A 224,526-nucleotide genomic window follows, 5' to 3' on the forward strand; every position below is an offset into this window, starting at 1 on the left:
TCGGTCGCCCACGTCGTTCCCCTCAACAGCACGAGAACGATAGCGAGCACCCCGGCCCAGAAGAGCCCATCCGAGATGATTCCCGCCTGCCGAAGGCCGAACGACCCGGCCATGATCAACATGGCCGAGGGAAACGACGCCAGGATGCCCGAGGCCCGCGCGAGGTCGTGAAGACCCGATGTGATCGCCGGGTTGCCGGAGCCCGCAATCGAGTACGCCAGCGCCGCGTCCACGGCGATGATCACGAAGATGAGAGCGCCCAGTGCCCCGCTTGCGGCGATCGCCGCCGCGCCCAGATCCCTTGGCCGGCATCACGCAGTGTGCTCCCGATCGCCGCGGCGAACCAGAGCAGGTTCAGGACGGCGAAGCCGAGAATGACGCTGGAAATCAGGATCCGCACGCGGTCGCCGTCGTAGAACGAGACGAGCCGGTCGGTCGAAGCATTCACCCCGGGTGGATTGCCATGGACGAGGATCGCGGCGAGCGTGAGCAATCAACGTGGGGACGTCGGGAGAGCAGCCGTCCAGCACGGTTTCCGCCGCTTATGGCATAGCGCGCTGCAACGAAAGGACCTGGCGGCAGTTGCTCGCCTTTCAACTGCGAGCAGATCCAGTACGGGGCGGGGGATCGGCCCCGGTTCAGGGGAAATCGTGCTTGCTGAGCTGAGCCTGGCGAACCTCGGGACGTCAGCAGGTCGGCCAAGGACCGTGAGTGCGGCGCTCAGGCTCGGGGGCGCGAGACGCAGGGCACGAACAGGCATGCCGCCAGCCGGTGATTGGCTCTCGACCCGGAGCGGCGCGTCAGGGACAGTGGCGAGCTGATGCCGTACGTGGGGGAGTTGTGATGCAGGTAGCCGTGGTCACGTTCGACGGGTTCAACGAGCTCGACAGCTTCATCGCTTCCGCACTGATCAACCGGTGCCGCAGGGACGGCCTGGAAGCCTTCATCACGACGCCGACGCCGGTGGTCACGTCTATGAACGGCGTCGAGGTGACCGGGCAGCGCCCGATGGAGTTCGTGACCGAAGCCGACGTCGTGCTGATCGGTAGCGGGGTGAAGGCGCGAGAGGTGGTCGTCGACGACCGGATGCTCTCCAGGCTGCCGCTCGACCCGTCGCGACAGCTGATCGGTGCGCAGTGCTCCGGCGCGCTGGTGCTCGCCCGGCTCGGGTTGCTGGACGGCATGCCCGCCTGTACGGACATGACGAGCCGGCCTTTTGTCGAAGCCTGCGATGTCAGGGTGCTGGACGCGCCGTTCCACGCCGAGGGGAACATCGCCACGGCGGGCGGATGCCTGGCGTCCCAGTATCTCGCCACGTGGGTGATCACCCGAATGCTCGGGCAGGACGCCGCGCGCGACGTCATCGACTACGTGGCTCCGGTCGGCGAAAACAACGAGACTGTCGAGCGCGCCATGCGTGCCATGCACGCGGGCGAGGTCGCATTGCGCTGACTCCCCGCGATCAGGCCTTCGGGCCGGCCCGCAGTCATGGCGACGTAAGCTCGCCAAGGCCGCCGCTGAGGGGGTGCCGCCACCCCTGCGGGCTCGAGCACCGTGGCCAAGCTCGCGGTTTGGACTGGCCGCATGATGAAGACCAAGCCATTGCCGTAGAAGGCGCGGTGGCTCGCCGATGACGACCGCGGTGAAGCCACGACGCGGGTTGCGCGAGGTGGCGAGCGGCCGGCTGGCTTTTCGGCGACGCTGCCACGGCAAGGCCCGGCTGTGGCCCACGTCGAAGAACTCCTCGACGATCAGCCCACCTCGAGGCGTGATGGGCGTCCGGGCGAGCCGCTACCGGCCGCTGGTGAGTTCGGTCAGATCGACCGCGGCGACGAGCCGGGCGAGGGCGGGTTCGGCGCCGAGGTCCAGCGGCAGCAGTTCCCCGGTCCGTGCCCGGGAGTGGAGCAGCAGTTCCCGGCTTGTGTCGTGCACGATTGCCGTGGCGTCGGCGCTCTGCCACCGCACCCCGTGCAGGGCTTTGCGGTCGAACGTCGCCGCGAGCAGGCAGGACATCCGCGGCCGGCCGTAGGCGTCGTGGCCGTCCTGGCGCAGGACTGCCACCCGCGCGGCGGCGATGCCGGGCGCGACGGCCAGAGCCTCCCGTACGGTGACCAGGACCTGGCCGCAGACGAACTGTTTGTAGTAGGCGGCGCGGTCGCGCTGGGGCAGCTTGCGCAGCGTCAGGTTGCCGGCCTGCGTCGTGGCGGGCATCCGCTCGGGCACCACCTGCTCAACGCCGGGTACGAGCACGGCCAGGGAGACCTCGTCGGCGCTGACTCCGACGGAGGCGCTGGGCGCCTCGTTGTCCTCGAAGGCCTCCTCCAGGGTTTCCAGTACGACCTCGGGCACGTTCGTGCAGAGTTGGTGCCACCGCTGGTCGAGGTACTGCTGCCACCCCGCCTGCTGCTCGAGCCGGCTGGCCCACTGCCGTTGCATTTCCGCCTCGGTCCACTGCGCCGCCTGCTGCTTCGCCTGGGCCCGTCGGCTGCGCTCGAACAGCCCAATGCCGGCCAGCGCGTGGTTCTCATAGTGCTTGCGGATGCTGTCCCGATCAGGTGGTGCCGGTTGTGGCGCGATCGGCCGGGCGGCGGCGGGGAAGTCCACCCGGTGCAGCTCGAGGATGCGCTGGAACGCCTGGGCGAGGCGCTGGGCTTCCTCGGCTCGCTGCGCCTGCGCCGCCTGGCGCTGCTGCGCGGCGAGCTGCCGCTGATAGCTGGCCGCGGACGAGGACCGGCCACCGGATCGGCGGCCGCCCCCGAGGGAGCTGTAGAAGCCGACCGGTCCGACGCCGCTGGAGAAGCCGGTACGGCCGCCACCGACGTGGATCCGGGCGGCGCGCGGCCCGACACTGGTGCGGATCCCTCGGGAGGAGGCCCGGATACGCACGCCCGGCGCCAACTTAATCGAGAACCCCATCCGCTGACCGTAGACCGCCACGACCTCGGGCCTGTTCATCCAGCGATCCGACGTCGCCTCACCGGTCGGGCCAGCTGGCCCGCCAGGTCGGCGTCACGCTGGGTCAAAACGGTGACACAGATGGGGACGATTGGGTATTAACAATATTTGCGCTCGCACACTTCCTGGCCTGGCCGCAAACGAAGAATGCACGGAGCCGGCCAAGCTGGCGACTGCCGGGCATCGCCGGCCCGGACGCTGCGGCCGAGGCGGCCAGCAGCGGCATCACCGAACATCATGGACAGCGCCGTCAGGTTAAGTGTTGCCGGACGCCCGGCCACACCGGCCGGCCGCCGGAACGGCGACCGGCGGGCAAGGGCTGCCCGACGATGACGTTGGCCTGCGCGCACGTGTCGAGGCAGTCACTGACCCGCACCGCCGCGACATCCCCTACCGACGCGCAGCTTGGGCCAGCTGCCCGGCGTTGTCGAACCCGGGTCCGTTGCCGCGGCAGCAGCCTCGACAGAGCGTGACCGTGCAACCGGCTGGCGCGCCACCGTCCCGGACGCCGCGTCTCATGACGCCCCTTCGGCTTGCGCGCGTCGCCACGCCGAGGACGCGAGTAGGCGTAGGCCGTTGAGGCCGACGATGATGGTGGAGCCTTCGTGGCCGGCGACGCCGAGTGCCAGGGGGAGGTGGCCGAACAGGTCCCAGGCGACCAGCGCGGCGATGAACGTGGCGGCGATAGCCAGGTTTGCCTTCACCAGGCGGCGGGCGCGTCGGGACAAGGCTACGGCCGCAGGCAGGGCAGGCAGGTCGTCCCGGACGAGGACGGCGTCGGCACTGTGCAGGGCCAGGTCGGAGCCGCCGCGACCCATGGCGACGCCGAGGTCGGCGGCGGCGAGCGCGGGGGCGTCGTTGACGCCGTCGCCGACCAGCAGCACCCGCCGGCCGCCGGCCTGCACGGCCCGTACCCGGTCGACCTTGTCCTGCGGCAGCAGCCCGGCGTGCACGTCGGTGATTCCGGCCTCTGCCGCGAGGTGGCCTGCGGCGCCGGGGTTGTCGCCGGTGAGCAGCACCGGCCTGGCCCCGGTCAGTCGAGTCAGCGCGGCCACGGTGTCGGCGGCGTCGGGGCGGATGCGGTCAGTGAGGGCGAGCACCCCTGCGGGCGTCCCGTCGACGAGAACCACCACGGCCGTCCGTCCAGTGGCCTGCGCGTCAGCGGCCACCGTCCGGGCTTGGACCACGGCCGGGTCACCGGCGGTGGGCGCGAGCTCGTCGAGCAGCACAGGACTGCCCACGGCCACCCGGCGGCCGTCGACCACGGCCCGCACGCCCCGCCCGGGCACGGACGTAAATTCACGTACTGCCGCAACCGGCAGCCCGCGGTCCCGGGCGGCCGCGAGGACCGCGGCGCCAACCGGGTGCTCGCTGGCGTGTTCCGCCCCGGCGGCCAGCCGCAGCACCTCCGCGCTGTGCGCGTCGCCGATGGTGTGGATGTCGACGACGCGGGGGTGGCCTTCGGTGAGGGTGCCGGTCTTGTCGAACGCCACCAGCTCGATGTCGGCCAGGTGCTCCATGACCACGGCGGATTTGACCAGCACGCCGTGGCGGCCGGCGAGGGCGATCGCCGACAGCAGCGGCGGCATCGTGGCCAGGACGACCGCGCACGGCGACGCGACGATCATGAAGGTCATCGCCCGCAACAACGTCGACTGCAGGTCGGCGCCGAAGGACAGCGGGACGGCGAACAGCGCCAGGGTGGCGACCACGACCGCGATCGAGTACCGCTGCTCGACCTTCTCGATGAACAGCTGGGTCTTGGCCTTGGTGGCCGACGCCTGCTCAACGAGGGCGACGATGCGGGCGATCACCGACTCGCCGGCTTCGCGGTGCACCCGGACGACCATGGCGCCCGTGCCGTTGAGGGTGCCGGCGAACACCTCGTCGCCCACGCTCTTGGTAACCGGCAGCGGCTCGCCGGTGATGGTCGCCTGATCCACCTCGCTCACGCCCTCGACGACGACCGCGTCCGCGCCGATCCGTTCACCCGGGCGTACCCGCACCAGGTCACCAACGCCCAGGTGGACGGTGTCCACCACGGTCTCACCGCCGTCGGTATTCAGGCGGGTCGCCTTCTCCGGGGCCACGTCCAGAAGTGCCCGCACGGAGTCTGCGGTGCGGGCGGTGGCGAACGCCTCCATCGCGCCGGAGGTCGCGAAGATGACGATCAGCAGCGCGCCATCGAACACCTGCCCGATTCCCGCGGCGCCGAGCGCGGCCACGATCATCAGCAGGTCCACATCCAGGGTTCGCTCGCGCAGCGCCCGCAGGCCCGCCAGCGCCGGCTCCCAACCGCCAGCGGCGTAGCAGGCCAGATACAAGGCCCGCACCTGCTGGGCGTCGGCACGCCCAGCAGGTGCGCCACTCCGCCGGCGGCGAACAGCATCGTGGCCAGGGCCGCCCACCGCACCTCGCTCAGCGCCCACGCCCGGGCAGCCAACCGTCGGGGTCCCGCAACCGGCGCGGTGGCGGTCGGGGGAGGGTAAGTCGTCGTCGCAGTCACAACGAGGAACACTACCTGCATAGCCACGCAGGTAGCCATTCAACTAGGTAGCTGACTGCGCAGTCTCCGCTACCATGGGCGGGTGCATACCTCGCTGCCGGACTTTCGGATGCCCAACGACGAGCAGGTTCATCTCGCCGCCGAAGGCTTCCGGCTGCTCGCCGACCCCACCCGCATCAAGATCCTCTGGGCCCTGCTGCAAGGCGAAAGCTCGGTGGCGTGCCTCGCCGAGATCGTCGGTGCCGCCCCGACCGCCGTCAGCCAACACCTCGCCAAACTCCGCCTCGCAGGCCTCGTCCGCGGCCGGCGCGAGGGCACCTTCGTGCACTACTCCGCTGCCGACACGCACGTTCGGGCGCTGCTCGCCGAGGCGCTCTTCCACGCCGATCACACTGACCGCAATCTGCCCGACCACAGCAGCCCGCACAGCCACGCCATCGCGCCGTAACGGGTTTGGGCCTGGAGGATGTCGGGGCAACTGCTCCTGGCCGCGCCCCGGTTCCAGCCCGGGCGACCTCATCCGGAATCGATCAACACGCGGAGACGATGAGCTGAGCGCCTGAGGTCGGCCATCTCGCCATCCGTCGCCGAGCGAGCGTGCGGATTGGACAAAGCTGGTGGAGGCCAAGGGGGACCCCACCACTGTCACCGGACGTCCTTGGGCGGCCTGCGTTTCCCTGTCGTTACGGCGCTGGCGACGGCCGGGCGAAGGTCGCGGCCAGCAACCCCGCTGCGAGAACCTGACAGGCGCCCCAAACAGTGACAAGCAGCAGCATGCCCTCGCCGGGCGCGCTCATCCGCGTCGCCCTGTCGCAACTGGACGCTGGCGTGGAACCGGAGTTCGAGACGCGCGAAGTCGACAGAAGGTCAGGCACCTGACCTTGGTGCTCCCGCAGTTTCAGCTGGTCCTGTGGTCCACGAGACGGCGGAGCGGTGAAGTCCAACGCACGGGTCGCGGCCGGATTGTGCGGCAACGCCCCACGCTACTCGGCGTGCTGTTCGGCGGACTGCTGGTCGCTGGCCATCAGCAGCGCATTCGAGGGGGCCAACGGGATCGCCTTCGCCGGGGCGTACGTGGGCCTGCACCTCTGTCGCGGGCTCATCCTCATCACCGCCCTGCGCGGTCACGCCCTGCAAAGGCGGCCCATGCGGGTGCTCATCTGGTTCTGCCTGACCGGCGTGCTGTGGCTGGTCGGCGCGTTCCTGCCCAGCCCGGTCCGGCTGGTGCTCTGGGCGGTGGCGATCACGACGGACTTCGCGGTCGGCCTCTTCGGTTATCCGCTGCCCCGGCTCGGCCGTTCGAGCGCCGAGGAACTCCGGGTGGGCGGCGAGCACCTCGCGGAACGCTACCGGCAGATGTTCATCGTGACCCTCGGCGAGATCATCCTGGTCGGGGTGAGGCAATATGGTGACCCCCCGTTCGTGTCCCTGCGGACGGCGGGGGTGATCCTGCTCTTCGTCTTGACCGTGACGATGTGGCGGATCTATATCGTCTACGTCGCCGACTATCTCGCCACCGGGATCGACGAGGCCAACAATCCCGGCCGGATCGCGCTGGTCGCGGCGTACGCGCATCTGGTCAAGGTGGCCGGTGTGGTGCTGGTCGCCGCCGGTGGTGACCTGGTCGCCAGAGACCCCGTCGGCGAGATCAACCCCACCGAGCTGGCCATCGTGACCGCCGGTCCGCTGGTGTTCCTCGCCGGCCGCTCCGTGTATGCGCTGGTGGTGTTCCGGGCGATGCTGTGGCGGCTGCCCATCGGCGTGGCCGTCCTGTCGCTGGCGGCGCCGATGATGCGAGGGCTGCCACCGCTCACGGTCGCCACCGTCATGACCGTGGGAATGATGGCGATCGCCTTCATCCCACACTGGGGGCAACCGGTGTACCGCACCCGCTGGCACATCCGTACCCGCTGGTGATCCGACCGCGCGCAACCCCGCCGCCCCACGCGTGAGGCATCCGATGCTCCCTTCGAGCGGGCTTCCTGCCGCCGGCTCCCGATCATCGAGCGGGTGATCGGCGGCCCGGTGCAGCGGTGGGGGATGCTGGGTCGGTGCACATCACGATCCTCGGCCCGCTCGCCGTCGACGGCCGGCCGGTCCGGGGCGACCGGCTCGCGACGGTGATCCGCGTGCTCGTCGACGCGCGTGGGCGGGCTGTCTCCACCACGCTGCTGGTGGACGCCGTGTGGGGCGGCACGCCGCCGGACGACGCGACCGGCGCCATCCAGGCGCTCGTGTCCCGGGTACGCCGGCTCGGGCTGCCGGTGGTCGCGGGTCCGGGGGGATATCGCCTGCCCGCCGAGAAGATCACCGTTGACGCTGTCGAGGCGCGGGCGCTCGCCGAGCGGGGACGGACCGCGCTCCGGACCGGTGACGTCCGTGCCGCCCGCAGCTCGGCCGACCAGGCCCGGGCCCTGTTCCCCGAGGTCCCCGAGCTCGTGACCGCCGAGGAGACGCGCCTGTTCGCGGACGTCACCGCGCTCCGCGCAGAGGCGGCACTCGCCGGTGCGGGGCCGTTCGACGAGGCGGACCTGCGCCGGCTCGTCGCACGTACGCCCCCGGACGAGCCGTCGGCCGCCCTGCTCGTGCGCGTGCTCGCCGCCCAGGGCCGCGACGCCGAGGCGCTGGAGGTGATCGACGGGCTTCGTGCCGAACTGGCCGACCGGTACGGCGCCGACCCGTCGTCCGTCATCACGCAGGTCCACCTGGCGCTGCTGCGCGGCGAACTCACCACCCCGGCTGTCGTGACGCCGCCCCGGCAGCCGACGCGGATCGCCCTGCCCGCCGCATGGCGCCGGCCGGTGACCGCCCTCGTCGGTCGGGAGCGGGACGTCGAGGCCGTGGGCGAGGCGCTCACCGAGGCGGCTCTGGTGACGATCGTGGCCACCGGCGGCGCCGGCAAGACCCGGCTGGCCGCCGAGGTGGCGCGTCGCGCGGCGACGGCCGGGCAGACGGTCCGCGTGATCGAACTCGCCGGTCTGCGCTCACCCGACGAGGTGCTGCCCACGGTGCTCGCGGCGCTCGGCGGAGGGGACACCTCGACGACCGGAGGCAACCTGGGCCTCGAACGGCGGGTCCTCAGCCCCGAGGAACGGTTACGCGCCGTAGCGCCGGACCTCGACGGGCTCGTTGTGCTGGACAACTGCGAGCATGTTCTCGACACGGTGGCCACCGTCGTCGCGGACCTGGTCGCGGTGACCTCGCCGGAGGTCACGGTGCTCGCGACGAGCCGGGCCCCGTTGGGCCTGGCCGGTGAGCGGGTCCACCGGCTGACCGCGTTGCCGGACGCCGACGCGCTCGGGCTGCTCGAATCCCGGGCGCGGGCCGGCGGCGCGGTGCCGACCTGGGACACCGCACGAGCGCTCGCGCTGTGTCACCGGCTCGACAACCTGCCGCTGGCGCTCGAACTGGCCGCCGCTCGACTGCGGCACATGCCGATCGACGACGTACTGGCCGGGCTGACCGACCGGTTCGCGCTCCTCGACGACGCGCTGCGGGGCCTGCCGGATCGGCACGCGAGCCTGTGGGCGATGGTCGGCTGGAGCCGGGAACTGCTCGCGCCCGACGACCGCGAGTTGCTCCAGCGGGTCGCGGTCATCCCCGCGCCGTTCACCGCGGACCTCGCCGCAGCGGTCGCGCAGACCCTGGACGTACGACGCGGCCTGGCGACGCTCGTCGAACAGTCCCTGCTGACCCTGGTCGAGGGAGACGGCCCGCCCCGCTACCGGATGCTCGAGACCGTCCGCGAGTACGGCGAAGCCCGCCTCGGCGCGGCCGGGGACCGAGATCCGGCCATGGCGGGCCTGGTCGGTTGGGCCCGGCAGCAGGCGGTCGCCCTCGCCGACCGGTTCATCGGGCCCGGCCAGATCGAGGCCCTGGACCGCTGCGCCGCCGAGCAGGACAACCTGATCGCGGGCCTGCGCTGGGCGTTCGGGCACGACGACGAGCCGGCCACGATCGACGTCGCCACCGTGTTGTTCCACCTCTGGTCGGTGCGCGGCCTGCACCTCGAGGTCACCGGTTGGGCACGGGGTCTGCTGCACGTCGATGACCCGGACCGACGGCGCGCATCGGCGATCCTGCGCGGCCGGGCCGCCGGCCGGCAACTGCCCGATGCCGACCGGCTCGCCTGGACCTGCCTGTTGATCGCCGTCAACGCCGGCATCAGCGGCGAGTTCCGGCTCGCCGTGCTCGCCCGACGGGCGCTACGGAGGCTCCTCGCCGAGCGGCCCGCCGAGGTGTCGCCCCGGCAGACCGTGCTCGCGTCGGCGGTGCCCGCGTTCGACGCGTCCGACCTGGACGGGAGCATGAAGGCCGCCGCCGAGATGATCGCGCACCCGGACCCGTACGTGCGGGGACTCGGCCTGTTCGCCCGCGCCGCCATCCGGGAGAACGGCGGCATGCCCGAGGCGTCGATCGTCGACGCCGAGCAGGCGTACCGCCAGTTCGAGGTCGCCGGTGACCACTGGGGCATGGCGATGGCGGCGGGCGCCGTCGGTCAGTTCTTCATCCCGGGCGGGGACACTCGCTCGGCCGACTGGCTGGCCCGCAGCGTCCACCACATGGATCTGGTCGGCGCGACGCAGGACGCCCGCTCGATCCGTGTGCGGCTGGACGTGCAACGTGCCCTGGCCGGCGACCCGGAAGCGGAGCGGCGGCTGGGCGAGACGGCGACCGCGGGCCAGGCCGAGGAAGTGGAGATCGCGCAGGCGCGCCTCGGGCTGGCCCACCTCGCCTGGCAGCGCGAGTGCTACGACGACGTACTCGCCCACGCCGACGGGGTGACCCGGACCCTGGCCGGGTGGGCCGGGCCGCCGCCGCAGCCGCGCGTCATCCTCCGGGTCGCGGTGGCGGTCCTCCACCTGCGGGTGGCCGAGGTGCGGCGGGCGTCGGGAGACGACGCCGACGCCCACGCGGCCGCGTTGCTGAGGCTCGCCCGGGACGAGGCGCTGTCCTCCAGGGACCTGCCGGTGATCGGGGCGTTGGCGGTGGGCGGTGCCGAACTCGCGGCGTACCGAGGTGACGTCGGAGCCGCCCGCGAACTGTCCGCGCTCGGGATCCGGATCGGCGCCCACGACATGACCTTCTTCCCACCCGGAGACGGCGAGCGGCTCAACGCCGCCCTCCGCGACGAGGAGCAGCGTGAGCCGTTGCTGGCCGCGTGGCGTGAGCGGCCCGTCGCCGCGACCACCGCCCGGATCCGCGAGCTGATGGACGACCTGCTCGCCTAGGTTCAGATCTTCCGGCGATACGCGCGCAACGCCAGCGGCATGAACACCGCCACGAAGCCGGCACACCAGGCGAGCGTCCACCACACGTGCGAGCCGACCGGGGTGCCGAGGAACAGCCCGCGCACCGCTGCCACCAGGTGGGTCATCGGGTTGACGTCCACGAAGGCCTGCATCCAGCCCGGCAGGGTGTCGGCGCTGACGAACACGTTGGACGCGAAGCTCATCGGCATGATCAGCGCGAACATCAGGCCCTGCACGGCGCCCGGGGTACGCACCTTCATCGCCACGAGGACCGGCAGCCAACTCAGGCAGAGGGCGAACAGCACCGCGAGCAGGCAGCCGGCGATCGCCCGCAGCGGGTCGGAGTCGATCCGGAAACCGAGCACGTAGCCGATCGCGAGGGTCGAGATCGTGACGATCACGTACCGTACGACGTCCCCCAGGACCGCGCCGACCAGCGGCGCGGAGCGGGGGACCGGCAGCGACCGGAACCGGTCGAAGATGCCCTTGGCGATGTCGGTGTTGAGGTTGACTCCGATCGCTATGGCGCCGGTGGCGATGGTCTGCGCCAGAATTCCGGGCAACAGGAACTGCAGGTAGTCGTGGGTGGATCCGGCGACCGCGCCGCCGAAGATGTAGACGAAGATGATGAGGAACAGCACCGGTTGCAGCGTGACGTCGATGAGTGCCTCGGGCGTACGCCAGGTCTTGATGAGGCTGCGCTTGGCGAGCGCCAACGAGTGCCGGGCGAGCCGGAAGGGTCGTGGTTTCGCCGCGATCGCCGACAGCGGGGAGTTCGTCGTGGGTGGTGCATCGGCCAGGGTGCTCATGCCGCGACCTCCGTGAGGTGGATGGTCTCGTCGTCGGATGCCGTACGCCCGGTGAGGGTGAAGAACACCTCGTCGAGGCTCGGCAGGTGCAGGGAAAGCTCGGTGACCGCGATGCCGGCGGCGGCGAACCGCGCGACGCTCTCGGTCAGGGCCGCGTCGTCGGCGACCGGCACCGCGAGCACGCCCTTGCGGATCTCGTCGGCCTGCGCACCGGAGCCGACCTCGGTCAGGATCGCCGCGATCCGGGGCAGCTGCGCGGGATCGGACGGCCGGACCTCGAGCGTCTGGCCGCCGACCACCCGCTTGAGCCCTTCGGGTGTGTCGTACGCGATGACCCGCCCGTGGTCGATCACCGTGATCGCGTCCGCGAGCGCGTCGGCCTCCTCCAGGTACTGCGTGGTGAGCAGCACGGTCGAGCCGTTGGTGACCAGCGAACGCACCACCTCCCACATGTCCTCACGTTTGGCCGGGTCGAGCCCGGTCGTCGGCTCGTCCAGGAAGATCACGTCGGGCGAGCCGACAAGGCTGGCGGCCAGATCCAGCCGTCGCCGCATGCCGCCGGAATAGGTCTTGGCCTGCCGATCGGCGGCGGCGGTCAGGTCGAACCAGTCGAGCAGTTCGGCGGCCCGCCGCCGCGAGCCGGTACGCCCCAGCTCCAGCAGGGTGCCGAACAGCTCCAGGTTCTGCCGCCCGGTCAGGTCCTCGTCGACCGAGGCGTACTGGCCGGTGAGTCCGATACTCTGCCGGACCCGCTCGGCGTCGCGGACGACGTCGAAGCCGCTGATCCGGGCGGTGCCGCCGTCCGGGGCCAGGAGCGTGGAGAGGATGCGTACGGCAGTGGTCTTGCCGGCGCCGTTGGGGCCGAGCACCCCGAGCACCGTGCCCCGGGGCACCGCGAGGTCCACGCCCTGCAGCGCCCTCGTCTTCCCGAAGGTCTTGACGAGGCCCTCGGCCTCGATCACCAGGTCAGCTGTCATGCCTGACAGCGTGCGCCGGCCACCTGACACGGCCCCGACACGGCACCGACACGCCCACCGAGGGCGGTATCGGCCGGGGCGGGCCGCCTCGGTCGCCTGACGATGGCGACGATGACACCGGCCCGGGCCAGCTGGTGACGCCCCGCGTCGCAGCCAGCAGTCCTGTTGCGGGACCGGTCATCACGACGTCCGGCCGACCGACGTGTCAGCGCTCCAGCGCCTGTGTCGGTCGGGTCCGGATCGTCCTGAAACCAGCGAGCAGGCGGCGCTCAGTACTGGAAGGCCGAACGAACTGAGCCGCCGACAATCGCGCACCACGTGTCCACGTCGACCTTCCCATTGGGTACCAGGCCGTGCAGGCGCTGCATGTCCTGGACCGCCTTCATGGTGCTGTGGTCGAATTCGCCGCTCACCGTGACGTCGTCGTACCCCTTGCGGCCGAGCAGGTACTGCAGCGCGTTGGCGGGAAGACCGTTGGCGTCCTTGGCGAGGGTCGGCACAAGCGCTTCCCAGGTGGCCGCGTCGAAGGTCGCGTCCGGGTCGACCCGAATCCCGTGGTTGGCTTGGAAGTCGGCCACGGCGGCATTCATGTCGTAGCCGAAGTCGCCGTTCGGGGTCAGTGGGTACCCGAGATCCGCGAGCAGGTACTGCGCGACCTTCACCACCGGGCCGTCGACGAAGCGCCAGATGTCGGGCCACCGGCGTGCGGGGATGTCCGGCTGTTGTGTGGCGAGTGCTGCCGCGACACGCGAGCGCACCATCGGGAACAGCCGGTAGAAAGCGGTGCCCGGGCACTCGGTGGTGTAGAAGTCCCCGTGGCCGAAGATGTCCCATGGCTGCAGCCGGAACTGCTGGCACACCGCGGCGCACAACCTCACCAGCGCGTCGAGCAGTGCGTCAGGCGGCGTCTCGGTGATGTACGTGCCCTCGTTCTCGATCCCGATCGCGTTCCCGTTCTCGCCCGGGCAGTGTGCGGAGATGACCTGGTGCGCGCCGGTGTCGAGCGTCTCCAGGCTGCGGTGGCGACCCTCCAGCACGTAGCCGCCACGGCTGACCGTGAAGTGCTGTCCGGTGTCCGCCCAGCCGTTGACGTCCATGTGCAGGTTCTGACAGTCCCGCGCCAGTTGGATCGCCTGGTCGCGCGAGTAGTCCGTGACGTTCGGGAACGCCATGTGGTGCAGGATGATCTTGTTGGTGACGTTGCCGGTGATCTGAATCGCTCCCCTTGGCGGGCGCGCACCCCATGTGTCGCAATCGATGATCCAGGGGAACGTGGCGCTGGGCGCGGCACCCGCTGGTACCGCGGCGAACAGTTCAGTGCCGACGACCGCCGCAATCCCGGTACCGAGACCTGCCTTGAACAAGGTGCGACGACCGACCTCGTGCCGATGAGCTGACATGCGCTGCCTCCATGAGGGATGTGGCACAACAACGACAACTGCTGTGGGTCGACTGAGCTATGTCGGTGAAGGCGCAGGGCGGGCGCCCTACGCGGGCAGGAACGCCGGGCGGCTGTGGTCCTCGGCGGCGAGCATCGACCGTCGCCGTGCCGAGAAGACCGAGTGAGCGGACTGACATGAGGCCACCTTCATCCGCGAGGACCGGTGGTGAAACATTTTGACTATTTCACCGCAACGCTTGGCAATTTTCAACAGACAAGAGTCAACGGCTGGCTCTCTGGGGCGCATTGCCTCGCCCGAGGCTGGGCGGTCGACGATGGTCAGGTGTGATGATCTGCCGCCGACACCGACGTGCGGCTGGGCCCATTCAGGGCGGCCCCCGACGATCCGGCCAGCTGGGCGCGAGTCAGGCGCTGTCCGGGGGCGGGTGGGGGCACTATCGTTCTGGCGTGCACATCCGTTTCGACGTCCCAGCCGATCCCGCCTACCCAGGCCGCGTGGCCGCGGCGCTCAGCAGTGTTCGGCTGCGCAAGTACGGCTATGTCGGCGCGGTACTGGCGGTGGTCGGGGCGGTCGGTTTCGCCGTCTCGCGGGGGTTCGCGTGGGGCGACAAGATCTCGCCGCTGTGCATGACGATGGTCGTGGGTGGCCTGCTGTCGATGCTGTACTCGCCGTGGGTGCGGATGCGCGCCCGGCGCCGCTCCAGTCGCTACGCGGTCGAAGGCGCCTACGACATCACCGACGACAACATCATGATGCGCAGCGGCTCGGAGTCCGGCGGCATCGCCTGGGACGGGGTCGCCCAGGTAAGGGACACCCCTGAGTTCTGGATCGTGTACGTCGGCCGGATGCCGGCGACGGTGATCCCACGCCGTTTGATGTCCGCCGAGGACGCCGAGACGATGCGAGCCTTTCTGGCCGAACGGGGGCTGCTCCAGCCTCGGTGAACTCACCTGGCATCCGAGCGCATCGAATCTGAGCAGGGTGGGACGCGTCGTCACGCGTGCCCTCAGTCGACGGTGCGGCAGGCGGCGTCAATGCGGTGGACTGGCCGGACCCGCCGGCCCAGTCCCTCCAGCAGCGAGTCCACGACGTGGAAGTCGCGCACGCGTAGCTGCCGGCGGGGCAGTTCCTCCTCGCTCGGGCAGAGCACCTGAGCCCGGACCTGGCCGATCGGCACGTACCGGACCCCGCCGCGTTCCCGGAGCAGCACCATGTTCACGTCGTCCACGGTGACCACGTGGCCCCGAACGTCCTCGGTGACGCCGGGCGACGACTCGACCGTGGTTACGGCCAGGGGCAGCGCCGGCGTGCTGATCACCGGAAGCGCCGCCCAGACCAGCATGGCAAGCACCGCCGCCTCGGTGATCGAGGCGAGCGGTCGGATCACCGCCGCCGGCAGCGGCCCCGTGACGAACAGGGCCAGGACCAGGGGTACGACGAGCAGCTTGATCCGGCCCGGCGAGACCTGTGCCGTCACCCCACTAGCCTCGGCCGCGGATCATCGACATCAGCAGCCCGTGGGTCTCGGCGTCGCCGGCCACCACAAGCCCGCGGCCTGCCGGCCCGATCGGGGCGCCGTCGATCCCGGTGATCACGCAGCCGGCAGCGCGGCACACAGCGATGCCGGCGGCGAAGTGCACACTCCCGGACAGGTCACCGCCGTCGGTGACGTACGCGGCGCGCTTGCCGGCCGCGACCCAGGCCAACGCCAGCGTGGTGGACACGACCCGCGGCCGGAACCGCTCGACGAACCCGGGGTGGGCCAGCAAGTCGACGGCCCGGAATCCGGGTGCGCTCGGAAACGGCGGGTCCAGGTTGACGTCCACCAGCTGGTTGGCGGGAGTGGGCGTCAACCGCGCGTCGACACCGTCGTGCCGCACCCAGGCGGTCTCACCGTCCGTGAAGAAGACCTCGCCGGTGAACGGGTCGGCCACCGCCGCTGCTCCGTTGCGCAGCGCCACGTTGACGGCCACCAGCATGTTGCCGACGGCGTAGTTCAGCGTGCCGCACAGGGGATCCACCAGCCACTGGCGCGCAGCGTCGGCCGCGCCCCGCTGCCCGCCTTCCTCGCCGAGTACCGCATCGTCGGGCCGAGCGGCGCGGATGACGCCGAGGATCGTCTGCTCGGCCTCCACATCGGCGTCGGTGGCGAAGTCCCCGGCGCCCTTCTCGATGCGGCTGAGCCGTTGGCCGTACATGGTGCGCACCACGTCCGCACCGGCACGGGCCGCCGCCATCGCGACCCCGGCATCGTCAAGGCCCGCGTACGAGTTGATCATGCCTGGCAGAATATCGGGGCGAAGCTATCTCCCGGCGGTCAGGGGCGGCATCGCGCCGCTCCCGCCGCCGCAGGGTGCAGCTCACCGCCGGGCGCGACGCACTAGACGTGAGTGATCACGTTCTTGCCGTACGCGGTGAGGGTCTTCTCCTTGTCGTCATGCATGAGGTAGAGGGCGAAGTTGTGGACCCCGATCTCCTTGAGCTCCTGCAGCCGGTCGACATGGGCCGACTCGGGGCCGAGCAGGCAGAATCGGTCGACGATGGCGTCGGGGACAAAGTCGGTGGACGGATTGCCGGCGCGGCCGTGGTGTGAGTAGTCGTAGCCTTCGCGGTCTGTGATGTAGTCGGTCAGCGCCTTCGGTACCACTCCGGAGTCGCCGTAGCGGGCGACCAGGTCGGCCACGTGGTTGCCGACCATGCCGCCGAACCAGCGCAGCTGATCCCGTTGGTGCACGAGGTTCGTACCCACGTAGGCGGGGGCGGCCACGCACATCGTGATCGAGTCCGGATCCCGGCCGGCGGCGCTGGCCGCGTCGCGTACCGTGCCGATCGTCCAGCGGGCGATGTCCGGGTCGGCGGTCTGCAGGATGAAGCCGTCGGCCTGCTCGCCGACCAGCCGCAGCGCCTTCGGGCCGTAGGCGGCCATCCAGATCTCCAGCTTGCCGTCACGCACCCACGGGATGCGCACCGGCGTGCCGTGGTGTTCCACGTCGCGTCCCTCGGCCAGTTCCTTGATCACGCGCATGGCGCTTCTGAGGGTGGCCAGGCTCGCCGGCGGTTGGCCGATGACTCGGCGGGCCGAGTCGCCCCGGCCGATCCCGCAGACGGTTCGGTTGCCGAACATGTCGTTGAGGGTGGCGAAGAGTGACGCGGTGACCGACCAGTCGCGGGTGCTCGGGTTGGTCACCATCGGTCCGACGATCAGGTGCTTGGTCGCGGCGAGGACCTGCGAGTAGATGACGAACGGCTCCTGCCACAGCACGCAGGAGTCGAACGTCCACCCGTAGCGGAATCCGTTGTCCTCGGCGGCGGCGAGGCCCGCCACGACGTCGCGAGCGGGCGGGTCGGTCTGCAGTACGACACCGAAGTCCACGGTCAACTCCTCGTCAGACCAGGTACTGGCTGAGGTCGCGCTTCAGGAACGTGCCGTGCCCGGCGGCGCCGTGGAAGGCGTTGTCGTCGACGACGATCCGGCCGCGGGACAACACGGTGGAGACCTTCCCGGTCAGCCGCATGCCCTCGTACGCGGAATAGTCCACGTTCATGTGGTGGCTGCCGGCGGAGATGGTCTGCTCGGCCGTCGGGTCGTACACCGTGATGTCCGCGTCCGCGCCCGGGGCTATGACGCCCTTGCGTGGGTAGAGGCCGAACATCCGGGCGGGCGTGGTCGAGCTGATCTCGACCCAGCGCGGCAGGGTGATTTCGCCCTTCACGACGCCCTGGTAGAGCAGGTCCATCCGGTGCTCGACGCCCGGCATCCCGTTGGGGATCTTCGAGAAGTCTGCCCGGCCCAGCTCCTTCTGGTCCTTGAAGCAGAAGGGGCAGTGGTCGGTGGACACGAGCGACAGGTCGTTGGTGCGCAGGCCCCGCCACAGTTCCGCCTGGTGCTCCTTGGGCCGCAGCGGGGGAGAGGCGACGTACTTCGCGCCCTCGAAGTCAGGCCTGGCCAGGTCGTCCAGCGACAGGAACAGGTACTGCGGGCAGGTCTCGGCGAACACGTTCTGCCCGGTGTCGCGGGCCTGGGTGACCGCGTCGAGGGCGTGCGCGGCGGACAGGTGCACGATGTACAGCGGTGCGCCGGTGACCTTCGCCAGGGTGATCGCCCGGGAGGTTGCCTCGCCTTCCAGCTCGGGCGGCCGGGTCAGCCCGTGCTGTACCGGGTCGGTCCGCCCACTCGCCAGTGCCTGCGCGACGAGCTGGTCGATGGCGATGCCGTTCTCCGCGTGCATCATGATCATCGATCCGGTGTCCCGAGCCTTCTGCATCGCCCGCAGGATCTCCCCGTCCGTGGCGTAGAAGACACCCGGGTAGGCCATGAACATCTTGAAGGTGTTCACGCCCGCGTCGATGCAGGCCTCCATCTCTTTGAGCGACGTGTCGTTGACGTCCGCGACGATCATGTGGAACCCGTAGTCGATCGCGCAGTTGCCGTCGGCCTTGCTGTGCCACTTGTCCAGCGCGGACAGCAGCGACGTTCCCTTGCCCTGCACGGCGAAGTCGATGATCGTGGTCGTGCCACCCCAGGCCGCCGCGGTCGTCCCGCTCTCGAAGGTGTCGGCCGAGAAGGTGCCCCCGAACGGCATCTCCATGTGGGTGTGGCCGTCGATGCCGCCTGGCACCACGTACTTCCCGGCGGCGTCGATCACTCGCTCGGCGCCGGACGCCCACTGCTGGGCCAGACCCGAGTCCGGCGCGGCGAGCGCGGCGATCCGCTCGCCCTCCACCAGCACGTCCGCCGGGTACTCCCCGGTGGCGTTGACGACTGTTCCGTTGCGGATGACGATGCTCACGGCGTCACCAGCGATTCGTAGGTCTCCGGCCGGCGGTCGCGGTAGAACGCCCACAGGTCGCGCACCTCGGCCAGCCTGTCCATGTCGAGATCGCGGATGACGACCTCTTCTTCGGTGTCCGACGCGGCGTCGCCGACCAGTTGCCCCCGCGGGTCCACGAAGTAGGACTGGCCGTAGAAGTCGTTGTCGCCCAACGGTTCCACGCCGACCCGGTTGATCGTGCCGACGTAGTATTCGTTGGCGACCGCGGCGGCCGGCTGCTCGAGGCGCCAGAGGTACTCTGACAGGCCCCGGCTCGTGGCGGAGGGGTTGAAGACGATCTTTGCGCCGGCCAGCCCCAGGGCCCGCCAGCCTTCCGGGAAGTGCCGTTCGTAGCAGATGTAGACGCCGATGCGGCCCACCGCGGTGTCGAACACCGGGTAGCCGAGGTTTCCCGGCCGGAAGTAGAACTTCTCCCAGAACCCCTTCACCTGCGGGATGTGGTTCTTGCGGTGCTTGCCGAGGTAGGTGCCGTCGGCGTCGATCACCGCCGCCGTGTTGTAGTAGACGCCTGGTTGTTCCTGCTCGTACATCGGCACGATCAGCACCACACCGTGCTGCTCGGCGATCTCACGCATCAGCGCGGTCGTCGGCCCGTCGGGGATCGCCTCGGTGTACGAGTAGTAGTCGGCGTCCTGCACCTGGCAGAAGTACGGACCGTAGAACAACTCCTGTAGGCAGACGACCTGTGCGCCCTGCGACGCGGCGCTGCGGATCGCCTCCACCGCGTTCGCGATCATCGACTCCTTGTCGCCGGTCCACTTCTGCTGCACCAGCCCGGCTCGGATGATGGTGCTCATCGGTTCTCCTCCTTGGCGTGAGCGGTGCGCGGCAGCGACAGCGCCAGGTAGACGACGAACGCGCCGACCAGACCGGCGACCCAGCTGTAGTCGTAGAGCGGCTTGAGCCACGGGATGAACCCGTCCTCGGGGAACGGCCCCTTGCCGGGTGCGGAGTAGGCGCCACCCACCGCGAGGACCGCGCCGACGACGGTGGCAACGACGGCCGCCCAGTTCCAGCCGCCGGAGAACCAGTACCGACCCTCGGGACGGTAGAGGGCGGGCAACTGGAGGCGCGTGCGGCTGCGGACCCAGTATCCGGCGATGAGCACCCCGGCGACGGCGCCGAGCAGGCCGCCGTAGAACCCGAGCCACACGAAGATGTAGATGTTGGGGTCCTGCACCAGCCGCCACGGCTGGATCAGGATGCCGAGCACGCCGGTGATCAGCCCTCCGGTCCGGAAGTTGACCAGTCGGGGTGCGGCGTTGGAGAAGTCGTACGCCGGGCTGACCGTGTTAGCAGCGACGTTCACCGACAGTGTCGCGACCACCACCGTGAACAGGCCCAGCGCGACGACCAGCGGGTTCTCGAACTTGGCGGCGAGCTGGATGGGGTCCCAGATCGCCTCGCCGTAGATGACGGCCGTGCCCGAGGTGATCATGATCGACAGGATGGCGAAGAACGACATCGTGGTCGGCAGACCGAGGATCTGCCCGTACGCCTGCTGCCGCTGGCTGCCGCCGAACCGGGTGAAGTCGGGGATGTTCAGCGACAGGGTCGCCCAGAACGCGATCATCCCCATCAGCGATGGGGCGAACAGCTTCCAGAAGTCGGCGCCCCAGCCCAGCTTCGACGGCTCGGACAGGATCGGGCCGAGCCCGCCGGCCTCGACCAGCACCCAGATCAGCAGGGCGATGGCGACCACGAGGACGAACGGCGCGGCCCAGTTCTCGAAGCGTCGAAGGGTGTCCATGCCCCGCCAGATGATCGCCATCTCGATCGCCCAGAACAGGAAGAAGGAGGCCCAGAGCGTCCACGGGTGGTCCATGATCTGCGCCGCGTCGACCCACCAGGAGCCCAGCAGCTTCCCGGCGATCGCGTAGATCGCCTCACCGCCGATCCAGGTCTGGATGCCGAACCAGCCGCACGCGATGAACGCGCGCAGCAGAGCCGCGAGGTTGGCGCCGCGAACTCCGTAGAAGGCGCGGGCGAAGACCGGGAACGGAATCCCGTACTTGGTGCCCGCGTGGCTGTTCAACAGCATCGGGATCAGGACGAGCAGGTTGCCCAGCGTGATCGTGAGGAACGCCTGCACCCAGTTCATACCGAGCTGGATGAGCCCGGCGGCGAGCAGGTAGGTGGGGATGTTGTGCGCCATGCCGATCCACAGCGCCGCGAAGTTGTACGTGCTCCAGGTGCGCTTCTCGATCGGTACCGGGGCGAGCTCCTCGTTGAAGTAGCGGCTGTCGGCGATCGTGGAGAAGTCGCGCAACTCGACTCGGCCGTCCGGATGGGTGATCTGCGTGCCGGGTTCGACCGCGGTGGTTTCGGCCGGGGGCAGGGGCTCGACGGTCATCGGTCACCTCCTGTTACGGTGCCGCAACACTGGCCGACCAACCCGGCTCACGCGCTCCTGGTGGGCGGTTCAGCGCGATCTTTATCTGGGAATGGTGGGTGCCGCGAGCCCGCCACGGGCAGCGGCAAAGTGTCCACGCTTGCCATGATCGGGGCACACTCTGTCCACGGCATGCCCGCACCGACCTGTCAATCAGCACGGTGGGTGGATTAGCGCTGCGAGTGGCCCTACGCGTCGAGTTCGTGCACCAGGAGCGCGACGTACAGCGACAGCACCGACTCCGGGTCCTCCAGCGACACCCCGAGCACCTGCGCGATCCGCGACAGCTGCTGGTAGTAGGCCGTACGTGACAGGTGCGCCGCAGCGGCCGCCGCCGACTTGTTCCCGCCCTGCTCGCAGTAGCAGCGCAGCAGCTCCACCAGCCGGCTGCGCTGGTGGGCGTCCCGCGCCAGCAGCGGGCCCAACTCCCGGTCGGCGAACGCCTGGACCCGCTCGTCCTCCCGCAACAGGTGCAACAGGCCGCGCAGGCGCACGTTGTCCAGTCTGTGGTAGAGCTGCGCACCGGGGGTGCGGAGGGCCGCCCCCGCGACGTGGGCGGCCTCGCCGAGGCTGCGGCGCACCTCGGCGGCGTGCGACACGGTGGTGCCGACCGCCACCAGCACCGGGCCGGCTGTCGAGCGGTGTACCTCCTCGGCCAGCCGACGGAGGACCGCGTCGACCCTGGCGTGGGCGGGCAGCGACAACAGCGCCCGTACGCTCGTGTCGTCCACGACGCCCACCAGGGCGGGCACCGACACCCGCCGTGCGGCCGACGCGGTCACCTCGGCGAGGTCGCGCAGCACCTCCTGAGTGGCCAGCGCAGGCGCGCGTGGCGTCATGTGCCCGGGCCGGATCGCCACCCCGACGAGCTGCCGCCGTTCGAGGCCGACGCCCAGCGCGGCCGCCCGGGCGGCCAGATCCGGCGGCGGTACCGCCTGACCGAGCAGTTGCGCGAGCAACATCCGGTGCGTCTGCCGTTCCAGACTCTCCCGATCACGTGCCACGAGCCGATGCACCGCCAGCGCCGACGCGGCCCGCTCCGCGACCACCATGTGCCGGTGCGGCGGAGGGTCCGGCGAGAGCAGCACCAGGCGTCCCCAGTCGGCGCCCTGCGCGCCGACCACCGTGACCAACCAGCCGGCCTCCTCGTCGTAGGCCGTTCGCTCGGGCACGGCCACGGACCGGGACCGCTGACTCCAGTCCGCGAGCAGCTCGGTGGGATCCTGCCCAGCCGCGTCGTACGCGAGCACCTCGTGCCCCAGCGTCTCCAGCACGACGGGCAGCCCGGAGATCCTGGCCACCTCGCGCAGCACCTCGGCCGGCTCGGCCCCGGCCACGGTGAGCGAGGTGAACGTCTCGTGCACCTGCTCGGCGGCCCGCAGCTCGGCGAGCTGGGCGTCGACGATCAGCGCCACCACCGCCTCGGTGACGGACACGAACCGCGTCTCTTCCGCGAGCGTGATCAGGGGGAGTCGGTGCCGGTCGGCCGCTGTCACGAGCGCCTCGGGTACGTGATCGTTCCACCGGCGGACCAACTCGATGACCAGTCCCGCCGCGTGGACCGCGGCCAGGTCGTCCACGTAGCCCGTGAGCGCCGCCGGCTCCTCCGGCAGCGCGATGCCGGTGGTCAGTACCAGTTCCCCACCGCGGAGCAGGTGCGCGATGTCGGCGACCTCCGCCACGTGGACCCAGCGGACCCGGCCCTGCATCCCGGCCGACCCGGCCACCACCCGTGGCCTCGCGCGCCGGATCACCGGCAGCGCGACGGCTTCTGCGACGGAGGGATACATCGCGACCTCCCTACTACGGGGATTGCACACAACGTAATGGCAGCGGCCGCAGAGCGGTACAGGTTGCACATAGCGGTTGGACAACGAATGCCGCCACACTCGGCCTACCGGCGGAGATACGGAGGACGCGATGGCGCACCGCGAGCTGCTGACCAGACACCGGTCCGTGATGCCGAAGTGGCTGGCGCTGTACTACGAACAGCCGATCGAGTTCGCCAGCGCGTCCGGTCGCCGGGTGACCGACCGGGAGGGACGCACCTACCTCGACTTCTTCGCCGGCATCCTGACCAACGCGATCGGCTACGACGTGGCCGAGATCAGCGACGCGGTCCGGTCGCAGATCGACACCGGCGTGCTGCACTCCTCCACGCTCTACCTGATCCAGTCGCAGGTCGAGCTCGCGGAGAAGATCGCGGAGCTCTCCGGGATCCCGGACGCCAAGGTGTTCTTCACCAACTCGGGCACCGAGGCGAACGAGACCGCGCTGATGCTCGCCACCCAGCACCGGCGCAGCGAGCAGGTGCTCGCCCTGCGCAACTCCTACCACGGCCGCGCGTTCGCCACCGTCGGCATCACCGGCATCCGCGGCTGGTCGGCCAGCGCGCTCAGCCCCGTCAAGGTGAGCTGGGTGCACGGCGGCTACCGCTACCGCAGCCCCTTCCGGGACCTGTCCGACGCGGACTACATCCGCGCCTGCGTCGCCGACCTGCGCGAGATCATCGAGACGACGACCGCGGGTGACGTCGCGTGCATGATCGTCGAACCGATCCAGGGCGTCGGCGGCTTCGCCACCCCACCGGACGGGCTGTTCGGCGAGTTCAAGAAGGTGCTCGACGAGTACGGGATCCTCCTCGTCTCCGACGAGGTGCAGACCGGCTGGGGCCGCACCGGCGAGCACTTCTGGGGCATCCAGGCGCACGGCGTCGTACCGGACGCGATCACCTTCGCCAAAGGCCTGGGCAACGGCCTGGCGATCGGCGGAGTCATCGCCCGGGCGGACCTCATGGACTGCCTCGGCGCCAACTCGATCTCCACCTTCGGCGGCAACCCGCTCGCCACCACAGGCGCTCTGGCCTCGCTCAACTATCTCCTGGAACACGACCTCCAGGCCAACGCCGCAGACCTGGGTGCCCGGCTGCTCGACGGCCTCCGTGCGGTCGCGCAGGCGCATCCCGTGGTCGGCGACGTCCGCGGCAAGGGCCTGATGATCGCGCTGGAACTCGTCGGACCCGACGGCGCGCCCCACCCGGCGGCCGCCGCCGCACTGCTGGAGGAATCTCGGGAACGTGGACTGCTCGTCGGCAAGGGCGGCCTGTACGGCAACGTCATCCGCCTGGCACCACCGATGACGCTGACCCGGGCCGAGGCGGACGAGGCGCTTGAGATCCTCACCCAGTCGATCGAGTCCGTGGCCAAGGAGGTGCAGCAGCGATGAGGACCACCCATTGGATCGGCGGCAAGCCGTGGAACGGCGTCGCCGAACGCGCCGGCGACATCTACGACCCCGCCACCGGACAGATCGCAGGGCACGTCGACTTCGCGACCGCCGCGGTCGTCGACCAGGCCGTCGCCGCCGCCGGCGAGGCCTTCACCCGCTGGCGTACGGCATCCCTCGCCCAGCGGTCGAACGTGATGTTCGCCTTCCGGGAACTGCTGAACGCCCGCCGGCCGGAACTGGCTGAGATCATCACCGCCGAGCACGGCAAGGTGCTGTCCGACGCCGCGGGGGAGATCCAACGCGGGCTGGAGAACGTGGAGTTCGCCTGCGGCATCCCGCAGATGCTCAAGGGCGGGTTCAGCGAAAACGCCTCCACCCAGGTCGACGTGTACTCCATCCGGCAGCCGCTCGGCGTGGTCGGCGTGATCACCCCGTTCAACTTCCCCGCCATGGTGCCGCTGTGGTTCGCGCCGAACGCGATCGCGTGCGGCAACAGCGTGGTCCTCAAGCCGAGCGAGAAGGACCCGTCCGCGGCGAACTTCCTCGCCGAACTGTTCGCCGAGGCCGGGCTGCCGGACGGAGTGTTCAACGTCGTGCACGGTGACAAGGAGGCAGTCGACCGTATTCTCGAACACCCGGCGGTGAAGGCGATCTCCTTCGTCGGCTCCACCCCGATCGCCCGCTACGTCTACGAGACCGGCACCCGCAACGGCAAGCGCGTGCAGGCGCTCGGCGGCGCGAAGAACCACATGGTCGTACTGCCCGACGCCGACCTCGACCTCGCCGCCGACGCCGCCGTCTCGGCCGGCTTCGGCTCGGCCGGCGAACGCTGCATGGCCATCTCCGTCGTCGTGGCCGTCGACCCGGTCGGCGACGCGCTGGTCGGCAAGATCAGCGAGCGGATCGCCGCGCTCCAGGTCGGCGACGGCCGTCGGCCGGGCTGCGAGATGGGACCGCTGGTCACCGGCGCCCACCGCGACCGGGTGGTGTCGTACCTGGACGCTGGACGGGCCGCGGGGGCAGAGCTGGTGGTCGACGGGCGAAGCCACCCGATCGACGGTGAGCGTGCTGGCTTTTGGCTCGGGCCGACCCTCTTCGATCACGTCGACACCGACATGTCCATCTACACCGACGAGATCTTCGGACCGGTGCTCTCGGTGCTGCGCGTGCCCAGCTACGACGACGCCGTCGAGGTGGTCAACACCAACCGCTACGGCAACGGCACCGCCATCTTCACCAACGACGGCGGCGCAGCCCGGCGCTACCAGAACGAGATCGAGATCGGCATGGTCGGCGTGAACGTCCCGATCCCGGTCCCGGTTTCGTACTACTCCTTCGGTGGGTGGAAGGACTCCCTGTTCGGTGACGCGCACGCGTACGGGCCGGAAGGAGTGAACTTCTTCGTCAGATCCAAGGTGGTCACCAGCCGGTGGCTCGACCCCTCCCACGGTGGAGTGAACCTCGGCTTCCCGCAGAACAGCTGAGCACCAGAGCCTGAGCCGCACGACACAGGTGGCAGGCGTCTCGGCGGCGGCCATTACCGGTTCGGCCGTTGCTCTCGCACCCGGCCCAGTCCTCGACGATCACTTGTCGACCTGCGGGACCTCGTCGCTCCCGGGCACCCGCCGGACCTCGATCTTCGACCCGGGGGCCGCCGGGACCCGCTTGGCCCACTCGACCGCCTCCTGCTTCGAGGCGACGTCGAGCAGGAAGAAGCCCCCGAACAGTTCCTTGGTCTCGCCGTACGGCCCGTCCGTGACCACCGGCGCCTCGCCGCTGAAATCGACCACGACGCCCCGGCCCGGATCGTCGAGCCCTTCGGCCGCGAGGAGAACACCGGCCTTGACCATCTCCTCGATGAACCGGCGGGTCGTGGCCATCATCTCGTCGATGTCGGCCATCATGGCCGCGTTCGACTCGTCGGTGCCCCGCATGATAAGCAGGTACTTCGCCATCGCGTTCTCCTCATCCGGCGCGGCCGCCCTCGGCCCTCGCACCCACCCGCCGAACGAGCGGCCCACGGATCGACACCGCAACGGAGAAACCTCACCGCGACGCCGCCGATCCCTCCGACCCGCGTCTCGCCCGCCAGAGCGGCGCTCCCTGAGCGGTGGCTGACGCGAACGCCCTGCTGATCAGAAAGCTTAACGTCGCAGCTTTGGCAGGCGGCGACGCTACCGGGCTGAAGAGAGGGGGCGCCGATCTTCAGCGGCGTTTCGCCCGCGGCGCACTCTCGTGCCGCCGATCGCTTGTGCCGCCGATCGTGCGCGCCGACAACCTGCGAGGCGTCTGGGCCTGGTACGGCAAGTGCGGACGCGCTGGCGAGACGTCGGCCGAGCCGGCGGGGCTGCTGGCCGCCGAAGCTGCAGCTTCGGCGACCGGGGTCTAGCTCGGGCCGCGGCCGACGCACGGTCAACCCAAGAGGTGAGAGCAGAACAAGGTCGCTCCCCGTGGCCGTGCGCGTTACGGCGCGCGTGTCGTGGCGCGAACGAGCGCAGTCCGGGATAGCCTTGGCGTATATGGCTACCTATCGCAGCGCCTCAGTACTTCTCTCCTCGGACGGCACCAGGACCCCCGGCACCGCCGCGCTCTTCGCCGAGCCCGCTCGCAGGGGCGGGACTCGGCCGTGGGCAGGCGACTTCCGACCCGCCAACAGCGCCGGCAATGGCCCCAAGAACGCGGTCGGGAAGACCTTTACGTTGGAGCTGCCCGACGGCAGTAGCGGCAAGGTCGTGGTCCAGAGCCTCAAGAGCGGGAAGGGAGGCGTCGTGCTGGCGTTGATGGGTGAGGACGCACCCCCCTTCTGATCGGGAGACCGATCGCCGCTGACGCCAGCGGCTGGAGACGGCCGGTCTGCCGAACGTAAGCGGCTCCAGCTTCGGTGAACTCATGTGCCGCCGACCGCGCGTGGCAGGACAACCGGAGTGCGGGCGTCGACCGGACTCGTGTTGACTTTGGCGGTGGATCGTCAACGGCTCAGCAGCATCGCGCACTCACACCACCCGATCGCGGCCCCGATCTTCGGTGTCAACCTCAACCGGCTTCTGCGCCGGGCGGGCCGCCAACCGGCGGCTCGTGTCCTCGACCTCGGCTGCGGAGCGGGATCCTGGGCGCTGCAGGCCCTCGCTCACTACCCGGACGGGCACGCGGACGGCGTAGACGTCGACCCGTACGTCCTCGAACGCGCCGCCGGCGCCGCCGAGGCGCGTGGCCTCGCCGACCGGCTCACACTGCACGAGCGCGACGCCCGGACGTACGTGCCTGACGGCGACTACGACCTGGTGCTGTGCGTCGGATCGACACACGCGGTCGGCGGATTCGGCGAGACGCTGGAGCTGGCCGGTCGGCATGTGAATGCCGACGGCATCCTCATGGTCGGTGAGGGATTCTGGCAAGTCCCGCCGACTCCGGAGGCACTCGAAGCGCTCAATGCGAAGCCGGAGGAATTCACCGACCTCGCCGGCCTGGTCGACGCTGCCGAGCAGGCCGGCTGGACGCCGGTGTACGCCCACGTCAGCGACGCCGCCGAGTGGGACGACTACGAATGGTCGTGGATCGGCTCGCTCACCGAGTGGGCCCTGGAGAATCCCGGCCATCCCGATGCCGCCGAGGCCCTCACCGTCGCCCGGGAGCACCGCGATCAGTGGTTGCGCGGGTACCGCAACGTTCTGGGCTTCGTGACGCTGGTGCTACGCCGCACCTGATCGTGGTGCGGCTTCACTCTCATGCCGCCGATCGGCGCGGCCCCGGTGCCGCGCCTTGTCGGCAGGGCCGTTACCCCGAGCCGTCGGCGGGAATCCCGACCACCCCTGACGGAGGATCCTGTGCCGATCCTGCCCATCCCCGGGAGTCAGGCTTGCGCCGCCAGTCGGCCGGCCGCCGACAACCGCCGGATCACGGTTCCGTGCGGAACAGCGTGACTGGTGTGACCACCCACGCCAGTGGTGGTGGCGGCAGCGAAGAGCGAGTTGAGTAGCGCCTCCTCAACCGCGTCCATGACGGCGGCGAAGACCGGGTTGATCTCCCCGTCGGGGATGGGTGACTGGTCCGGTTGCGCTGTGCTGAACGCAATCGCGTAGTCGCCGCTGGCGTTGCTGTAGGACGCTCCGACCCGGCCCATCGCGAAGACCGCCCGTCGGGCGAGCCGTCCGAGCTGTCGGGCGTCCAGGGGCGCGTCGGTGGCCACCACGATCATGCAGGAATTGCCGGGTGGTTCGGTTCGGTCGGCGTCCGGGATCAGCTCGTCGACCGGCAGCGGGACCCCGAGAGCGGTGAGGACTCCACCGAAGTTGGACTGGACGAGGGCGCCGACCGTGGCCGGGCAATCGGCCACCGGTACCGTCCTGGATGAGGTGCCGATGCCTGCCTTGAAGCCCAGGGCCGTGGTGCCGGTGCCGGCCCCGACGCAGCCTTCCGCCGGCGGTTCGCCGGACGCACCCGTGATGGCGGCGAGCACGTGTTCCTCGGTGATCGGGCGACGGCGGATGTCCGAAAGATGCCCGTCGTTGGTTTCTCCCACCAGGGGGTTGAACGACAGCTCGCCCGGCCGGCGGTCCATCAAGTACCCCAGCAGCGCGTCCGCAGCCCGGAACACAGACAGCGTGCCGGTCAGGACGATCGGTGACTCCAGCACGCCGAATTCGTCCACCTGAGTCGAGCCCACGAGTTTCCCGTGGCCGTTCCCGCAGTACACGGCGGCCGGCAGCGTCCACCGTCCGGGGCCGAGTTGGCTCGGTACGACTGCGGTGACACCGGTGTGCAGGTCGGCGCCGTCGTCGATGGTGGTGTGCCCGACCAGGACCCCCGCGACATCGGTGATCGCGTTGTGCCGACCGGTGGACAGCGGCCCTACGACGACCCCGAGGTCGCGGGCACGACAGCGAAGCTCGTTCATGGTGCTCCTCTCGTCGTTGTTGCAGTCCGGTTGGCGCGTCTGGTCTGTCGAGCTGCCTCCTGGTGCGGGTGCACCCACGGTCCGAGAGCTGCCGGCGACGACGACCAGGGCGTAAGGAAGGTCCGGCGGTGCAGGTCGGCCCAGCGACGCATGGTCAGGACCAGGGCGGTTCGCCCAGGAGGTCACGGCACGCCGTCATCAGCTGCTGTTGAGCCTGGGTGATGCGGGCCTCGGCCGGCGTCATGTCAGCCTTGCCGTGACTGCTCACATCGAGGTCGCCAGCCTCCTTCACGGCCAAGACCAACTCCTGGCCGGCCGCGCTGACAGCGGGGTCCGTCGAACGGACGGCCCGGGAGGCGACGCTGCCGTTCAGGATCCAGCCATGGTCATCTTTCTCCAGCCGTTGCGCCAGCAAAACACAACCACCGCGGCTGTACTGGTCGGGGCTGGGCCGGCTCGCCTCCGGCTTGTCGTCGCTGCAAGCACCGACAAGGAGGGTGGCGCCCAGCAGGTACGCGGCGAGGGATCGATTCACCGGCGGATCGTATACCGGTGATCATGGGACCCCGCATCAACTCGGCATGCCGATGTCGCGTTCTAGCACCAGCGGTCCCTCGTCCTGCACCGGCAGACCGGCGACCGACGCCGTGCAGGCCCTGACATCGTGCAGATCACGTCGGGCGCCCTCTGCCGTGACAGTGCTGCCCATCACGCGGTCCGGGGACCTGTCGGCCTTGACGTTTCGCGGCCCGGCCTACTCGCGAGCAACGATGGACAGCCGGAGGCCGGTCTCTGTTTCCTCGATGAGCACGCGTTCTCCGTGAGAGTGGTCTGGCAGCATCGCGTCGTACAGTTCTTCGTTGCTGATCTCTACAGTGCCACCGGCCCGGCAGATGAGGACGTTGAGTACGGCGCGCAGGTTGACGTCGCTGAGGTACCGCATGGGGGTTGTCTCCGTAGGTCCTGCTGCTCGGTTCGACATTACGGCAGTTCCGTCCCGGCGACCGGGACGACGTCGGGTCGTGAGGAACTGGCCGACGCGGCGGGGGGCTGCTCCAAGCGTAGCTGGATGAGTAGCTGCGGAGTATGGACCATGTTGCGGGCGGTGGCGGCGCGCGCCATCGCCGCCTCGGCCAGGTCGACCGGGGTATCCGGCGGGACGACCAGCAGGTCGACCCGATCCTCGTTGAGACAGATGGCGGTCAGCAGGCTGGCGGGCTGACTGGTGAAGTAGCCCAACCGCAGCACCCTGCCGCCGACGGTCAGGCGGCGTGGATTGCCGTCCCAGATCTCGGTGTTGAAAAGCAGCCGGACGATCGGCCCGTGCAGCAGGTCGATGGCGAGCACGAGGCCGGGCAGCTCCGCGAGCGGATCAGTCGAGCGGGGCCACCAGCCGCCGTCGAGCAGCGTGCGCGTGGACCGGGTCGGTTCGATCCGCAGGCGCGGCGTCGATGGCGGCGATGGGGGAGCGAGGGCGTTGGTCGATGGCGTCATGTTGGATCCTTATCGCCGTGACCGGACCATGGCGACGATCGCGAGCGCCGTGGCGCGGACGCCGATCCGGATCGCGCCGGCGCGGGTCAACGGCACCCAGATCGGTGGGAGGGGGAGTGCTTCCCCATGCTCCGACGGCGGGAGGTCGGTCGGGCCGCTGCGGATCGGGTGCGTTCGGGTACGAACATGCCATCCCCTCGGGCGGAGCCGGCGTGGCGGGCACCTCAGGAGTGGGATGTCGTCGATTCCGGGATGACCCCAGCGTACGCCTGTCCGGGACGGTCAGATCGGTGACGCCGCAAGAGGGGCCGGGGCTTACCCCGAACGGTCCGCGGGCGGCGGCCCCCGACGACGCGCAGCCGCGCGAGATGGCCGAGTTCGCCAGGCCCGAACACCGAGGTGAGTCGGCCAGGCGTTGTCCAAAGGTGCCGTGATCGTGCCGGTGCTGGTCAGCGGGGTTCGGTGGTGATGTGGGGTCGTGTCGGCCGCTGGCCACCTCGACCGGCGTAGAGCGGCAGGAGGAACACCCCGAGTTGGACCGCGATGAGCCAGGCCGACGACAGGCCTTCGTAGTGGACGGAGGCGTCCCGATTGATTACATTGATGTACGGTTATCAATTAACAAAGTTTCCTGATGCGGTCGCAGCGATGGCCGTGCTGTTTCACACGGCGCGGGTCGCCGACCGGAGGACGCGCCGCCCGTCCCCAGCCGAGGAGAGCCAATGCTTCGCAAGCGGACCGTCGCCCTCCTCTCAGCGGCTCTGCTGATGTCCGCCGCGGCGCTGGGCTACGGCATGGCGTCGGCCAGCGCCGCGACGGCCGGACCGATCAACGGCCTCGGCGGGAAGTGCGTCGACGTGGCCGGTGCCAACCCGGCCAACGGCACGCCGGTCCAGCTCTGGGACTGCAACGGCACGGCGGCCCAGGCATGGACGGTCGGCGACGCCGACGGCTCGGTCCGCGCCCTCGGCAAGTGCCTGGATGTCACCGCCGCGTCGAGCGCCGACGGCGCGAAGGTGCAGCTGTACGACTGCAACGGCACCGGCGCGCAGAAGTGGGCCGCCAGCAACGGCGCGCTGGTCAACACCGGCTCCGGCAGGTGCCTCGACGCCACCGGCGGGAGCACGGCCAACGGCACCCGCCTGCAGATCTGGACCTGCTCCGGCAGCGCCAACCAGCGGTGGGCCCTGCCCGGCGGCGGCACCACGCCGGGCCCGTCGGCCCCGGCCGGCACACCACTGGACGACCCGGCGAAGAAGGACGTCGCCATGCAGATCGTCTCGGCGGCGGAGAACTCCTCGCTCGACTGGCGCGCGCAGTTCTCCTACATCGAGGACATCGGTGACGGGCGGGGCTACACCGCCGGCATCATCGGCTTCTGCTCCGGCACCGGCGACATGCTCGAACTGGTGGAGGCCTACACCAGGACCAAGCCGGGCAACGTGTTGGCGGGATACCTGCCGGCCCTGCGCGCCGTCAACGGCAGTGACTCACACGCCGGCCTCGACCCGAACTTCCCCCGCGACTGGCGGACCGCCGCCGCCGACCCGGTGTTCCGGGCCGCCCAGGAGGCCGAGCGGGACCGCGTCTACTTCAACCCGTCGGTACGCGACGGCAAGACTGACGGAGTGCGGGCGCTGGGCCAGTTCGCCTACTACGACGCGGCGGTGATGCACGGCTACGAAGGCATGCGGGCGATCCGCAGCCGGGCCCTCGCCCGGGCGAAGCCGCCGGCGCAGGGCGGCGACGAGCGAACGTGGCTGCACGCCTTCCTCGACGAGCGGGTCGCCGAGATGCGGAAAGAGCAGGCCCACTCGGACACCTCCCGCGTCGACACCGCTCAGCGGGTCTTCCTCAACAACGGCAACTTCCACCTGAACACGCCGCTGGTCTTCGCCGTCTACGGCGACCAGTACCGCATCGGCTGACCCCCGCCCGGCGGCAGGCCTTGGGGGGCCCGGCGACGCGCGCGGCTGCCGCCCCGACGGCGACCTGCTGATCCGCTTCGCCGAGGCGTGCCGGACGACGTGGGAGGGGCTGGCGATCCAGGCTCTTCGCCGTCCTCGTGCCCGTCGCCTTCGGCGTGCTGCTCGTCTACATGCTGCTCGGCCGGCTCACCGACCTGGTGTCGGTCGACGACGGTGCCGGCGCGCCGCTGGTCGGTGGGCTGGCAGCACTGCTGCTCCTCGCCGTCGCGCTCACTGCCGCAGCACGCGCGCCGCAGCGTCGCGGTCGGTCACCATCAGGAGTCGGACGTTTGCCCGGGGGCCGCGTGGGGACACGGCGTCGATATCGGCACCGACCGGCGGGAACCAGGAGACCTCAAGACAGGGGTCTACCGGGGGCCTCGCACCGTCGGCGGTCAAGGAACGAGCGGCACAGGTGGGGGGAGCGATGAGCGACGGGACCGGTCAACCGCGCCGGGACAGGCGAACAGCCGGCCCGAGCGAACGGCTGGCGGAGGACGTGGCCGACGTCGTCCGCGAGGAGGTCCGGGCCATCCGCGGCCAGGTGACCGAGGCCGCCCGCCCGGCCGGGCTGGGCGTCGCCCTGCTGGCCGCCGCGGGCGGCTGTCTGGTGCTCGGCGCGGGGGCGGCGTCGACCACCGTGCTGCGCATGCTGGAGGCGTTCCTGCCCCGCCGGCTGGCCGTCGCCGGCCTCACCGCGGGCTATCTGGTCACGGCCGTGATGCTCGGCCGGGCGGGGCTGGCCCAGTTGCGCGTGGCGGGTGGCCCGTCGGCCCGGCTCGCCGACGAGGTGCGGGACGTGGTTTCCGCGACCGCCGGGCGGGTGGTGCCGGCGGGCGCCGACGCCGCTCGCGACGAGTTGGGCCGGTAGCCGTCAGCAGGATCGGGAGGACGTCATGCCGGACAAGCACAAGCAGGCCGAGGAGATGCGTGACGACGTGCCCTCGACGATCGCCCGCTCGGACGACAAGGCGGTCCGCACGTACGAGAAGACACTGGAGTCGGCCGAGGAGAGCTACGGCGACGGGGAGCGGGCCCACCGTACGGCGTACGCGTCGTTGAAGCACACCCACGAGAAGGTCGGCGACCATTGGGAGCCCAAGGAGCACAAAGGCCCCTCGGACCCGCAGGCGGCACAGGGCACCCCGGCCTCCCGGGACCGGGATCGCCCCACCGCCCAGGGGGTGGACGCCAACGCGAGCAAGGGGCACCTGGACGACGTGGCGCGGAAGGTCGGCATCGACGAGCCGCAGAAGCTGGACAAGGACGACCTGGTCGAGGCCATCGAAAAGGCCAATGCACGAGCCACCGCCCGTGCCCGCCGACGATGAGCCGTCGATCCCTGTGGTGGGGACGGCGGGCGATGTCGTCGGCAGGGTGGTCGATCCCGGAGACGGACTCGGCAAGCTCCGTCCGCCGTCACCCCTCGCGCCGTTGTCCTCCTGACCGCCGGGCTGGTCCTCGGCTGCCTGTCGGCCCGGTTCCGGCTCCGCGGCTGAGGCTGGTCACGAGCCGAGCAGCCGTCGGATCTCTGCGGCGGCCGGGTGCCCCGGGGCCACGGACAGGAACCTTCGCAGGGTGGCCGGGGCCTCCGGGGGCCGGGTGGTCCGCTGCGCCAGGCCCAGCACCAGCAAAGCGTCAGGGGAGTCGGGGGACCGGCCGAGCAGCTCTCGCGCGGTCCGCTCCGCGCCGGCGGCGTCCGCAGCTCGTAGCAGCGCGAACGCCAGGCGCAGCCGGACGGCGTCCTCGGGGCGCTCGTTCAGCGCCTCCCGGTACATCTGCGCGGCGGCGTCGTACCGCTGCTGGCCTTCCAGGTCCTGCGCGAGTCGGACGGCGACCGCCGCCGCGTCGGCGGGTGGCTGCTGCGGCGCCGTCGGTGCCAGCCGGTCGGCGGCCACGGCGACTGTCGCCACCAGGGCGACCAACCCTCCGGCGGCGAGCCACCAGATCAGTCCCACCGGCCGGTCGCGGGACGGCGGGAGCCTGGCATGCCGGAGGTCGCCGTCGGGGCGCCGTGAACGCAACGTGCGCCGGGCCGCGGTGACGCCGCCCAGCAGCGCCACCGCGGGTACGGCCCACACCAGCAGCGCCGGGCCCCGCAGGGGCGGCTGCGCCAGCACCTCCTGGCCGTACCGGTCGACGAACCAGCGGCGGATCTGTTGCGGGCTGCGGCCCTGCGCCTCCTGCTCGGCGATCACCTGGCGCATCGACGCGGCGATCGGAGAGCGGGACTCGGCCACCGACTCGCCCTGACAAGCCGGGCAGCGCAGGCCGGCGGCCACCGCCTGGACCGGGTCGGTCCGGTTGCCGGGGGCGGCCGAGCGGACCACCCCGGCGACTGCCAGCGCCAGCAGCACACCGAGGCCGAGCGAGACGAGCAGCCGCCGCCGGGTCACGCCGTCTCCAGCAGGTGGGCGAGTTGCTCCTGCAGCCACTGCGCGGTGACCACGCCCGGCTGGTGCGCGACGATCCGCCCGTCGCGGCCCACCACGAATGTCTCGGGCACGCCGCGCACACCCCATTCGACGGCCCGGGTGCCGTCCGGGTCGGGCAGCACGGTGAGGTCGTCGGCGTGCGCCTCCTGGAGCAGGGCCCGGACCGCCTCCGGACCGTCCCGCAGGTTCAGCCCGACCACCCGTAGTCCCTGGGGCGACCAGCGGCGGGCGGTCTCGACCAGAAGCGGCAGCTCGTCACGGCAGGGTCCGCACCACGAGGCGAAGACGTTGACCAGCACGACGTGCCCGCGAGCCGCCGCCAGGTCGAACCGTTCCCCGGTGAGAGTGGCGCCGGCCAGCGCGGGCGCGGGCGTCACCGGCCGCTGGCCGGCCCTGCCGGGATCGGAGCGGTGGTGGGTCGCGAGTGCCACGCCCAGGATGGCGGTGAGCATCAGCAGGATGGTCGGGGTGAGTCGGGTCCGCCGCCACCAGCCCGGTCCGGTTCCGGCGCTCATTCCGGCACTCCGGCTGCCACCGGCTGCCGCCGCGGGTGCGGCGGCCGCCGGCGGCGTGCGCGGGCCGTGCCGGCCAGGGCGAGCAGGCCACCGGCGGCGGTGAGGGCGCCGCCGGCCCAGATGACTCCCACGAGGGGGTTCACGGCCAGGCGTACGGTTGCGCTTCCGCCGTCGGCCGGGACGGCGATGAGGGTGAGGTAGACGTCGCGCCGCAGGTCGTCGTGGATCGCCGGCACGGTGACGGCGGTGTCCCGAGCCGGGTCGTACCGCAGCGCCGGGCCGGCTGTGCGGGTGGCGCCGCCCGACGACACCGCCAACCGGGCCCGCACGGTCATCCGGCCGCCGGGTGTGCCGCGCTGCACCGACAGCAGCCGGGCGGACACGTCGGCCACCCGCAGCGTCTCGCCGACGCGCAGGGTCCGTTCGTCGGCGCGCCCGTACGTCGAGGAGCCGGCCACGCCCACCGAGACCAGGGCGAGACCGGCGTGTGCCAGCACGCCGGCCCAGGCCCGGCCGGGCCTGGGCCGGCTCGTGGCGACCTGGACGACCAGGCCGGAGAGGACGAAGGCGGCCGCGCCGAATGCGGTGAGCGCCCCCAGCCCGGGGCGGCTGAGCAGGCCGACCGCGGCAACGGTGGCCAACGCCGCGGCGCCCGGTAGGGCCAGGCGGCGCAGCGCACCGACCCGGTCCCGCACGCGCAGCGCGGGAGCGACCCCGGCCAGCAGCAGCAGCACCACGGCCAGCGGCACGGCGGTTCGCTGGTAGTAGCCGGCGTCGACGCTGGCCCGGCTGCCGGTGAGCGGTTCGGTGAGCAGCGGTAGCACGGTGCCGATCAGCACCGCGGCGGCGACAGTGACCAGCAGGACGGCGTTGGTCAGCACGGCGCTGTGCCGTGACCACAGCGGGGCGGCGCCGCGTGCCGGGGCCGGTTGGCGGCGGCCGGTGAGGACGGTGGCGGCCAGGACGGCCAGTAGGACGAAGCCGAGCAGGAGTGGCCCGAGCGGCGAGTCGGTGAAGGCGTGGACGCTGGCCACGGAGCCGGAGCGGGTGAGGAAGGTGCCGAGCAGCACCAGCAGGAAGCCGGCGCAGCCCAGCACGCTGTTCCAGCGCTCCCGCCCGCGCCCCCCGCCCAGGCTGGTGTGCAGGAAGGCGGTGGTGGTCAGCCAGGGCAGCAGGGAGGCGTTCTCCACCGGGTCCCAGGCCCAGTAGCCGCCCCAGCCGAGGACCGCGTAGGACCACCAGGCGCCCAGGACGATTCCGGCGGTGAGCGCGGACCAGGCCACCAAGGCCCAGGGCCGGGCCACCTGGTTCCAGTGTTGCCCTGACCGTCCGGCCAGCGGGGCGGCCAACGCCAGCGCGAACGGCACGACCATGCCGAGGTAGCCGGCGTACAGCAGCGGCGGGTGCACACCCATCGCCGGGTGCTGTTGCAGGAGCGGGTTCGGGCCTGGGCCGTCGAGCGGCACCGGGTCCACGGCGCGGAAGGGATTGGCGGCGAAAACGGACAGGGCGAAGAAGAAGGTGGTGGCGACGCTGACCACGACCATCGCGTAGGCGCGCAGCCGGTCCGGCCGCCGAGGCCGGGCGAGCAGGGCGCCGTACGCGCCGAGCACCAGCAGCCAGAGCAGCAGGGATCCGTCCATGGCGGACCAGAGGCTGGTGACCGTGTAGTAGACGGGGACGTGGCGGCCGCCGTTCTCGGCCACGAATCGCACGCTGAAGTCGTGGCGAAGCAGGGCGCCCTCGAGGACGGCGCAGGACCCGGCCGCGGTGAGCAGCGCGCCGATGGAGGCCAGTCGGGCCGGGCGGGCCGGGGCGTCGAGCAGGGCCACCCGCAGCCAGAGCAGTGCGGCGAGTGGGGCGGTGAGCAGGCCGGCGGCGAGGGCGGCGGTGCCGAGGTCACCGAGCATCGGACCGCTCCGGGGCGGCGGGGGAGGACGGTCGGTACTCGTTGCCGTGACGCACCAGTACCTGGTCGGCGTGGAACACCCCGTCGGTGCCCAGGCGACCCTCGACGACCGCGTCCTCGCCCTCGCGGAAGGTCTCCGCTGGTACGCCACGCTGCCGTACGGTCACCTGGTGTCCCGTGTCGGCCAGCTGGAACACCAGGAGGTCACCGTCGCGGCGCAGCGAGCCGGGAACGACCTCGCCGCCAAGGCGGACGCGTCCCCGGCTGGCATCGGGGTCGGTGAGCACCTCGCTCGGAGTGCGGTAGTAGGTGAGAGTGTCGCGAAGGGCGCCGGCCACGAGCAGGCCACCGGCGGCGAGCAGCACCGCGACCAGCGCGAGGCGTCCGGGCCGCCGGATCATCTCACCTGCGCCGGCGTGCGTCGGACGGTACGGGTGTGCGGTGTCGGTGGCTCGTTCGGGCCGCCGAGCCGGCGCTCGAGCCGGCGCATCCGGTGTCCCAGCACGAGGAGTGCCGCAGCGCTCGCCGCCGCCACGGCCAGCAGCAGTGCCAGCGCCATCCGCGGGTCGATCGGTGGCCGCTCGGGGGCGAGGATGGTGGCTGGCTGGTGCAGTGACCGCCACCAGATCACGGAGAAGTGGACCACCGGGACGAGCAGGAAGCCGCCGATCCCGGCGGCCGCCGCCGGGCCGGCCACCCGCCGGTCGCCGCCGTCAGGTCCGCCCGTCCGTTCGGCGAGCATCCGGCGGAGGACCAGATAGCCGGCGTACGCCAGCAGCAGGAGTGCGGTGCTGACCAGTCGCGGGTCCCAGGCCCACCAGGTGCCCCACACCAGATGTCCCCACAGGGCGCCGGTGCCGATGGCCATGGCGGTGAGCGCGACGCCGATCTCGGCCGCGGCGCGGGCGAGGCGATCCCAGCGCAGGTCCCCGCCGATCAGGTAGGCCGTGCTCGCGGCGAGCACGGCGGCGAATGCCAGGTACGCCACCCACGCCGCGGGCACGTGCAGGTACATCAGCCGCTGTGCCTGCCCCTGCCGCGCGTCGGCCGGTGCCAGCAGTCCGCCGGCGAGCCCGGCTGCCAGAGCGAGGCCACCGGCGGTCCACGCCGTTGTCCGGCGCGCCGCGGCTCCCCGCGGGGTGTCGGCGGTCAGGTCCACGGTGGTGGTTCGCATGATCTTCCTGTCCCGCGCCGTCGGCGCTTGCCTGCTGTTTCCTGCGTGCCGACCTTAACGGGGTGAAAGGGACCGTTCGCCTAATTCGTGCAATAGGCCACATACCCCATGTAAATGACTATGGTCGGTGCCGGTGGACACGAGACGCGGCGCGACGACGCGGTCCGGGTGGGAGCGCCGACAGGGGCTCCTCCTCCCGGTCGTGATGTTGGTTGGGGAGCTGGCCCTGGCCGGCTGCTCCGGCGGAGCCCCATCCGCGCTGGACCCGGCGGGATCCGGCGCGGGCCGCGTCGCGAACCTGTGGTGGCTGCTGTTCTGGATCTCCATGGCGGTCTTCGCCGAGGTCATGGTGGTGCTGGCTTGGGCGCTGCTGTTCCGCCGCCGGCGTTCGGCCCGGGTCCGGCACGGACAGCCGCTGCGCTTCGTGACGGTGGCCGGCGCGGGACTTCCGTTGGTGATCCTGGTGTCGGTGTACGCCGTCGGCTTGCGCGACCTCGCCGCACTCGGCGACGACCCGGGGCCCCGTGCCCCGACCATCGACGTCACCGGCCACAAGTGGTGGTGGGAGGTACGCGTCCAGGGCGCCGACGGCGCCACCGCCAACGAGCTGCACATCCCGGTGGGGGAGAGGGTGCGGATCCGGCTGCGGACCGCGGATGTGCTGCACAGCTTCTGGGTGCCGCAGCTGATGCCCAAAACCGACCTGATCGCCGGAGAGGTCCGTGAGACCTGGCTGCACGCCGAGCGGGCGGGCAGCTACCGGGGCCAGTGCGCGGAGTACTGCGGGACCCAGCACGCCCACATGGCGTTCCTCGTGGTTGCCGAACCCCGGCGGGACTTCGACGCCTGGGTGGCCCGCCTCGCCGCGCCGGCCCCCGCCCCGCAGACCGACGCCCAGCGGCGTGGCCAGGTGGCGTTCGTGCAGGGCAGTTGCGCCGGCTGCCACGCCATTCGGGGGACCGGCGCGAACGGCCGGATCGGTCCGGACCTGTCCGACGTCGGCTCGCGCTGGAGCATCGGGGCCGGGGCGGTGCCGAACGACGGTGGCCACCTCGGCGGGTGGATCGCGAACTCGCAGACGGTGAAGCCGGGCAACTTGATGCCACCGCAGCCCGTTGACGCCGGCCAGTTGCCGGACCTCATCGCGTACCTGCAGTCGCTGAAGTGAGCGGAGGGAGGGAAGGATGTCCACGACCGCCGCGCCGGCGCCCGGCGCCAGCCGGGAGGACCTGGCCGCGCTGGAGGAGCACTGGGGGGAACGCCCTTCGCTGCGCTCCTGGTTCAGCACCGTCGACCACAAGAAGATCGGCCGGCGCTACCTGGTCACCGCCGGGTTCTTCTTCGTCCTCGCCGGCCTCAGCGCGCTGGCGATGCGCACCCAGCTGGCCCGGCCGGAGTCCCGGCTCCTGTCACCGCAGGAGTACAACCAGCTGTTCACCATGCACGGGACGGCGATGATCTTCCTGTTCGCCACCCCGATGCTCTTCGGGTTCGGCAACTTCCTGCTCCCGCTGATGATCGGCTCCCGGGACATGGCGTTCCCGAAGCTCAACGCGCTCGGCTACTGGGTGTTCCTGTTCGCCGGGCTGTTCATGTGGGCCAGCCTGCCGTTCGGCGCCGCGCCCAACGGCGGTTGGTTCGCCTACGTGCCACTGACCGAGCGAACGAACACGCCCGGCCTGCACATGGACGTGTACAGCCTCGGCCTGCTGTTCCTGGGCATCGCCACCACCGCCGCTTCGATCAACTTCATCGTCACCGCGTTGAAACTGCGGGCCCCGGGCATGTCGCTGAACCGGGTGCCGCTGTTCGTGTGGGCGATCGTCGCCACCGCCTTCATGGTGATCTTCGCGTTGCCGGCGCTGAACCTCGACAACGCCATGCTCTTCCTCGACCGGCGCTTCGGCACCCACTTCTTCGACCCCGGGGCCGCCGGCAACGTACTGCTCTGGCAACACCTGTTCTGGATCTTCGGACATCCCGACGTCTACATCATCGTCATGCCGGCCCTGGGCATCGTCTCGGCGGTGCTGCCCGCGTTCACCCGCCGCGGCGTGGTCGGCTACCCGCTCATCGTGCTCTCCATCGTCTCGATCGCGATCATCTCGTTCGGCGTCTGGGTGCACCACATGTTCGCCACCGGCCTGCCCCGGCTGTCATACAGCTTCTTCAGTGCGGCCAGCACCATCATCACCATCCCCTCAGGGATCCAGATCTTCGCCTGGCTGGCCACCATGGCGCTCGGCCGGCTGGTGCTCAAGGTGCCCATGCTGTTCCTGATCGGGTTCATCGTGACGTTCGTGCTCGGCGGTCTCACCGGCACGATGTTCGCGCTGACCGCCTTCGACCAGCAGGTCACCGACTCCTACTTCGTGGTGGCCCACTTCCACTACGTGCTCATCGGCGGTGCGGTGTTCCCGATGCTGGCCGGCCTCTACTACTGGCTGCCGAAGATCACCGGCCGGATGTACCACGAAGGGCTCGGCCGGTGGGCGTTCTGGCTGGTGTTCGCCGGCATGCACATCACGTTCTTCCCCATGCACCTGTACGGTCTGTTCGGCATGCCACGGCGGGTCTACACCTACCGCAGCGAGCCGGGTTGGGACGGCTGGAACCTGGTCAGCACCATCGGGTCGTACCTGCTGGCGGTCGGGCTGCTGCTGGTCCTGATCGGCGTGGTGCACGCCATCCGCCGCGGGCGGCCCGCGCCACCCGACCCGTGGGGCGGCGACAGTCTGGAGTGGTCCACCGACTCGCCGCCGAAGCCGTACAACTTCCCGGTCCTGCCCCGGGTGCACAGCCTGCACCCGACCTGGGACGAGCCGAGCCGGGAATCCATGGGCTCGGGGGCCACCGAGGACCGGATCCTGGCCGACGGGCGCCGGACGCTGTTCACCAGCGAACTGGACGGCCACCGCGAGCGGGCGGTGGACATGCCGGAGGCGTCCCTGCAACCGCTGCTGCTCGCCCTCGCCATGCTGGTCTTCTTCACCGCGATGCTCCTCGCCTGGTACCCGGTCGCCGCCATCGCCGCGATCGCGATGGCGGCCACCATCGCCGTCTGGCTCTGGCCGCCGCGGCGACCGGAGCGGGAACTCGAGGTCAGCGCATGAGCACCCCCAACGGCATCGCCGCGGCCACCGGCACCGAGGCGCTGACCACCGAGCTGCCGGTGGGCCGCTCGACCGGCTGGTGGGGCATGGTGATGTTCGTCGTCACCGAGGCGACCCTGTTCGCCTGCCTCCTCGGCAGCTACTTCTACCTGCGCTTCCAGTACGGCGGCACCTGGCCCCCGGACGGCATCATCAAGCCGAAGCTGCTGGTCCCGCTGGTGATGACCGCGGTGCTGCTGCCCAGCAGCCTGCCGATGGTGTGGGCCGAGCACGGCATCCGCAAGGGCCAACACCGGCGACTGCGCTCCGGGCTGGCCGCCACCCTCGTCCTCGGCATCACCTTCCTGGCCCTGCAGGCCAGCGAATACGCCGAGAAGCTGCGCGAGTTCACCATGACCACCAACGCCTACGGATCGCTGTTCTACCTCATCACCGGCTTCCACGGCCTGCACGTGCTGGTCGGGCTCACCATGATCGGTTGGCTGCTGGCCGCCTCCCTGCGCGGGGGCAGCTTCGGCGCGCACCGCCACGAGCGAGTCCGCAACGCCGCCATCTACTGGCACTTCGTCGACATCGTGTGGGCCGCCATCCTGTTCACTGTCTACCTGTCGCCGAGGCTGTGATGAGCGCGCACCCCGGCCCCCGCGCGCGCCTGACCGGCGGGCTGCTCCTCTGGTACGCGGTGCTCGGCGGCGCGGTCGCCTGGGCCGTGCACCTGCTCGCCGGCTGGGGCGTGGACGAGCTGACCTGCGCCCGCGGCACCGAGCGGATCGGGGCGGTGCCGCTGCGGGCCGTCATCGCGGTCGCGGTGGTGCTGCCCGCGTTGGTGACCGTCGGCGCCCTGCTGGCCGCCGCGCTCGTCTGGCGGCGCACCGCGCACCCGCCGGACGGGGTGGACGAACGGCCGGTGGGCCGCAGCCGGATGCTCGCCGTGGTAGCGATCTGGTCCAACCTGCTGTTCCTGATCATCATCGTGCTGGGCGGCGCGGCCCTGCTGGTGTTGCCCCCATGCCTGCGGTGAGCGCGGCCGGGTCGGACGATGTGGCAGCCGGCCTGCTCGCCATGCTGCTGGCCGCCGGGGTGGCCCTGCTCGCCGCGGGGTACGGCCGGGGGGTCCACGAGCTGTGGGCTCGCCGAGGCCTCGGCCGGATTCTGCCCGTCTGGCGGGTGGCCGCGTTCGGCACCGGCCTGCTGTGCGTGCTCGCCGCACAGGACGGGCCGCTCGCGGCGGCCGCCGAGCGGTCCTTCGCCGGGCACATGACCCAGCACATGCTGCTGCTGCTCGGTGCCGGCCCGCTGCTCGCCGCCGGCGCCGCCGGCCTGCCGCTGACCCTCGCCTGCCCGCCGGCGCCGCGCCGGTGGCTGGCCCGGCTCCGTGCGGCCGGACCGATGCGTTGGCTACGACGACCGACCGTGCTCGCGATCACCGCAGGCGGCATCCAGGCGGTGGTGCTCTGGTTCTGGCATCTACCCGCGCCCTACCTCGCGGCCGAACAGCTGCCGGTCCTGCATGCGGCGGAACACGCCTGTTTCCTCGGTTCGGCCTGGCTGTTGTGGGCGCCGCTGCTCGGCGCGCCCCGGCACCGGTTGCCGGTCCCGGTCGCAATGCTGCTCCTGATCGGCACCATGCTGCCGGCGTCCGCGCTCGGCGCGACACTGACCTTCGCGCCGCACCCCATCTACCCGGTGCCGGTCCTCGGGCCCGACCCCCTGTCCGACCAGCAGCTGGCCGGGCTGCTCATGTGGGCACCGATGGACGTGGCGGTGCTGGCCGCCACCCTGACCGCCTTCCTGCGCTGGCTCGTGAGCCTGCAGCGGCAGCGCCCCGAGCGGGTGACATCCCCCGAGTCCCGCAGCCCGCTGCCGGCCCGGACCGGGAAAGTCGTGCCATGAGCCGCCGGATACCCAACCGCTGGTTCCTGCCGGTGGCGCTGCCACTGCTGCTCGCCGTGCCCGGCTGCGCCCACACCAACCCGCCGCCGCCGCCCGAGGTACGCGCCGGCCGCCCCGATCGGGGCGCCACACTCATCGCCCAGTACGGCTGCGGCTCCTGCCACACCATCCCCGGCATCGATCGGGCCAACGGCCTCGTGGGCCCGCCGTTGACCCGGTTCGGCTCCCGCTCGTACATCGCGGGGAAACTCGTGAACAACGCCGACAACCTGCAGCACTGGATCACCGACCCGCAGGCGGTCGAGCCCGGCAACGCCATGCCGGACCTGGGTGTTGGCCCGATCGACGCCCAGGACATCGCCGCCTACCTGTACACCCTGGATTGAGCAGTGAGCGCAGGGGCGTACCGGTCGACGCACCGGAGGTGGCATCCGGGACGAGCGGTCGTGCTCGGCGCGGCGCTCACCCTGGCCGCGGGCCCCGCGGCCCTCGCCGCGCCCGCGACCCCACCGCCCTCCGGTTCCGCCGTGTCGACCCCGACCGGTACGGCGAGCGGCGGCGGGCGGGGAGAGGAACTGTTCCGGCAGAACTGCGCCAGCTGCCACGGCGAGCAGGGACAAGGCGCCCAGCGTGGACCGTCGCTGGTCGGGGTCGGACCCGCCTCGGTGGATTTCCAGCTCTCCACCGGGCGGATGCCCGTCCCCGACGAGGTGCAGCAGCCCCGCCACGGCGAGCCGGTCTTCTCGGCCGAGGAGATCAGCGCCCTGGTCGACCACGTCGACAGCTTCGGTGGCGGGGGCCCGCAGATCCCCAGGGTGTCGCCGGGCAGCATCAGGGCCGGCCGGGACTTGTTCGCCGTGAACTGCGCGCCGTGCCACGGAGCCACCGGCGCCGGCGCGCCCCTGACCAACGGCTGGATCGCGCCACCGCTGTACGACGCGACCTCGGTGCAGGTCGCCGAGGCCATCCGGGTCGGTCCGGGCCTCATGCCGGTCTTTCCGAGCCAGGTCCTCACCGACGAGCAGGTCAACGACCTGGCCATGTACGTGCGGCGGCTGCGCGCCGAGCAGCTGGACCGGGGCGGCAATCCGCTGGGTCGGCTGGGGCCGCTGGCCGAAGGGCTCGTCGCCTGGATCGCCACCCTCGGGCTGCTCGTGGCGGCGGCCCGCTGGCTGGGCAGGAGGGCGGGAGAGTGAGCCGGCGTCCACCGGTGCCGGCCGCACCCCCCGGAGTGAACCGCCGGATCGTCCTGTCCTTCCTGACCAGCGCGGCCGGCGCGATCGGCTTCGCGATCACCTACGGCCTCGGTGGGCAGACCCAGTGGGAAGGGGTGTGCCTGGCGGTGGCCTTCGCCGGGCTGGCGACCGGCCTGGCGATCTGGGGCCGGCGCCTGGTGCCGGTCGGTCGCCACGTCGAAGAACACGAGGGCTTCACCCCGCCTCCGGCCGAGCAGGCGCTGACCGCGGCCGTGCTCACCGCGCCGGACAGCCCGATCCGCCGGCGTGGTCTGCTCGCCACGCTGGGGCTGGCGCTCACCGCGCTCGGCGTCGCGGCGCTGTTCCCGCTCCGTTCGCTGCTGCCCGGGGACCGCCCCCGCCCGCTGCGGGCACTCAAGGACACCCCGTGGGGTCCGGGCGTCCGACTGCTGACCGACAGCGGGCAGCCGCTACGACCCGAGGATGTGCCCGCCGGCACGGTGATCGGCGTGTTCCCGGAAGGCGGCACCGACGCCGGCGACGCCCCGGCCTTCGCCGTCCGGCTGCAACCCGAGCGGTTCACCCGGGCCCCGTCGGCCGGCCACCTCAACGGACTCGTCGTCTACTCCGTGCTCTGCACCCACGCCGGCTGCCCGGTCCGGCTCTACCTGAAGGGCACCGGCCGGGTGCTCTGCCCCTGCCACCAGTCCTCCTTCGACCTGTTCGACGACGCCGCGCCGGTTGCCGGGCCCGCCGCCCGGCGGCTGCCCGGCCTGCCCATCGAGGTCGACAGGGACGGCTACCTGCGCGCCACCGGCGACTTCACCGCGCCGCCCGGCGCCGGCTTCTGGAGCCGGCCGTGATCCTCGACCGGCTGGCCCGCGCGGTCGACGACCGGCTGCGGCTGTCCCCGGTGGCCCGTAAGGCGCTGGCGAAGGTGTTTCCTGACCACTGGTCGTTCATGCTCGGCGAGATCGCCCTCTACTCGTTCGTCGCGCTGATCCTGACCGGCATCTACCTGACCCTGTTCTTCGACGCCAGCTCCGCCGACCGGGTCTACCACGGCTCGTACGCGCCGCTGGACGGCACCACCACCTCCGCCGCGTACGCCTCCACCGTGCGGCTGAGCTGGGACGTACGGGCCGGGCTGCTGATCCGGCAGACCCACCACTGGGCGGCCCTGGTCTTCGTCGCGGCGATCCTGGTGCACCTGGTGCGGATCTTCTTCACCGGCGCGTTCCGCAAGCCCCGAGAGCTGAACTGGCTGGTCGGCGTGACCATGCTGACGCTGGCCCTGGCCAACGGCTTCACCGGCTACTCCATGCCGGACGACCTGGTCTCCGGCCTCGGCCTGCGGATCATCGTCTCGGTGGTGGAGTCGATCCCGCTGGTCGGCTCGTGGCTGGTCTTCCTCGGCCTCGGCGGGGAGTTCCCGTCCGACGAGATGATTCCGCGGCTGTTCGTCACGCACGTGCTGCTGGTGCCCGCGGTGCTGGTCGCCCTCGTCTCCGTTCACCTGGCGATGATCGTGCGGCAGAAGCACACCCAGTTCCGCGGGCCGGGACGGACCGAGCAGAACGTGGTCGGCTCCCGGCTCTACCCCAGCTACACCCTGCGCTCGCTGGCGCTGTTCGCCTGGGTGCTGGCGGTGCTGTTCGCCCTGGGCGGGCTCGTGCAGATCAACCCGGTCTGGCAATACGGACCGTTTGCCCCGGCCCAGTCCACCTCACCGGCGCAGCCCGACTGGTACGTCGCCTGGGGTGACGGGGCGCTGCGACTGTTCCCACCGTGGGAGATCCACATCGCCGGCCACCTGGTGCCGGCGCCGTTCTTCCCCGGCGTGGTGCTCGGCGGCGTCACCTTCGGCGCCCTGTACGCCTGGCCGTTTCTGGAGCGGTGGTGCACCGGGGACCGTCGCCAGCACCACCTGCTCGACCGGCCCCGCGACCACCCGGTCCGGATGGGTGTCGGGGTGATGGCGTTGACCTTCTTCGGGGTGCTGGTCGTGACGGCCGGCGACGACATCCTCGCCCGGCTGCTGCGGGTGCCGGTGTACGACGTGCTCAACGTGCTGCGCGTCCTGGTACTGGTGCTGCCCGTGCTCGCCGGGATGCTGGCCTTCCTGCTGGCCCGGGCGCTGCGCCGCGGCGACGCGGCCGGCCTCGGTGAGTTGACCCGGGCCGATCTGCGCGCCGCCCGCCAGCCGGCCGGCGGGGGCGACGCGGAGGCAGCGGCCGACAAGCCGGAACTGCCGGCGCCGGACCGACCCGGAGAGCGGATCGAGTTGTGGCCCGACGGCGACGTATGGCGCTGGCGCTACCGTGACGAGCCGGCCGGTGTCGCGATCCTGGGCAATCGCGCGGTGCTGACCGAGCAGGAGGCCGTCGACTCGGCCCGGCTGGCCTACCCGGGCGTCGACCACGTGACCGTGCCCGGCCCGCCGCCGCCGTCGCCGCCCGGCCGGGTCCGGACCGCGCTGCGTCGCTGGGGCAACGCCGCCCTGGGCGTCTCCCTGCTGGCAGCAGCTCTCCGCCGGCGCCGTGAGCGCCGCGGCGAGGACGGGGACGGGCCGGAGCGCCGGTGAACGCGGTCACCGCGCTGATCGGGCCGCAGACTCGCCGAGCTGTCCGTGTAGGACTTCTGGCCGCGGCCGCGGCTGCGGGCGGGTGGCACCGTCGGCCGGTTGCCGAAGGCACAACCTCAAGCCGGACATTTCTCCATTTTCGGGAGGTTGGGTGTGCTTAGCTGCAATGAAGAGCGGCGGCCCGACCGTGGAAGGGACTGACATGCATGGGCGTGAACTGCGCAACCTGCTGCATCCATTCCTCCTGCTCCTGATCTTCGAGCGACCCGGTCACGGGTACGACCTGATCGAGCGACTTGACGCGATGGGAGTGTCCGACGTGGAACCCGGTCAGGTCTACCGGGTGCTGCGCGGGCTGGAACGCGACCGTTCGCTGCTGTCGATGTGGGAGGCCGCGGCGGCGGGCCCGGCGCGTCGGCGCTACGAGCTGACGGCGAAGGGACGCAACGACCTCCGGTCGTGGACTGCTCGCCTGGCGCACCTGAACCACGTCATGGATGCCTACCTGCGGCGCTCGGCGGACGCATTCGCGAGGCCGCGGGACGGGCGTGACTCGTATGCCACTTCCCGAGGTTGAAGGAGGACGATGCAATCGTCCGTGTTCCCGGCGGTTCACCGCGCGTTCGCTCGCCGGGTAGCACCTGCCGAGGCGCTCGCCGGCGACGCGGAGCAGGTCGGGCGGGCCTGCTACGAGATGTCCCAGCGCTTTCATCGTGGTGGCAAGCTGGTCGTCTTCGGCAACGGTGGGCCGGCCACCGATGCCCAGCACATCGTGGTCGAGTTCGTTCACCCCGTCATCGTCGGCAAGCGGGCGCTGCCGGCGATCTCGCTCACCAACGACGCCGCCACCCTCACCGGGATCGCCCGGGCGGAGGGTTTCGACGAGGTGTTCGCCGCCCAGCTGCGTCTGCTCGCCGCCCCGCAGGACATCGCGATCGGGCTGTCCGTCGACGGCCGTTGTGTCAACGTCCGACGGGGCTTGGAGACTGCCCGCCACCTCGGCCTCCTCACCGTGGCGCTGGTCGGGGGAGATGGCGGGGACATTGCCCGTGATGCCACCGCCGACCATCTCGTCATCGCTCGCTCGGATGATCCATGCATCGTCAAGGAGGTCCACGTGACGGTCTATCACCTCCTGTGGGAATTGGTGCACGTGTTCTTCGAGCAGCCCGGTCTGCTCGAACCGGAGGAGGTCCGGTGACGCCGGAGGCGGTCATCCCGCCGGATGGTCGGCCGAGCACAGCGATGGTGGCCGACTGCCACGACGATGTCTGCATCACCTGTTCCGATGTCGCGGTGGCGGTTCGGATCCGGAAGCTGGTAGCCGGCTGCCTGGCCGTGGTCGACACCGACGGCGGGCCGGAGGAGATCAGCGTCGCGCTGGTCGACGCGGCGGCCGGGGACGTGGTGCTCGTACACGCGAAAGAGGCCATCGCGGTCGTGGAGAAGGCTCAGTGAGCGCCCGCGTCGAAGGTGCGCTGGGCGCGCTCTATCCGTTCCTCGACACCCAGGCTGCCGACGTCGGCACAGTGCTCGCCGACGTCGCCCGATCTACGGCGGACAAGGCGAGGGAGATCGTCACCCTCCGCGATTCCCTGGTGCCCGAGCACGGGTGCCGGTTGGTCGAATGCGCCCGGGCACTCGCGACGGCGTTCCAGGCAGGCGGCAAGCTCTTCACGTTCGGCAACGGCGGCAGCAGCACCGACGCCCAGGATCTCGCGCAGTTGTTCCTGCACCCGCCGACGACCGCCCGACCGTTGCCGGCCATATCGCTGACCCATGATGTCGCCGTGCTCACCGCACTCTCCAACGACGTGGGGTTCGAGGTGGTGTTCGCCCGGCAGATAGCCGCATTCGGTCGCGCCGGCGACGTCGCGGTGGGGCTCTCCACCAGCGGCGGGTCGCCCAACGTCCTGCGGGCCTTCGAAGAGGCCAGCCGGCGGGACATGATCACCGTCGGACTCGCCGGATATGACGGCGGCCGGATGGCCGAGTCGGACGTCGTCGATCACCTGTTCGTGGTGCCGTCCTCGTCAGTGCACCGGGTGCAGGAGGCGCAGACGACGGTCTACCACGTGCTCTGGGAACTCACCCAGCAGGCACTGGCCGGCGAACTCTGACGGCCGGCATGGTCAGGCCTGGTCCGAGCCGGGTACGGGTCCGCGTCGAGGGCATCGTGCAGGGCGTTGGCTTCCGTCCGTTCGTGCACGCCCTGGCCCGGGAGTACGACCTGGCCGGGTTCGTCGGCAACGACACCGGCGGCGTCTTCGTCGAGGTCGAAGGAGACGGGGACCACCTGTCCGCGTTCGTGACGGACCTCAGCCAGCGTGCACCGACACTCGCACAGGTGGAGCGGGTCACCACCGAGGCCGTACCCCGGACGGGGCAGCCCGGCTTCGCCATCGTCACCAGCGTCACCGGCGCCGCTCGGGAAGCATTGATCTCCCCGGACACCGCCACTTGCCCGGACTGCCTCGCGGACGTTGCCGATCCGACGGACCGCCGCCACGGCTACCCGTTCACGAACTGCACCAACTGCGGCCCACGGTTCACCATCGTGACGGACGTGCCGTACGACCGGCGTGCCACCACGATGGCGGATTTCCCGTTCTGCGCCGACTGCGCCGCCGAGTACACAGACCCTGGAGACCGGCGCTTCCACGCCGAGCCGGTGTGCTGCCCGGCGTGCGGCCCGGCTCTCCGGCTCGTCGACGCGGATGGCGTCCCTGCCGTCGGCGATCCCGTTGACGTCGCCGTGCGGTGGCTGCGGGACGGCCGGATCCTCGCGGTGAAAGGCCTGGGCGGCTACCACCTGGCCACCCGTGCCGACGACGAACGGGCTGTGTCGGCCCTGCGCGCCCGCAAGCGCCGCGAGGAGAAACCGTTCGCCGTGATGGCAGCCGACCTCCGGGCGGCGCGCGCCCTGGTCCATCTGACGCCGGCAGCCGTCCGGGTGCTCACCGGTGCCCGCCGTCCCGTGGTGCTGCTCCCACGCCGCGCCCACGCTCCGGTCGCCGCGTCGGTGGCACCGGACAACCGCGACCTGGGCGTCATGCTGCCGTACACGCCACTGCATCACCTGCTGATCGGCCGGCTCGGCATGCCCATCGTGCTGACCAGCGGCAACACCTCCGACGAACCCATCGCACACAGGGATGACGACGTGCGGCAGCGGTTGGCGCGGATCGCCGACGCATACCTGTTCCACGACCGGCGCATCCATGTCCGCACCGACGACTCGGTGGTCCGCGTGTTCCGGGGCCGTGAGCTGCCGGTGCGGCGGTCCCGCGGCTACGTGCCCGCCCCGGTGACGGTGCCGTGGCGGTTCGATCGACCGGTGCTGGCGTGCGGCGCGGCGTTGAAGAACACCTTCTGCGTGGCGAAGGGACGGCGTGCGTTCGTCTCGCATCACATCGGGGACCTGGAGAACTACGAGACGTTGTGCGCGTTCACCGAGGGGATCGAGCACTTCAGCCGACTCTTCGATGTCCGGCCGGAGATAGTCGCCCACGACCTGCATCCCGAGTACCTGTCGACGAAGTACGCGCTCCAGCGCGATGACGTCGAACTGGTCGGCGTTCAACACCACCACGCCCACGTCGCGTCCTGCCTGGCCGACAACGGCGAGCGCGGCCCGGTGATCGGGGTCGCCTTCGACGGTCTCGGTTTCGGCCCGGACGGCACCCTCTGGGGAGGTGAGCTGCTCGTCGCGGACCTGATCGGGTTCGAGCGGGTCGGCCACCTGGGCGCGATCCCGATGCCGGGCGGGGTCGCGGCGATACGCGAGCCGTGGCGGATGGCGGTGGCGTACCTCGACGAGATCTACGGCGACGCCGTGCCCGACCTGGAGGTGCTGCGGCGGCACGAGCGGCGGTGGCCCGTGATGGTGGCTCTGGCGCGGAGCGGGACGAATTCGCCGCGTACCTCGAGCGCGGGCCGGCTGTTCGACGCCGTCTCGGCGATCCTCGGCTTGAGGGACCGCGTCACGTACGAGGGTCAGGCCGCAATCGCCCTGGAGCAGCTGGCTCATCGCGACGAGCGTGGCGGCTACCGGGTCGAGCCGGCCGGAACGGCCCCGCTCGCCGACGTCGGACGCGAGCTGGTCCGGTGCGTGGTTGACGACCTGGTCTCCGGTGTGGACCCCGGCCGGATCGCCGCCCGCTTCCACCACGGCCTGGCGGACGCCGTGGTGCGGGCGGCGGAAGCCGTCCGCGAACGCACGGGTCTGGCAAGTGTGGCGCTGTCCGGCGGCGTCTTCCAGAACGTGCTGCTGCTCGACCGGGTGGTGGGCGGCCTGGAGGCGGAGGGGTTCCGGGTGCTCGTGCACTCGCGGGTGCCGCCCAACGACGGCGGTATCTCCCTCGGTCAGGCCGTGGTGGCCGCGGCCCGCCACCGCGGCACCCCGTCCAGCTGAGCCGGTGACCGTCGCGTCAGCAGATGCGTGGCAGCGGATCCCCGACCAGCATGTCGACGATGCGGGTACCGCCGAACACCGTCTTGAGCAGCACGATCCCGGGCGGGTCGGCGGCGACCCGACCGATCACCGCGGCGTCCTCGCCGAGCGGATGACCCCGCAGCGCCGAGAGCGCCACGTCCGCCTGCGCGCCGTCCACCACGGCGATGAAGCGTCCCTCGCAGGCCACGTAGAGCGGATCGATGCCGAGCAGTTCGCACGCCCCGGTCACGGCGGGACGTACCGGTACGGCGGTCTCGTCGACGACCACGGCGACCCGGGCCGCCTGCGCCACTTCGTTGAGGATGGTCGCCACTCCGCCGCGGGTGGCGTCGCGCAGCAGCCGCACCCCGGGGGCGGCGTCCAGCAGGGCCGCTACGAGACCGTGCAGCGCGGCAGTGTCCGAGGCGAGGTCGGCTTCGATGTCCAGCTCGCCGCGGGCGAGCATGATGGTGACACCGTGATCACCGATTGGCCCGGAGACAAGGATCGCGTCACCAGGGTTGATCTGTGCGGTGCCCAGCATCACCGGCCGTTCCATCACGCCGATCCCCGCCGTGTTGATGTAGCAGCCGTCGGCCTTGCCGCGCTGCACCACTTTTGTGTCACCGGTGACCACCTGCACACCGGCCCGCTGCGCCGCGACGGCCATGGAGGTGGCGATCTGTCGCAGGTCGGCGACCGGAAAGCCCTCCTCGAGGATGAAGCCGGCTGACAGGTACAACGGGCGGGCGCCGCTGACCGCGAGGTCGTTGACCGTGCCGTTCACGGCGAGGTCGCCGATGTCACCCCCGGGGAAGAACAGCGGGGCCACCACGTACGAGTCGGTGGTGAAGGCGAGCCGGCCGCCAGCCACGGAGAGCACCGCCCCGTCGTCGAGCGCCTCGAGCGTCGGGTTGCGGAACGCCTCGAGGAACAGCCCTTCGACCAGGGTGTGGGTCGCCTTCCCGCCGGCGCCGTGCGCGAGGGTGAGGAGATCCTCCCTGATCTTCGGCTTGCGCCGACGCGCCCGATCGATGCGCTGCAGGACCTGCTGCTCGGGCGACAGTCGCCCGGGCTCCCGATCGACTGCTGCTTCGGCCTCGGCCACCGCGCGCTCAGCCCATTCGGCGGTGCGGTCTGTCGTCATACCCGCGTCGCCTCCGCCACCCGCTGCCGCGTGAAGCGGCCGAAGTTGTAGTACGCCGCGCAGGCGCCCTCGGATGAGACCATGCACGTGCCGATGGGTGTCTCCGGCGTGCATGCGGTGCCGAACACCTTGCATTCCCAGGGCTTGAGCACACCCTTGAGCACCTCGCCGCACTGGCAGGCCTTCGGGTCCGCCACGCGTACGCCGGGAACGTCGAAGAGCTGCTCGGCGTCGTACGCCGCGTACTCGTCCCGCATGCGCAGGGCGGAGTGCGAGATGAAGCCGAGGCCGCGCCACTCGAAGTATGGCCGCAGCTTCATGACCTGGCCGATCGCCTCCAGCGCCCGCAGGTTGCCGTCCCAGGGCACTACCCGGGTGTACTGGTTCTCCACCTCACAGCGGCCCTCGGCGAGCTGCTTGAGCAGCATGAAAACCGACTGCAGGAGGTCCAGCGGCTCGAACCCGGCACACACCAGCGGCTTGCCGTAGTCGCGGGCGATGAATTCGTACGGTCGGCAGCCGATGACGGTGGAGACGTGCCCGGGGCCGAGGAAGCCGTCGAGACGCAGGTCGGGTGAGTCAAGGATGGCCTTGATCGCCGGAAGGATAGTGACGTGGTTGCAGAAGATCGAGAAGTTGTCGATCCCTTCGGCGGCCGCCCGCAGCACGGTCATCGCGGTAGACGGCGAGGTGGTCTCGAACCCGATCGCCATGAAGACGACCTTGCGGTCCGGGTTCGTCCGCGCGATCTTCAGCGCGTCCAACGGCGAGTACACCATCCGGATGTCCGCGCCGGCCGCCTTGGCGTCGAAGAACGAGCCGCTGCCACCGGGGACCCGCATCATGTCGCCGAACGCTGTCATGATGACGCCCGGCTCGTGAGCGATGGCGATGGCGTCGTCCACCCGGCCCATCGGGATCACGCAGACCGGACAGCCGGGCCCGTGCACGAGCGAGACGTTCTCCGGCAGGTAGTCCTCCAGCCCGTGCTTGTAGATGGTGTGCGTGTGCCCGCCGCAGACCTCCATGAACTTGTACTGCCGCCCGGGCTCGCACAACGCGGCGATCTGCGTGGCCAGCGCCTGGGCCTTGTCCGCGTCGCGGTACTCGTCGACGAAACGCATCTGGTGATCCCCTAGCTGATGTCGGATTCGGCGAGCGCCTGCAGCTCGTCGGTGTACGCCTGCCCCAGGCCGGACAACAGCGCCAACGTGGCGGCCGCCTCGGCTTCGTCGATCTTCGACATGGCGAACCCGACGTGGACCAGCACCCAGTCGCCGACGCCTGTCTGGTCCACATCGAGCAGGCCGACGTTGATCACCCGCCGGACGCCCACGACGTCGACGACGGCGAGATCGTCATGACCGGCCTTGATCTCGACGATCTCGCCCGGGATACCTAGACACATCGACTCGCTGGTCCTCTCCGATCACATTTTCTCGATCTTGATGTAGCGCCGCAGCGCGGGAAGTTCCTTCCAGAACAGCCCGACGACGGCCGCGCCGGCCAGCAGCACCAACACTTTCCGCACAGCTCACCTCCTTCGGGCCCGCTCCGGGCCCGCTCAGCCCGGTGGCAGGTTCGGCATGATCGGCAGGATCGGGTCGTGCTTCTTGGGCCGGATGCCGGTCGAGCGGCGTTCATCCACCGTCCCGTCATCGTGGTGGCCCGCCTGCTTCCTCCTGCGCGAGTTGCCCTCCTCCACCCCTTTGGTGTGCGCCGGCGCGTCGAGTTCGACATCGGGATCGCCCACCCGGATCTCGCCCATTACCGCCCCCTCTATCGGTCAATGCCTCACGGCCGACCATGCCGTCGGCCGAGGTCGTCGAAGAATCCAGCGATCTGCCGCCACACCACGCTTCCCCCCGACATGCCCGTCCAGTTCTGCCGGATGAGCGCAACGAGGCGGAAGCAGTCGTCGACCGGCACCACCCACTGCTGGCCGCCGCCGCCATGCAGCGTGCCCGTCCACACCAGGAACGCCTCGACCCGTGGCTTCAGCTCGGCCAGCGCGGGTGTTCGTGCCTCGACGGCCCGCCAGGCACCGGCATCGATCTCCGACTCGGTCGTGCCGAGGGGACTCGGGTAGTGCCCGAGCACTCGGCCATCCCGCTGCTTCACGAAGAAGACCAGGCCGACCGGCACGCCGAGCTCGTCGGCGGACAGGCCCGTCAACCGCCGGCCCCGGGTGGGCACGAGCTGGTACCGGCCACCGCCGGCCGCCTCACGTTCGAACAGCAGAGAGCACGGCGTGCAGGCACAAACCAGCTCCCCGTCCTGCTCGTCCCACACATGCCGGTGCTCGCGGCCGACCGGCCCGGCGCACATGCCGCAGCGCTCGACCGAGGCCGCGCGCTGCCCCGCGCGGCGGATCGCCCGTTGCAACGCGCCCGCCGTCATGCCGTGCCGTCCAACGCCAGCGGCCCTGCACCTCGCGCCGCCTCGCTCGTCGCTGTCCCACCGGTCCGGTCCGGCCGCTGCCACAAGGCGGCGACCGGGATCAGCGCCGGAGCCGGCGCGGGCGCCGCCACGTCGACGGCGGACAGCTCCGGCGCGAACGTCAACACCTGTTCCCGCACCAGGTCACGCAGGGCGGCGCCGCCACCGCCGCACGAACTCGCGGACAGGCTGATCGTCGCCACCTCGTCCTGGAGACCGACCAGCGCGATCTCGGCGCCCTGAGCGCGCAGCTGGGGCCGGAGATCGTCGACCGCACGGGCCACGCGCCGCTCCAGCGGATCCGGATGGATGCGGTGCAACAGCAGCAGGTGCCGCAGCAGCTCGTCGTCGATGAGCCGGTCGAGTGCGCCGGGAGCGTCGGCGGCGAGGTCGGTGACGCGGGCCAGCGCCTCGCCGTACACCTCGGTCAGGATCTCGACGGCTTCCAGCGCCAGCTCGGCGGTGCGGCCGGGGGTCTGCTCCAGCTGGCCGAGCATGGCGTCGAGGCGGGCCAGCCGGGGTTCGACGGCCACATCATCGAGCCGCTCGATGTCCGGCTGCTCACCCATGGGACGCGCCGAACATCGGCGAGTGGATCTTCTTGAGGGTACGGCCGCCGCCGACATACATGTGTACCCCGCACGGCAGACAGGGATCGAAACTGCGGACCGCCCGCATGATGTCGACGCCCTTGAAGTTGTCCGGGCCGTTCTCCTCGAAGATGGGCGTGTCCTGGATCGCGTCCTCGTACGGGCCGGGTGTGCCGTAGCTGTCGCGGGGACTGCCGTTCCACGGCGTCGGCGGGTACGGATGGTAGTTGGCGATTTTGCGGTCCCTGATCACGAGATGGTGCGACAGGATGCCGCGGACGGCCTCGTGGAAGCCGCAGCCGATGGCATCGTCCGGCACGTCGAACTCGGCGAAGACCCGCATGTCGCCGCCGCGCATCCGCTCCATCGCCTGCTCCAGGAAGTAGAGCGACATCGCCGCGGCGTACGCGATGAAGTAGGCCCGTGAGCGGTCCCGCTCCAGCGCGTTCGACCAGCGCGGGATCTTCCACTCCAACGTCATCTCGGGCAGCCGCTGGCTCTTGGGGAGCGAGATCAGCACGCTGTGCCCGGTCGACTTGACGTACGGGGTGTCGACCATCTTCGCCAGGGCGGTGGTGTACAGCCGGGCGAAGCAGCCGCCTCCGGTATCCAGCGCGAGATGCTCTCCGCTGCTCTTGTCGAACCAGCGCGGGCTCATCACCCAGCTGTACTTGTCGTCGAAGTCGCGCTTCTGAGGGTCGGGCAGGGTGGTCTGGTTCCAGGGATGGCGCATGTCGACCGGGTTGCCGAGCGGGTCGTACTTGACGAACGGATCCTCCTGGCCCACCCAGTCCTTGTAGTACGAGCTGCCGAGCAGGATCCGGATGCCGAGGTTGATGTCGACCAGGTCCGTGGTGAGCAGCTCGCCGTCGACGACAATGCCGGGCGTGACGTGCATCGCCCGTCCCCAGGTCGTCATGGTCTCGTAGCGGTAGTCGACGACGTCGGGGTTCTGGAACGCGCCCCCGCAGCCGAGCAGGACCCGGCGGCGGCCGACCTCCTCGTAGCCGGGCAGCGCCTCGTACCAGAAGTCGAAGATGTCGTCGTTCATGGCGACGGCCTTCTTGACGAAGTCCAGGATGCTGATCAGCCGGCTCAGGTAGTCGGTGAACAGCGTCGGCTGCGGCATCGTGCCGACGCCGCCGGGGTAAACCGTCGACGGGTGGACGTGCCGGCCCTCCATGAGGCAGAACATCTCCCGGGTCGTCCGGCTGACCTTCAGCGCTTCCTTGTAGACCTCGCCCTCGAACGGGTTGTAGGCCCGCATGATGTCGGCGATCGTCCGGTAGCCGTGAATGTCGCGGCCCGGTGCCGCGGTCTTCTCGGCGCGGGCGAGCACACTCGGGTTGGTCTGCTTGACCATCGCCTCGCAGAAGTCGACGAAGACGAGATTGTCCTGGAAGAGGGTGTGGTCGAACATGTACTCGGCCGCCTCGCCGAGGTTGATGATCCACTCCGCCAGCGGCGGAGTCTTGATGCCGTACGCCATGTTCTGCGCGTAGACGGAGCAGGTCGTGTGGTTGTCGCCGCAGATGCCGCAGATCCGGCTGGTGATGAAGCCGGCGTCGCGCGGATCCTTGCCCTTCATGAACACCGAGTAGCCGCGGAACAGCGACGACGTGGTGTGGCACTCGGCGACCACGCGATTCGCAAAGTCGATCTTGGTGTAGACGCCGAGGTTGCCGATGATCCGGGTGACCGGATCCCACGCCATCTCGACCAGTTCGCCGGGTTCCTGCCCGGCCGGCGTCTTCGCTTCCGTCGCTGTCACGGTCGGTTCCTCTCGATCGCTGCCTGACGCCGGGGATCCGCCGGAGCGTACGGGCGCCACCGAGGGTTGTAGCCGCTGGTGAGCTCCGGGCCGTTGTGGTGCCACTTCGGTTCCCGGTTGGCGGTGACGTTGGTGATGCCGCGCAAACGGCGGATCAACGCGCCGTACGGCTTGATGAGCAAGGTGGACAGGCTGCCACCCGGAGGCATGTCCATGAACGGCATGAACTTGTCGGGGAAGCCCGGCATGGTGCAGCCGATACAGATGCCGCCGACGTTGGGGCAGCCGCCCACACCGCCCATCCAGCCGCGCTTCGGGACGTTGCAGTTGATGACGGGCCCCCAGCAGCCGATTTTCACCTGGCATTTGGGCGAGTTGTAGTCCTTGGCGAAGTCGGCCTGCTCGTAGTAGGCGGCCCGGTCGCAACCTTCGTGCACGGTCTTGCCGAACAGCCACTGCGGCCGCAGCATGTGGTCCAGCGGCGGGGGCGGCGCCGAGCCGGCGGCGTGGTAGAGCACCCAGGTCAGGGTCTCCATGAAGTTCTCCGGCTGGATCGGGCAGCCGGGCACGTTGACGATCGGCAGGCCGCCCTGGGACCGGAAGTCCCACCCGAGATAGTCGGCCAGGCCCATGCACCCCGTCGGGTTGCCCGCCATGGCGTGGATGCCACCGTACGTCGCGCACGTGCCGGCCGCGACGACCGCCCAGGCCTTCGGTGCGAGCCGGTCGATCCACCAGTTCAAGGTCAGCGGCTCGCCGGTGTTCTCGTCATTGCCGAACGACGTCCAGTACCCGTCGCCGTTGATGTTCTCGTTCGGAATCGATCCTTCGATGACGAGGATGAACGGCTCGGTCATCTCCCCACGAGCCGCTTTCCGGTACGGCGCCAGGAACTCCTCCCCGCCGGCCGCCGGCGACAGCACCTTGTTGTGCAGGTTGACCTTCGGCAGACCGGGAATGAGCCCGAGGACGATGTCCTCGATCGCCGGCTGGCCGGAGGCCGTCATCGATACGGAATCTCCGTCGCAGCTCATGCCCTCGGAGATCCAGAGAATGGTGACCTCATCGAACCCGTTCTCGTGCGGGATCACCGCGCCGGTATCGCGCATACCCTGCGTCATGTGCGTGGCCTCCCGTGCATGCGGTCCCGAAGCCGGTCGTAGATGGCTGCCACCGGTGCCGCGAGGGCCAGTGCCGGAGGCTTGTCCGGTGCGTGCGGGTGCGGACGCGTGGGAGCACGTCGCTTGCCCTGGTCGATCTCCTGTCCCAGCTCGCGTAGCGCCTGTTCGTCCGCCTGCCGGCACAGCAGCGGCATGAGCTGGTTCTCGTCGTCATGCACGTGGTGGGCGACGGCGGACGCCAGCCGCTCCATCAGCTCACCCTGCGCCGGATCGCCGGCCCCGCACCGGTCCAGTTGAACCAGCAGCTCTTTGATCGGTGTGTGGCCGGCGAGGTGGCCGTCGACCTGCCCGTCGTTCAACACCTTGGCGGCGAAAGGGTAGAAGAGCACCTCCTCGAGCGCGGCGTGCTTCGACAGTTCTCGGATGAGCACGTCGACCACACCGCGTCGCTGTGCGTCGGAGGCCGCGGCACGGTAGTCCCGGAACAACTGCTCCACCACGCGGTGGTCGTGTTGCAGCAATTCGACGGCGTCCATCAGGCCGGCTCCCGTACGCCGGAGTTCACGGTGATGGACTCCAGGACGACGTCGTCGCTGCCGGTGACGTCAATGTTCACGCCTCCGCACCCTGGACAGGCGACCATTGCGAGGTGGTCGTCGACCGGCCCGCTGCGACCGCAGTCATGGCAGGTCACGGTCATCGGCTCCAGGACCAGGTCGACGGCGGCGTCCGCGGCGATGGTGCCGGCCGCGGCCAGCTGGATGCCCTGCGCGACGACCTCGGGGTCGACCGGGTGACCGCCGATACGCACCCTTAGCCCGGTGACCCGGCGGCCTGCGGCTCTGCGAACGGCGGCTGCCACGATCGCCTCGGACAGCCCGGTCTCATGCATGGGTGGTCACTTCCCTCTCGGCTGACGTCTGCTCGCGTGTTTCCCGCTGCTCTGCCGCGGCACCGAGCCGTGCAGCTTCCTCCTCCACAACCCCGACCACCATCCGGGCCGCCTCGTCCAGAGCCTCGGCGACCGGCGCCGACAGCTCCATGCGCTCGTCCATGAGGGCGGGCTGGCATCCCACGACGAGGACGCGGTCGACAGTGCCGCCCAGGCTGCGCAGCAACCGGAGCACGGACTCCGGATCCATCCCGTGCCCGTCGGCTGCCGGTGCGGCCAGCGCGTCCGCCGGCCCCAAGGTCCAGCCAGGGTCGTCGAGGTCCACTTGGATGACGGCCAACGTGCCAGGCGTCTCGTTCAGCGGCAACGCGTCCACCATGACCAACACGTCGTGGTGGCCGTCCAGCAAATCGTAGGCCAGATGCATCCCTCGGATGCCGTAATCGGACACATCCACCATCTCCGGCAGGACGGCGTCCCGAAGGCGCCGGACGACCTCGACGCCGAAGGCGTCGTCCCCGAGGAAGATGTTGCCGATGCCGGCGACCAGGATCCGCCCGCTGCCGTTGCTCCTCACGGCGCCTCTCCGGCCAACGGCTCGACCTCTTCCGGACGGAAGTGGCGCAGCCGCCCGTACCACTGGTGCAGGTCGGCACCCGGGTCGTCGTCCACCGTCACCGCCAGGAACCGTGACCCGTCGACGTCGAGCAGCACCTGCTCCACCCGACCGGTGCGGCCCTCCAGGAACATGTCGTGCGCGTCGGTGCCGCGCTTCCGGGGGCGTAACCGGATCCGGCTGCCCCGGGACAGCAGGGCGCCACCGACCAGGACGGTGTCGCTTCCCGGCGCGATCCCCGCGTCGGCACCGGGCTCCCACCATTGTCGTGAGGTGGCGGTGGTGCCGCCCTCTCGCCGCACGGGCTGCAAGGTCCGAACGGCCCCGTGCAACCGCGCGAAAACCTCGGGCGGCATGGCATCGACGCGGTCGAGGATCGCTTCGGCCCGGGGATCGGTGGCCCGGACCTCCTGCTTCTCCGCGTCGGTGAGCGTGAGCGTGCGCAGCGAGAGGATCTCGTCGATCTCGGTCGCGTCGTGCAGATCGCCTGGACTCTCCGGTGCGATCTGCGGATGGTCGTAGAGGATGATCGGTGACGAGAGCAGGACGTCAGCGGTGCCGACCTCGCCGGCCAGCACGGGGAAGGTGTGCACGTTGCGGCACTCCCGCGCTGCGGGTGCCGCCCACTCGGGCGGGTCCAGCAGTGACAGGAATCGGCCCTGACTGACGGAGGTCAGTGTGTGAGTCGCCAGCAGGCAGCACCGCAACGCCTCGTCGCGCGGGCTGTCCGCCGGAGTCGTCCGGTCCGTGTTCTCGACGTGTATCCGGAGCCGCAGCAACCGGAAGGGCGCCTGACACGGCACGGCGGAGACGGTGACCGACGCGGACAACGGTGATCGCCGGCGCACTACCCGCCCTACCGGTTCGCCCCCGTCGTCGGCCAACTGCTCGATGTCCTCGCCGCCAGGAACCCGGATGTCGAGGCGACGACCGGACCGCAGGTCGGCGACCGGCGCTTCGATCTCGAACTCCTGCGCCACCGCATCGTCGAAGCTGAGTTCCGTGCGGCTCCCGGCGTCCTTCCTGTCAACAGGTCGGTAAAGGCCTTCGACCGTCCGTTCCTCCGCCACCCTTCGTTGCAGATGCAGGAACCGAACCCTGATCCGGACGACCGCGCTGTCCGGGACCTCCATGAGGCATTCGGTCTGCTGCCACGGCGACTCGGCCGAGCCTGCCACCGTGCTGTCGGCCAGGCCGTGCGCATCCGCCCAGGCGGGGGGCACGAGGACACCGAACTGCCAACGGACGCGATTCTTCCCCGATGACCGCCGATAGGGGTAGAGAAGGTAGCCCTCGTACATGATCGCCTCCGCGACGGCCTCGGCGCCGTCGATGCCACCGCCGCGCGGATGCATGGTGCTCCCTCTGTGGGTCCCCGGAATCAGCTCCGGTGAGCTCTCACCCTGGTCTAGTCCATCCAGCCGGGTCGTCGTAAGTGCTCGTCGGTCCTGTGTGACGACAGCACTCACCGGATCGGGTGAACACGGCCCGAACGTAGGGATGGGAGATCCTGCCACCACGCGGGGGCGCGCGACCGCTTCGGGGCGAACGAGCGCCTCTGCAACGACCGGCAGAGGCAACTCACGATGCAGCAATCGGGGTGTCAGGTGAAGGGCAGGCCGTTGAGCTGGCAGAACGCGGCCAGCGGCCTTCGTCGTCTAGGCAAGATCCGTCGCGGATCACCACAGCCGGCAGGTCCGGTCGATCGTGCTGCGGGATGAGGCATGCCGTGGGTTTGAATCCGAAGGCTGGCCGTATCAGACCACCTCCAAGACCGCCGCAGGCGTCGCGAATGGCCGATATGGGGTTGCGTGGATGCTTTCAGTGGAAGAATGGCAGATGTGCGAAATGCGGCGACTGGAATGACCATGCCTCAGATCTCGCCGCTTGCCGGCGAGCCGATCAAACGTGCCGACGCCGAGCGGCTCGCGGGGGTCCTCAAGGCCCTCGCGGACCCCGCCCGACTGCGGCTGCTCAGCCTGATCCAGTCGGCCCCCGAGGGCGAGGCGTCCGTCTCTGACCTCACCGCGCCGCTCGGCCTCTCACAGCCCACGGTCAGCCACCACCTGCGCATCCTCACGGAGGCCGGCTTGCTGGAGCGGGAGAAGCGCGGTGTCTGGGCGTACTACCGCTTGGTGCCGACCGCGATCGCGATGATCGCGGAGCTGCTGACTCCGCCACGGAAGCGATCAGCGCGGAGAACCCGCTGACGCGTGACAACCTCATCGCCCCTTCCCTTCGGCCCCTGCCTCCGCGGACTGGTGCCGATCGGCGGCCTGCGGGTGCAGACCGAGGACGATCACCTCATTGTCGGCGACGCGTGACAGCGGGATCGCGCCTCAGTCCCAGCCGCGCGGGGCGTGGCAGCACGCCTGGAACTCCCTGAGGCTGTTCTCCCCGGCCGACCGCCGCGCACGTCGTGGACTACCTGCGGACCTACGAGCAGCGCGCGGCGCCGGACGGGAGATCAGGACGAGAAGCGGTCGACCACGTCGGGTCGGCTGGTCGCGGCGAACCAGCTGCGGACCTGGGGGCGGCTGGCCAGGAAGAGCAGCGCGACCACCACGAGCGCCTTGGCGACGTTGATCGCCCGCAGCCACCAGGGGAACGGCTGGAGCAGGGTCAGGCCGGAGCCGAGCAGCACGATCACCGAGATGAAGACCACCTGCCGGTACGCCTTGCGCTGGCCCAGCTGCAGCCGGTGGATCACCCACAGGTAGGCGAGCGCGACCAGCGCCACGGGCAGCACGCGGGACCACACCGAGGAGCGGAGCGACTCCCGGGCGGCGGCCAGGTCGGTGCCGGCGGGCAGGTCGAGGTGGGCGAGTTGGTAGTCCAGCAGCTGCTCCTGAAAGACCAGCATCAGGCCGGCGAGCAGGGCGCTCAGGGCCAGGTTGGCGAGCATGAGCAGAATCATGCGGCGCACCTGCGGCGGCGTGGCCGTGGCGGCGTCGGGATCGGTGGCGGGAGCGTCCGGTGTCGTCATCGGCAGGGATCAGATCACACGACGCCGTCCCGCGCTGCCCCGGTCTCCCGCCCGTCCGCTCAGCCGGTGAACTCCCCGGTAATGGTGCGCAGCGCCGGTCACCTCGACCACGCCGTTGTCGCCCCGCCTCGCTGGTGCTGGCTGCTCGGTGAGCACTTCGGCGGACCCAATGAGGTCACCGAGCAGTCAGGGGCCAGGCGAATTGTCAGTCTCAGCGGTCAACTGGCCAGCCGGACGAACTTCTCCCAGGGGCCGATGGCGGTCCGGTTGGCGATCAGCGGTCGGGCACCGGCCTGGTCCGCGGTCACGTACCGGTTGTTCGCGTTGGCCAGCAGGCTGACCGTGCCATCGGCGTTGGTGATGATGCCGAACTTCTCCCAGGGCCCGACCGCTGTGCGGTTGGCGATCAGCGGCGAGGCACCGGCGTTCTCCGCCGTGACGTACCGGCCGTTGACCCGGGCGCGGAACGCCACGAACCCGCCCCCCACATCGATCTGGTCGAACTGCTGCGATGGACCGATCATGGCCCGGTTGGCGATCAGGGCTGAGGCGCCGCCGTTGTCCGCCGTGACATAGCGGAGGTTCACGTTGGCCAGCAGGTTGACGAGGACGGGCGGCGTGACGACGCGGAACTTCTCCCACGGGCCGACGGCGGTCCGGTTGGCGATCAGTGACCGGGCACCGGCTTGTTCCGCGGTCACGTACCGGTTGTTCGCGTTGGCCAGCAGGCTGACCGTGCCATCGGTGTTGGTGATGAGGCGGAACTTCTCCCAGGCCGCCACGGCTGTGCGGTTGGCGATCAACGGTGAGGCGCCGGCGTTCTCCGCCGTGACGTACCGGCCGTTGACCCGGGCGCGGAACGCCACGAACCCGCCCCCGACGTCGATCTGGTCGAACTGCTCCCAGGGGCCGATCGCCGTCCGGTTGGCGATCAAGGCCGAGGCGCCGGCGTTGTCCGCAGTCACGTAACGGTTGTTGACGGCCGCCAGCAGGCTGGTCGCGGGGCCGCCGAGCAGTCGGGCCAGAGACGCGTAGTCGCCCTTGAAGACGTCCAGATCGGGCGTGGAGAAGTCGGAGCCGGGGATGGGGGTGCCCGCGGCGTGCTGCCAGACGGTGAAAGACGTCCAGCCGGCCGGTAACGGTGGCGGATTCTGTGAATAGTTGGCGATGAACAGCGGGTTCGCCGCGAAGCTCTGGCTGCTGGCCGTGCAGGGGTTCCACCAGTTCGTGTTGGTGTAGATCATGGCCTGCCGGCCGGTGCGTACCGCGATCTCGGTGACGAAGTCCCGGATCCAGGCCACCAGTTGGGCGGGTGTCATGTTGTAGCAGTCGTTCAGGCCCCATTCGGTTCGGGGCCACTCGATGTCGAGCATCGGCGGGAGGCCGCGTCCGTCGGAGACGTAGGGGGCGAAGCCGAGCAGGACGTCCGCCTGCTGCTTGCCGCTGCTCAGGTCAGGGCGGGCTCGGTGGTACGCCCCGGTGTACAGGCCGTTGGCCCGGGCGCCGGCATAGTTGGTGGCGTAGAAGGGATCAGGATTGTTGTGCGGCACCGCTCGGCCGTCCTGCTCGCTGACCCGGATATAGGCGAACTTCGCGCCGCCTCGGGCTGCCGCGGCCCAGTCGAACGATGGGCCCTGGAAGTAGGAGACGTCAACGCCGGTGATCGAGTATCCGCTCGGGGTGGGCAGCGCCTGGGCCGGCGACGCACCCCCGGCCAGCCCCACGAACCCCAACGCCGCACCCAGCAGCACAGCCAGACCTCTGCGTACCATGGCTCGCCTCCCGACACCGGCCGAAGCGCTACGCCGCGTCTGTAGCGTAACCGCGCCTCAGACGCGCAGGTATGGGTCACTTGTCCACAGTTGCCGGTCTCCGGGCTGACACTGCGCCGTTCAGCGGCCGAGGCGGCGCGGGGGGACGGGCCTGTCATCACGACATGGGCCAGCTACGACGCCGAACGGAACCAGTTCGTCGATCACCTGCAGCGGCGGTACTGCGGGGGCCGGTATCCGAGCATGCGGGAGTGGGAGGAAGCCCAGCATGCGGACTATCTGGAAGAAGCCCGCCGGCGGTCCGGGCGGTGGTCCCGGGGTCAGTAGCGGCCGAGGCTTTCCAGCGGGCACATCACGATGCGTGGCTGGGCCGCGGGGTCGAGCCACCGGAGCACGCTGACCAGGTCGGTGTGCGACAGGCTGACGCAGCCGGCGGTGGGACCGGACGGAGTCCTGCTGAACTCGTGCAGGAAGATCCCGCTGCCCGCGTTCGGCACCGGCTTCGCCACGTTCGGCGGCATGTTGTAGGTGATGACGGCGAAGTGCGTGTAGGCGGGCTTCTCCTTCCACAGCGCCTCGCTGAGGCCACCGGGATTGGTGGGCGTGTGCTGGAAGGTGTTGTAGGCGGACGAGTTCGGGTTCTCGTTCCACCAGTCGTTCACGACGAGCCGGTGGTAGGGGTACCGGACGCCCGGGTTCGCCGCGATGCCGTACATCGTCGGGCCGATGGAGTAGACCCCCGTCGGCGTGGTCGGAACGCCCTCGACGTGGTGGTCGCTGAAGAACTGGGATCCGATCCTCGCGGGCAGCGCCGCGGAGACCGGGGTCCAGTGGCCGTCGCTCTTCGCGAACGTCTCCAGGGTGGCGTAACTGGTGCGGTAGCTGGCCGCGGTCACGACGATGACCTGCCGCGTGGTCGTCGGCAGGGTCGTGAGGTTGGTGGCCTTGTTGCTCGGTGAGTTGCGGCGCGGCCGGGGCCGGTCGGTGGTGGCGTCGGTGGTTGATGCGGCGGCGGGCGTCGCGCCGGAGGCGATGACGGGAGCCGCAACGCCGGCCGCCGCGCCGAGGATCAGAGATCTCCGCTTCATTGGCAGATCCTCCCACTTCGACCGTCTCCCGGTTGTCCTCCTCAGCGAGGAATTCCCGTGCCCCGGGCGCCGAGCCGGCGGGGTCGGTCTCCCCGCTCCAGCACCGCAACCTCAACGTGCTCGGCCGCTACAGCCTGACCGCGTCCGTTCCGCCTGAAGGACGGTGGCCCCTGCGTGGCCCGGACGCGGTCGAGCTGTACGACGACGATGGTGGCGGGGACGTGCAGTTGGGTCAGTCCGCTGGTCGTGTCTTCAGCGCCCCCCGCGGTCGAGGGCGGCGACCTCGCGTACAGCCTTGGCGATGGCCCGGAAGTCCCTTTTGAGGATCGCACCGTGGTTGCTGGCGACCTTCGCGCCGATCTGGATGTTCGGGTTGCGGGCGGTCGCCGATTCGAGGCTGGTGCGGATTCGTTCCTGCTCGTCACCGCGGCTTCCGAAGGACGTCCCCGACGCGACCACGTACCGCACCGGGACGGTGATGTTGTCCAGCACGGGGCCCAGCTCGCGCTCGCGGGAGAGCCTGCCGAGCTCGATGTTGCTGTTCGCCTGCTGTTCGGCGGTCATGCGGGGGGCCAGGCCCGTCGGGCGCAGCAGCGGCAGGAACCAGCTCATGCGCCGGAACAGCTTGCGGATCCGCTGCTCCATGGCCTCGTCGAGCCAGTCGTGCGGGTAGGCGCCGTCGACCAGGACCGCGCCCAGGGCACGCTCCGGATTCCGGCTGGCCCAGTGCGCCCCGACGACAGCGCCGTAGGACCAGCCGACCAGCAGCGCCCGTTCCACACCCCTGGCCGCGAGAACGGCGTCGACATCCCGGACGGCGGCCTCGAAGGAATAGTCTGCCGAACGCTTCGATTTCCGGCCGCGAGCCCGCTCGTCGTAGGTGATGTGCCGCCAGCCCGTCCCCAGTTCGGCGATGACCCGCCGCCAGTACCCCTGGGTGGCGAACTGGCCATTGAGGTAGAGGATCGGGATGCCGGAGCCTCCGGTGTCCGTGACGGCCAGAGCCGTGTCGTCGACCGGCAGCATGCCGGTCCACTTCGCACTGGTCGAGGAAGTGCCGCTCTCCGTCATGTTCTCCCCTGTTCGTGAGGCGTCTTCGGCGACTTGGGCCATTCGGGACGGCCGGCCGGGCCGTCGGCGACGATCGACGGGATCTCGACTTGCGGTGGACCCGGCCGGATGGTCCTGGTCTTTCTCTTTCAGAGGCTGCGGGCGGTGATGTCGCCGTGGGAGGTGGTGGCGCGGATGTCGAGTTCGGCGGTGCCATCGTTCTTGAGGGCGTTGCTGATGCGCCCGTAGCCGGTGCCGGCGTCCAGGGCGGCCGAGACGCCGCCGGCGGCAGCGACCGAGATGTCGCCGGACTGGGTGCGGAGCACGACCGCGCCGCGCACGGCCTCGGTGATCCGGATGTCGCCCCTTGCGGTGCTGATCTCCGCGGGGCCGTTGAGCCGGCCGACCTCGACGTCGCCGTCGATCGCAGTGAGGCGGATGGTCGCGGCCTCGTCGATCTTGATCTGGCGGTACGCGCCGTCGACGACGACGTCACCGAGGCGCCCGACGCCGCGGAACTCGGCGGCGGCGGCCTTGGCCTCGATGCGGGAGCCGGCGGGCAGCTGGACGGTGACCTCCACGGATCCGGACGGGCCGAAGAGCTGGTTGCCGGGGGTCGGGGACGCGATCCGCAGGACGCCGTCGGCGTAGGCGACCGTGGTCTGCTCAGCGGCCTTGCTGTCGCGGCTCTTGGCGGAGTCGGCGGGCAGGACCTCGACGGTGGTGTCGGCGCGGTCCGCGGCGATGAACTGGATGCGTCCGGCGGGGATGTCCAGGACGGCGGAGATCGGGGCGGGGGTGTCGAACTTCTGCATCGTGCTCTCCCGTGCTCGTTCCTTGTTTCCGACACGGGAAACGCTACGTTGCTTTCCACATGCCGACAACATGGATGTTGCGTAGGAGCGATGTCTTAGCAGGTCAAGCGCAGGAAACTGTTGCAACGAGTCTGAGAGGAACGCAACGGGAACTGCCTGCCCATTGCAATGGATGAGAAGTGAACGCTATGGGCCGGGCGCTGCGCTTCGCGGTGGGCACTCCGCGACCCGCTGCGGTCGTACCAGCTCGGCCGGCTCGGGACGCAACCCGGCGGCGGCGAACGTCGCCGGAACGCGCCCCTCTTGTGGTCCGGCACGGGGTCGCGGCCGGTGAGCGGGGCGAGGCGCTCCACCACCGGCCACTGCTCGGCGCTCGGCAGGTTGATCACGACGTCCGTCCGCTCGCGCCGAAGTAGAGGATCTTGGGATGGATGGTCAGGTGATCGTTTCCGGTGATCGTCTCTGCCCACGGTCCCCTTGCTGTTAGCGTACGGCGGTGTCCGCAGGTCCCGACGAGGATGCTCAGCCGGGCGGCCCTGCTCGCCTGGCCGACATCGCTCGGCTGGCGGCATTCAGCGACGGTGTCTTCGCCATCGTCATCACCCTGCTGGTGTTGGATTTGCGGGTGCCCGAATACCACCAGGGCGAGCTGCTCACGTCGCTCGTCCGGGAGGGCCCGTCCTACCTGGCGTTCGTGGTGTCGTTCGTCTATATCGGAGTCCTCTGGCTCAACCACCACGCACTGCTACGGCTGGTCCGCGGCACCACCCTCGCGCTCAGTTGGATCAATATCGCCATCCTCTTCGGCGTGGTGATCATCCCGTTTCCGACCGCGGTTCTCGCGTCGGCGCTCGTCGATGGTGACACCGACGACCTGCGGGTGGCCGTCGTCATGTACGCGCTCGCGGCGGCGCTGATGTCGGCGCCCTGGTTGGTGTTCTTCGCCTACCTACGCCGCCATCCGGCGCTGCGCGCGGGCCACATCGACCAGGACCACGTTCACGCGCAGGAGGCTCGCCCCATCACCGGCCTCCTTCTCTACGGATTGGCCGGGCTGCTCGGCTGGATCGTCAACCCGCTACTTGGACTGCTGGGCATCATTGTGATGATCATCTATCACGGCATCACCAGCGAAGGTCTCCGCACCCGACCGCTCCAGTGGGCTCGGACCGGCCGCCGAGGCTGATGGGCTCCCGGCCGTCCCGACATGGCCGCCGTTGGAAAGAACTTCCAGCTCCGGGTCCTGCATGGAAGGATTTCTTTCGGTCCATGCCGTTGGTACTGTGCTGCCGTGCCTCCCCCTCGCACTGTCAACGCCCCACCGGATGACCGCGCCTCGACCGTAGAGTCCACACGCTCCACCGTCCGACGGGGGAAGCCGGCACGCTTCACCGAGTCCGGTCTCGGATGGCTGCTGCTGCTGCCGTCGGTCGTGGTCTTCGCGCTGTTCGTGTTCTGGCCGCTGGGGCGGACCCTCTACCTGTCCGTCCACGGCAACGACCTCTTCGGCGCCCCGTCGGTGTACGTCGGCGCGGAGCACTACCGGGAGATGCTGTCCACCGACTTCGGCAAGGTGCTGGCCACGACGGGCCTGTTCACGCTGTTCTCCGTGGTGCCGGCCGTCCTGGGCGCGCTCTTCGTGGTGCTGCTGCTGGAGGCGCGCATCCGCGGCGTACGGGTGTTGCGCACCGCATTCGCGCTGCCGTTCGCGTTCTCGGTGGCTACCGCGTCGGTCGTCTTCGCCGTGATCTACAACCCGGCGATCGGCGTCGCGAACGGTCTGCTCGGGTCCCTCGGGATCGACCGGGTCAACTGGCTCACCGACCCGTCGATCGCGCTGCCCGCCGTCTGCGCCGCGACGGTGTGGATGAACTTCGGTTACAACGTCCTCGTGCTCTCGGCCGGCGTCGCGGCGATCTCACCCGAGGTAGTCGAGGCGGCGCGGCTGGACGGGGCGACCGGCTGGCGGCTGGCGTCCCGGATCACCGTGCCGCTGCTCTCCCCGCAACTGTTCTTCCTCGTCGTGGTGTCCACGATCCACGCGCTGCAGAGCTTCGGGCAGATCCACATCCTGACCAAGGGCGGCCCGGACCAGGCCACGACGACGCTGGTCTACTCGATCTACGAGAAGGCGTTCGCCTTCGGGTCCTCCGACTTCGGCTCGGCCAGCGCACAGGCCGTCGTGCTGCTGGTCGTCATGCTCGGCTGCACGGCCATCCAGTTCGGCATCCTCGAGCGGCGGGTCCACTACCGATGAAAAAGTTCAGCCTCGGGCGGATCGCCGTCTACGTCGTGCTCGGCCTGGCCGCGATCCCGGTCCTGTTCCCCATCTACTACGGCTTCGTCGGTGCCGTGATGGGCCCCGGTGACCTGGCGACCTACCCGCCCGCGCTGGTGCCGCACGAGCTCCACTGGCAGAACATCAGCGACGTCTTCCGCTCGGTGCCGCTCGGCCGCTTCTACGTGAACTCCGCGATCCAGGCCGGGCTCATCACGCTGGCCCAGATCGTCACCAGCATCCTGGCCGCGTACGCCTTCGCGTTCCTTCGCCTGCCCGCGAAGGCGGTGACGTTCAGTCTGTTCCTCGCCACCCTCATGGTGCCGTGGGAAGCAATCATCATCCCCAACTACCTAGCCATCTCCGGCTGGGGTCTGGCGCGGGGCGGGTTGACCTACCTCGGCCTCGTGCTGCCCTTCCTCGCCTCGGCCTTCGGCACGTTCCTGCTGCGGCAGGCATTCCTGCAGTTCCCGACCGAGTTGCGGGACGCCGCGGTGATCGACGGGTGCGGCCACTGGCGCCTGCTGTGGCGGGTCATCGTGCCCCTGTCCAAGCCCTCGATCGCGGCGGTCGGGGTCTACGTCTTCCTGTCGGCGTGGAACCAGTACTTCTGGCCGCTGATCCTGATCCGCGACTCCGAGTTCCAGACGCTGCAGATCGGCATCTCGCAGCTCAACGACGCCGAGGTGGCACAACCGGGCCTCGTCCTCGCGGGCGTCGCGCTGTCCCTGCTCCCGACGTTGGCTGTCGTGCTCTTCGGTCAGCGCTACATCGTCCGTGGCCTCACCGCCGGCGCGCTGAAGTAATTCGAGAAGAGGAGAACCTGTGAGACAACCCAAGCTCCGTCGGGCCATGACGGCGTTCGTCGCCCTGGCAGCCGCCGCCGCGCTGACGGCGTGCGGTGGTTCCGGGTCCGACACCGGCTCGGCCAAGAACGCGCTCGAAGCGCCCGGCGCGGAGGTGCTCGAGAAGGCCACCGACAAGACCACCATCGAGTTCTGGCACGGGATGAAGGGCGCCAACGCCGCGGCGATCGACAAGCTGGTCGCCGACTTCAACGCCCAGAGCGGGGGCAAGGTCGAGGTCAAGGCCATCTACCAGGGCAACTACGACGAGACGATCGCCAAGTACAAGGCCTCGGTGCAGCAGAAGAACACGCCCGCGCTGGTGCAGATCTACGACATCGGCTCCCGCTTCATGGTCGACTCCAAGCAGACCGTGCCGATGTTCAAGTTCATCGACAAGGACAAGTTCAACGCCGGCGACATCGAGCCGAACATCGCCAACTACTACTCGATCGACGGCAAGCTGCAGTCGATGCCGTTCAACACGTCCACCCCCCTGCTGTACCTGAACAAGGAGGCCTTCGTCCGGGCCGGCCTCGACCCGACGAAGCCGCCGACGAACCTGGACGAACTCGGGGAGATGGCGAAGAAGCTGACCGTCAAGGACGCCAGCGGCAAGACCGTCCAGTACGGCTTCGGGGCCGCCATCTACGGCTGGCTGCTGGAGCAGTTGATCGCCACCGACGGCAAGGAGTACTGCGACAACGGCAACGGGCGTAAGGGCCTGGCGACGAAGGTGCAGTTCGACCAGGAGACCGGCGTCCGCGTCGCGCAGTGGTGGGTGGACCTGGTGAAGGGCGGCTACGCCACGAACACCGGCCGCAAGACCGACGACGCCCAGGCCGCCTTCAAGGCGGGCACCGTGGCAATGCACCTGGAGTCAACCGGTGCCATGCGCGGCTACGTCGACGCGGCCAAGGGCAAGTTCACCGTGCTCACCGCGCCGTACCCGAAGGCGAGCAGTTCGGCCACGGGCGGGCCGATCATCGGTGGCGCCTCGCTGTGGATCAACGGCGTCGGGCACAGCGACAAGCAGAAGCGTGCCGCCTGGGAGTTCGTGAAGTTCGCCGTCAGCCCGGCCCAGCAGGCCAAGTGGCACACCGGCACCGGGTACGTGCCGGTCAACGCCAAGGCACTCGACGAGCAGATCGACAAGGACTGGGTAGCGCAGTACCCGCAGTTCAAGACGGCCGTGGACCAGCTGCACGCGCTGCCGCCGTCGGTCGCGTCAGCCGGCTGCCTGCTCGGCGTGATGCCGCAGGCCCGCAAGGCGTCCGAGGACGGCCTGGAGGCGGCGATCGTCGGAAGCAAGCCGGCCGACCAGGCCATGAAGGACGCCGCGGCGAGCGTGCAGTCCGCGATCGACAGTTACAACAAGTCGGTCAGCTGACCAGGGCGTCACCGCCAAGGGGGGACACCTCAGGTCGAGGGGCCGGCTCCGTCGGAGCCGGCCCCTCGGTGCTCGGCCGAGCCGCACGGGGTCTCGGAGGGTCCGTCGGATCAGACGATGTAGGCGTACAGGTCGACGACCGCGCCGTCGGCGCGATGCAACCCGGCGGAGTCGCCTTTCGTGCCGTTCCAGACCGCGGTGGTGCGGCCGTTGTGGTAGGTGGCCGCATCATCGTTGCCCGGGCCGGTATGCACCCGCAGCAGGCCACCCGGCGGGATGACGTAGCCGTCACCCACCACGATCCTGGCGGATGACTGGCTCCGCAGGTACCAGCCGCTGACGTCCACCGGCTGTCGGGAGACGTTGCGCAGGACGACATGCTCGCCGGCCCACGGCGGCTCGTCGCCGGGGGAGTGGTACCTGATGTCCTGGACGACCACACCCGCCGCGTCGGGCACCGGGTCGCGTCCGTGCAGCATGTTCTTCAGGGCGTACGGATAGTTGGTGATCATGCCGTCGACGCCGACGTCGAGGGCCCACCGCCACAACTCCGGCGAGTCGACCGTCCACGGCACGACGGCCATGCCCGCCTCGATGACGCGGGCCGCGTCCTCGGTCTGCAGCCGGCGGATGTCCGGGTTGACCGAGAAGACCCACTCGGCGAGGTCCGTCAGCTTCCCGCTCGTCGGCACGTCGTAGGCAATCAGCGCGACAGGGACGTCGGGCAGCTGCGCGTGGAAATCCCGGAGGGCCTGCTCGTCGAAGGACCCGACGACAAGCGGCTGTGGCCGAGCGCCCGGATCGATCCAGTCGCGACGCTGGCGCAGCCGAGCGGCGACGGCTTGTGCCAGCCCGGGATTCAACGCGGGCGACTTCAGCTCGAGGTTCAGTGCGACCCGGCCCCCGAGCAGGTCGAGCAGTTCATCGAAGGTCAGGATGTGCGGGCCGGCGAAGTCGTCGTCGTACCACCCCCCGGCGTCGAGTTTCTTGAGCTCGGCGAGGGTGAAGTCGTGCACGTTCCAGGGCGCGCGGTCGGCGAATGTCAGCCTGGCGTCGGTGGTGCGGGCGAGCGTGGCATCGTGGATGATCACCAGCTCCCCGTCGGCGCTGAGCTGCACGTCGGTCTCGATGTAGTCGGCGCCCTCGGCGATCGCGAGCTCGAAGGCGGCCGCGGTGTTCTCCGGCGCCATACCGGACGATCCGCGGTGCGCGTACGTCGCGGCGCGGAGAACCGGCGCTGCCTCGCCACCACTTGCGCCAGCTACCCGGGCGGACTCTGATGACGGACTCGTGCTCATCCACGAACTCCCCGGGATCGGGACCGACCGCTCCGGCAGCTACGGCCCGACCCTAACCGACGGCTTACTCGTGGCGGTACTTCACGCGTTTACTCGTAGCTGACGAGCCGGCCGCCGGCGGCGTCACCACCGAGCGGCCGATCCCCTCACTGCTGTACGCGGATGCTCCAGGTCACCGACTGTGGTGCCGTGACAGCCAGCGTGAGCGTGCGCGGACGTTGGAGATTGATCTGGTTTCGCGTGGCGGAGGTCTCCGACTCGCACGGGATGTAAAACCGGTCCAGCGGCTGGAATTCGACTTCGATGTCGGCCCACTCTCCTGATCCCACGATCAGGAGAGTGGATCCGGCCGACCAGGAACGGGCCGGGGGAGAGGCGTGACGGTGGTGGGGAGTAGGAAGCCTCGGCCCCTTCGGACGCCGCCCCTCTGCGCCCGGGTGAGCAGCATGATCGATTCGATGGTCTGACGAGCGGCCCTTGACAGGGGCGACACGATGCAGGCGTGAGCCGTCCGCCCACACTCCCGCCCTACCCCGGCGCCCGGCCCGCGCCGTCGGGGCGGGGCAACGCGGGGTGGTGGGTCCTCGGCGCCGTCCTGGTTGTCGTGATCGCGGTCGGAGGCGTCGTCGTGTTCTGCGCCGGTCTCTGGACGTACGCGAACCACGACCGGCCCGAGCTGATCGACAACCCGCCGGTCAGCGAGGTGGCGGAGAGCGCGTGCGCCAGGATGCGCGCCACCGTGGTGGCGAAGGCCGCACCTCCCGACGCCCCCGTCGACGCGCAGGTGCGCTCGATCCGGGAGCAGAACGCCGCGGTGACAGTCATGGTGGCGCAGGTGCGCGACCTGGACCGCGACCTGCTGGCGGACGACCGTCCGACCACCGCGTGGCTGGCCGACTGGGAGACCCTCGTCGAGGCGCGCGAGCGGTATGCCGCCGACCTTGCCGCCGGCCGTCGGCCGCACTTCGTGGTGCCGACCGCCGACGGCGAGCCGCTCACCGACCGAATGAACTCGGTGGGGCTGACCTGCGACGTCCCGCCGCAGCTCATCGACCTCCAGTAGCCTGCCCAGCCTCTGTCACCTGGTCAGTGCGTCGTCGCCCCGCCAGCGCGGCGAAGGAGATCAGGTAGCCGCTACCCGGCTGTCGACAGCGCGATGTGAGATCCATCGCCCGTGGGAAGTCCCGGGTGAGCCGGAGATGTTGTGCGACACATGCCGGAGACGGATGTGATGGTTGTCGGGGCCGGGCAGGCAGGGCTGTCCAGCGCGTACCACCTGCGCTCCTCGGGTCTCGACTTCGCCGTCCTGGACGCCGACGCGGCGCCCGGCGGGGCCTGGCAGCACCGGTGGCCGACCCTGCGCATGGCGACCGTGCACGGCATCTTCGACCTGCCCGGAATGCACTTCACGCCTCCACCGCCGGACGAACCGGCCGCCGACGCCCTGCCGGCCTATTTCGCCGCCTTCGAGAACGAATTCGGCATCGACGTGCAGCGGCCGGTCGCCGTCACGGCCGTCCGGAACGCCGACGACGGACGACTCCTCGTCGAATCCGACAAGGGCACCTGGACCACCCGGGCACTGATCAACGCGACGGGGACGTGGACCAAGCCGTTCATGCCGTACTACCCCGGACAGGAAACGTTCCGCGGACGGCAACTGCACACCGCCCACTACCGGGGACCGGCGGAATTCGCCGGGAAGCGGGTGGTTGTCGTCGGGGGCGGGACATCTGCCGTGCAACTCCTGGTCGAGATCGCCGACGTCGCGGCGACAACGACCTGGGTCACCCGCCGCCCGCCGCTGTTCCGGGACGGGCCGTTCACCCCGGACCACGGACGCGAGGTGGTCGCCAAGGTGGAGGCACGCGTACGGGCCGGCCTGCCCCCGGGAAGCATCGCCAGCGCGACGGACCTGGCGTGGACACCCCAACTGCGCGAAGCCCGGGAACGCGGTCTCCTCGTCCGTCGGCCGATGTTCGACCGGATCGTCGCCGGCGGCGTCCAGTGGCGCGACGGTGCCACGCAGGACGCCGACGTCATCCTCTGGTGCACCGGCTTCCGGCCGGCGCTCGACCATCTGGCCCCGCTGCGCCTGCGCGGCCCCAGCGGCGGCATCGTCATGGACGGCACCCGGGTGGTGGCCGATCCCCGGATCCACCTGGTCGGCTACGGGCCGTCCGCGAGCACGGTCGGCGCGAACCGCGCCGGGCGGGCAGCGGTCCGCGAGCTGCGCGCGCTTCTGGCGGCGCCCGCCCTCGCCTGACCGCCCCGGCGGCCGGCCCGGGACCGTACGGTCGACCGGGCGGACCTGTTCGGACCGCACCCCGTCCCGCAGGGTTCCGCCCGGCTCACCGTCGGGGACCTGATGGCCCCCGATGGGGCTGACGATCCTGGAACAGCTCGATCATCCCGACGCCGACGCGATACGCGTCCGGCTCGCGCAGCTCGGCGGTTGAGTGCGAGGAGACTGTCGCCGCCGGTCAGCCGACCTGGTTGTTGTCCTTCAGCGCGCCCCACCCGTGCCAGCGGTCGACCTCGATGAAGGCGCTGACCCGCCGGCGATCGCGCCGTGGATACGCGCTCCCGCTGTAGTGCTGGGAGAGCCGGTCGATGTCCGCCAGGTCCTCGTCATCGCGGAGTTCGACGACGCGCCCGAGGATCGTGACGTGCGTGTACCAGGCTTGCCCGTCCAGCACCGTCAGGCTGACCCGGGGGTCGTTGCGGAGATGGCTCAGCCGGCGGCGGCCCTCGTCCATGTTCACCATGATCCGGCCGTCGTCCCAGAGGTACCAGGTGGCCGCGGAGACCGGCTGACCATCGGGTTTGAGCGTGGCCATGACGGCGGGGTTCGGCTTCCGGAGCATGGTGACCGCGGGTTCGGGCAGTGGCGGCTTCGACATGTTCTCCTCCTCGCGACGGCGTGTCCTCCGCAATGTACGCAATCGCCGAGCCGACGGGGCCGGCTACGGCTTGGCCGCCGCCCGCGCCGCCCTTCGTCGCCAGCGCGCCGCCAGGAGCAGGACGGCCAGGGCGCCAGCGGCACCGAGGCCGAGGATGGCCACCCACGACATCGACCGCCCGGTCCGAGCCGGAGCGTGCTGCTCGGCTTTGACCTGGGCAACGGGGCGGTCGTCCTTCTTCGCGTCCGGGGTGACCAGGCGGCCGACCGACGCGTCGGGGGAGAGCGCGAAGCCCCAGTTCAGCAGCGCCGCCGCCTCGCCCAGGCTGCCCAACGGCGCGGTCTCCGCACCGAGCAGGGTGACGGCGAGCCGCCGGCCGTTGCGCTCGGCCACCCCCACGTACGTCTGTCGTGCCAGGTCGGTGAAGCCCGTCTTCCCGCCGAGGGTCCCCGGGTAGTGGTCCAGCAGCGTGTTGTCGTGGGCGATGGAAAAGCCGGACCGTCCCGGCGCCTCCGGTATCTCGGCCACCCGCGTGGCGATGTACCGCCGGAAGTCCGCGCGGGCGTAGGTGGCGCGCGCGATCAGCGCCAGGTCGTACGCGCTGGTGTACTGACCGGGGCCGTCCAGGCCGGACGGTGTCGCCGCGTGGGTCTGGTTCGCGCCCAGCCGGCGTGCCTCGTCGTTCATCGCCTGCACGCCGCCCTGCCGGCCGGCAGGGCCACCGCCGACGCGGGCCAGCACGTTGGCGGCGTCGTTTCCCGACTTGAGGAGAAGCCCCAGCCACAGGCTCTCGATCGAGTACCGGCCGCCTGGCACCACCCCCATCACCGAACTGGCCGGATCGAGATCCTGCAGATCCGCCCGGGTGACCTCGACCACCTGTGTCGGGTCGAGGTAGGGCATCAGGGCTGCGGCGAGCAGCATCTTCTGCACGCTGGCCGGCGTGCGGCGTTCGTGCGGTCCGCACCCACCCAGCACCGCGCCACTGTCGAGGTCGGCCACCAGCCACGAGGTGGCGGTCACCGCCGGAGCCACGGGCGCGCCAGCCGGAACGGACAGTCCCGCCGTCGCCAGCGACTCCCCTCCGACGGCCCGGTCGGCGGCACCGACCGGCGGCGGAGACGGTGCGGGCGGTGGGGCAACCGCCGGCTTCACGGCCGGGCAGGGCACGTACGGCGCGGCCGCCCGCGCCGGTGACGCGGACATTACGGCGGACGTGGTCATAACGGCGCTGAGCGCCACGGCGGCAATGCGAATGATGGCCACATCAAAGCACCGTAATCGCCAACCATGCGGACCCGGCCCGGTTGCAGAAAGTGGTCCCGGGAAGGCGGGAAAATGCCGCCTCGGCCTCGTCGGCACTCCTCCAATCGCCTTGTGCCGTTTCGCCAGGCTCACCGTGCGACGAGCGGTGCCGATGAGGGCGAATCGGCGCAGTCGGGACTCCACCCGGCCGCACCGGAAACGCCGGGCGCTGCCGGGTCAGGACGGGATGCGGGAGCAGTCGATTGCTCATTCCGTCGTTGGCGAACAGATATCGGCAGCCCGTTCCGGTCACCAGGGCAACAGGGGAAATGCTGTCGCCGCGGCACAGATCGGCAGCACTGGGCGGGAGCGGCTCCCGTTCAGTTGCGGTGCGTCAGACCGCCGAAGCGAGCCTGATCGCGGCAGGCTCAGACCGCGACTTCGGCGCTGAGGACGATGGTGCGTTCCTCGGGCAGGTGGAGGAACTCGGCGTGGCTGGCGGCGTTGTGGGCGAGGGCGATGAACAGGCGCTTGCGCCAGATGGCCATGCCGGGCTGGCGCGTGCAACGCAGCGTGATTTTGGAGACGAAGTAGGAGATCTGGTCCAGGTCGAGGTTGATTCCCTTGGCATGGGGGTGCGCGGCGGCGTGGCGAAGTACCTCGGGGAAGTCGGTGGCGTCCTGGAAGCCGAAGAGGGCGTCGATGTGGATGATGCCGTCGTTCGGGTCGCCGAGGTCATCGATGGTGAGGCGCTGCTCCCAGGGGATGTGCGGGACGTTGGCGGTGCGACCCGTAATGATCACGATTCGTTCGTGCCGGACGTGGTAGTGCGCGACGTTCGCGCGTAGTGCCAGGGGCGTGGTCTCCTTGTTCGGATGGGGAAACACCGCGGTGCCGGGCACCCACGGGATGTTCGTGGCGTGCAGGGTGTCGATGAACTCGGGAAGCGGTCCCTCCCGTTCGATCCGCCGGGCGGTGACCAGTTCGGCTCCGCGTCGCCACGTCAGCAGGACCGTGAACAGGATGATCGCGATCAGCAGCGTCAGCCAACCGCCGTGGGTGACCTTTGCCAGGTTCGCCGTGAAGAAGGTCAGCTCGATGCTGCCGAAGACGAAGCCGAACAGCGCCAGCCGCCAAGTGGTCCAGCGCCAGCGCGCCCGCGCGACGACCAGGAACAGGGTCGTGGTGATCATGAAGGTGCCGGTGACCGCCACCCCGTAGGCGGCGGCAAGGTTCGTGGACGAGCCGAACGCGAACACCACCACCAGGACTGCCACGAACAGGCCCCAGTTCACTCCCGGGGCGTAGATCTGTCCGTACTGGAAACGGGAGGTCTGCCGGATGCTCAGGTGCGGCAGGAAGCCCAGCCGCATGGCCTCCCTGGACACCGAGAACGCTCCGGAGATCACCGACTGGGACGCGATCACGGTGGCCACGGTGGCCAGGACGACCATCGGCAGCTGCGCCCAGTCGGGCAGCAGCAGGAAGAACGGATTGTCCCGGCGCTCCGGCGCCCGGAGGATCAACGCACCCTGGCCGAGGTAGTTCAGGGTCAGCGCGGGGAAGACGATCCCGAACCAGGCCCGGCGGATCGGAGCGCGGCCGAAGTGCCCCATGTCGGCGTACAGCGCTTCGGCGCCGGTGATCGACAGCACCACGGCACCCATCGCGATGAACGCGATCATCGGGTGGTCGACGACGAACAGGGCCGCGTACGTCGGTGACAGCCCGGCCAGCACGTTGGGGTGACGGATCACCTCGGCCGCGCCGGCGACCCCCAGGCAGGCGAACCAGATCAGCATGATCGGCCCGAACACCGCCCCGACCCGTCCGGTGCCCCAGCGCTGGATGGCGAACAGCAGGGTGAGGATCACCGCCGACGCCGGCAGCACCACCACCTCCAACGTCGGAGATATCACCTCCAGCCCTTCCACCGCCGACAACACCGAGATCGCCGGGGTGATGACACTGTCGCCGTAGAACAGGGCTGCGCCGAGCGCCCCAAGCGCCAGCACGGTTGCGGCGCGCCTTTCACTGATTGTGAGCAGCGCCCTCCGGGCGAGGGCGGCCAGGGCCATCACTCCGCCCTCGCCCTCGTTGTCGGCCCGCAGGATGAAGATGACGTACTTGACCGACACGATCAGGATGATCGACCAGAAGACCCACGAGATCACGCCGAACACGTCGGGAGCGTCCGGTGTCAGGCTGCGGTCGAGGGTGAAGACCGTCTTCAGCGCGTACAGCGGGCTCGTGCCGATGTCGCCGTAGACCACCCCCAATGCGCCCAGCAGCACACCCAGCCCCGCCGTCGAGCGACCCGCCAGCGACCTCTGGGACGGCGTCCCACCATCCGCCGCGGGCTCCTTGGCGCCTACCCCGGGCTGCTGGTTGCTTGCGCGCTCCGCCACCCCATAGGCATACCAACTGCTTCCTACTTGTTGCTCATAGTTGAGCGGTTCGGATGGTTCGCTCTCCGCCCGGTGGTGGCTGGGCTGGAGTCCTGGACCGGCAGTCTGGTCCGGTGGCGATCGGTCCTGTCCTGCAGGATCTGCTTCACCTTGTGGTGTGGGGTGTGCAGGGCGATGTCGGGGTCGCCGGCTCGGTGCAGGATGTTGATCGCGGCGTTCACGTCGGCCTGCCACACCACCCCGCACGAGGTGCAGTGAAACCGGTCCCCACTACGTCGGCCGAACCGACCGCAGCGGTGACAGACTTGTGAGGTGTAGGCGGCGTTGACATGTACGAGCGCAGAACCTCTGCGCTCCGACACGCTTTTCAGGGCCTCGGCGGTGACTCCTTTGGTCCACGCGGCCAGACGCCGGTTGATGTTCTTTGGAAGCTTTTTGCGGCCGGTGAAGGATTTGGTGAGATCCTCGGCGATCACGGTGCCGGCCTTGTCCACGACCTCGTGCACCGCGGTGAAGACCTCCGTGCGCACCCGCGCCCGATGCCGGGCGGCCTGCCGGTCCCGCTTGAGCGTGCCGAGGTTGTTGGCCTTGATCCGGTGCGCTTTCGCGCGGTCCCCGCGCAGCGCGGCGCTGTTGGCGATCGAGCGGAGCTTCGCCCGACGCCGGTTACGTTCCTTCAACCGGTCCGACTCGCTGGACAGCAGCACGCCGAGCTTTAAGCCGTGGGGCTGGCCGTTGGAGTCGGTGAGGGCTTCGGTGTAGCCCTTGTCCACGCCGGTCGTCGCCTCGCCGCATGCTCGCTGCGAGGACCGCATCTGCGCCGCGTCGATCTGGTAGTGGACCTCGACCCGGCCGCCGCGCAGGATCAGCCGCAGCGTCCCGGTCGGGGCGACGGTCGTGGACAGCGGGATCCTGACCAGTTTGCGGGGCTCGAGACCGGGAATCGCCAGCCACAACCGTCCCCGCCCATCGACGGCGGCGTGGTACCTGTCGGCGCGTACCACGATCTGATCGTGCGTGCGGTTGCGGCCCCGCCTCCAATGCTTGCGCATCTGCCGAGACAGGAACGGATCCTCAGCCCACTGGTCGGCCTTCAGCGCGGTGAACATCCGCTTGCGCTCGGCCGGATCGTTGGTGCGTCGGCTGATCGCCCGCCGGACGTCGACCTTGGCCGCCGCCAGGTTCGCTGCGATGTCGGCCATGGCGTCGCGGACGGTTTCCTTCCACGCATTGGCCAGCACACCAAACAACGTGTGTGTGCCGTCGGCCAGCCACCGGTCGCGCACCTGCCGGTCCCGCAGCCCGGACCCGACCCCGGCGATCGAGCCGTAGCGCTGCCACACCTCGCTGCGCACCCGACCCAACCGGCGGGCCTGCTCCACCAGGGCGGCGTACTTACCCGGATTCAGCCGCGCCGAGTAGGCGATCCGGGTGACCTTCACCGGCCACCCTCCATGGTCAAGTCCGCCCTTTAGCTCCTTCTCGTAGCGGCGCAAACCGTCCAGCCGGCACGAGAAGGTGTGCACGACGGCCAGGAGGTCCTCGACCAACTCCTGCTGCGGGGACAGGGACTCCTGGTTGGCCACGACGATCTCGCAGCCGCCACGCGCCGCCAGATGCTCCAGCAACTCGAAGCCGAACCGCGCCAACCGGTCCTGGTGCGCCACCACCAGCGTGGCGACCTCACCCCGGTCGACCGCGTCCATCAACGCCAGAAACTTCTTACGGCGAAGGTCCATCCCGCCGCCAACCTCGCTGATCCACTCGTCCACGGCCAGACCGCGAGCGAGGCAGAACTGCTGCATCGCCGCCATCTGCGAGGCCAAGTCGACCTTCTGACCCGGCGACGACACCCGGCAATACACCACAACCTTCCGCCGGTCGGCGTCGAAGCCCGGCTGCAGCACCCTGCGCACATCCGAATCGTCGAAGTACCGCTGCCCGGACGGCAGACGACGGGCGGTGATCCGGCCCTCCGCCTCCCACCGGCGCACCATGCTCACCGAACGGCCCACCCGCCTGGCGAACTCGCCGATCCGATACACGCTACCCACAGTAGTCCATTGTGGACAGCTCTAGAAAGGCAAGCAACCACTAGTCGCTGCTCCCGGCCGCCCCTACCCGGGACCTCCGAACCTTGGTCGAACGTGCTCACCACCACGCTCTGACGAGATGGAGGGAATCCGTGTTCGCGCCGCCAGCGGGGAAGACGTCAGGAGTTGCGGTCCGGTGCCAGCCAGTCGGCGATGTCGGCAACGACAGCCGGGTCGACGTGCTGCGCCGCTTCGTAGTCGACGGGGGTAGGGCGGCCGGCGCCGCGCCTCCTCTGTCGGTGGTCGGTCAAAGCAGGATCTCGACGTAACCGTCGGTTCCGTGCACGCGAATGCGCTGCCCATCCCGGATCAGCTTGGTCGCATCCTTCACACCGACGACGGCCGGCAAGCCGTACTCCCGGGCGACCACCGCCCCATGGGTCATGAGGCCGCCCACCTCGGTCACCAACCCCTCGACAGCGACGAACAGCGGCGACCAGCTCGGGTCGGTGTATGCGGTGACCAGGATGTCGCCCGGTTCGAGATCGGCCTCGGCCATGTCCAGGACGACCCGAGCCCGCCCCTCGACGACCCCGCCGGAAACCGGGAGGCCGACCAGCGCGCCGGTCGGCACATCGTCGCGTCGGTACGCCCCGGCGATGCCCTCACCCTCCGACGTGAGCACCCGGGGCGGCGTGAGCGCGTGATACGACCTGAACGCGTCCTTCCGCCGGTGGATGAGCTGATCATCAACCTGGTTCGTGCGCACGACGTCGTGAAGCTCCTGGAACGTGAGGTAGAAGATGTCTTCCTTCTCGCGGAGCACGTTCGCCTGCACGAGGCGTTCGGCCTCTTCCAGCAGGGCCTGCTTGTAGACGAAGTAGCGGCTGATGATGGCGTACTTCGGATACTCCCGGTACCCGATGAAGGTGCGGACCCGGTCGATCATCCGCTTGGTCTCTTCGGCTTTCCGCTCCCCGTCCGGCAGGGCCCGCAGGCGCTCCAGGACGTCCTGTTCCTTTCTCTCCGCCGCCTGGCGCCCTTGCTCGAAGCGCCGCTCGCGAGCGCCCGGCTCGAAATTCCTGACGTTGTCGAGGATGACGGGCACGAGGGTGGTGGGGCGTTCGCTCCAGCGCGGCCTCGTGATGTCGATCTCGCCGACGCAGCGCATGCCGTACCTGTCGAGGAAGGCTTGGATGGCGTCTCGCGCTTCCTGGCCGCCCGGGAGCTTGGCCAGCTCATCCAGGAAGCCCTCGTCCTCGACCTCCTGCAGGAAGGCCACCACCTCCGGATGCGGGCGGATGACGTCGGCGACGTCCAGGAGCGCCAGCCCCATCTCCGACGTGACGTTGTGGTGCGCGGACAAGGTGAGCGTGTCGGCCGCGTTCTTCTCGCCCAGCCACGCTTGCAGCTGCTCGTTGAGCCACCACGAGGCCTCCATCCCCGCCATGATCGCCTGCATGCTCCGGGGATCGCCCAGGAGCCGCTTGTGCTCCTGGAACGCCGCCAGGAGGAAGTCGAACAGCGCCGGCCCGGACTTCGTTTCGATGTCGCGCCGCAAGGCGGCGATGGACGCCTGGCTGCGTGCGATCAGGTCGGTGACGATGGCCGGATCGGTCTCGATCGGTGCCGGCGCGCCGCCGGCGGGCGGCCCCGGTGGACCCTGATCGGGGAGCGACGGGATGAAGTCGCCGCGCTCGATGACAGTCTCCAGCGCGTCCCTGGTCAGCGGATCGGATCTTCCCGCCATCTCCAGCAGGCCGGCGCGGCTCGAAGGCGATGCCAGGATCCGGGTGGCGTCGACGAACAGCCTTCCACCGGCCTCGTGCATCGGCGCCATGGCCGTCAGCTGCCACATGGAGGCGCCCAGGGGCTTCATGGGGTCGGTCATCATCTGCTGGTGACCGACGGAGAGGTAGACGTGGTTCGCTCCGTCCCCGGTCTCGGGGACGGGGACGGGGAACAGCGTGGTGATCGGCCGGCTCTGGACGATCTGGAAGTCGTCGTCGACCAGGCACCACTCGATGTCCTGGGGGTGGCCGAAATGGGCTTCGATCCGCCGGCCCAGCTGCACCAGCCGCACGACCTGGGCATCCGTCAGCGCCGGCTGCTGCTGCCGCTCCGACTCGATCGCCTGTTCCGTCGTCCCGCCGGCCGGCAGAGCGTGGATGGCAAGCCGCTTGGTGGCGATCGCCCTGTCGACGATCTCACCGTCCCGCACCCTGTAGGCGTCCGCGTTCACCAGCCCGGAGACCAGAGCCTCGCCGAGGCCGAAGCTGGCCTCCACGGAGGCGACCTTCCGGTTGGACGTGACGGGGTCGGCCGTGAACAGGACGCCGGCCACCTGCGGGAAGACCATCGTCTGCACGACAACGGCCATGTGGACCGTGCGGTGGTCGATGCCGTTCCGCTGACGGTAGGTCACGGCCCGCTCGGTGAACAGCGAGGCCCAGCACCGGCTGACGTGCCGGAGGATCGCGGCCGTCCCCATGACATTCAAATATGTGTCCTGCTGGCCTGCGAAGGAGGCCGTCGGCAGGTCTTCCGCCGTCGCGCTGGATCGCACGGCGTAGGCAGCCCGCTCACCGTGCTGGATGAGAGCCCGGGTGATGGCCGCCGCCACATCGTCGGGGAGGACGGTCCCCTCGATGGTCCGGCGGATCTCCGCACTGAGCGCGCGGATCGCCTCCCGGTCGTCCGGGTTCAGGCGCGACAGCTGATCGAGTCCGTCGTCGATCGACGGCGCTTCGGCCATCATCCGACGGAAGGCGTCCGTCGTGACGCAAAAGCCGGGCGGCACGCGGATGCCGTCGATCCGCGTCAGCGCCCCGAGATGCGCGCCCTTGCCGCCGACGATCGCGACCTGCCTCTCGTCGACCTCGTGGAGACCCAACACGTACTGCTCGATCATCGCGGTACCTCCGAGCCGGCCGTCGTCCACTGCACTCCACCGACCGCGCGGGTCATCGGCGTCCCGAGCTCAGTCGAACCTTCTGGGCCTTGCCTTCCCCGCGGACCGTCGGCTGGCCGCTCCGCCTGGTCGGGCGGCGCGCACACCCACATCTCCGCGCCGATCGGTCGCCCCCGATGGGTCGCCAACAACACCCGCACGCCGTGCCCCATTTCTTCGTACGTTCCTGGGTCCGGCGGACGATTCTGCGGCACGACCTGGGTCTTGCGGCAAGCCCCCCAGTGGGATATACGTTAAAGTGGGAAACGCTTCCTTTGTTGTTTTCCGTTGCGGACGGAAATCGTCCTCGCGAAGACACGATGAGTCGCAGACACGATGAGTCGCACTGGAGACGAGACGCCCTTCTGATCGCGGACAAGGGTCACGCGCACGACTCCAGCCGCCGGGCGCTGCGGCATCGCGGAAACAGGCAGTCATCCTGGACGGTCCGACCACGTCGACACCGCAGGCCCTAATCCAGGCGCCCGCCCAGGGAAAGACCAGCGTCGGCGTAGCCGTGCCGACCGTAGAAGCGCACCGCACCGACGTTGCGGTGGTAGATGCCGGCCGACAGGTACGTGATCCCGCGGTCGTTGCCCACCGTTCGGCCGCCTTCAGTAACGCTGATCCCACCCCGAGTCCCCTGGAATCAGGCAACACAACCGTGTGGACCTGCGCCGAAGGCTCGGGACGCAGGATCTTGGTTCCCCGCGCGATGGCCAGGTCGAGGTTGTCGACGGCCCGAACGGGTCCGATCCGTCGGGTGAGTCCGGTGAGGCGTACAACGGTGTCATCCATGCCCGTCACGCTAGGAAGGTCTCCACGAGCAGGGCAGAGCCACCGGTACGCGGGTGCGCGGTGACAAATCGGCGAATGGCTGTCCAGGCGCCCCGGTGCCCGCACCCGGGTCCGGCGCCGTGGGTCGCCTCGGCGCCTCCAACCACGCTCTCTGGCGGGTGGAGCGCGCCCGCGGCGTCGCCCGGGCCAACGGGTGGTCCGGCTACACCGCGTTGCAGCTGCGGCACCCGTACCTCAAACCGCGCCCGGACGCGTCCGTTCCTGACCAGGGCCACCGCTTCGGCTGGGTGACGGATGAAGTCCTCGACTACGTCAGCTCGGATCGCGAACTCACCCTGTGGGCCTACACCCCCCTGCTCAACGGCTCCTACACCCGCGACGAGCGTCCCCTTCCCTAGGCCTACGACCACCCGGGAACCGCCCGGCGGCTGGCCGTGCTCACCGAGGTGGCCGGCGAGCTCGGCGTCACCCGCAACCAGGTCGTGCTCGCCTGGCTGACGGGGGGCGTTCCCGCAGTGACGCCGATCGTCGGTGTCAGCAGCGTCGCCCAGCTGGGGGAGGCTTTGAACGGTGCCGCCCTGGTGCTTGCCGAGGAGGTGCGCGGGCGGCTGGACGCGGCCGCCTGAACGCACCGACGCTCCGAGCCGACGCGCGAACTCGCTGTCACGGTGGCGCGATCATGTTTGGCGGCACGGACGAGGCAGCCGGACGGGTGGGCTGCTCAGCGCGGGGCGTGGCGGTCCGCTGCCGCGTACGAGGCGGCCGCGGTGAGCGCGGAGACGACCAGCACCGAGGGCCAGGCGCCGATGCGCCTGGCCAGCGGGTGCGACAGGCCGAAGGCCCCGGCGTAGGTCGCGAGCAGGGCTGCGGTCACGGCCGGGCTGGTCCGGCGGGCCCACTCGCGTCCCGCCAGCACGCCGCCCGCAGCGAGGACCACACCGCCGAGGGAACGGTTTCCGGTCCGGCGGGCGAGCTGCCAACCGCCGATCAGGGACCCGGCGGTGGTCACTGCGGTGGGGAGGCCCATTCCCCGACCGTACACCGCGGAGAATCGCCCGCGTCCGAGCTCAGGCTGACCCGAGGTGGGATGGCAGGCCGTTCACCGCAGCTGCGCGGTCATACGGGGGCAGCGGCCGAGATCAGGTCGCGGGTGATGGCGGCGATGTCCCGGGTGCCGGTGAGCGCCATGGTGAGGTCGAGTTCGGCCACGACGTTGCGGATGACGTCCTCCACGCCGCGCTGCCCGGCGAGCGCGAGCCCGTACAGGTGCGGCCGGCCGAGCAGGACGGCGTCGGCGCCGAGGGCGAGCGCGACGAAGACGTCCGCTCCGGTGCGGATGCCGCTGTCGAGCAGCAGCGTCGGCTCCGGGCCGATCTCGTCGCGGATGGCGACCAGGGCGTCGAGGGAGGCAATGGCGTTGTCGATCTGCCGGCCGCCGTGGTTGGACACCACGATCGCGTCCACGCCCAGGTCGAGTGCGCGGCGCGCGTCGTCCGGGTGCAGGATGCCCTTGAGCACCACCGGGAGTCGGGTGCGTTCCCGCAGGGTCTCCAGATGCCGCCAGGACAGACCCGGGTTGGAGTAGATGTCCAGGAACGTCTCCACCGAGGCGCGGGGCAGGGGAGAGCGCAGGTTGCGCCAGAAGCGCCCCGGATGGTTGCGGGTCATCGCGAGCAGGGTGCGTACGGCGCTCAGCGTGACCCGGACGTCCTGCTTCGTGGCCGGCCCGGCCACCCGGTCGGCGACGATGGCGCCGAAGCGGGGGTCGGAGGTGTACTGGGCGATCCCGACGCCGCGGGTGAACGGCAGGGAGCCGAGGTTGAGGTCCTGCGGCCGCCAGCCGAGCACGGTGGTGTCCAGGGTGACGACGAGGGCGCCGGCCCCGATCGACTCGGCCCGCTGGATCAGGCTGTCCACGAGGCCCTCGTCTGCTCCAGTAGAGCTGGACCCAGCGCGGGGTGTCGCCCATCGCGGCGGCGCACTCCTCCATCGTGTTGCAGCCCTGGTTGGAGAAGACGTAGCCGGTGTCGGTGGCGGCCGCGGCGCGGGCGATGGACAGGTCGCTGTCCCGGCCCATCAGGGCGCCGGCCCCGACCGGGGCGAGCAGGACCGGGCTGGCGTGGCGGGTGCCGAGCAGGCCGACCGACAGGTCCCGCTCGACGGCGCCGGCCGCCATCCGGGGGACGATCGCCCAGCGTTCGAAGGCGGCCCTGTTCCGGCGCATCGTGCGCCCCTCGCCGGCGCCTCCGGCGACGTACGCCCAGGCGATCCGGCTGCTGGCCCGGCGTGCCCGTCGCTCCAGCTCGGTGAAGTCGGTCGGGACGACCGGTCGCCGCCCGAGCATTCCTTCCCGGTAGATGTGCTGCAGACGGCTCAGCCCGACACCGGTGGGCACCGGCTCCGCGGCGGTGGGAGCGGCGGCCGGGGTGCCGGTCCCGGTCGGGTCGGCGGCGCCGGCGGACTGGCGGGCCGTGTCGGTCATGCTGGTCCTCCGGGGTGGCTGGCTCCGGCTGTTGCCGAGAGCAGCACCCTAAGACCACCTCCGCCGACCTGCCAATGTCCGACCACGGCGGCTCTCGTCGACGGTCCGCGACGTGACGTGGGTCCGGAGGTGCGCCGCCGGCGTGAACAAGTCGGGCAGCGATCCACCGGGACGGAATCGACCGTATCCGGGTCGCGGAGTCGGCGTGGGGGCGGTTCGGGCCCGTGCAGTGGCTCGGCATCGGCGCCACTCTGGTCGCCGGCGCGCAACTGGCTCGGGTGCGTCGGCGACGCATGGCGTTGCAGAAGGGGTTTGGCACGGTGGGGGCCGTCAAGGCCGGGCTGGCGGTCGCCGGCGCCGCAGCCACCGCGTACTCCGCCTACTGTGGCAGCAGGATCGGCCGGCTCGCCGAAGAGGCGCACCAACGCGGTGTCAGGGTCGAGGTACGCGACGTGACGCTGCCGACGCCGGAGACTCCGTCCGAGATCGCGGCCTGGCAGCGACGGCAGCGGATGGTCCAGTTCCTGGTGCCGGTTCTCGCCGGGGCGAACATCGCCTGCGGCTCGTACCTCGTCCAGTCGTATCGGCTGGGAGCGACCGGCAAGGGGATCCTCCGGCGACTGCTGCCCGACTGAACCCCTGCTCAACGGCTACGCCGCGCTGTGGCGCCGTGGCGGCGGCCGGGCCGTACGCACCCGCGCCCGGCTCAGGACCGCCGGCCGCGCGTGCGCAGCGCGTCCTCCGAACGGACGTCGATGTCCGCGTCGTCGGGGAACGACCGGCGCGACGGCGCCGGGTCCGGGGGCGCGCCGGGACCCGCCATCGGCGTACGGGTGGGCTCGACCCGCCCGAACCCGTGCCGGCCCGCGCGGCCCGACGGCCCGGCCGGCGCGTCGGCACGCCGCTCGCCGCGGCGCCCCTCGGGTACGGCGGTCTCCTCGCTGCCCTCGTCCATCGGATCGTGCTCGCCCGCGCCCCACGGCGGGTCCGCGTCGAAGCCGTCCCGGGTGACCCATGGGGTCGCCGCCTCCGGCTGCTGCTCGTCTCCCCGTCCGCTGCTGCCCGTCATCGCGCACCTCGCTGGTCTCGTCCGCCGGTACCCGGGTCGATTGCCCGCCCCGGTCGACGTCATTCCCCGGACCGCGGCTCACCCGCCCCGCACCTTCGTCCGCAATGCGCCTGTTGCGCTGATTGGGGCATCCGGCTCCGTTCAGGTTCTGGCGGAAGCGGGGAGCGCCCAGGGACGGGTGCGGCCCGGTGATGCGCGACGAGATCGTCGACGCGCAGAACCAGGCCGCACCATGTCGTCGGCGTCACCTTCTCGGCAGCAGTTGGATGATCGCGGCCAGCGCCAGTTCCAGCACGATGAGCTCGACCAGCCCGGCGCGGAACCCACCGGTCAGATCGGCGGCCTGGTAGAAGACGATGCCGATCAGGGCCACCCCGAGCGCGTTGCCGGTCTGGTTGACCGTGGCGAGCACGCCGGCGGCGGCGCCGGTGTGCGGTGCGCTGACCCGGGCGAGCACGGTGGTGGTCAGCGGCGCGAGCGCGATGCCCATGCCGATGCCGTCCACGGCGAGCCCCGGCACGAGCCAACCCGTCCCGTGTCCGGCCGCCTCCCACATGCCGTACAGGCCCACCGCCATCACCAGCGCCCCGACGGTGACCACGTGGCGACCGAGCCGGGCGGCGATCCGGTGGGCGTACGTCGAGGTGGCCAGGTAGCCGGCGCCGATCGCGGTGAAGACGGCCCCCGACTCCAGCGCCGACAGACCGCGTTCCACCTGCAGGTAGAGGGCCAGGATGAGGAAGAAGGACGCCTGCCCCATCCAAAACACCTGGGTCGCCACCAGCCCCACCGAGAACGCCCGTTCGCGGAACAGCGCCAGGTGCACCAGGGGTTGCCCACTGCGCCGCTGGGTCGCCACGAAGAGCGCGAACAGCAGCACCGAGGCGGCCAGGCTCAGCCACGTCCACAGCGGCCAGCCCTGTTCGCGCCCCTCCACCAGCGGGAGCACCAGCGCCACCAGCGCCGCGCTGACCAGGACCACGCCGGCCAGGTCGAGCCGGGTCGCCGGGTGGCGGGACTCGGGCACCCGGCGGAGAAGGGCCAGCGCGGCGACGCCGATCGGCAGGTTGATCAGGAAGCACAGCCGCCAGTCCAGGCCGAACAGGTCGGCCTGGATGAGCAGGCCGCCGATCAACTGCCCGAAGACGGCGCCCAGGCCCATCGTGAGGCCGTACCGGGCGAACGCCTTCGGCTGCTCGGCGGGCGCGACGCTGGTCCGCACGATGGCCAGCACCTGCGGCATGAGCAGCGCCGCCGCGAGCCCTTGCAGCACCCGGGCGCCGAGCAGGATGCCCGCGGTGGGCGCCAGCCCGCAGAGCACCGAGGCGGCCGTGAACAGCGCGAGGCCGAGCCCGAAGATCCGGCGGCGACCGTACCGGTCACCCAGCCGGCCGCCGGTGATCAGGCCGGCGGCCACCGCGAGGACGTAGCCGGCGACCACCCACTCCAGCGCGGCCGGGCCGGCGTGCAGGTCGCGTTGCATCGCCGGCAGCGCCACGTTGACGATGAACGCGTCGATCGCGGTCATGAACGTGGCGGTCAGCAGCACCGGCAGGAAGCTGACGGACCTGGTGGCCGGGGCGGTGACCGGCGCCGGGCGCGGGGCCAGGACGGTCATGCCGGCACCCGGTCCAGGAAGCCGTGCACGGTGGCGATCCGACCGTCGGTGATGACCGCGACGTCGAAGCCGACGACGATCGGCTCGGCGCCGCGCGGGCCGAGGTGCCAGGTGAACCGGGCCAGGTCGTGGTGCGCGTCGACCGGGCCGGCGAGGCGGAACTCCAGGCCGGTGAACTGCTGCTGCACGCCGGCGATCAGCGCGTCGATCTGGTCGCGTCCGGCGACGGCGGCCAGCGGGTCGGTGTACGTCCCGTCGGCGGTCCAGACCTCGTCGACGAGGGCTCGGCGGGCGGCGGGGTCGGTGGTGTTCCAGGCGGCGAGGTACTTCTCGATCAGTTCCATGGCCACGACGCTAGGGATGATCCAGCGCCCGGGAATCGGTAGCGCTTAGGTACTGCGTACCTGTGTAGGGTGCGGGAATGTTGCACGGCCGCGGCGCGGAGCAGGACCGGATCGCGGCCCTGGTGGCGCGGGCCCGGACCGGGGAGAGCGCCGCGCTGGTGCTGCGGGGCGGCCCGGGCATCGGCAAGACGGCGCTGCTGGACTGGGCGGCCGAGCTGACGTCACCGGCCGCCCGACCGCCGCGCGTGCTGCGCGCCAGCGCCGCCGAGTTCGAGGCCGAGCTGCCGTTCGCCGGGCTGAGTCAGCTCGTGCGGCCCGCGCTGGACCGCCTCGACCGGCTGCCCGAACCGCAGCGGCGGGTGCTCGCCTCCGCGTTCGGGCTCGGCGGCGGCGCCCCGGCCGACCGGCTGCTGGTGGGGCTCGCCGTGCTGTCGCTCCTGGCGGACCTCGCCGAGGACGGCCCACTGCTCTGCCTCGTCGACGACGCGCACTGGCTGGACACCGTCTCCGCCGAGGCGCTGCTGTTCGCCGCGCGCCGGCTGCACGCCGAGGGCGTCGTGATGATCTTCGCGGCCCGGGACGGGAGCTTCCCCGCCCCGGGCCTGCCCGAGCTGACCGTCGGCGCGCTCGCGCCGGCCGACGCCGTCCGGCTGCTCGACCCGCAGCTCGCTCCGGAGGTACGGATGCGGGTGCTCGGCGAGGCGCAGGGCAACCCGCTTGCGCTGATCGAGCTGCCCGGAGTCCTCGACGCGGGCGGGACCGGCGGTCCGCTGCCGCTGACCGACCGGTTGCTGGCGGCGTTCCACGGCCAGGTCGACCGGCTGCCCGCCGGCACCCGGGCGCTGCTGCGCGTCGCCGCCGTCGAGGACACCGGCGACCTGGACGTGCTGCTGCGCGCCGCCGCGCCGCTCGGCGGCAGCCCCGCTGACCTGCGCGCGGCGGAGGAGGCCCGGCTCATCGAGGTCACCGGACGGCGGCTGCGGTTTCGTCACCCGCTGGTCCGCGCCGCGGTGCACGCCGCCGCACCGTACCCGGAGCGGCTCGCCGTGCACCGGGCTCTCGCGGACGTGCTCACCGCGCCGGACGCCGCCGACCGGCGGGCCTGGCACCTCGCCGCGGCCACCACCGGGCCGGACGAGCAGGTGGCCGCAGCCCTGGAACGCACCGCCGAGCAGGCCCGCGGGCGCAGCGGCTACGGCGCGGCTCTGGCCGCGTTCGAGCGCGCCGCGGAGCTGAGCGGTGACGAGGCCGCGAAGGCGCGCCGGCTGCTGCTGGCCGCGGAGAGCGGGCTGCAGTCCGGGCACCTCGGCGACGCGGTCCGGCTCGCCGAACGGGCGGCCGGCCTGGTGAACGAGCCGACCTTCCACGCCCGCGTCGCCTGGGTCGAAGGGCACGCCTGGTTCTGGCAGGGCGGCCACCAGACCGCGTACGACCTGATGACGCAGGGCGCGGAGCTCGACCCGGAACGGCGGGACGCGCTGCTGGTGGCGGCGTTCCACCCGGCCTGGTATCTCGGCGAGCCGCACCTGGGCGCCTGTCTCGACCAGCTCGCCACGCTCGACCATCCGGTGGCGCGCTACCAGGTCGCCGCCGTGCGGGGCCGGCCGCTGCCGTTGGCCGCCACCGCCGCCGAGGTGGGCGGCGAACCCCGCGACCGGATGCAGCTCTGCGGGCTCGGCTTCGTCGCGGGGCAGGACGCCGAGACGTACGAGCTGGCCAGCGCCCTGGTCGCCCGCTGTCGGGCCGACGGCGTCCTCGGGCTGCTGCCCACCCTGCTGTTCTTCCTCGCCGAGGCCGAGTTCTTCCACGGCCGGCACCGGGACGCCACGGTCAGCCTCGACGAGGCGGTCCGGGTAGCGCGGGACGGCGGCCAGCCGCTCTGGGTCAGCCAGTTGCGTGCCGTCCAGGCGGTGCTGGCCGCGGTGGCCGGCGACGAGGCGCGCTGCCTGGACCTGGTGGCCTCGGCGCTGGACGGCGCCGCGGCGGGTGCCGAGGCGGGCGGTCGGGCGTGGACGCTGTGGGCGCTGGGCCTGCTCGACCTCGGCCAGGGCCGGGCGGAGTCCGCCGTGACCCGGCTCGCCGCCCTGCAGGAGAACCCGTACGCCCACCAGGTGTGCGCGTACCGGAGCGTGCCCGACCTGGTCGAGGCGGCCGTCCGGGCCGGCGTGCCCGAGCAGGCCGAGGAGGCGTACGCCCGCTTCCGGGCCTGGGCGGAGCGGGTGGACCAGCCGTGGGCGATGTCCCTGGCGTACCGGTGCCGGGCGCTGCTCACCGGCGACGAGCAGGATCACCTGCTGGCCCTGAAGGTCGGTGGCCGCCCGTTCGAGCAGGCGCGCACCGAGCTGCTGTACGGGGAGTGGTTGCGCCGCGCCCGGCGCAAGGCCGAGGCACGTGGCCAACTGCACCGCGCTCTGCACACGTTCGAGCAGTTGGCGGCGGCACCGTGGGCGGCGCGGGCGCGCGGCGAGTTGGAGGCGACCGGGCTGCGCGCCCCGCGGCCCGCCGCGGCGCCCGCCGCCGACCTCACCCCGCAGGAGCTGCAGATCGCCAGGCTCGCCGGCAAGGGACTCTCCAACCGGGACATCGCCGCGCAGCTCTTCCTCAGTCCCAAGACGGTCGCCTACCACCTGTACAAGGCCTACCCGAAGCTCGGCGTCGCCCGCCGCGCGGAGCTGAGCGCCCTGGCCCTGTGAGGACGGCGCGCACCCGTGCTGTTTCCGGCGCTTCAGGCTGAGGCCGAGGGCCAGGGGCTGCGGAAGGTGCGACGGTAGGCCTCCGGAGGCACGCCGACGGTGCGGTTGAAGTGTCGGCGCAGGGTCGTGGCGGTGCCCATGCCGGCCGCCTGCGCGATGGCGTCGATGCTCTTGTCGGTGTTCTCCAGCAGCTCCTGGGCCCGGCGGATCCGCTGCGTCGACAGCCACTGCATCGGGGTGGTGCCGGTTGCCGACATGAAGTGGCGGGCCAGGTTGCGCGAGCTCATGTTCGCCTGGCGAGCCAGGTCCTCCACGGTCAGCGGACGGTTGAGCCGTTCCATGGCCCAGGGCAGCAGGTTGGCGAGGGGATGGTCGTCGCGGGCGGGCACCGGGGTGGTGACGAACTGGGCCTGGCCGCCGGCGCGATGCGGCGGCACGACCAGGCGGCGGGCGACGGCGTTGGCGACCGTCGAGCCGTGGTTGCGGCGGATCAGGTGCAGGCACAGGTCGACCGCGGCGGCTTTGCCGGCCGAGGTGAGCACGGTGCCGTTGTCGACGTAGAGCACGTCCGGGTCGACCGTCACCCGGGGATGGCGGGCGGCCAGCGCCTCGGTGTGCGCCCAGTGGGTGGTCGCGCGCAGCCCGTCCAGCACCCCGGCGGCGGCCAGCACGAACGCGCCCGTGCACAGCGAGACCATCCGAGCGCCCGCATCGTGAGCCGCGCGGACGGCGTCGAGCAGGTCGGGTGGCACGTCCGCGTCGATGTCTTCCACGGCCGGAATGATCACGGTGTCGGCGCGGGCGAGTCGGTCCAACCCGTCGTCGGGCTCCAGCCGGAACCTGCCGATGCCGACCGGGCGCGGGCCGCAGACCACGAGGTCGTACCACGGGTCTGCCAGGCCGGAGGGGTCGCGGGCGAAGACCTCGCACGCCATGGCGAGCTCGAAGTGCAGCATCCCGTCGGTGGCGGCGAGTGCGATGGTGGCCATGTCCGAAACTGTACGGGGCATGGCGTTCCGGACACTGGTCCGGGGCGGGCCGCTGCCGGAGGATCTCCTCAGTCGATCTTTCCGGCGGGCACGGAGGAGCAGCAGATGGGTTCGGAGCAGACCGTGGCGGTGTTCGGTGCGTACGGACACACCGGACGGTTCGTGGTGACGGAGTTGCGCGATCGCGGGTTCGTCCCGCTTCTCCTCGGTCGCGACGCGGGCAGGCTCCAGGCGTTGGCGGTGTCGCATCCGGGGCTGGAACACCGGGTGGCCTCGGCCGACGATCCGGCCTCGCTCGACCGGGCAGTGAAGGGTGCGGCCGCGGTCGTCAACTGCGCCGGCCCGTTCGCCTCGACCGCGGCCCCCGTGATCGAAGCCGCTCTGCGCGCCGGGGTCCCGTACGTGGATGTGGCGGCGGAGATCGAGGCCAACCTCGACACGTTCGCGCACTTCACCGAGCGCGCTCGCATGGCGGGCGTCGCGGTGGTCCCGGCGATGGCCTTCTTCGGCGGGCTCGGCGATCTGCTGGTCACGACGGCGATGGGTGAGTGGACGGCGGCCGACGAGGCGCACGTCGCGTACGGACTGAGCGGTTGGCACCCCACGGCCGGGACCCTCGCCTCGGGCACCGTCTCCCGGGAACGGCGCCACGGCCGACGGGTCCGCTACACCGGTGGCCGGCTGGAGTATCACCTCGACGAGGGCGACCTGCCGACTCTGGAATGGACCTTCCCCGCTCCGATGGGTCCCCGGACCGTCCTCGGCGGGTTCACGATGGCCGACGTCGTCACCGTCCCCAGCCACCTGTCCATCCCCGAGGTGCGCACCTACATGACCACTGACGCCGCCCGGGACCTGGCCGGCCCGGACACGCCCGCACCGGCTGCGGTCGACGCGCTCGGCCGGTCCGCGCAGACGTTCACCGTCGACGTCATCGTGCGCTCCGGCGACGTGCAACGACGCGTCGTCGCCAGCGGCCAGGACATCTACGCCATCAGCGCACCGCTGGCGGTCGAAGCGGTCCATCGCATTCTCGCTGGTCGGACGCGGACGAGCGGTGTGGCCTCCGCCGGCGGGATCTTCGACGCGCCCGATTTCCTCCGCGCCCTGTCCGCCCACCTCTCGGTTGTCTCGTCCCAGTAGGTGTAGTTTCGACCCGAAGGACGAGTATCTTTTGGGCGGATTGAATCGCGGCAAAACTTGATTCATTCCAAAAGAGTGAGCTATGTTCGTCGCATGACGTCTGACTTCGAGACCCAGCTTCGGGCGGTCTCGTTGCGCGTCACCCGGCCCCGGTTGGCGGTGCTCGCCGCGCTGCGCGACCACCCGCACGTCGACACCGACACGGTGATCGCCCTGGTGCGGGCGGATCAACCCACGGTCTCCCACCAGACGGTGTACGACGTGCTGCGTGCGCTCACCGACGCCGGTCTGGTGCGGCGCATCCAGCCGGCGGGCGCCACCGCCCGGTACGAGTCGCGGGTGGGGGACAACCACCACCACGTCGTGTGCCGCTCCTGCGGCGCGATCGCCGACGTCGACTGCGCCGTGGGCCAGGCTCCCTGTCTCACCGCCTCCGATGACCAGGGGTTCCTGGTCGACGAGGCGGAGGTCGTCTACTGGGGCACCTGCCCCGACTGCGCGACCGAACGCACCTCCCAGCGATCCGCCAGTTCGGAAGGAAATTGATGAGCGACACCCAGGACAACGCTCCCTCCAGCGCCCAGGGCGTGGACAAGAAGGCGGCGGTCGGCTGCCCGGTCGCGCACGACTCCGTGACCGCGCACGGCAGCGAGAGCGAGAACCCGGCGATCGACTCGCCGACCCCGAAGACCGGCGGTCGGCCGCGCACCAACCGGGACTGGTGGCCCAACCAGCTCGACCTGTCGGTGCTGCACGCCCAGTCGCCGAAGGGCAACCCGCTGGGGGAGAACTTCAGCTACGCCAAGGAGTTCGCCAAGCTCGACGTCGAGGCCCTCAAGCAGGACATCGTCACCGTCCTCACCACCTCGCAGGACTGGTGGCCGGCCGACTTCGGCCACTACGGCGGCCTGATGATCCGGATGAGCTGGCACGCCTCCGGCACCTACCGCATCCACGACGGTCGCGGCGGCGCCGGCGACGGCAATCAGCGGTTCGCCCCGCTGAACAGCTGGCCGGACAACGCCAACCTCGACAAGGCCCGCAGGCTGCTCTGGCCGGTCAAGCAGAAGTACGGCCAGAAGATCTCCTGGGCCGACCTGCTCGTGCTCGCCGGCAACGTCGCCCTGGAGTCGATGGGCTTCAAGACCTTCGGCTTCGGCTTCGGCCGCGAGGACGTCTGGGAGCCCGAGGAGATCTTCTGGGGTCCGGAGGACACCTGGCTCGGCGACGAGCGCTACGCCTCCGAGAAGGAGATGGTGGGCGACGTCGGGGCGACCGAGATGGGTCTCATCTACGTCAACCCGGAGGGTCCCCGCGGCAACGCGGACCCGCTCGCGGCGGCGCACTTCATCCGCGAGACCTTCGCCCGGATGGCGATGAACGACGAGGAGACCGTCGCCCTCATCGCCGGTGGCCACACCTTCGGCAAGACCCACGGCGCCGCCGTCGCCGACGACCACGTGGGCCCCGAGCCCGAGGGCGCCCCGCTGGAGGCGCAGGGCCTGGGCTGGCTGAACACCCACGGCACCGGCAAGGGCCCGGACACGATCACCAGCGGTCTCGAGGTGACCTGGACCGACCGGCCGACGCAGTGGAGCAACCGCTTCTTCGAGATCCTCTTCGGCTACGAGTGGGAGCTCACCACGAGCCCCGGCGGCGCCAAGCAGTGGGTCGCCAAGGACGCCGAGGCGATCATCCCGGACCCCTACGACCCGTCGAAGAAGCACAAGCCGACGATGCTGACGACCGACCTGTCGCTGCGCGTCGACCCGGCGTACGAGAAGATCTCCCGCCGGTTCCTGGAGAACCCCGACGAGTTCGCGCTGGCGTTCGCCAAGGCCTGGTACAAGCTGCTGCACCGCGACATGGGTCCGGTCGACCGCTTCCTCGGGCCGTGGGTGGCGGAGCCCCAGCTGTGGCAGGACCCGGTGCCGGCCGTCGACCACGAGCTCGTACGTGACGCCGACGTCGCCGCTCTCAAGGCGAAGGTCCTGGAGTCCGGCCTCACGACCGCTCAGCTGGTCTCCACCGCCTGGGCCTCCGCCGCGAGCTTCCGGTCCACCGACAAGCGCGGTGGCGCCAACGGCGCGCGGATCCGTCTCGAGCCGCAGCGCAACTGGGAGGTCAACCAGCCCGAGCAGCTCGCGACCGTCCTGGCGACCCTCGAGGGCATCCAGCGGGAGTTCAACTCCGCCGGCGGCGCGAAGATCTCGCTCGCGGACCTGATCGTGCTGGCCGGCTCGGCCGCGGTGGAGAAGGCGGCGCGCGACGCCGGCGTCGAGGTGACCGTGCCGTTCCGCCCGGGCCGCACCGACGCCTCGCAGGAGCAGACCGACGTCGAGTCCTTCCGGGTCCTCGAGCCACGCGCCGACGGGTTCCGCAACTACCTGCGTCCGGGTGAGAAGACCCAGCCGGAGGTGCTGCTCATCGACCGTGCCTACATGCTCAACCTGACCGCCCCGGAGATGACCGTCCTCATCGGCGGCCTGCGCTCCCTCGGGGCCAACGTCGGCGGTACGCGGCACGGCGTCCTCACCGACCGGCCCGGCGTGCTCACCAACGACTTCTTCGCCAACCTGCTCTCCCCGGGCACCCGGTGGAAGGCGTCGGAGTCCGACGAGCACGTGTACGAGATCCGGGACCTGGCCACCGACGAGGTGAAGTGGACCGCCACCGCGGTCGACCTCATCTTCGGCTCCAACTCCCAGCTGCGGGCCCTCGCGGAGGTCTACGCCAGCCAGGACGCGCGCGACAAGTTCGTGGCGGACTTCGTCGCCGCCTGGACGAAGGTCATGGAACTGGACCGGTTCGACATCGTCTGATCCGGCTCCAACCGACGAGCCCCGGTCGATCCACCAGCGATCGACCGGGGCTCGTTCGTCATCGGCTGGTGCCGGTCTCCCGGGTTGCCGAGCGGGCCCACCGACCCGGTGTCCGTGGTGGTTTCCGTGGTCAGCACGGAAGCGGCTCGAGCCCCGGCCGGGGGAGGCTGTGACCACAGTGATCGGGCCGGCGAGGATACGCCGGGCCCACGGGCACAGGGGGGACCATGGCCAGCACCAGGACCAGCGGGTACGAGGGATTCACGGCCGAGGAGCGAGCCGCGATGAAGGACCACGCCCAGGAGCTGAGGACCGCGGCGCGCCGCGGCTCGCGCGCGGACAAGGAGGCGGAGGCGGAGCGGAGTGTGCTCGCGAAGATCGCCGAGATGCCGGACCCGGACCGGGTCATGGCCGAGCGGGTCCACGCCGTCGTGACGGCCAGCGCCCCCGTCCTCGCGCCGAAGCTCTGGTACGGGATGCCCGCCTACGCGCTGGACGGCAAGGTCGTCTGCTTCTTCCAGAGCGCGGAGAAGTTCAAGGCGCGCTTCGCGACGCTCGGGTTCAGCGACCAGGCGAAGCTGGACGAGGGCACGATGTGGGCGAGCGCCTTCGCCCTGACCGAGGTGACGGCCGAGGTGGAGGCGCGCATCGCCGCGCTCGTGAGGCGGGCCGTGAGCTGAGGTGCCGTCGCGGCTACCCGCCGGCCCTGGGCGCGAGGCCAGGGCCGGCGGGTAGCCGCATCCTGCTATCGGGGATCGGGCCCGGCCGAGGGGCTGTCGAACCAGGCCATCGGCCGCCGCCTCGTCCTGAGCGAAGGCGCCTCAGCAAGCACACCACCAGCATGTTCGGCAAGCTCGGCATGGTCGACGACGACACCAACCGCCGGGTCCTCGCCGTGCTCGCGTACCTGAACAAGCCGTAGCCTCGCCCCTTGCCGGATCGCAAGCTCCGGCCGGCGGGCCGGCCCGTTACCGTGGCCGCTGTGGGAGCGGAGGCGGGCGACACGGTCGGTTTCTCGGTGCTCGGCTCGATCCGGGTCGTCCGCGCCGGCGCCGAGCTGCGCCTGGGCGCCCGCCAGCAGCGCCTGGTGCTCGCGTTGCTGCTGGCCCGGGCCGGGCTGCCGGTCTCCCTGGCCGAGCTGGTCGACCTGCTCTGGGACGAGGATGCCCCGGCCAGCGCCGCGAACGTCGTGCACCGGCACGTCGGGATGCTCCGGCGGCTGTTCGAGCCCGGCCTGCCCACCCGGTCGGCGGGCCGGCACATCCTCCGGGAGCTCTCGGGCTACCGGCTGCGCGCCGACGAGGAGTCCCTCGACCTGCTGACGTTCCGGTCGCTGAGCCAGCGGGCGGCCCGGAGCCTGCAGGACGGCGACCCGGAGTCGGCGCTGCGGCATTCCCTCGACGGGCTGCGGCTGTGGCGCGGCCGGTGCGCCGCGGGTCTGGAACCGGCCTCCCGCCTGCACCCCGCGTTCCTCGCCGTGGAGGCCGAACGCGCCGAAGCCGCGCGCGGGGCCGCCGACGCCGCCGAGCGCTGCGGCAGGTTGAGCGCGGTGCTGGCGCCGCTGCGGCAGGCCGCCGAGCAGCACCCGTTCGACGAGTCGCTGCAGAGCCGCCTACTGCTGGCGCTCGCCGCCGACGGCCGCCAGGCGGAAGCCGTCGAGACGTACCGGGCGGTGCGCCACCGGCTCGCCGAGGACCTGGGCGTCGACCCCGGTGAGGAGCTGCGGGAGGCGTACGACCGGGTGCTGCACCAGCGCACCCGGCCGGCGCGGACCGCATCGCCGGCGCCGCTCCCGCGCCCCGCGCAGCTGCCGCCGGACCTGCCCTTCTTCAGCGGCCGGGACGACCTCATCGCCGAGGCCCGCGCGGCGGTCGGGCGCCCGGGCGGGCCGGGGGTGCTCGCGATCGACGGCATGCCCGGGATCGGCAAGACCGCCCTCGCCGTCCACCTCGCCCACGGGTTCGCCGCCGGCTACCCGGACGGGCAGCTGTATGTCGACCTGCGCGGATACGACGGGCGGGAGCCGGCGATGAGCCCGGCCGAGGCGCTGCGCGGCTTCCTCGGCTCGCTCGGGGTGCCTCAGGAGGGCATTCCCGCCGAGCTGCACGCCCAGGCGGGCCTGTACCGCAGCAGCCTCGCCGGCCGGCGCCTGCTCATCCTGCTCGACAACTGCCGGGACGCCGAGCAGATCCGCCACCTGCTGCCCGGCTGCCCCGGCTGTCTGGTGATCGTCACCAGCCGCAGCCGGCTCAGTGGCCTGCTGACCACGGCCGGCGCCCACCCCTTGCCGGTCGGCCTGCCGAGCGTCGAGGAGGCCCGCGCGGCGCTGACGCGGCCGCTCGGCGCCGGCCGCGTCGCGGCGGACCCGGCCGCGATCGACGCCATCATCGCGAGCTGCGGGCGGCTGCCGCTCGCGCTGGCCGTGGTGGCGGCCCGCGCGGCGAGCCTGCCGGGGACGCCACCGGCGCAGATCGCCGCAGAGCTGGCCCGGGCGCCCGGGAGTCTGGACGGCTTCGACGGCGACGACCCGCAGACCGGCCTGCGTGCCGTCTTCTCCTGGTCCTACCAGGCGCTGTCCGCCCCGGCCGCCCGGCTCTTCCGGCTGCTGCCGATCCATCCCGGCCCCGACATCTCGGTCGCCGGCGCGGCGGGGCTGGCTGGCGTCCCGCTGCGGGTCGCGCGGTCACTGCTCGGCGAGCTGAGCCGCGCGCACCTGATCAGCGAGGACCTGCCGGGCCGCTACCGCACCCATGACCTGCTGCGGGCCTACGCCGCGGAGCTCGGCGAGGAGAACGACGGGCCGGCCGAGCGCGCCGCCGCGGAGCTCCGCTGCCTGCAGTTCTACCGGGCCACCGCCTATCGGGCGCACCGCTGGCTGCTCGCCTCGGAATACCACCCGATGATCGAGCCGGGGCCGGGCGAGACTCCGCTGCGCTTCGCCGGGCACGACGACGCCATGCGCTGGTTCACCGCCGAGCGGCAGGTCCTGATCGCGCTGGTCGGCCGGGCCGCCCGGCAGGGCCGGCACACCGAGGCCTGGCAGCTCGCCCTGGGGATGCAGCACTTCTTCGAACGCAGCGGCCGGTGGGCCGACTGGACGACGACCGGCGAGGTGGCCCTCGCGGCCGCCCGGGCGGGCGGCGACCTGGTCGGGCAGGCCCGGATCCACCGCAGCCTGGCCGGGGCGGCCTACTACCGGCACGAGCACGAGACCGCGGTCGGGCATCTCGACCAAGCGGTCGAGCTGCTCGCCCGGCTCGGCCTGTACGGCGAGATGACCCGGGCCGGGATCAACCGAGCGATGATCCTGAGCGCCCAGGGGCGACACGAGGAGGTGGTCCGGGCGCTTTCCGCAGCGCTGGGGCCATGGGCGGCCGGAGACGACAAACTGCGGGCGGACGTCCTGGTGATCATGGGCGCGAGCTACGCCGAACTGGGCCGGGGGGACGAGGCCATGCGCTGCGCCGAGCAGGCCATGGCGCTGTCGCGCGGAGCGCGGTACCGGTTGGGAGTGGCCGAGGCGTGGGAGGTGCTCGGCCAGGTGCATGCCGCACGCCGGGAGCTCGACAAGGCCGTCGACTGCTGGCGCGAGGCGGCCGTCGCCTACCAGGAGGCCTCGGCGTCGGCGCCGGCCGCGGAGGTGCTGGCGCTGCTCGGCGACGCCCTCGCCGCGGCCGGCGACCAGGACGGCGCGGTGCGGGCGTGGCAGGAGGCGCTGGCTCTGATTCCGTCCGCGCACACTCCGACCGGCCGGCGGCTGGCCGACCTGCTCGCGGCGGTCACGTCGCGTCCGTGACCGATCGCGGTCGGCGACGGCACTCGATTCGCACTTGCGCGTCAGTACATTCGCATCCGCCGTCCCTAGGCTCCTGCCTCATTCACCGTTGCCGCTGCGGATGGGGGAGAGATCGTGCTGTGGGCACCCGACGCATCACCGGACGGCCGGGCCGAGCGCATGACCGAGCTGCACGCGGACCACGCCCGTGCCGTGCTGCGTCTCCTGCTCGTGCTGACCCGCGGGCAGCGGCAGACCGCCGAGGATCTGCTCCAGGAGACGATGCTGCGGGCCTGGCGGCACCTCGACTCGGTGCCGGCCGAGCCCGATGCCGCCCGCCGGTGGCTCCTCACCGTCGCCCGGCGGCTCGTCATCGACAGGGTCCGGCGGCGGCGGGGTCGGCCGGCCGAGGTCCATCTCGTCGACATGACCTGGATTCCCGCCGGTGACGACACCACCGGCACCGCGCTGGCGTCCTACGCCATCCGGCGCGCGCTCCGCCGGCTGAGCCCGGCGCAGCGCAGTCTGCTCTCCGAGGTCTTCCTGGTCGGGCGGTCACCGGAAGAGGTCGCGGGCCGGCTGGGGGTGCCGATCGGCACGGTGAAGTCCCGGACCCACCATGCCCTGCGGGCCCTGCGCACCGGCCTCAAGGCGGCCTGAGCAGGAAAGACCCCGCCGCCTGTCTCGCGGCGGGCCCTGCCATGCTGTGGCAATCGTGGCAACCAGCTCCGTGCGGATCGCATGAGGATGACCAGCCCGCTCTCCTTCGCCGTTCTCGGCCCGGTGCGGGCCTGGCGCGGCGGGTCCGAGCTCGACCTGGGCACCCGGCAGCAGCGGCTGATCCTGGCGTTCCTGCTCGCCCGGGCGGGCGGCGCGGTCAGCGTCGCCGAGCTCGTCGACCTGCTCTGGGAGTCCGACCCCCCACCCAGCGCGGTCAACGTGGTGCACCGGCACGTCGGGATGCTCCGGCGGATCTTCGAGCCGGGACTGCCGACGCGGGCAGCGGGCTCGGTGCTGATCCGCGACGGCGCCGCGTACCGGTTGCTGATCGAGGAGGATTCGCTCGACCTGCTGCGCTTCCGGCGCCTGGTCGCCCAAGCCGGTGGCCGCTCCGGCGAACCGGCGGTCGAGCTCTACCGGGAGGCGCTGGCGCTGTGGCGCGACCGGTGCGCCTCGGGCGTGCAGGCCGGCGGCCGTACCCATCCGGAGTTCGTCGCCGTCGACGGCGAGCAGTTCGCCGCCGTCCGGGCGGCGACCGACGCCGCTCTGCGCGCCGGGTGCGTCCACGCGGTGCTGCCCGCGATCCGGCTGGCCGCCGAACAGGAGCCGCTGGACGAGGCACTCCAGGCGCGACTGCTGCTCGCGCTCGCCGCGGACGGCCGGCGAGCCGAGGCCCTCGACGCGTACGCCGACATCGCGCACCGGCTCGCCGACGAGCTCGGCATCCGGCCGGGCGCCGACCTGCGGGCGGCCCGGGACAGCCTGCTCGACGACGACGCCCCGGCCGACGGGTCCGGGTCGCGGCGCGGCGTCGGAGCGGCCATCATTCGGCCCGGAGCGCCGCCGGGCGGCGCGGAGGCCGCATTGTTGCCGCCGGCCGAGCGGGAGTTGTCGCAGCCGAGCAGCGCCGGGCCGCCGGCGCAGTTGCCGGCCGACCATCCCTACTTCAGCGGCCGCCGCGACCTGGTGGCTGCCGCGGAGGAGCTGCTGGCCGGAGACCGACCGGCCACCGCGCTGGTGATCGACGGGATGCCCGGCGTCGGAAAGACCACCCTGGCGGTGCACCTGGCCCACCAACTCGCCGCCCGTTACCCTGACGGGCAGTTGCACGCCGACCTGCGCGGTTTCGACTCCGGCGACTCGGTGATGACGCCGGCGGAGGCGCTGCGCGGCTTCCTGTGGTCCCTCGGGGTCGCGCCGGCCGCCATCCCGGCCGAGCTGCCCGCCCAGGCCGGCCTCTACCGCAGCATCCTGGCCGAGCGCCGGATGCTGATCCTGCTCGACAACTGCCGCGACTGGGACCAGATCCGGCACCTGCTGCCCGGCGCCGGCGGCAGTCTCGTCATCGCCACCAGCCGCCGCCGGATCACCGGCGTGGCCGGCCCGGCGAACGCCCACCCGCTGCACCTCGACCTGCTGACCGACGCCGAGGCCCGCGAACTGCTCACCCGCTGGCTCGGCGACGGGACGGCCGCCGACCCGGCCGCCGTCGAGGAGATCGTCGCGCGGTGCGGCGGGCTGCCGCTCGCCCTGGCACTGGTCGCCACCCGCACCGTCGGCCGGCCCGCGCTCAGCCTGCCCGCGGTCGCCGGTGAACTGGCCGAGGCCGACGGCCGGCTGGCCGGCTTCGGTGCCGCACACGCCGATCTGGAGGCGATCTTCTCCTGGTCCTACCGGGCCCTGACCCCCGAGGCGGCCCGGCTCTTCCGGCTGCTGCCCCTGCACCCGGCCCCGGCGCTGAGCACGGAGGCGGCGGCCGCCCTGGCCGGCCTGTCCCTGCACTCCGCCCGCGGCCTGCTCGCCGAGCTCGCGGCGCACCTGCTGGTGCAGCCGGGCGACGACCGGTGGCGGATGCATGACCTGCTGCGCGCCTATGCCGCGGAACTGGGAGAGGAACACGACGACGCGGCGGAGCGGGACGGCTGGTACGCACGTACTCCATGATCGACGACCTGCCGCACGCCATGGCGATGCGGCAGCAGGCGATCCGCGATCGGCTGCTCTGGCACCGGTGACCCCGGACGCGGCGCCGGTGGGCGCCGCGTCCGGGGCCCGTGCTCAGTACCGGTAGGCGCGGATGATGGTCTGCTTGACCGTGTTACCGCTGGTGTCCGTCGCGGCGGCCCGCAGCGAGACGAAGCCGGTGCCGGTCGGGTTGCGCACCCAGGCGACCGCCTTCTCGCCGGACCGCTTCACGGTCAGCTGCCGCCAGGTCCTGCCGTCGTCGAAGGACGCCTCGACGGTCAGGGTCCTGGTCCGGCCCGGCGCCGCCCCGATCTGACGGTCGAGCGAGACCGGGATCGGGAACAGCCGGCCGGCCGGCGCCCGGTTGTCGATGTCGAGTTCCGGGGTGTACCGGATCGCCGTCATCGGCAGCTTCACCAGTTCGCCGTCGGGCACGTGCGCGGACGTGAAGGTCCACTCGGCGTCGACCACCGTCGACAGGGTGAACGCCGGGTCGCTGCGGAAGGTCGCGGCCAACCGGTAGTCACCCTTCTCGGCGGGCACGTTCCACACCCAGGGCGTCTCGTTCGCGTCGCCGATCTTGACCCCGTTGCGGTAGAGGTTCACCTCCACGCTGCCGCCGACGACGTGCCGGAAGCCCATGTGCCCGTAGCCGTCGCCGTGCAGCGGCCCCGGCCCGCCGATCTGGTCGCCCCAGTAGCGGGTGGCGAACTGCTGGCCGAAGTTCGGCTCCGGGAAGACCGGGCCGGCCACCCCGTTGGCCCACTTCACGTCGTACGTGCCGCCGGGCCGGAAGCTGGTCCACGCCGACTGGTAGTACGTGTACCTCAGCTGCGACGAGGTCGACTGCCACACCGCCTTCTTGTCCTGGTTGTAGTACTCGGTGATGGTGCTCGGCGCGTCGTAGCTGAAGCTCGGCGGGATGCTGCGCTCGTCCCGGTAGACCGGCGAGTTGCCGGGCGCGTGCGCGACCGCGGTCCGCGAAACCGGAACGTCGGCCACGTCCGCGCTGATCCGGGAGCGGACCGTCGCGAAGTCGCCCGCGCGCAGCTTGCGGGTCAGCCCGGTCATCATCTTCTGCGGCTCGTAGAGGTAGACCCGGTAGACGTACGGGCTGTTGTGCAGGCTGCCGTCCTCGGCCACCTGACCCCACATCCCGTTGACGTAGGAGACGAAGCCCGGCGTCCTGGCGGCCCCGATCTGCGCGGTCCGCACGTGGTCGAGGGGGATGCCCATCACCACGCCGAACGGGTCGTTGCTGCCCCAGATCTGCGGTTGCTCGGTCCGGATCGTCCAGCCGAACTCCTGATGGACCGCAGTGGCCGCCGGGTTCGGCACCGACACCGCGATCGGCTTCGCCAGGCGGGCGTCCACGGTGAGCGCCTGGTCCGTGGTCAGGTCGAGGCTCGGGCGCACCAGCGAGGTGACGTGCGGGAGGAACGGGTCGCCGGTCAACAGGTAGGTCTGGACCAGGTAGCGGCCCGGGTGGACCCGGTACGTGGTGATCGCCGGGTTGTCGAACACCATGACGGTCTGCCGGTCCAGGTCGGTCAGGAGGGTCACCCAACCCTGCTCGGGCGTGGGCGCGCCGCCGTCCGGCCCGATGAGCTTGAGGCTGAGCTGTCGGCGGGCGATGTCCAGCGCGACCGGGGTCTGCACCTGCACACCACCGCCGGTGGCGGTCACCTCACCGCCGAAATAGTGGTCGGGCAGATCGGCGCCGGCCCGCACGCTCACGGTCACGGTGGCCGTGCCGCCGGCCGGGACCGTCACGGACGAGGTGCCGAGGCTGAACAGGCCGGCCGGTGCCGGGGCGCCGTCGGCGTCCTTCGCATCGAGGGAGACGGCCAGGGTGAGGTCGGAGGAGCCGCTGTTCGCGTACGTGATCGTGCGCTGCTGCGCGGCGCTGGTCCGCTCGAAGGCGACGCTGACCGGGCTCGCCGTGACGTTCTGCCGGATCGCCCGGGCGACGTCGAGGAAGCCCGCGCCCTGCTCGTAGACACCGATGGCGGCGTTCGGCAGCGCGGCCGCCATCAGCGTGGACTTGATCCGCTCAGGCGTCCAGGTCGGGTGCTGCTGGGTCAGGATCGCCGCCGCGCCGGCGACGTGCGGAGTCGCCATCGAGGTGCCGTTGAGGCTGGTGTACTGCGGGTTCTCGCCGTCCGGCTCCATGGTGGAGGTCGAGCTGCGGGCGGCGACGATGCCGACGCCGGGCGCCGTGACGTCCGGCTTGATACCGGCGTCGCTCGCGCGCGGACCCCGGCTCGAGAACGCGGCCAGCTCGCCCGTCTTGGTCACGGCGCCCACGGTCAGCGCCTCGTCCACGCTGCCGGGCGAGTTCACCGTGGCCTCGCCGCCCTCGCCGCTGTTGCCCGCGGCGACGACGAACAGCACGCCGTAGCGGTGGGTGAGGTCGGCCAGGGCCGCCTCGATCGGGTCGGTTTCCGGGCTGTCCGGGCCGCCGAGGCTCATGTTCGCGACCTTGACGCCCTGCTGCGCCGCCCAGGTCATGCCGGCCAGGATCGCCGACTCCGGGCAGCCCACCTCGGTGCAGACCTTGGCGCTGTAAAGGGTCGCGCCGGGCGCCATGCCCTTGAAGCGGCCCTGCGACGCGGCCGCACTGCCCGCGATCGTGGAGGCGACGTGGGTGCCGTGGCCGACCCGGTCGAGGGCGTCCGGGTCGGCGGTGAAGTTCTCCGCGGCGGCGACGCGGCCGGCCAGGTCGGGGTGGGTCTGGTCGATGCCGGTGTCGATCACGCCGACCTTCACCCCCGTTCCCGTCCAGCCGGCCTGCCAGGCTTCCGGCGCGCCGGTGAGCGGAACGCTGACGTCGAGGGTGGGGTGCCGCAGCCCGTCGAGCCAGACCTTGTCGAACCCGGCCCGCAGTTGCCGCTCGGTGCCACTCGAGGTGGACGTGAGGTTGTTCCAGAAGGACACCGCGTCCGCGCGGTTCTCCCCGACAGCGCTCGCCCCGGAGAGCTCCCGGGTGGTCCGGGCGCCGGCCAGGCCGGCGGGGGCGGCGCCGCGGTGCTGGACGATGAGCGGCAGGGTGGCCCGGGTGTCGTCGTAGCCGAAGCCGACCAGCGTCGTGATGTCGAAGAGCCGCTGGTCGAGCTTGCCGCGGTTGAGCAGGCCGACGGCGTCGGCGGGGATGACCCGCACGTCCTCGCCGGCGCTGTGGGTGATGAACGGGATCCGCTCCCGTCCCTTGCCCGGCACGACGCTGACGGCCGTCTGGCCGTCCACCGTGCTGACGTGGACGGTGTCGCCGGTGAGCAGGGTGACCGCCCGGGGCTTGGACGCGACCGGGGGTGTGGTCGCCGGCGTGGCGGCTCGGGGCTGCGCCGACACCGGCGTACCGCCCGGGGCCACCACCGAGACGCCCAGCGCCAGTAGCGCCAGCGCCGATAACTTGCGAGTTGAACGCATCATTCTCCCTGGATGAACGCGAGAGGTATCCAGGTGCTCCGGACGTGGCCGGAGGGAGACAGTTCACTCGGAGTGACGTGGGTCACAATTGCGGTGCCGGCGCGGGACCATCGGTCAGACCCGGGGGATCAGCACGCTCAGGCAGGTGACGCAGCCCTCGAGCTTCTCGTACTCGTCGATGTCGACCACGACCGGCGCGAAGCCGAGGTCCGCCACGAGCGCCGCGGTGCGCGGCGCCGACGCGGCCATCAGCACGAGGTCACCCCCGAGTGGTACGACGTGGCAGCCGGCCTCCTCGTCGACCGTGCGCACCGGCTGTCGCAGCGCGGACGCGTCGAGCAGTTCCGGCAGCGCGAGGAGGGTGCCGTCGGGCAACGCGGTCACGGCCGACTTGAGATGCAGCACCTCGCGCAGCGGGACCGGGACCACCGTGCGCCCGCGGGTCGCCAGGTGGGCGCGCAACTGGGCGACGCCCTCACCGTTCGTGCGGCCGCCTCGACCCACGTACACCGTGGTGCCGATCTGGAGCACGTCACCGCCGTCCAGCGTGCCGGGAGCCTCGATGCGGACGACTTCCAGCCCGGCCTCCCGTACCGCCTTCTCGGTGCCGGGGATCTCCGGACGGCGCTCCGGCGCGCCCGGCCGGCTCAGCACCGCCAGGTCATCGCAGACCACGACCGTGTCCTCGACGAACACGGAGTCGGGGCACTGATCGGCGGGGTCGACCTCGCGCACCTGCCAGCCGGCTTCGGCGAGCGCGGCCCGGTACGCCTCGTGCTGGCGCCGGGCCCGCGCCACGTCCACGTCGCTGCGCTCGATGTGGGTGACGAGCCCCTCGGCCAGCCGGTCACCGGGTCGCCGGACCAGGGCGATGCCTCGCGTCATGCCAGCAGTCTGCATGGTTCTGCCCGCCACCGTCCACGGGGCGACGACGCCGAGCGTCTTCCGTTTCAATAGGGCCATGCGCGTCCTGGTCGTCTCCGCGCCGCTGCAGGGGCACCTGCTGCCGCTGGTCCCGCTCGCCCTCGCCTGGCGCGACGCCGGCCACGACGTGCTGATCGCGAGTGGCGGCGACGCCCTCACCGTCGACCTCGGCGGCCTGGCGGCGCACGACGTGGCGCCGGGGTTCGCATTCGGTCGGACCGCCAGCCGGGTCCTGCTGCGACACCCGTTGCTCGCCCGCAGGGAGCTGGCCGGGCGTGCCGGCACCGCGGTCGTCGGTGAGCTGTTCGGTGCCGCCAACGCCACGTTCGCGGACGCGGTCGTCGCGCTCGCCGGGCGCGAACGGCCCGACCTGATCGTCTACGAGCCGCTGGGCGTGGCCGGGGGCATCGCCGCCGAGCGCATCGGAGTTCCGGGCGTGCTGCAGGAGAACAACCTGTTCCCCGCCGCCGATCTCGTCGCGGCCGTGGCGGCGAGCCGGCCGATGAGGCGGCACCGGATCGGCACCCCGGCCGCCACGATCACCGTGTCACCGCCGAGCCTGACCGGGCCGAGACCGGGGGTGCCCATGCGGGCGGTGCCGTACTCGGGCGGCGGAGAGGTGCCGGCCTGGCTTCTGAGCGCCGGGGAGCGGCCGCGGATCATCGTGAGCCGCAGCACCGTCGCCGGTCCGGGCGGCGGCGACCCGACGGCGGCGATCATCGCCGCCGCGCCCGCGGTGGACGCCGACATCGTGCTCGTCCGGCCACCCGGCAGGCTGCCGCGGCTGCCGGAGAACGTCCGGGCGATCGGCCGCGTGCCGCTGGACCGGGTGCTCCCGCACGCGACGGCGTACGTGCACCACGGCGGGGCGGGCAGCGTGCTGGGTGCACTGGCGGCCGGCGTGCCGCAGCTCGTCGTGCCCGGCCCGGGCGACCGGCGGCACAACGCCGAGGTGGTCGCGCGGCGCGGCGCCGGTCTCGGCGTGGCAGCCGGGGCGATCACGCCGGACGTCCTGACCCGGCTCGTCACCGACGCGGCGCTCAGGACGGCGGCGGGCGAGGTCCGCGACGAGATGGCCGCGATGCCGCCGCCCTCCGACGTGGTGCCCGAGCTTACCGCGCTCCTTCGGTGACACTGCCTCGGCGAGAGCCACGGTGCCGGCCCGGTGCGGTCACCGGGAGACGCCGTCGAGCGCCTGCATGATGACGTCGGTGACCGCCTGGGGCTGGGTGACCATGACGACGTGGGAGGCCTCGATCCGGGTGATCGTGGCGCCGGCGCGTTCGGCCATGTGGAGCACCACGTCACTGCCGGCGGCCCGGTCGCCGATGGCGACGGCGGCCCAGGAGGGAAGCTTCTTCCAGGCCGGGTTCGTCGTGGGGGTGGAGAAGGCCAGCGAGGAGACCGGTCGTTGGGTGACCGCCATGACCGCGGCGTCCTTCTCGGCGACGTCGGCAGCGAACGCGTCGTGGAACTTCGCCGGGTCGATGAGGAACTCCGTCTCGGCGCCCGAGGCGGTCGGATACTGCACCGGCAGCAGCGAAGCGGTCAGGACGCTGTCCCTGGAACCGCCCTCGATGTCCATCAGGGTCTCGCCTTCCTCGGGAGCGAAGGCGGCGACGTAGACCAGCCCGACGACGTTGTCGACCCGCGAGGCCGCGTTCGTGATGACGGCCCCGCCGTAGGAGTGGCCGACCGCGAGCACCGGCCCCTGCGTCTGCTGCAGCGCGCTCGCCACGTACGCGGCGTCCTCGGCGATGCCGCGCAGCGGGTTGGGTACCGCCTTCACGGCGACGCCCGCCGCGGTCAACCGCTCGACCACCCCGTTCCAACCGGAACTGTCGGCGAAGGCGCCGTGCACCAGGACGACCGTGGGCCTGCCGGGACGCGAGGAGGTGTTGGTCATGATCGATCCTTCCAGTCGACGGTGCCGAACAAGCCGAGGTACTGTCCAGTCGATCTCACCGCTCGCCGACGGCTGGAACGGCGCGCAGCACCCGGGCGATACCCGCCGTTGGTCGAGACATGCCCGGCGCCCGGGCGGGATCGCCGGGGCCGACCTAGTGTCGGATCATGGATCTGCCCGAGAACCTGGTCGACCTGCTCCTCAGGCCCAGCATCTGCTTCATCACGACCCTCATGCCCGACGGCTCACCCCAGATCACCGAGACCTGGGTGGACACCGACGGCAAGCACATCCTCATCAACACCGTCCAGGGCTTCCAGAAGGTGCGCAACGTCGTGCGCGACTCTCGGGTCGCGGTGGCGATCGCCGACCCCGAGAACCCGAGTCGCTACGTCGCGGTACGGGGTCGGGTCCTCGACCTGACCGAGCACGGCGCCGCCGAGCACATCGATCAGCTGTCACAGAAGTATCTCGGCCGGCCCTATCCGTGGTTCGGTGGCCGCGGCCAGACGCGCGTGATCATGACGATCGGCGCCGACAAGATCAGCTCCACGGGTTGAACTTCGGGGCAGCGGGTACGCGGGCCGGATGAGGCCGGACAGCGACACGGTCGACGTCGACGAGCCGCTCGCCGTGGACCTGTCCCCGGCGTCGCACGACGCCAGCGGTGAAGGGGTGCTCGCGGCACTGCGCCGGCTGGCCATACCTGGTTCGAGCGGGAGCTGGCCACCCGGGTGCCGGCGTGCCGGGTGCTCTACGAGACCTGACCACCGGCGCGGGCCGCTCGCCGCCGGGGCGCCGACCGGCCGCTGTGGGGACGCTCCCGCACGGTCACGTCCCCACAGGCACGGTCAGCGGTCGGTGAAGAGGGCGGCGTACCGGGTGAGGTAGAGCGGCCATCCCTCGTCGTGGCCGATCCCGTCGCGGACCGACGGCCAGCCCGGGCCGTGCCGGTCGAGGTGGCGGTGTTCCAGTTCGACCCGGGTGCGCTGCGGGGTCTCGGCGACGAATCGGACCTCGACCTCGCTGGTGTTGTCCGGGTCGGTCTCGACCTGCCACTGGGGGCTGATGTCCCAGCTGAACACCACCCGGTCCGGCGGTTCGTAGGCGAGCACGCGCGCCCAGCGGCACTCGCTGCCGTCGACGCCCCGGTCGTAGATGTGGCCGCCGACCTTGGGTTCGAACACGGTTTCCGCGATCGCCGCGCCGAGCAGGTTGTGCTCCGGCGGCTTGAAGTCACCGAACCGCTCGGTGAACACGGTGAACGCCCGTTCCAGCGGCGCCTCGACGACGATCTGCCGGCGGACCACCGCGGCTGTTGTCTCGGTCATGGGGTCTCCTCGGTCGGTTGTTCGACGACGTCCTGGTAGCTGTCCAACGCGCGGTGCCAGAACGTGTCCAGCTGGTCCCGCAGCGCTGCCACGCCCGCCGGGTTGAGCCGGTAGACCCGGCGGGTGCCGGCCGCCTGGTCGGTGACCAGCCCGGCGTCCTTGAGGACCTTGAGGTGCTGGGACACGGCCGGTCGGCTGATCGGCAGCTCGTCGGCGAGTTCGCCGACCGCACGGGGTCGCTCGGCCAGGCAGGCGACGATGGCCCGCCGGGTGGGGTCACCCAACGCGTCCCACCCGTCGCCTGTTCGGTAAGTAGCCACGAACGTAAGCTACAACTTACCTTGGCGGCAGTCAAGACAGCCACTCGCGAATGCCGGCGAGCGCGCTGGGGCCGTAGTCGTCGTCGACGTCGCGGGCGAGGTCCGCGATGGAGATGGCCCGGAGGGCGGCGAGCAGCGGGTACGGCGGTCGGGCCGGAGTAACGCGAGTCACGCTCGGATCGTAGAGGTGCGTCCGCTGCTTCTCGTCCGAGCCGGCTCCCGGCGGAACCGGGCGAGCCGCAGGGCGGCCGCGACACCGGCGCCCAGCGCGATCGTGAGCACGGCGGAGATCAGCAGGGTGTGGCGCCCACCGACCGCGGCGACGACCGGACCGCCCACCAGGGTGCCCAGCGCGGTGGCGGGAGTGGTCAGCGCGCTGCGGGCGGCGAGCACGCGGCTCAGCGCCTGGGGTGGGGTGTCGCGCTGGAACAGCGCCGTGGAGATGGCGGTGAACGGGCCGTAGACCAGCCCGCCGAGGGCGAGGCCGACCAGCCCGGGCACGACGGCATCGGTGAGCCCGAGGGGGAGCAGGGCGGCGCCCCACCCGACGATGATGCTCACCAGGACCGGCCACGGCGGGCGGTGCCGCAGCAGCGCCGCCCCGAGGGCGCCGGCCGTCGCCCCGATGCCGAACACCGTCCAGTAGAGACCCAGCAGACCGGGCGAGCCGTGCAACCCCGTGGGCGACGTGGACCGGCAGGGCGACCTCGACCGGGCCGTACAGGAAGAAGAACGCGCAGGTGACCACGATCAGCCCGAGCAGGCGTGGCCGGTCCAGGATCGTGCGCCAGCCGCCCGCCGCCGGCTCGGCCGGCGTCACCCCGACAGCGGCAGCCTGCCGGGCGGAGACCGTCCCGCCGGCCACCGCCAGGACCGCGAAGCTCACCGCGTCCACCCCGATCACCCAGCCCGGGCCGACCAGCGCGGTCAGCCCGCCGGCCAGGGCCGGGCCGACCACGAAGGCGGCCTGCGCGAACGTGGACAGCAGCGCGTTGCCGGCGAGCCGGTCCTCCTCCGGCAGCACCTCCGCGACGAGCGTGTACGCGCCGGCGTTCCCCCACGCGTGCAGCAGCGAGGACACCGCCAGCAACGCGACGTACACCACCGGGTCGAGCAGACCCGACACCGCCAGGATCGCCACCGCGCCCAGCGCCACCGCCCGCACCGAGGCGTCCGCCGCCACCAGGTGCGCGGCGCGCAGTCGCCGTACCAGCCGGGCGAGCACGGCCGCGCCGATCGGGGCCGGCAGCGCGTACGCGGCCACCGCCAGCCCGGTCCAGACACCGGCCTGGTCGGCCGGCGCGATCTGGACCGCGAGCCACGCCACCGCGACCATGCTCATGCCGTCGCCCAGGGAGGAGACCAGCATCCCGGGCAGGATCCGGCGAAGCACCGGCTGTCTCAGCAGCCGGCCGACCGAGCCCGCCCATGACCGCACACCAGAGAATGGGTTCATCGCTGCCGCTCCGTTTCCGTCACCGATCTGCCTGGGCCTGAGCGTCGCCCGCCGGTGCCGGGACCGGCATCGGTGCCGACCACGGAAACCACCACGGAATCGACGGCACGGGGTGGGCGAGAATGGGGCCGTGACGGCGACGGTGGAGGTGTCGGCTCGGGAAGCCGAGGTGTTGGCGCTGGTGGGAGAGCACCTCAGCAACGCCGAGATCGGGGCACGGCTGTTCATCTCGGTGCGTACCGTGGAGAGCCACGTCTCCTCGCTGCTGCGCAAGCTGGGGATGCCGGATCGGCGGGCGCTCGCCCAGCGCGCGTCCGAGCTGGGTCGCGCCGGCCGGTCCCACCCCGCGCCGGTCCTGCCGACGCCGCTGACCTCGTTCGTCGGCCGGGCCCGGGAGCGGGCCGAGCTGGCCGAGCTCGTCAAGACCCACCGGCAGGTGACCGCGGTCGGCCCCGGCGGCGTGGGGAAGACCCGGCTGGCGTTGACGCTGGCCGCCGAGGCGGCCGGCGAGTACGCCGACGGGGTCTGGTTCGTCGACCTGGTCCCGGTCACCGACCCGGGCGCCTCCGTGGTGGCGGCCGCGGTCGCCGGCGCGCTCGGCCTCGGCGAGCAGCCCGGCGCCGCCATCGACGAGTCGGTGGTCGCCGCCCTGGCCGACCGGCACGCCCTGCTGGTGCTGGACAACTGCGAGCAGGTACGGGACGGCGTGGCGCCGTTCGTCGAGCGGTTGCTCGCGGCGTGCCCCCGGGTGACGGTGCTGGCGACCAGCCGGGCCCGGCTGATGGTGCCGTTCGAGCGCGTGTATCCGGTACCGCCGCTGTCACTGGCCGGCGACGGCGAGTCGGACGCGGTCGCGCTGTTCCTGGAACGGGCGGCGGCGGTGGGCCGGCCGCCGGATCCTGCCCTGCGCGACCACATCGCCTCCGTCTGTGCGCGGCTCGACGGAGTGGCGCTGGCGATCGAGCTGGCCGCCGCCCGGTGGTCCACGCTCGGGCTGGACGGCCTCGCCGCCGGCCTGTCCGACCAGCTCCGGATGCTCGCCGGTGGCTCCCGCGCCGATGACCGGCACCGCTCGGTGCGGGCGGCGCTGGACTGGAGCCACGACCTGCTGGAGCCGGCCGACCGGGCGCTGCTGCGCCGGGTGTCGGTGTTCGTGGCGCCGTTCACCGTCGCCGCGGCGGCGGAGGTCGCCGGGTCCGAGGCGGGCGTGGTCGCCGACGGGCTGGCCCGGCTCGCCGAGCAGAGCCTGCTGGTGGTGACGGCCTCCCTCGGCGGCACCGAGTACCGGGCGCTGGAGACCATCCGCCAGTACGGGACCGAGCGGCTCACCGAGGCCGGCGAGCTGGACGACGCGCGAACCCGGCACCTGCGCTGGTGCCTGGCCGAGGCCGCCGGCCTGGCGGTGGTCCGCGTGGACTGGCGGGCCCGCTTCGACGCGGTGGCGGACGACCTCCGCGCCGCCCTGGCGTGGGCGGCCGACCGGCCGGAGCAGCGCGCCGACGCGTACCGCCTCGCCCGGCGCCTGGCGGAGCTGACCTTCACCCGCAACCTGATCGGCGAGTCCCAGGCGCGTTTCGCGCAGGCGGCCGCGCTCGCGGACGACCCGGCCGACACCGCGTCGATGCTGCGGCAGGCGGCGTCCGTGGCCGGCTGCCGGATGCGCGGCGACGACATGTACCGCTTCCACCGCGCGGCCGCGGACGCCGCCCGCCGGGCGGGGGACACCGCCGGCGCCGCCGCCGACCTGGCGACCGCCGCCACCAACGCGTACCGGTTCTGGAGCAAGTTCGCCCGGCTCACCCCGGAGGCGGAGGCGGTCGCCCTCATCGTCGAGGCGCGGGAGCTGGCCGGCGACGACCCGGCCGCCCGGGCCGCGCTGGCGCTGGCCGAGGCGGGCGTGCTCACCGACGCGTTCGGCGCCGCCCAGGGTCCGCCCGACAACGCCGTGCCGGAGACGATCGCCCGCGCCGAACGGGCGGTGGAACTGGCGCACCGCACGGGCGATCCGCTCGCCGAGTCCGCCGCGCTCGACGCACTCACCGGCGCCCGGAGCTGGGCCGGTGACGCGTTCGCCGCCGCGGCCACGGCGCGGCGCCGGATCACGCTGCTCTCGTCCGCGCCGCACACTCCGGCCAGCACCCACGAGCTGATCGACGCCCTCGGCATGGCCACCGAGGCCGGCCTCGGTGCGGGGGACCTGCCGGGCGCCCGCCGGTGGGCCCGGCGACTCGCGGATCATCCGTTGCTCGCGGAGGTCGGCCACCGTGCCACGAGTTGGCTGCTGGTGGCCGACGCCCTCCCGGGCAACGTGGACGAGGTCCTGACCGGCAGCGTCCGGTTCCTCGAAGCGTGGCAGCGGGCCGGCAGCCCCGCCCGGTCGGTCCTCGGCCCGGCCGTGGCCGGCGTAGCGATGATCCACGGCCTGCGCGACGACCACGACGCCCGGCGCGAGTGGGACGCGGTCCTCGGACAGCTGGGTGCCCCACCGGAGCACGTCTACGGCTACGGCGCGGTCTTCGACGCGATGCTCATGCTGCATCACGGGGAGGCCGGGGAGGCCTCGGAACGGCTGGCGCCCGAACCCGGTGACGTGTGGAAGTGGGTCACCTGGATCTGGCTCCACTGGTACGTGGCGCTACGTGCCGAGGCGAGCGTGCTCGCCGGGAGCCCCGACGCCGGCGATCGCCTGGCCGAGGCCCGTACCGTCGTGGCCGGCAACCCGGTCGCCGCCGCCATCGTGGAGCGGGCCGGCGCGCTGCTCGACGACGACCGGGAACGGCTTCTCGCCACGGCAGCCGCGTTCGACGCGAGCGGTTGCCGCTATCAGGCGGCCCGGACCCTGGTGCTCGCCGGCGGCGACCACGCCGTCCGCGGGGCGGCGGCGCTCGCCGACCTCGGCCTCGCGCCGATGGCCCCCCGCTGACCGGAGCCATCCGCCGGATTCCCCGAAACGCAACCAGTGGTTGCGTGAGGCCGATCCTCCCGGTAGCGTGACGTGCAACCAAACGTTGCAGGAGGGCATCATGGAGTTCGGGACCATCGAGCGCGAGATCTACGTCGAGGCGTCGCCCGAGATCGTCTTCCAGGTGGTGAGCAGCCCCGACCACCTCAAGCAGTGGTGGCCGGACGACGCCCGGTACGACCCGACGCCCGGCTCGACGGGAGAGATCGTCTTCGGCGACCGCGACGCCGGCGGGACGGCCGTGCCGTTCACCGTCGTCGACGCGCGACCGCCGCGGACGTTCTCGTTCCGGTGGACGCACCCGGCCGGCGAGGCGGCGGCGGAGGGCAACTCCCTGCTGGTCACCTTCGACCTGACCCCGTCGGGTGCCGGCACGGTGCTCAGGATGACGGAGACCGGCTTCCGGGAGATGGGCTGGGAGCTCGCCGTGCTGGAGCAGCAGTACCGGGAGCACGTCACGGGCTGGGACTTCTTCCTGCCGCGGCTGGCGCCGTACGCCGCGACGCTGCCGGTGCGGGCATGAGCACCGCCGTGGTGGAGCAGGTCGACGACGACCTCTGGTCCGCGATCGGAGACCCGACCCGGCGCCGGATGCTCGACCTGCTGCTCGTCGAGGGCGACGGCACCGCGACCACGCTCAGCCAGCAGATGCCGGTCACCCGGCAGGCGGTGGCCAAGCACCTCGGCGTCCTCGACCGGGTCGGCCTGGTCCGGGCGACGCCGGCCGGCCGCGAGAAACGCTACCGGGTGGACGACGCGCAGCTCGCCCGCGCGGTGGCCCAGCTGTCGTCGGTCGGGTCGGCGTGGGACGCCCGGCTGCGGCGGATCAAGCGGATCGCCGAGGCGATCCAGCGCACCCAGACGGACTGACAACGGGATCAGGGAGAGTCGAGATGGTGGACATTCTGCACCGCGTCGGGGTCAAGACCCCGACGCCGGACAAGGTGTACGACGCGCTGACGACAGTCGAGGGCCTCGCCGGCTGGTGGACCGACGACACGAAGGGGAGTGGCGAGGTCGGCGGCGTCCTCGAGTTCCGGTTCCCGCCCGGCGGCTTCGACATGGAGGTCGTCGAGCTTCGGCCCGCCGAACGCGTGGCGTGGCGGGTGGTCGACGGCCCCGAGGAGTGGATCGGGACCACGATCGACTGGAACCTCCGCCAGGACGGCGACTACACGATCGTGCTCTTCACGCACCGGGGCTGGACGGAGCCGGTGGAGTTCATGCACCACTGCAGCACCAAGTGGGGCTCGTACCTGATGAGCCTGAAGTCGCTGGTGGAGACCGGTGAGGGCGCCCCGTCGCCGCGGGACGTGCAGATCAGCGACTGGCACTGACGCCGACCACGGCCCTCCCCGGGACCGACCAGGGGCGACGTGCCGCCGGTGACGCCGTTCGAAACCAGGCCAACCGGGTAGACGCCGGCCGCGCCCGCTGTCGCCGGGCGGACGGACGGAAGGAACGGCAATGACCAGGATCGGCATCATCATCGGCAGCACGCGTCCCGGGCGTAACGGGGAGACCGTGGCCCGGTGGGTCCACGAGATCGCCGCCCAGCGCGACGACGCCCAGTACGAGCTCGTCGACATCAAGGACTTCGACCTGCCCCACCTCGACGAGATGGCACCACCGTCGCTCGGCCAGTACACCCAGCCGCACACCCTGCGGTGGGCCGAGAAGATCGCCTCGTTCGACGGCTACGTCTTCGTCACGCCGGAGTACAACCACTCCACCTCCGGCGCCCTGAAGAACGCGATCGACTTCCTCTACGCCGAGTGGAACAACAAGGCGGCCGGGTTCGTCAGCTACGGCAGCGTCGGCGGCACCCGGGCGGTGGAGCATCTCCGCCTGGTGGTCGCCGAGCTGCAGATGGCGGATGTGCGGGCCCAGGTCGCGCTCTCCCTCTTCACCGACTTCGAGAACTTCAGCGTCTTCAAGCCCAGCGAGCACCAGGTCGGCGCGGTGAACACGATGCTCGACCAGTTGGTGGCCTGGAGCGGGGCCCTGGCGACCCTGCGGTCCGGCACGACGATGGCCACCCCGCAGTCCCGCGCGTAACGGTCGGGCCGGTTCCCCGGGTCCGACCGATGAGTTCCGGCCGGTGCCGCAGTCTGCCGAGGGACGGATCACGGAGTGAAAGGGGAAGCGTCCCTATGGGCAAGCTGGTCGTGACGGAGTTCGTGACGCTCGACGGGGTGGCACAGGCGCCGGGGGAGCTCGACGAGGACCGCGCCGGCGGCTTCACCCACGGCGGGTGGCAGGCGCCGCTGGTGGACCACGAGACCGGCGAGGCCATGTTCGCGCAGGCCAGGAGCATGGACGCGCTGCTGCTGGGCCGCCGGACCTACGAGATCTTCGCCGGCTACTGGCCGAGCGCGCCCGCGGAGATCCCCTTCACCGGGCTGCTCAACCAGGTGCCCAGGTACGTGGCGAGCCGCACGCTGAACGAGCCGCTGGGCTGGGAGGGCTCGACGCTGCTCGGCGGCGACCTCGCCGAGAACGTCGCCGAGCTGAAGGACCGCCACGACGCGCTCCACGTGATCGGCAGCCTCGACCTGGTGCAGTCGCTGCTGCGCCTGCGCGTCGTGGACCGGCTGCACCTCTGGCTCTACCCGCTGACGCTGGGCGCCGGCAAGCGGCTGTTCGCCGACGGCACGATGCCGGCGGCGTTCCGGCTCACCGAGTCGGTCGGCCATCCCAACGGCACGCTGCAACTGACGTACGAGGCCGCGGGACGGCCGACCTACGGCAACCTCGCCGCATAGGCGCGGCGCCGACGGCAGCGGCGTCAGTCCAGGCAGAACTCGTTGCCCTCGGGGTCGGTCAGCACGATGTGGCCGGCGCTCAGCGGGGGCTCGGGTGCATAGCGGCGCACCCGCTTCGCGCCCAGCGCGACGAGCCGGTCGCACTCGGCCTCCAGCGCCGCCATCCGCTCCTCTCCCGTCAGCCCGGGCGCGGCACGGACATCGAGGTGGACCCGGTTCTTCGCGACCTTGTCCTCCGGCACCAGCTGGAAGAACAGCCGTGCGCCGTGCCCGTCCGGGTCCTCGATGGCCGACCGCGTGTTGCGCTGCTCCTCCGGCACGCCGATCCGGGCCAGGAAGTCGTCCCACGCGGCGAGGGGGTCGGCGCCTTCGGGCAGGTCGACTCCGGGCGGGCCGGGGTGGACGTAGCCCAGCGCGTCGCGCCAGAAGGACGACAGCGCCCGCGGGTCGTGGGCGTCGAAGGTGACCTGGAAGTGGCGGCTCATCGGGTTGCTCCGTTCGTCGGGGCGTGCGTGCGCTTCGTCGCATCCATGTCGCCCACTCTGACACCCTTGGCGGACAGAATCGGTCCGCTATCTGGGAGGGTGGGCGACATGGGCGTGGCGAGCGGCGACGAGCGGGGTACGACGGAGCGGGTCCTCACCCTGCTCGGGCTGCTTCAGCAGCGCCCGGCCTGGACCGGTCCCGAGCTCGCCGACCGGCTCGGGGTCACGCCGCGCACGATCCGGCGTGACGTCGAGCGGCTGCGCACGCTCGGCTACCCGGTGCATGCCGGCCAGGGTGTCGGCGGCGGCTACCGGCTCGGCCCGGGGCGGGCCCTGCCGCCGCTGCTCCTCGACGACGAGGAGGCGATCGCCACCGCGGTCTCGCTGCTCGCCGGCGCGGGTGGCGCGGTCGCCGGCGCGGGTGACGCCGCACTCCGGGCGCTGGCCAAGCTCGACCGGGTGCTGCCCACCCGCCTGCGGCACGACGTGCGCGCGCTCTCCGGCTCGGTGGAGTCGTTCGGCGGAGGCCGGCCACCGGTCGATTCCGAGGCGCTCATGACGCTGGCCAGGGCCTGCCGCGACGAGGTCGAGGCCGGCTTCGACTACCCGTCCGGCGGCGAGGTGCGACGGCGGCGGGTCGAGCCCTACCGCCTGGTCGCCTCCGACCGGCGCTGGTACCTCCTCGCCTACGACCTCGATCGCGACGACTGGCGCAGCTTCCGCGTCGACCGGATGACCGACGTGTCCGCACGGACGTGGCGCTTCCGCCCGCGGACCGCGCCCGACGCGGCGACGTATGTGCAGGCGGGGGTGGCGAGTCGGGTCTACCCGCACCGGGCACGCTTCCTCGTGCACGCGCCGGCCGACACGGTACGCGCGCAGATTCCGGCGTCGGCGGCCGTGGTCCGGCGGCGCGACGGCGAGCGCTGCGAGGTGCTCAGCGGCGCGGGCAGCCTCGACTTCGTGCTCATGCACGTGCTGCTGCTGGGCCACGACTTCGAGGTGCTCGACCCGCCGGAGCTCCGGAAGCGCTGTCGCGCACTGGCGGAGAGGCTGCTGGCGGCCGGTGCGACGACCCCACCGCTGCCCGGCCCGGCGCAGCCGTGAGGCGGTACGCCGGCCCGGCGCGTCGCGGTCCGGCGCGTGGTCAACCGGTCGCCGGGCCGGTGGCGGCGTCCCGCAGCCGGTCGGCCAGTTCGCGGACGGCCTGGTTGTGCCGCGGATCCGACGCGCCCGGCAGGTGCCTGACGATCGGCGGCGGGACGGTGTCACTGGGCGGGGCGACCACGTCCCGGGGGTCCCGCAGCCGCCGGTCCACCGACCCCGCCGGCCCACCGACCGCCGGTGGGTCCTCCGGACGATGGGGGGAGAACACCCACCCGCCGATGGAGTCGGTGTCCCGCCACAGGTTGATCCACCGCCAGCCGACCCGCCGGCCGATCTCCTGCAGCACGTCGGCGTCGACGTAGGCGGGGAACCAGTGGGCGTACAGCCGGGACAGCGGCGACCCGGACGTCAGCAGCGCCACCCGCGCGCAGACCTCCGGCGGCAGTTGCAGCACCGTCGCGGCGAGCAGGACCGAGCCGTGACTGTGCCCGGCGAGCAGCACGGTCTGCCCCTGTCCGGTCAGGTAGCTGATCCGGCGGCTGAGTTCGGGCACCGCCCGCTCGGCGTAACAGGGCGGCGCGAACGGGTGCGCCGCCCGGGGCCAGAAGGTGCCCAGGTCCCACAGCACCCCGACGTAGCGGCGGAACTCGGGGGTGCGGTAGGCGAACAGGCCGCCCAGGACCAGCCCCAGGATCGCCGCGGCGATCACGTAGCTGCCCAGGCCGATCCCGAAGTTCACCAGGTCCGCCGGGATCGGCGCCCAGCGGTCGATCACGTCCCCGGGATACCACCGCGCCAGCCCCAGGGTGCTGGTGGCCAGCCCGAGCCCGGCGAGAGCGGCGTAGGTGAGGACCAGCGGGGTCACCCGCTCGGTGAAGCGGGCCCGCGCGATCACCTTCTCGACCTCACGCAGCCGCTCGGCGGCCTCGGCCGGCGCGTCGGGGTGGTCGCGGGCCACGATGCCCGCGGCGGCCCGCCGGCGGGCGGGCCGGGACGCCAGCGCCACGGCGACGCCGGCCACCGCGGCGACCGTCACCGCCAGGAAGAAGCCGAAGATCGCCCACTTGTACGCCAGCGGCGGGCTGGTCGCCAACCGTGCGGAGGTGGGCGCGCTGCGGTCCAGCAGGTCCGCCACCCGGTAGACCAGCTCGGCGGAGTACGCCACCGCCAGCCCGGCGGCGACGGCGTCGATGACCGGGGCGCCGAGCGCACGCAGGCGCGACCCGCCCGGCAGCCGGGGACGCGCCCACAGCACGGCCGCCCCGAGGACGAGCAGGAGGCCGGTCTGCGTCGCGAAGAGGAGGGTGACGATCTCCCCGTACCCGGGCAGTCCCGTCCGGGCGGCCCAGGGGGCGGGCTCGGCCGCCACGACGACCACGACGGCGACGGTGAGCAGGCACGCCGCGGTCCGCAGGCGGCGCAGGTTCCGTTCGACGTTCGGGGCCGGCGTGGCGCGGTCGAGCAGCGGATGGGCGCAGACCAGCACCATGCAGGTGGTCAGCACCGCCCCGGTCAGCGCCAGCAGCGCGGCGGTCACGACGGACGCCCGCCCCCCGGCGGAGCGCGCGGCGAGCAGGACGGCGTCCAGCGTGGCGAAGGCCGCGGCGACGTGGATCGCCCGCAGCCGGGAGACCAGCGGAGCGCGGTCCCACTGGCCGACCGCCGTGAGTTGGTGCTCGCCGGACGCCGTGGCCGGGCCGCGGAACGTCGAGTACGTCCATCCCGGCCGGCTGCTCAGCCGCCAGACCAGCGCCACCGCCGCGATCGGGACCAGGGCGAGCACCGCCAGCCGCAGCCCCGCCGGCCGCCCGCCGAGCCAGGACAGCCAGTTCCGGCCGGTCAGGCACTGCGGCGAGCCCATGCACTTCCAGGCGATCAGGTCCAGCGTCACGCCGGCCACCGCGATCACGTACACCGCGGTGAGCGTCAGGGCGAGCAGCCGGCACAGCGCCTTCACGGTGGCGGCGGGCAACCCGTTGCCGGGCGGGTGCATCCAGATCGCCATGTTGCCGAGCATGAACGGCAGCAGGAACACCAGGGACAGCGTGCGGACGGCCTTGCCGGAGGGAAGGTCCCGCCACAGGTACGCCTCCATCAGCACGCCGCCCGGCCCGGTCGTGTCCGGGTAGCCGGCCCTCGGCCGGTAGAAGCCGCCGCTGCGGTCACCGGCCACCTGGTGCACGTTCGGCCGGTCCAGCACCTGCTCCGCGGCGGTGCCCGAGACGCCGTGCACCCGCAACTCCACGACCTCGACCGGCCGTTCGTCCGAGTCCATCGGCGTGTCCGACATCGATCTCCCGTGGCAGTGACCGGCGCCCGGGCGCCGACGCGCCCGTGCCCGGGGGGTGCGGTCTACCCGTTCCGCGCCGGTTCAAGGGCGCCGTGGACGAGGCGGCGGGATGACGGGAAACCGGGCGGCCGGCAGGTGAGGGGGCAGTAACGTGGCGGGCGGAGGCCCTGCCGCCCGACCAGCCCAGGGAGGCCGCGATGAGCGCGACGGACGCCCGGAGCGACGACGCGAGCGACAACATCGACCTGAAGCTCGAGGTGGTCGTCCTCCCGGTGGTGGACGTCGACCGCGCGAAGGAGTTCTACGGGCGCCTCGGGTGGCGGCTCGACCAGACGCCGCCGGGCATCGTCCAGTTCACGCCGCCGGGCTCGGGGTGCTCGATCCAGTTCGGCCCGAGCCTCACCGTCGCCGCACCGGGATCGGCGAAGGGGTATCTCGTGGTCGCCGACATCGAGGCCGCCCGCGGCGAACTGGTCGCCGCCGGTGTCGATGTGAGCGGGATCTTCCACGTGGGCCCGGGCGGCCCGGTCAGCGGTCGGGACCCGGAGCGCCGCAGCTACGTCTCCCGTGCCTCGTTCGCCGATCCCGACGGCAACGACTGGCTGCTCCAGGAGATCACCACCCGGTTGCCCGGGCGGATGGCGGCGGACACGACCTCGTACACCTCCGCCACCGACCTGGCGGGTGCGCTGCGCCGCGCCGCCGCCGCGCACGGCGAGCACGAGAAGCGCATCGGTGCGACGGACGAGAACTGGCCCGACTGGTACGCGGCCTACCTGGTGCGGGAGCAGGCGGGTGAGGAACTACCCACCTGACCGCTCCTGATCAGCCCACGGCGGTCGGGGAGGGCGGCGCGCTGCCGCCCTGCGGCGCCTCGGCGGTCATCAACCGGATGATCTCGGACTGGTCGGCGGCGGACGGCAGCCCCCAGCCGGGGCGGTATCCGTACACCTGGTCCAGGGGGGTGGAGGCGGTGCGGCCGTCGAGGATCTCGACGGCGCCGGTGTCGATCAGCCCGGGATGCTCGACGCCGCACGCCTCGGCGACCTTGACCAGGTCGCGCCGCAGCGTCCGGACGTAGTTGGCCGCCCGCACCGACTTGCGCGCCGGGTCGAGGCCCCGGGCCAGCCACGGGTTCTGGGTCGCGACACCGGTGGGGCAGGTGTCGGTGTGGCACTTCTGCGCCTGGACGCAGCCGATCGCCAGCATCGCCTCGCGGCCCACGTTCACCATGTCGGCGCCGAGCGCGAAGGCCACCACGGCGTTGTCCGGCAGCCCGAGCTTGCCGCCGCCGACGAAGACCACCTGCTCGTGCAGGTCCCGTTCGGCGAAGACCCGGTAGACCCGCGAGAAGCCCTGCTGGAACGGCAGCGACACCGAATCGGTGAAGATCAGCGGTGCGGCCCCCGTGCCGCCCTCGCCGCCGTCGACGGTCACGAAGTCCACGCCGCGGCCGGTGTCGCGCATCAGCGTGGTCAGTTCCTCCCAGAAGCCCAGGTCGCCGACGGCGGACTTGATGCCGACCGGCAGGCCGGTCTCGGCGGCGAGCAGTTCCACCCAGTCCAGCAGGCTGTCGCAGTCGGAGAACTCGGCGTGCCGCGACGGGCTGACACAGTCCTGCCCCATGGGGATGCCGCGGGTGGCGGCGATCTCGGCGGAGACCTTCGCGGCCGGCAGCAGGCCGCCGAGGCTCGGTTTCGCGCCCTGGCTCAGCTTGATCTCCAGCGCCCTGACCGGTGCGCCCGCCACCAGGTCCTTGAGCCGGTCGAGGTCGAACCGGCCGCGCTCGTCGCGGCAACCGAAATACGCGGTGCCGAGCTGGAAGATCAGGTCACCACCGTTGCGGTGGTACGGCGACAGCCCGCCCTCCCCGGTGTTCTGGAGGCACCCGGCCAGGGCGGCGCCGCGGTTGAGCGCCTCGACGGCGTTGCCGGACAGCGAGCCGAAGCTCATGCCGGAGATGTTGACCACCGACTCGGGGCGGAAGGCGCGAGCCCGACCCCGGGCGCCGCCGAGCACCTTCGCGCACGGGAGGGTCACGTCGTGCGCGGCGCCGGGGGAGGACGGCGGCACCGCCCGGCCGAAGGTGCGGTGCTTGATGATCGGGTAGCCGGGGGTGTACTCGATGTCGTTGTCCGTGCCGAACCCGAAGTAGTTGTTCTCCTGCTTCGCCGACGCGTACACCCAGCGCCGCTGGTCGCGGGTGAACGGCCGCTCCTCGTTGTTGCCGGCCACGATGTACTGGCGCAGCTCGGGCCCGATCGACTCCAGCAGGTACCGGGCGCGGCCGAGGACGGGGAAGTTGCGCAGCAGCGCGTGGTCGCGCTGCAGCAGGTCACGTGCGGCGAGGGCCGCGACGGCGGCGACGGCGGCGGGTACGGCTCTACGGGCCCAGCTCATGCCGCCACTCTTTCCGGGATCGCCGCCGGCCAAACGGGGAGCGTCCCGGCCCCCGGACGCCCTTGCCAATTTTCTTCAGCCGAAGGAACGCTTCTGAAGGGTATCGACATAGACGTTCATGACGGTATAGCGTCCGCGCCAACGATCCTCGACCGGTCGCTGAAGGAGTGCCATGCCCACGCCACGAACCGTCCGCCTGCGGCGCCGAGGACTGCTCGGCATCCCCGCCCTGGTGACCGCCGCGCTGGCCGTCGCCACCCGACCCGGCGCGGCGGCCGCCGCCCCGAACGCCCGGCCCGCCGCGCCGAAGGCCGAGTGCCTGGCCGACCTGCTCGGGGAGTCCTGATGGCGACTATCCCCTGGCTGGTGGACGTGTTGCGGGGGGCCGGGGTGCAGGTCGTCGTCGAGGGCGACTGGCTCAACCGGATGCGCCCCGGCTCCTTCGACCCGATCGGGGTGCTGTGGCACCACACGGCGTCCACCTCCAGCGCCACCAATCCGCACCCGGCGCTCAACATCTGCATCAACGGCCGGCCCGACCTGGCCGGCCCGCTCTGCCAGGCGCTCGTCGACTACCACGGCGTGTTCCACGTGATCTCGGCCGGGCGGTGCAACCACGCCGGCACCAGCGGCGGCAGCGGACCGATCCCGGCCGGCGACGGCAACACCATGCTGATCGGCTGGGAGATCGACTACAACGGGGTCGACCAGGAGATGACGGCGGCCCAGTACGACGCCTCCGTCGCCGCCACCGCGGCCGTCCTCACCCGGCTCGGCCGGGACGCCAGCTACGCGCGCGGGCACCGGGAGACCAGCACCACCGGCAAGATCGACCCGTCCTTCATCGACCTGAACGTGATGCGCGCCGACGTCGCCGCGAAGATGGGCGGCGCCCCGGCCTGGTCCTCGATCGTGGACAACGCCACCGGCGGGCGCTTCACCGCCGGCGCGAGCTGGGGCGTCTCGTCCTTCTCCGGGCAGCGCTACGGCGCGGACTACCGCTACGCGGACCCGGTCGCCGCCAGCGACCCGGCCTGGTACCGGTTCAACGTCCCGGCCGCCGGCAACTACCGCGTGGACGCCTGGTGGCCGGCCAACGCCGGCTACAACGGCGCGACGCCGTACATCATCGCCACCACGACCGGCAACCGGACCGTCTCCGTCGACCAGCGGGCGACCGGCGGCCAGTGGCGTACCCTCGGCACCTTCGCCCTGCCGGCGGGGGACGCCAACCGGGTGGCGGTGAGCCGGTGGACCACCGCCACCGGCCTCGTCATCGCCGACGCCGTCCGGCTCACCCGGGTCTGACCGCCCACCGGGCCCCGGCCGGCAGCCGCCCGGCCGGGGTCAGCCCGGCACGGGCCGGCCCATCTCGGCCAGGATCCCGGTGCCCTGGCCCAGCTCGATCAGGTAGCCGTCGGGGTCACGCAGGTAGCACCGGATCTCCACCCCGTGGTCCTTCGGTTCGGTCAGGAACTCCCCGCCCCGGGAACGCCACAGCTCGTAGACGGCCCGGACGTCGGTGACCCGGATGTTGAGCGCGCCGCTGAGCGTGTCCGGGTCGGTCGGCGCCCGCGCCGTCACGGTCGGCTTGTCGTCGGTCGGGCCACCCTCGTCGTTCAACACGAGGTAGCTGTTGTGCAGGCGGAGCACCGCGGGCCGCCGGTCCCGCACCACCGTGGCGCCCAGGACACGGCGGTAGAACTCCCGCGAGCGGTCCACGTCCCGCACGATCAGCAGGTGGGTGACGACCAGGCCGTGTTCGGGCTGGAAGTAGTCCGGTGCCTCATCCGTCACGACGCCCCCTCCCTCGGCCCGCCGGTTACCCGGGTGCTCGCGGGCCACACCCCGACCGGAGCGGTACCGGCTCCGGGGTGCGCCGCGGTTCGCGGGCCGATGGTATGAATGCAGCGTGGCGTCGGCGCAGAACATGGACCTGATGGGCAACGTCCGCACGCTGGTCGAGGACGCGCTGCCGGCGCGACTGCCGGGCGCCCGCGTCGCGGCGGACCGCGACGAGATCGTCGTCGCCGTCCCCGGCGGCCGGGCCCGGGTGTCCCTGGTCCCGCTGCTGCGCAGCTGCCTCGACCAGCCCCGGCAGGCGTGGCCGGAGCTGGTGGCCGACTGGGTCGCGGCGGTGCGCCGGGAGCTGCCGGACAGCGTCTCCGCCGACCTCGGGCCGGTCGACGTCGAGCAGCTCCGGCTCCGCCTCACCCCGGCGGCCGCGACCACGGAGGCCGACAGCTATCTGGCCATGCCGTTCGGCGCCCACTTCACCGCGGTGGTGGTGGTGAACCGGCCCGAGCGGCTGGACCTGCTGACCCTCGCCCAGGCCGCGCGACTGGACCGCGAGCCCGCGGAACTGGTGCGCATCGCCGTGCGGCAGACTGTGGAGCGCGAACTGACCACTCTCGATGTGCGGGACCACGAGCTGCCCACCGGTGGGTCGGTGCGCCTGCTCGCCGCCGACGGCAATCCCTTCGTGACGACCGCCCTCATGTCGGTCAAGCGGTTCCTGCCGGAGGGCGCCGACCACGGCGCGCTGGTCGCGGCGCCGCAATACGGTGCGGTGCTGCTGCACCGGGTGGACAACCGGGTGCAGGACGCCGCCGTGGCACTGCACCGCCTGGCCGGTTCCATGTTCACGGCCGCCGCCGACCCGTGTTCGGACCAGGTCTTCTGGTGGCACGCCGGCGAGTTCCACCCGGTCCGCGTCGTGCCGGGGGAGTCCGGCGCAGCCGTGCGGGTGCGGATGCCCGAGGCGCTGGCTCCGGTCGTAGCGCGGCTGGATCGACCTACGGAGTGAGCGCCCGGTCGAGTTTCCGGGCGGCCAGCGCCTGATCCCGTTGCGCGGTCAGGAAGGGGAGCGCGGCGTCCCGCTCCCCGTCGTGCCAGGCCCGCACGAGCCCCTCGTAGAACGCGGCCTGCTCCGCCAGCTGCCGTGCGCCCGTGCCGGAGGACTCGGCGGCCCGCTCGCGGCACAGCTCGGCCAGCTGGGTGGCCGGCTCGACGGGGGACGCCGTGGCGTTGACCACCCGCCATCCAGGCAGCTGGTGCCAGTGGGTGCGGCGCCGGCGCGGATCCTGGGCGAAGTCCCGCTCGGCCACGTCGGCGAGGCGCTCGGCCGGCCAGCCGTCGATCTTCTTCAGGCCGCCGTCCAGCACGAACCGCCGCGCCTGCTCCACCGCCCCGTCGGAGGACAGGTCGACCGCCCGTGGCCCGGGGCGGACCTCGTCCATCCGGATGCCGTACGTCATGATCCAGCTCGTGAAGGGCGCCACGAGCGGCTGCACCCCCGCGGCGACCCAGCCCGCGGGCCGGGTGGGCGAGCCGGACCAACCGATCCAGGCCAACGACCAGTCCAACGGCTCGCGCGCCAGCACCGTGTCGAGGCCGCCGCCCCGGAGGGACCACTCTCCCGGCAGGTCGGGCCGCAGCTCGGAGAGGACCTGCCGCCACCGCCGCGCCGTGTCAGCCGAGGACATACGCACCTTTCGCGGGTCGGTGGTCGGGTCCGGTCAGTCTACGCTCAGCGGTCGCTGCGTCGGCCGTAGCTCCTCCGGCGGCTCGGGCAGGTCCAGCACCCGCTTGACCTTGTTGGCCCAGCTCGGCTCGATGCCCGTCTTCAGGCCGGTCTTGAGGTCGTAGGCGTGCGCGACCTCCCAGTCCAGCTCGTCGGTCACCGAGTCCTTGTACTGCCGCTCCAGGATGACGTCCGGCCGGAAGTCCTGGTCGGTCACCTTCGGCGTCTCGACGCCCTGGGCGTCGTAACCGACCTCGGTACGCAGCCGGAAGCCCGTCTCCGGGTCGAGCATCGTGGTCGCCTCGGTGTCGATCGCGTTGGCGAGGTGCCGGTGTGACTCGGTGCCCAGCGCGGTGCGCTCCACGACGAGGTCGGCCACGTCCTCGGGGTAGCCCCGCTCCAGGAGCTTGTCCCGCTGCCGCTGGTAGCCCTCCCGCTGGAGGATCGAGTCCCGGTTCTGGTCGACGTGGTCCCAGGCGTCGTCGACCATCTCCTGGAGCTGGTCGGCGATCTGCCGGCGCGCCTTGCCGATCTCCTCCAGGCTCTTCTCGTCGTGCTTGTCCAGCTCCGGGTCGTTCTGCGGGCGCTGCGCGTCGGCGTCCCCCTCGGTGGACCTGCCGTCGGTCGACCTCGGGCCACCGGGCCGGCCGCTCTCCGCCGCCTCGGTGACGGCCCGGTGCGTCTCGGCGACGGTGGTGGGCCGGCCGTGCGACCCGCCGCCCCGCTGCCGCGGCACACCGCCGTCGCCGACATCCCCGCCATCGCCGACGCCCCCGCCGTCGCCGCCGTCGCCGGTGCCGCCGTGCGGTCCCTTGGGCTTCGCCACGATCCCCCCGGTCAGCCGTTGACGAGCTTGGACAGGTTGGTGAGGCTGGTGACGAGCGCCGTGGTGTAGCTCAGGATCCGGCCCGCCCACTTGAGCACGGCGGCGGTGATCTGCGCGGCGATCACCGGGATCGTCACCACGAAGATCGCCTCGACCGCCCAGACGATGACGCGCGCGACGAGGTCCGCGATAAGGTCACGGACGATGTCGCGGGTGAACGAGACGAGGTTCCCGGCGGCCTGGGTGGCGGCCGCCATCGCCGCGGACGCGCCCCCCAGACCGGCGATCGCGTCGACGTTGTTCTTCATCAGCGACTGGTACGCCTCGGCGGCGTGCCCCCGCCAGTCGGGCAGGTCGCCGGCCAGGTGCGCCTGCAGGTCGGCCGCCATCCGCTGCAGGTGGCCGGCCATGTTGTCCCAGGTGGCCGCGTGCGACGCGACGACATCGGGCATGCCGGTGAGCCAGTCGAGCATCTCCCGCAGCGGCTCGAAGTATTCCATCGCCCAGCCGATGCCGTTGGCCAGCAGGGCGCTGAACGGGTCCAGCACCGTCGCGGCGACGTCCAGCCCGAAGGCCGCCCCGGCGAGCAGGTCGTCCACCCAGCCCTCGCTGCGGATGGCGTCCACCAGGCCCTCAACGCCGTCGGCCAGCGACGACCCCGTCCACACCTCCCGGGTGGACCGGACGTCCGCGACCAGCGAGTTGTCGGTCATGCCCGCAACCGCCGGCTGATCGCCTCCATCGAGCTCGCCGCGTCACCGTCCACACCGTCGTAGCTGTCGGCGGTGCGGCGCAGGCCGTCGGCGACCAGCCTGAGGTTCTCGTCGACGTACGCGACCAGCTCGTCCTGGCGGCTGTGCCGGTCCTCCAGGATCGCGGAGATCCACCCGCAGAGCAGCCCGTACGCCTGGTCGTCCCGCGCGATGTGCGCGCTCGCGCCGCGGACCGCGTCGAACCGGGCCCGCAACCCCTCGACGTACGCGGCGTGCGCGCGGATCTGCTCGGGGTCGGCCGCCCAGCCGGCCGGGCCGCTCACCGCTGCCAGCCGTGGCCGTCGTAGGAGCCGGGCTCGCCCCAGCCGGGTTCCGGATCGGGGCGCAACTGACGGCCCACCCGCTCGGCGATGGCCCGGGCGGCCGCCGACTCGGTGCCGACGGTCTCCGCGATGATCTCCTGCGACCGCTCGGCGAGCTGTCCCTTCGCCCGCCGGATCGCGTCCATGACCGCCTGGGCCACCACCTCGGGGGAGACTCGCTGGATCTGCCGGCCCAGGCGCAGGTCGAGCAACGCGCCGCTGGAATCGACGGTGACCTCGGCCAGTCCGTTGTCGTCCTCGACCGTGACCCGCAGTTCCTGGAGGCGGTCACTCATCGCTTTCGTGTCCGCGGCGAGCTTGTCGATGCGGCCCTTCCAGGCCCGCATCTGGTCCATGGCGCCGTCCGGGTCCAGCACACCGCCGCCGCTCAGAGCCCCGCTCACCATGCGCCTCCCCCGAGTCGGCCCGGATCCCGTGAGACTGCTGATCCCCAGCGCCTCGCAGGGCGGCGTCGATTGTAGAACACCCCTTCACATCCGGTGACGGTCGGCAACGCCACTGTGGACCCACCGAGTGATCAACCGGCCGGGCGGGTGCTCTCCCGGGGCAGGATCGTGTGCGGCGCGGTGATCCGGACGGGCGCGGCGTCCGGGCGGTCCAGCCGGGCGACGACCAGAGCGACCGCCTCCCGGGCGAGGAACGCGGGGTCGGCGGAGACGGAGGTCAGCGTCGGTCGCGAGTAGCGGCCCTCCTCGCTGTCACCGAACCCGGTCACCGCCACGTCCGCGGGCACCCGCAGCCCGGCGTCGGCGGCGGCCCGCAGGGCGCCGATGGCGAGCCGGTCGGAGTAGCAGAGGACGGCGTCGGGGGAGTGCTCGTTCGCGAACAGCCACCGGGCGGCCCGATAGCCGTCCTCGTACCGATCCTGGGCGGTGGCCCGCAGGTAACCGGCGGGTGGGTCGAGTCCGGCCCGGCGAACCGCCCGCTGATAGCCGAGGGTGCGGGGCTGCGCCGGTCCGGTGGTCTCACCCGGGCCGGCGCCGATGGCGGCGATCCGCCGTCGCCCCGTGCGCAGCAGGTGCTCGGTGGCGTCGGCCGCCGCGCGGGCGCCGTCGAGGGCCACCTGATCGCAGCGCGGATCGCGGCTCTCGCCGAGCAGGACGAGGGGAGTGCCGGTGCGGAGGTGGGCGTCGATCAGGCCCGGCGGCACCGTGTCCGCGCCGAGCAGGACGGCGTCGACGCCCGGCGGGGCGCCGGAGTGCGCCGATGGCGCGGGACGGCCGGTGTCGGGTCCGAGCTGCTCGACGACGACGCGGAAGCCCTGGCTGGTGGCCGCGCGGACGACCTCACGCGCCAACCCGTGCAGGCCGGGCGCCTCGACGTCAGGAACGATCAGCGCGAGCAGGCCGGTGCGGCCGGTGCGCAGGGTGCGGGCCGCGAGGTTGGGCCGGTAGCCGAGCTCACCGACGGCCTCCCGCACGCGGCGCCGCACGTCGTCGCTGACGTGCGGATGGTCGTTGATGACGTTCGAGACCGTCTTCACCGACACGCGGGCGTGCCGCGCCACGTCCCTGAGCGTGGTGGCCACGATCCGTCCTCTCGCCTCGCCCCTCCTGACACCGGCCAACTGCTTTTGCTGGTGTACACACCGGACGATCCCAGAGACAGCGACACCGGTCAAGGCATTACGCTGGTGTGGACGAAAGGAGAGCGACGGTGAGTGACGAGCGATCGGTGCCGGCCGCCGTGCGGCTGGTCCGCGACTTCGTCAACACCTTCGAGCCGCAGGTCGACGAGGAGTCGCTGACCACGCCGGACGCGCTGCGGGACTGGCTCACCGAGCGAGGGGTGCTCCCCGCCGACGCGCGGCTGAGCCCGGCGGACCTCGCCGCCGCCCGCACGGTCCGCGAGGGCCTGCGGGCGGTGCTGCTCGGCCACGCCGGCCACCCCGCCGACCCCGGCGCGCTGCGGCGCCTCGACGAGGCCCTGGCCGCGGCGCCCGTGCGGATGACGCTCGCGGGCGGCGGTGCGCGCCTCGTTCCCGCCCGGACCGGCCCGCTCGACGTGGCGCTGGCCGCCCTGGTCGACGCCATCCGGCAGTGCGCGCAGGACCAGGTGTGGACCCGGCTCAAGGTGTGCGACCGGGACACCTGCCGGTGGGCCTACTACGACGCCTCCCGTAACCAGGCGCGCCGCTGGTGCTCCATGGCCGGATGCGGCAACTACGTCAAGATGCGCCGGGCCTACGCCGTCCGCCGCGACCGCCGGTCCCGGACGCCGGACACCGGCCGGGACCGCTGACCCGGCAGCCGGTCGCACGGCCCGGCCCGGTCCCGGGCGCGGCGGGCGCGGTCACGACGGCGCGATGCCGTGGACCGCCCAGGTGACGTGCGGCGGATCCGCCCCGGCCAGCACGGTCGCGGTCAGCGCGCCGGTGCCGCAGCCCACGTCCAGCCAGCGCAGGCCGGGCGGGAGCGCCAGCAGGCCAGGAAGTCGCGCGCGACCAGCCGGCTCCACCGGCCCACGTACGCCTCGCCGTCGGCCCAGACCGGATCCGCCATACCGGCAGAATACGACCGGCGGAGCCCGCGCCGATTCGGCCGGCCGGACGCATGTGGCCCGCCGTCCCGGGAACGCCTTCCGCATGGCCAGGTACACGAAGCCCGAACTCCGGGAGCAGCTCAAGGAGGAGATCCAGGCCTCCGACAAGGGTGGCCGGCCCGGGCAGTGGTCGGCGCGCAAGTCGCAACTGCTCACCAACGAGTACAAGAAGCGCGGCGGGGGCTTCGAGGGACCCAGGGACCAGCGGCAGCGGTCACTGCAGCGGTGGGGCGCCGAGGAGTGGCAGACCCGGTCGGGCTCCACCCGTGCGCGCCGGAACGGTGAGACCGCGCGTTACCTGCCCAAACGGGCGTGGCAACAGCTTTCGGACGAGCAGCGGCGCGACACCGACACGAAGAAGCGGCAGGCGTCGCGGTCCGGGCGGCAGTTCGTGGCCAACACGGGACCGGCGAAGCGCGCCCGCCGGGAGGCCACCTCGGCGGGGCAACTGTCGGACCTGCCGGTCACGGAGGCGGTCAAGCTGGTCCGTGGCCTCGACACGCGCCAACTCCGGGCCGCGCTGCGGCGCGAGCGCGGCGGCAAGGACCGCAAGACGCTCGTCCAGCGGCTGGAGTCGGAGCTGGCCCGGCGCTGACGACGCTGCCCGGCGCGGACCCCCCGGCCGGGGCGGTCCGTCAGCCGTCGCGCCGCAACCGGCCCGTCTCCCCGCCCCGGGTGTCCACGAGCACCAGCACGTCGCCGTCCAGTCCCGCCCGGGACGCCCCGGACAGCCAGAGTGCCACCGGGACGTTCGCGCAGCCGATCAGCGTGCTGGGGCCGGCGGTGGCGAGCAGGGCGCCCTCCGCCCCGGCGACCCACCGGCCACCCTGGCCGTTGCAGCCGTCGGAGCCGCGCCATCCGCCGTCGTCACGCATCTCCACGTACGCCGGTGCCGGCCCGCCCCGCTGTGGACCGGCGGGTACCCAGCGGCCGAGCAGGGCGGCCCGGCCGGCCGGCGTGAGGACCGCCGGCAGCGCGGCGGCCGGCGCGAGGGCGCGCCGGACCTCGGGCGTGACCACGGGCGGCTCGGCCAGCGCCGGCAGCAGGTGGGGCCCGGGGGTGGGCCTCGCGCCGGGCGCCAGCCGGGCGACCTGCCGGCCCTGGTCGTCGAGGAGGATCGGGGTGTTCCCGGCCATGCGGAAGGCGGTGGCCCGGGGCAGCCAGGCGGGTCCGCGCCGCGGATCGGACGGACAGCCCGGCTGGTCGGACGGCGAGAGTCCGGAAAGCTCGGCCACGAACAGGCCGCCAGCACCCGCCCGCCACGTCCCCATCGACACTCCGCAGCGGTCGAACCACAGCAGGTCGCCCTGGTCGGGGGGAGCGAGCCGCAGCACGCCGCGGCCTCCGTCGACGGCGGTCACCGTCCAGTTGCCGATCAGCGCGACCGGGTCAGGGGACGATCCACCGCCCGTGGGGCCCGCGCTCATGCCCGGCGAGCCGGTGGTCGCCTCCGAGCCGGCGGCGCAGCCCGCCAGCAGGATGCCCACCGCGACGGCCGCCATCAGGTGCCTGCTGCGCCGCATCGTCCCGCCCCCTCCGCCGGCCCGGTCGTTTCTCGGGCGTCCGGTGATGGGACGAGGGGCCGGGACCGGCGGTTCCGCCGACCCCGGTCCGGGGCGGGACGATCCTCGGGGCGCGCCGCCTCCGCCGCCAGCCCCAGGGCGGCCGGCGGCGAAGGCGGCGACGTGCGCTACGGCGTGGCGAGACCCACGCTGATCGTCCTGGTCAGCGTGGCGTTGTCGTCGTCGCCGTCGAGGGACCAGACCATCGCCCCGGCCAGCCCGGCCCGCCGGATGTAGAGCGTCTTCTGGAGCACCACCAGCGGATCGTCGTACGTCCAGAGGGTCGTGCCGTCGAACAACCAGGCGTGGCCGGCGCGCAGGTCGCGGTGCACGGTGTAGCCCTTGCCGGCCAGGGTCTTGAGTTGCCGGTAGTCCTCGGAGCCGGCCTCGAAGGTGGCCGGTGCGGGCCCGGCCGCCGGTTGGAACAGCCCGTCCCCGCCGCCGGTCACGCCGGTCCAGCCGCGGCCGTAGTAGGGGATGCCCAGGACCAGCTTCCCACGCGGCGCGCCGCGGGCGAGCCAGCCGTCGATCGCCACCTCGGCGGAGAAGTCCGGGTCGTCCGGGGCGCCCGCCGGCACGCGCAGCGCCGACTGCTGGTTCGTCACCGGATCCCAGGAACCGTGGAAGTCGTATCCCTGCACGGTGGCGAAGTCGAGGTAGCGGAAGATCTTCCGGCCCTCGTAGCCGGCGTCCATGGTGGCCGGGTTGGCCGGCAGGAACGCGGTCAGCGCGTAGTGCCGGCGGGTCTGCCGGCTGTACGCGTCGAGTTGCCGGCGGAACTCGGCGAGCAGCTTGGTGAAGTTCTCCCGGTCCTCGGGGCGGACCACGTTGCCCGGTTCACCGGGCCAGTTCGGCCACTCCCAGTCCAGGTCGAAGCCGTCGAAGACGCCGGCGGCGGCGCCCGGGCCGCCGCTGCCGCCGTCCAGGACCGGCAGGTTCCCCTTCAGGTAGAGCTCGATGCAGGAGGCGACGAACGCCCGGCGGGAGGCGTCGGTGCGGGCGGCGTCGGAGAAGTACGTCGACCAACTCCAGCCGCCCAGCGAGATCATCACCTTCAGGTCGGGGTGCCGGGTCTTGAGCTTGGCCAGCTGGCCGAAGTTGCCGTTGAGCGGCTCGCCCCAGGCGTCGGCGACGCCGTCGACGCTCTCCTCCGCCGGGACGGTGCGCTGGTAGTCGGCCCAGGCGTCCCCCTCGCCCGGCCCACCGTCCACGTAGCAGCGTCCGTCGGCGCTGACGTTGCCGAAGGCGTAGTTGACGTGGGTGAGGCGGCTCGCCGCCCCGGAGGTGTCGAGCTTCTTGACCGGGAAGGCCCGGCCGTAGATGCCCCACTGGGTGAAGTAGCCGACCCGGTGGTATCCGGTCCGGCGGGCGGAGCCGTCCGCCGCGCTCGCGGCGCTCGGTGGTGCGGCGGTGAGCAGCAGGGTCGACAGGGCGACGACGGCGGTGAGGCGGCGGTGGCGGAACGGTCGCATCGGCACTCCCACGGCGGACGGAGCGGGATTAGTTAAGAGACCTTTCTGATCGATGAAGCTAAGCCGGTCGTCAATCGAGGTCAAGAGCGCCGCGCGGAGTTGCTAGGCTGGTGGGTGCGCGCCGAGAGGCTGCGCGCCGACTCGAAGGAGACAGACATGACGGGCGACGACGACATCTCCGGGTGATCCCGGCCCAGTTCGTCGCATCCCTGTCTCGTCATTCCGGGCGGCCGTGCCCTGCCCGGCTCCACCCCTGAGGGTCTCTTCGATATGTCCGACACCTGTGTCGTGTGCACCAACCTCTCCTTCTCCTGGCCGGACGACACCCCGGTCTTCCAGGATCTGTCCTTCACCGTGCCGCCCGGCCGCACCGGCCTGGTCGCGCCGAACGGCGCCGGCAAGACCACCCTGCTGCGGCTGATCGCCGGCGACCTCACCCCCACCGGCGGCGCCGTGACCGTGGACGGCGTGCTCGGCTACCTGCCGCAGAACCTGCCACTGGCCGGCGACCTGACCGTGGCCCAGGTGCTGGGCGTCGACGCGGTGCTCCGGGCCTTGCACGCCATCGAGGCCGGCGACGCGGCCGAGGAGCACTTCGGCACCATCGGCGACGACTGGGACGTGGAGGAGCGCAGCCGGGCCGAACTCGACCGGCTGGGCCTGGGGGACGTCCCGCTCGACCGGCGGCTGGCCACCCTCAGCGGCGGGCAGGTCGTCTCCCTCGGCCTCGCCGCGCAACTGCTCCGCCGCCCCGACGTGCTGCTGCTCGACGAGCCGACGAACAACCTCGACCTCGACGCACGGCACCGCCTCTACGCGGTGCTCCAGGAATGGTCCGGCTGCCTGCTGCTGGTCAGCCACGACCGGGCCCTGCTGGACCGGATGGACCGCATCGCCGAACTCGACCGCGGGGAGGTGCGCCTGTTCGGCGGGAACTTCACCGCGTACGAGGAGGCCGCCCGGGCGGCCCGGGAGGCGGCCGAGCGCACCGTGCGCGGCGCCGAGCAGGAGGTGAAGCGGGAGAAGCGGGAGATGCAGCAGGCTCGGGAGCGGGCCGAACGGCGGGCCGGCAACGCCGCCCGCAACCTCGACAGCGCCGGCCTGGCCCGGATCGTCGCCGGCGGGCTCAAGCGCAGCGCCCAGGAGTCGGCCGGCCGGTCCCGGCAGATGCACGCCAACCGCGTAACCGAGGCCCAGTCCCGGCTCGACGAGGCCAGCCGGGCGCTGCGCGAGGACCAGACGCTGACCCTCGACCTGCCGGAGACCACCGTCCCCGCCGGCCGGACGGTCGTGGCGGGGGAGCGGATGCAGATCCACCACGACGGGCGGGCCGTCTTCGCTGGCGCCGGGGTGGACCTGACCATCCGGGGGCCCGAGCGGATCGCCCTGACCGGACCCAACGGCGCCGGCAAGTCCACCCTGCTCCGGCTGCTGGAGGGGGACCTCGACCCGGAGGGCGGACAGGTGCGCCGGGGCGAGGGCCGGGTCGCGTACCTGTCGCAGCGGCTGGACCTGCTCGACCCGGACCGCACGGTGGCGGAGAACTTCGCCGCGTACGCCCCCGACCGGCCGCCCGCCGAGCGGATGAACCTGCTCGCTCGGTTCCTCTTCCGCGGCGCGCGGGCCCACCTGCCGGTCGGCGTGCTCTCCGGCGGCGAACGCCTGCGGGCGACCCTCGCCTGTGTCCTGTACGCGCAGCCGGCGCCCCACCTGCTGCTGCTGGATGAGCCGACGAACAACCTCGACCTGGTCAGCGCGAGCCAGTTGGAGAACGCCCTGGGCGCCTACCGGGGAGCGTTCGTGGTGGTGAGCCACGACGAGCGGTTCCTCGCCGACATCGGCGTGCGGCGGTGGCTCCGCCTCGACGACGGCCGGCTCCGCGAGGTGCCCGCACCCGACCCGACCTGAGCCCCGCCGCGCCCGTCTCGGAAGGCGGGTCTGGACGGACTTAAACTTGCGCCGCTAGTTTAAGCCGATGGACCTTCAGCTCTCCGCCGAGCAGGTGGCGGCTCGTCGGCTCGCCGCCGAGTTCGTCGACCGGGAGGTGGTGCCGCACGCGGCGGCCTGGGACCGGCGGGAGGAGGTCGACCCCGACGTCGTCGGGAAGCTGGGGCGGCTCGGCTTCCTCGGGCTCACCGTCCCCGAGGAGGACGGCGGGTCCGGCGGCGACCACCTCACCTATTGCCTCGTGCTGGAGGAGCTCGGCCGGGGCGACTCCGCCGTCCGGGGCATCGTCTCGGTGTCCCTCGGACTGGTCGCCAAGTCCGTCGCCGCGCACGGGTCGGCCGCCCAGAAGGAGGAGTGGCTGCCCCGGCTCTGCTCCGGCGCCGCACTGGGCTGCTTCGCGCTCACCGAACCGGACAGCGGCTCGGACGCGGCCGCGCTGCGTACCCGGGCGGTCCGCGACGGCGGCGACTGGCTGATCACCGGCACCAAGACGTTCATCACCAACGGCACCACCGCCGACGTGGCACTGGTCTTCGCCCGCACCGGCGGCCCGGGGCACCGGGGCATCACCGCGTTCCTGGTGCCCACCGGGGCCGCCGGGCTCACCCGCCGGCAGATCCACGGCAAGCTCGGCCTGCGCGGGCAGGCCACCGCGGAACTCCGGTTCGAGGCCGTCCGGGTGCCCGACTCGGCGCGTCTCGGCCCGGAGGGCGGCGGTTTCCGGCTCGCCCTGGCCACCCTGGCCAAGGGCCGGATGTCGGTGGCCGCCGGCTGCGTCGGCATCGCGCAGGGCTGCCTGGACGCCGCGGTCGGCTACGCCGGGCAGCGCACCCAGTTCGGCAAGCCCATCGCCGGCCACCAACTCGTGCAGCAGCTGATCGCCGGCATCGCCGTCGACACCGCCGCCGCCCGGCTGCTCGTGTGGCGGGTGGCCGACCTCGTCGACCGCGGCGAGCCGTTCGCCACCGAGGCATCGATGGCCAAGCTCTTCGCCAGCGAGGCCGCCGTGCGCGCCGCCAACAACGCCGTCCAGGTCTTCGGCGGATACGGCTACATCGACGAGTTCCCGGCCGGCAAGTACCTGCGGGACGCCCGCGTCATGACCCTCTACGAGGGCACCAGCCAGATCCAGCAACTGCTCATCGGACGCGCGCTCACCGGCGTCAACGCCTTCTGACCACACCAAAGAACTCACCGACCCGGGAGGGCATCCGGCATGAGGAGCTACGCCTGCATCGAGAAGCCGGCCGCGGCGACCGGCGGGACGGTCCGCCGCCCGATCCGGGGCGCGGCCCGGTGACCGCGCTGTCGCTGGCCATGGTGCTGGCCGAGGCCGCCCGGCGGCACCCGGACACCGTGGCCGTGGTCGACGGGGACACCCGGGTCAGCTACGCCGAGCTGTGGCGGCAGGCCCGCGGGTACGCCGCCGGCCTGCGGGAGCTGGGCGTCGCCCCGGGGGATCCGGTGGCCCTGCTGGCCCCGAACGTGGTCGACTTCCCGCGGGTCTACTACGGCGCCCTGGCCGCCGGCGCGGTGCTGGTGCCGGTGCACCTGCTGCTGACCGTGGACGAGGCGGTGCACGTGCTCCGCGACAGCGGCGCGAAGCTGCTGGTCTGCCACGGCTCGCAGCTCGCCCTGGGCGCCGCGGCCGCGGCGGCGGCGGGCGTCCCGCTGGTGACCGTCGGACCGGGCGGCACCGGCGTGTCCCGGCTGGAGGAGGTGAGCGAGCCGCTGCCGGCGCTGCCGTCGTACGTCACCCGCCAGGCGGAGGACACCGCCGTGGTGCTCTACACCAGCGGCACCACCGGCGTGCCCAAGGGCGCCCTGCTCACCCACCTTAACCTGGTCATGAACGCCACCGTCAACGTCTTCGACGCCAACGACGCGCGCCAGACCGACGTGGTGCTCGGCTGCCTGCCGCTGTTCCACAGCTTCGGCCAGACCGTGGCGATGAACGGCACCTTCCGCGTCGGCGCCACCCTGGTGCTGCTGAGCCGGTTCACCGGGCCGGCCGCCATCGACCTCATGCTGGCCGAGGGGGTGAACGTCTTCCACGGCGTGCCCACCATGTACGTGGCGCTGCTCGACGCCGCCCGGGACCGGGCCACCCTGCCCCGACTGCGGCTGTGCGTCTCCGGCGGGGCGTCACTGCCGGTGGCCGTGCTGGAACGGTTCCACGCCGCCTTCGACACGACGATCTTCGAGGGCTACGGGCTCTCCGAGACCTCACCCACGGCGACGACCAACCAGCCGCACTTCGGCACCCGCCCCGGCACCATCGGGCACCCGGTCTGGGGCGTCGAGGTGGAGATCGCCCGCGCCGACCTGGACGACCGGATCGAGCTGCTGCCGACCGGCGAGCTCGGCGAGATCGTCATCCGCGGGCACAACGTCTTCGCCGGCTACCTCGGGCGGCCCGAGGCGACCGCGGAGGCGGTGGTCGACGGCTGGTTCCGCAGCGGCGACCTGGGGCGCAAGGACGCCGAGGGGTTCATCACCATCGTGGACCGCAAGAAGGACCTGATCATCCGGGGCGGCTTCAACGTCTACCCGCGCGAGGTCGAGGAGGTCCTGGCCCGCCACCCCGCCGTCGGCCAGGTGGCCGTGATCGGCGTGCCCGACCCACGGCACGGCGAGGAGGTCTGCGCGGTGGTGGTGGCCGACCCGGCCGGCCCCGGCCTGCCGGCCGAGCAGGAGCTGATCGACTGGTCCCGCGCGCACCTGGGCCGCCACAAGTACCCGCGCCAGGTCCGCTACGTCGACGCGCTGCCGATCGGGCCGAGTCACAAGGTACTCAAGCGGGAGTTGCGCCGCACGGTGGCGCCGTCGGCGGACTGATCACCCCGGCGGTCGAAGCGGTCACAGCGGCCGGTTCAGTCCGACGTGGAGGTGGCCGGCCCACCGGGTCGGCGTCGCCGGGAATTCCTCGCGGACGGCCCGTACCGTGTCGGTGAGCACCCGGGCCGCCGCGGCGGTGTCCGGCGGGCGGGTGCCGCCGTCGGTCAACCCGGCGTAGAACGCCGCGGCGACCCGCGCGCTGTCCGGGGTCCGCCAGGTCGTGCCGATCACTCCCCGGAAGCCGGCGAGCTGGAAGGCCGCCGCCAGGTGCAGCGGTTCATCGGTGAACCGGGGGTGCGTCGCGGCGGAGCCGCACGCGGACAGGAAGGCCAGTTCGGCCCGCTCCAGATGGTAGGAGCCCACCATGTGCGGGCTGAGCGAGCGCCCGCCGCCGAGGCGCAGCCCGCCGGTCAGCATCGAGGCGACGCGCGTGTCGGCCTCGGCGTGGCAGGCGAAGTGCGCGATCGGGTGGTCCCGGAGCGCGTCCTCGACCGCGTCGGGCGCCACCTCGGTCCCGGCCAGCACCGTGGAGCCGGGCATCAGCCGGGCGACCTCCTCGACCTCCGCGCGTACCTGGGACAGCGCCGGCAGGTCCCGCGCGGTCGGCACGCCGACGACGGCGGCCGTGGCGGGCGCCGGCCGTGGCGGCCGGTCCGCCCCCGCGTGGGCCAGGGCCGTGAGGGTCGGCGTCCAGGACGACACCGCACGGTCGAGGACCGTACGCCGGCCGCCCGGCTCCCGGTGGTGACCGGCCGCGTGCAGCGGGAGCCGGGCCAGCGGGCCGGCCGGGCACCACCAGATCCGCGGCGGCGGGCCGTCCGCCGGGGCCAGGAGGTCGAGCACCGGCCCGGCGACGGCGTCCCACAGCCAGGCCAGGATGCCGTGCAGCTCCTCCTGGGCGGCGGCGCGCCGGTCGAACGGCACGGCCGGGTCGGTCGCGTCGGCCACGGCCGCGTACCAGCGCACGACGTGCCGCTGGACCGTGGCAGCGCGCAGGTCGGGCAGGCGCACCGGCCGCACGGGCCGCTCCGGGTCCGCCGGGACGAGCAGGGCGTCGCCCCGGTCGCCGTGCGTGGTGACGACGGCGACCGGCATCCCGGCCAGTCGTTGGCGCAGCAGCGGCATCGACGGCGGCCGGAGGAAGTCGGCGAACCCCGGCAGCCGCCGGATCCGCTCGACCACCCGGTCCCGTTCGGCGGCGAGCTGCCGGGTCTGGGCGAGCCAGACCGGTCGGGGGTCCCAGTCGGTGGTGGAGCTGGCCACCACCTCGCCGGCCTCCGTCCGGCGTTCCACCTGGATGGTGAACTTCCGGACCTGCGTGTAGGCGTCCGCCTCGGCCAGCTTCCGGTCGATCCGGTCGAGTTCCGCGGCGAGCGGTGCGTCGATCGCGCGCAGCTCCACGCGGCCACCGCGGATCCCCAGGGCCTCGTGGAACAGCAGACCCCGGCCGCGTTCCAGAAGTTCGACGGCGCCGTCGGCGTCGCCGGCCGCGATCGCCGCGGCGGCGGCCTCGGTCGCCACCCCGCCCAGCGCGGCGACCGTGCCGAGCCGGCGGTGCCCGGACGACGACCGGTCGACCGAGGCGGGCAACTGCCGCACCGCCCGCTCCAGGGCGGCCAGCCGGGCTGCCGGGTCGCCGGCCTCCCGGGCCAGCTCGGCCTGCTGGCGTTCCGCGTCGATCGCGGTCGCCGGGTCCACCACGGACGACGCGGCGATGGCGGCGTACGTCGCGATGGCCTCGGTCCTCGCCCGGTCGGCGTCCGGGCCGCCCGCCCTGGCCAGCGCCGCCGCGGCCCGGGCCAGGAGCCCGGCCCGCAGCGACCACCAGTGGTGCCCGGTCGGGGTCTGCGCCACCGCCTGCCGGGCCAGCCGCACGGCGTCGGCCAGCACGTCGCGGTCACCGCCCAGCAGATACCGCTGGTACCGGGTGTCCGCGATCGAGCTGCCGATGCGGGGCTGGTCCGGGTGTTCCGGCGGCAGCAGGGCGAGCGCGTCGCGGAACGTGCGTTCGGCCGCCAGCAGGCCGGCCTCGTCGGCCCGGCGCACCGAGAGGAGAGCCAGGCTGCTCGCCTGGTTGTGCAGGAACCCGACCCGGCGGGGGTCGTCACCGGGCAGCGCCTCGGCGGCGCGCCGGCTGGTCTCCACGGCCTCGGCGAGCAGCGTGTCGTCGGGTGCCAGCGCCGCCCGGCGGGACAGCATGTCGGCGAGCCGCATCAGCCGCAGCGGGTACGACTCGTGGTGCGCGGGCGTCTGCTCCAGCGCCTCCCGCTGGTAGCGCAGCGCCTCGTCCACCAGCTCCGGATCCTCGGCGAGCCAGCCGGCGTCAGCCAGGGTGCCGGCGAGGACCACGAGCTGCTGCGGACGCGTGTCCGGCTGCCCGTCGGCCAGGTCCAGCGCCGCGCGCGCGGCGGAGACGGCGACCTCGACCAGGTGTTCCTCCTGCCCGTGCACCCCGGCCCGGGCGGCCGCGCCCGCGAGCAGGTTGAGTGCCTGCCGCCGCAGCGGGTGCCCCGGCCCGGCGGCGTCCAGGGCGAGCTGCGCCCAGGATGCCGCCCGCCCCGCGCCCTCCAGTTCGCCGCCGTGTTCCCAGCGGGCCAGCTCCGCCTCGCCGAGCAGGAGCAGGGCCCGCGGCCGCCCCGGATGGAAGCCGGGCACCGCGGCGGCCAGCACGGCGGCCGACTCGTACCGCTCGACCAGCGCCGGCGGTGCGGCGTCCACCGAGATCCGATCGGCTGTCTCCTCGGCCCGCCACAGCAGCCGGTCGAGCACCGCCGGCTCGTCGGCGGCGGTGACGATCATGCTGGCCGGATCCGCGCCGATCTCGCGGGCCAGCACGTTGACGACGGTGTTCAGCCGCTCCAGGGCCGGCGCCGACCCCGGGTGGTCCGGCGGCGTGGTGAGGACGGCGTCGCGCCAGGCGGCGGTCGCCTCCAGCAGGAGCTCCACCGACGCCTGTTCCGGGATGTCGTGCAGCCGGCACAGCGCCGTGCCGAGCCACGACACCACGCGCGGATCGGTGGGCTGGCGCCCCCAGGCGAGCTGCGCGGCCCGGCGGTGGTCGCCCACGGCCAGCTCCAGGGCCCGCGGGCCGGCGCCCCGGTCGAAGTAGAGGGTGAACAGGTGGCCGCGGCGGAGCAGCCGGTGCAGCTTGTGCGGGTCCCGCGCCGAGGTGGCCTCCAGGGCCTGCGTCAGGGCGTCCAGCGCCTCGTCGTAGGTCCGGGCGTCCCCGCCGTCCTCGGCCAGCGTCGTCAGCGCCTCGGCGAGGTCGGTCAGCAACGCGGCACGGAGCAGGCCGGCCGACTCGTCGCGGTCGCGGGCCAGCTGCGGCAACCATTCCCGGTAGAGCGTGACGAGCATCCGCAGGGCCTTGCCGGAACCCTCCCGGTACCGCTGGCGCAGCCCCGCGATCCGGTCGGCCTGCTGCGGGCTGAGCAGGACGTCGGACAGGCGCGGCCCGTCCGGCCGGCCGGTCTCCGGCTGCTCGTCCCGGATCAGCTCCGGCACCCCGCCCGGGTCGTCGCGGCACCCCTGGCGGAACAGGGCGACGGCCGCCCGGCGCTCCCGCACACCGTCCAGCCCGGGCAGGTCGAGGTAGCGGTACCAGTGGAGCCGGGCCAGCTCCCGCGCCGCCGCCCGACCGGCGCCGCGGTCACCGGCCGCGGCGGCGAGGAGGTGCGCGTCGGCCGACAGGTCCGGTCCCGTGAGGACGGACGGGTCACCGGTGCGCTCGTATTCGGCGAGCACCTCCGCGACCCGCCGTACGGCGGCACTGGTGGTCCGTCTCGACATCGCCACTCGATCCCCGCGTCGGCCTGCGATCTCCCGTGCCCATCCTGCCCGCCCCGGCCGGAGGGCGGAAGCGGGTGCACGACACGCCTTTGGGGACGGTGGCGACGTGCCCGGGTCGATAGGGTGGCAGCGGACGTCAATCGGTGCCCGGGGAGCAGCTGTGGAACTCGTCGCGGAGCGCGTCGGCCGCCTGTGCCGGCAGGCCGCCGGTGAGCAGTTGCGCCAGCACGCCGAGCGCTACGGCGCCGCCGACGTGCTCGACCGGATCGCCGAGGCCGTCGCCCAGGGCCGGCTGGACCACCGCCTGGAGGAGGACCTCGACCGGCTCGACGACGCCTTCGCCCGCCACGGCATCGACGGGCTGACCACCGGCGTACGCGGGTTCGAGGCGTGGCTCGGCGGGGGCGGGCATCCCACGGTCGTCGCCTGGAGCTGCCCGAGCCCGCTGCCGTGTCCCCGCGCGGTCCCGGAGGGCGACGGTGAGCGGCCGGTGTGCGGGCTGACCGGAGTGCCGTTCGGGCAGCGCCGGATCGTGTTGTGAGCGCCCTCCTCGCCGAGCTTGGCAAGCAGCTGGTGACCAAGTGGACGGCGGCGCTGCTGCTGCCGGGTGCGCTGTTCGCCGCCGCGGTGGTGCTGGCCCAGGTGCTGGGCCAGCGGCACGCGGTGGACCAGCGCGCCCTGACGGCCTGGTGGGACGGGCTGGCCGCCGGGCCGGCCGGTGGATCGGGGGCGGGCCTGCTGATCGGCGCGGTCGCGTTCCTGCTCGGCGCGGCGGCGGCCGGGCTCGTTGCGCAGTCGGTGGGCGTGCTCGTCTCCTGGACGTGGAGCCGGACCGGGTCCGGGCCGGTGCTGGGCCGGCTCGCCGCCGGGCGCCGCCGCCGCTGGGAGAGGGCGGACGCCGACGTGCTGACCGCCGAACGCGCGCTGCTCACCGACCCCGGCGACAGCGCGCTGCGCGAGCGTACGCGCCGGGCCATCGCCCGCCGGTCGGCGATCTGCCTCGTGGAGCCGGCGCGGCCCACCTGGATCGGCGATCGGCTGCACGCGACCGACGTCCGGGTGCACCGCGGCTACGGCCTCGACCTGGCGAGCGGGTGGCCGCGCCTGTGGTTGCTGCTCCCGGACGAGGCGCGGGGAGAACTGGCGGCCGCGCAGGAGCGGTGCGGGGCGGCCGCCCGGCTGGTCGGCTGGGGCCTGCTGTACGCCGCCCTCGGGGCGTTCTGGTGGCCGGCCCTGGTCGTCGCCCTGGTGGCGCTGCCCACCGCGCGCTACCGCGCCCGCCTGGCCGTGGCGGTCTACGCCGAGCTGGCCGAGGCCGCCGTCGACCTGTACGGGCGGGACCTGGCCGTCCAGCTCGGACTGCCGTGCCCGGACCGGCTCACCCGCGAGATCGGCGAGCAGGTCACCGCCATCGTCCGCAAGGACGACGTGGTGCCGCGCGCCCGCCGGGCCGGCTCGGCCGAGCGTTCGTCGCCCCTGCCCTGACCGGTCACGGTCGCCAGGACGGGTTGTGCAGGATGGCGAGGTTCTGCCGGGCGGTGACCGCCAGGGTGTCGTCGTGGGCGTCGGCCGGCAGCGCGTCGAGGACCTCCCAGTAGAGCCCGATCGCCCGCCGCCGGTAGCCGGCCAGCGCCAGGGTGGCGGCCAGGTTGTTGCGCCGGCCGACCGTCTGCCGACTCAGCTGCCCGTGCTTGCGCCCGCTGTGCCGGATGTTCTGTTCGTGCAGCTCGACGGCCTGCGCGTACTGGCCGGCCTGCTGGTAGCCGACCGCGAGGTTGTTACGGATGACGAGGGTGAGTTCGCCGTCGGCGCCCTGCCCGTGCTCGGCGGCCGTCACCGCCTCCCGCAGCACGTCCAGGCCGTCGTCGACCTGCCCGGCGGCCAGGTAGGCCTGACCGAGCGCGTTGCGGACGGTCAGGGCGTCGGTGTCGAGCGGCCCGAACGCCGCCGCCGCTCCGGCGGCCAGGGGTTCGAGCAGGGCGACGGCCTCGGTGAACCGGCCGCAGAGGCGATGGTTCTCGGCCACGCTGAGCCGGTAGACCAGGCTGCTCCGGTCGGGGACGGACTCCCGGCCGACGCTGGCGGCCCGCCAGATGTCGAGCGACACCCGGACCACGTCGGCCGGACCGCGCACCTGGCGTGGCGGCGGTGGGGGCGTGGCGGGCAGCGGCTCGGGCGGCCCCGCCTCCTCCGCCGCCCACGCCGCGAGCCGGTCCCGCAGCTCCGACGCCGGCGTGCCCTCGACGTGCAACCGGCACACCCCTTGGGCCAGGTGTAGGTCGAGGTTGACACCGCCGGACCGCAGGCCGTGACCGTCGAGCGCCATGGAGATCAGGCTCGGGGTGCGGATGTCCAGCCCGCGGAGGGTGGGCCAAGGAAAGCGAAGGAACCGCCGGATCGGCCGTCGCAGGCCGATGCCGGAGCGGTCGAGGATGGCGGTCAGCCCGGTCGTCTCGCCCGTGTGGTGCGGATGTCCACCGAGGAAGGTGACGTGGGGTATCGCGAGCGATGACACCCGGTCATCCTTCCATCCGGCGCGGGGTCCGCGCAGCCCCGGAACCGGTGGCTGCGCGGACCGGCCGGACCGGCCGTCAGTGGGTGAGGGCGGCGGCCTGCGCCGCCTCCTCCTGAGCCCGCCGCTCGTCGCCGCTGAGCGTGTGCAGCGGCTTCTCCCTGATGAAGAGCACCACGATCATCGCGAGCAGAGCCAGCGGCGCGCCGACCAGGAACAGCTCGGCGGTGGCCGTGCCGTAGACGTCCTGCACGATCCGCAGCAGCGGCTCGGGCAGCGTGGACAGGTCCGGCACGGCGGCGGAGGAGCCGCCACCGGCCGCGGCCGGGCCGAGGCGCTCGGTCATCAGGTCGGTGACCCGGTTGGCCAGGACGGCGCCGAGGGCGCTGACCCCGATGGCGCCGCCCATGCTGCGGAAGAAGGTCAGCACGGAGGTGGCCGCGCCCAGTTCGTTGGCGGGCACGTCGTTCTGGGCGGCCAGCACCAGGTTCTGCATCAGCATGCCGACGCCGATGCCGAGCACCGCCATGTAGATCGAGACGACGACGACGCCGGTGCCCGCGCCGATGGTGCCGAGCAGCAGCATTCCGGCTGTCATGACGGCGGCGCCGGCGACCAGGAAGATCTTCCAGCGGCCGTACCGGGTGATGAGCTGGCCGGCGACGGTCGAGGACACCAGCAGCCCGAAAATCATCGGCAGGCTCATGAGACCGGCCACGGTCGGCGACTTGCCCAGGGAGATCTGGAAGTACTGCGACAGGAAGACGGTGCCGCCGAACATCGCCACGCCGACCAGGACGCTGGCCACGGTGGCCAGCGAGACGGTCCGGTTGCGGAAGATGTCCAGCGGGACGATCGGCTCGGCGGCCCGGGACTCGACGAACACGGCCACCGCCAGCACCGCGACCCCGCCGGCGACCATGAGCGCCGTCCAGCCGGAGGCCCAGGCGAACTTGTGCCCGGCCAGCGACGACCAGACCAGCAGCAGCGAGACGCCCGTCGTGATGAGGGCGGCGCCGAGCCAGTCGATCCGCACCTGCCGGCGGACGACCGGCAGGTGCAGGGTCCGCTGGAGCAGGAAGATCGACAGGAGGGTGAACGGGACGCCGATCAGGAAGCACCAGCGCCAGCCGAGCCAGGAGGTGTCGACCAGGACCCCGCCGATGAGCGGCCCGGCGATGGTGCCGACGCCGAAGACGGCGCCGAAGATGCCCGCGTACCGGCCGAGTTCGCGCGGCGGGATCATGGCGGCCATCACGATGGTGGCCAGGGCGGTCATGCCGCCGGCGCCGACGCCCTGCACGATCCGGCTGAGCAGCAGCACCTCGACGTTCGGGGTGAAACCGGCGATCAGCGAGCCGATCACGAACAGGCCCAGGGACGACTGGATGAGCAGCTTCTTGCTGTAGAGATCGGCCAGCTTGCCCCAGATCGGCACGGTCGCCGTCATGGCCAGCAGTTCGGTGGTGACGATCCAGGTGTAGACGGTCTGGCTGCCGTCCAGGTCGGCGATGATGCGCGGCAGCGCGTTCGCGACGACCGTGGACGCGAGGATCGAGACGAACATGCCCACCATGAGGCCGGAGAGGGCCTGGAGTACTTCGCGGCGGGACATGCGGCCCGGGCCGACCTCGGCGGCGTCGGCGGGCGCGGTGGGTACGGACATGCGGTTCCTCAACTCGGAGTGCGGGACGGGTGGGGCTTCGGCGTGCCGGGATCCGGCAGGCCGGCGGCGAGGGTGTCGAACGCCTCGTCGACCAGGTCGGCGAGGGACCGGGCGCCGGCGGTGGCGGCCCAGCGGAGTGCGGCGGTGCGGAACGCGGCGCCGGTGACGGTGGTGAGCAGGGCCGGGAACCCGTGGTCCGCGGGTACGCCCACCCGGGCGGCGACGACGTCGATCATCGAGCGCTCCGCCTCGGCGCCCGCGGCGACCAGGCGTGGCAGCAGGGCGGGGTTGCGCGCGATCACGTCCATCCGGAGCAACCACAGCTCGCGGTCCTCCTGCAACTCCTCGATCACCTCGGCGAGCGCCGCGCGGATGGCCGCGAGGGCGGGCGCCTCCGGGGGCACCTCGGCGAGGCACGCCACGAATCGGGCGTTGAGCGCCGCCTGGTCGCCGATGAGCGCGTCGTCCTTGCTCGGGAAGTAGTTGAAGAAGGTCCGGGAGGAGACGTCCGCCGCCGCGCTGATCTCCTCGACGGTCACCTGGTCGAGACCGTGCTCGGCGACCAGGCGCAGCGCCGCGGTGGCCAGCGCGGTGCGGGTCCGCCGCTTCTTGCGGTCGCGGAGGCCGCCGTCGGCGGGAGGGCTGTCCGGAGGCACCGGGCGACCCTACAGGCGATCTTGCAGGCTGTGCAAAGTTTCGTGAGCTGAAGTGACCCGAGCGACAGGCCGGCCGTGGGCGATACCACGGCCGGCCCGGTCGAGCGGGGGCGTTCAGTGGCAGGCCCCGCTGCCGCTGTCGCTGTACGACTGGCCCGCGACCGGCACGAACTGCCAGTCGTAGCCGCCGGCGTGCAGGGTGAACTTCAGCAGGCCGTACGCCGAGGCGTTGCGCGCCTCGCTGTTGGGCTGGATGGTGCCGAAGCTGTAGTGGCTGGCCCCGCCCATCCCGGCGACGAAGCTGCGCAGGCCCCGGGCGGCGTCGTAGCCACCGTTCGGGTTCATCGGCCCGAACCGCGTCCCTGGCGCGTGGCCAGCTGGAGCGGCCGGTTGGTCGCCGTGGTCCATCCGGACAGATGCTCGCATGAAAACCCCGGCCCGGCGGCGGTTCAGAGCAGCTCCAACCTTCGTGCATCTGAGCGAGGAGGAGCCACGTCGGCCGAACTCCCCCGTCCGGGGTATCGGCTCGTCCTGTTCGTCGGATATGAGCGTTATGTCGGAGTGACTTACTAGGCTCGACCGTGTCATCCAGTCCTCGACCCGGGACTCCCGGTGCCGGCCGCGACACGTGCGGCCGCACCGTCGCGAGCACGCCGATCCGGCGTCGCCCCGGGGCGGCTGGGAACCAGGTTGCCGGCACCCACAGGGATGCGTGAGTCACGATGATGGACGCGGACACCATGGTCCTGCCCCGGCTCGGGCCGGGAGAGATCCGGGTCGAGGACCCGTGGGGCGAGGACCGGGCGGTCGGTTACAGGCCCGGCGCGCACCATCCACCGGCCGACACCTCCCGGTGGCGGCTCGCCGCGTGGCTGCTGCCGGCGCTGCTGACCGGGGCGCTCGGCGTCGTGGGGGCCGGCACGCCCGGCCTGCGCCTGGCGGAACTGGCGACCTGGCGGGCCGCCACCTCACCCTGGCCGGACGGGCTGCCCGGTGGCGACGTCACGCTCGTGCCCTACCACCTGCTGATGCGCGCCTGGGCGGCGGCGTTCGGCGCCTCCGACCTCGCGCTGCGCGTACCGTCCCTGCTCGCCGTGGCGGCGGCCGCCGCGCTCGTCGGCGCCCTGGCCGCCCGGATGTTCGCGCCGGGCACCGGGGTGCTGGCCGGGGTGATCTTCGCGCTGCTGCCGAGCGTCACCCGGTACGCGCAGGAGGCCCAGCCGCACGCGCTGGCCCTGTTCGCCGCGGTGCTCGCCACCTGGCTCCTGCTGCCCGCACTGGACCGCCCGAGCCTGCGCCGCCTCGCCCCGTACGCCGGTGCGGTGGCCCTGCTCGGCCTGTGCCACGCGGTGGCGCTCCTGCTGCTCGTCGGCCACGGCTGGGTCGTGCTCGCGTTCCGGCGTGGGGTGGCCGGTCGGTGGCTGGCCGCCGCGTTCCTCGGCGTGCTCCCCGCCGCCGCGCTGCTCTGGTCCGGAGTACGCGCCGGCGGGCAGGTCGCGCCGGCAGCCCGCCCCGACGTGGCGGCCCTCGCCGCGACCCCCCGGGAGCTGTTCGGCGTCGCCGCGCTGGGTGCGGTGCTGCTCGGGCTGGCGCTGTTCAGCCTCCCGCTGCGGCACGCCGCGGCGGTCTGCACCGCGTGGGCCGTGCTGCCGCCGCTCGGCCTGCTGCTCCTCGCGCAGGTGACGCCGGTCTGGTCGCCGTCGAGCCTGCTCTTCACCCTGCCGGCCTGGGCGACGCTGGCCGCGGCCGCCCTGTCCCGGGTGCGAGCCCGCTGCTGGGTGGTGGTGCTGGCGGCACTGGCGCTGATCGGCGCGCCGGCCCAGGCGGCCGTCCGCGCGCCCGACGGGCACGGGCAGGCCACCCGCGAGGTCGCCGAGATCGTTGGCGTCCGGCGGCTGCCCGGCGACGGCGTGGTCTACGGCGACGCGGACGCCCGGACCGTGGTGGCCCGCTACCTTCCCGCCGAGCGGCGGCCGACGGACCTGCTCGCCGCGGCGCCGCACGGTTGCGCCGGCTGCCTGTGGGGCGTCCGGCGGCTGTGGGTGATCCGCCCCGGCGAACGCACGGATCCCGTGCCGCCCGTCGGCGGCGCGACGGAGCGGCTGCTCCGCACCGGATACCAGGTGGCGCAGGTCTGGCATCCGACCGGGTTCACGTTGGCCCTGCTGGTGGACGAGCGCACCGCCCTCTAATCGATCAGTACTTTTCCAACCCCACTGCCCGCTCAGGATCAGCCTCTGTCGGGTTCGTGGCGAGAACACCATGGGGGAAAACATGGCCATCGCCGCCGATACACGCCCGTCCCGGGCCAGCACGCCGGGCACCTCGGGCAACAGTCCGCCCTCGATCGCGCCGGACGGACCGCCCACCCGGAAGGGACCGGACCGCCGGCAGTTGAACATCCGAGCCCGCCTGGCGTACGCCCGGTGCGGCGCCACCGCCGGGCCGCTGGTCGCGCCGCGGCGCCCGGACGCGGCGGTGGAGTTCCGGCACGTCGCCTCACCCGCGGCGCGGCTGGTGCTGACCCTGCTCGTGCTGGTCAACAGCGCGGCCGGGCTGCTGTTCGTCGCCTGGCTGCTGCTGCCCCAGCACGTGCCCGGCCCGGGCGTGGTCGGGCCCGGCGGCTGGGAGACGATCGCGGCCCGGCTGGGTTTCTGCGTGGTCGTCGGCGTCGAGTTGATCCGCCTCGCGCAGAACGTGGTGGTGTGGGTGTTCGCGTTCCGGGCCCGGGACCCGGTGCCGGTCGACCCGCCGGTCGGCCTCCGGGTGGCCCTGCTCACCACTATCGTGCCCAGCAAGGAGCCGCTCGACGTCGCGGAGCGGACGCTGCACCGGCTGCGGCAACTCGTCTACTGCGGCCAGGTGGACGTCTGGATCCTCGACGAGGGAGACGATCCGGCGGTGAAGGAGATGGCCGCGCGGCTCGGCGTCCACCACTTCAGCCGCAAGGGCCGGCCGGAGTACAACCAGCCCGGCGGGGAGTTCCGGGCCCGGACCAAGTCCGGCAACCACAACGCCTGGCGGGCCGAGCACGAGGACCGGTACGACGTGGTGGCCAACGTCGACCCGGATCACGTGCCGCTGCCCAACTTCCTCGAACGCACCCTCGGCTACTTCCGCGACCCGGACGTCGCCTTCGTGGTGACCCCGCAGGTGTACGGCAACATGCACCAGAATTTCGTCGCGCACGGCTCCTCGGTGCAGCAGTACCTCTACAACGGCCTCATCGCCCGCGGCGGCAACGGGCTGGACGCGCCGCTGCTCACCGGCACCGGGCACCTCTACCGGCCCGCAGCCTGGCGGACCATCGGCGGCTACCAGGACTCCATCATCGAGGACCACCTGACCAGCATTCGCATCCACGCCGCGACCAATCCGGAGACGGGCAACAAGTGGAAGGGCGTCTACACGCCCGACGTGGTGGCCATCGGCGAGGGCCCGACCTCGTGGGCGGACTACTTCAACCAGCAGAAGCGCTGGGCGGCCGGCATCTGCGAGATCCTCGTCCGGCCCGAACTGCGCGCACCGCGCGAGCTGCCGTCCCGGCGCCGCTGGCAGTACCGCCTGCTCCAGTTCTACTACCCGAGCGTCGCGGTCAGCCTGCTGCTGGGCAACCTCGCCACCGCGCTGTACCTGCTCACCGGGATCGGTTCGGCGCAGCTTGACGTCACCGTGTGGTCGGTGCTCTGGGGCTCGACCTTCGGCACCTGGTTCGTGCTGTGGCTCTGGCTCCGTCGCTTCAACATCGCCCCGCACGAACGGGAAGAGATCGGCCTGGTCGGCATGGCGCTGGCGTTGTTCGCCGGGCCCATCTACGTGGCCGCCGGGTTCACCGCGCTGCTGCGCCGCAAACTCGGGTTCGTGGTGACGGCCAAGGGGAGGCTGCGCACCATCGAGTCGTTCCGCACGTTCCGGCTGCACCTCTGCTGGGCGGGCGTCTCCGCCGGTCTGCTCGGCGCGAGCTTCGTGCTGGACAACAGCTCACCCCTGCTGCGGGCGTGGCCTGTCCTGACCCTCCTGACCGGTCTCGGTCCGCCACTGATCGCGCTCGTGTCGAACCTGCGGGCCACCGGCCAGCAGGACGACGAGGTGGTCGTGCCGGCCCCCGTCCGCGCGGAGACCGAGGAGGTCCACCCGCCACGGTCACGGGTCGCGGCTGAGGAGGTTCTCCGATGATGAGATTGACCTTTCCCCGGGTCGTGATGGTGTTGACCGGCGCGCTGCTGCTGACCTATGCCTTCGCCATAGCGCCCACCACCACCTCCGAGCGCCGGAGCGGGGCGGCGACGGCTGAAGCGAAGGCGCCCCGACCTCGAGGACCCTTCCCGCCGGCGGAAAAGACGTTCATCGGTGTCATGACCGACAAGGGTCCCCACGACTTCACGCCCGTGGACAGCTTCACGGCGGCCGCCAAGCGCTCGCCGCAGGTCATGCTCTTCAGCGAGGGGTGGGCGTCCGCCACGTTCGACCGGACACTCTTCGACCGGATCCGTGACCGCGGCATGATGCCGATGCTGGGCTGGGAACCCTGGGACTACCGGCTGGATGAACGGGCTCGGCAGCAGAAGTTGACCGCCCAGGAGATCGACCGGATCCGGTCGGATCAACCCAGCTACCGGTTGTCCCGCATAGCGGGCGGAGAGTTCGACAGCTACGTACGGTCCTGGGCGGAAGGGATCAAGTCACTCGGCTACCCGGTGGCCATCCGCTTCGCCCACGAGATGAACGGCTACTGGTACCCGTGGTGCGAGCTGGTCAACGGCAACGAGCCGGGTGACTACGTGAAGGCCTGGCGTCACGTGCAGGACGTGTTCCGGGCGGCCGGGGCCACGAACGTCGCCTGGGTGTGGAGCCCGAACGTCAGATACACCGACCTGACCCCCGCAATCTCCACGTATTACCCGGGCGACGACTACGTGGACTGGGTGGGCGTCACGGGCTACTACGGCAAGTACGACTTCGCGCCGTACCTCTCCTTCGACGAGGTCTTCAAAAAGACCATCACCGAGATCCGCACCTTCAGCAAGAAGCCGATGGTCATCACCGAGACCGGTGCTTCCGACCACATCGGGCGGAAGGCCGAATGGATCAAGGACGCCTTCCAGACCCTGCCCAGATATCCGTTCATCATCGGGCTGATCTGGTTCGAGGTGAACAAGGAACTCGACTGGCGCATCGTCAGTTCCCCGGCCGTGTCCACGGCCTTCGCCGACGCGGTCGCTGCCCCTCGCTACCAGGTCACCTGGTCGCCGGACGTGTTCCTCCGCACGAAGGACTAGTTGTGAAGAGGTTGACCACTGCGCGGGCCCTGCTGGTACTCACCGGCGCACTGCTGCTGACCTACGCGGTCGCCATCGCGCCGGCCGCCATGTTCGAGGGCCGGAAGGACGGCCAGTCCGACCGGCCTGCGAAGGCTGAGCCAAATGCCCCGCCCCGGCTGGCTGCGGAACCCTTCCCACCGAGCGGCAAGGCGTTCATCGGTGTCATGACCGACAAGGGCCCGTACGACTTCGAGGCGCTGGACTCGTTCACGGCGGCCGCGAAACACCAGCCGCAGGTGATGCTCTTCAGCGCGTGGTGGAACTCGGACAACTTCGACCGGACGCTCTTCGACCGGATCAGTAGCCGGGGCATGCTGCCGATGCTGGGCTGGGAACCGTGGGACCACCGGTTGGACCAGGCGGCCCGCGAGAAGAAACTGCCGCCCCGGGAGATCGACAAGATCCGCTCCGACCAACCTGCCTACCGGTTGTCCCGCATCACCGCCGGGGACTTCGACCCCTACCTGCGGTCCTGGGCCGAAGGGATCAAGTCCCTCGGCTACCCGGTGGCCATCCGGTTGGCGCACGAGATGAACGGTGACTGGTACCCGTGGTCCGAGGCGAGCAACGGCAATCGGCCGGGCGAGTACGTCGAGGCGTGGCGGCACGTACACGATCTCTTCCGCGCGGCGGGGGTCACCAACGTGACCTGGGTGTGGAGCCCGAATTCCCGATGGGACGAGTCGCTCCCGAAGCTCTCCGGGTTGTATCCGGGCGACGACTACGTCGACTGGGTGGGTGTCACGGGCTACTACGGCATCGGCGCCTACACGGACTACGGCTCCTTCGACTCGATCTTCGGCCCCACCATCACCGAGATCCGCGCGTTCAGCAGGAAACCGTTGGTCATCACCGAGACCGGTGCCTCCGACGCCACGGGGCGCAAGGCCGAATGGATCACGGAAACGTTCCGGGCGCTGCCGCGTTACCAGGACATCCTCGGGCTCATCTGGTTTGAGGTGGACAAGGAACTGGACTGGCGCATCGTCAGTTCGCCGGCCGTGGCGCAGGCCTTCGCCACGGCGGTCGCCAACCCTCGCTACCAGGTCAGCTGGTCGCGCGACATGCTCCTGCGCACGATGGTGGAGGACTAGATTCCCGGACATAAGGGCTTAACCGCCATAAGCTGGGCTGAAGGTTGAACGGGTGGCGGTGGAGAAGGTTGTGACGTGGTACGGCTGACCAGGCCCCGGCTCCTCATGGTGGTGATCGCCGCGCTGCTGCTGGCCTACGCCTTCGCCGTGGCGCCGATCACCACGAGCGTGGGCGGGAAGGGCGCCGCGTCCGGCCCGCCGACGAAAGCCGAATCGGGCGTGGTGGTGCCGGCTGGTGCCGACGCCCCCCAACTCGGACTGGCGGCGGAACTCTTCCCGCCGGCCGGCAAGGCCTTCATCGGTGTGATGACCGAGAAGGGCCCGTACGACTTCGCGGCGGTGGACCGCTTCGCCGTGGCCGCGCGGCGCGAGCCGCAGGTGATGCTCTTCGGCGTGGGCTGGGAGTCCGGCACGTTCGACCGGGCGCTGTTCGACCGGATCACCGCCCGGGGCATGCTGCCGATGCTGGGCTGGGAGCCCTGGGACCCCCGGGTGGACGAGGCGGCCCGGAAGCAGCGGCGGCCCCCGCGCGAGATCGACCGGATCCGGTCCAGCCAACTCCGCTATCGCCTGGACCGGATCGTGAGCGGCGACTTCGACGGCTACCTGCGGTCCTGGGCCGCGGGAGTGAAGTCGCTCGGCTATCCGGTCGCCATCCGGTTCGCCCACGAGATGAACGGCAACTGGTACCCCTGGGGTGAGAAGGCCAACGGCAACCAGGCGGGGGAGTACGTCCGGGCCTGGCGGCACGTGCACGACCTCTTCAACTCCGCCGGCGCCACCAACGTCATCTGGGTGTGGAGCCCGAACGCCCGGTGGAGCAAGACGACCGTGAACCTCGCCGAGCTCTACCCGGGTGACGACTACGTCGACTGGGTGGGCGTCACCGGCTACTACGGCACGGGAGCCTGGGCGAACTACTGGTCCTTCGACGAGATCTTCGGCCCCACCATCGCGGAGATCCGCACCTTCAGCCGCAGGCCGCTGGTGGTCACGGAGACCGGCGCCTCCGACGCCGGCGGGCGCAAGGCCGAATGGATCCGTGAGTTGTTCCAGACGCTGCCCCGCCATCGGGACATCATCGGGCTCATCTGGTTCGAGGTGGACAAGGAGCTGGACTGGCGCATCGTCAGCTCGCCCGCGGTGGCGACGGCCTTCGCCGAGTCGGTCGCCGCGCCGCGCTACGACGTCCGCTGGTCACCGGAGATGATTCCGCGCACCGAACTGGGCGAGTAGGCCGGCCGTCATCCGTCGCGTCCCGGCTCTGGTTTTGTGCCGGGAAGCAGCCGCGCCGCGGCACGCCGCAGCGGCCGGCCGTCCTTGGCGATCTTCTTCATCCGTCGCCACGCCGTGCGCCCCGGCGAGCCGGCCGCACCGCCTTCGGCCGCCCCCGGGAGCGTCCGGGGCCGCGGCCCCTCGGGCCCCGGGGCCGGCTGTGCGGTCCGGGCCACCGGATCGAGGCCGGTGTCCACCGCTCGCACCACCGCGTCGATGATCTGCGGATTGCGGTCGATGGTGGTCAACGCGCGGTCGAGGATGCGGTTCAGCTCATCGAGCCGGACCTCCAGCATCGCCTCCGTCGTCACGCCCCGGATGTCGATCCGGACCGTGCCCAGCCGGGCCTGCACCCCGACGTCCAGGTGGAGCAGCCCGCCCAGCCCGGCGCGCAGCGACACGTGGGCGTCCAGGTCGTCGACCTCGACGCGGATGTCGTCCACCTGCAGATGGGGGATCTGGAGGACCACGTCCGGATCGGACATCGTCGGGCCGCTGTGGTGCACGTCGGCGGGCTGCCGCCGGTCGCCCTCCTCGGCCGGGCGCCGCGGCTCGGCGGCTCCTGCCCGCGGCTCACCCGGATCCTGCCCACCGTTGCCCACCTGACCTCCGTCGCCCGCCCCGCCAGCCGTCGGCGTGCCATTCCCGGAAAAGACGGCGGCACACCTGCGCCCGGCCGGTGAACACCCCGGCCGACGGTCGGACCTCGCGCCGCGCCGGCGCTCACACCAGGCCGCGCACCGCCTTCACCGCCGCGTCCACGTCCGCCTCGCTGTTCGCGATGGTCGCGCCGAACCGCAGGTGCGACGGGTTGTACGGGGTACTGCTGGCGATCACGCCGGCGGCGTACAGCCGACCCACCGCCTCACCCACCGGCACGTCGGGTACGTCGCAGCAGACCACCCCGGCGGAGAGTTCGGCCGACCGCGGGGTGACCAGCCGCACCCCGCGGACGTTGGCGAGACCCTCCTTGAGCCGGCCGGCCAGTTCCCGGTTCCGCTCGGCGACCCGCGCCGGACCGATCCGGTGGTGGAACTCGAACGCGTCGGCGAGCGCCCAGCGGTGCTCGAAGCTGTGGTAGCCGCCCGGCGTGTGCGCGGGCCCCGGGGGCGTCGGCTGCCCGCCCGTGCCGGCGAAGAGCCACCGGCCGATGCTGCGCCGGTCGAAGGTGGGGATGACCGGGGTCATCCGGCTCCACGCCCGGGTGCTGCCCCAGACCAGGCCGGTGCCCCGCGGCCCGAGCAGCCACTTGTGGCAGCCGGAGACCAGCACGTCGCAGCCGAGCTGCTCCGGGGTCGCCGCGTCGGCGGCGAAGCCGTGCACCCCGTCGACGCAGACCAGCGCCTCGGGGCTGCGCGCGCGGACCGCCTCGGCGAGTTGCCGGACCGGCAGCTTCACGCCGGTGCTGGAGTGCACCCAGGTCAGCGCGACGACCCGGGTGCGGGCGGAGACCGCCGCCGTGAGGTTGCCGACCATCTCGTCGGCGGTGGTCACCGCCGGATCCTGGTAGAGGCGTACCCGGCGTATGGCCACCCCGTCCCGCTCGGCCCGCAGCCGCAACGACTCGTGGGTGGCGTAGAAGTCGTGCTCGGTGGTGAGCACCTCGTCGCCCGGCCGCAGCCGCACGGCCGTGTAGACCAGTCCGAGGCCCATGGTGGTCGAGTCGGTCAGCGCGATCTGGTCGGGACGGGTGTCGAGGTGGCGGGCCGCCTTTTCGAGCACCGCCCCGTCGAGGCGTTCCTCGTTGGCGCCCAGGTAGCCGACTGCGTCCCGGTCGAGCCCGTCGCGGTGCGTGGCGACGGCGGCGCGCACCGGGGCGGGGTGCGGCGCGAAGACGAAGGTGGCCAGGTGCGCCCGGCTGCGGTCGAGCGCGAACTGGGCCCGTACGCTGTCCCAGCTCGCCGGGTCCAGGGCCGGAGCGGCGCTCGGCGCCGGCCCGGCTGACTCCCGCCGTTCCGGCTCACAGCCGGTGGCCAGGCCGGTCACGCCGGCCGCCGCGGTCACGCCGAGCAGGTTCCGTCGGGTGAGCTGCATCGGTCCATCGTCCACTGTCCACGTCACGGACAGGTCACCGAGCCGCGTCGGGGCGCCGGCGCACGGCGCTCGACGACCGGTGATTTCGCCGATGCGGTGGCCGGGCGGGCACTCCAATACTGACGCATGTCGATGGATCTCCCTACCCGACAAGGAGCAACCGACGTGCGACCAGCCACCACCCCCCGTCCCCGTACCCGTATCGGTGCCCTGGCCCGACTCGCCGTGGCGGCCGTTCTGGCCGTCGGCGGCGCCCTGGCCGTCCCCGCCGGCGCGCAGGCCGCCGCCAACCCCTACGAGCGCGGCCCCGCGCCGACCAACGCCATCCTGGAGGCCAGCCGCGGTCCCTTCGCCACCACGTCCTACAGCGTCTCCGCGCTGAGCGTCACCGGCTTCGGCGGCGGGGTCGTCTACTACCCCACCAGCACCAGCGAGGGCACCTTCGGCGCCATCGCCATCTCGCCCGGCTACACGGCCACCTGGTCGAGTCTCAGCTGGCTCGGACCGCGGATCGCCTCGCACGGATTCGTGGTCATCGGCATCGAGACCAACACGCTCCTCGACCAGCCGGACAGCCGCGGTCGCCAGCTCCTGGCCGCGCTGGACTACCTGGTCCAGCGCAGCACGGTCCGGAGCCGGATCGACGCCAGCCGGCTCGCCGTGGCCGGGCACTCGATGGGCGGGGGCGGCACCCTGGAAGCGGCCGCCGCCCGGCCGTCACTGCAGGCTGCCGTCCCGCTGGCACCGTGGAATCTGGACAAGACCTGGTCCGGGGTGACGGTGCCGACGCTCATCGTCGGTGGGGAGAGCGACACCGTGGCCCCGGTCGCCAGCCACTCGGAGCCCTTCTACACCAGCATCCCGGCTTCGTCCGAGAAGGCGTACCTGGAGTTGAACGGGGCGAGCCACTTCTTCCCGCAGACGGTGAACACGCCGATGGCCAAGCAGATGGTGGCCTGGCTGAAGCGCTTCGTGGACAACGACACCCGCTACGAGCAGTTCCTCTGCCCGGGCCCGAGCGGACTGGCCATCGAGGAGTACCGGAACACCTGCCCCAGCTCCTGAGCATCGCTCCCGGGGCGGCCGCCACGGCGGGGGGGCCCCCCCGGGGGGGGGGGCGGCGCCCGGGGGGGGGGGGGGGGGGGGGGGGGGGGGGGGGGGGCCCGGGGCCCCCGCGGGGGGGGGGGGGGGCCCCGGGGGGCGGGGGCCCCCCCCCCCCCCCCCCCCCCCGCGGCGGGGGGGCCCCCCCCCCGCCCCCCCCCCCGCCGTGCGGGGCGGCCCTAGACTCGGCGTGCGTAAAGGAGGCGGGCGGGATGGGCGGCACCGGTTCCCCGGGCCGGGTCGACGGGCGGACCGCGCGGGCCACCCGCACCCGGACCGCGATCGTCGAGGCCCACCTCGCGCTCATCGCCGAAGGCGACCTGCGCCCGACGGGCGACCGGATCGCCGAGCGGGCCGGCGTCTCGCTGCGCGCGCTGTGGACCAACTTCAAGGACATGGAGACGCTGTTCGAGGCCAGCGGCGAGGAACTGCTGCGCCGCCAGGACGCCGCCTGGCGGCCGATCCCCCCGGCGCTGCCGCTGGCGAAGCGGGTCGACGCCTACTGCCGGCAGCGGGCCCGATTGCTGCAACTCATCGCGCCGTCCGCCCGGGCGGCGCAGCTGCGCGAGCCGCTCTCCCCGCAGTTGCACCGCAACCGCCGCAAGCACATCGACCGGGTCCGCGACGAGGTCGAGCAACTCTTCGCCGCCGAGCTGGACCGGGCCGGTCCCGGGCGGGAGCAGCTCGTGCACGCGCTGGTGGCGGCGAGCATGTGGTCGGCCTGGTCGATGCTGCGCGACGGGCTGGGGCTCGGCGTGGGCCCGGCCCGCGCGGTGATGGCCCGCACCGTGGGGGCGCTGCTGGCGGATCCCGAGGGGCAAAGTCTTTTCCGACTGGTTACCGATAGGTGAAACTGGATGCATGGTTACTGCATCCAGAGTGCAAATAACCTTGCGCGGGCGGGACGACGAGTGCCGAGCGATCCGCGGCCTGCTCGACGGCACGGACGGTGGCGCGCTGCTGTTCCACGGCGAGCCCGGCTCGGGCCGCAGCGCCGTGCTGGCCTACGCCCGGCAGCACGCCGGTGAGCGGGCGGTCCTCGCGGGCGCCGGGCTCGCCGACGAGGCGACCCTGCCGTACGCGGGCCTGCAACGCCTCCTCGACCCGGTGCTCGACCGGGCCGGGTCGCTGCCCGACCGGCAACGGCGGGTGCTGCGGCGCGTGCTGACCGGCGGCGGCTGCCCGGACGCCCAGCGGCTGACCCTGGCCACCGCCGTGCTCGGCCTGCTCGCCGTCGTCGCGAGCGACCGCCCGCTGCTGTGCACGATGGACGACGTCGACGCCGGCGACCCGCAGACCGCCGGGACGCTCGTCGTCGTGGCCCGCCGGCTGAGCCGGCTGCCGGTCGCCCTCGTGGTCACCGCGGCCAGCGAGGCGGCAGCCGGTGACCTGCCCGCCCGCCGGCTGCGCCCGCTGGACGAGCAGCAGTGCCGTGCCCTGCTCGCCGACCGGCGGTCCGCCCCACCGCCGACCGCGGTGGTCGCCGAACTGGCGGCGCTCAGCGGCGGCAACCCGCAGGCGCTGGTCGACCTGGCCGACACGCTCACTCCCGGCCAGTGGCACGGGGACGAGCCGCTGCCCGCGGCCCCGCCGGCCGACGGTGCGCTGGGCACCGCCTACCGCGCCCACCTCGACCGGCTGCCGCCGGACACCCGGCGGGTGCTGCTGCTCGCCGCGCTCGACCCCGACGGCGACCCGGCCACCCTGGACCGGGCCGCGCGCGCCGCCGGCCCGGGCGTCGAGGCGCTCGCACCGGCCGAGGCCGCCGGCCTGCTGCGCGCCGGCCCGGCGGGCGTGACCTTCCCGCACCCGCTGGCCCGAACGATGATCGAGGTCGTCGCGCCGCTGGCCGACCGGCGGGCGGCCCACCTGCTGCTGGCCCGGGCGCTGGACGGCCGGCCGCTGCGCCGGGCCCTGCACCGCGCCGCCGCCACCGACGGCCCCGACCCCGCGCTGGCCGCGGAGTTGGAGGCGGCCGCCGCCGGCGCGGACGACCGGACCGCAGCCGCCGCCGCGCTGCGCCGCGCCGCCGAACTCAGCGACGACCCCGCCCGCGCCGCCACCCGGACGGTCGCCGCCGCCCGCTGCGCCTGGACCGCCGGCCACCCCGAGCCGGCCCGGCGCCTGCTCGCCGCGCTGCCCGCCGGCCCGGCCACGACCGGCCCGGCCGACCTGCTGCGCGGCGAGATCCAACTGCGCTGCGACGCGCCGTCCACCGCGGTCGCCACCCTGCTCGCCGCCGCCGAGGCGGTCGCGCCGGCCGACCGCGGGGCGGCCCTGCTCGGCCTGGTCCGGGCGGGCGAGGCCATCTGCCTCACCGGCGACCACTACCGGTACGCGGAGGTGGCGCGGCGGGCGTGGGCCCTGCGCCGGCCCGGAGACCCGCCGGACGTCGAGCTGCTGACCACGTTCGCGGCCGGCGTCGGGGCGACCCTGCGCGGCGACCACGAGCAGGGCGGACCGGCGCTGCGCCGGGTCGTCGTCCTCGGCGGCCGGCTGACCGGGCCGGCGCTCACCCCGGCCGCGCTGGTCTGCGCCGCCGTGGCCGGGCTGCTGGTGGCCGTGGACGGCGCGGCGCACCGGCTCGCCGACCGGGCCGTCGAGCTGGCCCGGGCCCGCGGGGAACGGTCGGTGCTGCCCCGCGCGCTGGAGCTGCGGGCGGTCGCCGAGTACTGGCTGGGCCGGCACGCCACGGCCGCGGAGACCGCCCGGGAGGGGCTGCGGACCGCCCGTGCCAGCGGGCAGCGCACCTGCGCGCAGGTCCACCTCGGCATCCTCGCAGTGCTGGCCGCGGTGCGGGCCGACCGGGCCACCAGCCTCGCCCGGATCGCCGAGATCGGCGACGGCGCCACCCCGGGCAGCCGCCCCTACGCGTACGCGCAGTGGGCGCTCGGCGTGCTCGACCTGGTCGACGGCCGGCACGCCGACGCGGCCACCCGGCTGGCGTCGCTCGCCCGCACCGGCACCGGCCGCGGCCAGGTCCTCGTGCAGGTGATGGCCACGCCCTACCTGGTGGAGGCCGCCGCCCACGACGGCCGGCGGCCCGCCGCCGCGCTCGCCGTCTTCGACCGCTGGGCCAGCAGCACGACGAGCCCCTCGCGCCGGGCCCTCTCCGCCCGCTGCCACGCGCTGCTCGCGCCCCGTGGCAGCGCCGAGGCCGAGCGGGAGTTCCGCACGGCGCTGCGGCTGCACCCCACCGACACCGACCGGTTCGAGCGGGCCCGCACCGAGCTGCTGTTCGGCCGGGAACTGCGCCGGGCCCGCCGGCCGCGGGACGCCCGGGCGTACCTGCACCGGGCGCGGGAGACGTTCACCCTGCTCGGCGCGACCGTCTGGGCCGAGCAGGCCGGCGCGGAGCTGCGCGCGGCAGGGGAGTCGGTCGGATGGCCGCAACAGCCGCCGGTGCAGCTGCTGACCGGCCAGCAGCTGCACATCGCCCAACTGGTCGCCGAGGGGGCCACCAACCGGGAGATCGCCACCCGGATGTCGCTGTCCACCCGGACGATCGACCACCACCTGCGCAACATCTTCCACCGGCTCGGCGTCCGCTCCCGCACCGAACTGGCCCGCCTCTTCACCTGACCGCGAGCCGGCGGCACCACCCGCCACGTACGGTCCGCGCACTCGACGCGACCGGCTCGGGCCCTGCGTCGGTCAGCCGCGCTTCGGGGCAGTGCGGGGACGCGCACCGTCCTAGCGGCGTCCCGTCCCCGTGGCGTCACCGGGTGGGGACGTCGTGGGGTCCGCCCGTGACGGCCGGTTGACGCGACCTCCGGCAGGGTCGCAGCGCGACGACATGGTGGCTCGGGCAGCACCGGCCACGACCGCTCCACCGTCTCCCGCAGGCCGTCGAAGGGGACTTCATGATCAGGACGATGCTCCGGCTGCGCGCGCGTCAGGGCTGCGAGCCCGCTGTGCGGTCCGCGTGGGGGACGGTCGCGGGGCAGGTCGGTGGGCTCGCCGGCAACCTCCGGCACGAGCTGCTGCTCGACGCCCTGGACCCGCGCGGGTTCGTCGTCGTCACCGAGTGGGCCGACGAGGCGGCGCTGCGCGCGTACCGGAACGGGCCGGTGGCCGCGCGGCTGGCCGAACTGGTCCGGCCGCTCACCGAGCCGGCCGGCCCCGACGACTACCCGGTGCTGCGGGAGCACGGGACGGGCGACTCGACGGTCTACGTGGACGTGGAGCTGACCGTGCCGGCGCCCCGGCTCGCCGAGTTCCACCGCGGCTACCCGGAGGTCAGGGAGCGGATGGCCGAGGTGCCCGGGTACCGGCGCGAACAGTTGCTGCGCGAACCCGGGTCGGACGTGCACCACATCTTCGCCGAGTGGAACAGCGCGGGGGAGTTCCTCCGCTGGATCGCCGATCCGGCCCACGCCTCCGCGCAGGCCGGGCCGATCGCGCCGTTCCTTCTCGACATCCGGCGCCGCCTGTTCCACGTCGTGCCCGACGGAGGCGGCAAGCGACAACCCACCACGGGCAGGGAGGCCGACGTGCACAGGACAACGGACGTACTCGTCGTCGGGGCGGGGCCCGCGGGGCTGACCGCCGCCGTCGAACTGGCCCGGCGGGGCGTCGACTGCCGGGTGATCGACAAGCTGGCCACCCCGGCCGGGCAGGCCGACAAGGCGATCGGCGTGCACTGCCGCACCATGGAGATCTGGGAGGAGCAGGGCATCGTCCAGGAGGCCATGGACGCCGGCATCTGGCTCACCGGCAACATGGTCTTCGTCAACGGGGTGGAGACCCACCGGATGAGCTGGGAGCTGCCCGGCCTGCCGTACGCGCATCTCGGCCTGCCCCAGTACGAGACCGAGCGCCTCCTCACCGCCCGGCTGGCCACCCTCGGGGTGCGCCCCCAGCGCGGCGCCGAGCTGGTCGACTTCACCCAGGACGACGACGGCGTGACGGCCACCGTCACCACCGCCGACGGCGGCACCGAGTCGGTCCGCGCGAAGTACGTGGTCGGCTGCGACGGCGCGCACAGCCGGGTCCGGGAACTGCTCGGACTCACCTTCACCGGCGGGCTGGGCCGGTTCCCCCAGCTGTTCATGCTCGGCGACGTCGACGTGGACTGGGACATGCCCGACGGGCACTTGCTGCGGTTCATGCACGAGACCGACGGCCGCATGGACGGCATGCTGGTCTGCGTCCCGCTGCGCGGCGAACGCCGGTACCGGATCGCCACCCTGGCCCCGCCCCGGTTCTTCGCGCAGACCGGCGGGCAGGACGCCCCGCCCGGGTTCAGCGCGGAGCTGGGCGCACCCACCCTGGACGACGTCCAGGCCGCCCTCGACCACCTCGCTCCGCCCGGCACCCGCGCCTCGAACCTGCGCTGGTCGTCGGTGTTCCGGATCAGCCACGGCATCGTGGACCGCTACCGCGACGGCCGGGTGTTCGTGGTCGGCGACGCGGCCCACCTGCACCCGCCGGCCGGCGGCCAGGGCATGAACACCGGGATCCAGGACGCCTGGAACCTGGCCTGGAAGCTGGCCCTGGCGGTACGCGGGATCGCCGCGCCCGGCCTGCTGGACAGCTACGAGACCGAGCGGCGGCCGGAGGGCGAGGAGATCGTCGGCCGCGCGGTGCGGATGGCGTTCACCGACGAGCTGGACCGGGAGGACCTGAAGCGGCAGTTCCTCCAGGAGATGTCCATGCTGCTCAGCTACGCGGGCAGCCCGCTGGTCGGCGAGTGTGTGTCCGACCCGGACGCGCTGGGCGAGGCACCCCGCCCCGGCGACCGGGCCCCCGACGTGGACGGGCTGCTGCGGCGCGGCGTCGGCCATCCGCTGCGGCTGCGCGACCTGACCCGTGGCACCCGGCACACGCTGCTGCTCTACGCCGACGCGTCGGCCGACGAGGCGGCGCGGGGCGCGATGGCCGAGCTCTGCGCCGACGTACGGCGGCAGACGGCCGGGGAGGTCGACGCGTACCTGCTGCTCAGTCCGGACGCCGCCGAGCCGCGGCTGCTCGACCCCCCGACGCTGTGCGACGCCGACGGCCGGTTCCGAGCCACGTACGGACTCGCCGGCACCGGGCTGTACCTGGTCCGCCCGGACGGGCACGTCGGCTTCCGCAGCCAGCCGGTCGACGCCGACGCGCTCCGCAAGCACCTGCACCTGGTGTTCGGGGGTGCCCGGTGACCCGGGTGCGCACCGTGCTCGCCATGCGGACCCGGGAGGGCTGCGAGGAGCGCTTCGAGACGGAGTGGCGCACCGCGGCCGAGGCGATCCGCACCCTGGACGGCTGCCTGCACCAGGACCTGGTCCGCGACGCCGACGACCCCCGCAGCTACCTGATCATCAGCGACTGGGCGGACCGCGAACGGCTGGACGCCTTCGGCCGCAGCGAGCACCGGGACCGGCTGCTGCGCATCATCCGCGAGCTGCGCGAGTCCGCGCAGCGGCACACCTACCAGGTGCTCCACAGCGTGGGCAGCGCACCGGAGGAGGACCGATGACCGACGACGCCGTGCCGGCGGGCGAGCTCTACACCGACGGGTTCGCCGCCGACCCCTATCCGACCTTCGCCCGGCTGCGGACCGACCGGCCGGTGTGCCCGGTCAGCTCACCGCGCTTCGACTCCTGGCTGATCACCCGCTTCGACGACGCCCGGGCGGCGCTGACCGACCCACGGCTGTCCAAGGACCTCTACGGTCCCGGCCAGCACTACCTGCGGATCTTCGGCCCGAACTCCGAGGGGTTGAACCGCAACATGCTCAACTCGGACCCGCCCGAGCACACCCGGCTGCGCCGGGTGGTGTCCCAGGCGTTCGCGCCGCGGCGGATCGAGGCGCTGCGGCCGCGGGTGGCGCAGGTCGTCGACCACCTGATCGACAAGATGCTCCCGCAGGGCCAGGCCGAGCTGATGCACGACTTCGCCATCCCGCTGCCGATGACGGTCATCTGCGAGCTGCTCGGCGTGCCACCGGCCGACCACGACCAGGTGCTCGACTGGACCCAGGTGATCCGCACCTCCGGCTCGACGCGGCGGCCACCGCAGGAGGAGCGGGCGGCCGTGCAGGAGGCCCAGTTGCGCCTGCACCACTACTTCGCCGACCTGGTACGGGCCAAGCGCGACGACCCGGCCGACGACATCATCGGGGCGCTGATCGACGCGGTCGACCGCGACGGGACGCTCTCCGAGGCGGAACTGGTCACCACCACGTTCCTGCTGGTGTTCGCCGGGCACCAGACCACCGCGGACTTCCTCGGCAACGCGATGCTCGCCCTGCTGACCCATCCCGAGCAGCTGGAGATGCTGCGCGCCACGCCCCAACTGCTGCCCGCGGCGATCGAGGAGCTGCTCCGGTTCGACGGCCCGCTGCCGGTGGCCAGCCCGCGGATCGCCACCGAGGACATCGAGTACGAGGGGGTGTGCATCCCGCGCGGCTCGATCGTCGGCGTGGCGATCAACGCGGCGAACCACGACCCCGCCCACTTCACCGACCCCGACCGGCTGGACCTGCGCCGGGTCCGCGGCCCGCACCTGGGCTTCGGGCACGGCGTGCACTACTGCCTCGGCGTCTCGCTGGCCCGGATGGAGGCGCAGATCGCGCTCGCCGCGCTGCTGCGCCGGCTGCCCGGGCTGCGGCTCGGCGTGCCCCTCGACGAGGTGCGCCGGCTGCCGGCCGCGTCGCCGTTCCGCGGCCTGCTGGAGCTGCCGATCACCTTCGCCGCCTGAGCCTCCCCGCCCGCCCACCCGAATCCCACCAAGGAGCAGCCATGGTCTTCCGGAACGTGATCGTCTGCCACATGGTCCCCGGCAGCGACAAGATCGTCGGGGACGTCTTCGGCCACTACGACCAGGCCACCCGACCCCAGGACCTCGGGGTCATCGGGCGCATCCTGCTGTCCCACCACGACCTCTACATCCACGTCATCGAGCGCGAGCAGGACCCGAGGATCTCCGGCCAGACCCGGGGGCTGCCCGCCTTCCAGAAGATCGCCGAGGCCATCGGCCCGTACGTGACGCCGTACCCGCGGTACTGGAAGAACCCGTCCGACTCGGTGGCCAAGGAGTTCTACCACTGGGCCCCCGAGGGGGAATCACCCGCGGACACCACGCTGACCGTGATCGTCGGGCGGATCAAGCCCGGCGCCGAACCGGACGTGGCCCGGGTCTTCGGCGAGTCCGACGCCGGATCCCTGCCGACCGAGCTGGGCGTCACCGGGCGCTGGCTCTACTCGATCGACGACGTCTACGTCCACCTGCTCGAACAGGAGGCGTCGGCCGCCGAGGCGACCCGCAACAACCACGACGACAAGCCAGTCTTCGCGAAGGTGATGCAGGACCTCGCCCCCTACGTCAGCCCGTACCGGCCGGAGGAGTGGCACGGCCCGCAGGACTCGGTGGCCACCGTGTTCTACCGCTGGCAGGCCGAGGACTGAGCCGCGGCGGGGGCGTCCGAGGGCGCCCCCGCCGTTGCTATCGTCGGCCTCCCCGGACGGCGTCGGGCCGCACCGGGTGAGGCGTGAACAGGCGGTCGCCGGTGTCCCGAGCACGCACAGTCGTCCCACCCGCGCTGCTGGTCCTGGTCCTCGCCGCCCTGCTGGCCTCCGGCATCCGGCCGTACGACCGGCTGACCTGGCTGCTGGAGACGGTCTGGGTGCTCGTCGGCGTCCCCTTGGTGCTGCTCACCTGGCGCCGGTTCCCGCTGAGCACGCTGCTCTGCTGCCTGCTCGCCGCGCACGCGCTGATCCTCGTGGTCGGCGGCCACTACAGCTACGCGCGCACGCCGGTCGGCGACTGGGCGCGGGAGGCCTTCCACCTGTCCCGCAACCCGTACGACCGGCTCGGCCACTTCGCCCAGGGCTTCGTGCCGGCGATCCTGGTCCGCGAGATCCTGGTCCGCCGGTCGCCGCTGCGCGGGAGCCGTTGGCTCGCCCCGCTGGTGGTCTGCGCCTGCCTGGCGTTCAGCGCCTTCTTCGAGATGATCGAGTGGTGGGCGGCGCTGGCCGGCGGGTCGGCGGCCGACGACTTCCTCGCCACCCAGGGCGACGTCTGGGACACCCAGTGGGACATGTTCCTGGCGCTGGTCGGCGCGATCACCTCGCTGGCCCTGCTCAGCCGCCTGCACGACCGCCAGTTGCCGGCCGCTCCGCCGGGCGCCGCCGCCGATGTCCCGGCGGCCCGGACCGGCCTGTCCCCGTAACCCTGAGCAAGGTTCACTCGTCGCCGACGGTCTCCGTCTCGCCGTCGTGCTGGAAGCGGGCGGGCAGGTGCTCGTCGGGCTGCGGGGCCTCCGCCAGGTTGTGGTGGGGGTCCCCGTCCGCGGAGTACAGGACGTCGTCGGTCTTCTTGCTCTTCTCCTGGTCCTCTTCCGGCTGCGTCACGTCCGCTCCTCGCCAGGTGCCGTCGGTGACCGCCCGCCGAGGGCGGGACGGTCCGGTCCGATTCCCACCCTAGGCGCGGCGGCGGGCGGTGGTAGGCGAATGCCGGCGCGGCCCGCCGCCCGGGCGGGCTCGGGCGAAAACCGCCCGCCGGCAGCGGTGATGCGACAGGGTGGTGCTGCGGACGGCCCGCGCGGGGCCGCCGCGGGGTGCCGCCGGCGGTACGGGGGTGTCGGGTGCCGACGAAGGAGATCATCCAGCACGTCGGCACGCTCCTGGACCTGGCCGGGGTGCTGGTCATCGCGGTCGGCGTGGCGGTCGCCACGGTCGTCTTCGCGCTGGGCTGGTGGCGCACCCGGCAGGTCGTCGAGCACTACCGGGCGTACCGGCAGGGGGTCGGGCGGGCCATTCTGCTCGGTCTGGAACTCCTGGTCGCCGGGGACATCATCCGGACCGTGGCGGTGTCGCCCACCTTCACCAGCGTCGGGGTGTTGGCGCTGATCGTGCTGGTCCGGACGTTCCTCAGCGTCTCGCTGCAGGTCGAGCTGGACGGCCGCTGGCCGTGGCAGGGCAGGGGCCCGGTGGGCGGCTCCGGCGTGACGGCCCGGACGCAGCGCTGAGGACGCCGAACCCGCCGTCGACCACCCGTCAGATGTTGGCGGAGTCCGCCGGCACCCCGCCCGGCAGCGACGGGGCGCCGCCCGGCGGCTGCTCGCCCAGGCAGCGCAGCCCGAGGGTGTACGCGGTCATCGACAGCGACCCGTACGCGTACCCGTCGACCAGCACCTCGGGGCGGTCCCCGGCGGCGCCGGCCAGCCCGGCCAGGTAGAGCAGCGGGAGGAAGTGGTCCGGGGTCGGCACCGCGAGGTCGAAGTCCCGGTGCCCGTCCAGCCGGGCCGCCTCGGTCGGCGCGTCCTGGACCGTCTCCCGGGCGGCGTCGTCGAAGCGGCGCGCCCAGTCGAAGCCCTCGTCGGTCCGCCGCGGATCGACGCCGCCCAGGTTGTGCACCACGTTGCCGCTGGCCACCACCAGCACGCCGCGCTCCCGCAGCGGGGCGAGGCGGGCGCCGAGGTCGAGGTGGTAGTCGAACGGCTTGAACGCGTTGATGCTCAGCTGCACCACCGGGATGTCGGCGTCGGGGAACGCGTGGGTCAGCACCGACCAGGTGCCGTGGTCGATGCCCCAGGAGTCCAGGTCGGCGCCGACCCAGGTGGGGTGCACCACGTCGCTGATCTCCTCGGCCAGCTCCGGCAGCCCGGGCGCCGGGTAGCGGACGTCGAAGAGTTGCTGCGGGAAGCCGTAGAAGTCGTGGATGGTGCGTGGGCGGGGCATCGCGGTGACCGCGGTGGCGCCGATGTACCAGTGCGCGGAGACCACCAGGATGGCCCGGGGCCGGGGCACCGACCGGCCGAACTCCCGCCAGGCGGCGGTGTAGCGGTTGACCTCCAGGGCGTTCATCGGGTTGCCGTGCCCGAAGAACGCCGCCGGCAGCACCGTCTGGGTGTTCTGCTCGCTCATCTCGCTCCCGGGGCCGGCCGTGCCCCGAGGCTAACCCGCGGGCCCCTCGCGTGTCCGGCCACCGGGCCGAGCCGAACCGGGGAGTTGGCGCGTACCCCCGGGGGGTATATGGTGGCGGCGGAGGTGGACTTCGATGGACCACGAACACGGGCACCACGGCGCGGGGCACGACAAGCACGCCGGGCACGACCCCGAGCAGTTCCGCCGCAAGTTCTGGCTGAGCCTGGCCCTGACCGTGCCGATCGTGCTCACCAGCCACATGGTCATGGACTGGCTCGGCTACTCGCTCGACCTCCCGGGCGTCCGCTGGGTCGGCCCGGTCCTGGGCACGATCGTCTTCTTCTACGGCGGCTGGCCGTTCCTGGTCGGCGGCGTCCGCGAGGTGCGCGACCGGGCGCCGGGCATGATGCTGCTGATCTCGATGGCGATCACTGTCGCGTACCTGGCGTCGGTGGCCACCAGCCTCGGCCTGTTCGACCTGGACTTCTGGTGGGAGCTGGCCGCCCTGGTCACCATCATGCTGTTGGGTCACTGGCAGGAGATGAAGGCGATCGGGCAGGCTCAGGGGGCCCTCGCCGCGCTCGCCGCCCTGCTGCCCGACGACGCCGAACGCCTCGACGACTCCGGGGCCGCTCACCCGGTGCCGGTGGCCGACCTGCGGGTCGGTGACCTGGTGCTGGTGCGCTCCGGCGGCCGGGTCCCCGCCGACGGCCGGATCGTCGACGGGGCGGCCGAGCTGGACGAGTCGATGATCACCGGGGAATCCCGGCCGGTGCCGCGCGCCGTCGGGGACCGGGTGGTCGCCGGGACCGTGGCCACCGACTCGGCCCTGCGGGTACGCGTCGAGGCCGTCGGCGAGGACACGGCGCTCGCCGGCATCGGCCGGCTCGTCGCCCAGGCGCAGTCCTCCGGCGGGCGCGCCCAGGTGCTCGCCGACCGGTTCGCCGCGCTGCTGTTCTACGTCGCGACCCTCGCCGGCCTGGCCACCTTCGCGGCCTGGCTGGTGCTCGGCAACACCGACCAGGCGGTGGTCCGTACCGTGACGGTGCTGGTGATCGCCTGCCCGCACGCCCTCGGCCTGGCCATCCCGCTGGTCGTGGCGCTCTCCACGGCGCTCTCCGCGCGCGCCGGCATCCTGGTGAAGGACCGGCTCGCCCTGGAACGGATGCGCACCGTCGACGCGGTGCTGTTCGACAAGACCGGCACCCTCACCAAGGGACGGCACACCCTGACCGGGGTGGCCGCCACCGGCGGGCTGGACTCCGACGGCGCGCTGCGCCTCGCCGGGGCGGTCGAGGCGGACAGCGAGCACCCGCTCGCCCGAGCGTTGGTCACCGCCGCGCAGGACCGGGGCCTGCGGGCGTCCGCCCGGGACTTCCGCTCGCTGACCGGCCGGGGCGTACGCGCCACGGTGGACGGCGCCGACTGGGCGGTGGGCGGCCCGGCCCTGCTGCGCGAGCTGGGCGCCGACGCCCCCGCCGAGCTGACCCGGGCGGCGGAGGGCTGGTCGCGGCGGGGCGCCGCGGTGCTGCACCTGGTTCGGTTGCCCGGCGCCGGCCGTCCCGAGGTGGTCGGGGCGTTCGCCTTGGAGGACGAGGTCCGGCCCGAGGCCCGCGCGGCTATCGCCGAACTGCGCGAGCAGGGCGTGAAGAAGATCGTGATGATCACCGGGGACGCCCGCCCGGTCGCCGAGGCGGTCGCCGCCGACCTGGGCTTCCGCCCCGGCGTGGACGAGGTCTTCGCCGAGGTGCTCCCCGCCGACAAGGACAAGGCGGTCAGCGAACTCCAGTCCCGCGGGCTGACCGTCGCCATGGTCGGCGACGGCGTCAACGACGCCCCGGCCCTCGCCCGCGCCGACGTGGGCGTGGCCATCGGCGCCGGCACCGACGTGGCGATCGAGTCCGCCGGGGTGGTGCTGGCCGGCTCCGACCCGCGCGGGGTCACCGGCGTGATCCGGCTGTCCCGGGCGTCGTACCGGAAGATGCGGCAGAACCTGGCCTGGGCGGCCGGCTACAACGTGGTGGCCATCCCGCTCGCCGCCGGGGTCCTGGGCTGGGCGGGCATCGCGCTCAGCCCGGCCGTCGGCGCGGTGCTGATGTCCGCCTCCACCATCGTGGTGGCGCTCAACGCCCAACTGCTCCGCCGGGTCCGGCTCACCCCGGCCGACGGCTGACTCGCCGCAGCTACGGCCGGCGCGGCCCCTCGCCCCTGGTGGATGCGAGGGTCTGCGTCGCTTCACACCCGCACCTGCGAACGCTAGGGTGGCCGCGTGACGGTGTTCCGGATCGGCGAGGCCGCCGAACTGCTCGGGGTCAGCGCGGACACGGTCCGCCGCTGGATCGACGCCGGGCGGCTGCCGGCCACCCGCGACGAGCACGGCCACCGGGTGCTCGGCGGGGCCGACCTGGCCGCGTTCGTCCGGGCCCCGGGCCACCCCGAGCTCTCCTCGGCGCGCAACCGGCTGCGCGGCATCGTCACCGCCGTCGTCAAGGACACCGTGATGGCCCAGGTCGACATCCAGGCCGGGCCGTTCCGGATCGTGTCGCTCATGAGCCGCGAGGCGGTCGACGACCTCGACCTCCAGGTCGGCTCGGTCGCCGTCGCCGTGATCAAGTCGACCACGGTCGTGGTGGAACGCGCGCCCGCGCCGAAGGGAAGGACCAACCCGTGACCGTACGGTGGATCCGCGCCGCCCTCGCCGGGGCGGCCGCGCTGAGCCTGGCCCTGACCGGCTGCGGCGGCGCCGACGACGAGTCGACCGCCGACCAGGGCACCACGGTGACCGTCTTCGCTGCCGCCTCGCTCACCGAGTCCTTCACGAAGCTCGGCAAGGCCTTCGAGGCCGCCCACCCGGGCACCCGGGTCGTGGTCAACTTCGCCGGCAGTTCGGCGCTCGCCACCCAGATCACCCAGGGCGCACCGGCCGACGTGTTCGCGGCCGCCTCGCCGGCCACCATGAAGACCGTCACCGACGCGGGCGACGCCGCCGGGACGCCGGCCGTCCTGGTCCGCAACCAGCTCGTCATCGCCGTACCGCAGGGCAACCCGGACCGGGTCGGTGGCCTGGCCGACCTGGCCCGGCCCGGGCTGAAGGTGGCGCTCTGCGCCGAGCAGGTGCCCTGCGGCGCGGCGGCGAAGACCGCCCTCGCCGCGGCCGGCGTGCGGCTCACCCCGGCCACCCTGGAACAGGACGTCAAGGGCGCCCTGGCGAAGGTGAAGCTCGGCGAGGTCGACGCGGCGCTGGTCTACCGCACCGACGCGCGCAGCGCCGCCGCCGAGCTGGCCGCCGTCGAGTTCCCCGAGTCCGCCCGCGCGGTCAACGACTACCCGATCGCGGTGCTGACGCACGCCGCCAACCCGGCCGGGGCCCGCGCGTTCGTCGACCACGTCCGCTCCGCCGCCGGCCTGGCCGTGCTCACCGCCGCCGGGTTTCAGGCGCCGCCGAGCCAGTGATCCGATCCGCGCGCCGCCGGCAGCGGGTGCCGCTGGCCCTGCTGCTCCCCGCCGGGCTCGGGCTGCTCTTCCTCGTACTGCCGCTGGCCGGGCTGCTGGCCCGGGCGCCCTGGACCACGCTGCCCCGGCGGTTGGCCCAGCCCGGCGTGCTCACCGCGCTGCGGCTGTCGCTGGAGACCGCCACCGCCGCCACGCTGCTCTGCGTCGCGCTCGGCGTGCCCCTGGCCTGGCTGCTGGCCCGGGTCGAGTTCCCCGGCCGGCGGCTGGTCCGCGCGCTGGTCACCGTGCCGCTGGTGCTGCCGCCGGTGGTCGGCGGGGTGGCGCTGCTGCTGGTCTTCGGCCGGCGGGGGCTGATCGGGTCCTGGCTGGACGCCGCGTTCGGGGTGACCCTGCCGTTCACCACCGCCGGTGTGGTGCTGGCCGAGGCGTTCGTGGCCATGCCCTTCCTCGTTCTCGCCGTCGAGGGTGCGCTGCGCGGCGCCGACCCCCGCTACGAGGAGGCGGCGGCGACCCTCGGCGCCGGGCGCTGGACCACCTTCACCCGCGTGACCCTGCCGCTGGTCGCCCCGGGGGTGGCGGCCGGCGCGGTGCTCTGCTGGGCCCGCGCGCTCGGCGAGTTCGGCGCCACCATCACCTTCGCCGGCAACTATCCGGGGCGGACGCAGACCATGCCGCTCGCCGTCTACCTGGCGTTGGAGACCGACGTGCAGGCCGCCATCGTGCTCAGCCTCATCCTGCTCACCGTCTCCGTGGCCATCCTGGCCGGGCTGCGCGACCGCTGGGTCGGCACGGCGTGACGACCCGGCCCCTGCTCGACGCGCACCTGGTCGCCGACCGGGGCGCCTTCCACCTCGACGTCCGGCTGTCCATCGCCGCCGGGGAGGTGGTGGCGCTGCTCGGGCCGAACGGGGCCGGCAAGACCACCGCCCTGCGGGCCCTCGCCGGGCTGCAGCCGCTCGGCGCCGGGCAGATCACCCTCGGCGGCGTCGACCTTGACCGCCCCGACCGGCGGGTGTGGACGCCGCCCGAGCGGCGCCCGGTCGGCGTGGTGTTCCAGGACTACCTGCTCTTCCCGCACCTCAGCGCCTTGGACAACGTGGCGTTCGGGCCGCGCCGGCGGGGCGCCGACCGGCGGGCCGCCCGGGCCCGGGCGCAGGGCTGGCTGGACCGGGTCGGCCTGGGCGGGCAGGCCCGGCACAAGCCGCGCCAGCTCTCCGGCGGGCAGGCCCAGCGGGTCGCGCTGGCCCGTGCGCTCGCCGTCGAGCCCACCCTGCTGCTGCTCGACGAGCCGCTCGCCGCGCTCGACGCCCGGACCCGGCTGGACACCCGCGCCGAACTCCAGCGCCACCTCGGCGCGCACCCCGGCGCCACCCTGCTGGTCACCCACGACCCACTGGACGCACTCGTGCTCGCCGACCGGCTGGTCATCGTCGAGCAGGGGCGGGTGGTCCAGGAGGGCGACGCGGCGACCGTCACGGCCCGCCCCCGCACCGACTACGTGGCCCGGCTGGTCGGGCTCAACCTGCACCGCGGGCACGCCGACGGGCACGCCGTCACGGTCGGCGGCCTCACCCTCACCACGGCGGACACGGTGCGGGGGGAGGCGTTCGTGGCCTTCCCGCCGGCCGCCGTCGCGCTGCACCGGGCGCGCCCGGACGGCAGTCCGCGCAACGTGTGGGCGGCCACCGTGACCGGCGTGCAGCGGCACGGCGACAACCTGCGGGTGCAGCTCGCCGGGCCGGTCGACGTGGCCGCCGACGTCACCCCCGCCGCGGCGGCCCACCTCGGGCTGCGCCCCGGCCAGCCGGTCTGGGCGGCGGTCAAGGCCGCGGAGACCCGCGCGTACCCGGCGTGACGCACGCCGCTGGCCGGTCACCGGCGCCGGTGGGAGGTTTGAGGCCGGCCCGCCCGGTCACTGAACAGGGGGAGCGATCACGAAGGGGGAACGGGGTGCCCGAGACGACACGGTTCCGGTCCAGTCAGGACGTCGTCCTGCCGGACGACGTCACCGACCCGCTGCTGTGGCGGGCCGCGTACGACGTGGCCGCAGCGCACCAGCCCGACGCGACGGGACGCTGTCCCAGCCTGCTGTGCGACGGGCGGAGCGCGCCCTGCGAGCCGATGGTCAACGCCCGCCGGGCGATGCGGCTGGCCCGGGGTGGCGCGCGGCGCGCCGAGGGCCGCGGGACCACCGGCCGGAACGCCCGCGACCGGCGCCGGGCGGCCTGAGCCGGTCCGGCGCGCGGCACCGCGGTCAGTGGTCGGGGGAGAAGGCGGCGAGGAAGCGGTCCCGGAAGGTGTCCATCCGCCACACGGGTGCCTGCGGGCCGGGGCGCAGCCCGTCCTGCCAGCCCCAGTCGGTCACCCGGTCCAGCACGGCCGCGTCCTTCGCCACGATGGTGATCGGCACGTCGCGGCTGGCGCCCTCGCCGGTCACCGAGGCCGTCGGCTGGTGGTCGCCGAGAATGACCAGCACCAGGTCGTCCCCGCCATGGGTCAGCACGTACGACACCAGGGTGCCGAGGCTGTACTCGATGGAGTGCGCGTAGTCGGCGCGGACCTGGGCGGCGTCCCGCTGCACCACGTCCCGGCTGCCGCCCGTGCTGGTGGCCGCCGTGTGGAAGATGGTGCCGTCGCCGACCGCGGCCCAGGGCACCGGCTTGGGGATCGCCGACCAGGGGGAGTGGCTGGACACCAGCGGGATCTCCGCCATGAGCGGGGCGTGCGGGCGGTCCCGCTCCAGCCGCTGAAAGGTTTCCAGGGTGTACTGGTCGGGCATCGGCGCGTAGCTGAACTTCGGGCCCCGGTAGGCCAGCTTCTCGGCGTCGTAGTACCGGTCGTAGCCGAAGAACTTCCCCTCCGGCCAGGGCTGGGTGGCGGCGGGGAACACGCCGACGGTCTGCCACCCGGCCCGGTGGAACGCGCCGTTGAGGGTGAGCCGGTCCCCGGCCAGCAGGTCCCGGTGCCGCTGGTCGTTGTCGATCCACAGCCCGGAGAGCAGGGTGGCGTGGGCCAGCCAGCTGCCGCCGCCGAAGGTGGGCGAGGTGAGGAAGCCGCTGCGGGCGTCGTAGCCGGCGGCGCGCAGCCGCCGGTAGCCGTCGTCGAGCACCGCGTTCACGCCCGGCGCGAGCGCCGGGTCCTCCACGGCGTCCCGGCCGTAGCTCTCCACGAACGTGACCAGCACGTCCTTGCCGCGCAACCCGGTCAGCAGCCGGTCGCCGGACATGTCCCGGTAGGCGTCGGCCGTCATCTCCCCGGCGAACGCCGCGCGGTCGCGCAGGCCGGCCCGCACCTGACCGACGTGCGACGCCACCAGGGTGGTCGCCGTCCGGTCGGCGACCGGCACGTCGGCGGCGAGGCGCACCCCGAACAGGGCGCAGCCCAGCCAGAGCACGGCCAGCGCGGCGACCACCCGCACCGCGCCGGTGCGGTGCCCGGCCACGAGCCGGGCCAGCCGCCGCGCGGCGAGCGCCACCAGCACCGGCAGGCCGGCCACCAGCAGCACCGCCCCGACCGCCGCGGCGACGGCGCCGGCCCGGCCGACCGAGTCGGCCAGGTAGCCGTAGCCGTCGTCGAACAGCCCCCAGTCGAGCAGCACGTCGAACGGCCGGTCCCGGGCCACGAAGAACCCCGTGTCCAGCAGCTTGACCACGGTCAGCAGGCCCAGCACCAGGCCGAGCGCCGCGGCGACCGGCCGGCGGGCCCGGTCCGGCAGGACGAGCAGCAGCGCCACCGCGACCAGGGCCTCCACCGGGATCCGCAGCACCGCGCCCGGCCCGATCCCGGCCGGCCGGTCCGGCGCGACCAGCGCCGCCACCACCAGCACAGCGGCCAGCCCGGTGAGGACCCCGGCGGCGACCCGACGGGTACGCGAGGCGTGCCGCGCCGGATCGGCGGACATCGCCGCGTCTCCCGGCGGGGTGGCGTCCTCCGGCGTGCCCGGCGTCGGCGGGGGTGCCTCGGCGTCCGGGGCGGGGGTGGCCGGCCCGGCCGGCCGGCGGAGACGGATGCGCAGTGACACGGCGATGTCCTTCGGCGAGGGGGAGGGAGGGGTCAGACCGGTTGGTGGGCGATGATCCGGACGGCCACCGGCACCGGACGCGCGAGCGGGTCCACCGGTCGTGCGCCGGGACCGCCCGCGCCGACGGGCGCAAGCCGCACCGGGCCGGCCACCGAGGGGCCGGCCACCCGGGCGGGGAGGTCGGCCGGGCCGGTGCCGGCGGTCCAGGACGGGACGGCAGCCGTGCCGGGCCGGATGGGCCCGACGCCCAGCGCGGAAAGCGCGGTCGCGGCGGGTCGGACGCCCAGCAGGGGGAGCGGGGTCCCGGTGGCGGCGGGCCCGGCGGGTCCGACCGCGGGAACGAGTGCGACGGCCGGGACGGGCCGGGCCGCCGGGGCGACCGGGCGGTGCCGCCACAGCCAGGTGACGTCGCGGCCGAACGACTCGACCAGCAGGGCCAGCGCGCCGGCGACCAGCGCCGCGGTCGCCGCCGGCGGCAGCAGCCCGCTCGCCGCCACCGCGAGCGCCACGCCCTGCGCCGCCGCGACCACCTTGCGCCAGAACCGGGGCGGCAGCGTGCCGCCCATCCAGGGCAGCGGCCAGCTCGCCGCCACGAAGGCGTACCGCATCCCGCCGATGACCAGCACCCACGCCCCGACCGACGGCGCCAGGTGCACGCTGAGCACCAGGAGCAGGAAGGAGTCGACCTCCATGTCGAAGCGGGCGCCCAGCGCGCTCACCGTGCCGGTGCGCCGGGCCACCTGGCCGTCCACCGCGTCCAGCGCCAGCGCCACCGCGGTGAGCGGGACCAGCACGGCCACCGGCGCCGGCCCGCCGACGACCAGGGCGAGCACCCCGCCGACCAGCAGCGCGCGGGCCAGCGTCACCCGGTCGGCGGGGCCGAGCCGGTCCGCGCCGGCCGCCCGCAGGCCGCGCCGGAGCAGCCCGCAGAGCACCCCGGCGTACGCGAGGCCGGCCAGCCAGCCCGCCACGCCGAGACCCACCGTGCCGGCCAGCCCGGCCAGCAGGACGAACTGCACGATCAGCCCGACCAAGGGGCCATTCCGAACCGTGGACACCCTGCCTCCGTGTCTATGATCGACAACCCATGTCAGTCATCACGGGAAATTCGGCCGTCCGGTTCGGTCCGGATGCGGAAAAGAGGAGAATTCGTGACCGGTGAGGCCCGCGCCTTCTGGCTCCGCGCCCCCGGCAAGGGCGAGCTCCGCCCGGTCGCGCTCGCCCCGCCCGGCCCCGGCGAGGTGCTGGTCCGCGCCCGCTACTCCGGCGTCAGCCGGGGCACCGAGACCCTCGTCTTCACCGGCCGGGTCCCCGCCGACCAGCACGCCGCCATGCGTGCCCCGTTTCAGGAGGGCGACTTCCCGGCTCCGGTGAAGTACGGCTACCTGAGCGTCGGCACCGTCGAGGCGGGACCGGCGGAGCTGCAGGGGCGTACCGTCTTCTGCCTGCACCCGCACCAGACCGCGTACGTGGTGCCGGCCGACGCCGTGGTGGTCGTACCCGATGAGGTGCCGGCGGCCCGCGCGGTGCTGGCCGGCACCGTGGAGACCGCGGTGAACGCGCTCTGGGACGCCGCGCCGCTGGTCGGCGACCGGGTCACCGTGGTCGGTGGCGGCATGGTCGGCTGCTCTGTGGCCGCGGTGCTGGCCCGCTTCCCCGGGGTACGGGTCGAGCTGGTCGACGCCGACCCGGCCCGGGCCGGGGTGGCCGCGGCGCTCGGCGTCGACTTCGCGCTGCCCGCCGACGCGGCCGGCGACCGGGACCTGGTGGTGCACGCCAGCGCCACCGCCGAGGGGTTGCAACGCGCGCTGGAGCTGCTCCGCCCGGAGCGCACCGTGCTGGAGTTGAGCTGGTACGGCGACCGCCCGGTCACCCTCACCCTGGGCGGGGCGTTCCACTCGAAGCGGCTCGGCATCCGCAGCAGCCAGGTCGGCACCGTGTCGCCCCGGCGCGCCGACCGGAGCTACACCGACCGGCTGGCGCTGGCCCTGGACCTGCTCGCCGACCCGGCGTTCGACGCCCTGCTCACCGGCCGGTCCCGCTTCGCCGACCTGCCCGACGTGCTGGACCGGCTCGCCTCGGGCCGGCTCCCCGCGCTCTGCCACCTCATCACCTACGACGAGGAGTGATCTCCGTGTTCAGCGTCACCGTCCGGGACCACATGATGGTCGCCCACAGCTTCCGCGGAGAGGTGTTCGGCCCGGCCCAGCGGCTGCACGGCGCGACCTTCGTCGTCGACGCCACCTTCCGCCGGCCCGAGCTGGACGCCGACGGGATCGTGGTCGACATCGGGCTGGCCACCGAGCAGCTCAAGGCGGTGCTCGGCGCGCTCAGCTACCGCAACCTGGACGACGAGCCGGACTTCGCCGGGGTGAACACCACCACCGAGGTGCTGGCCCGGACGGTGGCCGACCGGCTGGCCGAGGCGGTGCACGCCGGGCGGCTCGGCGAGGGGGCGCGCGGCCTGGCCGGGATCACCGTCACCCTGCACGAGTCGCACGTCGCCTGGGCCAGCTACGAGCGGTCGCTGTGACCGGATGACAGTCGTGCACGTGGTGCTGCCGGGCGACATCGACGACCCGGCGAGCCCCAGCGGCGGCAACGGATACGACCGCCGCGCCTGTCACGGGCTGGCCGCGCTCGGCTGGACGGTGCGGGAACACCCGGTGCCGGGCGGCTGGCCGCACCCGGAGGCGGCGGACCGCGCCGCGCTGGCCGGGGTGCTCGCCGCGCTGCCGGACGGCGCGGCCGTGCTGCTCGACGGGCTGGTCGCGTCGACCGTGCCGGAGGTGCTGGCCCCGCACGCCCGGCGGCTGCGCCTCGTGGTCCTGGTGCACCTGCCGCTGGAGGACGAGGTCGAGGGCCGGGCGCTCGCCGCGGCGACCGCCGTGGTCACCACCAGCGACTGGACCCGCCGTCGGCTGCTCGACCGTTACCCGCTCGCCGCGGACCGGGTGTCGGCCGCCCCGCCCGGGGTGGACCCGGCGCCGGTCGCCCCCGGCTCGCCGGCCGGCGCCCGGCTGCTCTGCGTCGCGGCGGTCACCCCGCTCAAGGGGCAGGACGTGCTCGCCGCCGCCCTGCACCGGGTCGCCGACCTGCCCTGGACCTGCGACTGGGTCGGCCCGCTCACCCGCGACCCGGACTTCGTCGCGCGGCTGCGCCGGCAGCTCGCCGACACCGGCATCGCCGACCGGGTCCGGCTGGCCGGCCCGCGCACCGGCGGCGACGTGGCCGCCGCGTACGCGGCCGCCGACCTGCTGGTGCTGCCGTCCCGCCGGGAGACCTACGGGATGGTGGTCACCGAGGCGCTCGCGCGGGGCGTACCGGTGCTGGCCAGCGACACCGGCGGCCTGCCCGCAACGCTCGGGCGCAGCCCGGACGGCGAGCGGCCCGGCCTGCTGGTGCCCCCGGCGGACCCGGCCGCGCTGGCCGGCGCGCTGCGCCGCTGGCTCACCGACCCGGACCTGCGGGACCGGCTGCGCCGCGCCGCCCGGCAGCGGCGGGACACCCTCACCGGCTGGCCGGTCACCGCGGACCGGCTGGCGGCAGCCCTCAAGGAGGCCACGGCGGCATGACCACCTCGCTACTTCCCCCCGACTTCGCGGACTGGCTGCGGCTGCGCGAACCCGCCGACGCGGCCGCCCGCTCCGCCGAGCTGCTCGACGCGGTCCGCGGCGGGCTGCCCGCCGACCGGCCGCTGATCGTGCACGACCTGGGCAGCGGCACCGGGTCGATGGCCCGCTGGCTCGCCCCGCGGCTGCCCGGCCCGCAGCGCTGGGTGCTGCACGAGCGGGACGCCGACCTGCTGGCACTGGCCGCGACGGGGGAGATCGTCGCCGCCGACGGCAGCCCGGTCACCGTGCTGGCCCGGGACTCCGACATCACCCGGTTGGGCGCCGCGGACCTGGCCGACGCCCACCTGGTCACCGCCTCGGCGCTGCTGGACATGCTCACCGCCGAGGAGGTCGAGCGGATCGTGGCGGCCTGCACCGGCCACCCCACCCTGTTCGCGATCACCGTGCTGGGCCGGGTGCGGTTCACCCCCGCCGACCCGCTCGACGCCGAGTTCGAAGCCGCGTTCAACGCCCACCAGCGGCGCACGGCCGCCGGCCGCGCCCTGCTCGGCCCGGACGCCGTGGACGTCACCGTGGCGGCCTTCCGCCGCCGGGGCGTCCCGGTGCGGGTCCGGTCCAGCCCGTGGCGCCTCGGCCCGGAGCAGGCCGCGCTGACCGCGGAGTGGCTGGTCGGCTGGCTCGACGCGGCCGTCGAGGAGCGGCCGGAGCTGGCCGACGTGGTCGGGGCGTACCGGGAGCGGCGGCTCGCCGAGGCGGCGGACGGCCGGCTGCGGGTGGTGCTGCACCACGCCGACCTGCTCGCCGGGTGAACCGGACCGGCCGGCGGTACGTGACAACAGATGGACCGAGGGAGGACCGCTCTTGTCACACGCCGCCGTCGTCGGGCCCGTCCCGACCGCCGCGCCCGCGCCGGCCCGGTCGTTCTGGGCCTGGGCCCGCCCGCTCGCCGGGCTCGCGGTGCTCGCCGCGCTGGTCTGGTCGGTGGGCACCGGCCCCTTCCTGGCCGGGCTGCGGCTGATCGACGCGCCGGCGCTCGCCGCCGCGCTCGGCATCGGCGCGGTCACCACCGTCTGCTGCGCCTGGCGCTGGTCGCTGGTCGCCGGCGGGCTGGGCGTACGGCTGCCGCTGCGGGCCGCGGTCGCGCACTGCTACCGGGCGGTCTTCCTCAACTCCACCCTGCCGGGCGGGGTGCTCGGCGACGTGCACCGGGCGGTCCGGCACGGCCGGGACGCCGGGGACGTGGCCCGGGGCGTCCGCGCCGTGGTCTGGGAACGCACGGCCGGGCAGGTGGTCCAACTGGTCATCGCGGTGGCCGTGCTGGCGGCGCTGCCCTCCCCGGTCCGGCCGTACCTGCCGGCGGTGGCCGCCGGGCTGGCGGCTGTCGCGCTGGCGCTGGCGGTGGCCGCCCGGGCCGTGCCCCGCTCCGGGGCGTCCCGCTGGGCCCGGGCGGCGCGCACCGCGGTCGCCGACGTCCGGGCCGGGCTGCTCGCCCGGCGCACCTGGCTCGGCGTGGTGACGGCCTCGGCCGTGGTGGTCGCCGGCCACCTGGCCACCTTCGTGGTGGCGGCGCGCACGGCGGGCGCCGACGCGCCCCTGTCCCGGCTGGTGCCGCTGACCCTGCTGGCCCTGCTCGCCATGGGGCTGCCGACCAACGTGGGCGGGTTCGGGCCGCGCGAGGGGGTCGCTGCCTGGGCGTTCGCCGCGGCCGGCCTCACCGCCGCGCAGGGCGTCGCCACCGGCACGGTCTACGGGGCGCTGGTCCTCGTGGCCAGCCTGCCGGGCGCCGCGGTGCTGCTGATCCGCCGAGGTCCGGCTGGGGAGCCCGGCGACTGTCGGTGATCCCGCCTACGGTGAGGGTGCGAGGTGTGCGTTGCCGGTGCGTCCGGCAGCCCGGACTGAGGAGAAGCATGGACGAAACTCTGCCCGCCGCGACGGTCCGGACCCAGGTGACGGTCCCCCTGCGGTTCCCGGACGGATACGTGACCACCGCCCGGGTGCACTCCTTCCACGGCCTGGTCGACGGCCGCGAGCACCTCGCGATCGGGCTGGGTGAGCGGCGGGACCCGGACACCTCACCGCCGCTGGTCCGCCCGCACAGCGAGTGCCTCACCGGGGATGTGTTCGGCAGCCAACGCTGCGACTGCGGCCCGCAGTTGCGGGAGGCGGTCGAGCGGATCGCCGACGCCGGCGGCTACCTGCTCTACCTGCGCCAGGAGGGCCGGGGCATCGGCCTCTACGCCAAGCTCGACGCGTACGCCCTCCAGGACGGCGGCCTGGACACCTACGAGGCCAATGTGGCGCTCGGCCGGGGTCCCGACGAGCGCGACTACACGGTGGCCGCGCAGATGCTCGCCGCGCTGGGCGTGACCCGGGTGGCCCTGCTCAGCAACAACCCCGACAAGGCCGCCCAGCTGGAGCGGCTGGGCGTCACGGTGGTCGACCGGGTGCTCACCGGCGTGCACCTGTCGCCGGCGAACGCGGGCTACCTGGCGGCCAAGGTGACCCGCGCCGACCATGCCCTCGACCTGCCGTTCGTGCCGTGACCAGCCGGCCGTACGTGCTGCTCAGCTGCGCGATGTCGATCGACGGCTACATCGACGACGCCACCGCCGAGCGGCTGCTGCTCTCCAACGACGCCGACCTGGACCGGATCGACGCGGTCCGGGCCGGCTGTGACGCGATCATGGTGGGGGCCGCCACGGTCCGCCGCGACGACCCGCGGCTGCTGGTGCGCAGCGAGCGGCGGCGGGCCGAGCGGGTGGCCCGCGGCCTGCCGCCGTGCCCGGTGAAGGTCACCGTCACGGCCAGCGGCGACCTCGACGCGACCGCCCGGTTCTTCACCATGGGCGACGGGGCGAAGCTGGTCTACTGCCCGAGCGGCGTGGCGGACAAGACCCGGGAGCAGGTGGGCGCGGTGGCCACCGTGGTCGACGCGGGTGACCCGGTCACCCCCGAGGCGGTCCTCGCCGACCTGGCGGCGCGGGGCGTCGGCCGGCTGATGGTCGAGGGCGGGGGCACCGTGCACTGCCAGTTCCTCACCGCCGGGGTCGCCGACGAGCTGCACCTGGTGGTCGCGCCGTTCTTCGTGGGCGACCGCCGGGCGCCCCGGTTCGTCGGGGACGGCCGCTTCCCGTGGCACCCGGGCCGCCGGGCCCGGGTCGTCGAGGTCCGCCAGATCGGCGACGTGGTGCTCACCCGCTACGCCCTCACCGACCGCTGCGACGGGTAGCAGCGCGCCGGATCGGCGAGGTGGCGCGGTCCAGGGCGCCGGGACACCGCCAGCTCGGCGACCCGCGGCCGCACGGGTCGCCGGCCGGTCACGACGCCGGCGTCGGCAGGCCGAGCGCCTCGTCGACCCGGTTGAGCACCGCCACGTCGTCGGTGCCGACGCCGCGCAGCAGGTCGATGGCGGTGGACCGCAGCTGCCCGACGATCATGACGACGGGCAGCGGCGAGTCGGACCGGAGCAGCTCCGCGCCGATCCGCACCGCGGCCAGCGCGGCCTCCTCGGCCCGTCCCGCGTGCCGGTCGGCGTCCTGCCCGGTCAGGTCGGTGGCCAGGGCCGCCCCGGCGGCGCGTACCGCCTCGGCCAGGGAGCGGAGCGCGGCGCCCAGCTCGGGCGGGGCGTCCGTGTGCAGCCGGGTCAGCGTGGTCGCGTTGCGGGCCAGCACCCGGATGTCGCGCACCGCGTAATCGAGTTGCCGGGCGGTGGCCTCGACCTGTTCGAGCTGGCCGAGGTGCCGGCGGCGACGGACCCGCAGCCGCAGCGACTCGGCGCAGGCCCGCACCGCGGACCGCAGGCGTTCCACGCAGCCGTCCAGCTCCCGGGCTCGGTCCAGCGCCGCCTGGGCTGCCTCGGCGTCACAGCGGTCCAGCGCGGCGTTCACCCGGTCGAGCAGGTCGGCGAGGTCGGCGTACGTCTGCCTTGCCTCGGCGACCAGCGGGGCGAGTGGGTCCCGGGCCACCACGAGCTGGCTCGCGGCGAGGGCGACCGCCCCGCCGATCAGCGCGTCGACGAACCGGAAGGGGGTGAACTCGCCCTTCGGCGCGGCGACCACCACCAGGTAGAGCGCGGAGACCGTGGTCTGAATGACCAGGGTGCTGCTCGCCCCGGCCGCCACCGTGACACCGAGGGTGAGCAGCAGGACGAGGAGCATGGTCGCCGTGCCGGGGCCGAGGGCGTGCACCACCAGGTCGGCGACGAGCACCCCGCTGGCCACCCCGAGCACCAGCTCGATGGTCTGCCGTACCCGCTGGCCCCGCGACTCGCCGAGCACGATCAGCGCCGCGCTCGGCGCGAAGAACGGGTCCGGATGGCCGATCAGCCGCGCGGCGATCAGCCAGGCCACGGTGGCGGCGAGCCCGGCCTCCACGACCGGCACCCACGCCTGTCGCAGCCGCCCCACGGCGGCCTTCCACCAGTTGCGCACCGGCGCCGTCCTCCCCCCTGACGGACCGGCGCACCCACGGAATCTCCGTTCCGGCCGTAGGGGCTCCTACCCATGAAGTTGATCGTCGTAACCGGACCGTCCGACCAGCCGGCGCCGACCTCGCCTTGTCGGGCGGTCGGGGTCAGAGCACCTGCGACAGGAAGCGGCGCAGCCGCGGGTGCTCCGGAGCCTCGAAGACGGCGGCCGGCGGGCCGGCCTCCAGCACGACGCCGCGGTCCATGAAGGCCACGGTGTCGGCCACCTCGCGGGCGAAGCCCATCTCGTGGGTGACGACCACCATGGTCATGCCGGCGGCCGAGAGGTCGGCCATCACCCCGAGCACCCCCTTGACCAGCTCGGGGTCGAGCGCCGAGGTGGCCTCGTCGAAGAGCATCACCTGCGGCCGGAGCGCGAGGGCCCGGGCGATGGCCACCCGCTGCTGCTGCCCGCCGGAGAGCTGCGCCGGCCGGGCGTCGGCCTTGTGGGCCAGCCCGACCAGGTCGAGCTGGGCGCGGGCGACCTGCGCCGCCTCGTCCTCGGAGAGCTTTTTGAGCTTGCGCAGCGCGAGGGTGAGGTTACGCAGCACGGTCATGTGCGGGAAGAGGTTGAACTGCTGGAACACCATGCCGATCCGCTGGCGCAGCGCGTCCGGGTCGTCGCCCAGCACGCTGCGCCCGTCCAGCAGCACGTCGCCCCGGTCCGGCTCGATGAGCCGGTTGATCGTCCGCAGCAGCGTCGACTTGCCGGAGCCGGACGGGCCGATCACGCAGGCCGTTCCGCCCCGGGCCACCTCCAGGTCGGCGCCGCGCAGCACCTGGTGCTGCCCGAAGGCCAGGTGCACGTCGCGGACGGCCAGGCTGACCGAGGTGGCGGTGGCGGTGCTCATCGCGGGTCCTTTCCGGTCGGCGCCGGCGCGCCGGCGGGGTCGAGCTCGACGTCAAGGTCGGGGGCGGCCACCGCCCGGCCCTGCCGCAGCCGCCGGTCGATCCAGTTGACCGCGTGGGTCAGCGGCACGGTCAGCACCAGGTAGAACAGGCCGGCCAGCAGCAGCGCCGACTCGTTGCCGGTGGTGGCCGCGTAGTCCTGCCCGATCCGGAACAGCTCCCGCTGGCTGGCCACCAGGCCGAGGAAGTAGACCAGGCTGGAGTCCTTGATCAGCGCGATGAGCTGGTTGACCCAGGCCGGCAGCACCCGGCGTACGCCCTGCGGGACGATGACCAGGCGCATCGCCTCGCCCCAGGAGAAGCCGAGCGCCCGGGCCCCCTCCAGTTGGGCGGCCTCCACGCTCTGGATGCCGGCCCGAAAGATCTCCCCGATGTAGGCGGCGGCGATCAGCGACAGCGCCAGCACGCCCAGCGGGTAGGGGTTCGGGCCCCATACCTGCATGCCCAGCGGCGCCAGGCCGACGCCGATGAGCAGGATCGTCGCCGCCGCCGGCAGGCCGCGGAACACGTCGGTGTAGACCCGCGCCGGCCACCGCAACCAGCGGGTACGCGAGATGCCCGCGACGGCCAGCAGCATGCCCAGCACCGAGCCGAGCAGGGCGGCGGAGACCGCCAGGATCAGCGTGTTGGGCAGCCCGACGGTCAGCATCTCGGGCAGCGCCTCGCGCATGGCGTCCCAGTCGAAGAAGGTCTCCCACAGGGTGCTCAGTGGATCCATGTCTCCGTCCGCCCCGCTCGTCTCCGTTGTTCCGGCGTCTCCGTCGTTCCGGGGTCAGGAAGCCGCCGACGGCGACGGCACAGTGACCGTGCCGCTGCCCGGCTTGAAGTCGGCCGGGATGGGCCGGCCCGGGTAGTACTGCGCCTGGAGCTTGCTCCAGGTGCCGTCGGCGATCACCTCGTCGAGGCCCTTGTCCAGGGCCTCGCGCAGCTTGTCGTTGCCCTTGGCGACGGCGTACGCGGTCGGGGCCGGGCTGAGCTGCTTAGCGGCCGCCGTGATCTTGCCCTTGCTGTCCGCGGCGGAGGTGTCGCCGATCTCGGCCGGGGCGATCCAGGCGTCGGCGGTGCCGGCCTTGAGCTGGTTGATCGCGCCGTTGTAGTCCGGCACCCGGACCGGGTTCAGGTTCTCCCGGGTGGCGTAGTCGTCCTGCACGGTGCCCTGCACGACCACCACCCGCTTGCCGGCGAGCTGCTCGAAGCCGGTGATCGGGGAGCCGGCGGGCACGTCGAGTCCGAAGTAGCCGAAGTCGTAGCCGTTGCCGAAGTCGACGGTCTTCTTCCGGGCCTCGGTGATGGTGATGGAGGAGCTGCCCACGTCGAACTTGTGGTTGTTGACCTGGGCCAGCAGGGCGGAGAAGTCGGTGCCGACGAACTCCACCTTCAGGCCGGCCTTCGCGGCGACCGCGGTGAGCAGGTCGTTGTCGAAGCCGGTGAACTTGCCCTCCTTCAGGTAGACGTTCGGCGGGGCGTCGGTCAGCGTGCCGGCCCGCAGCACGCCGGCCTGCAGCAGGCCGTACGGGTTGGCGGCCTCGCTGGTGGCGCCGTCGTCGCCGCAGGCGGTGAGGGCGGTGGCGGCGAGCACGGCGGCGGCGCCGAGGGCGGCGGCGCGGGTCAGGGCGGTACGGAATCGCACAGGTGTCTCCAGGGTCCGGGGCGGCGTGGGCGCACGCCGCCGACGGCGCGCCCGAGGCGGGCGGGCCGGAAGGGATGGTGCGGAAGTGGGGGAGTGGCGCTCAGCGCGCGTCGGCGCGGCGACAGGCGTCGCTGCACACCCGCATCAGGTCGACGTGCCGCCGCTTGACCAGCGCGAATCGCGCCGGGTAGGCGAGGCCGTCGGCGGGCGGGGTGCGAAGCTGAGCAGACATGGTTCCCTCGGGTCGGTGATGACCTGGGTACCAGGCCACGCTTGCACCGGCGGCTGCCGGTGCCTGGTCCTCACCCGGGGCACCCCACCGCGGAGGAGGGTTGCCGGCCAGCGAGCCGGGGCTTGGCGCTGGCGCTCATGACCTGCCGAGAAGGCTAGCAGCAGCGCCGCCCCGGCCGTCCAGCCGTTATGACCACCCTCACGCCCGCGCCTTACCGGCGGGCCGGCATGACCGGGGCGTCCCGGCCGGTGCCGTGCCGCGACGGCGTCCGCTGCTCGTGGTAGTCCTGTTCGACGTTGACCGTCCAGACGTCGTGGCCGGCGTCGTGCGCGATGTTCTCGGCGGTCAGCATGGCGGTGAGCATCGAGTGGTCGGCGTTGTTGTAGCGGTGCATGCCGTTGCGTCCCACCGGGTGCACGTTCGGCACCTCGCGGGCCAGCCAGTCCCGGATCACGTCCACGTTGTGCTGGTAGCGCTCGTCGTAGACCGGGTAGGCCTTCGGCATCCGGACCACGTAGCCGGCCTCCACGCAGCCGGGCCGGACCAGGCCCAGCCGCTCCAGTTCGGCGGTGGCGAAGGCGACCAGGTCCGCGTCCGGGGTCCGCCACATCTCGTCGTCCTCGAACACGAAGTACTCCAGCCCCAGGCAGGTCCGCCCGTTCTTGACCAGGTACGGCGACCAGGAGCCGAAGTTCTGGATCCGGCCCACCTTGGCGGCGGGGTCGTGCACGTAGATCCAGTTGTCCGGGAAGGAGAACTCCTCCGGCACCACCAGCGCGACGGTCAGGAAGTCCCGGTACCGCAGGTCGTCGGCGGCGGCCCGGACCTCCGGCGGGGCCTCGGGGCGCATGGCCCGCACCAGCGCGGAGATCGGCATCGAGGAGATCACGTGGTCGGCCGGCTCGGTGCGCTCGCCGTCGGCGTCGACCACCGTCACGGCGGTGGCCCGCCGCCCCGCCGGGTCCCGGTGCACCTCGGTCACCCAGGTGTTGGTGCGGACCGTGGCGCCCCGCTTCTCCACCTCCTCGGTGCAGCGCTCCCACATCATCCCGGGGCCGTGCTTCGGGTACTGGAACTCCTCGATCAGGCTGGTCACGTCCTTGCGGTTGCGCTTGGGCAGCAGCGCGTTGAGCACCGCGGTCGAGAGCGACAGGTTCTTGATCCGCTGGGCGGCCCAGTCGGCCTGCAGCTGGTCGGCCGGCATCCCCCAGACCTTCTCCGTGTACGTCTTGAAGAATTTCGAGTAGAGCCGCCAGCCGAACCGGGCCGACACCCACCCCTCGAAGTGCGACTGGTCCTTCGGCGGGCGCAGCCGGGCCCGCCCGTACGACCCGACGCAGCGCAGCGCCTCCAGCAGGCCGAGGTTGCGCAGCGCGTTGCCGGCGCTGAGCGGGTAGTCGTAGAGCGCGCCCCGGTAGTAGATGCGGCTCATCCGCGGCCGGAGCAGGAAGTCCTCGTCCGGCAGGATTTCGTGCCAGAAGTCCTCCACCCGCGAGACCTTGGTGAAGAACCGGTGCCCGCCGATGTCGAACCGCCAGCCGTCCCGCTCGACGGTGCGGCTGATCCCGCCGACCACGTCGTCGGCCTCGTAGACCCGGACCGGCTCGCCGTGCCGCAGCAGCTCGTACGCGGCGGTCAGCCCCGCGGGCCCCGCCCCGATGACCACGGTCCCGTTGCCGTCACCCATGCCGTCCGCGCCCCCCGCTGCCAGCCTGCCGATGCGGCAGCGCCCTTACCCGTCCTGCCCGCCGACTCACCTGCGGCGGCGATCCGCCACCCCCGGGTCACCCGTTCGGGTCGGGCGGGTGTGAACCGGGACGCAACGGGGATGCGCGGACGGTTTCCCGGTCCGGGGGTCGGTCGCGGGGCGACCGGTGGGAGCGGGATGGGAGACGAGCGGCGGGCCGGGACGACCGGCCGCTCCGCCCCGGCGCGGTGGTCGGGTGTGCCGGCCCGGCTGGCGTCGGCGGGTGGGCGGCTGGCCGCGCGGATCCCCGCGCCCTGGGGCTTCGTGCTCGCCGTCTTCGCCGGCTCGAAGCTCGTGCTCAGCCTCCTCGGCGTGCTGGTGCTGACCGCCTGGGACCAGGTGCCCGGCGCGCCGCCGGCCGACGAGGCGATGATGCGGACCCAGCAGGACGCGATCTCGTCGCACCGCTGGATCTCGCTCTGGTTCGCCTGGGACTCGTTCCTCTACGACCACCTGGCCCGGGTGCCGCTGGACCGGCCGTGGACCGACTTCGGCTTCCCGCTGCTCTACCCGTTCCTGGCCCGGCCCCTCGCGCCGCTGCTCGGCGGGCACACCGCCTGGGCGCTGCTGGTGGTCGCCAACGTGGCGCTGCTGTTCCAGCTCTGGTTCGCGTTCCGGCTGGGGGCCCGGCTGCTCGGCGCCGACGACCCGGACGCCGCCGGCGCGGACGGTCGGCGTTCCGTGCGGTACGTGCTGCTCCTGCCGACGGCGTTCCTGTTCCAGGCGGCGCTGACCGAGTCGCTCTTCGTCTGCCTCGCCCTGGCCGCGTTCTGGTACGCCGAGCAGCGCCGCTGGCTGGTGGTCGGGGTCGTCGGCTACTTCCTGGCGATGAGCCGCTCGGTCGGCTTCGTGGTGGTGATCCCGCTGGCCCTGGTGCTGCTGCGCCAGCACGCCTGGCGCCTCGACCCGCGTGCCCTCGCGCGCTACCTGCGGCAGGGCTGGCCGCTGCTGCTGGTGCCGGCCGGCTGGCTGACCTTCATGGCGTTCTGTCGCTGGCAGAGCGGCGACTGGTTCGCCTACCAGCACGCCCAGGAGAAGGGCTGGGGGATCAAGGTGCAGAACCCGCTCGGGGTGGCCGGGTCGGCGCTCGTCGGCGACAACTCGGCCAACGCGTTCCGGGTCTGGATCGCCGTGGCGATGCTGCTCGTGGCGGTCGTCGGGCTGCGCCGGCGGGCCGACTGGCCGTACCTGGTCTACACGGTGATCGTGGTGCTGGTGCCGCTGTCGATGGGCCCGCCGGTGTACAAGAGCCTGCTGCGCTATCTGCTGGCCGCGTTCCCGGTGGCGCTGGTGCTGGCCCGCTGGGCCCGCCGGCCCGGCCTCGACGGCTGGCTCACCGCCGGGCTGGCGCTGCTCCAGGGCGCGCTGTTCGCCGTGTGGCTGACCTACTGGACCCACCTCATCATCTGACCGCCGCCCGGCACGACGGCCGGCCGGGCCGCAGAATGGCCGGATGAGCGACCGGCGGGTGACCCTCGACGACCTCGGCGCCTGGCTGATCAAGGGCAACGCGGACGCGGTGGACCTGACCGGCCGCTTCGCCGCCGACCCGAGGGTGGCGACATGGTGCGTCCGACCGGGCTACCGGGTCCGGCTGATGCTGGCCGGGCAGCCGGTGGTGTTCTGGGCCAGCGGCAGCCGCGGCCGGGCGCCGTACGGGCTGTGGGGCCTGGGCCGGGTCGCCGCCGCGCCGCGCCCCGGCGCGCCGGGCGAACCGTGGACCCTCCCGCTGGACCTGACGATCCTCGACGAGTCGCTGCGGGTACGCCGGGAGCTGCTGCGGGCCGACGCGCGGCTGGCCGGGGCCGAGGTGTTCCGGCAGCCGCAGGCGGCGAACCCCTCGTACCTGACCGTGGCGCAGTTCGCCGCGCTCCGCGACCACCTGCCGGCGCCGCGCCCCGGTGGGCATGGTCCGGCTGTCCCCGGGTAGATCGAACCGGGCGGAGAAGCGAGGTGGGCGATGGCCGGGACGTGGCTGATGGGCGCGGGCACGGCGACGGCGGGGCGGCGGCCGACCGCCGTCCTGGTGGCGGTGCATCCCGAGGACGGGGACGGGAGCGGCCCCGGGAGCGAGACCTCGCTGGCCGAGCTGAGCCGCCTCGCCGACACCGACGGGCTGACCGTCGCCGAGGCGGTGGTGCAGAACCGGACCAGGCCCGACCCGGCCACGTACGTCGGCTCCGGCAAGGTGGACGAGCTGGCCGCGGTGGCCGAGCGGACCCACGCCGACGTGGTGATCGCCGACGGCGAGCTGAGCCCCGGGCAGGTGCGCAACCTCGAGGAACGCACCGGCGTGCGGGTGGTGGACCGGACCGCGCTGATCCTGGACATCTTCGCCGAGCACGCCCGCACCAGCGAGGGCCGCGTGCAGGTGGAGCTGGCGCAGATCGCGTACCAGCTGCCCCGGCTGCGCGGCGACGGCCGCGCGTTGTCCCGGGTGGGTGGCGGCCGGATGGCCGGCGGCGCCGGCATGGGCGTCCGCGGTCCCGGTGAGATGAAGCTGGAGACCCAGCGCCGCCGGCTGCGGCAGCGGGCCACCCGGCTGCGGGGCAACGTGCGTGAGCTGGCCCGGCGGCGGGAGCGCAACCGCGGTCGCCGGGCCCGCAACCGGGTGCCCTCGGTGGCCATCACCGGCTACACCAACGCCGGCAAGTCCGCCCTGCTCAACCGCCTGACCGGGGCGGACGCGCCGGTCCAGGACGTGCTCTTCGCCACGCTCGACCCGACGGTCCGGCGGATCTCCACCGGCGACCTCACCTACACCGTCACCGACACGGTCGGGTTCGTCCGGCACCTGCCCCACCAGCTGGTCGACGCGTTCCGCTCGACGCTGGAGGAGGTGAGTGGCAGCGACCTGGTGCTGCACGTGGTGGACGCCGCCGCGCCGGACGCGCTGGAGCAGATCACCACCGTGCACGGCGTGCTGCACGAGATCGGCGCCGGGGACGTGCCCGAGCTGCTGGTGCTCAACAAGATCGACGTGGCACCCCCGGACTGGGTGGACGCGCTCTGCCGTGCCTGCCCGGAGGCCGTGCCGGTGTCGGCGCTGACCGGCGAGGGCGTGGACCGGCTGCGCGCCGAGTTGGCCGCCCGGCTGGGCGGCCACTGAGCGAAGCCGGGTCTTGCTATGCAACTCGTTGCATAGCAAGATGGCCGGCATGTCGCTGGAGCACGCCATCCTCGTCTCGCTCCTGGAACAGCCCGCCTCCGGCTACGAGCTGGCCCGGCGCTTCGACCGCTCGATCGGCCGCTTCTGGACCGCCACCCACCAGCAGATCTACCGCGTCCTCAAGCGGATGGACAGCGACGACTGGCTCACCGCCGAGGAGGTCGGCCAGGAGGGGCTGCCGGACAAGAAGGTCTGGTCGGTCACCCCCACCGGGCGATCCGCCCTGGTCACCTGGCTGCGCGCCCCGGTGCAGCCGGAAGCCGTCCGGCACGAGCTGGCCGTCAAGATCCGCGGCGCCGCGTTCGACGACGCCGCCGGCCGCGCCGCCCTGGTCGCCGAGGTCGAGCGCTACCGCGCCGACCACGAGGCCACCCTCGCCGGCTACCTGGCCGGCGAGCGCCGCGACTTCCCCGACCCCGCCGCCCGGGACGCCCGCGCGGCCCTCCAGCACGTCGTGCTGCGCGGCGGCATCGCGTACGAGCGGATGGTGCTGGCCTGGCTCGACGACGTCCTCGACACCCTGCGCGACCTCGACCCCGCCACCGGTAGGAAGGCGACCCCGTGACCGACCCGCTGCTGTTCCACCCGCACCGCTACGACCCCGCCCACCTCGACGAGACCTCCCGGCGGCTGCTGCGCGCCACGATCGACTGGTTCGAGTCCCGCGGCAAGCAGACCCTGGTGGACAGCTACAACCACCGCGAGTGGTACGCCGACTTCCTCGACTTCGCCGCCAAGGAGGGGCTCTTCGCCACCTTCCTCACCCCGGCCGCGGACGGCGGCGGCGACCCGGACAAGCGCTGGGACACCGCCCGCAACGCCGCGCTCAGCGAGATTCTCGGCTTCTACGGCCTCGGCTACTGGTACACGTGGCAGGTCACCGTGCTCGGCCTCGGGCCGGTCTGGCAGAGCGGCAACGCCGCCGCCCGGGCCCGCGCCGCCGCGCTGCTCGACGAGGGGCACGTGATGGCGTTCGGCCTCTCCGAGCGGCCGCACGGCGCCGACATCTACTCCACGGATCTGCTGCTCACCCCCGACGGGGAGGGCGGCTTCCGGGCCACCGGCGGCAAGTACTACATCGGCAACGGCAACGTCGCCGGGCTGGTCTCCGTCTTCGGCCGGCGCGCCGACGTCGAGGGCCCCGAGGGGTACGTCTTCTTCGCCGCCGACAGCCGGCACCCCGCGTACCGGCTGGTCCGCAACGTGGTCAACGCGCAGATGTACGTCAGCGAGTTTCGCCTGGAGGACTACCCGGTGCGCGCCGAGGACGTGCTGCACACCGGTCCGGCCGCCTTCGACGCCGCGCTCAACACGGTCAACGTCGGCAAGTTCAACCTCTGCACCGCCTCCATCGGCATCTGCCAGCACGCCATGTACGAGGCGGTCACTCACGCCCACCAGCGGATCCTGTACGGCCGGCGGGTCACCGACTTCCCGCACGTGCGCCGCGAGCTGACCGACGCGTACGCCCGCCTGGTGGCCATGAAGCTGTTCAGCGACCGGGCGGTCGACTACTTCCGCTCGGCCGGCCCGGACGACCGGCGGTACCTGCTGTTCAACCCGATGACCAAGATGAAGGTCACCACCGAGGGCGAGAAGGTCATCGACCTGCTCTGGGACGTGATCGCCGCCAAGGGCTTCGAGGCCGACAGCTATTTCGACAAGGCCGCAAAGGACATCCGCGGCCTGCCGAAGCTGGAGGGGACGGTGCACGTCAACCTGGCGCTGATCCTCAAGTTCATGCCGAACTACCTGTTCCGGCCGGCCGAGCACCCGCCCGTGCCGACCCGGCGCGACCCGGCCGACGACGAGTTCCTCTTCGCGCAGGGCCCGGCCCGCGGCCTCGGCGCGATCCGCTTCCACGACTGGCGCAACGCCTACGACGCGCACGTCCACGTGCCCAACGTGGCCCGGTTCCGCGAGCAGGCCGACGGGCTGGCCGCCCTGCTCGCCGCGCACGCCCCGGACGAGGCCCAGCAGCGGGACCTCGACTTCCTGCTGACCGTCGGCCAGCTCTTCGCGCTGGTCGTCTACGGCCAGCTGATCCTGGAGCAGGCGGAGCTGACCGGTCTCGACGCCGACCTGCTGGACGAAATCTTCGACCTGCTGATCCGGGACTTCTCCGCATACGCCACCGAACTGCACGGCAAGGCGGCCACCACCGACGCGCAGGCGGCCTGGGCCCTCGCCAACCTCCGCCGCCCGGTCACCGACGCCGATCGCACCGCCCGGGTGTGGCAGCGGGTGGTCGCCCTCGCCGGCGCCTACGAGATGCACCCCTGACCGGTCAGAAGGGGGCGCCCTTCGGCGCCCCCGCCCGGTAGGTTGCTCGGATGTTCGCCCTCGCCCTGACCGACGACGCCGAGCTGCGGCCGCTGATGCCGTGGCACGCCGGCGAGTTTCTCGCCAACCTCGACCGGTGCCGGGAGCACATCGCCCCCTGGGTGGGTGCGTCCTTCGTGGCCACCGACGCCGAGTCCGCCCGCCGGGTCCTGCAGAACTACGCCGACCGGTGGGCCCGCGACGACGGCGGGATCTGGGGCATCTGGCAGCGCGGCACCCTGGTCGGCGGCGTGCTGTTCGTGTCGCTCAGCACCACCACCGGCGTCTGCGAGGCCGGCTGCTGGCTGGAGGCGGGCGCCGAGGGGCAGGGCCTGGTCACCCGGGCCGCCCGCGTGATCATCGACTGGGCGGTGCGGGAGCGGGGCATCCACCGCGTCGAGTGGGTGACCAAGGCCGGCAACGACCGCAGCATCGCGGTGGCCCGGCGGCTGGGCATGCGCCGCGACGGGGTGCTGCGCGGGGCCGCCCCGGCACCGGAGGGCCGGGCCGACATGGAGGTCTGGTCGGTGCTCGCGCCGGAGTGGACCGCCTGACCGCTGGGCCGCCGGCCGGGGAACTGTCGTACCCGGACGTCAACATGTGTCCATGGCTGTCCCCGCACTGGCTGACCGGTCCCCCCAGCCGCGTGCCCTGCCGCTGCGCGAGGTCCGCACCCGGCTCACCCAGCTCGTCTCCCTGGCCGAGCTGACCGACACCGTCACCGTCGTCACCCGCGACGGCGACCCGCGCCCGGTCGCCGCGATCGTGCCCGCCGCGGCGGCGCGCACGGCGGCGCAGGCCCGCGCCGACGCCGACCGGATCGCCGCGATCAGCGCCGGCTGGTCCCGGCGGCTGGAGGAGCTGCACCGGCAGAGCAGCCGGCGGCACGCCGCCGAGCTGCGCATGCTCACCGACGCCCTCGCCGAGGTCTGGGCCGAGCTGGACCGCCGCGCCCCGGCCGGCGACCCGGCGCTCGCCCGGCTCCGCGCCGCCCACGCCGACCTGCTGCGCGGCTGACCGCGCGGCCTCCGACCACTCGGGCCGGAGGCCGCCGGCGTACGTCAGTCCCGGCCGCGCTGGGCGCGGTAGCGCCGGATCAACGCGGCGGTGGACGAGTCCGCGTCGCCGAGGTCCGCCCCGGCCCCGGTGAGCTTCGGGGCGAGCTGGTTGGCCATCACCTTGCCCAGCTCCACGCCCCACTGGTCGAAGGCGTTGATGTCCCAGACCGCGGCCTCGGTGAAGACGATGTGCTCGTAGAGGGCGATGAGCTGGCCCAGCGTCGCCGGGGTCAGCTTCGGCGCGATGATCGACGTGGTCGGGTGGTTGCCCGGCATCACCCGGTGCGGCACCACCTCGGGCGCGGTGCCCTCCGCCTCGACCTGCTCCTTCGTGCGGCCGAAGGCCAGCGCGGCGGTCTGCGCGAAGAAGTTCGACATGAACAGGTCGTGCATGTCGCCCAGGTCGTGGTTGGGCTGGCTGAACGCGATGAAGTCGGCCGGGATCAGCCGGGTGCCCTGGTGGATGAGCTGGTAGAAGGCGTGCTGGCCGTTGGTGCCCGGCTCGCCCCAGAAGATCTCCCCGGTCGGGTACGTGACCGGCCGGCCGTCCCGCGTCACCGACTTGCCGTTGCTCTCCATGGTGAGTTGCTGCAGGTAGGCCGGGAACCGGTGCAGGTACTGCGCGTACGGCAGCACCGCGTGGGTCTCCGCGCCGAGGAAGTCGGTGTACCAGACGTTGAGCAGGCCGAGCAACGCCGGCACGTTCCGCGCCACCGAGGTCCGGAAGTGCTCGTCCACGGCGTGGTAGCCGGCCAGCAGCTCCCGGAACCGCTGCGGCCCGACCGCCAGCATCACCGACAGCCCGACCGCCGAGGGCAGCGAGTAGCGGCCGCCCACCCAGTCCCAGAAGCCGAACATGTTCTCCGGGTCGATGCCGAAGTCGCGGACCCGCTGCTCGTTGGTGCTGACCGCGACGAAGTGCCGGGCCACTGCGCTGTCGTCGGCGTCCAACCCGGCCAGCAGCCAGCGCCGGGCCTGGGCGGCGTTGGCCAGGGTCTCCTGGGTGGAGAAGGTCTTGGAGACCACGACGAACAGCGTGCTGGCCGGGTCGAGGTCGGTGGTCTTGTCGTGGATGTCGGTCGGGTCGATGTTGGACACGAACCGGCAGCTGATCCCCGCGTCCCGGTAGGCCTTCAGCGCCTCGTACGCCATCACCGGCCCGAGGTCCGAGCCGCCGATGCCGATGTTGACGACGGTGCTGATCCGCTCGCCGGTGTGGCCCCGCCAGGCGCCGGAGCGCACCCGCTCGGCGAAGGCCGACATCCGGTCCAGCACGGCGTGCACGTCGGCGACCACGTCCTGGCCGTCCACGGTGAGCGACGCGTCGCGGGGCAGGCGCAGGGCGGTGTGCAGCACGGCCCGGTCCTCGGTGGAGTTGATGTGCTCCCCGGCGAACATGGCGGCGATCCGGTCGGTCAGCCGGACCCGCTCGGCGAGCGCGGTCAGCAGGCTCAGCGTCTCGTCGGTGACCAGGTTCTTGCTGTAGTCGACGTGCAGGTCCGCGACCTCGCCGGTGAGCCGCTCACCCCGTTGCCCGTCGGCGGCGAACAGCTCCCGCAGGTGCGTGCCGCGCATCGCCTCGGCGTGCTTGCGCAGGGCCTGCCATTCGTCCGTGGTGGTGACGTCCACAGCCATCGGGTCGATCTTCTCCTTCACGACGGGTCTGCCGGCGGGCCGGCGTCGCCCCGCTGCCGGCGACCCCACCAGCCTGCCACCCGGAGCGGGTACGCGCGACGCGACCCGACATCGCCCACTCCTCGGAAGCGGGGATCCGCGGGCGCGACACGGGTTTGGGACGGGTGTTCGACACGCCGGTCACGGGCAGACAGCACACGGCTGCAGAAAGTAAGCTCCGGTGCTGCCCATCGGCTGAGGAGGTGCGATGACCAGGGTGATCGGCCCACGTGCCCCGTCCGACCGGGACGAGCCGGCCGAGGACCCGGCGCTGCCGGAGCTGGCCGACCCGCACTGGATGCACCGGGCCACGGAGTTCGCCCACACCGGCTTCTGGCCGGTGGCCCGGCGACTGCCCGCCCTGGTTCGCGAGGCCGTCGCGCTGGCCTGGGCGACCAGCCGGCGGGACACGGTCGCCTCGATCGGGCTGAACGTCGCCGCCGGCGTGCTCACCACGCTGGGCCTGCTCGCCACGACCGGAGTGCTCCGGCAGCTCTTCGCCGCCGGCCCCACGCCCGACCGGATCCGCGCGGCCGTGCCCGCCCTGGCGCTGGCAGCGGCGGCCGTCACCGGCCGAGGCGCGCTGACCGTCGCCGCGGGCTGGGCGCAGGCGCGGCTCATCCCGCAGATCAACTACGCGGTGGAGGTGCGGCTCTTCGAGACCACCTCGGCGGTCGAGCTGGCCGCCTTCGACGACGCCGGGTTCGCCGAGGAGATGGTGCGGGCCCGCGACCGGGGCCTGGCCGAGGCCGGGTCCATCGTGAACGACACCGTCAACCTGGTCACCGGCGTGGTCGGCGTGGCGGCCACGGCCGCGGCGGTCACGGTGATCCATCCGCTGCTGCTGCCCTGCCTGCTCGCCGCCGCCGCGCCGGAGGCGGTGACCGCGGTGCGGATGGCCCGCCGCCAGCACCTCGACTGGCTGGCCCGGATCACCCGCCAGCGGCGCAAGTGGATGCTCGGCGACCTGATGGCCCACCGGCACACCGCCGCCGAGATCCGGGCGTACCAGATGCGGGAGTTCCTGCTGGCGGAGTTCCACCGCGTGATGAGCCTGGAGACCCGCGCCGAGCTGCGCCTGGCCCGCTCGCAGACGGCGACCCGCGCGGTCGGCCTGTCGGCCACCGGAGTCGCCGCCTTCGGGCTCTACGCGGTTCTCGGCGGCCTGCTGCTGGGCGGCGTGGTCGCCCTCGCGGCCGCGGCCACCGCCCTGCTGGCGTTGCAGTCGGCCCGGGCCGGCCTGCGAACCGCCGTCTTCGCCACCAACTCGCTCTATGAGGACGCCCTCTACTACCAGGACTACCGCAACTTCGTCGACCGGGCCGGGCAACGTGTGCCCACCGGCGGCGGGCGGCCGGTCGACGGCTTCGAGCGGATCGACCTCGACCGGGTCAGCCTCTGCTACCCGGACACGGAGACCCCGGCCGTGGACGAGGTCAGCCTGACCGTCCGGCGCGGCGAGGTGATCGCGCTGGTGGGGGAGAACGGCTCCGGCAAGACCACCCTCGCCAAGCTCGTCGCCGGCCTCTACCGGCCCACCGCCGGCGTGATCCGCTGGGACGGGGTGGACACCGCCGAGCTGGACCCGCGGCAGACCGCCGCGCAGGTGGCGGTGATGAGCCAGGACTGGTGGAGGTTCCCGTTCACCGCCCGGCAGAACATCCGGATCGGGCGGCACGACCGGCCGGCCGACCGGCCCGGGCCGGAGGTCGAGGACGCGGCCCGGGACGCCGCCGCGCACGACATGATCACCGAGCTGCCGTTCGGGTACGACACCCTGCTGGACCGGCAGTTCAAGGACGGCCAGGACCTCTCCGGCGGGCAGTGGCAGCGGCTCGTGGCCGCCCGCGGGCTCTACCGGGACGCCCGCCTGCTGATCTGCGACGAGCCCTCGGCAGCCCTCGACGCGCGCGCCGAGCACGCCCTCTTCCAGCACCTGCGACGGCACCCCGACCGGGCCGTCGTGCTGATCACCCACCGGCTGGCCAACGTCCGGCACGCCGACCGGATCTTCGTGATGGACCACGGCCGGCTCATCCAGCAGGGCGACCACGACGAGCTGATGGCCCAGGAGGGCCTCTACCGGGAGCTGTTCGAGCTGCAGGCGGACGGCTACCTGGCGCAGGCCGGGGAAGCCGGGGCCGACAGTTGACCTCCAGCGCACTCGAACTCCTACGGTGACCGCACCGGCCGCCGCCCGGTCAGCGCGGCGTCACCCCAGGGAGCCCCCATGCGTTACCGCGTCCTCGGCGGCACCGGCATCCAGGTCAGCGTCCACTGTCTCGGCACCATGATGTTCGGCGCGGTCGGCAACCCCGACCACGACGACTGCGCCCGGATCGTCCACGCCGCCCTCGACCGGGGCGTCAACTTCGTGGACACCGCCGACATGTACTCGGCCGGCGAGTCGGAGGTGATCGTGGGCAAGGCGCTGCGGGGCCGGCGCGACGACGTGGTCCTGGCCACCAAGGTGCACTTCCCGATGGGGGAGGGGCCCAACCGGGGCGGGAACTCGCGGCGCTGGATCGTCCGCGCGGTCGAGGAGAGCCTGCGCCGCCTCGGCACCGACTGGATCGACCTCTACCAGGTGCACCGGCCCGACCACACCACGGACGTCGAGGAGACCCTCGGGGCGCTCACCGACCTGGTCCGGGCCGGCAAGATCCGGGCGTTCGGCTGCTCGACCTTCCCGGCCGAGGAGATCGTCGAGGCGCAGCACGTCGCGGAGCGGCGGGCGCTCGGCCGGTTCCGCACCGAGCAGCCGCCGTACTCGATCCTGGCCCGCGGGATCGAGACCGCGGTCCTGCCGGTCTGCCAGCGGTACGGCATGGGCGTGCTGGTGTGGAGCCCGCTCGCCTCCGGTTTCCTCACCGGACGGTACCGGCAGGGGGCGGCCGTCGACCTCACCGCCGGCCGGCCGGCGCGCACCCCGGCCCGGTTCGACCCGGCGCTGCCCGGCAACGCCGCCAAGTACGCCGCCGTCGAGGAACTGGTCGCGCTCGCCGAGGAGATCGGTTGCTCGCTGCCCGAGCTGGCCGTCGCGTTCACCGTGGCGCATCCGGCGGTCACCTCGGCGATCATCGGGCCGCGGACCATGGACCAGTTGGAGGGGCTGCTCAAGGGGGCGGCGCTGGCGCTCGACGACGCGGTGCTGGACCGGATCGACGAGATCGTCCCGCCCGGCACCAACGTCTACCAGCCGGACGGCGTCTGGTCCCCGCCCACGCTCACCGACCCGGCACTGCGGCGCCGTCCCCCGGCCGAGCGGGCCGCCGCCTGACCCGACCGGGACCGCCTGATCGCCGGGGCGCCCGCCCGACGCCGGGAGCCGCCACGGCGGCCGACCGTGAGCGATCCGGCTCGGCTGCGTGACCGCCCGGGCGCTGCCGCCTGATGCCGGGCGCGGCGCCCGGGCGTTGCCACCTGATGCCGGGGTGCGCCGGCGGTCGCCGGTGGGCCGGGGACGACGTTGCCGCCGTCACCGTCCTCGGGCAGGATGCGCGGAATGGCCCGCCCGTCAGTCCGCCGCGCCACCGCCGTCGCGGCCGTGCTCGCCCTGCTCGCCGCCGGCTGCTCCGACCCGGCCGGCGCGCCGGCCGCCGCGCCGACGCCCACCGGCGGGGTCACCGTGACGCCGGCCCCGCCGGCCGCCCCATCGCCCGTCCCGGCCGCCCGCGCCGGGCTCGGCGGCCGGCCGAGCCCGAGCGCCCGGCCGTGCGGGGTCTTCCCGTCGGACAACGTCTGGCACGCCGACGTCTCCCGGCTGCCCGTGCACCCGCGCTCCGCGGCGATGGTCGGCGCGATCGGCAGCGGCGCCACCGTGCACGCCGACTTCGGCTCCGGCAATTGGGAGGGCGCGCCGATCGGCATCCCGGTCACCGTCGTCCCGGCCGGCCAGCGGCGTGTCCCGGTCAGCTTCGAGTACGCCGACGAGAGCGACCCGGGGCCGTACCCGGTCCCGGCCGACGCGGCGGTCGAGGGCGGACCGAACGGCGCCGGCGACCGGCACGTGATCGTCTGGGACCGGGCGGCCTGCCGGGCGTACGAGCTGTTCGACGCGCACCGGTCCGGCGCCGGCTGGCGGGCCGGCTCGGGAGCCGTCTTCGACCTGCGGTCCAACAAGCTGCGCCGGGCCGGCTGGACCTCCGCCGACGCGGCCGGACTGTCCATCCTGGCCGGGCTGGTCCGCTACGACGAGGTGGCCGCCGGCCGCATCGACCACGCGCTGCGGGTGACCGTGCCGCGCACCCGCACCGGCTGGACCTGGCCGGCCACCCACTCCGCCTCGTCGGCCACCGACCCGGCGCTGCCGCAGCTCGGCCAGCGGCTGCGCCTCAAGCGCTCGGTGGACCTGTCCCGGCTGCCCCGGCAGGCCCGGATCGTCGCCGAGGCCATGCAGCGCCACGGGCTGATCGTCGCCGATCACGGCTCGGCCTGGTTCGTCTCGGGCGCCCCCGACCCGCGCTGGGACAACGACGCCCTGCACGCCCTCGGCGGCCTGCACGGCAGCGACTTCGAGGTGGTGGACGCCGCCGGCCTGATGGTGAGCGGGGGGTCGGGCGCCACCCGCTGATATCCCTCGCCGGTCCCGGCCGGTTGGGTCACACTGTCCCGGTGGATCATCGTGACCTGGTGCGGGTCAGCAAGCGGATGTCGCTGGCGTTGCGCCACCGCCCCGACCGGTTCCACCTGACGCTCGACGGGTCCGGCTGGGTGCCGGTCGCCGACCTGCTCGCCGCGCTGCGGATCACCCGTGCCGACCTGGACGCCGTGGTGGCCGGCAACGACAAGCAGCGCTTCGCCGTCGAACGCGGCCCCGACGGGGTCGACCGGATCCGGGCCAGCCAGGGCCACTCCGTTCCCGTCGACCTCGGCCTGGCCCCGGCCACCCCGCCCGACCGCCTTTTCCACGGCACCAGCGAGGCGGTCCTGCCCGCGATCCGCGCCGAGGGGCTGCACCGGGGCCGCCGCCACCACGTGCACCTCTCCCCAGACGAGGAGACAGCCCGCCGTGTCGGCGCCCGCCGCACCGGCCCCGTGGTGATCCTCACGATCGACGCCGCCGCCATGGCCGCCAACGGCTACCCCTTCTACCGCAGCGCCAACGGCGTCTGGCTGACGGACACCGTCCCACCCGCCTACCTCACGGCCCCGCCCCCGCCCCGTTGATCATGAAGTTATGACCACCGGCACCGGCGTGTCAGGGCAACAACTTCATCATCAACGAGGGTCAGCGCGCCGTGACCGGGTGGTGGATCACCGCGTCGAAGAGGTACGCGAGGGTGTTGGGGGCGGCCCGGTCGGGTTGGGTCGCGCCCGTGGTGTCGGTGGCGCGGGCGCGGAGGGTGAACCGGCCCGGCGCCGGGGGGCGCCAGCGGGCCATCCAGCGCTGCCAGGCCCCGCCCCGGTCGGCCGCCACCAGGTCGGCCGGGCGCCAGCCGTCGCCGGTGTCCACCTCGACCCGCTCGATCGGGCCGTTGCCGGACCAGGACCGGCCGTGCAGCAGCACCTCGGCCCCGGCCGGCACGCGCGCGTCCCAGGCCAGCTCGAACGCGCTCTTCACCGGCTGCGCGCCCAGCACCGTGCCCCCGACCGGGTGCCCCGGGCCGAACATCCGGTAGAACCGGGTGTTCCACGGGGAGAAGAGGGGCGTGGTGGAGACCTCGACCGGGCCCACCCACTTGATCGAGGAGATGCCGATCCAGCCGGGCACCACGACGCGGACCGGGAAACCGTGGTCGGGCGGCAGCGGCTCGCCATTCATCTCGTACGCCAGCAGCACGTCGTCGAGGGCCTTGGCGATCGGCAGCGGACGGCGTACGCGGCCCAGGTTGATCCCGCCGGTCACGTAGTCCGGGTCCAGCCCCTCGGGCATCACGTCGACCGCGTCGTCCCGCAGCCCGGCCAGCCGCAGCACGGTGCCCAGCCGGACGCCCCGCCAGCGCGCCACGCCGACCCCGCCCAGCCCCCAGGCCACCCCCGGCGCCTGCTCGCCCTGCTGCTCGGCGAAGTAGCGCCGCCCGTTGCCGGCGCACTCAAGCAGCGCGTCGCTCTCCTCGGCGGGCAGCCGGCGCAGCTCGTCGAGGCTGAACTCGACCGGGGCGTCCCGGGTGGGTGCGCCCCGCAGCCCGGTGCCGAACAGGCGCAGCCGCCAGGTGTCGGCGTCCAGCCGGGGCGTCTCGGTGTGGTTGCGGACGAAGAACCGGTCGTTCGGCACCACATACCCCTGCCCGGCCAGCGCCGTCCAGCGCATCTCGGCGTTGGTGTCCAGCGGGCGCAGCAGCTCCGGCGGCAGCGGCTTGGCGATCGGCGTACCCGGGTCGACGCCGACCGGCGCCGAGGCCATGGCGACCGGCTCGCGCTCGGCCGCGGCGGCGGTCAGGGCGGCCATGGCCGCCCCCAGCTCCAGCAACCGGTCGCGGTCGACGCCCGCGCCGCGGGCCTCCCCGGCCAGCCACTGCCGGCTCCGGCGGGTGTCGTGGTCGGCTTCGGCGTGGGACACGGGTGACCTCCGGAGGCTCGGCGACGCTGCCATTCCTATTCAATCAGTGGGACTTTTCGCCGAGCCACCGCAGGTCGGGGTCAGGCGGCGGGCACGCCGAGGCGGTCGAGCAGCCGCCGCCGCAGCGCGCCGAGGGCGGGGTCGTCGGGGCGGGGCGCGGGGCCGAGGTCGACGGGGACCTCCTCGGCGATGACGCCCCCGTCGAGGAGCAGGACGCGGTCGGCGAGCAGCAGCGCCGCCTCCACGTCATGGATGACCGGCAGCGCGACGAACCGTGCTCGCCGGGCAGCCGGTGCCGGCCGCGGCCCGGGGCTGAGCGGGGCCGCCGCCTCAGCCGGCGTGCTCGCCGGGGTCAGCCGGCGTGCTCGCCGGGGTCAGCCGGCGTGCTGGCCGGCGAGGAAATCGGCCAGCACCCGGGTGTGCGTGGAGAACGCCAGCTCGACCGGCTCGGTGAGGACCAGCCACTCGGTGGCCTCCTCGGTCGGCGCCGACGGGGGCAGGTCACCGACCGGTCGCTCGGGCAGCACGCCGAAGACCATCATGGTGCCGCCGGCCGGCGCCCCGTGCACGGCGAACAGCCGCGCCTCCTCGGCCTCGGCGAGCAGGCCGGTCTCCTCCCGCAGCTCGCGGACCAGCGCGTCGGACCACTCCTCGCCGTACTCGATGAAGCCGCCCGGGAGGGCGAGCTGGCCGCGGGCCGGCTCGATGTCCCGGCGGACCACCACCACACCGAGGCCGTCCGGGGTGCGGACCGGCAGCACGGCCACCGCCACGGGCAGCGGGTTGCGCCACACCGTCTCCCCGCAGGCCAGGCAGACGCGCGGCCACCCGGCCTCGGCCGGGTAGGCCGCGCCGCAGAACGAGCAGTGTGTGTACGGTGCGGCGCTCACGCCGCTGCACGTTACCCGCCCGGCCGCCCGGGCGCGCCCGTCACCGGTCCGCGCGGGGTGTCTCCGGGTGCCGCAGCCGTTCCGCGATGTGGCGGACCTCCGCCATCGTCATCCCGGTGCGCTGCGCCACCGCCAGCGGGTGGTCGGTCGGCTCCACCTCCACCAGCGGCTTCCGGCCGACCGGCTGGGTGTGCACGTGCGTCTTGAGTTCGAGGGTGCTCCGGCCGTAGATCGGGAGCTCGGTCGACAGCCAGCCGAAGTAGGGCGGCTCCGACTCCCGGTCGGGACTCTCCCACAGCTCGACGGTGCGGCCGAAGCTCGCCGCGCTGAGCGACACCCAGACGCCCCAGGAGAAGGCCCCCTCCGCGTCAAGCAGCGGGATGTCGATGGTGCCCTGGACGAAGAAGTGCTCGCCGTTGATGACGCAGAGGTCCGGGGTCAGCTCGCTGCCGTCCGCCGCCGCCACCGCGTCGGACCAGTAGACCGGTGCGTGGGTGCGGTAGGACAGGGGTGCGTCCTCGTGACGCGCGCCGCAGGTGCCGCAGATGTAGCCGGGGAAGTCGTGCACCCGCGTGACCCTAGTGCGGTGTCCACCAACGTTCACCGGGTGTCCCGGTGTTGGTTGTGGATCCTCGCCTTTTGGGCGAGCGACTCCTCACCGGGTGGTGGGGCGGGCCTCCGCGGGCCAACTGATCCTCGCGCCGCCCGGGGGCGGCGGGGGTCACGTCGGGATCGGCCGGCACCGGGAAGGTGTCGTCCGGCTCGACGGTGCGTGACCACCCCGGGCACCACGACCGGTGGTATGGGGGTGGTGGGTCCGCCACCCGAGATGCGGGTGGCGATGGTGGCGGCCGCGACGAGGTCACGGTGCCCGGTAAACGTGCAGTGCGGGCAGGACAGGGCTCGGCCGCGGGGTTTCGGTACCCGCCGCCGGCAGGCCGGGCAGGTCGAGGAGGTGCCGCGCTCGTCGACGAGGTGGACGGTGATGCCGGCCAGGACGGCCTTGTCGGTGAGGACCTGCAGGAGCCGGCCGATATGCCATTGCCGCAGCCGCAGGTTGTGCCGCCGCCCCGCGTCCAGGTCGAGCACGCCGCGCGGGTCACCGACGTGCAGCACACCGACCCGCTGGCGTACCGCCCAGGACACAACCGTGCGGGCGGCCTCGTGTTGGGCCTGCCGCACCCGACGCCGATGCCGGCCCTCCACCAGCCGCGCCCGACGGCGGTACTGACGCCACCGCCGTGACCCTTCTGACCGGGCGTCGGCGCCCGCCGGGCGACCGCACGGCGGCGGGCCTTCGTATCCGCCAGATGCATGCGGTGCTCGGCGCGGATCGCCCGCCCCGACACCAACAGCCCCGCACCGTCAGGGCCGGCCACCGCGTACGGGTGGATGATCCCCAGGTCCACCCCGGCCACCCTGGCCGGGTCCGGTCCCTCACCGGGCGGGTACGTCGCCACCGGCACTTCAGCAGTGATATCGAGGAACAGCTGGCCGCCCTCACACAACAGCGTGACAGAGCGGACCTGCTCCACCGGATACGGCAACTCCCGCGCCAACCGCACCCACAACGGCGCAGCACCCTTGGCGCAGGGGACCCGAACCCGATGCCCGTCGAAGGTGAACGTGCCGTGATACCAGCGCACCGGCATCAACCCGCGGCGACGCCGCGGGAAACGCGCCGACACGTCACCGTCCTTGCGGCGTTTCGCCGCCGCGAACCACGCGTCGGAGAATCGGCGCAACACCGACCGGGCACCCGTCGAATCCAACTCCCCGAACGTGCCCGGCCCCGACGCCGACAGCTCCCGACACAACTCCTGGTAGCTGGTCAATGGCGCATCATGGCGATGGCGCCGCCACCCGTTGACCTCCAGGACACACGCCCACACGTCACCGGCCGAGCGCAGCAGCCCGAAACACCGCCGCCGCTGCCCTGACGTCACCCGCAACGCCACCCGCGCGGTGCGATGCACCACCCGCGGCGCGGCAGGATCCCGACGACGAGGCACAACCCCACCCAACACCACCAGTACGACAAACTCCCCGGCAACCAACCCGGCGAACGTTTCTGGTCACGGCACTAGCCGAGCACGCCGTCGGCGGCCGCGCGCAGGGCGGTGCGGGCGTCCATCAGGGCGAAGCCGAGCAGGTTGTCGCCCCGCCACCGCGCCGGGTCCGCGGCGCGCGGGTCGTCGGCCGCCAGCCCGATGCCCCAGACCCGGTCCACGGGGCTCGCCTCGACCAGCACCCGCTCGCCCGTGCCGAGCAGGAATCGGCCCAGCTGCGCGTGCTGGCCGAACTTGGCCACACTGCCGGCCACCACGACGTCGTAGCGACGGGCCGCCCAGATCGCCTCGTCGAAGCCGCGGACCTGCCGGCCGAGCGCCTTGGCCCGCTGCGGGTGCGCGGCGGTCAGCACCCGCTCGGCCATTCCGTCGTCACCGAACAGGGCGGCCTTGTGCCACATCATCCAGTGCTCGGCGGTGGCGTAGGTCCGGCCGTCTACGGCGAACGGCGCGGGCCACCACTGGCTCAGGCAACCGGCGCCGACACTGCCGTCGCGCTGCGGGCGATGCCCCCAGAAGTGCAGGTATTTGATCGGCGCGCCGGAGTGGACGACGGCGGTCAGCTCGGCGACGGATCGGATCGGCACGATCGACAGTCTGCCCGAGGGCACCGACACTCCGCGTCCGCATTCTCCCGGGCGCGTCTGCGCGGCCGCTGACCCGCGATCGTGCCCGTGCCGCCTCCGTCGGCACGGGCACGACGGCGCGGGAGTCAGGCGGTGGGGGTGCCGGTGTAGGCGGCGGTGACCCGCTTGCCGGCGGCGCGGGCCTCGTCCGCGGGGGTGCCGGCGGCGATGCTCGCCTCGGTCCAGCGGGCGCTGGCCTCGGTCATGAAGCGGCGGCCCTCGTCGGAGCCCATCCAGGCGATGGCCTGGTCCGGGCTGATCCCGCTGCCGTCGGCCGCGAGGTGGGAGGCCAGCCCGAGCAGCGCCCCGTCCCAGCCGACGCCGACCGCGCCCGGGCCGTACTCGGCCCACCGCTGGTCGTCGACGTGCGCGATGTGCTCCAGCTCGAACCGGGTACGTCCGGCGCCGGCCCCGGTGAGCCGCACCTCGATCCAGCTCACCTCCCCGGCGAACTCCCAGGTCGCGGCGAAGCTGTGCGGCGGGTCGCAGCGCTCCACCGTGCCCCCGGCGTTACCCTCCAGCTGGTAGCGCCCGCCGAGCTTCAGCTCGCCGGAGATCGGCAGGAACCAGCGGGGGATCCGCTCGGCGCTGGTGCAGGCGTCCCAGACGTCCTCCACCGGCGCGTCGTACGTCTGGCTGATGGTCATCACCCGCGCCTCGCCGGCGGGGAGCGTACGGCTGCCCAGCCGGCGCTCCACGTCGCTGATCTGCCCGATTACGTCGATCATGATGTGGTCCTCTCGTCGGAGTCGCTTGCGCGCAGCCGCCGTTCGCGCCGGCCCCGGGCCAGTTCGGTGGCGAGCGCCGCCAGCGGCGGCGTCCAGAACCGGCGGAAGCCGGCCAGCCACTCGTCCATCTCGCGCAACGGGCCCGGGTCGACCGCGTAGAGGCGGCGGGTGCCCTGGGCGCGCACGGTGGCGAAGCCGTGCTCCCGCAGCACCTTGAGGTGCTGCGACACGGCGGGCTGGCTGATGCCGAACTCCCGCTGGACGGTCGCGCCGAGCGTGCCGGCCGGCTGCTCACCCTCGGCGAGCAGCTCCAGGATCCGGCGACGGACCGGGTCCCCGAGGACGTCGAAGGCGTGCACGACCTCTTTCTATCATATCTGGCTTATATAAGCGAGCGCTGAAACGACGAGATCGTGGCGAGTTCCCGTCGAGCGGGACGGAAACTCGCCACGGTCCGCGTAGTGGGCTGCCTGCGCCGCCCCTCCGTTAGCCGCCGAGGCGGGCGGCGACGGTGCTGCGCAGCTCCGGGAGCCGGTCATGCAGTAGGCCGGGGCACTGGGTGCTGTTGAAGTCCTTGTGCCCGTAGATCTCGGTCGGCGGGATGCCGTACTGCTGGCAGGTGAAGGCGCAGAACAACACCAGGCTGTTCCAGAGCGCCTGCGGGGGCTGCACGTCGAGATAGATGCCGTCGTTCTCGATGCCGATGGCCTGGCTGTTCTGCCCGACGCAGTGCGCGCCCTGCACCATGGTCTGCCCGTGCAGCAGCCCGTACAGGCTGCCGTGCCGGCCCTCGGTGAGGTAGCCGCCGCGGCTGTTGGTGAAGTGCTGCCCGGAGTCGAGCCAGCCGTTGCTGTCCATGTGCAGGTTCTGGATGTCGCGCGAGTTCCGGTAGGCCTGGGCGAGGCTGTAGTCGGTGGTGTTCGGGAACGCGGTGTGATGGATGATGATCTTGTTGGGCCGGTTCTGCACCACGCTCACCGCGGAGGACGGCGGGCGGGCGCCCCAGGTCGCGCAGTTGGCGATGGTCGGCTGGTCGATCCGGGCGGCGACGGCCCGGGCGTCGTGGCCGGCGCCGAACTGGGTCAGCGCGGTGGCGCCGGCGGCGGCGCCGAGCAGGACCGCGCCGCGCAGCACGGCCCGCCGGGGAACGGGGACGGACATCGGGGCCTCCTCGTCGGGGGACGGACGCCGCCGGTGGCGGACGGCTGCTCCGAGTCGCGGCGTGGCGTCAGACACGCCGGGCCGGACGGACCGCCCGCCACCGGAGCGGATCAGCAGGGTCCGTTGCAGGCCAGCACCTTGAGCCGGTCCAGGGTGCCGTTCCAGACGTTCTGGTCACCCGGGAAGACGCCCGAGGAGGACCACTGCCAGAAGGAGTACGTCCCCCAGCCGGCCGGCAGGGTGCCGACGCTGCTGGAGTAGCGCGCGATCCACAGCGGGTTGTTCGCGGCGAACTGCGAGGTGTTGCCGGTGCAGGTGCTCCACCAGTCGGTGGTGGTGTAGATGGTGGCCCACCGGCCGGTGCGCGCGTAGTACTGGTTGACGAACGAGGCGATCCAGCTGCGCATCGAGGCCTGGCTCAGCCCGTAGCAGGTGGCGCCGTACGGGTTGTACTCGATGTCGAGCGCGCCGGGCAGCGTCTTGCCGTCCTTGGACCAGCCGCCGCCGTGGTCGACGAAGTAGTTGGCCTGGGTGGCGCCGCTGGAGTTGCCGGGCAGGGCGAAGTGGTACGACCCGCGGATCATCCCGACGTTGTAGGACCCGTTGTACTGCTGGGCGAAGTACGGGTTGGTGTAGGACGTGCCCTCGGTCGCCTTGACGTACGCGAACCGGGCGCCGTTGTTCCAGGCGCCGGACCAGTTCACGTTGCCCTGGTGGCTGGAGACGTCCATGCCGGGCAGGCCGGCCGGTGCGGCGCTGGCGGGAGTCGCGCCGACGACGGCCGAGGCGGCCAGAGTGACGGTGGCGAGCAGGGCCGTGGCGGCCGTACGCAGCGCCGATCGAAGGGGACGGTTCATCTTTCCTCCCTGGGGGTGGGGGAGCGTGACGAAAGGAACTGTCAACATTAGGTCACAGGGTGGAGAAACTTTTCAATAGACGTATGGAAGATTTTCTTTGTCTCGTGGAGGTGCGGGGATTTTCTCCGGCCGGTGTGTCGATACCGGCGCCCGCCGTTCGTGTGGAGGCTGAAGGGGCGGCACCGGGCCGCCCGGGCGGGTGAGGAGAAGCGCGTGAAGCAGTACCTGATCAGCATGTACCAGCCGGCCGGCGTCGGCCGGCCGGACCCGGAGTTCCTGGCCGGGGTGATGCGTGAGGTCGACGCCATCGGCCGGGAGCTGAGGGAGGCCGGCTGCTGGGTGTTCGGCAACGGCCTGCACGCCCCGGAGACCGCCACCGTGCTGCGCCCGAAGGGCGACGAGGTGCTCGTCACCGACGGCCCGTACGCCGAGGGCAAGGAATACGTGGGCGGCTTCACCATCATCACCGCGCCCGACCTCGACGCCGCCCTCGACTGGGGTCGCCGGTACGCCCTGGCCACCACCCTGCCGATCGAGGTGCGCCCGTTCCAGGGCGAGGGATGATCGGTCCCACCGACGTCGAACGGGTCTTCCGCGCGGAGTACGGCCGCGCGGTGGCCGTCCTGGTCCGCCTCCTCGGCGACATCGACCTCGCCGAGGAGGCGGTCCAGGAGGCGTTCGCCACCGCGGTCGACCGGTGGGCCGTCGATGGCCCACCGCCGAGCCCGGCCGGCTGGATCATCACCACCGCCCGGAACCGGGCGATCGACCGGCGGCGCCGCGAGGCGTCCCGCGCCGACCGGCACGCCCAGGCGACCCTCCTGTACGCCCCCGAGCCGTCCGCCGAGGAGGGTCCCGTGCGCGACGACCGGCTCCGACTGATCTTCACCTGCTGCCACCCGGCGCTCGGCCCGGCGGCCCGGGTGGCGCTGACCCTGCGCCTGCTCGGCGGGCTGAGCACCGCCGAGATCGCGAGGGCGTTCCTGGTGCCGGAGCCCACCATGGCGCAGCGCCTGGTCCGGGCCAAGGCGAAGATCCGGGACGCCGGCATCCCGTACCGGGTGCCCCGGGACGCCGACCTGCCCGACCGGCTGCGCGCGGTGCTGGCCGTGGTCTACCTGATCTTCACGGAGGGGCACACCGCCAGCGCGGGGGAGCGGCTGGTCCGCGACGAGCTGTGGGTCGAGGCGATCCGGCTGGGCCGGCTGCTCGGCGAGCTGATGCCGGACGAGCCGGAGGTGCTCGGCCTGCTCGCGCTCATGCTGCTCACCGATGCCCGGCGGGCCGCGCGGACCGGGCCGGACGGCGCGCTGGTGCCGCTGGGCGCGCAGGACCGGGGCCGGTGGGACCGGGCGCTGATCGCCGAGGGGCAGGCCCTCGTGCGGCGCTGCCTGCGGCGGGACCGCCCCGGCCCGTACCAGATCCAGGCCGCGATCAACGCGGTGCACAGCGACGCGCCGACCGCCGCGGACACCGACTGGCGGCAGGTCCTCGCCCTCTACGACCAGCTGATGGCGCACGCCCCCGGGCCGGTGGTGGCGCTGCACCGGGCCGTCGCGCTGGCCGAGGTGGCCGGCCCGGCCACCGCGCTGGCCGAGGTCGACCGGCTGGACCTGGCCGGCTACCACGTGCTGCACGCGGTCCGGGCCGACCTGCTGCGCCGCCTCGACCGGCGCGCCGAGGCGGCGGCCGCGTACGACGCGGCGATCGCGGGCACCGACAACGCCCCCGAGCGGGAGTTCCTCCGCCGCTCCCGAGACCTGCTGAGGAGCCACCCGTGAGCGCACCGGAGATCCTTGTCGACGGGCTCGCCTTCGGCGAGTCGCCCCGCTGGCACGACGGGCGGCTCTGGTTGGCCGACTGGGGCGCCGGGGAGGTGCTCGCCGTCGACGCGGCGGGCCGGACGGAGGTGGTCGCCCGGGTCGACGGGCTGCCGATCTGTTTCGACTGGCTTCCGGACGGCCGGCTGCTGGTGGTCGCCGGCGGCGCCGGGCGGCTGCTGCGCCGGGAGCCCGACGGCGCGCTGCGGACCCACGCCGACCTGGCCGCGCTCGTCCCGCACCCGTGGAACGAGGTGGTCACCGATGCCCGGGGCAACGCCTACGTGAACACCATCGGCTTCGACTTCCCCGCCGGGGACTACCGGCCGGGGGCGGTGGCCCTGGTCGCGCCGGACGGCGTCACCCGGCTGGTCGCCGACGACCTGGCCTTCCCCAACGGCATGGTGCTCACCCCGGACGGGCGCACCCTGATCGTCGCCGAGTCGTACGCCGGCCGGCTCAGCGCGTACGACGTGGCGGCCGACGGGACGCTCGGGGCCCGGCGGGTCTGGGCGGCGGTGCCGGACTCCGCGCCGGACGGCATCTGCCTCGACGCCGCCGGTGCCGTCTGGTACGGCGACGTGCCGAACCGGTGTGCCGTGCGGGTCGCCGAGGGCGGCCGGGTGCTCGACCGGATCGACCTGGACCGGGGCTGCTTCGCCTGCGCGCTCGGCGGCCCGGACGGGCGCACCCTCCACCTCGTCACCACACAGTGGAGCCCCGCGGCGCTCTCCGGCGGGCCCCGGACCGGCCAGGTCCGGACCCTGCGGGCGCCCGCCCCGGCCGCCGGTTGACCCACGGCGCACCCGCACGGCGGGTGCACCTTCGGCACGGGCCGGAATCGTGATCGCGTCGATATCGCCGCGGCCCTCGGGAGGCATTGACGAACCCTCGCCGAAAAGTACACTCCCGGTGTAATAAGTTTCCCGCTTCGCCCGAGCCGCACCGCGCACCCCCGACGCCGCGTCCTCTCCCGAGGTGAAGATGCCCCCACCCCCCACTCCCGCGGACGGAATCGACCTGGCGCTGCACGGTGTCGGCGTCCGGTTCGGCGGGCTCGTCGCCCTCGACGACGTCTCGCTGCGGGTCCCGCCCGGCCGGATCGTCGGCGTGATCGGCCCCAACGGCGCCGGGAAGACCACCCTGTTCAACGTGGTCTGCGGCTTCGTCCCGCCGACCAGCGGATCGCTCACCCTGGACGGTCGCCCGTTCCGGCCCCGCCCGCACCGGCTGACCCGGCTCGGCATCGCCCGCACGCTCCAGGGCGTCGGCCTGTTCCCCGGGCTCACCGTGCTGGAGAACGTGGTGGCCGGCGCCAGCCACGCGGCCCGCGCGGGCTTCGCCACCGCCCTGTTCGGCCTGCCCCGCAGCGACCGCGACGAGCGGCGGCTGCGCCGGGAGGCCCTCGAACTGCTCGCCGAGCTGGGCGTCGCCGCGCACGCCGGCGCGGCCCCGGCCACCCTGCCGTACGCGGTGCGCAAGCGGGTCGCCCTGGCCCGCGCCCTGATCGCCCGGCCCCGCCTGCTCCTGCTCGACGAGCCGGCCGGCGGGCTGGGCGCCGACGACGTCGACGAGCTGGCCGAGCTGGTCCGCACCCTGCCCGAACGGGCCGGCGGCGCCTGTTCCGTCATGCTCGTCGAGCACCACATGGACCTGGTCATGGCCGTCTGCCAGGAGCTGGTGGTGCTCGACTTCGGCCGGGTCATCGCCGCCGGCACCCCCGACGAGGTCCGCGACGACCCGCTTGTCACCGAGGCCTACCTCGGCGCCGACGTGCCGGCCGAGGCCGCGGGGGCCGGGTCGTGACCGCGGTGCTGGAGGTGGAGGCGGTCAGCGCCGGCTACGGGCCGGTGCCGGTGCTGCGGGACGTGACTTTCGAGGTGCCCGCCGGGACCATCGCCGCCGTGCTCGGCGCCAACGGGGCCGGCAAGACGACCCTGCTGCGTACCCTGTCGGGTCTGCTCCGGCCCACCGGCGGCCGGGTCCGCTTCGACGGCGCCGACCTGCGCGGCGTCCGCGTCGAACGGCTGGTCCGGCGCGGCCTGGCGCACGTTCCCGAGGGGCGGGGCGTGGTGGCCGAGCTGACCGTGGAGGAGAACCTGCGCCTCGGCGGCCTCTGGCGCACCGACCGGGCGGACGCCCGCCGGGCCCAGGACGAGGTGTATGAGCTGTTCCCGGCCCTGGCCCGCCGGCGCCGGCACGCCGGGCACCAGCTCTCCGGCGGGGAACGGCAGATGCTCGCCCTCGGCCGGGCGCTGATCGCCCGCCCCCGGCTGCTGCTGCTCGACGAGCCGTCGCTCGGCCTGGCCCCCAAGGTGACCGCGCAGATCATGGCGCTGCTGCGCCGGCTCTGCGACGAGCGGGGGCTGACCGTCCTGCTGGTCGAGCAGAACGTGCGCAGCGCCCTCTCGGTCGCCGACCAGGGCGTGGTGATGTCGCTCGGCCGGGTGGTGACGGCCGCGCCGGCGGGCCGGCTGCGCGACGACGACCAGCTCCGGCACGCGTACCTCGGGTTCTGACGGCCCGGCGAGCAGGAAGGATCCGCGATTGGACCGGTTCTTGTTCCTCACCTTCGGGGGGCTCTCCACCGGCGCGGTCTACGCCGCGTTCGCCTTGGCCCTGGTGCTCATCTGGCGGGCCGCCCGGCTGGTCAACTTCGCGCAGGGCGCGATGGCCGTGGCCACCGCGTACGTCGGCTACGCGGTGGCGTCCGCGACCGGCTCCTACTGGCTGGGCCTGGGCGCCGCGGTGCTCGCCGGCCTGTTGCTGGGCGCGCTGGTCGAACGGGTGCTCATGCGCTTCGTCGGGCACGCCAACCCGCTCAACGAGGTGATCGTCGCGCTCGGCCTGGTGCTGCTCATCCAGGCGGTGCTCGGCATGGTCTTCGGCAACGGCTACCGGCCGGCCCCCGCCCCGTTCGACACCGACGCGCTCACCGTCGGCGGGGTCGCCGCGCTGTCCCCGTACGACCTGTGGGTGCTGGGCGCGGTGCTGGTGGTCGTGGTGCTGCTGGCGCTGCTGTTCACCCGCACGCCGATCGGCCTGCGGATGCGGGCCGCCGCGTTCGCCCCCGAGGTGTCCCGGCTGCTCGGCGTCGACGTCGGCCGGATGCTCACCCTCGGCTGGGCGCTGGCCGCCGCGGTCGGCGCCCTCGCCGGGATGCTGGTCGTCCCCACCGGGCTGGGGCTGCACCCGCACGCCATGGACCTGGTCTTCGTCGTCGCGTTCACCGCCGCCGTGGTCGGTGGCCTGGACAGCCCGGCCGGTGCGGTGGTCGGCGGCCTGCTGGTCGGCCTGATCCTCTCGTACGTCACCGGCTACCTGGGCCCCGACACCACCCCGCTGGCCGTCCTGGTGCTGCTGCTGGCCGTCCTCCTGGTCCGCCCCGGCGGGCTCTTCTCCAGCGCGAGAGCGAGGCACGTGTGACCGCCACCCGCCCCTCCGCCCGGTCCGGGGTGGACCGGCCCGCCGGGCCGTCCCCGCTGCGCCGGCTGCTGCCCGGTGCCCCGGCCACCACCGGCCCGCGCGGGTCGACCCTGCTGCGTCACCTGGCCGGGGTGGTGCTCGCCGGCGCCCTGGTCGTGCTGCTCACCAACCAGCTCGCGCCGTACCAGAACCTCCAGGTGGCCCGGGTCTGCGCGTTCCTCTGCGTCACCGCTGGCTACACCGTGCTGGTCGGGCTCAACGGCCAGCTCTCCCTCGGGCACGGGGCGCTGATGGCGACCGGCGCCTACACCGTGGCGCTGGTGCAGCGGGGGTTCGACGAGCGGGGGGTGCAGGGGCGGTGGATCCTGCCGCTGTCGCTGGTGGCCGCCGTCGCGGCGACGGCGCTGGCCGGGCTGGTCATCGGGCTGGCGGCGGCCCGGCTGCGCGGGCCGTACCTGGCCGGCGTGACCCTCGCCGTGGCGACGCTGGTGCCGGCCGTCAGCACCATCTTCACCGGAGTGTTCAACGGTGAGCAGGGGCTGCGCTTCCCGGCGGAGACCCCGCCGGCGTTCCTGGGGTCCTACTTCCAGCCGGAACGGTGGCTGGCCTGGATCGCGCTGCTCGCCGCGCTGCTGACCGTGCTGCTCCTGGCCAACCTGGTGCGCAGCCGGTTCGGCCGGTCGCTGCGCGCCGTGCGGGACGACGAGGTGGCCGCCCGGCTCGCCGGCATCCACGTCGCCCGCACCCAGGTGCTCGCCTTCGTGGTCAGCGCCGGCTGCGCCGGCCTCGGCGGCGGCGTCTACGCGGTGCTCACCGCCACCGTCGCGCCGGGCAAGTTCCCCCTGGAGCTGTCGCTGTTCCTGCTCATGGCGATCGTGATCGGTGGGCTGGGCAGCCTCGCCGGCGCGATCTGGGGCGCGGTGCTGCTGGTCGCGCTCCAGGACCTGCCGAGCCTGCTCACCGAGACGTTCAGCCTGTCGGGCGGCCTGGCCCAGCGGCTGGAGGGCAACCTCGCGCTGGCCGTGTTCGGCCTGATCCTCATCGTCGTCATGCTCGCCGCCCCGGGCGGCCTGCACGGCGCCGTCCGTACCCTCGCCGCCCGGCTGCGCGCCCGCCGCGCGCCGGACCGCTGAGCCGAGCCACCCCGGTTCCACCCACCCGTTCGCACCGCCGCACCGGAATGGAGAACCATGCGTCCCACCACCCGCCGCATACTCGCGGCCGCCACCGGCCTCGCCCTGCTGGCCGCCGTGCCGGCCTGCGCCGACGACGAGAAGCAGGCCGCCGAGAACGTCCCCGGCGTCACCGACACCGAGGTCGTCATCGGCACCCACCAGCCGCTCACCGGCCCCGCCGCGCCCGGCTACTCGAAGATCTCCGCCGCCACCAAGGCGTACTTCGAGCACATCAACAGCAAGGGCGGGGTGAACGGCCGGAAGATCGTCTACAAGGTCATGGACGACGGCTACAACCCCGCCAACACCGAGAACGTGGTCCGCAAGCTGGTGCTCGACGACAAGGTCTTCGCGCTCCTCGGCGGGCTGGGCACCCCGACCCACACCAACGTGCTGGAGTTCGTCAAGACACAGAAGGTGCCCGACCTCTTCGTCTCCTCCGGCAGCCGGAACTGGAACCAGCCCGACAAGTACCCCACCACGTTCGGCTGGCAGCCCGACTACACGGTCGAGGGCAAGATCCTGGCCACCTGGGTCAAGCAGCAGTTCCCCGGCGCCAAGGTCTGCCACTTCGGGCAGAACGACGACTTCGGGCGGGACTCCCTGGCCGGGGTCGAGAAGGTCCTCGGCCCGGTGGCGGCGAAGCAGACGTACACCACGACCAACCAGCAGGTCGGGCCCGCCATCGGGGCGCTCAAGGCGGCCGGCTGCCAGGTGGTGATCTCGGCGAGCATCCCGGGCTTCACGGCGCTGGCCATGGGGCAGGCCGCCGGGCAGGGGTTCCGGGCGCAATGGGTGGTGTCCAACGTGGGCGCCGACTACACCACGCTCTCCAACCAGCTCGGCGACAAGAAGGTGATCCTCGAGGGCATGGTCGCCGACAACTACCTGCCGATGGTGGGTGACACGGCCAACCCGTGGATCCAGGAGTTCACCAAGATCCACCAGAAGTACAACGCGGCCAACCCGATCGACGGCAACGCGATCTACGGCTACTCGATGGCGTACACCTTCGTGCAGGCGCTGCTCGCCGCCGGCAAGGACCCGACCCGGGAGAAGCTGGTCGAGGCGGTGCAGAAGGGCGGCTTCCGCGGGCCGGGGCTCACCCCGTTCCGCTACAGCGGCGACGTGCACGCCGGCTACAGCGGGGTGCGGCTGAACAAGGTCCAGAACGGCGCCCAGGCGTACTTCGGCCCGACGTACACCACGGACGACGGGGACGGCGCGGTCACCGAGTTCACCGAGCCGCCGACCGCCCCGCCGGCGGACGCCATCCCGACGACCTGACCACCGCCGCGGGCCCGGGCGGCCGTCACCGCGGTGACGGCCGCCCGGCAACGCGCACGTAGAGTGGCGCCTTCCGGCGCGACGCCACCGGGGCGGGCGGGTGACGCCGGCCAGGAGCTACGCACAGGGGGCGGACGCATGATCGAGGTGGACGCCGACGCGCCGGCGCGGGTGGACGGCCGGTCGGCGCGGGCCGAGCGGACCCGGGCCGCCATCGTCGAGGCGCACCTGGCGCTCATCGACGAGGGCGACCTGCGGCCCACCGGGGAGCGGATCGCCGAGCGCGCCGGGGTGTCCCTGCGCACCCTGTGGACCAACTTCAAGGACATGGAGACCCTGTTCGCCGCGACCGGGCAGCGGGTCAACGAGCGACTGGACGCGCTCTGGCAGCCGATCCCGGCGGAGCTGCCGCTCACCCGGCGGATCGCGGAGTTCTGCGACCAGCGCGCCCGGATGCTGGAGGTGCTGGCGCCCTCGGCGCGCGCCTCGGCGCTGCGGGAGCCGTTCTCGCCGCAGCTGCGGCGCAACCGCGAGGCGGCCATCGCCCGGGTCCGCCACGAGACCGAGTTGGCCTTCGAGCCGGAGTTGGCGCACGCGGGGGAGGGGCGCGAGCAGTTGCTGGACGCGCTGACCGTGGCCTGCACCTGGGCGGCCTGGGCGATGATGCGCGACGCCATGGGCCTCGACGTGGCGGCGGCCCGGGCCACGCTGGCCCGCACCATCGGCGCGCTGCTGGTCGACGCCATCGCCGCCGGCCTGCGCTGACCGGCGGGTTTCCCCACCTCAGTCGTCGCGCAGTCGGCGCAGGATCCGGGTCAGCTCGGCCTGGTCGGCCGGGTCGAGGGCGCCGAAGAACCGTTCCGCCTCGGCGGCCCGGGCCACCCGGATGGCCTCCCCGACCCGGTTGCCCTCCGCGGTGAGCGCGACCAGCGTGGCCCGCCGGTCGACCGGGTCGGGCCGGCGCTCGACCAGCCCGCGCTCCGCCAGGCCGTCGACCACCTCGGTGGCGGAGCGGGGCGCGATGCGCAGGTGCTCGGCGAGCGCGCTGAGCCGGACCGCGCCGTGCCGCATGAGCACGGCGAGCGCCCGGGCGTGCCCCGGGTTGATCTCCCAGGGTTCGAGGGTGCGCTTGGACTGGTGGCGCAGCCGCCGGGCCACCGCCCAGAACGTCTCGGCCAGGCTCTCCTCGTCGCTGCCGGTCACCGGAATACGGTAGCAGCACATGCTGTTGTTACCTCATGATGAGGTAACCTCAGCAATGTCCCCCGACGAAAGAGAGCACCCCCTTGGACGGATTCCGTGACGGCCGCGGCGGCGGCCGGACCACCGTGACCCCCGCCGAGAAGACCCAGGCCCGCCAGGTGTCGCTGCGCCGGATCGGCGGCCTCTTCACCGCCCACCGCGGCCCGCTCGCCGCCGTGGTGGCGATCATCATGGCGTCGTCCGTCATCGCGATGGCGTCGCCGTTCCTGCTGCGTACCGTGATCGACCGGGCCCTCCCGGAGCGCGACCTGACCCTGCTGGCCTGGCTGGTCGCGGGCATGGTCGGGGTGGCCGCGGTGACCGCCGTGCTCGGCGTGGCGCAGACCTGGATCTCCACCCGGGTGGGGCAGGAGGTCATGCACCGGCTGCGCACCGACGTCTTCACCCACCTCCAGCGCCAGTCGATCGGCTTCTTCGTCCGCACCCGCAGCGGCGAGGTGCAGTCGCGGATCACCAACGACATCGGCGGCATGCAGGCCGTGGTCACCTCCACCGCCACCTCGATCGCCGCCAACCTCACCACCGTGGTCGCCACCGTGATCGCCATGGTCGCACTGAGCTGGCGGCTCACCCTCGTCTCGGTGGTCGTGCTGCCGCCCGCCATCTGGCTGACCCGGCGGGTGGCCCGGCTGCGCCGGGAGATCACCGCCCGCCGCCAGCGCGAGCTGGCCGACCTCAACGTCACCATCGAGGAAGGGCTGTCGATCAGCGGCGTGCAGCTGGCCAAGACCCTCGGCGCCGGCGCGACCCTCGTCGACCGGTTCACCGTCTCCTCGGCCCGCCTGGTCGACCTGGAACTCCGCTCGGAGCTGGCCGGTCGCTGGCGGATGGCCTCGATGACGGTGATCTTCGCGGCCATCCCGGCCGTCATCTACCTCGGCGCCGGCCTGCCCGGCACCGCCGGCACGCTCACCATCGGCACCCTGGTCGCCTTCACCGCCCTTCAGGGCAACCTGTTCCGGCCGCTCATG

General features: G+C 72.7%; 213 protein-coding genes, 5 pseudogenes and 1 riboswitch (1 of these 219 cut by a window edge). Of the genes and pseudogenes, 112 read left to right on the plus strand and 106 right to left on the minus strand.

Going from position 1 to position 224,526, the window contains the following annotated elements:
* Positions 1-241: 241 nt before the first annotated feature.
* Positions 242-493, minus strand: a complete 252-nt coding sequence (locus ACFYPD_RS05565) for a hypothetical protein (protein WP_387109346.1) — start codon at positions 491-493, stop codon at positions 242-244.
* Positions 494-843: 350 nt separating this feature from the next.
* Here ACFYPD_RS05565 and ACFYPD_RS05570 point away from each other — a divergent pair, with 350 nt between their 5' ends.
* Entirely contained in the window at positions 844-1,452 is a 609-nt protein-coding gene (locus ACFYPD_RS05570; RefSeq protein ID WP_387109348.1) for a DJ-1/PfpI family protein, read from the plus strand.
* A 339-nt stretch (positions 1,453-1,791) separates the two neighbouring features.
* On the opposite strand, the gene ACFYPD_RS05575 is transcribed toward ACFYPD_RS05570, so the two are convergent.
* Both ACFYPD_RS05575 and ACFYPD_RS05580 read right to left on the minus strand, forming a co-directional pair.
* Positions 1,792-2,916 carry a DUF4236 domain-containing protein gene (locus ACFYPD_RS05575; protein ID WP_387109351.1) on the minus strand — a complete coding sequence of 375 codons (1,125 nt, stop codon included), beginning with the start codon at positions 2,914-2,916 and terminating at the stop codon, positions 1,792-1,794.
* A 554-nt stretch (positions 2,917-3,470) separates the two neighbouring features.
* Positions 3,471-5,288 carry a heavy metal translocating P-type ATPase gene (locus ACFYPD_RS05580; RefSeq protein WP_387109354.1) on the minus strand — a complete coding sequence of 606 codons (1,818 nt, stop codon included), beginning with the start codon at positions 5,286-5,288 and terminating at the stop codon, positions 3,471-3,473.
* A 282-nt stretch (positions 5,289-5,570) separates the two neighbouring features.
* Here ACFYPD_RS05580 and ACFYPD_RS05585 point away from each other — a divergent pair, with 282 nt between their 5' ends.
* The 3 genes from ACFYPD_RS05585 to ACFYPD_RS05595 all read left to right on the plus strand — a co-directional run bounded on the left by ACFYPD_RS05585 (position 5,571) and on the right by ACFYPD_RS05595 (position 10,692).
* The gene (locus ACFYPD_RS05585; protein WP_387110579.1) at positions 5,571-5,909 is read left to right on the plus strand and encodes an ArsR/SmtB family transcription factor; all 339 of its coding nucleotides are present in this window, start codon (positions 5,571-5,573) and stop codon (positions 5,907-5,909) included.
* 485 nt (positions 5,910-6,394) lie between these two features.
* The gene (locus ACFYPD_RS05590; RefSeq protein ID WP_387109356.1) at positions 6,395-7,378 is read left to right on the plus strand and encodes a low temperature requirement protein A; all 984 of its coding nucleotides are present in this window, start codon (positions 6,395-6,397) and stop codon (positions 7,376-7,378) included.
* 134 nt (positions 7,379-7,512) lie between these two features.
* Complete coding sequence (locus ACFYPD_RS05595) at positions 7,513-10,692, plus strand: BTAD domain-containing putative transcriptional regulator (RefSeq protein WP_387109358.1); 3,180 nt, start codon at positions 7,513-7,515, stop codon at positions 10,690-10,692.
* Between the two features lie 2 nt (positions 10,693-10,694).
* On the opposite strand, the gene ACFYPD_RS05600 is transcribed toward ACFYPD_RS05595, so the two are convergent.
* The 3 genes from ACFYPD_RS05600 to ACFYPD_RS05610 form a co-directional block, all read right to left on the minus strand.
* On the minus strand, positions 10,695-11,522 hold the full coding sequence (locus tag ACFYPD_RS05600; RefSeq protein WP_387109361.1) for an ABC transporter permease: 828 nt from the start codon (positions 11,520-11,522) through the stop codon (positions 10,695-10,697).
* Positions 11,519-12,499, minus strand: coding sequence for an ATP-binding cassette domain-containing protein (locus ACFYPD_RS05605; protein ID WP_387109364.1), 981 nt, complete (start codon positions 12,497-12,499; stop codon positions 11,519-11,521). Before ACFYPD_RS05605 ends, ACFYPD_RS05600 begins: the two co-directional genes overlap by 4 nt.
* Positions 12,500-12,768: 269 nt before the next feature.
* Positions 12,769-13,899: an N-acetylmuramoyl-L-alanine amidase gene (locus tag ACFYPD_RS05610; protein ID WP_387109367.1), complete on the minus strand. Its 1,131-nt coding sequence runs from the start codon at positions 13,897-13,899 to the stop codon at positions 12,769-12,771.
* A 449-nt stretch (positions 13,900-14,348) separates the two neighbouring features.
* Between ACFYPD_RS05610 and ACFYPD_RS05615 the strand changes: the two genes are divergently transcribed.
* The gene (locus ACFYPD_RS05615) at positions 14,349-14,846 is read left to right on the plus strand and encodes a YcxB family protein (RefSeq protein WP_387109369.1); all 498 of its coding nucleotides are present in this window, start codon (positions 14,349-14,351) and stop codon (positions 14,844-14,846) included.
* 62 nt (positions 14,847-14,908) lie between these two features.
* On the opposite strand, the gene ACFYPD_RS05620 is transcribed toward ACFYPD_RS05615, so the two are convergent.
* The 7 genes from ACFYPD_RS05620 to ACFYPD_RS05650 all read right to left on the minus strand — a co-directional run bounded on the left by ACFYPD_RS05620 (position 14,909) and on the right by ACFYPD_RS05650 (position 22,916).
* Positions 14,909-15,379 carry a hypothetical protein gene (locus ACFYPD_RS05620; RefSeq protein WP_387109372.1) on the minus strand — a complete coding sequence of 157 codons (471 nt, stop codon included), beginning with the start codon at positions 15,377-15,379 and terminating at the stop codon, positions 14,909-14,911.
* A gap of 4 nt (positions 15,380-15,383) precedes the next feature.
* Positions 15,384-16,181, minus strand: coding sequence for an inositol monophosphatase family protein (locus ACFYPD_RS05625; protein ID WP_387109374.1), 798 nt, complete (start codon positions 16,179-16,181; stop codon positions 15,384-15,386).
* A 101-nt stretch (positions 16,182-16,282) separates the two neighbouring features.
* Complete coding sequence (locus tag ACFYPD_RS05630) at positions 16,283-17,275, minus strand: TIGR03842 family LLM class F420-dependent oxidoreductase (RefSeq protein ID WP_387109377.1); 993 nt, start codon at positions 17,273-17,275, stop codon at positions 16,283-16,285.
* 13 nt (positions 17,276-17,288) lie between these two features.
* The gene (gene hydA / locus ACFYPD_RS05635) at positions 17,289-18,692 is read right to left on the minus strand and encodes a dihydropyrimidinase (protein WP_387109380.1); all 1,404 of its coding nucleotides are present in this window, start codon (positions 18,690-18,692) and stop codon (positions 17,289-17,291) included.
* Positions 18,689-19,531, minus strand: a complete 843-nt coding sequence (locus ACFYPD_RS05640; RefSeq protein ID WP_357336431.1) for a nitrilase-related carbon-nitrogen hydrolase — start codon at positions 19,529-19,531, stop codon at positions 18,689-18,691. The genes hydA and ACFYPD_RS05640 overlap by 4 nt, the downstream gene beginning before the upstream one ends.
* Positions 19,528-21,087 carry an NCS1 family nucleobase:cation symporter-1 gene (locus ACFYPD_RS05645; RefSeq protein WP_387109383.1) on the minus strand — a complete coding sequence of 520 codons (1,560 nt, stop codon included), beginning with the start codon at positions 21,085-21,087 and terminating at the stop codon, positions 19,528-19,530. The genes ACFYPD_RS05640 and ACFYPD_RS05645 overlap by 4 nt, the downstream gene beginning before the upstream one ends.
* A 227-nt stretch (positions 21,088-21,314) precedes the next feature.
* Positions 21,315-22,916, minus strand: a complete 1,602-nt coding sequence (locus ACFYPD_RS05650; RefSeq protein ID WP_387109386.1) for a PucR family transcriptional regulator — start codon at positions 22,914-22,916, stop codon at positions 21,315-21,317.
* 130 nt (positions 22,917-23,046) lie between these two features.
* Here ACFYPD_RS05650 and ACFYPD_RS05655 point away from each other — a divergent pair, with 130 nt between their 5' ends.
* Both ACFYPD_RS05655 and ACFYPD_RS05660 read left to right on the plus strand, forming a co-directional pair.
* Positions 23,047-24,351, plus strand: coding sequence for an aspartate aminotransferase family protein (locus tag ACFYPD_RS05655; RefSeq protein ID WP_387109389.1), 1,305 nt, complete (start codon positions 23,047-23,049; stop codon positions 24,349-24,351).
* Positions 24,348-25,838, plus strand: coding sequence for a CoA-acylating methylmalonate-semialdehyde dehydrogenase (locus ACFYPD_RS05660; protein WP_387109391.1), 1,491 nt, complete (start codon positions 24,348-24,350; stop codon positions 25,836-25,838). Before ACFYPD_RS05655 ends, ACFYPD_RS05660 begins: the two co-directional genes overlap by 4 nt.
* A gap of 99 nt (positions 25,839-25,937) precedes the next feature.
* On the opposite strand, the gene ACFYPD_RS05665 is transcribed toward ACFYPD_RS05660, so the two are convergent.
* Positions 25,938-26,309 carry a YciI family protein gene (locus tag ACFYPD_RS05665; protein WP_387109394.1) on the minus strand — a complete coding sequence of 124 codons (372 nt, stop codon included), beginning with the start codon at positions 26,307-26,309 and terminating at the stop codon, positions 25,938-25,940.
* Between the two features lie 564 nt (positions 26,310-26,873).
* Here ACFYPD_RS05665 and ACFYPD_RS05670 point away from each other — a divergent pair.
* Both ACFYPD_RS05670 and ACFYPD_RS05675 read left to right on the plus strand, forming a co-directional pair.
* Positions 26,874-27,161, plus strand: a complete 288-nt coding sequence (locus tag ACFYPD_RS05670) for a hypothetical protein (protein ID WP_387109397.1) — start codon at positions 26,874-26,876, stop codon at positions 27,159-27,161.
* Between the two features lie 84 nt (positions 27,162-27,245).
* A complete protein-coding gene (locus ACFYPD_RS05675) occupies positions 27,246-28,058 on the plus strand; it encodes an SAM-dependent methyltransferase (RefSeq protein ID WP_387109399.1) in 813 nt (270 codons plus the stop codon).
* Between the two features lie 146 nt (positions 28,059-28,204).
* Here ACFYPD_RS05675 and ACFYPD_RS05680 read toward each other — a convergent pair whose 3' ends face one another.
* The 4 genes from ACFYPD_RS05680 to ACFYPD_RS05695 all read right to left on the minus strand — a co-directional run bounded on the left by ACFYPD_RS05680 (position 28,205) and on the right by ACFYPD_RS05695 (position 30,742).
* Entirely contained in the window at positions 28,205-29,326 is a 1,122-nt protein-coding gene (locus ACFYPD_RS05680; RefSeq protein WP_387109400.1) for a P1 family peptidase, read from the minus strand.
* 76 nt (positions 29,327-29,402) lie between these two features.
* Entirely contained in the window at positions 29,403-29,783 is a 381-nt protein-coding gene (locus ACFYPD_RS05685; RefSeq protein WP_387109401.1) for a hypothetical protein, read from the minus strand.
* Between the two features lie 219 nt (positions 29,784-30,002).
* The gene (locus ACFYPD_RS05690; RefSeq protein WP_387109403.1) at positions 30,003-30,191 is read right to left on the minus strand and encodes a hypothetical protein; all 189 of its coding nucleotides are present in this window, start codon (positions 30,189-30,191) and stop codon (positions 30,003-30,005) included.
* 38 nt (positions 30,192-30,229) lie between these two features.
* Complete coding sequence (locus ACFYPD_RS05695) at positions 30,230-30,742, minus strand: DUF5994 family protein (protein WP_387109405.1); 513 nt, start codon at positions 30,740-30,742, stop codon at positions 30,230-30,232.
* A gap of 722 nt (positions 30,743-31,464) precedes the next feature.
* Between ACFYPD_RS05695 and ACFYPD_RS05700 the strand changes: the two genes are divergently transcribed.
* The 3 genes from ACFYPD_RS05700 to ACFYPD_RS05710 all read left to right on the plus strand — a co-directional run bounded on the left by ACFYPD_RS05700 (position 31,465) and on the right by ACFYPD_RS05710 (position 34,040).
* A complete protein-coding gene (locus ACFYPD_RS05700; protein WP_387109406.1) occupies positions 31,465-32,670 on the plus strand; it encodes a chitosanase in 1,206 nt (401 codons plus the stop codon).
* Positions 32,671-33,136: 466 nt separating this feature from the next.
* Positions 33,137-33,580 (plus strand): phage holin family protein, encoded by a 444-nt coding sequence (locus ACFYPD_RS05705; protein ID WP_387109409.1) that lies wholly within the window; start codon positions 33,137-33,139, stop codon positions 33,578-33,580.
* A gap of 25 nt (positions 33,581-33,605) precedes the next feature.
* Positions 33,606-34,040, plus strand: a complete 435-nt coding sequence (locus tag ACFYPD_RS05710; protein WP_387109411.1) for a ChaB family protein — start codon at positions 33,606-33,608, stop codon at positions 34,038-34,040.
* A 174-nt stretch (positions 34,041-34,214) separates the two neighbouring features.
* On the opposite strand, the gene ACFYPD_RS05715 is transcribed toward ACFYPD_RS05710, so the two are convergent.
* From ACFYPD_RS05715 to ccsA, 5 genes are read right to left on the minus strand one after another with little or no spacing between them, the layout of a single operon-like run.
* On the minus strand, positions 34,215-35,105 hold the full coding sequence (locus ACFYPD_RS05715; RefSeq protein ID WP_387109414.1) for a cytochrome c-type biogenesis protein CcmH: 891 nt from the start codon (positions 35,103-35,105) through the stop codon (positions 34,215-34,217).
* On the minus strand, positions 35,102-35,659 hold the full coding sequence (locus tag ACFYPD_RS05720) for a redoxin domain-containing protein (protein WP_387109416.1): 558 nt from the start codon (positions 35,657-35,659) through the stop codon (positions 35,102-35,104). The genes ACFYPD_RS05715 and ACFYPD_RS05720 overlap by 4 nt, the downstream gene beginning before the upstream one ends.
* Positions 35,656-37,569: a heme lyase CcmF/NrfE family subunit gene (locus ACFYPD_RS05725; protein WP_387109418.1), complete on the minus strand. Its 1,914-nt coding sequence runs from the start codon at positions 37,567-37,569 to the stop codon at positions 35,656-35,658. The genes ACFYPD_RS05720 and ACFYPD_RS05725 overlap by 4 nt, the downstream gene beginning before the upstream one ends.
* Positions 37,559-37,969, minus strand: a complete 411-nt coding sequence (locus ACFYPD_RS05730) for a cytochrome c maturation protein CcmE (RefSeq protein ID WP_387109420.1) — start codon at positions 37,967-37,969, stop codon at positions 37,559-37,561. The genes ACFYPD_RS05725 and ACFYPD_RS05730 overlap by 11 nt, the downstream gene beginning before the upstream one ends.
* On the minus strand, positions 37,966-38,742 hold the full coding sequence (ccsA, locus tag ACFYPD_RS05735; protein WP_387109422.1) for a cytochrome c biogenesis protein CcsA: 777 nt from the start codon (positions 38,740-38,742) through the stop codon (positions 37,966-37,968). Before ccsA ends, ACFYPD_RS05730 begins: the two co-directional genes overlap by 4 nt.
* A 205-nt stretch (positions 38,743-38,947) precedes the next feature.
* Here ccsA and ACFYPD_RS05740 point away from each other — a divergent pair, with 205 nt between their 5' ends.
* From ACFYPD_RS05740 to hypF, 14 genes are all read left to right on the plus strand, one after another.
* Positions 38,948-39,910, plus strand: coding sequence for a c-type cytochrome (locus ACFYPD_RS05740; protein ID WP_387110581.1), 963 nt, complete (start codon positions 38,948-38,950; stop codon positions 39,908-39,910).
* A 16-nt stretch (positions 39,911-39,926) separates the two neighbouring features.
* Positions 39,927-41,855: a cytochrome c oxidase subunit I gene (gene ctaD, locus ACFYPD_RS05745; RefSeq protein WP_387109425.1), complete on the plus strand. Its 1,929-nt coding sequence runs from the start codon at positions 39,927-39,929 to the stop codon at positions 41,853-41,855.
* The gene (locus ACFYPD_RS05750; protein ID WP_387109428.1) at positions 41,852-42,478 is read left to right on the plus strand and encodes a heme-copper oxidase subunit III; all 627 of its coding nucleotides are present in this window, start codon (positions 41,852-41,854) and stop codon (positions 42,476-42,478) included. Before ctaD ends, ACFYPD_RS05750 begins: the two co-directional genes overlap by 4 nt.
* Positions 42,478-42,876 carry a hypothetical protein gene (locus tag ACFYPD_RS05755; RefSeq protein WP_387109429.1) on the plus strand — a complete coding sequence of 133 codons (399 nt, stop codon included), beginning with the start codon at positions 42,478-42,480 and terminating at the stop codon, positions 42,874-42,876. The genes ACFYPD_RS05750 and ACFYPD_RS05755 overlap by 1 nt, the downstream gene beginning before the upstream one ends.
* Positions 42,864-43,748 carry a cytochrome c oxidase assembly protein gene (locus tag ACFYPD_RS05760; RefSeq protein ID WP_387109431.1) on the plus strand — a complete coding sequence of 295 codons (885 nt, stop codon included), beginning with the start codon at positions 42,864-42,866 and terminating at the stop codon, positions 43,746-43,748. The genes ACFYPD_RS05755 and ACFYPD_RS05760 overlap by 13 nt, the downstream gene beginning before the upstream one ends.
* Positions 43,745-44,134 (plus strand): c-type cytochrome, encoded by a 390-nt coding sequence (locus ACFYPD_RS05765; protein WP_387109433.1) that lies wholly within the window; start codon positions 43,745-43,747, stop codon positions 44,132-44,134. Before ACFYPD_RS05760 ends, ACFYPD_RS05765 begins: the two co-directional genes overlap by 4 nt.
* A gap of 60 nt (positions 44,135-44,194) precedes the next feature.
* Positions 44,195-44,944, plus strand: a complete 750-nt coding sequence (locus ACFYPD_RS05770; protein ID WP_387109436.1) for a c-type cytochrome — start codon at positions 44,195-44,197, stop codon at positions 44,942-44,944.
* A complete protein-coding gene (locus ACFYPD_RS05775) occupies positions 44,941-45,807 on the plus strand; it encodes a ubiquinol-cytochrome c reductase iron-sulfur subunit (RefSeq protein ID WP_387109437.1) in 867 nt (288 codons plus the stop codon). The genes ACFYPD_RS05770 and ACFYPD_RS05775 overlap by 4 nt, the downstream gene beginning before the upstream one ends.
* Positions 45,804-47,528 (plus strand): cytochrome bc complex cytochrome b subunit, encoded by a 1,725-nt coding sequence (locus tag ACFYPD_RS05780; protein ID WP_387109439.1) that lies wholly within the window; start codon positions 45,804-45,806, stop codon positions 47,526-47,528. The genes ACFYPD_RS05775 and ACFYPD_RS05780 overlap by 4 nt, the downstream gene beginning before the upstream one ends.
* A 166-nt stretch (positions 47,529-47,694) precedes the next feature.
* Positions 47,695-48,105, plus strand: a complete 411-nt coding sequence (locus tag ACFYPD_RS05785) for a helix-turn-helix transcriptional regulator (RefSeq protein WP_387109441.1) — start codon at positions 47,695-47,697, stop codon at positions 48,103-48,105.
* 9 nt (positions 48,106-48,114) lie between these two features.
* Positions 48,115-48,729 (plus strand): SIS domain-containing protein, encoded by a 615-nt coding sequence (locus ACFYPD_RS05790; RefSeq protein ID WP_387109443.1) that lies wholly within the window; start codon positions 48,115-48,117, stop codon positions 48,727-48,729.
* Positions 48,726-48,986, plus strand: a complete 261-nt coding sequence (locus ACFYPD_RS05795) for a HypC/HybG/HupF family hydrogenase formation chaperone (RefSeq protein ID WP_387109446.1) — start codon at positions 48,726-48,728, stop codon at positions 48,984-48,986. Before ACFYPD_RS05790 ends, ACFYPD_RS05795 begins: the two co-directional genes overlap by 4 nt.
* Entirely contained in the window at positions 48,983-49,648 is a 666-nt protein-coding gene (locus ACFYPD_RS05800) for an SIS domain-containing protein (protein ID WP_387109449.1), read from the plus strand. Before ACFYPD_RS05795 ends, ACFYPD_RS05800 begins: the two co-directional genes overlap by 4 nt.
* Positions 49,649-49,656: 8 nt before the next feature.
* Positions 49,657-51,942, plus strand: coding sequence for a carbamoyltransferase HypF (gene hypF, locus ACFYPD_RS05805; protein ID WP_387109452.1), 2,286 nt, complete (start codon positions 49,657-49,659; stop codon positions 51,940-51,942).
* Positions 51,943-51,958: 16 nt separating this feature from the next.
* Here hypF and hypE read toward each other — a convergent pair whose 3' ends face one another.
* Genes hypE through ACFYPD_RS05870 form a run of 13 tightly spaced genes read right to left on the minus strand, consistent with a single transcriptional unit; the run spans position 51,959 to position 61,894 of the window.
* A complete protein-coding gene (hypE, locus tag ACFYPD_RS05810; protein WP_387109454.1) occupies positions 51,959-53,110 on the minus strand; it encodes a hydrogenase expression/formation protein HypE in 1,152 nt (383 codons plus the stop codon).
* Positions 53,107-54,234, minus strand: a complete 1,128-nt coding sequence (hypD, locus tag ACFYPD_RS05815) for a hydrogenase formation protein HypD (RefSeq protein WP_387109457.1) — start codon at positions 54,232-54,234, stop codon at positions 53,107-53,109. The genes hypE and hypD overlap by 4 nt, the downstream gene beginning before the upstream one ends.
* A gap of 11 nt (positions 54,235-54,245) precedes the next feature.
* Positions 54,246-54,518: a HypC/HybG/HupF family hydrogenase formation chaperone gene (locus tag ACFYPD_RS05820; RefSeq protein ID WP_387109460.1), complete on the minus strand. Its 273-nt coding sequence runs from the start codon at positions 54,516-54,518 to the stop codon at positions 54,246-54,248.
* Between the two features lie 21 nt (positions 54,519-54,539).
* A complete protein-coding gene (locus ACFYPD_RS05825) occupies positions 54,540-54,641 on the minus strand; it encodes a DUF6893 family small protein (protein WP_387109463.1) in 102 nt (33 codons plus the stop codon).
* 33 nt (positions 54,642-54,674) lie between these two features.
* The gene (locus tag ACFYPD_RS05830) at positions 54,675-54,878 is read right to left on the minus strand and encodes a hypothetical protein (RefSeq protein WP_387109466.1); all 204 of its coding nucleotides are present in this window, start codon (positions 54,876-54,878) and stop codon (positions 54,675-54,677) included.
* A 26-nt stretch (positions 54,879-54,904) separates the two neighbouring features.
* Positions 54,905-55,510, minus strand: coding sequence for a DUF5947 family protein (locus ACFYPD_RS05835; RefSeq protein WP_387109468.1), 606 nt, complete (start codon positions 55,508-55,510; stop codon positions 54,905-54,907).
* Positions 55,507-56,118, minus strand: coding sequence for a hypothetical protein (locus ACFYPD_RS05840; RefSeq protein WP_387109470.1), 612 nt, complete (start codon positions 56,116-56,118; stop codon positions 55,507-55,509). Before ACFYPD_RS05840 ends, ACFYPD_RS05835 begins: the two co-directional genes overlap by 4 nt.
* Positions 56,111-57,910 (minus strand): nickel-dependent hydrogenase large subunit, encoded by a 1,800-nt coding sequence (locus ACFYPD_RS05845; protein ID WP_387109473.1) that lies wholly within the window; start codon positions 57,908-57,910, stop codon positions 56,111-56,113. The genes ACFYPD_RS05840 and ACFYPD_RS05845 overlap by 8 nt, the downstream gene beginning before the upstream one ends.
* A complete protein-coding gene (locus tag ACFYPD_RS05850; protein WP_387109476.1) occupies positions 57,907-59,031 on the minus strand; it encodes a hydrogenase expression protein HypE in 1,125 nt (374 codons plus the stop codon). The genes ACFYPD_RS05845 and ACFYPD_RS05850 overlap by 4 nt, the downstream gene beginning before the upstream one ends.
* Complete coding sequence (locus tag ACFYPD_RS05855) at positions 59,028-59,567, minus strand: hemerythrin domain-containing protein (protein WP_387109478.1); 540 nt, start codon at positions 59,565-59,567, stop codon at positions 59,028-59,030. Before ACFYPD_RS05855 ends, ACFYPD_RS05850 begins: the two co-directional genes overlap by 4 nt.
* Positions 59,567-59,923: a hydrogenase/urease maturation nickel metallochaperone HypA gene (locus tag ACFYPD_RS05860; protein WP_387109480.1), complete on the minus strand. Its 357-nt coding sequence runs from the start codon at positions 59,921-59,923 to the stop codon at positions 59,567-59,569. Before ACFYPD_RS05860 ends, ACFYPD_RS05855 begins: the two co-directional genes overlap by 1 nt.
* Positions 59,916-60,500 (minus strand): hydrogenase maturation protease, encoded by a 585-nt coding sequence (locus ACFYPD_RS05865; RefSeq protein WP_387109482.1) that lies wholly within the window; start codon positions 60,498-60,500, stop codon positions 59,916-59,918. The genes ACFYPD_RS05860 and ACFYPD_RS05865 overlap by 8 nt, the downstream gene beginning before the upstream one ends.
* Positions 60,497-61,894 (minus strand): hypothetical protein, encoded by a 1,398-nt coding sequence (locus tag ACFYPD_RS05870; protein WP_387109485.1) that lies wholly within the window; start codon positions 61,892-61,894, stop codon positions 60,497-60,499. Before ACFYPD_RS05870 ends, ACFYPD_RS05865 begins: the two co-directional genes overlap by 4 nt.
* A gap of 513 nt (positions 61,895-62,407) precedes the next feature.
* Between ACFYPD_RS05870 and ACFYPD_RS05875 the strand changes: the two genes are divergently transcribed.
* On the plus strand, positions 62,408-62,749 hold the full coding sequence (locus ACFYPD_RS05875; RefSeq protein WP_387110583.1) for an ArsR/SmtB family transcription factor: 342 nt from the start codon (positions 62,408-62,410) through the stop codon (positions 62,747-62,749).
* A 257-nt stretch (positions 62,750-63,006) separates the two neighbouring features.
* On the opposite strand, the gene ACFYPD_RS05880 is transcribed toward ACFYPD_RS05875, so the two are convergent.
* The 5 genes from ACFYPD_RS05880 to ACFYPD_RS05900 all read right to left on the minus strand — a co-directional run bounded on the left by ACFYPD_RS05880 (position 63,007) and on the right by ACFYPD_RS05900 (position 68,250).
* On the minus strand, positions 63,007-63,525 hold the full coding sequence (locus ACFYPD_RS05880; protein ID WP_387109487.1) for a hypothetical protein: 519 nt from the start codon (positions 63,523-63,525) through the stop codon (positions 63,007-63,009).
* A 218-nt stretch (positions 63,526-63,743) separates the two neighbouring features.
* Complete coding sequence (locus tag ACFYPD_RS05885; RefSeq protein WP_387109489.1) at positions 63,744-65,297, minus strand: GH25 family lysozyme; 1,554 nt, start codon at positions 65,295-65,297, stop codon at positions 63,744-63,746.
* A 320-nt stretch (positions 65,298-65,617) separates the two neighbouring features.
* Positions 65,618-66,385, minus strand: coding sequence for a L,D-transpeptidase (locus ACFYPD_RS05890; protein WP_387109492.1), 768 nt, complete (start codon positions 66,383-66,385; stop codon positions 65,618-65,620).
* Between the two features lie 252 nt (positions 66,386-66,637).
* Positions 66,638-67,411: an alpha/beta fold hydrolase gene (locus ACFYPD_RS05895; RefSeq protein WP_387109495.1), complete on the minus strand. Its 774-nt coding sequence runs from the start codon at positions 67,409-67,411 to the stop codon at positions 66,638-66,640.
* 173 nt (positions 67,412-67,584) lie between these two features.
* Complete coding sequence (locus ACFYPD_RS05900; protein WP_387109497.1) at positions 67,585-68,250, minus strand: DUF4097 family beta strand repeat-containing protein; 666 nt, start codon at positions 68,248-68,250, stop codon at positions 67,585-67,587.
* A gap of 496 nt (positions 68,251-68,746) precedes the next feature.
* Between ACFYPD_RS05900 and ACFYPD_RS05905 the strand changes: the two genes are divergently transcribed.
* The 4 genes from ACFYPD_RS05905 to ACFYPD_RS05920 all read left to right on the plus strand — a co-directional run bounded on the left by ACFYPD_RS05905 (position 68,747) and on the right by ACFYPD_RS05920 (position 72,763).
* Positions 68,747-69,436, plus strand: coding sequence for a TMEM175 family protein (locus ACFYPD_RS05905; protein ID WP_387109500.1), 690 nt, complete (start codon positions 68,747-68,749; stop codon positions 69,434-69,436).
* Positions 69,437-69,682: 246 nt separating this feature from the next.
* On the plus strand, positions 69,683-70,507 hold the full coding sequence (locus ACFYPD_RS05910; RefSeq protein WP_387109503.1) for a carbohydrate ABC transporter permease: 825 nt from the start codon (positions 69,683-69,685) through the stop codon (positions 70,505-70,507).
* Complete coding sequence (locus ACFYPD_RS05915; protein WP_387109505.1) at positions 70,504-71,334, plus strand: carbohydrate ABC transporter permease; 831 nt, start codon at positions 70,504-70,506, stop codon at positions 71,332-71,334. Before ACFYPD_RS05910 ends, ACFYPD_RS05915 begins: the two co-directional genes overlap by 4 nt.
* Before the next feature lie 19 nt (positions 71,335-71,353).
* Positions 71,354-72,763, plus strand: coding sequence for an ABC transporter substrate-binding protein (locus ACFYPD_RS05920; protein ID WP_387109507.1), 1,410 nt, complete (start codon positions 71,354-71,356; stop codon positions 72,761-72,763).
* A gap of 110 nt (positions 72,764-72,873) precedes the next feature.
* Here the strand turns inward: ACFYPD_RS05920 and ACFYPD_RS05925 are convergent, their stop codons facing one another.
* Positions 72,874-74,061: a glycerophosphodiester phosphodiesterase family protein gene (locus ACFYPD_RS05925; protein ID WP_387109510.1), complete on the minus strand. Its 1,188-nt coding sequence runs from the start codon at positions 74,059-74,061 to the stop codon at positions 72,874-72,876.
* Positions 74,062-74,563: 502 nt separating this feature from the next.
* Here ACFYPD_RS05925 and ACFYPD_RS05930 point away from each other — a divergent pair.
* Together ACFYPD_RS05930 and ACFYPD_RS05935 are read left to right on the plus strand one after the other, a co-directional pair.
* The gene (locus ACFYPD_RS05930; RefSeq protein ID WP_387109511.1) at positions 74,564-75,124 is read left to right on the plus strand and encodes a hypothetical protein; all 561 of its coding nucleotides are present in this window, start codon (positions 74,564-74,566) and stop codon (positions 75,122-75,124) included.
* A gap of 150 nt (positions 75,125-75,274) precedes the next feature.
* Entirely contained in the window at positions 75,275-76,327 is a 1,053-nt protein-coding gene (locus tag ACFYPD_RS05935) for an FAD-dependent oxidoreductase (RefSeq protein WP_387109513.1), read from the plus strand.
* A gap of 217 nt (positions 76,328-76,544) precedes the next feature.
* On the opposite strand, the gene ACFYPD_RS05940 is transcribed toward ACFYPD_RS05935, so the two are convergent.
* From ACFYPD_RS05940 to ACFYPD_RS05975, 8 genes and pseudogenes are all read right to left on the minus strand, one after another.
* Positions 76,545-76,964, minus strand: a complete 420-nt coding sequence (locus ACFYPD_RS05940) for a PPOX class F420-dependent oxidoreductase (RefSeq protein ID WP_387109516.1) — start codon at positions 76,962-76,964, stop codon at positions 76,545-76,547.
* Between the two features lie 63 nt (positions 76,965-77,027).
* Positions 77,028-78,230 carry a D-alanyl-D-alanine carboxypeptidase family protein gene (locus tag ACFYPD_RS05945; RefSeq protein WP_387109518.1) on the minus strand — a complete coding sequence of 401 codons (1,203 nt, stop codon included), beginning with the start codon at positions 78,228-78,230 and terminating at the stop codon, positions 77,028-77,030.
* 407 nt (positions 78,231-78,637) lie between these two features.
* The gene (locus ACFYPD_RS05950; protein ID WP_387109521.1) at positions 78,638-80,617 is read right to left on the minus strand and encodes a potassium transporter Kup; all 1,980 of its coding nucleotides are present in this window, start codon (positions 80,615-80,617) and stop codon (positions 78,638-78,640) included.
* 23 nt (positions 80,618-80,640) lie between these two features.
* Positions 80,641-81,819: an RNA-guided endonuclease TnpB family protein gene (locus tag ACFYPD_RS05955; RefSeq protein ID WP_387110585.1), complete on the minus strand. Its 1,179-nt coding sequence runs from the start codon at positions 81,817-81,819 to the stop codon at positions 80,641-80,643.
* Positions 81,820-82,086: 267 nt separating this feature from the next.
* Positions 82,087-82,671: pseudogene (locus ACFYPD_RS05960) on the minus strand (IS607 family transposase); the annotation flags it as partial.
* Between the two features lie 286 nt (positions 82,672-82,957).
* Positions 82,958-85,561, minus strand: a complete 2,604-nt coding sequence (gene rph / locus ACFYPD_RS05965; RefSeq protein ID WP_387109523.1) for a rifamycin-inactivating phosphotransferase — start codon at positions 85,559-85,561, stop codon at positions 82,958-82,960.
* A 511-nt stretch (positions 85,562-86,072) separates the two neighbouring features.
* Positions 86,073-86,201 carry a hypothetical protein gene (locus ACFYPD_RS05970; protein WP_387110623.1) on the minus strand — a complete coding sequence of 43 codons (129 nt, stop codon included), beginning with the start codon at positions 86,199-86,201 and terminating at the stop codon, positions 86,073-86,075.
* A gap of 17 nt (positions 86,202-86,218) precedes the next feature.
* Positions 86,219-86,398: pseudogene (locus ACFYPD_RS05975) on the minus strand (hypothetical protein); the annotation flags it as partial.
* 95 nt (positions 86,399-86,493) lie between these two features.
* Between ACFYPD_RS05975 and ACFYPD_RS05980 the strand changes: the two are divergent.
* Together ACFYPD_RS05980 and ACFYPD_RS05985 are read left to right on the plus strand one after the other, a co-directional pair.
* The gene (locus ACFYPD_RS05980) at positions 86,494-86,796 is read left to right on the plus strand and encodes a hypothetical protein (protein WP_387109526.1); all 303 of its coding nucleotides are present in this window, start codon (positions 86,494-86,496) and stop codon (positions 86,794-86,796) included.
* A gap of 30 nt (positions 86,797-86,826) precedes the next feature.
* Positions 86,827-87,024, plus strand: coding sequence for an aldo/keto reductase (locus ACFYPD_RS05985; RefSeq protein ID WP_387110587.1), 198 nt, complete (start codon positions 86,827-86,829; stop codon positions 87,022-87,024).
* Between the two features lie 95 nt (positions 87,025-87,119).
* Here the strand turns inward: ACFYPD_RS05985 and ACFYPD_RS05990 are convergent, their stop codons facing one another.
* Both ACFYPD_RS05990 and ACFYPD_RS05995 read right to left on the minus strand, forming a co-directional pair.
* Positions 87,120-87,425, minus strand: a complete 306-nt coding sequence (locus ACFYPD_RS05990; protein WP_387109529.1) for a hypothetical protein — start codon at positions 87,423-87,425, stop codon at positions 87,120-87,122.
* 89 nt (positions 87,426-87,514) lie between these two features.
* A pseudogene (locus tag ACFYPD_RS05995) lies at positions 87,515-88,880 on the minus strand (alpha-hydroxy-acid oxidizing protein).
* Positions 88,881-89,104: 224 nt separating this feature from the next.
* Between ACFYPD_RS05995 and ACFYPD_RS06000 the strand changes: the two are divergent.
* Entirely contained in the window at positions 89,105-89,515 is a 411-nt protein-coding gene (locus ACFYPD_RS06000; RefSeq protein ID WP_387109532.1) for a hypothetical protein, read from the plus strand.
* Between the two features lie 71 nt (positions 89,516-89,586).
* On the opposite strand, the gene ACFYPD_RS06005 is transcribed toward ACFYPD_RS06000, so the two are convergent.
* From ACFYPD_RS06005 to ACFYPD_RS06015, 3 genes are all read right to left on the minus strand, one after another.
* Positions 89,587-89,949 carry a hypothetical protein gene (locus ACFYPD_RS06005; RefSeq protein WP_387109535.1) on the minus strand — a complete coding sequence of 121 codons (363 nt, stop codon included), beginning with the start codon at positions 89,947-89,949 and terminating at the stop codon, positions 89,587-89,589.
* Between the two features lie 244 nt (positions 89,950-90,193).
* Positions 90,194-91,567: an MFS transporter gene (locus ACFYPD_RS06010; protein WP_387109539.1), complete on the minus strand. Its 1,374-nt coding sequence runs from the start codon at positions 91,565-91,567 to the stop codon at positions 90,194-90,196.
* Positions 91,564-91,911, minus strand: a complete 348-nt coding sequence (locus ACFYPD_RS06015) for a nuclear transport factor 2 family protein (RefSeq protein ID WP_387109542.1) — start codon at positions 91,909-91,911, stop codon at positions 91,564-91,566. The genes ACFYPD_RS06010 and ACFYPD_RS06015 overlap by 4 nt, the downstream gene beginning before the upstream one ends.
* Positions 91,912-91,988: 77 nt before the next feature.
* On the opposite strand from ACFYPD_RS06015, the gene ACFYPD_RS06020 reads away from it, so the two are divergent.
* Entirely contained in the window at positions 91,989-94,604 is a 2,616-nt protein-coding gene (locus tag ACFYPD_RS06020) for an ATP-binding protein (protein WP_387109544.1), read from the plus strand.
* Positions 94,605-94,636: 32 nt separating this feature from the next.
* Here ACFYPD_RS06020 and ACFYPD_RS06025 read toward each other — a convergent pair whose 3' ends face one another.
* Entirely contained in the window at positions 94,637-95,593 is a 957-nt protein-coding gene (locus ACFYPD_RS06025) for a helix-turn-helix domain-containing protein (RefSeq protein ID WP_387109547.1), read from the minus strand.
* A 105-nt stretch (positions 95,594-95,698) separates the two neighbouring features.
* Between ACFYPD_RS06025 and ACFYPD_RS06030 the strand changes: the two genes are divergently transcribed.
* The 7 genes from ACFYPD_RS06030 (at position 95,699) to ACFYPD_RS06060 (ending at position 105,997) form a co-directional block, all read left to right on the plus strand.
* Complete coding sequence (locus tag ACFYPD_RS06030; protein ID WP_387109550.1) at positions 95,699-96,736, plus strand: saccharopine dehydrogenase family protein; 1,038 nt, start codon at positions 95,699-95,701, stop codon at positions 96,734-96,736.
* A gap of 93 nt (positions 96,737-96,829) precedes the next feature.
* Entirely contained in the window at positions 96,830-97,282 is a 453-nt protein-coding gene (locus ACFYPD_RS06035) for a Fur family transcriptional regulator (RefSeq protein ID WP_387109553.1), read from the plus strand.
* On the plus strand, positions 97,282-99,558 hold the full coding sequence (gene katG / locus ACFYPD_RS06040) for a catalase/peroxidase HPI (protein ID WP_387109556.1): 2,277 nt from the start codon (positions 97,282-97,284) through the stop codon (positions 99,556-99,558). Before ACFYPD_RS06035 ends, katG begins: the two co-directional genes overlap by 1 nt.
* 227 nt (positions 99,559-99,785) lie before the next feature.
* Entirely contained in the window at positions 99,786-100,238 is a 453-nt protein-coding gene (locus ACFYPD_RS06045) for an iron chaperone (protein WP_387109558.1), read from the plus strand.
* A gap of 302 nt (positions 100,239-100,540) precedes the next feature.
* Entirely contained in the window at positions 100,541-103,354 is a 2,814-nt protein-coding gene (locus tag ACFYPD_RS06050) for a BTAD domain-containing putative transcriptional regulator (protein ID WP_387109559.1), read from the plus strand.
* 114 nt (positions 103,355-103,468) lie between these two features.
* Positions 103,469-103,993: a sigma-70 family RNA polymerase sigma factor gene (locus ACFYPD_RS06055; RefSeq protein ID WP_387109561.1), complete on the plus strand. Its 525-nt coding sequence runs from the start codon at positions 103,469-103,471 to the stop codon at positions 103,991-103,993.
* A gap of 81 nt (positions 103,994-104,074) precedes the next feature.
* Entirely contained in the window at positions 104,075-105,997 is a 1,923-nt protein-coding gene (locus ACFYPD_RS06060) for a BTAD domain-containing putative transcriptional regulator (RefSeq protein WP_387109562.1), read from the plus strand.
* A 114-nt stretch (positions 105,998-106,111) separates the two neighbouring features.
* Here the strand turns inward: ACFYPD_RS06060 and ACFYPD_RS06065 are convergent, their stop codons facing one another.
* Entirely contained in the window at positions 106,112-109,447 is a 3,336-nt protein-coding gene (locus tag ACFYPD_RS06065; protein WP_387109564.1) for a S8 family serine peptidase, read from the minus strand.
* A gap of 114 nt (positions 109,448-109,561) precedes the next feature.
* A complete protein-coding gene (gene ddaH, locus ACFYPD_RS06070; RefSeq protein ID WP_387109566.1) occupies positions 109,562-110,332 on the minus strand; it encodes a dimethylargininase in 771 nt (256 codons plus the stop codon).
* A 76-nt stretch (positions 110,333-110,408) separates the two neighbouring features.
* Here ddaH and ACFYPD_RS06075 point away from each other — a divergent pair, with 76 nt between their 5' ends.
* Positions 110,409-111,503, plus strand: coding sequence for a nucleotide disphospho-sugar-binding domain-containing protein (locus ACFYPD_RS06075; protein WP_387109568.1), 1,095 nt, complete (start codon positions 110,409-110,411; stop codon positions 111,501-111,503).
* 39 nt (positions 111,504-111,542) lie between these two features.
* Here ACFYPD_RS06075 and ACFYPD_RS06080 read toward each other — a convergent pair whose 3' ends face one another.
* A complete protein-coding gene (locus tag ACFYPD_RS06080) occupies positions 111,543-112,277 on the minus strand; it encodes an alpha/beta fold hydrolase (RefSeq protein ID WP_387109569.1) in 735 nt (244 codons plus the stop codon).
* A gap of 167 nt (positions 112,278-112,444) precedes the next feature.
* Here ACFYPD_RS06080 and ACFYPD_RS06085 point away from each other — a divergent pair, with 167 nt between their 5' ends.
* The gene (locus ACFYPD_RS06085; RefSeq protein WP_387109570.1) at positions 112,445-112,837 is read left to right on the plus strand and encodes a PPOX class F420-dependent oxidoreductase; all 393 of its coding nucleotides are present in this window, start codon (positions 112,445-112,447) and stop codon (positions 112,835-112,837) included.
* A 291-nt stretch (positions 112,838-113,128) separates the two neighbouring features.
* Here the strand turns inward: ACFYPD_RS06085 and ACFYPD_RS06090 are convergent, their stop codons facing one another.
* The 5 genes and pseudogenes from ACFYPD_RS06090 to ACFYPD_RS06110 all read right to left on the minus strand — a co-directional run.
* A complete protein-coding gene (locus ACFYPD_RS06090) occupies positions 113,129-113,608 on the minus strand; it encodes an SRPBCC family protein (protein ID WP_387109572.1) in 480 nt (159 codons plus the stop codon).
* Positions 113,605-113,928 carry an ArsR/SmtB family transcription factor gene (locus ACFYPD_RS06095; RefSeq protein WP_387109574.1) on the minus strand — a complete coding sequence of 108 codons (324 nt, stop codon included), beginning with the start codon at positions 113,926-113,928 and terminating at the stop codon, positions 113,605-113,607. The genes ACFYPD_RS06090 and ACFYPD_RS06095 overlap by 4 nt, the downstream gene beginning before the upstream one ends.
* A gap of 31 nt (positions 113,929-113,959) precedes the next feature.
* Positions 113,960-114,100 (minus strand): hypothetical protein, encoded by a 141-nt coding sequence (locus ACFYPD_RS06100; protein ID WP_387110624.1) that lies wholly within the window; start codon positions 114,098-114,100, stop codon positions 113,960-113,962.
* A complete protein-coding gene (locus tag ACFYPD_RS06105) occupies positions 114,097-114,603 on the minus strand; it encodes an MFS transporter (protein ID WP_387109576.1) in 507 nt (168 codons plus the stop codon). The genes ACFYPD_RS06100 and ACFYPD_RS06105 overlap by 4 nt, the downstream gene beginning before the upstream one ends.
* 55 nt (positions 114,604-114,658) lie before the next feature.
* Positions 114,659-115,612, minus strand: a pseudogene (locus ACFYPD_RS06110) (MFS transporter); the annotation flags it as partial.
* Here ACFYPD_RS06110 and ACFYPD_RS06115 point away from each other — a divergent pair.
* From ACFYPD_RS06115 to ACFYPD_RS06140, 6 genes are all read left to right on the plus strand, one after another.
* Positions 115,515-118,307 (plus strand): ATP-binding protein, encoded by a 2,793-nt coding sequence (locus ACFYPD_RS06115; RefSeq protein ID WP_387109578.1) that lies wholly within the window; start codon positions 115,515-115,517, stop codon positions 118,305-118,307. The pseudogene ACFYPD_RS06110 and the gene ACFYPD_RS06115 sit on opposite strands and share 98 nt — an antisense overlap.
* Before the next feature lie 100 nt (positions 118,308-118,407).
* Positions 118,408-118,869 (plus strand): SRPBCC family protein, encoded by a 462-nt coding sequence (locus tag ACFYPD_RS06120; protein ID WP_387109579.1) that lies wholly within the window; start codon positions 118,408-118,410, stop codon positions 118,867-118,869.
* Positions 118,866-119,216: an ArsR/SmtB family transcription factor gene (locus ACFYPD_RS06125; protein ID WP_387109581.1), complete on the plus strand. Its 351-nt coding sequence runs from the start codon at positions 118,866-118,868 to the stop codon at positions 119,214-119,216. Before ACFYPD_RS06120 ends, ACFYPD_RS06125 begins: the two co-directional genes overlap by 4 nt.
* 23 nt (positions 119,217-119,239) lie before the next feature.
* Positions 119,240-119,683 carry an SRPBCC domain-containing protein gene (locus ACFYPD_RS06130; RefSeq protein WP_387109582.1) on the plus strand — a complete coding sequence of 148 codons (444 nt, stop codon included), beginning with the start codon at positions 119,240-119,242 and terminating at the stop codon, positions 119,681-119,683.
* Positions 119,684-119,813: 130 nt separating this feature from the next.
* Entirely contained in the window at positions 119,814-120,404 is a 591-nt protein-coding gene (locus ACFYPD_RS06135; protein WP_387109584.1) for an NADPH-dependent FMN reductase, read from the plus strand.
* A gap of 95 nt (positions 120,405-120,499) precedes the next feature.
* The gene (locus tag ACFYPD_RS06140; RefSeq protein ID WP_387109586.1) at positions 120,500-121,111 is read left to right on the plus strand and encodes a dihydrofolate reductase family protein; all 612 of its coding nucleotides are present in this window, start codon (positions 120,500-120,502) and stop codon (positions 121,109-121,111) included.
* Between the two features lie 23 nt (positions 121,112-121,134).
* Here the strand turns inward: ACFYPD_RS06140 and ACFYPD_RS06145 are convergent, their stop codons facing one another.
* Positions 121,135-121,596 carry a VOC family protein gene (locus ACFYPD_RS06145; RefSeq protein ID WP_387109588.1) on the minus strand — a complete coding sequence of 154 codons (462 nt, stop codon included), beginning with the start codon at positions 121,594-121,596 and terminating at the stop codon, positions 121,135-121,137.
* 108 nt (positions 121,597-121,704) lie between these two features.
* Between ACFYPD_RS06145 and ACFYPD_RS06150 the strand changes: the two genes are divergently transcribed.
* Positions 121,705-122,703 carry a helix-turn-helix transcriptional regulator gene (locus ACFYPD_RS06150; RefSeq protein ID WP_387109590.1) on the plus strand — a complete coding sequence of 333 codons (999 nt, stop codon included), beginning with the start codon at positions 121,705-121,707 and terminating at the stop codon, positions 122,701-122,703.
* Positions 122,704-122,743: 40 nt separating this feature from the next.
* Here the strand turns inward: ACFYPD_RS06150 and ACFYPD_RS06155 are convergent, their stop codons facing one another.
* Positions 122,744-124,978: a hypothetical protein gene (locus ACFYPD_RS06155; protein WP_387109592.1), complete on the minus strand. Its 2,235-nt coding sequence runs from the start codon at positions 124,976-124,978 to the stop codon at positions 122,744-122,746.
* Between the two features lie 212 nt (positions 124,979-125,190).
* On the opposite strand from ACFYPD_RS06155, the gene ACFYPD_RS06160 reads away from it, so the two are divergent.
* Positions 125,191-125,808: a VOC family protein gene (locus ACFYPD_RS06160; protein WP_387109594.1), complete on the plus strand. Its 618-nt coding sequence runs from the start codon at positions 125,191-125,193 to the stop codon at positions 125,806-125,808.
* A gap of 10 nt (positions 125,809-125,818) precedes the next feature.
* Here ACFYPD_RS06160 and ACFYPD_RS06165 read toward each other — a convergent pair whose 3' ends face one another.
* Positions 125,819-127,393 carry an FMN-binding glutamate synthase family protein gene (locus tag ACFYPD_RS06165; protein WP_387109596.1) on the minus strand — a complete coding sequence of 525 codons (1,575 nt, stop codon included), beginning with the start codon at positions 127,391-127,393 and terminating at the stop codon, positions 125,819-125,821.
* A gap of 172 nt (positions 127,394-127,565) precedes the next feature.
* Between ACFYPD_RS06165 and ACFYPD_RS06170 the strand changes: the two genes are divergently transcribed.
* Positions 127,566-127,739, plus strand: coding sequence for a hypothetical protein (locus ACFYPD_RS06170; protein ID WP_387109598.1), 174 nt, complete (start codon positions 127,566-127,568; stop codon positions 127,737-127,739).
* The gene (locus ACFYPD_RS06175) at positions 127,739-128,701 is read left to right on the plus strand and encodes an N-acetylmuramoyl-L-alanine amidase (protein ID WP_387109600.1); all 963 of its coding nucleotides are present in this window, start codon (positions 127,739-127,741) and stop codon (positions 128,699-128,701) included. Before ACFYPD_RS06170 ends, ACFYPD_RS06175 begins: the two co-directional genes overlap by 1 nt.
* Positions 128,702-128,740: 39 nt before the next feature.
* On the opposite strand, the gene ACFYPD_RS06180 is transcribed toward ACFYPD_RS06175, so the two are convergent.
* Positions 128,741-129,190: a VOC family protein gene (locus ACFYPD_RS06180; protein WP_387109602.1), complete on the minus strand. Its 450-nt coding sequence runs from the start codon at positions 129,188-129,190 to the stop codon at positions 128,741-128,743.
* A gap of 115 nt (positions 129,191-129,305) precedes the next feature.
* Between ACFYPD_RS06180 and ACFYPD_RS06185 the strand changes: the two genes are divergently transcribed.
* Entirely contained in the window at positions 129,306-130,199 is an 894-nt protein-coding gene (locus tag ACFYPD_RS06185) for a hypothetical protein (protein WP_387109604.1), read from the plus strand.
* On the opposite strand, the gene ACFYPD_RS06190 is transcribed toward ACFYPD_RS06185, so the two are convergent.
* From ACFYPD_RS06190 to ACFYPD_RS06215, 6 genes are all read right to left on the minus strand, one after another.
* Positions 130,189-130,878, minus strand: a complete 690-nt coding sequence (locus ACFYPD_RS06190; RefSeq protein ID WP_387109606.1) for a hypothetical protein — start codon at positions 130,876-130,878, stop codon at positions 130,189-130,191. The genes ACFYPD_RS06185 and ACFYPD_RS06190 overlap by 11 nt on opposite strands.
* 33 nt (positions 130,879-130,911) lie before the next feature.
* Complete coding sequence (locus ACFYPD_RS06195) at positions 130,912-131,742, minus strand: hypothetical protein (RefSeq protein WP_387109608.1); 831 nt, start codon at positions 131,740-131,742, stop codon at positions 130,912-130,914.
* An 11-nt stretch (positions 131,743-131,753) separates the two neighbouring features.
* Positions 131,754-132,455 (minus strand): WXG100 family type VII secretion target, encoded by a 702-nt coding sequence (locus tag ACFYPD_RS06200; protein ID WP_387109610.1) that lies wholly within the window; start codon positions 132,453-132,455, stop codon positions 131,754-131,756.
* On the minus strand, positions 132,452-132,778 hold the full coding sequence (locus tag ACFYPD_RS06205; protein WP_387109612.1) for a type VII secretion target: 327 nt from the start codon (positions 132,776-132,778) through the stop codon (positions 132,452-132,454). Before ACFYPD_RS06205 ends, ACFYPD_RS06200 begins: the two co-directional genes overlap by 4 nt.
* The gene (locus ACFYPD_RS06210; protein WP_387109614.1) at positions 132,775-133,221 is read right to left on the minus strand and encodes a YbaB/EbfC family nucleoid-associated protein; all 447 of its coding nucleotides are present in this window, start codon (positions 133,219-133,221) and stop codon (positions 132,775-132,777) included. Before ACFYPD_RS06210 ends, ACFYPD_RS06205 begins: the two co-directional genes overlap by 4 nt.
* Positions 133,222-133,355: 134 nt before the next feature.
* A complete protein-coding gene (locus ACFYPD_RS06215) occupies positions 133,356-134,366 on the minus strand; it encodes a LacI family DNA-binding transcriptional regulator (protein WP_387109616.1) in 1,011 nt (336 codons plus the stop codon).
* Between the two features lie 128 nt (positions 134,367-134,494).
* Between ACFYPD_RS06215 and ACFYPD_RS06220 the strand changes: the two genes are divergently transcribed.
* On the plus strand, positions 134,495-135,079 hold the full coding sequence (locus ACFYPD_RS06220; protein WP_387109618.1) for a CGNR zinc finger domain-containing protein: 585 nt from the start codon (positions 134,495-134,497) through the stop codon (positions 135,077-135,079).
* 51 nt (positions 135,080-135,130) lie between these two features.
* Here ACFYPD_RS06220 and ACFYPD_RS06225 read toward each other — a convergent pair whose 3' ends face one another.
* Positions 135,131-135,295: a hypothetical protein gene (locus ACFYPD_RS06225; RefSeq protein ID WP_387109620.1), complete on the minus strand. Its 165-nt coding sequence runs from the start codon at positions 135,293-135,295 to the stop codon at positions 135,131-135,133.
* A gap of 127 nt (positions 135,296-135,422) precedes the next feature.
* Here ACFYPD_RS06225 and ACFYPD_RS06230 point away from each other — a divergent pair, with 127 nt between their 5' ends.
* Complete coding sequence (locus tag ACFYPD_RS06230) at positions 135,423-135,974, plus strand: DUF5872 domain-containing protein (RefSeq protein ID WP_387109622.1); 552 nt, start codon at positions 135,423-135,425, stop codon at positions 135,972-135,974.
* A 40-nt stretch (positions 135,975-136,014) separates the two neighbouring features.
* Here ACFYPD_RS06230 and ACFYPD_RS06235 read toward each other — a convergent pair whose 3' ends face one another.
* On the minus strand, positions 136,015-136,902 hold the full coding sequence (locus tag ACFYPD_RS06235) for a hypothetical protein (protein ID WP_387109624.1): 888 nt from the start codon (positions 136,900-136,902) through the stop codon (positions 136,015-136,017).
* Positions 136,903-137,069: 167 nt separating this feature from the next.
* On the minus strand, positions 137,070-138,413 hold the full coding sequence (locus tag ACFYPD_RS06240; RefSeq protein WP_387109626.1) for a glycoside hydrolase family 18 protein: 1,344 nt from the start codon (positions 138,411-138,413) through the stop codon (positions 137,070-137,072).
* A gap of 270 nt (positions 138,414-138,683) precedes the next feature.
* Here ACFYPD_RS06240 and abc-f point away from each other — a divergent pair, with 270 nt between their 5' ends.
* From abc-f to ACFYPD_RS06255, 3 genes are all read left to right on the plus strand, one after another.
* A complete protein-coding gene (abc-f, locus tag ACFYPD_RS06245) occupies positions 138,684-140,321 on the plus strand; it encodes a ribosomal protection-like ABC-F family protein (protein WP_387109628.1) in 1,638 nt (545 codons plus the stop codon).
* Between the two features lie 67 nt (positions 140,322-140,388).
* Positions 140,389-141,537: an acyl-CoA dehydrogenase family protein gene (locus ACFYPD_RS06250; RefSeq protein ID WP_387109630.1), complete on the plus strand. Its 1,149-nt coding sequence runs from the start codon at positions 140,389-140,391 to the stop codon at positions 141,535-141,537.
* Between the two features lie 119 nt (positions 141,538-141,656).
* The gene (locus ACFYPD_RS06255; RefSeq protein WP_387109632.1) at positions 141,657-143,198 is read left to right on the plus strand and encodes a long-chain fatty acid--CoA ligase; all 1,542 of its coding nucleotides are present in this window, start codon (positions 141,657-141,659) and stop codon (positions 143,196-143,198) included.
* Positions 143,199-143,219: 21 nt separating this feature from the next.
* Here ACFYPD_RS06255 and ACFYPD_RS06260 read toward each other — a convergent pair whose 3' ends face one another.
* The gene (locus ACFYPD_RS06260; protein ID WP_387109634.1) at positions 143,220-146,987 is read right to left on the minus strand and encodes a CHAT domain-containing protein; all 3,768 of its coding nucleotides are present in this window, start codon (positions 146,985-146,987) and stop codon (positions 143,220-143,222) included.
* A 160-nt stretch (positions 146,988-147,147) separates the two neighbouring features.
* Here ACFYPD_RS06260 and ACFYPD_RS06265 point away from each other — a divergent pair, with 160 nt between their 5' ends.
* Both ACFYPD_RS06265 and ACFYPD_RS06270 read left to right on the plus strand, forming a co-directional pair.
* Positions 147,148-147,528 (plus strand): hypothetical protein, encoded by a 381-nt coding sequence (locus ACFYPD_RS06265; protein ID WP_387109636.1) that lies wholly within the window; start codon positions 147,148-147,150, stop codon positions 147,526-147,528.
* Positions 147,525-148,472 (plus strand): hypothetical protein, encoded by a 948-nt coding sequence (locus tag ACFYPD_RS06270; protein ID WP_387109638.1) that lies wholly within the window; start codon positions 147,525-147,527, stop codon positions 148,470-148,472. Before ACFYPD_RS06265 ends, ACFYPD_RS06270 begins: the two co-directional genes overlap by 4 nt.
* Before the next feature lie 4 nt (positions 148,473-148,476).
* On the opposite strand, the gene ACFYPD_RS06275 is transcribed toward ACFYPD_RS06270, so the two are convergent.
* The 4 genes from ACFYPD_RS06275 to ACFYPD_RS06290 all read right to left on the minus strand — a co-directional run bounded on the left by ACFYPD_RS06275 (position 148,477) and on the right by ACFYPD_RS06290 (position 152,166).
* Positions 148,477-149,502: a tetratricopeptide repeat protein gene (locus ACFYPD_RS06275; protein ID WP_387109639.1), complete on the minus strand. Its 1,026-nt coding sequence runs from the start codon at positions 149,500-149,502 to the stop codon at positions 148,477-148,479.
* A gap of 76 nt (positions 149,503-149,578) precedes the next feature.
* Positions 149,579-151,165, minus strand: a complete 1,587-nt coding sequence (locus ACFYPD_RS06280; RefSeq protein ID WP_387109641.1) for an MDR family MFS transporter — start codon at positions 151,163-151,165, stop codon at positions 149,579-149,581.
* 8 nt (positions 151,166-151,173) lie between these two features.
* Complete coding sequence (locus ACFYPD_RS06285; RefSeq protein WP_387109643.1) at positions 151,174-151,821, minus strand: TetR family transcriptional regulator; 648 nt, start codon at positions 151,819-151,821, stop codon at positions 151,174-151,176.
* A gap of 114 nt (positions 151,822-151,935) precedes the next feature.
* Positions 151,936-152,166, minus strand: a complete 231-nt coding sequence (locus ACFYPD_RS06290) for a hypothetical protein (RefSeq protein ID WP_387109645.1) — start codon at positions 152,164-152,166, stop codon at positions 151,936-151,938.
* A gap of 377 nt (positions 152,167-152,543) precedes the next feature.
* Between ACFYPD_RS06290 and ACFYPD_RS06295 the strand changes: the two genes are divergently transcribed.
* The 5 genes from ACFYPD_RS06295 to ACFYPD_RS06315 all read left to right on the plus strand — a co-directional run bounded on the left by ACFYPD_RS06295 (position 152,544) and on the right by ACFYPD_RS06315 (position 159,472).
* Positions 152,544-154,013 (plus strand): glycosyltransferase family 39 protein, encoded by a 1,470-nt coding sequence (locus tag ACFYPD_RS06295; protein ID WP_387109646.1) that lies wholly within the window; start codon positions 152,544-152,546, stop codon positions 154,011-154,013.
* A gap of 82 nt (positions 154,014-154,095) precedes the next feature.
* On the plus strand, positions 154,096-155,997 hold the full coding sequence (locus tag ACFYPD_RS06300) for a glycosyltransferase family 2 protein (protein WP_387109648.1): 1,902 nt from the start codon (positions 154,096-154,098) through the stop codon (positions 155,995-155,997).
* Positions 155,994-157,100 (plus strand): glycoside hydrolase family 26 protein, encoded by a 1,107-nt coding sequence (locus ACFYPD_RS06305; protein ID WP_387109650.1) that lies wholly within the window; start codon positions 155,994-155,996, stop codon positions 157,098-157,100. Before ACFYPD_RS06300 ends, ACFYPD_RS06305 begins: the two co-directional genes overlap by 4 nt.
* Positions 157,101-157,102: 2 nt before the next feature.
* Positions 157,103-158,236, plus strand: coding sequence for a glycoside hydrolase family 26 protein (locus tag ACFYPD_RS06310; protein ID WP_387109652.1), 1,134 nt, complete (start codon positions 157,103-157,105; stop codon positions 158,234-158,236).
* Between the two features lie 75 nt (positions 158,237-158,311).
* Complete coding sequence (locus tag ACFYPD_RS06315) at positions 158,312-159,472, plus strand: glycoside hydrolase family 26 protein (RefSeq protein WP_387109654.1); 1,161 nt, start codon at positions 158,312-158,314, stop codon at positions 159,470-159,472.
* An 8-nt stretch (positions 159,473-159,480) separates the two neighbouring features.
* On the opposite strand, the gene ACFYPD_RS06320 is transcribed toward ACFYPD_RS06315, so the two are convergent.
* Complete coding sequence (locus ACFYPD_RS06320) at positions 159,481-160,113, minus strand: hypothetical protein (RefSeq protein WP_387109656.1); 633 nt, start codon at positions 160,111-160,113, stop codon at positions 159,481-159,483.
* A 121-nt stretch (positions 160,114-160,234) separates the two neighbouring features.
* Positions 160,235-161,545, minus strand: a complete 1,311-nt coding sequence (locus ACFYPD_RS06325; RefSeq protein WP_387109658.1) for an aminotransferase class V-fold PLP-dependent enzyme — start codon at positions 161,543-161,545, stop codon at positions 160,235-160,237.
* A gap of 126 nt (positions 161,546-161,671) precedes the next feature.
* On the opposite strand from ACFYPD_RS06325, the gene ACFYPD_RS06330 reads away from it, so the two are divergent.
* The 8 genes from ACFYPD_RS06330 to ACFYPD_RS06365 all read left to right on the plus strand — a co-directional run bounded on the left by ACFYPD_RS06330 (position 161,672) and on the right by ACFYPD_RS06365 (position 171,800).
* Positions 161,672-162,610, plus strand: a complete 939-nt coding sequence (locus ACFYPD_RS06330; RefSeq protein WP_387109659.1) for an alpha/beta hydrolase family protein — start codon at positions 161,672-161,674, stop codon at positions 162,608-162,610.
* A 248-nt stretch (positions 162,611-162,858) separates the two neighbouring features.
* Entirely contained in the window at positions 162,859-163,497 is a 639-nt protein-coding gene (locus ACFYPD_RS06335; protein WP_387109660.1) for a TetR/AcrR family transcriptional regulator, read from the plus strand.
* A 40-nt stretch (positions 163,498-163,537) separates the two neighbouring features.
* Positions 163,538-166,228 carry a LuxR C-terminal-related transcriptional regulator gene (locus ACFYPD_RS06340; RefSeq protein ID WP_387109662.1) on the plus strand — a complete coding sequence of 897 codons (2,691 nt, stop codon included), beginning with the start codon at positions 163,538-163,540 and terminating at the stop codon, positions 166,226-166,228.
* Between the two features lie 281 nt (positions 166,229-166,509).
* Positions 166,510-168,789, plus strand: a complete 2,280-nt coding sequence (locus ACFYPD_RS06345; protein WP_387109664.1) for an FAD-dependent monooxygenase — start codon at positions 166,510-166,512, stop codon at positions 168,787-168,789.
* Positions 168,786-169,106 (plus strand): putative quinol monooxygenase, encoded by a 321-nt coding sequence (locus ACFYPD_RS06350; protein ID WP_387109666.1) that lies wholly within the window; start codon positions 168,786-168,788, stop codon positions 169,104-169,106. The genes ACFYPD_RS06345 and ACFYPD_RS06350 overlap by 4 nt, the downstream gene beginning before the upstream one ends.
* A complete protein-coding gene (locus ACFYPD_RS06355) occupies positions 169,103-170,329 on the plus strand; it encodes a cytochrome P450 (RefSeq protein WP_387109668.1) in 1,227 nt (408 codons plus the stop codon). Before ACFYPD_RS06350 ends, ACFYPD_RS06355 begins: the two co-directional genes overlap by 4 nt.
* 41 nt (positions 170,330-170,370) lie before the next feature.
* Positions 170,371-171,036: a TcmI family type II polyketide cyclase gene (locus ACFYPD_RS06360; RefSeq protein WP_387109669.1), complete on the plus strand. Its 666-nt coding sequence runs from the start codon at positions 170,371-170,373 to the stop codon at positions 171,034-171,036.
* A 101-nt stretch (positions 171,037-171,137) separates the two neighbouring features.
* Positions 171,138-171,800 (plus strand): DUF2238 domain-containing protein, encoded by a 663-nt coding sequence (locus tag ACFYPD_RS06365; RefSeq protein ID WP_387109670.1) that lies wholly within the window; start codon positions 171,138-171,140, stop codon positions 171,798-171,800.
* A 13-nt stretch (positions 171,801-171,813) separates the two neighbouring features.
* On the opposite strand, the gene ACFYPD_RS06370 is transcribed toward ACFYPD_RS06365, so the two are convergent.
* Positions 171,814-171,981, minus strand: coding sequence for a hypothetical protein (locus tag ACFYPD_RS06370; RefSeq protein ID WP_262285562.1), 168 nt, complete (start codon positions 171,979-171,981; stop codon positions 171,814-171,816).
* 233 nt (positions 171,982-172,214) lie between these two features.
* Between ACFYPD_RS06370 and ACFYPD_RS06375 the strand changes: the two genes are divergently transcribed.
* Positions 172,215-172,598 (plus strand): DUF1622 domain-containing protein, encoded by a 384-nt coding sequence (locus ACFYPD_RS06375; protein ID WP_387109672.1) that lies wholly within the window; start codon positions 172,215-172,217, stop codon positions 172,596-172,598.
* 28 nt (positions 172,599-172,626) lie between these two features.
* Here the strand turns inward: ACFYPD_RS06375 and ygiD are convergent, their stop codons facing one another.
* Entirely contained in the window at positions 172,627-173,496 is an 870-nt protein-coding gene (ygiD, locus tag ACFYPD_RS06380) for a 4,5-DOPA dioxygenase extradiol (protein WP_387109674.1), read from the minus strand.
* Positions 173,497-173,629: 133 nt separating this feature from the next.
* Here ygiD and ACFYPD_RS06385 point away from each other — a divergent pair, with 133 nt between their 5' ends.
* The 6 genes from ACFYPD_RS06385 (at position 173,630) to ACFYPD_RS06410 (ending at position 179,178) form a co-directional block, all read left to right on the plus strand.
* Positions 173,630-175,669 carry a heavy metal translocating P-type ATPase gene (locus ACFYPD_RS06385; protein ID WP_387109676.1) on the plus strand — a complete coding sequence of 680 codons (2,040 nt, stop codon included), beginning with the start codon at positions 173,630-173,632 and terminating at the stop codon, positions 175,667-175,669.
* Between the two features lie 96 nt (positions 175,670-175,765).
* Positions 175,766-176,167: a molybdopterin-binding protein gene (locus tag ACFYPD_RS06390; RefSeq protein WP_387109678.1), complete on the plus strand. Its 402-nt coding sequence runs from the start codon at positions 175,766-175,768 to the stop codon at positions 176,165-176,167.
* On the plus strand, positions 176,164-176,949 hold the full coding sequence (modA, locus tag ACFYPD_RS06395) for a molybdate ABC transporter substrate-binding protein (protein WP_387109680.1): 786 nt from the start codon (positions 176,164-176,166) through the stop codon (positions 176,947-176,949). Before ACFYPD_RS06390 ends, modA begins: the two co-directional genes overlap by 4 nt.
* The gene (locus ACFYPD_RS06400) at positions 176,946-177,746 is read left to right on the plus strand and encodes an ABC transporter permease (RefSeq protein WP_387109681.1); all 801 of its coding nucleotides are present in this window, start codon (positions 176,946-176,948) and stop codon (positions 177,744-177,746) included. Before modA ends, ACFYPD_RS06400 begins: the two co-directional genes overlap by 4 nt.
* The gene (locus tag ACFYPD_RS06405) at positions 177,728-178,804 is read left to right on the plus strand and encodes an ABC transporter ATP-binding protein (protein ID WP_387110589.1); all 1,077 of its coding nucleotides are present in this window, start codon (positions 177,728-177,730) and stop codon (positions 178,802-178,804) included. Before ACFYPD_RS06400 ends, ACFYPD_RS06405 begins: the two co-directional genes overlap by 19 nt.
* 95 nt (positions 178,805-178,899) lie before the next feature.
* The gene (locus ACFYPD_RS06410; RefSeq protein WP_387109683.1) at positions 178,900-179,178 is read left to right on the plus strand and encodes a hypothetical protein; all 279 of its coding nucleotides are present in this window, start codon (positions 178,900-178,902) and stop codon (positions 179,176-179,178) included.
* Between the two features lie 25 nt (positions 179,179-179,203).
* Here ACFYPD_RS06410 and ACFYPD_RS06415 read toward each other — a convergent pair whose 3' ends face one another.
* Both ACFYPD_RS06415 and ACFYPD_RS06420 read right to left on the minus strand, forming a co-directional pair.
* Positions 179,204-180,970 (minus strand): sulfatase, encoded by a 1,767-nt coding sequence (locus ACFYPD_RS06415; protein WP_387109684.1) that lies wholly within the window; start codon positions 180,968-180,970, stop codon positions 179,204-179,206.
* 326 nt (positions 180,971-181,296) lie between these two features.
* Positions 181,297-182,028: pseudogene (locus ACFYPD_RS06420) on the minus strand (CDP-alcohol phosphatidyltransferase family protein); the annotation flags it as partial.
* Between the two features lie 93 nt (positions 182,029-182,121).
* Here ACFYPD_RS06420 and ACFYPD_RS06425 point away from each other — a divergent pair.
* The 7 genes from ACFYPD_RS06425 to ACFYPD_RS06455 all read left to right on the plus strand — a co-directional run bounded on the left by ACFYPD_RS06425 (position 182,122) and on the right by ACFYPD_RS06455 (position 187,774).
* A complete protein-coding gene (locus tag ACFYPD_RS06425; RefSeq protein WP_387109686.1) occupies positions 182,122-183,099 on the plus strand; it encodes a dehydrogenase in 978 nt (325 codons plus the stop codon).
* 5 nt (positions 183,100-183,104) lie between these two features.
* Positions 183,105-183,503, plus strand: a complete 399-nt coding sequence (locus ACFYPD_RS06430; protein ID WP_387109688.1) for a 6-pyruvoyl tetrahydropterin synthase family protein — start codon at positions 183,105-183,107, stop codon at positions 183,501-183,503.
* A gap of 4 nt (positions 183,504-183,507) precedes the next feature.
* Positions 183,508-184,545 (plus strand): glycosyltransferase family 4 protein, encoded by a 1,038-nt coding sequence (locus ACFYPD_RS06435; RefSeq protein ID WP_387109689.1) that lies wholly within the window; start codon positions 183,508-183,510, stop codon positions 184,543-184,545.
* A complete protein-coding gene (locus ACFYPD_RS06440) occupies positions 184,542-185,354 on the plus strand; it encodes an SAM-dependent methyltransferase (RefSeq protein WP_387109691.1) in 813 nt (270 codons plus the stop codon). The genes ACFYPD_RS06435 and ACFYPD_RS06440 overlap by 4 nt, the downstream gene beginning before the upstream one ends.
* A 52-nt stretch (positions 185,355-185,406) precedes the next feature.
* The gene (locus ACFYPD_RS06445) at positions 185,407-186,384 is read left to right on the plus strand and encodes a lysylphosphatidylglycerol synthase domain-containing protein (RefSeq protein WP_387109692.1); all 978 of its coding nucleotides are present in this window, start codon (positions 185,407-185,409) and stop codon (positions 186,382-186,384) included.
* 68 nt (positions 186,385-186,452) lie between these two features.
* A complete protein-coding gene (gene ribA / locus ACFYPD_RS06450; RefSeq protein WP_387109694.1) occupies positions 186,453-187,088 on the plus strand; it encodes a GTP cyclohydrolase II in 636 nt (211 codons plus the stop codon).
* A complete protein-coding gene (locus ACFYPD_RS06455) occupies positions 187,085-187,774 on the plus strand; it encodes a RibD family protein (RefSeq protein WP_387109695.1) in 690 nt (229 codons plus the stop codon). The genes ribA and ACFYPD_RS06455 overlap by 4 nt, the downstream gene beginning before the upstream one ends.
* An 88-nt stretch (positions 187,775-187,862) precedes the next feature.
* Here ACFYPD_RS06455 and ACFYPD_RS06460 read toward each other — a convergent pair whose 3' ends face one another.
* From ACFYPD_RS06460 to ACFYPD_RS06485, 6 genes are all read right to left on the minus strand, one after another.
* Entirely contained in the window at positions 187,863-188,975 is a 1,113-nt protein-coding gene (locus ACFYPD_RS06460; RefSeq protein WP_387109696.1) for an aromatic acid exporter family protein, read from the minus strand.
* A gap of 142 nt (positions 188,976-189,117) precedes the next feature.
* A complete protein-coding gene (locus ACFYPD_RS06465) occupies positions 189,118-189,861 on the minus strand; it encodes an amino acid ABC transporter ATP-binding protein (RefSeq protein ID WP_387109698.1) in 744 nt (247 codons plus the stop codon).
* Positions 189,858-190,637, minus strand: a complete 780-nt coding sequence (locus ACFYPD_RS06470) for an amino acid ABC transporter permease (RefSeq protein ID WP_107078063.1) — start codon at positions 190,635-190,637, stop codon at positions 189,858-189,860. The genes ACFYPD_RS06465 and ACFYPD_RS06470 overlap by 4 nt, the downstream gene beginning before the upstream one ends.
* A 54-nt stretch (positions 190,638-190,691) precedes the next feature.
* A complete protein-coding gene (locus tag ACFYPD_RS06475; protein ID WP_387109699.1) occupies positions 190,692-191,549 on the minus strand; it encodes an ABC transporter substrate-binding protein in 858 nt (285 codons plus the stop codon).
* A gap of 100 nt (positions 191,550-191,649) precedes the next feature.
* Entirely contained in the window at positions 191,650-191,781 is a 132-nt protein-coding gene (locus ACFYPD_RS06480; RefSeq protein ID WP_387109701.1) for a hypothetical protein, read from the minus strand.
* A 32-nt stretch (positions 191,782-191,813) separates the two neighbouring features.
* Positions 191,814-191,924, minus strand: a riboswitch (SAM riboswitch).
* Between the two features lie 68 nt (positions 191,925-191,992).
* Positions 191,993-193,468 carry an NAD(P)/FAD-dependent oxidoreductase gene (locus tag ACFYPD_RS06485; RefSeq protein ID WP_387109703.1) on the minus strand — a complete coding sequence of 492 codons (1,476 nt, stop codon included), beginning with the start codon at positions 193,466-193,468 and terminating at the stop codon, positions 191,993-191,995.
* 198 nt (positions 193,469-193,666) lie between these two features.
* On the opposite strand from ACFYPD_RS06485, the gene ACFYPD_RS06490 reads away from it, so the two are divergent.
* Genes ACFYPD_RS06490 through ACFYPD_RS06520 form a run of 7 tightly spaced genes read left to right on the plus strand, consistent with a single transcriptional unit; the run spans position 193,667 to position 200,036 of the window.
* Complete coding sequence (locus ACFYPD_RS06490; RefSeq protein ID WP_387109704.1) at positions 193,667-194,938, plus strand: hypothetical protein; 1,272 nt, start codon at positions 193,667-193,669, stop codon at positions 194,936-194,938.
* A gap of 43 nt (positions 194,939-194,981) precedes the next feature.
* Positions 194,982-195,458, plus strand: a complete 477-nt coding sequence (locus ACFYPD_RS06495; RefSeq protein ID WP_387109706.1) for a hypothetical protein — start codon at positions 194,982-194,984, stop codon at positions 195,456-195,458.
* Between the two features lie 30 nt (positions 195,459-195,488).
* Positions 195,489-196,637 carry a GTPase HflX gene (gene hflX, locus ACFYPD_RS06500; protein WP_387109708.1) on the plus strand — a complete coding sequence of 383 codons (1,149 nt, stop codon included), beginning with the start codon at positions 195,489-195,491 and terminating at the stop codon, positions 196,635-196,637.
* Positions 196,638-196,686: 49 nt separating this feature from the next.
* Positions 196,687-197,262 (plus strand): PadR family transcriptional regulator, encoded by a 576-nt coding sequence (locus ACFYPD_RS06505; protein WP_387109710.1) that lies wholly within the window; start codon positions 196,687-196,689, stop codon positions 197,260-197,262.
* Entirely contained in the window at positions 197,259-198,980 is a 1,722-nt protein-coding gene (locus ACFYPD_RS06510) for an acyl-CoA dehydrogenase family protein (RefSeq protein WP_387109712.1), read from the plus strand. Before ACFYPD_RS06505 ends, ACFYPD_RS06510 begins: the two co-directional genes overlap by 4 nt.
* 50 nt (positions 198,981-199,030) lie before the next feature.
* Positions 199,031-199,573: a GNAT family N-acetyltransferase gene (locus tag ACFYPD_RS06515; RefSeq protein ID WP_387109714.1), complete on the plus strand. Its 543-nt coding sequence runs from the start codon at positions 199,031-199,033 to the stop codon at positions 199,571-199,573.
* 52 nt (positions 199,574-199,625) lie between these two features.
* The gene (locus ACFYPD_RS06520) at positions 199,626-200,036 is read left to right on the plus strand and encodes a type II toxin-antitoxin system Phd/YefM family antitoxin (RefSeq protein ID WP_387109716.1); all 411 of its coding nucleotides are present in this window, start codon (positions 199,626-199,628) and stop codon (positions 200,034-200,036) included.
* A 44-nt stretch (positions 200,037-200,080) separates the two neighbouring features.
* Here the strand turns inward: ACFYPD_RS06520 and pgi are convergent, their stop codons facing one another.
* Positions 200,081-201,712: a glucose-6-phosphate isomerase gene (gene pgi, locus ACFYPD_RS06525; protein ID WP_387110590.1), complete on the minus strand. Its 1,632-nt coding sequence runs from the start codon at positions 201,710-201,712 to the stop codon at positions 200,081-200,083.
* 247 nt (positions 201,713-201,959) lie between these two features.
* Between pgi and ACFYPD_RS06530 the strand changes: the two genes are divergently transcribed.
* The 4 genes from ACFYPD_RS06530 (at position 201,960) to ACFYPD_RS06545 (ending at position 206,920) form a co-directional block, all read left to right on the plus strand.
* A complete protein-coding gene (locus tag ACFYPD_RS06530) occupies positions 201,960-203,903 on the plus strand; it encodes an ATP-binding cassette domain-containing protein (RefSeq protein ID WP_387109717.1) in 1,944 nt (647 codons plus the stop codon).
* A gap of 78 nt (positions 203,904-203,981) precedes the next feature.
* The gene (locus ACFYPD_RS06535; protein WP_387109719.1) at positions 203,982-205,031 is read left to right on the plus strand and encodes an aldo/keto reductase; all 1,050 of its coding nucleotides are present in this window, start codon (positions 203,982-203,984) and stop codon (positions 205,029-205,031) included.
* A 225-nt stretch (positions 205,032-205,256) separates the two neighbouring features.
* Positions 205,257-206,324 (plus strand): hypothetical protein, encoded by a 1,068-nt coding sequence (locus ACFYPD_RS06540; RefSeq protein ID WP_387109721.1) that lies wholly within the window; start codon positions 205,257-205,259, stop codon positions 206,322-206,324.
* A gap of 41 nt (positions 206,325-206,365) precedes the next feature.
* On the plus strand, positions 206,366-206,920 hold the full coding sequence (locus ACFYPD_RS06545) for an RNA 2'-phosphotransferase (protein ID WP_387109723.1): 555 nt from the start codon (positions 206,366-206,368) through the stop codon (positions 206,918-206,920).
* Between the two features lie 61 nt (positions 206,921-206,981).
* Here ACFYPD_RS06545 and ACFYPD_RS06550 read toward each other — a convergent pair whose 3' ends face one another.
* The 10 genes from ACFYPD_RS06550 to ACFYPD_RS06595 all read right to left on the minus strand — a co-directional run bounded on the left by ACFYPD_RS06550 (position 206,982) and on the right by ACFYPD_RS06595 (position 214,584).
* A complete protein-coding gene (locus ACFYPD_RS06550; protein WP_387109725.1) occupies positions 206,982-208,253 on the minus strand; it encodes a sulfite oxidase in 1,272 nt (423 codons plus the stop codon).
* Positions 208,254-208,333: 80 nt separating this feature from the next.
* On the minus strand, positions 208,334-208,498 hold the full coding sequence (locus ACFYPD_RS06555; protein ID WP_387109727.1) for a hypothetical protein: 165 nt from the start codon (positions 208,496-208,498) through the stop codon (positions 208,334-208,336).
* Between the two features lie 129 nt (positions 208,499-208,627).
* A complete protein-coding gene (locus ACFYPD_RS06560; protein WP_387109728.1) occupies positions 208,628-209,143 on the minus strand; it encodes an NUDIX domain-containing protein in 516 nt (171 codons plus the stop codon).
* A gap of 40 nt (positions 209,144-209,183) precedes the next feature.
* Complete coding sequence (locus ACFYPD_RS06565; RefSeq protein WP_387109730.1) at positions 209,184-209,711, minus strand: DUF2199 domain-containing protein; 528 nt, start codon at positions 209,709-209,711, stop codon at positions 209,184-209,186.
* Between the two features lie 32 nt (positions 209,712-209,743).
* Positions 209,744-210,325: a zinc ribbon domain-containing protein gene (locus ACFYPD_RS06570; protein WP_387109731.1), complete on the minus strand. Its 582-nt coding sequence runs from the start codon at positions 210,323-210,325 to the stop codon at positions 209,744-209,746.
* Positions 210,326-211,226: 901 nt separating this feature from the next.
* The gene (locus tag ACFYPD_RS06575) at positions 211,227-211,799 is read right to left on the minus strand and encodes an NADAR family protein (protein WP_387109733.1); all 573 of its coding nucleotides are present in this window, start codon (positions 211,797-211,799) and stop codon (positions 211,227-211,229) included.
* A gap of 125 nt (positions 211,800-211,924) precedes the next feature.
* Complete coding sequence (locus tag ACFYPD_RS06580; RefSeq protein ID WP_387109735.1) at positions 211,925-212,566, minus strand: SRPBCC family protein; 642 nt, start codon at positions 212,564-212,566, stop codon at positions 211,925-211,927.
* Positions 212,563-212,925, minus strand: a complete 363-nt coding sequence (locus ACFYPD_RS06585) for an ArsR/SmtB family transcription factor (RefSeq protein ID WP_387109736.1) — start codon at positions 212,923-212,925, stop codon at positions 212,563-212,565. The genes ACFYPD_RS06580 and ACFYPD_RS06585 overlap by 4 nt, the downstream gene beginning before the upstream one ends.
* A 127-nt stretch (positions 212,926-213,052) precedes the next feature.
* On the minus strand, positions 213,053-213,727 hold the full coding sequence (locus ACFYPD_RS06590; protein ID WP_387109738.1) for a peptidoglycan recognition family protein: 675 nt from the start codon (positions 213,725-213,727) through the stop codon (positions 213,053-213,055).
* A 110-nt stretch (positions 213,728-213,837) separates the two neighbouring features.
* Positions 213,838-214,584, minus strand: coding sequence for a lysozyme (locus ACFYPD_RS06595; protein WP_387109740.1), 747 nt, complete (start codon positions 214,582-214,584; stop codon positions 213,838-213,840).
* A 213-nt stretch (positions 214,585-214,797) separates the two neighbouring features.
* On the opposite strand from ACFYPD_RS06595, the gene ACFYPD_RS06600 reads away from it, so the two are divergent.
* The 9 genes from ACFYPD_RS06600 to ACFYPD_RS06640 all read left to right on the plus strand — a co-directional run bounded on the left by ACFYPD_RS06600 (position 214,798) and on the right by ACFYPD_RS06640 (position 223,057).
* Positions 214,798-215,148: a YciI family protein gene (locus tag ACFYPD_RS06600; protein WP_387109741.1), complete on the plus strand. Its 351-nt coding sequence runs from the start codon at positions 214,798-214,800 to the stop codon at positions 215,146-215,148.
* Positions 215,145-216,365: an RNA polymerase sigma factor gene (locus ACFYPD_RS06605; RefSeq protein WP_387109743.1), complete on the plus strand. Its 1,221-nt coding sequence runs from the start codon at positions 215,145-215,147 to the stop codon at positions 216,363-216,365. Before ACFYPD_RS06600 ends, ACFYPD_RS06605 begins: the two co-directional genes overlap by 4 nt.
* The gene (locus ACFYPD_RS06610) at positions 216,362-217,198 is read left to right on the plus strand and encodes an SMP-30/gluconolactonase/LRE family protein (protein WP_387109745.1); all 837 of its coding nucleotides are present in this window, start codon (positions 216,362-216,364) and stop codon (positions 217,196-217,198) included. The genes ACFYPD_RS06605 and ACFYPD_RS06610 overlap by 4 nt, the downstream gene beginning before the upstream one ends.
* A gap of 190 nt (positions 217,199-217,388) precedes the next feature.
* Positions 217,389-218,210 (plus strand): ABC transporter ATP-binding protein, encoded by an 822-nt coding sequence (locus ACFYPD_RS06615; protein ID WP_387109747.1) that lies wholly within the window; start codon positions 217,389-217,391, stop codon positions 218,208-218,210.
* Complete coding sequence (locus ACFYPD_RS06620) at positions 218,207-218,923, plus strand: ABC transporter ATP-binding protein (protein WP_387109749.1); 717 nt, start codon at positions 218,207-218,209, stop codon at positions 218,921-218,923. Before ACFYPD_RS06615 ends, ACFYPD_RS06620 begins: the two co-directional genes overlap by 4 nt.
* 28 nt (positions 218,924-218,951) lie before the next feature.
* Positions 218,952-219,830 carry a branched-chain amino acid ABC transporter permease gene (locus ACFYPD_RS06625; RefSeq protein WP_387109751.1) on the plus strand — a complete coding sequence of 293 codons (879 nt, stop codon included), beginning with the start codon at positions 218,952-218,954 and terminating at the stop codon, positions 219,828-219,830.
* On the plus strand, positions 219,827-220,963 hold the full coding sequence (locus ACFYPD_RS06630; RefSeq protein WP_387109753.1) for a branched-chain amino acid ABC transporter permease: 1,137 nt from the start codon (positions 219,827-219,829) through the stop codon (positions 220,961-220,963). Before ACFYPD_RS06625 ends, ACFYPD_RS06630 begins: the two co-directional genes overlap by 4 nt.
* Before the next feature lie 57 nt (positions 220,964-221,020).
* Complete coding sequence (locus ACFYPD_RS06635; protein ID WP_387109755.1) at positions 221,021-222,292, plus strand: ABC transporter substrate-binding protein; 1,272 nt, start codon at positions 221,021-221,023, stop codon at positions 222,290-222,292.
* 138 nt (positions 222,293-222,430) lie between these two features.
* Positions 222,431-223,057 (plus strand): TetR/AcrR family transcriptional regulator, encoded by a 627-nt coding sequence (locus ACFYPD_RS06640; protein WP_387109756.1) that lies wholly within the window; start codon positions 222,431-222,433, stop codon positions 223,055-223,057.
* 18 nt (positions 223,058-223,075) lie between these two features.
* On the opposite strand, the gene ACFYPD_RS06645 is transcribed toward ACFYPD_RS06640, so the two are convergent.
* Positions 223,076-223,495, minus strand: coding sequence for a MarR family winged helix-turn-helix transcriptional regulator (locus tag ACFYPD_RS06645; protein WP_387109758.1), 420 nt, complete (start codon positions 223,493-223,495; stop codon positions 223,076-223,078).
* Between the two features lie 83 nt (positions 223,496-223,578).
* Between ACFYPD_RS06645 and ACFYPD_RS06650 the strand changes: the two genes are divergently transcribed.
* On the plus strand, positions 223,579-224,526 hold the 5' portion of the coding sequence (locus tag ACFYPD_RS06650) for an ABC transporter ATP-binding protein (RefSeq protein ID WP_387109760.1). It continues 846 nt past the right edge of the window; only the first 948 of its 1,794 coding nucleotides appear in the window; the start codon lies at positions 223,579-223,581; its stop codon lies off the right edge, out of view.

It is taken from the genome of Micromonospora sp. NPDC005299, assembly GCF_042872345.1.
GTDB lineage: Bacteria > Actinomycetota > Actinomycetes > Mycobacteriales > Micromonosporaceae > Micromonospora.

What these genes read in the sequence shown, in the direction of transcription:
- ACFYPD_RS06240 (WP_387109626.1), bottom strand. Translation starts at nt 138,413, where the DNA reads ATGCGACCGTTCCGCCACCGCCGCCTCACCGCCGTCGTCGCCCTGTCG.
- ACFYPD_RS05935 (WP_387109513.1), top strand. Translation starts at nt 75,275, where the DNA reads ATGCCGGAGACGGATGTGATGGTTGTCGGGGCCGGGCAGGCAGGGCTG.
- ACFYPD_RS06635 (WP_387109755.1), top strand. Translation starts at nt 221,021, where the DNA reads ATGCGTCCCACCACCCGCCGCATACTCGCGGCCGCCACCGGCCTCGCC.
- ACFYPD_RS05860 (WP_387109480.1), bottom strand. Translation starts at nt 59,923, where the DNA reads ATGCATGAGACCGGGCTGTCCGAGGCGATCGTGGCAGCCGCCGTTCGC.
- ACFYPD_RS05765 (WP_387109433.1), top strand. Translation starts at nt 43,745, where the DNA reads ATGAGCCGCCGGATACCCAACCGCTGGTTCCTGCCGGTGGCGCTGCCA.
- ACFYPD_RS06005 (WP_387109535.1), bottom strand. Translation starts at nt 89,949, where the DNA reads ATGACGGGCAGCAGCGGACGGGGAGACGAGCAGCAGCCGGAGGCGGCG.
- ACFYPD_RS06435 (WP_387109689.1), top strand. Translation starts at nt 183,508, where the DNA reads ATGACAGTCGTGCACGTGGTGCTGCCGGGCGACATCGACGACCCGGCG.
- ACFYPD_RS05990 (WP_387109529.1), bottom strand. Translation starts at nt 87,425, where the DNA reads ATGGGCCTCCCCACCGCAGTGACCACCGCCGGGTCCCTGATCGGCGGT.
- ACFYPD_RS05730 (WP_387109420.1), bottom strand. Translation starts at nt 37,969, where the DNA reads ATGATCCGGCGGCCCGGACGCCTCGCGCTGGTCGCGGTGCTGCTCGCC.
- ACFYPD_RS06335 (WP_387109660.1), top strand. Translation starts at nt 162,859, where the DNA reads ATGGGCGGCACCGGTTCCCCGGGCCGGGTCGACGGGCGGACCGCGCGG.
- ACFYPD_RS05870 (WP_387109485.1), bottom strand. Translation starts at nt 61,894, where the DNA reads ATGCATCCGCGCGGCGGTGGCATCGACGGCGCCGAGGCCGTCGCGGAG.
- ACFYPD_RS06130 (WP_387109582.1), top strand. Translation starts at nt 119,240, where the DNA reads ATGGTGGACATTCTGCACCGCGTCGGGGTCAAGACCCCGACGCCGGAC.
- ACFYPD_RS05645 (WP_387109383.1), bottom strand. Translation starts at nt 21,087, where the DNA reads ATGACCGTCGAGCCCCTGCCCCCGGCCGAAACCACCGCGGTCGAACCC.
- ACFYPD_RS06075 (WP_387109568.1), top strand. Translation starts at nt 110,409, where the DNA reads ATGCGCGTCCTGGTCGTCTCCGCGCCGCTGCAGGGGCACCTGCTGCCG.
- ACFYPD_RS06300 (WP_387109648.1), top strand. Translation starts at nt 154,096, where the DNA reads ATGGCCATCGCCGCCGATACACGCCCGTCCCGGGCCAGCACGCCGGGC.
- ACFYPD_RS06295 (WP_387109646.1), top strand. Translation starts at nt 152,544, where the DNA reads ATGATGGACGCGGACACCATGGTCCTGCCCCGGCTCGGGCCGGGAGAG.
- ACFYPD_RS05655 (WP_387109389.1), top strand. Translation starts at nt 23,047, where the DNA reads ATGGCGCACCGCGAGCTGCTGACCAGACACCGGTCCGTGATGCCGAAG.
- ddaH (WP_387109566.1), bottom strand. Translation starts at nt 110,332, where the DNA reads ATGACGCGAGGCATCGCCCTGGTCCGGCGACCCGGTGACCGGCTGGCC.
- ACFYPD_RS05875 (WP_387110583.1), top strand. Translation starts at nt 62,408, where the DNA reads ATGCCTCAGATCTCGCCGCTTGCCGGCGAGCCGATCAAACGTGCCGAC.
- ACFYPD_RS06145 (WP_387109588.1), bottom strand. Translation starts at nt 121,596, where the DNA reads ATGAGCCGCCACTTCCAGGTCACCTTCGACGCCCACGACCCGCGGGCG.
- ACFYPD_RS06290 (WP_387109645.1), bottom strand. Translation starts at nt 152,166, where the DNA reads ATGAACCCGAACGGTGGCTACGACGCCGCCCGGGGCCTGCGCAGCTTC.
- ACFYPD_RS05900 (WP_387109497.1), bottom strand. Translation starts at nt 68,250, where the DNA reads ATGCAGAAGTTCGACACCCCCGCCCCGATCTCCGCCGTCCTGGACATC.
- ACFYPD_RS06165 (WP_387109596.1), bottom strand. Translation starts at nt 127,393, where the DNA reads ATGAGCTGGGCCCGTAGAGCCGTACCCGCCGCCGTCGCCGCCGTCGCG.
- ACFYPD_RS06230 (WP_387109622.1), top strand. Translation starts at nt 135,423, where the DNA reads ATGGCCAGGTACACGAAGCCCGAACTCCGGGAGCAGCTCAAGGAGGAG.
- ACFYPD_RS05925 (WP_387109510.1), bottom strand. Translation starts at nt 74,061, where the DNA reads ATGAGCACGAGTCCGTCATCAGAGTCCGCCCGGGTAGCTGGCGCAAGT.
- ACFYPD_RS06385 (WP_387109676.1), top strand. Translation starts at nt 173,630, where the DNA reads ATGGACCACGAACACGGGCACCACGGCGCGGGGCACGACAAGCACGCC.
- ACFYPD_RS06495 (WP_387109706.1), top strand. Translation starts at nt 194,982, where the DNA reads ATGAGCGACCGGCGGGTGACCCTCGACGACCTCGGCGCCTGGCTGATC.
- ACFYPD_RS06640 (WP_387109756.1), top strand. Translation starts at nt 222,431, where the DNA reads ATGATCGAGGTGGACGCCGACGCGCCGGCGCGGGTGGACGGCCGGTCG.
- ACFYPD_RS05830 (WP_387109466.1), bottom strand. Translation starts at nt 54,878, where the DNA reads ATGGGCGAGATCCGGGTGGGCGATCCCGATGTCGAACTCGACGCGCCG.
- ACFYPD_RS05850 (WP_387109476.1), bottom strand. Translation starts at nt 59,031, where the DNA reads ATGACGCAGGGTATGCGCGATACCGGCGCGGTGATCCCGCACGAGAAC.
- ACFYPD_RS05640 (WP_357336431.1), bottom strand. Translation starts at nt 19,531, where the DNA reads ATGAGCACCATCATCCGAGCCGGGCTGGTGCAGCAGAAGTGGACCGGC.
- ACFYPD_RS06190 (WP_387109606.1), bottom strand. Translation starts at nt 130,878, where the DNA reads ATGTCCTCGGCTGACACGGCGCGGCGGTGGCGGCAGGTCCTCTCCGAG.
- ACFYPD_RS05575 (WP_387109351.1), bottom strand. Translation starts at nt 2,916, where the DNA reads ATGGGGTTCTCGATTAAGTTGGCGCCGGGCGTGCGTATCCGGGCCTCC.
- ACFYPD_RS06160 (WP_387109594.1), top strand. Translation starts at nt 125,191, where the DNA reads ATGAGCGCGACGGACGCCCGGAGCGACGACGCGAGCGACAACATCGAC.
- ACFYPD_RS06580 (WP_387109735.1), bottom strand. Translation starts at nt 212,566, where the DNA reads ATGATCGACGTAATCGGGCAGATCAGCGACGTGGAGCGCCGGCTGGGC.
- ACFYPD_RS05755 (WP_387109429.1), top strand. Translation starts at nt 42,478, where the DNA reads ATGAGCGCGCACCCCGGCCCCCGCGCGCGCCTGACCGGCGGGCTGCTC.
- ACFYPD_RS05660 (WP_387109391.1), top strand. Translation starts at nt 24,348, where the DNA reads ATGAGGACCACCCATTGGATCGGCGGCAAGCCGTGGAACGGCGTCGCC.
- ACFYPD_RS06125 (WP_387109581.1), top strand. Translation starts at nt 118,866, where the DNA reads ATGAGCACCGCCGTGGTGGAGCAGGTCGACGACGACCTCTGGTCCGCG.
- ACFYPD_RS05670 (WP_387109397.1), top strand. Translation starts at nt 26,874, where the DNA reads ATGGCTACCTATCGCAGCGCCTCAGTACTTCTCTCCTCGGACGGCACC.
- ACFYPD_RS05885 (WP_387109489.1), bottom strand. Translation starts at nt 65,297, where the DNA reads ATGGTACGCAGAGGTCTGGCTGTGCTGCTGGGTGCGGCGTTGGGGTTC.
- ACFYPD_RS06470 (WP_107078063.1), bottom strand. Translation starts at nt 190,637, where the DNA reads ATGGATCCACTGAGCACCCTGTGGGAGACCTTCTTCGACTGGGACGCC.
- ACFYPD_RS06520 (WP_387109716.1), top strand. Translation starts at nt 199,626, where the DNA reads ATGGCTGTCCCCGCACTGGCTGACCGGTCCCCCCAGCCGCGTGCCCTG.
- ACFYPD_RS05750 (WP_387109428.1), top strand. Translation starts at nt 41,852, where the DNA reads ATGAGCACCCCCAACGGCATCGCCGCGGCCACCGGCACCGAGGCGCTG.
- ACFYPD_RS05820 (WP_387109460.1), bottom strand. Translation starts at nt 54,518, where the DNA reads ATGTGTCTAGGTATCCCGGGCGAGATCGTCGAGATCAAGGCCGGTCAT.
- ACFYPD_RS06140 (WP_387109586.1), top strand. Translation starts at nt 120,500, where the DNA reads ATGGGCAAGCTGGTCGTGACGGAGTTCGTGACGCTCGACGGGGTGGCA.
- ACFYPD_RS05705 (WP_387109409.1), top strand. Translation starts at nt 33,137, where the DNA reads ATGAGCGACGGGACCGGTCAACCGCGCCGGGACAGGCGAACAGCCGGC.
- ygiD (WP_387109674.1), bottom strand. Translation starts at nt 173,496, where the DNA reads ATGAGCGAGCAGAACACCCAGACGGTGCTGCCGGCGGCGTTCTTCGGG.
- ACFYPD_RS06260 (WP_387109634.1), bottom strand. Translation starts at nt 146,987, where the DNA reads ATGTCGAGACGGACCACCAGTGCCGCCGTACGGCGGGTCGCGGAGGTG.
- ACFYPD_RS06490 (WP_387109704.1), top strand. Translation starts at nt 193,667, where the DNA reads ATGGGAGACGAGCGGCGGGCCGGGACGACCGGCCGCTCCGCCCCGGCG.
- ACFYPD_RS06515 (WP_387109714.1), top strand. Translation starts at nt 199,031, where the DNA reads ATGTTCGCCCTCGCCCTGACCGACGACGCCGAGCTGCGGCCGCTGATG.
- ribA (WP_387109694.1), top strand. Translation starts at nt 186,453, where the DNA reads ATGGACGAAACTCTGCCCGCCGCGACGGTCCGGACCCAGGTGACGGTC.
- ACFYPD_RS06465 (WP_387109698.1), bottom strand. Translation starts at nt 189,861, where the DNA reads ATGAGCACCGCCACCGCCACCTCGGTCAGCCTGGCCGTCCGCGACGTG.
- ACFYPD_RS06250 (WP_387109630.1), top strand. Translation starts at nt 140,389, where the DNA reads ATGGACCTTCAGCTCTCCGCCGAGCAGGTGGCGGCTCGTCGGCTCGCC.
- ACFYPD_RS05840 (WP_387109470.1), bottom strand. Translation starts at nt 56,118, where the DNA reads ATGGGTGAGCAGCCGGACATCGAGCGGCTCGATGATGTGGCCGTCGAA.
- ACFYPD_RS06360 (WP_387109669.1), top strand. Translation starts at nt 170,371, where the DNA reads ATGGTCTTCCGGAACGTGATCGTCTGCCACATGGTCCCCGGCAGCGAC.
- ACFYPD_RS05940 (WP_387109516.1), bottom strand. Translation starts at nt 76,964, where the DNA reads ATGTCGAAGCCGCCACTGCCCGAACCCGCGGTCACCATGCTCCGGAAG.
- ACFYPD_RS05625 (WP_387109374.1), bottom strand. Translation starts at nt 16,181, where the DNA reads ATGATCAACTCGTACGCGGGCCTTGACGATGCCGGGGTCGCGATGGCG.
- ACFYPD_RS05740 (WP_387110581.1), top strand. Translation starts at nt 38,948, where the DNA reads ATGTTGGTTGGGGAGCTGGCCCTGGCCGGCTGCTCCGGCGGAGCCCCA.
- ACFYPD_RS06010 (WP_387109539.1), bottom strand. Translation starts at nt 91,567, where the DNA reads ATGACCGTCCTGGCCCCGCGCCCGGCGCCGGTCACCGCCCCGGCCACC.
- ACFYPD_RS05720 (WP_387109416.1), bottom strand. Translation starts at nt 35,659, where the DNA reads ATGAGCGCCGGAACCGGACCGGGCTGGTGGCGGCGGACCCGACTCACC.
- ACFYPD_RS06345 (WP_387109664.1), top strand. Translation starts at nt 166,510, where the DNA reads ATGATCAGGACGATGCTCCGGCTGCGCGCGCGTCAGGGCTGCGAGCCC.
- ACFYPD_RS06530 (WP_387109717.1), top strand. Translation starts at nt 201,960, where the DNA reads ATGACCAGGGTGATCGGCCCACGTGCCCCGTCCGACCGGGACGAGCCG.
- ACFYPD_RS05585 (WP_387110579.1), top strand. Translation starts at nt 5,571, where the DNA reads ATGCCCAACGACGAGCAGGTTCATCTCGCCGCCGAAGGCTTCCGGCTG.
- ACFYPD_RS05570 (WP_387109348.1), top strand. Translation starts at nt 844, where the DNA reads ATGCAGGTAGCCGTGGTCACGTTCGACGGGTTCAACGAGCTCGACAGC.
- ACFYPD_RS06045 (WP_387109558.1), top strand. Translation starts at nt 99,786, where the DNA reads ATGGCCAGCACCAGGACCAGCGGGTACGAGGGATTCACGGCCGAGGAG.
- ACFYPD_RS05605 (WP_387109364.1), bottom strand. Translation starts at nt 12,499, where the DNA reads ATGACAGCTGACCTGGTGATCGAGGCCGAGGGCCTCGTCAAGACCTTC.
- ACFYPD_RS05785 (WP_387109441.1), top strand. Translation starts at nt 47,695, where the DNA reads ATGAAGAGCGGCGGCCCGACCGTGGAAGGGACTGACATGCATGGGCGT.
- ACFYPD_RS06200 (WP_387109610.1), bottom strand. Translation starts at nt 132,455, where the DNA reads ATGACCGACAACTCGCTGGTCGCGGACGTCCGGTCCACCCGGGAGGTG.
- ACFYPD_RS05855 (WP_387109478.1), bottom strand. Translation starts at nt 59,567, where the DNA reads ATGGACGCCGTCGAATTGCTGCAACACGACCACCGCGTGGTGGAGCAG.
- ACFYPD_RS06150 (WP_387109590.1), top strand. Translation starts at nt 121,705, where the DNA reads ATGGGCGTGGCGAGCGGCGACGAGCGGGGTACGACGGAGCGGGTCCTC.
- ACFYPD_RS05610 (WP_387109367.1), bottom strand. Translation starts at nt 13,899, where the DNA reads ATGTCAGCTCATCGGCACGAGGTCGGTCGTCGCACCTTGTTCAAGGCA.
- katG (WP_387109556.1), top strand. Translation starts at nt 97,282, where the DNA reads ATGAGCGACACCCAGGACAACGCTCCCTCCAGCGCCCAGGGCGTGGAC.
- ACFYPD_RS05915 (WP_387109505.1), top strand. Translation starts at nt 70,504, where the DNA reads ATGAAAAAGTTCAGCCTCGGGCGGATCGCCGTCTACGTCGTGCTCGGC.
- ACFYPD_RS05725 (WP_387109418.1), bottom strand. Translation starts at nt 37,569, where the DNA reads ATGCTCGGTGACCTCGGCACCGCCGCCCTCGCCGCCGGCCTGCTCACC.
- ACFYPD_RS06065 (WP_387109564.1), bottom strand. Translation starts at nt 109,447, where the DNA reads ATGCGTTCAACTCGCAAGTTATCGGCGCTGGCGCTACTGGCGCTGGGC.
- ACFYPD_RS05695 (WP_387109405.1), bottom strand. Translation starts at nt 30,742, where the DNA reads ATGACGCCATCGACCAACGCCCTCGCTCCCCCATCGCCGCCATCGACG.
- ACFYPD_RS06280 (WP_387109641.1), bottom strand. Translation starts at nt 151,165, where the DNA reads ATGTCCGTACCCACCGCGCCCGCCGACGCCGCCGAGGTCGGCCCGGGC.
- ACFYPD_RS05895 (WP_387109495.1), bottom strand. Translation starts at nt 67,411, where the DNA reads ATGCTGCCGGTCGACGACACGGCTCTGGCCGTCACGGACACCGGAGGC.
- ACFYPD_RS05790 (WP_387109443.1), top strand. Translation starts at nt 48,115, where the DNA reads ATGCAATCGTCCGTGTTCCCGGCGGTTCACCGCGCGTTCGCTCGCCGG.
- ACFYPD_RS06175 (WP_387109600.1), top strand. Translation starts at nt 127,739, where the DNA reads ATGGCGACTATCCCCTGGCTGGTGGACGTGTTGCGGGGGGCCGGGGTG.
- ACFYPD_RS05835 (WP_387109468.1), bottom strand. Translation starts at nt 55,510, where the DNA reads ATGACGGCGGGCGCGTTGCAACGGGCGATCCGCCGCGCGGGGCAGCGC.
- ACFYPD_RS06615 (WP_387109747.1), top strand. Translation starts at nt 217,389, where the DNA reads ATGCCCCCACCCCCCACTCCCGCGGACGGAATCGACCTGGCGCTGCAC.
- ccsA (WP_387109422.1), bottom strand. Translation starts at nt 38,742, where the DNA reads ATGCGAACCACCACCGTGGACCTGACCGCCGACACCCCGCGGGGAGCC.
- ACFYPD_RS06170 (WP_387109598.1), top strand. Translation starts at nt 127,566, where the DNA reads ATGCCCACGCCACGAACCGTCCGCCTGCGGCGCCGAGGACTGCTCGGC.
- ACFYPD_RS06155 (WP_387109592.1), bottom strand. Translation starts at nt 124,978, where the DNA reads ATGGACTCGGACGAACGGCCGGTCGAGGTCGTGGAGTTGCGGGTGCAC.
- hypE (WP_387109454.1), bottom strand. Translation starts at nt 53,110, where the DNA reads ATGACGACAGACCGCACCGCCGAATGGGCTGAGCGCGCGGTGGCCGAG.
- ACFYPD_RS05890 (WP_387109492.1), bottom strand. Translation starts at nt 66,385, where the DNA reads ATGAAGCGGAGATCTCTGATCCTCGGCGCGGCGGCCGGCGTTGCGGCT.
- ctaD (WP_387109425.1), top strand. Translation starts at nt 39,927, where the DNA reads ATGTCCACGACCGCCGCGCCGGCGCCCGGCGCCAGCCGGGAGGACCTG.
- ACFYPD_RS06540 (WP_387109721.1), top strand. Translation starts at nt 205,257, where the DNA reads ATGGCCCGCCCGTCAGTCCGCCGCGCCACCGCCGTCGCGGCCGTGCTC.
- ACFYPD_RS06325 (WP_387109658.1), bottom strand. Translation starts at nt 161,545, where the DNA reads ATGCAGCTCACCCGACGGAACCTGCTCGGCGTGACCGCGGCGGCCGGC.
- abc-f (WP_387109628.1), top strand. Translation starts at nt 138,684, where the DNA reads ATGTCCGACACCTGTGTCGTGTGCACCAACCTCTCCTTCTCCTGGCCG.
- ACFYPD_RS06085 (WP_387109570.1), top strand. Translation starts at nt 112,445, where the DNA reads ATGGATCTGCCCGAGAACCTGGTCGACCTGCTCCTCAGGCCCAGCATC.
- ACFYPD_RS06535 (WP_387109719.1), top strand. Translation starts at nt 203,982, where the DNA reads ATGCGTTACCGCGTCCTCGGCGGCACCGGCATCCAGGTCAGCGTCCAC.
- ACFYPD_RS05955 (WP_387110585.1), bottom strand. Translation starts at nt 81,819, where the DNA reads ATGGCCGACATCGCAGCGAACCTGGCGGCGGCCAAGGTCGACGTCCGG.
- ACFYPD_RS05600 (WP_387109361.1), bottom strand. Translation starts at nt 11,522, where the DNA reads ATGAGCACCCTGGCCGATGCACCACCCACGACGAACTCCCCGCTGTCG.
- ACFYPD_RS05710 (WP_387109411.1), top strand. Translation starts at nt 33,606, where the DNA reads ATGCCGGACAAGCACAAGCAGGCCGAGGAGATGCGTGACGACGTGCCC.
- hypF (WP_387109452.1), top strand. Translation starts at nt 49,657, where the DNA reads ATGGTCAGGCCTGGTCCGAGCCGGGTACGGGTCCGCGTCGAGGGCATC.
- ACFYPD_RS06235 (WP_387109624.1), bottom strand. Translation starts at nt 136,902, where the DNA reads ATGCGGCGCAGCAGGCACCTGATGGCGGCCGTCGCGGTGGGCATCCTG.
- ACFYPD_RS06605 (WP_387109743.1), top strand. Translation starts at nt 215,145, where the DNA reads ATGATCGGTCCCACCGACGTCGAACGGGTCTTCCGCGCGGAGTACGGC.
- ACFYPD_RS06025 (WP_387109547.1), bottom strand. Translation starts at nt 95,593, where the DNA reads ATGGCCACCATCGCACTCGCCGCCACCGACGGGATGCTGCACTTCGAG.
- hflX (WP_387109708.1), top strand. Translation starts at nt 195,489, where the DNA reads ATGGCCGGGACGTGGCTGATGGGCGCGGGCACGGCGACGGCGGGGCGG.
- ACFYPD_RS06135 (WP_387109584.1), top strand. Translation starts at nt 119,814, where the DNA reads ATGACCAGGATCGGCATCATCATCGGCAGCACGCGTCCCGGGCGTAAC.
- ACFYPD_RS05690 (WP_387109403.1), bottom strand. Translation starts at nt 30,191, where the DNA reads ATGCGGTACCTCAGCGACGTCAACCTGCGCGCCGTACTCAACGTCCTC.
- hypD (WP_387109457.1), bottom strand. Translation starts at nt 54,234, where the DNA reads ATGCGTTTCGTCGACGAGTACCGCGACGCGGACAAGGCCCAGGCGCTG.
- rph (WP_387109523.1), bottom strand. Translation starts at nt 85,561, where the DNA reads ATGATCGAGCAGTACGTGTTGGGTCTCCACGAGGTCGACGAGAGGCAG.
- ACFYPD_RS06305 (WP_387109650.1), top strand. Translation starts at nt 155,994, where the DNA reads ATGATGAGATTGACCTTTCCCCGGGTCGTGATGGTGTTGACCGGCGCG.
- ACFYPD_RS05760 (WP_387109431.1), top strand. Translation starts at nt 42,864, where the DNA reads ATGCCTGCGGTGAGCGCGGCCGGGTCGGACGATGTGGCAGCCGGCCTG.
- ACFYPD_RS06080 (WP_387109569.1), bottom strand. Translation starts at nt 112,277, where the DNA reads ATGACCAACACCTCCTCGCGTCCCGGCAGGCCCACGGTCGTCCTGGTG.
- ACFYPD_RS05880 (WP_387109487.1), bottom strand. Translation starts at nt 63,525, where the DNA reads ATGACGACACCGGACGCTCCCGCCACCGATCCCGACGCCGCCACGGCC.
- ACFYPD_RS06020 (WP_387109544.1), top strand. Translation starts at nt 91,989, where the DNA reads ATGTTGCACGGCCGCGGCGCGGAGCAGGACCGGATCGCGGCCCTGGTG.
- ACFYPD_RS05665 (WP_387109394.1), bottom strand. Translation starts at nt 26,309, where the DNA reads ATGGCGAAGTACCTGCTTATCATGCGGGGCACCGACGAGTCGAACGCG.
- ACFYPD_RS05700 (WP_387109406.1), top strand. Translation starts at nt 31,465, where the DNA reads ATGCTTCGCAAGCGGACCGTCGCCCTCCTCTCAGCGGCTCTGCTGATG.
- pgi (WP_387110590.1), bottom strand. Translation starts at nt 201,712, where the DNA reads ATGGCTGTGGACGTCACCACCACGGACGAATGGCAGGCCCTGCGCAAG.
- ACFYPD_RS06480 (WP_387109701.1), bottom strand. Translation starts at nt 191,781, where the DNA reads ATGTCTGCTCAGCTTCGCACCCCGCCCGCCGACGGCCTCGCCTACCCG.
- ACFYPD_RS06030 (WP_387109550.1), top strand. Translation starts at nt 95,699, where the DNA reads ATGGGTTCGGAGCAGACCGTGGCGGTGTTCGGTGCGTACGGACACACC.
- ACFYPD_RS06090 (WP_387109572.1), bottom strand. Translation starts at nt 113,608, where the DNA reads ATGACCGAGACAACAGCCGCGGTGGTCCGCCGGCAGATCGTCGTCGAG.
- ACFYPD_RS06440 (WP_387109691.1), top strand. Translation starts at nt 184,542, where the DNA reads ATGACCACCTCGCTACTTCCCCCCGACTTCGCGGACTGGCTGCGGCTG.
- ACFYPD_RS06590 (WP_387109738.1), bottom strand. Translation starts at nt 213,727, where the DNA reads ATGTCCGTCCCCGTTCCCCGGCGGGCCGTGCTGCGCGGCGCGGTCCTG.
- ACFYPD_RS05650 (WP_387109386.1), bottom strand. Translation starts at nt 22,916, where the DNA reads ATGTATCCCTCCGTCGCAGAAGCCGTCGCGCTGCCGGTGATCCGGCGC.
- ACFYPD_RS06330 (WP_387109659.1), top strand. Translation starts at nt 161,672, where the DNA reads ATGTCGATGGATCTCCCTACCCGACAAGGAGCAACCGACGTGCGACCA.
- ACFYPD_RS06120 (WP_387109579.1), top strand. Translation starts at nt 118,408, where the DNA reads ATGGAGTTCGGGACCATCGAGCGCGAGATCTACGTCGAGGCGTCGCCC.
- ACFYPD_RS06035 (WP_387109553.1), top strand. Translation starts at nt 96,830, where the DNA reads ATGACGTCTGACTTCGAGACCCAGCTTCGGGCGGTCTCGTTGCGCGTC.
- ACFYPD_RS06595 (WP_387109740.1), bottom strand. Translation starts at nt 214,584, where the DNA reads ATGAACCGTCCCCTTCGATCGGCGCTGCGTACGGCCGCCACGGCCCTG.
- ACFYPD_RS06060 (WP_387109562.1), top strand. Translation starts at nt 104,075, where the DNA reads ATGAGGATGACCAGCCCGCTCTCCTTCGCCGTTCTCGGCCCGGTGCGG.
- ACFYPD_RS06015 (WP_387109542.1), bottom strand. Translation starts at nt 91,911, where the DNA reads ATGGAACTGATCGAGAAGTACCTCGCCGCCTGGAACACCACCGACCCC.
- ACFYPD_RS06355 (WP_387109668.1), top strand. Translation starts at nt 169,103, where the DNA reads ATGACCGACGACGCCGTGCCGGCGGGCGAGCTCTACACCGACGGGTTC.
- ACFYPD_RS06505 (WP_387109710.1), top strand. Translation starts at nt 196,687, where the DNA reads ATGTCGCTGGAGCACGCCATCCTCGTCTCGCTCCTGGAACAGCCCGCC.
- ACFYPD_RS06485 (WP_387109703.1), bottom strand. Translation starts at nt 193,468, where the DNA reads ATGGGTGACGGCAACGGGACCGTGGTCATCGGGGCGGGGCCCGCGGGG.